General features: G+C 41.4%; 250 protein-coding genes, 1 tRNA gene, 1 other RNA gene, 2 pseudogenes and 4 riboswitches (1 of these 258 only partly in view). Of the genes and pseudogenes, 188 read left to right on the top strand and 66 right to left on the bottom strand.

Going from position 1 to position 229271, the window contains the following annotated elements; all coding sequences use genetic code 11:
- Positions 1–279 precede the first annotated feature (279 nt).
- Positions 280–1005, top strand: coding sequence for a ThuA domain-containing protein (locus ACTWQL_RS07575; protein ID WP_443141842.1), 726 nt, complete (start codon positions 280–282; stop codon positions 1003–1005).
- Between the two features lie 266 nt (positions 1006–1271).
- Here the strand turns inward: ACTWQL_RS07575 and ACTWQL_RS07570 are convergent, their stop codons facing one another.
- Both ACTWQL_RS07570 and ACTWQL_RS07565 read right to left on the bottom strand, forming a co-directional pair.
- Positions 1272–2513, bottom strand: a complete 1242-nt coding sequence (locus ACTWQL_RS07570; protein ID WP_443141841.1) for an O-antigen ligase family protein — start codon at positions 2511–2513, stop codon at positions 1272–1274.
- 160 nt (positions 2514–2673) lie between these two features.
- Positions 2674–4290 carry a sodium:solute symporter family protein gene (locus tag ACTWQL_RS07565; protein ID WP_443141840.1) on the bottom strand — a complete coding sequence of 539 codons (1617 nt, stop codon included), beginning with the start codon at positions 4288–4290 and terminating at the stop codon, positions 2674–2676.
- A 95-nt stretch (positions 4291–4385) separates the two neighbouring features.
- Positions 4386–4500: riboswitch (SAM riboswitch) on the bottom strand.
- 160 nt (positions 4501–4660) lie between these two features.
- On the opposite strand from ACTWQL_RS07565, the gene ACTWQL_RS07560 reads away from it, so the two are divergent.
- The 3 genes from ACTWQL_RS07560 to ACTWQL_RS07550 all read left to right on the top strand — a co-directional run bounded on the left by ACTWQL_RS07560 (position 4661) and on the right by ACTWQL_RS07550 (position 6894).
- Complete coding sequence (locus ACTWQL_RS07560) at positions 4661–5374, top strand: hypothetical protein (protein WP_443141839.1); 714 nt, start codon at positions 4661–4663, stop codon at positions 5372–5374.
- Complete coding sequence (locus tag ACTWQL_RS07555) at positions 5361–5543, top strand: hypothetical protein (RefSeq protein ID WP_443141838.1); 183 nt, start codon at positions 5361–5363, stop codon at positions 5541–5543. Before ACTWQL_RS07560 ends, ACTWQL_RS07555 begins: the two co-directional genes overlap by 14 nt.
- A gap of 172 nt (positions 5544–5715) precedes the next feature.
- The gene (locus tag ACTWQL_RS07550; protein WP_443141837.1) at positions 5716–6894 is read left to right on the top strand and encodes a styrene monooxygenase/indole monooxygenase family protein; all 1179 of its coding nucleotides are present in this window, start codon (positions 5716–5718) and stop codon (positions 6892–6894) included.
- A 66-nt stretch (positions 6895–6960) separates the two neighbouring features.
- Here the strand turns inward: ACTWQL_RS07550 and lexA are convergent, their stop codons facing one another.
- The gene (lexA, locus tag ACTWQL_RS07545; RefSeq protein WP_443141854.1) at positions 6961–7578 is read right to left on the bottom strand and encodes a transcriptional repressor LexA; all 618 of its coding nucleotides are present in this window, start codon (positions 7576–7578) and stop codon (positions 6961–6963) included.
- A 160-nt stretch (positions 7579–7738) separates the two neighbouring features.
- Here lexA and yneA point away from each other — a divergent pair, with 160 nt between their 5' ends.
- The 14 genes from yneA to ACTWQL_RS07475 all read left to right on the top strand — a co-directional run bounded on the left by yneA (position 7739) and on the right by ACTWQL_RS07475 (position 17917).
- Positions 7739–8050 carry a cell division suppressor protein YneA gene (gene yneA / locus ACTWQL_RS07540; protein WP_443141836.1) on the top strand — a complete coding sequence of 104 codons (312 nt, stop codon included), beginning with the start codon at positions 7739–7741 and terminating at the stop codon, positions 8048–8050.
- 22 nt (positions 8051–8072) lie between these two features.
- Positions 8073–8726, top strand: coding sequence for a YneB family resolvase-like protein (locus ACTWQL_RS07535; RefSeq protein ID WP_443141835.1), 654 nt, complete (start codon positions 8073–8075; stop codon positions 8724–8726).
- Between the two features lie 59 nt (positions 8727–8785).
- Positions 8786–9013 (top strand): DUF896 domain-containing protein, encoded by a 228-nt coding sequence (locus tag ACTWQL_RS07530; RefSeq protein ID WP_443141834.1) that lies wholly within the window; start codon positions 8786–8788, stop codon positions 9011–9013.
- A gap of 111 nt (positions 9014–9124) precedes the next feature.
- The gene (locus ACTWQL_RS07525; protein ID WP_443141833.1) at positions 9125–9403 is read left to right on the top strand and encodes a HesB/YadR/YfhF family protein; all 279 of its coding nucleotides are present in this window, start codon (positions 9125–9127) and stop codon (positions 9401–9403) included.
- Positions 9404–9797: 394 nt separating this feature from the next.
- A complete protein-coding gene (locus tag ACTWQL_RS07520; protein ID WP_443141832.1) occupies positions 9798–10028 on the top strand; it encodes a hypothetical protein in 231 nt (76 codons plus the stop codon).
- 120 nt (positions 10029–10148) lie between these two features.
- Positions 10149–12146 (top strand): transketolase, encoded by a 1998-nt coding sequence (gene tkt / locus ACTWQL_RS07515; RefSeq protein ID WP_443141831.1) that lies wholly within the window; start codon positions 10149–10151, stop codon positions 12144–12146.
- 176 nt (positions 12147–12322) lie between these two features.
- Complete coding sequence (gene sirA / locus ACTWQL_RS07510) at positions 12323–12763, top strand: sporulation inhibitor of replication protein SirA (protein ID WP_443141830.1); 441 nt, start codon at positions 12323–12325, stop codon at positions 12761–12763.
- 279 nt (positions 12764–13042) lie between these two features.
- The gene (locus ACTWQL_RS07505) at positions 13043–13258 is read left to right on the top strand and encodes a YneF family protein (protein ID WP_221564615.1); all 216 of its coding nucleotides are present in this window, start codon (positions 13043–13045) and stop codon (positions 13256–13258) included.
- A gap of 161 nt (positions 13259–13419) precedes the next feature.
- Positions 13420–14484 carry a tRNA 2-selenouridine(34) synthase MnmH gene (mnmH, locus tag ACTWQL_RS07500; protein ID WP_443141829.1) on the top strand — a complete coding sequence of 355 codons (1065 nt, stop codon included), beginning with the start codon at positions 13420–13422 and terminating at the stop codon, positions 14482–14484.
- An 84-nt stretch (positions 14485–14568) separates the two neighbouring features.
- The gene (locus tag ACTWQL_RS07495; protein WP_443141828.1) at positions 14569–15120 is read left to right on the top strand and encodes a TVP38/TMEM64 family protein; all 552 of its coding nucleotides are present in this window, start codon (positions 14569–14571) and stop codon (positions 15118–15120) included.
- Between the two features lie 20 nt (positions 15121–15140).
- Complete coding sequence (locus tag ACTWQL_RS07490) at positions 15141–16013, top strand: M15 family metallopeptidase (protein WP_443141827.1); 873 nt, start codon at positions 15141–15143, stop codon at positions 16011–16013.
- A gap of 42 nt (positions 16014–16055) precedes the next feature.
- A complete protein-coding gene (locus ACTWQL_RS07485) occupies positions 16056–16769 on the top strand; it encodes a cytochrome c biogenesis CcdA family protein (protein ID WP_443141826.1) in 714 nt (237 codons plus the stop codon).
- Between the two features lie 237 nt (positions 16770–17006).
- Complete coding sequence (locus tag ACTWQL_RS07480; RefSeq protein ID WP_443141825.1) at positions 17007–17432, top strand: Na(+)/H(+) antiporter subunit B; 426 nt, start codon at positions 17007–17009, stop codon at positions 17430–17432.
- 26 nt (positions 17433–17458) lie between these two features.
- Entirely contained in the window at positions 17459–17917 is a 459-nt protein-coding gene (locus ACTWQL_RS07475; protein WP_443141824.1) for a CcdC family protein, read from the top strand.
- 31 nt (positions 17918–17948) lie between these two features.
- Here the strand turns inward: ACTWQL_RS07475 and ACTWQL_RS07470 are convergent, their stop codons facing one another.
- Positions 17949–18377, bottom strand: coding sequence for a DUF2621 domain-containing protein (locus ACTWQL_RS07470; RefSeq protein ID WP_443141823.1), 429 nt, complete (start codon positions 18375–18377; stop codon positions 17949–17951).
- Between the two features lie 190 nt (positions 18378–18567).
- Here ACTWQL_RS07470 and fni point away from each other — a divergent pair, with 190 nt between their 5' ends.
- Positions 18568–19596: a type 2 isopentenyl-diphosphate Delta-isomerase gene (gene fni, locus ACTWQL_RS07465; RefSeq protein ID WP_443141822.1), complete on the top strand. Its 1029-nt coding sequence runs from the start codon at positions 18568–18570 to the stop codon at positions 19594–19596.
- Positions 19597–19671: 75 nt separating this feature from the next.
- On the opposite strand, the gene ACTWQL_RS07460 is transcribed toward fni, so the two are convergent.
- Complete coding sequence (locus ACTWQL_RS07460; RefSeq protein ID WP_443141821.1) at positions 19672–21315, bottom strand: sodium:solute symporter family protein; 1644 nt, start codon at positions 21313–21315, stop codon at positions 19672–19674.
- Positions 21316–21430: 115 nt separating this feature from the next.
- Positions 21431–21985 carry a choline uptake/conversion transcriptional regulator CudC gene (cudC, locus tag ACTWQL_RS07455; RefSeq protein WP_443141820.1) on the bottom strand — a complete coding sequence of 185 codons (555 nt, stop codon included), beginning with the start codon at positions 21983–21985 and terminating at the stop codon, positions 21431–21433.
- A 310-nt stretch (positions 21986–22295) separates the two neighbouring features.
- On the opposite strand from cudC, the gene betB reads away from it, so the two are divergent.
- Together betB and ACTWQL_RS07445 are read left to right on the top strand one after the other, a co-directional pair.
- Positions 22296–23771: a betaine-aldehyde dehydrogenase gene (gene betB, locus ACTWQL_RS07450; RefSeq protein ID WP_443141819.1), complete on the top strand. Its 1476-nt coding sequence runs from the start codon at positions 22296–22298 to the stop codon at positions 23769–23771.
- 183 nt (positions 23772–23954) lie between these two features.
- On the top strand, positions 23955–25163 hold the full coding sequence (locus ACTWQL_RS07445) for an iron-containing alcohol dehydrogenase (protein WP_443141818.1): 1209 nt from the start codon (positions 23955–23957) through the stop codon (positions 25161–25163).
- A 54-nt stretch (positions 25164–25217) separates the two neighbouring features.
- On the opposite strand, the gene ACTWQL_RS07440 is transcribed toward ACTWQL_RS07445, so the two are convergent.
- A tRNA-Sec gene (locus tag ACTWQL_RS07440) sits at positions 25218–25314 on the bottom strand.
- Between the two features lie 1070 nt (positions 25315–26384).
- Here ACTWQL_RS07440 and ACTWQL_RS07435 point away from each other — a divergent pair.
- The 6 genes from ACTWQL_RS07435 (at position 26385) to phnC (ending at position 32415) form a co-directional block, all read left to right on the top strand.
- Positions 26385–26957 carry a recombinase family protein gene (locus tag ACTWQL_RS07435; RefSeq protein WP_443141817.1) on the top strand — a complete coding sequence of 191 codons (573 nt, stop codon included), beginning with the start codon at positions 26385–26387 and terminating at the stop codon, positions 26955–26957.
- Positions 26958–27074: 117 nt separating this feature from the next.
- Positions 27075–29009 carry a selenocysteine-specific translation elongation factor gene (selB, locus tag ACTWQL_RS07430; RefSeq protein ID WP_443141816.1) on the top strand — a complete coding sequence of 645 codons (1935 nt, stop codon included), beginning with the start codon at positions 27075–27077 and terminating at the stop codon, positions 29007–29009.
- Positions 28981–30018, top strand: coding sequence for a glycosyltransferase family 4 protein (locus tag ACTWQL_RS07425; protein ID WP_443141815.1), 1038 nt, complete (start codon positions 28981–28983; stop codon positions 30016–30018). Before selB ends, ACTWQL_RS07425 begins: the two co-directional genes overlap by 29 nt.
- Positions 30015–30899, top strand: a complete 885-nt coding sequence (gene phnD / locus ACTWQL_RS07420) for a phosphate/phosphite/phosphonate ABC transporter substrate-binding protein (RefSeq protein ID WP_443141814.1) — start codon at positions 30015–30017, stop codon at positions 30897–30899. The genes ACTWQL_RS07425 and phnD overlap by 4 nt, the downstream gene beginning before the upstream one ends.
- Positions 30900–30904: 5 nt before the next feature.
- Positions 30905–31663, top strand: a complete 759-nt coding sequence (gene phnE / locus ACTWQL_RS07415) for a phosphonate ABC transporter, permease protein PhnE (protein WP_443141813.1) — start codon at positions 30905–30907, stop codon at positions 31661–31663.
- On the top strand, positions 31663–32415 hold the full coding sequence (gene phnC / locus ACTWQL_RS07410) for a phosphonate ABC transporter ATP-binding protein (protein WP_443141812.1): 753 nt from the start codon (positions 31663–31665) through the stop codon (positions 32413–32415). The genes phnE and phnC overlap by 1 nt, the downstream gene beginning before the upstream one ends.
- A 123-nt stretch (positions 32416–32538) precedes the next feature.
- On the opposite strand, the gene metC is transcribed toward phnC, so the two are convergent.
- From metC to selD, 3 genes are all read right to left on the bottom strand, one after another.
- On the bottom strand, positions 32539–33723 hold the full coding sequence (gene metC, locus ACTWQL_RS07405) for a cystathionine beta-lyase (RefSeq protein WP_443141811.1): 1185 nt from the start codon (positions 33721–33723) through the stop codon (positions 32539–32541).
- Positions 33720–34832: a methionine biosynthesis PLP-dependent protein gene (locus tag ACTWQL_RS07400; protein WP_443141810.1), complete on the bottom strand. Its 1113-nt coding sequence runs from the start codon at positions 34830–34832 to the stop codon at positions 33720–33722. Before ACTWQL_RS07400 ends, metC begins: the two co-directional genes overlap by 4 nt.
- A gap of 84 nt (positions 34833–34916) precedes the next feature.
- A riboswitch (SAM riboswitch) is annotated at positions 34917–35032 on the bottom strand.
- Positions 35033–35292: 260 nt separating this feature from the next.
- Complete coding sequence (gene selD, locus ACTWQL_RS07395; protein WP_443141809.1) at positions 35293–36345, bottom strand: selenide, water dikinase SelD; 1053 nt, start codon at positions 36343–36345, stop codon at positions 35293–35295.
- A 169-nt stretch (positions 36346–36514) separates the two neighbouring features.
- On the opposite strand from selD, the pseudogene ACTWQL_RS07390 reads away from it, so the two are divergent.
- Positions 36515–36706: pseudogene (locus ACTWQL_RS07390) on the top strand (Rdx family protein); the annotation flags it as partial.
- Positions 36707–36788: 82 nt separating this feature from the next.
- Positions 36789–38186: an L-seryl-tRNA(Sec) selenium transferase gene (selA, locus tag ACTWQL_RS07385; RefSeq protein WP_443141808.1), complete on the top strand. Its 1398-nt coding sequence runs from the start codon at positions 36789–36791 to the stop codon at positions 38184–38186.
- A gap of 94 nt (positions 38187–38280) precedes the next feature.
- On the opposite strand, the gene ACTWQL_RS07380 is transcribed toward selA, so the two are convergent.
- Positions 38281–38421 carry a small acid-soluble spore protein P gene (locus ACTWQL_RS07380; protein ID WP_443141807.1) on the bottom strand — a complete coding sequence of 47 codons (141 nt, stop codon included), beginning with the start codon at positions 38419–38421 and terminating at the stop codon, positions 38281–38283.
- Between the two features lie 198 nt (positions 38422–38619).
- Between ACTWQL_RS07380 and ACTWQL_RS07375 the strand changes: the two genes are divergently transcribed.
- Entirely contained in the window at positions 38620–38877 is a 258-nt protein-coding gene (locus ACTWQL_RS07375) for a hypothetical protein (RefSeq protein ID WP_443141806.1), read from the top strand.
- 64 nt (positions 38878–38941) lie between these two features.
- On the opposite strand, the gene sspO is transcribed toward ACTWQL_RS07375, so the two are convergent.
- Positions 38942–39091, bottom strand: coding sequence for a small acid-soluble spore protein O (gene sspO, locus ACTWQL_RS07370; protein ID WP_443141805.1), 150 nt, complete (start codon positions 39089–39091; stop codon positions 38942–38944).
- 233 nt (positions 39092–39324) lie between these two features.
- On the opposite strand from sspO, the gene acnA reads away from it, so the two are divergent.
- From acnA to ACTWQL_RS07350, 4 genes are all read left to right on the top strand, one after another.
- Positions 39325–42036: an aconitate hydratase AcnA gene (gene acnA, locus ACTWQL_RS07365; protein WP_443141804.1), complete on the top strand. Its 2712-nt coding sequence runs from the start codon at positions 39325–39327 to the stop codon at positions 42034–42036.
- A 74-nt stretch (positions 42037–42110) separates the two neighbouring features.
- Positions 42111–42806, top strand: a complete 696-nt coding sequence (locus ACTWQL_RS07360) for a thermonuclease family protein (RefSeq protein WP_443141853.1) — start codon at positions 42111–42113, stop codon at positions 42804–42806.
- Between the two features lie 107 nt (positions 42807–42913).
- Complete coding sequence (locus ACTWQL_RS07355) at positions 42914–43042, top strand: FbpB family small basic protein (RefSeq protein ID WP_261133724.1); 129 nt, start codon at positions 42914–42916, stop codon at positions 43040–43042.
- A 500-nt stretch (positions 43043–43542) separates the two neighbouring features.
- Positions 43543–43683, top strand: a complete 141-nt coding sequence (locus ACTWQL_RS07350; protein WP_443141803.1) for an acid-soluble spore protein N — start codon at positions 43543–43545, stop codon at positions 43681–43683.
- Here ACTWQL_RS07350 and ACTWQL_RS07345 read toward each other — a convergent pair.
- Entirely contained in the window at positions 43662–43835 is a 174-nt protein-coding gene (locus tag ACTWQL_RS07345; protein ID WP_443141802.1) for a hypothetical protein, read from the bottom strand. The two genes, ACTWQL_RS07350 and ACTWQL_RS07345, sit on opposite strands and share 22 nt — an antisense overlap.
- Positions 43836–44191: 356 nt before the next feature.
- Between ACTWQL_RS07345 and ACTWQL_RS07340 the strand changes: the two genes are divergently transcribed.
- The 4 genes from ACTWQL_RS07340 (at position 44192) to ACTWQL_RS07325 (ending at position 47982) form a co-directional block, all read left to right on the top strand.
- Entirely contained in the window at positions 44192–44734 is a 543-nt protein-coding gene (locus ACTWQL_RS07340; RefSeq protein ID WP_443141801.1) for a hypothetical protein, read from the top strand.
- A 126-nt stretch (positions 44735–44860) separates the two neighbouring features.
- Positions 44861–47200 carry an AAA family ATPase gene (locus ACTWQL_RS07335; protein WP_443141800.1) on the top strand — a complete coding sequence of 780 codons (2340 nt, stop codon included), beginning with the start codon at positions 44861–44863 and terminating at the stop codon, positions 47198–47200.
- An 11-nt stretch (positions 47201–47211) separates the two neighbouring features.
- Complete coding sequence (locus ACTWQL_RS07330; protein ID WP_443141799.1) at positions 47212–47643, top strand: acyl-CoA thioesterase; 432 nt, start codon at positions 47212–47214, stop codon at positions 47641–47643.
- A gap of 30 nt (positions 47644–47673) precedes the next feature.
- On the top strand, positions 47674–47982 hold the full coding sequence (locus ACTWQL_RS07325; protein WP_443141798.1) for a hypothetical protein: 309 nt from the start codon (positions 47674–47676) through the stop codon (positions 47980–47982).
- Positions 47983–47998: 16 nt separating this feature from the next.
- Here ACTWQL_RS07325 and ACTWQL_RS07320 read toward each other — a convergent pair whose 3' ends face one another.
- Entirely contained in the window at positions 47999–48295 is a 297-nt protein-coding gene (locus tag ACTWQL_RS07320; protein ID WP_443141797.1) for a HesB/YadR/YfhF family protein, read from the bottom strand.
- A gap of 273 nt (positions 48296–48568) precedes the next feature.
- On the opposite strand from ACTWQL_RS07320, the gene ACTWQL_RS07315 reads away from it, so the two are divergent.
- Together ACTWQL_RS07315 and ACTWQL_RS07310 are read left to right on the top strand one after the other, a co-directional pair.
- A complete protein-coding gene (locus tag ACTWQL_RS07315) occupies positions 48569–49456 on the top strand; it encodes a GDSL-type esterase/lipase family protein (RefSeq protein ID WP_443141796.1) in 888 nt (295 codons plus the stop codon).
- A 187-nt stretch (positions 49457–49643) separates the two neighbouring features.
- The gene (locus ACTWQL_RS07310; protein ID WP_443141795.1) at positions 49644–49766 is read left to right on the top strand and encodes a hypothetical protein; all 123 of its coding nucleotides are present in this window, start codon (positions 49644–49646) and stop codon (positions 49764–49766) included.
- Between the two features lie 29 nt (positions 49767–49795).
- Here ACTWQL_RS07310 and ACTWQL_RS07305 read toward each other — a convergent pair whose 3' ends face one another.
- Positions 49796–51202 (bottom strand): Na+/H+ antiporter NhaC family protein, encoded by a 1407-nt coding sequence (locus ACTWQL_RS07305; protein ID WP_443141794.1) that lies wholly within the window; start codon positions 51200–51202, stop codon positions 49796–49798.
- A 117-nt stretch (positions 51203–51319) separates the two neighbouring features.
- Here ACTWQL_RS07305 and dat point away from each other — a divergent pair, with 117 nt between their 5' ends.
- The 4 genes from dat to ACTWQL_RS07285 all read left to right on the top strand — a co-directional run bounded on the left by dat (position 51320) and on the right by ACTWQL_RS07285 (position 55336).
- Positions 51320–52171, top strand: a complete 852-nt coding sequence (gene dat, locus ACTWQL_RS07300) for a D-amino-acid transaminase (RefSeq protein ID WP_443141793.1) — start codon at positions 51320–51322, stop codon at positions 52169–52171.
- 572 nt (positions 52172–52743) lie between these two features.
- Positions 52744–54249 carry a DEAD/DEAH box helicase gene (locus tag ACTWQL_RS07295; protein WP_443141792.1) on the top strand — a complete coding sequence of 502 codons (1506 nt, stop codon included), beginning with the start codon at positions 52744–52746 and terminating at the stop codon, positions 54247–54249.
- A 28-nt stretch (positions 54250–54277) separates the two neighbouring features.
- Positions 54278–54766 (top strand): metallophosphoesterase family protein, encoded by a 489-nt coding sequence (locus ACTWQL_RS07290; RefSeq protein WP_443141791.1) that lies wholly within the window; start codon positions 54278–54280, stop codon positions 54764–54766.
- A 24-nt stretch (positions 54767–54790) separates the two neighbouring features.
- On the top strand, positions 54791–55336 hold the full coding sequence (locus ACTWQL_RS07285) for a GNAT family N-acetyltransferase (protein ID WP_443141790.1): 546 nt from the start codon (positions 54791–54793) through the stop codon (positions 55334–55336).
- Positions 55337–55804: 468 nt separating this feature from the next.
- Here ACTWQL_RS07285 and ACTWQL_RS07280 read toward each other — a convergent pair whose 3' ends face one another.
- Positions 55805–57403 (bottom strand): Na+/H+ antiporter, encoded by a 1599-nt coding sequence (locus ACTWQL_RS07280; protein ID WP_443141789.1) that lies wholly within the window; start codon positions 57401–57403, stop codon positions 55805–55807.
- 90 nt (positions 57404–57493) lie between these two features.
- Here ACTWQL_RS07280 and ACTWQL_RS07275 point away from each other — a divergent pair, with 90 nt between their 5' ends.
- The 6 genes from ACTWQL_RS07275 to ACTWQL_RS07250 all read left to right on the top strand — a co-directional run bounded on the left by ACTWQL_RS07275 (position 57494) and on the right by ACTWQL_RS07250 (position 63299).
- Positions 57494–61192: a dynamin family protein gene (locus ACTWQL_RS07275; protein WP_443141788.1), complete on the top strand. Its 3699-nt coding sequence runs from the start codon at positions 57494–57496 to the stop codon at positions 61190–61192.
- A complete protein-coding gene (locus ACTWQL_RS07270) occupies positions 61182–61367 on the top strand; it encodes a hypothetical protein (protein WP_443141787.1) in 186 nt (61 codons plus the stop codon). Before ACTWQL_RS07275 ends, ACTWQL_RS07270 begins: the two co-directional genes overlap by 11 nt.
- A gap of 11 nt (positions 61368–61378) precedes the next feature.
- Positions 61379–61639 (top strand): DUF2533 family protein, encoded by a 261-nt coding sequence (locus ACTWQL_RS07265; RefSeq protein ID WP_443141786.1) that lies wholly within the window; start codon positions 61379–61381, stop codon positions 61637–61639.
- A 252-nt stretch (positions 61640–61891) separates the two neighbouring features.
- On the top strand, positions 61892–62215 hold the full coding sequence (locus ACTWQL_RS07260) for a thioredoxin family protein (RefSeq protein ID WP_443141785.1): 324 nt from the start codon (positions 61892–61894) through the stop codon (positions 62213–62215).
- A 20-nt stretch (positions 62216–62235) separates the two neighbouring features.
- A complete protein-coding gene (locus ACTWQL_RS07255) occupies positions 62236–62772 on the top strand; it encodes a DJ-1/PfpI family protein (protein WP_443141784.1) in 537 nt (178 codons plus the stop codon).
- Between the two features lie 77 nt (positions 62773–62849).
- On the top strand, positions 62850–63299 hold the full coding sequence (locus ACTWQL_RS07250; protein WP_443141783.1) for a CBO0543 family protein: 450 nt from the start codon (positions 62850–62852) through the stop codon (positions 63297–63299).
- Positions 63300–63379: 80 nt separating this feature from the next.
- Here the strand turns inward: ACTWQL_RS07250 and tnpB are convergent, their stop codons facing one another.
- On the bottom strand, positions 63380–64498 hold the full coding sequence (gene tnpB / locus ACTWQL_RS07245; RefSeq protein ID WP_443141782.1) for an IS200/IS605 family element RNA-guided endonuclease TnpB: 1119 nt from the start codon (positions 64496–64498) through the stop codon (positions 63380–63382).
- Between the two features lie 276 nt (positions 64499–64774).
- Positions 64775–65935 (bottom strand): aminotransferase A, encoded by a 1161-nt coding sequence (locus tag ACTWQL_RS07240; protein ID WP_443141781.1) that lies wholly within the window; start codon positions 65933–65935, stop codon positions 64775–64777.
- 161 nt (positions 65936–66096) lie between these two features.
- Between ACTWQL_RS07240 and ACTWQL_RS07235 the strand changes: the two genes are divergently transcribed.
- The gene (locus ACTWQL_RS07235) at positions 66097–66924 is read left to right on the top strand and encodes a sulfurtransferase (protein WP_443141780.1); all 828 of its coding nucleotides are present in this window, start codon (positions 66097–66099) and stop codon (positions 66922–66924) included.
- Positions 66925–67138: 214 nt separating this feature from the next.
- Here the strand turns inward: ACTWQL_RS07235 and ACTWQL_RS07230 are convergent, their stop codons facing one another.
- On the bottom strand, positions 67139–67273 hold the full coding sequence (locus tag ACTWQL_RS07230) for a hypothetical protein (RefSeq protein WP_443141779.1): 135 nt from the start codon (positions 67271–67273) through the stop codon (positions 67139–67141).
- Between the two features lie 412 nt (positions 67274–67685).
- Here ACTWQL_RS07230 and ACTWQL_RS07225 point away from each other — a divergent pair, with 412 nt between their 5' ends.
- The 12 genes from ACTWQL_RS07225 to ACTWQL_RS07170 all read left to right on the top strand — a co-directional run bounded on the left by ACTWQL_RS07225 (position 67686) and on the right by ACTWQL_RS07170 (position 82291).
- Positions 67686–68291 carry a trimeric intracellular cation channel family protein gene (locus ACTWQL_RS07225; protein ID WP_443141778.1) on the top strand — a complete coding sequence of 202 codons (606 nt, stop codon included), beginning with the start codon at positions 67686–67688 and terminating at the stop codon, positions 68289–68291.
- A gap of 429 nt (positions 68292–68720) precedes the next feature.
- Positions 68721–69581, top strand: coding sequence for a putative beta-lysine N-acetyltransferase (ablB, locus tag ACTWQL_RS07220; RefSeq protein ID WP_443141777.1), 861 nt, complete (start codon positions 68721–68723; stop codon positions 69579–69581).
- A 155-nt stretch (positions 69582–69736) separates the two neighbouring features.
- Positions 69737–71158 carry a sigma-54 interaction domain-containing protein gene (locus ACTWQL_RS07215; protein ID WP_443141776.1) on the top strand — a complete coding sequence of 474 codons (1422 nt, stop codon included), beginning with the start codon at positions 69737–69739 and terminating at the stop codon, positions 71156–71158.
- 200 nt (positions 71159–71358) lie between these two features.
- Positions 71359–72747, top strand: coding sequence for a lysine 2,3-aminomutase (ablA, locus tag ACTWQL_RS07210; RefSeq protein WP_443141775.1), 1389 nt, complete (start codon positions 71359–71361; stop codon positions 72745–72747).
- 11 nt (positions 72748–72758) lie between these two features.
- A complete protein-coding gene (locus ACTWQL_RS07205; RefSeq protein ID WP_443141774.1) occupies positions 72759–73031 on the top strand; it encodes a YokU family protein in 273 nt (90 codons plus the stop codon).
- Between the two features lie 193 nt (positions 73032–73224).
- Positions 73225–74595, top strand: coding sequence for an aspartate aminotransferase family protein (locus ACTWQL_RS07200; RefSeq protein WP_443141773.1), 1371 nt, complete (start codon positions 73225–73227; stop codon positions 74593–74595).
- 12 nt (positions 74596–74607) lie between these two features.
- On the top strand, positions 74608–75342 hold the full coding sequence (locus tag ACTWQL_RS07195; protein WP_443141772.1) for a CoA transferase subunit A: 735 nt from the start codon (positions 74608–74610) through the stop codon (positions 75340–75342).
- Positions 75285–75947: a 3-oxoacid CoA-transferase subunit B gene (locus ACTWQL_RS07190; protein ID WP_443141771.1), complete on the top strand. Its 663-nt coding sequence runs from the start codon at positions 75285–75287 to the stop codon at positions 75945–75947. The genes ACTWQL_RS07195 and ACTWQL_RS07190 overlap by 58 nt, the downstream gene beginning before the upstream one ends.
- Before the next feature lie 31 nt (positions 75948–75978).
- Positions 75979–77229: a peptidase gene (locus tag ACTWQL_RS07185; RefSeq protein ID WP_443141770.1), complete on the top strand. Its 1251-nt coding sequence runs from the start codon at positions 75979–75981 to the stop codon at positions 77227–77229.
- A gap of 537 nt (positions 77230–77766) precedes the next feature.
- Entirely contained in the window at positions 77767–79095 is a 1329-nt protein-coding gene (locus tag ACTWQL_RS07180; RefSeq protein WP_443141769.1) for a hypothetical protein, read from the top strand.
- A 150-nt stretch (positions 79096–79245) separates the two neighbouring features.
- A complete protein-coding gene (locus ACTWQL_RS07175; protein WP_443141768.1) occupies positions 79246–80742 on the top strand; it encodes a hypothetical protein in 1497 nt (498 codons plus the stop codon).
- Between the two features lie 10 nt (positions 80743–80752).
- On the top strand, positions 80753–82291 hold the full coding sequence (locus tag ACTWQL_RS07170) for a hypothetical protein (RefSeq protein ID WP_443141767.1): 1539 nt from the start codon (positions 80753–80755) through the stop codon (positions 82289–82291).
- Between the two features lie 25 nt (positions 82292–82316).
- Here the strand turns inward: ACTWQL_RS07170 and ACTWQL_RS07165 are convergent, their stop codons facing one another.
- The gene (locus ACTWQL_RS07165) at positions 82317–82577 is read right to left on the bottom strand and encodes a DNA alkylation repair protein (protein ID WP_443141766.1); all 261 of its coding nucleotides are present in this window, start codon (positions 82575–82577) and stop codon (positions 82317–82319) included.
- A 98-nt stretch (positions 82578–82675) separates the two neighbouring features.
- Here ACTWQL_RS07165 and ACTWQL_RS07160 point away from each other — a divergent pair, with 98 nt between their 5' ends.
- From ACTWQL_RS07160 to ACTWQL_RS07125, 8 genes are all read left to right on the top strand, one after another.
- Positions 82676–82807, top strand: a complete 132-nt coding sequence (locus tag ACTWQL_RS07160; RefSeq protein WP_443141765.1) for a hypothetical protein — start codon at positions 82676–82678, stop codon at positions 82805–82807.
- Positions 82808–82873: 66 nt separating this feature from the next.
- A riboswitch (cyclic di-GMP riboswitch) is annotated at positions 82874–82958 on the top strand.
- A 23-nt stretch (positions 82959–82981) separates the two neighbouring features.
- A complete protein-coding gene (gene sinI, locus ACTWQL_RS07155; RefSeq protein ID WP_443141764.1) occupies positions 82982–83143 on the top strand; it encodes a DNA-binding anti-repressor SinI in 162 nt (53 codons plus the stop codon).
- Positions 83144–83502: 359 nt separating this feature from the next.
- Positions 83503–84201 carry a SipW-dependent-type signal peptide-containing protein gene (locus ACTWQL_RS07150; RefSeq protein ID WP_443141763.1) on the top strand — a complete coding sequence of 233 codons (699 nt, stop codon included), beginning with the start codon at positions 83503–83505 and terminating at the stop codon, positions 84199–84201.
- Between the two features lie 5 nt (positions 84202–84206).
- Positions 84207–84782 carry a signal peptidase I SipW gene (gene sipW / locus ACTWQL_RS07145; protein WP_443141762.1) on the top strand — a complete coding sequence of 192 codons (576 nt, stop codon included), beginning with the start codon at positions 84207–84209 and terminating at the stop codon, positions 84780–84782.
- Between the two features lie 78 nt (positions 84783–84860).
- A complete protein-coding gene (locus ACTWQL_RS07140) occupies positions 84861–85454 on the top strand; it encodes a TasA family protein (protein ID WP_443141761.1) in 594 nt (197 codons plus the stop codon).
- A 111-nt stretch (positions 85455–85565) separates the two neighbouring features.
- Positions 85566–86270 (top strand): TasA family protein, encoded by a 705-nt coding sequence (locus ACTWQL_RS07135; RefSeq protein WP_443141760.1) that lies wholly within the window; start codon positions 85566–85568, stop codon positions 86268–86270.
- A 7-nt stretch (positions 86271–86277) separates the two neighbouring features.
- A complete protein-coding gene (locus ACTWQL_RS07130; protein ID WP_443141759.1) occupies positions 86278–86883 on the top strand; it encodes a class D sortase in 606 nt (201 codons plus the stop codon).
- Between the two features lie 300 nt (positions 86884–87183).
- Positions 87184–87492: a helix-turn-helix domain-containing protein gene (locus ACTWQL_RS07125; RefSeq protein ID WP_443141758.1), complete on the top strand. Its 309-nt coding sequence runs from the start codon at positions 87184–87186 to the stop codon at positions 87490–87492.
- A 34-nt stretch (positions 87493–87526) separates the two neighbouring features.
- Here the strand turns inward: ACTWQL_RS07125 and ACTWQL_RS07120 are convergent, their stop codons facing one another.
- Together ACTWQL_RS07120 and ACTWQL_RS07115 are read right to left on the bottom strand one after the other, a co-directional pair.
- On the bottom strand, positions 87527–87859 hold the full coding sequence (locus ACTWQL_RS07120; RefSeq protein ID WP_443141757.1) for a helix-turn-helix domain-containing protein: 333 nt from the start codon (positions 87857–87859) through the stop codon (positions 87527–87529).
- 87 nt (positions 87860–87946) lie between these two features.
- Entirely contained in the window at positions 87947–88090 is a 144-nt protein-coding gene (locus ACTWQL_RS07115; RefSeq protein ID WP_443141756.1) for an anti-repressor SinI family protein, read from the bottom strand.
- Positions 88091–88121: 31 nt separating this feature from the next.
- A riboswitch (cyclic di-GMP riboswitch) is annotated at positions 88122–88208 on the bottom strand.
- Positions 88209–88486: 278 nt separating this feature from the next.
- Here ACTWQL_RS07115 and ssrS point away from each other — a divergent pair.
- The 6 genes from ssrS (at position 88487) to ACTWQL_RS07085 (ending at position 92712) form a co-directional block, all read left to right on the top strand.
- Positions 88487–88671: non-coding RNA, 6S RNA (gene ssrS / locus ACTWQL_RS07110), on the top strand.
- Positions 88672–88777: 106 nt separating this feature from the next.
- Positions 88778–89653: a 5'-3' exonuclease gene (locus tag ACTWQL_RS07105; RefSeq protein ID WP_443141755.1), complete on the top strand. Its 876-nt coding sequence runs from the start codon at positions 88778–88780 to the stop codon at positions 89651–89653.
- Positions 89654–89845: 192 nt separating this feature from the next.
- Positions 89846–90751, top strand: a complete 906-nt coding sequence (locus ACTWQL_RS07100) for a hypothetical protein (RefSeq protein ID WP_443141754.1) — start codon at positions 89846–89848, stop codon at positions 90749–90751.
- Positions 90752–90753: 2 nt separating this feature from the next.
- Entirely contained in the window at positions 90754–91056 is a 303-nt protein-coding gene (locus ACTWQL_RS07095; protein WP_443141753.1) for a hypothetical protein, read from the top strand.
- Positions 91002–91724: a hypothetical protein gene (locus ACTWQL_RS07090; protein ID WP_443141752.1), complete on the top strand. Its 723-nt coding sequence runs from the start codon at positions 91002–91004 to the stop codon at positions 91722–91724. Before ACTWQL_RS07095 ends, ACTWQL_RS07090 begins: the two co-directional genes overlap by 55 nt.
- Positions 91725–91833: 109 nt before the next feature.
- Positions 91834–92712: an NAD(P)-dependent oxidoreductase gene (locus ACTWQL_RS07085; protein WP_443141751.1), complete on the top strand. Its 879-nt coding sequence runs from the start codon at positions 91834–91836 to the stop codon at positions 92710–92712.
- A 133-nt stretch (positions 92713–92845) separates the two neighbouring features.
- Here the strand turns inward: ACTWQL_RS07085 and ACTWQL_RS07080 are convergent, their stop codons facing one another.
- On the bottom strand, positions 92846–93244 hold the full coding sequence (locus tag ACTWQL_RS07080; RefSeq protein ID WP_443141750.1) for a reverse transcriptase-like protein: 399 nt from the start codon (positions 93242–93244) through the stop codon (positions 92846–92848).
- Positions 93245–93386: 142 nt separating this feature from the next.
- On the opposite strand from ACTWQL_RS07080, the gene ACTWQL_RS07075 reads away from it, so the two are divergent.
- The 4 genes from ACTWQL_RS07075 (at position 93387) to ACTWQL_RS07060 (ending at position 95509) form a co-directional block, all read left to right on the top strand.
- Entirely contained in the window at positions 93387–93923 is a 537-nt protein-coding gene (locus ACTWQL_RS07075) for a type 1 glutamine amidotransferase domain-containing protein (RefSeq protein ID WP_443141749.1), read from the top strand.
- A gap of 218 nt (positions 93924–94141) precedes the next feature.
- Positions 94142–94336 (top strand): zinc-finger domain-containing protein, encoded by a 195-nt coding sequence (locus tag ACTWQL_RS07070; protein ID WP_261133634.1) that lies wholly within the window; start codon positions 94142–94144, stop codon positions 94334–94336.
- A gap of 89 nt (positions 94337–94425) precedes the next feature.
- The gene (locus tag ACTWQL_RS07065; RefSeq protein ID WP_443141748.1) at positions 94426–94737 is read left to right on the top strand and encodes a DUF6123 family protein; all 312 of its coding nucleotides are present in this window, start codon (positions 94426–94428) and stop codon (positions 94735–94737) included.
- 127 nt (positions 94738–94864) lie between these two features.
- Positions 94865–95509 (top strand): HD domain-containing protein, encoded by a 645-nt coding sequence (locus tag ACTWQL_RS07060; protein WP_443141747.1) that lies wholly within the window; start codon positions 94865–94867, stop codon positions 95507–95509.
- A gap of 70 nt (positions 95510–95579) precedes the next feature.
- On the opposite strand, the gene ACTWQL_RS07055 is transcribed toward ACTWQL_RS07060, so the two are convergent.
- A complete protein-coding gene (locus tag ACTWQL_RS07055) occupies positions 95580–95900 on the bottom strand; it encodes a 2Fe-2S iron-sulfur cluster-binding protein (RefSeq protein WP_443141746.1) in 321 nt (106 codons plus the stop codon).
- Between the two features lie 103 nt (positions 95901–96003).
- Here ACTWQL_RS07055 and ACTWQL_RS07050 point away from each other — a divergent pair, with 103 nt between their 5' ends.
- The 5 genes from ACTWQL_RS07050 (at position 96004) to ACTWQL_RS07030 (ending at position 100379) form a co-directional block, all read left to right on the top strand.
- The gene (locus tag ACTWQL_RS07050; RefSeq protein WP_443141745.1) at positions 96004–96423 is read left to right on the top strand and encodes a VOC family protein; all 420 of its coding nucleotides are present in this window, start codon (positions 96004–96006) and stop codon (positions 96421–96423) included.
- Between the two features lie 48 nt (positions 96424–96471).
- Complete coding sequence (locus tag ACTWQL_RS07045; protein WP_443141744.1) at positions 96472–97335, top strand: CvfB family protein; 864 nt, start codon at positions 96472–96474, stop codon at positions 97333–97335.
- Between the two features lie 141 nt (positions 97336–97476).
- Positions 97477–99165, top strand: a complete 1689-nt coding sequence (locus ACTWQL_RS07040; RefSeq protein ID WP_443141743.1) for a formate--tetrahydrofolate ligase — start codon at positions 97477–97479, stop codon at positions 99163–99165.
- A gap of 340 nt (positions 99166–99505) precedes the next feature.
- The gene (locus tag ACTWQL_RS07035) at positions 99506–100078 is read left to right on the top strand and encodes a cysteine hydrolase family protein (RefSeq protein WP_443141852.1); all 573 of its coding nucleotides are present in this window, start codon (positions 99506–99508) and stop codon (positions 100076–100078) included.
- Entirely contained in the window at positions 100065–100379 is a 315-nt protein-coding gene (locus tag ACTWQL_RS07030) for a hypothetical protein (RefSeq protein WP_443141742.1), read from the top strand. The genes ACTWQL_RS07035 and ACTWQL_RS07030 overlap by 14 nt, the downstream gene beginning before the upstream one ends.
- Positions 100380–100439: 60 nt before the next feature.
- Here the strand turns inward: ACTWQL_RS07030 and ACTWQL_RS07025 are convergent, their stop codons facing one another.
- Positions 100440–100937 (bottom strand): GNAT family N-acetyltransferase, encoded by a 498-nt coding sequence (locus ACTWQL_RS07025; protein WP_443141741.1) that lies wholly within the window; start codon positions 100935–100937, stop codon positions 100440–100442.
- 104 nt (positions 100938–101041) lie between these two features.
- On the opposite strand from ACTWQL_RS07025, the gene ACTWQL_RS07020 reads away from it, so the two are divergent.
- The 3 genes from ACTWQL_RS07020 (at position 101042) to ACTWQL_RS07010 (ending at position 105770) form a co-directional block, all read left to right on the top strand.
- Complete coding sequence (locus tag ACTWQL_RS07020; protein ID WP_443141740.1) at positions 101042–101647, top strand: DUF3298 domain-containing protein; 606 nt, start codon at positions 101042–101044, stop codon at positions 101645–101647.
- 566 nt (positions 101648–102213) lie between these two features.
- Positions 102214–105228 (top strand): DEAD/DEAH box helicase, encoded by a 3015-nt coding sequence (locus ACTWQL_RS07015; protein ID WP_443141739.1) that lies wholly within the window; start codon positions 102214–102216, stop codon positions 105226–105228.
- Entirely contained in the window at positions 105225–105770 is a 546-nt protein-coding gene (locus tag ACTWQL_RS07010) for an SWIM zinc finger family protein (RefSeq protein WP_443141738.1), read from the top strand. Before ACTWQL_RS07015 ends, ACTWQL_RS07010 begins: the two co-directional genes overlap by 4 nt.
- Before the next feature lie 57 nt (positions 105771–105827).
- On the opposite strand, the gene ACTWQL_RS07005 is transcribed toward ACTWQL_RS07010, so the two are convergent.
- Positions 105828–105968, bottom strand: coding sequence for a hypothetical protein (locus tag ACTWQL_RS07005; protein ID WP_443141737.1), 141 nt, complete (start codon positions 105966–105968; stop codon positions 105828–105830).
- Between the two features lie 215 nt (positions 105969–106183).
- On the opposite strand from ACTWQL_RS07005, the gene ACTWQL_RS07000 reads away from it, so the two are divergent.
- From ACTWQL_RS07000 to ACTWQL_RS06990, 3 genes are all read left to right on the top strand, one after another.
- Complete coding sequence (locus ACTWQL_RS07000; RefSeq protein WP_443141736.1) at positions 106184–107320, top strand: conserved virulence factor C family protein; 1137 nt, start codon at positions 106184–106186, stop codon at positions 107318–107320.
- A 215-nt stretch (positions 107321–107535) separates the two neighbouring features.
- Positions 107536–107970, top strand: coding sequence for a BrxA/BrxB family bacilliredoxin (locus tag ACTWQL_RS06995; protein ID WP_443141735.1), 435 nt, complete (start codon positions 107536–107538; stop codon positions 107968–107970).
- Positions 107971–108038: 68 nt separating this feature from the next.
- Positions 108039–108296, top strand: coding sequence for a hypothetical protein (locus tag ACTWQL_RS06990; RefSeq protein WP_443141734.1), 258 nt, complete (start codon positions 108039–108041; stop codon positions 108294–108296).
- A gap of 236 nt (positions 108297–108532) precedes the next feature.
- On the opposite strand, the gene ACTWQL_RS06985 is transcribed toward ACTWQL_RS06990, so the two are convergent.
- Entirely contained in the window at positions 108533–108778 is a 246-nt protein-coding gene (locus ACTWQL_RS06985) for a YjcZ family sporulation protein (RefSeq protein WP_443141851.1), read from the bottom strand.
- Positions 108779–108915: 137 nt separating this feature from the next.
- Between ACTWQL_RS06985 and ACTWQL_RS06980 the strand changes: the two genes are divergently transcribed.
- The 30 genes and pseudogenes from ACTWQL_RS06980 to ACTWQL_RS06835 all read left to right on the top strand — a co-directional run bounded on the left by ACTWQL_RS06980 (position 108916) and on the right by ACTWQL_RS06835 (position 135001).
- Positions 108916–109689, top strand: a complete 774-nt coding sequence (locus ACTWQL_RS06980) for a class I SAM-dependent methyltransferase (protein WP_443141733.1) — start codon at positions 108916–108918, stop codon at positions 109687–109689.
- A 657-nt stretch (positions 109690–110346) separates the two neighbouring features.
- Complete coding sequence (locus tag ACTWQL_RS06975) at positions 110347–111648, top strand: MDR family MFS transporter (protein ID WP_443141732.1); 1302 nt, start codon at positions 110347–110349, stop codon at positions 111646–111648.
- Between the two features lie 111 nt (positions 111649–111759).
- Complete coding sequence (locus ACTWQL_RS06970; RefSeq protein ID WP_443141731.1) at positions 111760–112611, top strand: amidohydrolase family protein; 852 nt, start codon at positions 111760–111762, stop codon at positions 112609–112611.
- Between the two features lie 15 nt (positions 112612–112626).
- Positions 112627–113658, top strand: coding sequence for a threonine aldolase family protein (locus tag ACTWQL_RS06965; RefSeq protein ID WP_443141730.1), 1032 nt, complete (start codon positions 112627–112629; stop codon positions 113656–113658).
- Between the two features lie 131 nt (positions 113659–113789).
- Positions 113790–114701: an oxygen-dependent tRNA uridine(34) hydroxylase TrhO gene (trhO, locus tag ACTWQL_RS06960; RefSeq protein WP_443141729.1), complete on the top strand. Its 912-nt coding sequence runs from the start codon at positions 113790–113792 to the stop codon at positions 114699–114701.
- 321 nt (positions 114702–115022) lie between these two features.
- Positions 115023–115211, top strand: coding sequence for a PLD nuclease N-terminal domain-containing protein (locus ACTWQL_RS06955; protein WP_443141728.1), 189 nt, complete (start codon positions 115023–115025; stop codon positions 115209–115211).
- Between the two features lie 3 nt (positions 115212–115214).
- The gene (locus ACTWQL_RS06950; protein ID WP_443141727.1) at positions 115215–116123 is read left to right on the top strand and encodes an ATP-binding cassette domain-containing protein; all 909 of its coding nucleotides are present in this window, start codon (positions 115215–115217) and stop codon (positions 116121–116123) included.
- Positions 116120–116896, top strand: a complete 777-nt coding sequence (locus tag ACTWQL_RS06945; RefSeq protein ID WP_443141726.1) for an ABC transporter permease — start codon at positions 116120–116122, stop codon at positions 116894–116896. Before ACTWQL_RS06950 ends, ACTWQL_RS06945 begins: the two co-directional genes overlap by 4 nt.
- 609 nt (positions 116897–117505) lie before the next feature.
- Positions 117506–118438 (top strand): glucose-1-phosphate thymidylyltransferase RfbA, encoded by a 933-nt coding sequence (gene rfbA, locus ACTWQL_RS06940; protein WP_443141725.1) that lies wholly within the window; start codon positions 117506–117508, stop codon positions 118436–118438.
- On the top strand, positions 118431–119468 hold the full coding sequence (gene rfbB / locus ACTWQL_RS06935; RefSeq protein ID WP_443141724.1) for a dTDP-glucose 4,6-dehydratase: 1038 nt from the start codon (positions 118431–118433) through the stop codon (positions 119466–119468). Before rfbA ends, rfbB begins: the two co-directional genes overlap by 8 nt.
- Positions 119447–120406 (top strand): glycosyltransferase family 2 protein, encoded by a 960-nt coding sequence (locus ACTWQL_RS06930; RefSeq protein WP_443141723.1) that lies wholly within the window; start codon positions 119447–119449, stop codon positions 120404–120406. The genes rfbB and ACTWQL_RS06930 overlap by 22 nt, the downstream gene beginning before the upstream one ends.
- Positions 120407–120410: 4 nt before the next feature.
- Complete coding sequence (locus tag ACTWQL_RS06925; protein WP_443141722.1) at positions 120411–121100, top strand: GNAT family N-acetyltransferase; 690 nt, start codon at positions 120411–120413, stop codon at positions 121098–121100.
- Positions 121100–121465, top strand: coding sequence for an EamA family transporter (locus ACTWQL_RS06920; protein WP_443141721.1), 366 nt, complete (start codon positions 121100–121102; stop codon positions 121463–121465). The genes ACTWQL_RS06925 and ACTWQL_RS06920 overlap by 1 nt, the downstream gene beginning before the upstream one ends.
- Before the next feature lie 10 nt (positions 121466–121475).
- Entirely contained in the window at positions 121476–122606 is a 1131-nt protein-coding gene (rffA, locus tag ACTWQL_RS06915) for a dTDP-4-amino-4,6-dideoxygalactose transaminase (RefSeq protein ID WP_443141720.1), read from the top strand.
- A complete protein-coding gene (locus ACTWQL_RS06910; RefSeq protein ID WP_443141719.1) occupies positions 122569–124260 on the top strand; it encodes a DUF6044 family protein in 1692 nt (563 codons plus the stop codon). Before rffA ends, ACTWQL_RS06910 begins: the two co-directional genes overlap by 38 nt.
- A 330-nt stretch (positions 124261–124590) precedes the next feature.
- Positions 124591–124755 carry a hypothetical protein gene (locus ACTWQL_RS06905; protein ID WP_443141718.1) on the top strand — a complete coding sequence of 55 codons (165 nt, stop codon included), beginning with the start codon at positions 124591–124593 and terminating at the stop codon, positions 124753–124755.
- Positions 124756–124810: 55 nt separating this feature from the next.
- Positions 124811–125002 (top strand): annotated as a pseudogene (locus ACTWQL_RS06900) (glutaredoxin family protein); the annotation flags it as partial.
- Between the two features lie 147 nt (positions 125003–125149).
- Positions 125150–125803: a cell wall hydrolase gene (locus ACTWQL_RS06895; RefSeq protein ID WP_443141717.1), complete on the top strand. Its 654-nt coding sequence runs from the start codon at positions 125150–125152 to the stop codon at positions 125801–125803.
- A 119-nt stretch (positions 125804–125922) separates the two neighbouring features.
- Entirely contained in the window at positions 125923–126819 is an 897-nt protein-coding gene (gene trhO, locus ACTWQL_RS06890; RefSeq protein WP_443141716.1) for an oxygen-dependent tRNA uridine(34) hydroxylase TrhO, read from the top strand.
- A 17-nt stretch (positions 126820–126836) separates the two neighbouring features.
- On the top strand, positions 126837–127229 hold the full coding sequence (kapB, locus tag ACTWQL_RS06885) for a sporulation phosphorelay system protein KapB (protein WP_443141715.1): 393 nt from the start codon (positions 126837–126839) through the stop codon (positions 127227–127229).
- 146 nt (positions 127230–127375) lie between these two features.
- Entirely contained in the window at positions 127376–128560 is a 1185-nt protein-coding gene (gene spoIIP, locus ACTWQL_RS06880; protein WP_443141714.1) for a stage II sporulation protein P, read from the top strand.
- A 125-nt stretch (positions 128561–128685) separates the two neighbouring features.
- Complete coding sequence (locus ACTWQL_RS06875) at positions 128686–129330, top strand: YpjP family protein (RefSeq protein WP_443141713.1); 645 nt, start codon at positions 128686–128688, stop codon at positions 129328–129330.
- 151 nt (positions 129331–129481) lie between these two features.
- A complete protein-coding gene (locus ACTWQL_RS06870) occupies positions 129482–129652 on the top strand; it encodes a hypothetical protein (protein ID WP_443141712.1) in 171 nt (56 codons plus the stop codon).
- Entirely contained in the window at positions 129615–130475 is an 861-nt protein-coding gene (locus tag ACTWQL_RS06865; protein ID WP_443141711.1) for a prohibitin family protein, read from the top strand. The genes ACTWQL_RS06870 and ACTWQL_RS06865 overlap by 38 nt, the downstream gene beginning before the upstream one ends.
- 285 nt (positions 130476–130760) lie before the next feature.
- Entirely contained in the window at positions 130761–131555 is a 795-nt protein-coding gene (locus tag ACTWQL_RS06860; RefSeq protein WP_443141710.1) for a thymidylate synthase, read from the top strand.
- On the top strand, positions 131552–132034 hold the full coding sequence (locus tag ACTWQL_RS06855) for a dihydrofolate reductase (RefSeq protein WP_443141709.1): 483 nt from the start codon (positions 131552–131554) through the stop codon (positions 132032–132034). The genes ACTWQL_RS06860 and ACTWQL_RS06855 overlap by 4 nt, the downstream gene beginning before the upstream one ends.
- A 358-nt stretch (positions 132035–132392) precedes the next feature.
- On the top strand, positions 132393–132539 hold the full coding sequence (locus ACTWQL_RS06850) for a hypothetical protein (protein ID WP_443141708.1): 147 nt from the start codon (positions 132393–132395) through the stop codon (positions 132537–132539).
- Between the two features lie 97 nt (positions 132540–132636).
- A complete protein-coding gene (locus tag ACTWQL_RS06845; RefSeq protein ID WP_443141707.1) occupies positions 132637–133611 on the top strand; it encodes an HD domain-containing protein in 975 nt (324 codons plus the stop codon).
- A gap of 230 nt (positions 133612–133841) precedes the next feature.
- Positions 133842–134360 carry a 2'-5' RNA ligase family protein gene (locus ACTWQL_RS06840; protein WP_443141706.1) on the top strand — a complete coding sequence of 173 codons (519 nt, stop codon included), beginning with the start codon at positions 133842–133844 and terminating at the stop codon, positions 134358–134360.
- A 116-nt stretch (positions 134361–134476) separates the two neighbouring features.
- Positions 134477–135001 (top strand): acyl-CoA thioesterase, encoded by a 525-nt coding sequence (locus tag ACTWQL_RS06835; RefSeq protein ID WP_443141705.1) that lies wholly within the window; start codon positions 134477–134479, stop codon positions 134999–135001.
- Positions 135002–135170: 169 nt separating this feature from the next.
- On the opposite strand, the gene ACTWQL_RS06830 is transcribed toward ACTWQL_RS06835, so the two are convergent.
- Positions 135171–135515, bottom strand: a complete 345-nt coding sequence (locus tag ACTWQL_RS06830; protein WP_443141704.1) for a hypothetical protein — start codon at positions 135513–135515, stop codon at positions 135171–135173.
- Positions 135516–135959: 444 nt separating this feature from the next.
- On the opposite strand from ACTWQL_RS06830, the gene ACTWQL_RS06825 reads away from it, so the two are divergent.
- Together ACTWQL_RS06825 and ACTWQL_RS06820 are read left to right on the top strand one after the other, a co-directional pair.
- Positions 135960–137798, top strand: coding sequence for a PAS domain S-box protein (locus tag ACTWQL_RS06825; protein WP_443141703.1), 1839 nt, complete (start codon positions 135960–135962; stop codon positions 137796–137798).
- Positions 137799–137813: 15 nt separating this feature from the next.
- Positions 137814–138440: an NUDIX hydrolase gene (locus ACTWQL_RS06820; protein ID WP_443141702.1), complete on the top strand. Its 627-nt coding sequence runs from the start codon at positions 137814–137816 to the stop codon at positions 138438–138440.
- Between the two features lie 156 nt (positions 138441–138596).
- Here ACTWQL_RS06820 and ACTWQL_RS06815 read toward each other — a convergent pair whose 3' ends face one another.
- Entirely contained in the window at positions 138597–139652 is a 1056-nt protein-coding gene (locus tag ACTWQL_RS06815) for a M20/M25/M40 family metallo-hydrolase (protein WP_443141701.1), read from the bottom strand.
- A gap of 210 nt (positions 139653–139862) precedes the next feature.
- On the opposite strand from ACTWQL_RS06815, the gene ACTWQL_RS06810 reads away from it, so the two are divergent.
- Positions 139863–140540 carry a GDSL-type esterase/lipase family protein gene (locus tag ACTWQL_RS06810; RefSeq protein ID WP_443141700.1) on the top strand — a complete coding sequence of 226 codons (678 nt, stop codon included), beginning with the start codon at positions 139863–139865 and terminating at the stop codon, positions 140538–140540.
- 55 nt (positions 140541–140595) lie between these two features.
- On the opposite strand, the gene ACTWQL_RS06805 is transcribed toward ACTWQL_RS06810, so the two are convergent.
- Together ACTWQL_RS06805 and ACTWQL_RS06800 are read right to left on the bottom strand one after the other, a co-directional pair.
- Positions 140596–141441: a metallophosphoesterase gene (locus ACTWQL_RS06805; protein WP_443141699.1), complete on the bottom strand. Its 846-nt coding sequence runs from the start codon at positions 141439–141441 to the stop codon at positions 140596–140598.
- A 71-nt stretch (positions 141442–141512) separates the two neighbouring features.
- Complete coding sequence (locus ACTWQL_RS06800; RefSeq protein ID WP_443141698.1) at positions 141513–142076, bottom strand: YkoP family protein; 564 nt, start codon at positions 142074–142076, stop codon at positions 141513–141515.
- Positions 142077–142223: 147 nt separating this feature from the next.
- Between ACTWQL_RS06800 and ACTWQL_RS06795 the strand changes: the two genes are divergently transcribed.
- From ACTWQL_RS06795 to ACTWQL_RS06785, 3 genes are all read left to right on the top strand, one after another.
- On the top strand, positions 142224–143360 hold the full coding sequence (locus tag ACTWQL_RS06795; protein ID WP_443141697.1) for an MGDG synthase family glycosyltransferase: 1137 nt from the start codon (positions 142224–142226) through the stop codon (positions 143358–143360).
- 9 nt (positions 143361–143369) lie between these two features.
- Entirely contained in the window at positions 143370–143819 is a 450-nt protein-coding gene (locus ACTWQL_RS06790) for a YhcN/YlaJ family sporulation lipoprotein (RefSeq protein ID WP_443141696.1), read from the top strand.
- A gap of 734 nt (positions 143820–144553) precedes the next feature.
- Positions 144554–145024, top strand: coding sequence for a TVP38/TMEM64 family protein (locus ACTWQL_RS06785; protein ID WP_443141695.1), 471 nt, complete (start codon positions 144554–144556; stop codon positions 145022–145024).
- Position 145025: 1 nt separating this feature from the next.
- On the opposite strand, the gene ACTWQL_RS06780 is transcribed toward ACTWQL_RS06785, so the two are convergent.
- On the bottom strand, positions 145026–145277 hold the full coding sequence (locus ACTWQL_RS06780) for a hypothetical protein (protein WP_443141694.1): 252 nt from the start codon (positions 145275–145277) through the stop codon (positions 145026–145028).
- Positions 145278–145384: 107 nt separating this feature from the next.
- Here ACTWQL_RS06780 and ACTWQL_RS06775 point away from each other — a divergent pair, with 107 nt between their 5' ends.
- Positions 145385–146254 carry a 50S ribosomal protein L11 methyltransferase gene (locus tag ACTWQL_RS06775; protein ID WP_443141693.1) on the top strand — a complete coding sequence of 290 codons (870 nt, stop codon included), beginning with the start codon at positions 145385–145387 and terminating at the stop codon, positions 146252–146254.
- A 70-nt stretch (positions 146255–146324) separates the two neighbouring features.
- Here the strand turns inward: ACTWQL_RS06775 and ACTWQL_RS06770 are convergent, their stop codons facing one another.
- Positions 146325–147230: a LysR family transcriptional regulator gene (locus ACTWQL_RS06770; RefSeq protein WP_443141692.1), complete on the bottom strand. Its 906-nt coding sequence runs from the start codon at positions 147228–147230 to the stop codon at positions 146325–146327.
- A 195-nt stretch (positions 147231–147425) separates the two neighbouring features.
- On the opposite strand from ACTWQL_RS06770, the gene gltB reads away from it, so the two are divergent.
- The 7 genes from gltB (at position 147426) to ACTWQL_RS06735 (ending at position 158542) form a co-directional block, all read left to right on the top strand.
- A complete protein-coding gene (gltB, locus tag ACTWQL_RS06765; RefSeq protein ID WP_443141691.1) occupies positions 147426–151943 on the top strand; it encodes a glutamate synthase large subunit in 4518 nt (1505 codons plus the stop codon).
- Between the two features lie 77 nt (positions 151944–152020).
- A complete protein-coding gene (locus ACTWQL_RS06760) occupies positions 152021–153502 on the top strand; it encodes a glutamate synthase subunit beta (protein ID WP_443141690.1) in 1482 nt (493 codons plus the stop codon).
- A 100-nt stretch (positions 153503–153602) separates the two neighbouring features.
- Positions 153603–153746, top strand: coding sequence for a hypothetical protein (locus tag ACTWQL_RS06755; RefSeq protein ID WP_221564841.1), 144 nt, complete (start codon positions 153603–153605; stop codon positions 153744–153746).
- Positions 153747–154241: 495 nt separating this feature from the next.
- Entirely contained in the window at positions 154242–155507 is a 1266-nt protein-coding gene (egtB, locus tag ACTWQL_RS06750) for an ergothioneine biosynthesis protein EgtB (protein WP_443141689.1), read from the top strand.
- 170 nt (positions 155508–155677) lie between these two features.
- On the top strand, positions 155678–156619 hold the full coding sequence (locus ACTWQL_RS06745) for a S8 family peptidase (RefSeq protein ID WP_443141688.1): 942 nt from the start codon (positions 155678–155680) through the stop codon (positions 156617–156619).
- A 199-nt stretch (positions 156620–156818) separates the two neighbouring features.
- The gene (locus tag ACTWQL_RS06740) at positions 156819–157706 is read left to right on the top strand and encodes a chemotaxis protein (RefSeq protein ID WP_443141687.1); all 888 of its coding nucleotides are present in this window, start codon (positions 156819–156821) and stop codon (positions 157704–157706) included.
- Positions 157707–157714: 8 nt separating this feature from the next.
- Entirely contained in the window at positions 157715–158542 is an 828-nt protein-coding gene (locus ACTWQL_RS06735) for an aldo/keto reductase (RefSeq protein ID WP_443141850.1), read from the top strand.
- 37 nt (positions 158543–158579) lie between these two features.
- Here the strand turns inward: ACTWQL_RS06735 and ACTWQL_RS06730 are convergent, their stop codons facing one another.
- A complete protein-coding gene (locus ACTWQL_RS06730; protein ID WP_443141686.1) occupies positions 158580–158780 on the bottom strand; it encodes a hypothetical protein in 201 nt (66 codons plus the stop codon).
- Between the two features lie 394 nt (positions 158781–159174).
- Here ACTWQL_RS06730 and ACTWQL_RS06725 point away from each other — a divergent pair, with 394 nt between their 5' ends.
- The 5 genes from ACTWQL_RS06725 (at position 159175) to mug (ending at position 163043) form a co-directional block, all read left to right on the top strand.
- Positions 159175–160077, top strand: a complete 903-nt coding sequence (locus ACTWQL_RS06725; RefSeq protein ID WP_443141685.1) for an ATP-binding cassette domain-containing protein — start codon at positions 159175–159177, stop codon at positions 160075–160077.
- Positions 160074–160871 carry an ABC transporter permease subunit gene (locus ACTWQL_RS06720; protein ID WP_443141684.1) on the top strand — a complete coding sequence of 266 codons (798 nt, stop codon included), beginning with the start codon at positions 160074–160076 and terminating at the stop codon, positions 160869–160871. Before ACTWQL_RS06725 ends, ACTWQL_RS06720 begins: the two co-directional genes overlap by 4 nt.
- A 16-nt stretch (positions 160872–160887) precedes the next feature.
- Complete coding sequence (locus tag ACTWQL_RS06715; protein ID WP_443141683.1) at positions 160888–161535, top strand: TetR/AcrR family transcriptional regulator; 648 nt, start codon at positions 160888–160890, stop codon at positions 161533–161535.
- Positions 161536–161928: 393 nt separating this feature from the next.
- A complete protein-coding gene (locus tag ACTWQL_RS06710; RefSeq protein WP_443141682.1) occupies positions 161929–162534 on the top strand; it encodes a DUF502 domain-containing protein in 606 nt (201 codons plus the stop codon).
- Positions 162534–163043, top strand: coding sequence for a G/U mismatch-specific DNA glycosylase (gene mug / locus ACTWQL_RS06705; RefSeq protein WP_443141681.1), 510 nt, complete (start codon positions 162534–162536; stop codon positions 163041–163043). Before ACTWQL_RS06710 ends, mug begins: the two co-directional genes overlap by 1 nt.
- A 545-nt stretch (positions 163044–163588) precedes the next feature.
- Here the strand turns inward: mug and ACTWQL_RS06700 are convergent.
- Genes ACTWQL_RS06700 through ACTWQL_RS06685 form a run of 4 tightly spaced genes read right to left on the bottom strand, consistent with a single transcriptional unit; the run spans position 163589 to position 166461 of the window.
- On the bottom strand, positions 163589–163780 hold the full coding sequence (locus ACTWQL_RS06700; RefSeq protein WP_443141680.1) for a polyribonucleotide nucleotidyltransferase: 192 nt from the start codon (positions 163778–163780) through the stop codon (positions 163589–163591).
- A gap of 52 nt (positions 163781–163832) precedes the next feature.
- Positions 163833–165194 carry an MATE family efflux transporter gene (locus ACTWQL_RS06695; RefSeq protein WP_443141679.1) on the bottom strand — a complete coding sequence of 454 codons (1362 nt, stop codon included), beginning with the start codon at positions 165192–165194 and terminating at the stop codon, positions 163833–163835.
- A gap of 37 nt (positions 165195–165231) precedes the next feature.
- Complete coding sequence (locus tag ACTWQL_RS06690; RefSeq protein WP_443141678.1) at positions 165232–165360, bottom strand: hypothetical protein; 129 nt, start codon at positions 165358–165360, stop codon at positions 165232–165234.
- 30 nt (positions 165361–165390) lie between these two features.
- Positions 165391–166461: an RNA-guided endonuclease InsQ/TnpB family protein gene (locus ACTWQL_RS06685; RefSeq protein WP_443141677.1), complete on the bottom strand. Its 1071-nt coding sequence runs from the start codon at positions 166459–166461 to the stop codon at positions 165391–165393.
- 264 nt (positions 166462–166725) lie between these two features.
- Between ACTWQL_RS06685 and ACTWQL_RS06680 the strand changes: the two genes are divergently transcribed.
- From ACTWQL_RS06680 to ACTWQL_RS06665, 4 genes are all read left to right on the top strand, one after another.
- A complete protein-coding gene (locus ACTWQL_RS06680) occupies positions 166726–167745 on the top strand; it encodes an NADP-dependent oxidoreductase (protein ID WP_443141676.1) in 1020 nt (339 codons plus the stop codon).
- Positions 167746–167837: 92 nt separating this feature from the next.
- Entirely contained in the window at positions 167838–168458 is a 621-nt protein-coding gene (locus ACTWQL_RS06675) for a LysE family translocator (protein WP_443141675.1), read from the top strand.
- Positions 168459–168477: 19 nt separating this feature from the next.
- On the top strand, positions 168478–169245 hold the full coding sequence (locus tag ACTWQL_RS06670; protein WP_443141674.1) for a hypothetical protein: 768 nt from the start codon (positions 168478–168480) through the stop codon (positions 169243–169245).
- A gap of 79 nt (positions 169246–169324) precedes the next feature.
- A complete protein-coding gene (locus ACTWQL_RS06665) occupies positions 169325–170053 on the top strand; it encodes a class I SAM-dependent methyltransferase (protein ID WP_443141673.1) in 729 nt (242 codons plus the stop codon).
- 25 nt (positions 170054–170078) lie between these two features.
- Here the strand turns inward: ACTWQL_RS06665 and ACTWQL_RS06660 are convergent, their stop codons facing one another.
- Positions 170079–170852, bottom strand: coding sequence for a DeoR/GlpR family DNA-binding transcription regulator (locus ACTWQL_RS06660; RefSeq protein WP_443141672.1), 774 nt, complete (start codon positions 170850–170852; stop codon positions 170079–170081).
- Between the two features lie 601 nt (positions 170853–171453).
- On the opposite strand from ACTWQL_RS06660, the gene ACTWQL_RS06655 reads away from it, so the two are divergent.
- Together ACTWQL_RS06655 and ACTWQL_RS06650 are read left to right on the top strand one after the other, a co-directional pair.
- Positions 171454–172311, top strand: coding sequence for a GNAT family N-acetyltransferase (locus ACTWQL_RS06655; protein WP_443141671.1), 858 nt, complete (start codon positions 171454–171456; stop codon positions 172309–172311).
- Positions 172312–172330: 19 nt separating this feature from the next.
- Entirely contained in the window at positions 172331–172828 is a 498-nt protein-coding gene (locus ACTWQL_RS06650) for a DUF6141 family protein (protein WP_443141670.1), read from the top strand.
- Positions 172829–172933: 105 nt separating this feature from the next.
- Here the strand turns inward: ACTWQL_RS06650 and ACTWQL_RS06645 are convergent, their stop codons facing one another.
- The gene (locus ACTWQL_RS06645) at positions 172934–173815 is read right to left on the bottom strand and encodes a cation diffusion facilitator family transporter (protein WP_443141669.1); all 882 of its coding nucleotides are present in this window, start codon (positions 173813–173815) and stop codon (positions 172934–172936) included.
- 204 nt (positions 173816–174019) lie between these two features.
- On the opposite strand from ACTWQL_RS06645, the gene ACTWQL_RS06640 reads away from it, so the two are divergent.
- Positions 174020–174337, top strand: a complete 318-nt coding sequence (locus ACTWQL_RS06640; RefSeq protein ID WP_443141668.1) for a thioredoxin family protein — start codon at positions 174020–174022, stop codon at positions 174335–174337.
- Positions 174338–174574: 237 nt separating this feature from the next.
- Positions 174575–174805, top strand: coding sequence for a hypothetical protein (locus ACTWQL_RS06635; RefSeq protein ID WP_443141667.1), 231 nt, complete (start codon positions 174575–174577; stop codon positions 174803–174805).
- Positions 174806–174984: 179 nt separating this feature from the next.
- On the opposite strand, the gene ACTWQL_RS06630 is transcribed toward ACTWQL_RS06635, so the two are convergent.
- Entirely contained in the window at positions 174985–176349 is a 1365-nt protein-coding gene (locus ACTWQL_RS06630) for a YjiH family protein (RefSeq protein ID WP_443141666.1), read from the bottom strand.
- A gap of 752 nt (positions 176350–177101) precedes the next feature.
- Here ACTWQL_RS06630 and ACTWQL_RS06625 point away from each other — a divergent pair.
- Together ACTWQL_RS06625 and ACTWQL_RS06620 are read left to right on the top strand one after the other, a co-directional pair.
- A complete protein-coding gene (locus ACTWQL_RS06625) occupies positions 177102–177197 on the top strand; it encodes a YjcZ family sporulation protein (RefSeq protein ID WP_221564876.1) in 96 nt (31 codons plus the stop codon).
- Positions 177198–177424: 227 nt separating this feature from the next.
- Positions 177425–177646 carry a spore germination protein gene (locus ACTWQL_RS06620; RefSeq protein ID WP_261134056.1) on the top strand — a complete coding sequence of 74 codons (222 nt, stop codon included), beginning with the start codon at positions 177425–177427 and terminating at the stop codon, positions 177644–177646.
- 42 nt (positions 177647–177688) lie between these two features.
- Here the strand turns inward: ACTWQL_RS06620 and ACTWQL_RS06615 are convergent, their stop codons facing one another.
- From ACTWQL_RS06615 to ACTWQL_RS06590, 6 genes are all read right to left on the bottom strand, one after another.
- Entirely contained in the window at positions 177689–178117 is a 429-nt protein-coding gene (locus ACTWQL_RS06615) for an Hsp20/alpha crystallin family protein (RefSeq protein WP_443141665.1), read from the bottom strand.
- Positions 178118–178146: 29 nt separating this feature from the next.
- A complete protein-coding gene (locus tag ACTWQL_RS06610) occupies positions 178147–178371 on the bottom strand; it encodes a spore germination protein GerPB (RefSeq protein WP_443141664.1) in 225 nt (74 codons plus the stop codon).
- A 10-nt stretch (positions 178372–178381) separates the two neighbouring features.
- The gene (locus ACTWQL_RS06605) at positions 178382–178753 is read right to left on the bottom strand and encodes a spore germination protein GerPE (protein WP_443141663.1); all 372 of its coding nucleotides are present in this window, start codon (positions 178751–178753) and stop codon (positions 178382–178384) included.
- Position 178754: 1 nt separating this feature from the next.
- The gene (locus tag ACTWQL_RS06600; protein ID WP_443141662.1) at positions 178755–178937 is read right to left on the bottom strand and encodes a spore gernimation protein GerPD; all 183 of its coding nucleotides are present in this window, start codon (positions 178935–178937) and stop codon (positions 178755–178757) included.
- A gap of 12 nt (positions 178938–178949) precedes the next feature.
- A complete protein-coding gene (gene gerPC / locus ACTWQL_RS06595) occupies positions 178950–179567 on the bottom strand; it encodes a spore germination protein GerPC (protein ID WP_443141661.1) in 618 nt (205 codons plus the stop codon).
- A gap of 75 nt (positions 179568–179642) precedes the next feature.
- The gene (locus ACTWQL_RS06590; RefSeq protein WP_443141660.1) at positions 179643–179867 is read right to left on the bottom strand and encodes a spore germination protein; all 225 of its coding nucleotides are present in this window, start codon (positions 179865–179867) and stop codon (positions 179643–179645) included.
- 141 nt (positions 179868–180008) lie between these two features.
- On the opposite strand from ACTWQL_RS06590, the gene ACTWQL_RS06585 reads away from it, so the two are divergent.
- Positions 180009–180233 carry a spore germination protein gene (locus tag ACTWQL_RS06585; protein WP_261134049.1) on the top strand — a complete coding sequence of 75 codons (225 nt, stop codon included), beginning with the start codon at positions 180009–180011 and terminating at the stop codon, positions 180231–180233.
- A 21-nt stretch (positions 180234–180254) separates the two neighbouring features.
- Here the strand turns inward: ACTWQL_RS06585 and ACTWQL_RS06580 are convergent, their stop codons facing one another.
- A complete protein-coding gene (locus ACTWQL_RS06580) occupies positions 180255–180485 on the bottom strand; it encodes a hypothetical protein (RefSeq protein ID WP_443141659.1) in 231 nt (76 codons plus the stop codon).
- A gap of 209 nt (positions 180486–180694) precedes the next feature.
- Here ACTWQL_RS06580 and ACTWQL_RS06575 point away from each other — a divergent pair, with 209 nt between their 5' ends.
- Complete coding sequence (locus ACTWQL_RS06575; RefSeq protein ID WP_443141658.1) at positions 180695–181162, top strand: Hsp20/alpha crystallin family protein; 468 nt, start codon at positions 180695–180697, stop codon at positions 181160–181162.
- A 65-nt stretch (positions 181163–181227) separates the two neighbouring features.
- Here ACTWQL_RS06575 and ACTWQL_RS06570 read toward each other — a convergent pair whose 3' ends face one another.
- The 4 genes from ACTWQL_RS06570 to ACTWQL_RS06555 form a co-directional block, all read right to left on the bottom strand.
- Positions 181228–181797 (bottom strand): hypothetical protein, encoded by a 570-nt coding sequence (locus tag ACTWQL_RS06570; RefSeq protein ID WP_443141657.1) that lies wholly within the window; start codon positions 181795–181797, stop codon positions 181228–181230.
- A gap of 237 nt (positions 181798–182034) precedes the next feature.
- Entirely contained in the window at positions 182035–183438 is a 1404-nt protein-coding gene (locus ACTWQL_RS06565) for a S8 family peptidase (RefSeq protein ID WP_443141656.1), read from the bottom strand.
- A gap of 421 nt (positions 183439–183859) precedes the next feature.
- Positions 183860–184138, bottom strand: coding sequence for a hypothetical protein (locus ACTWQL_RS06560; RefSeq protein WP_443141655.1), 279 nt, complete (start codon positions 184136–184138; stop codon positions 183860–183862).
- Between the two features lie 828 nt (positions 184139–184966).
- Entirely contained in the window at positions 184967–186586 is a 1620-nt protein-coding gene (locus ACTWQL_RS06555; protein WP_443141654.1) for an ABC-F family ATP-binding cassette domain-containing protein, read from the bottom strand.
- Between the two features lie 287 nt (positions 186587–186873).
- Here ACTWQL_RS06555 and ACTWQL_RS06550 point away from each other — a divergent pair, with 287 nt between their 5' ends.
- From ACTWQL_RS06550 to ACTWQL_RS06530, 5 genes are all read left to right on the top strand, one after another.
- Positions 186874–187566, top strand: coding sequence for a SatD family protein (locus ACTWQL_RS06550; protein ID WP_443141653.1), 693 nt, complete (start codon positions 186874–186876; stop codon positions 187564–187566).
- Positions 187567–187570: 4 nt separating this feature from the next.
- Complete coding sequence (locus ACTWQL_RS06545) at positions 187571–188464, top strand: DUF3307 domain-containing protein (RefSeq protein WP_443141652.1); 894 nt, start codon at positions 187571–187573, stop codon at positions 188462–188464.
- Positions 188465–188794: 330 nt separating this feature from the next.
- Positions 188795–189715, top strand: coding sequence for an ABC transporter ATP-binding protein (locus ACTWQL_RS06540; protein ID WP_443141651.1), 921 nt, complete (start codon positions 188795–188797; stop codon positions 189713–189715).
- Entirely contained in the window at positions 189705–190472 is a 768-nt protein-coding gene (locus ACTWQL_RS06535; protein WP_443141650.1) for an ABC transporter permease, read from the top strand. Before ACTWQL_RS06540 ends, ACTWQL_RS06535 begins: the two co-directional genes overlap by 11 nt.
- A gap of 92 nt (positions 190473–190564) precedes the next feature.
- Positions 190565–190753, top strand: coding sequence for a hypothetical protein (locus ACTWQL_RS06530; protein ID WP_443141649.1), 189 nt, complete (start codon positions 190565–190567; stop codon positions 190751–190753).
- A 115-nt stretch (positions 190754–190868) separates the two neighbouring features.
- Here the strand turns inward: ACTWQL_RS06530 and ACTWQL_RS06525 are convergent, their stop codons facing one another.
- Both ACTWQL_RS06525 and proC read right to left on the bottom strand, forming a co-directional pair.
- Positions 190869–191246 (bottom strand): PH domain-containing protein, encoded by a 378-nt coding sequence (locus ACTWQL_RS06525; RefSeq protein WP_443141648.1) that lies wholly within the window; start codon positions 191244–191246, stop codon positions 190869–190871.
- Between the two features lie 77 nt (positions 191247–191323).
- Positions 191324–192124 (bottom strand): pyrroline-5-carboxylate reductase, encoded by an 801-nt coding sequence (gene proC, locus ACTWQL_RS06520; protein ID WP_443141647.1) that lies wholly within the window; start codon positions 192122–192124, stop codon positions 191324–191326.
- 233 nt (positions 192125–192357) lie between these two features.
- On the opposite strand from proC, the gene ACTWQL_RS06515 reads away from it, so the two are divergent.
- Positions 192358–194565: a beta-propeller domain-containing protein gene (locus ACTWQL_RS06515; RefSeq protein ID WP_443141646.1), complete on the top strand. Its 2208-nt coding sequence runs from the start codon at positions 192358–192360 to the stop codon at positions 194563–194565.
- Positions 194566–194606: 41 nt separating this feature from the next.
- Here the strand turns inward: ACTWQL_RS06515 and ACTWQL_RS06510 are convergent, their stop codons facing one another.
- Positions 194607–194771, bottom strand: a complete 165-nt coding sequence (locus ACTWQL_RS06510) for a hypothetical protein (protein ID WP_443141645.1) — start codon at positions 194769–194771, stop codon at positions 194607–194609.
- Between the two features lie 356 nt (positions 194772–195127).
- Here ACTWQL_RS06510 and ACTWQL_RS06505 point away from each other — a divergent pair, with 356 nt between their 5' ends.
- The 5 genes from ACTWQL_RS06505 (at position 195128) to ACTWQL_RS06485 (ending at position 199445) form a co-directional block, all read left to right on the top strand.
- Positions 195128–195559: a DUF4395 domain-containing protein gene (locus ACTWQL_RS06505; protein WP_443141644.1), complete on the top strand. Its 432-nt coding sequence runs from the start codon at positions 195128–195130 to the stop codon at positions 195557–195559.
- 337 nt (positions 195560–195896) lie between these two features.
- Positions 195897–197312, top strand: a complete 1416-nt coding sequence (locus tag ACTWQL_RS06500) for an alanine/glycine:cation symporter family protein (protein ID WP_443141643.1) — start codon at positions 195897–195899, stop codon at positions 197310–197312.
- Positions 197313–197690: 378 nt separating this feature from the next.
- Positions 197691–197822, top strand: a complete 132-nt coding sequence (locus ACTWQL_RS06495; RefSeq protein ID WP_443141642.1) for a hypothetical protein — start codon at positions 197691–197693, stop codon at positions 197820–197822.
- A gap of 132 nt (positions 197823–197954) precedes the next feature.
- On the top strand, positions 197955–198176 hold the full coding sequence (locus ACTWQL_RS06490; protein ID WP_443141641.1) for a hypothetical protein: 222 nt from the start codon (positions 197955–197957) through the stop codon (positions 198174–198176).
- A 99-nt stretch (positions 198177–198275) separates the two neighbouring features.
- Entirely contained in the window at positions 198276–199445 is a 1170-nt protein-coding gene (locus ACTWQL_RS06485; RefSeq protein ID WP_443141640.1) for an acyl-CoA dehydrogenase family protein, read from the top strand.
- Between the two features lie 3 nt (positions 199446–199448).
- On the opposite strand, the gene ACTWQL_RS06480 is transcribed toward ACTWQL_RS06485, so the two are convergent.
- Positions 199449–199748, bottom strand: coding sequence for a hypothetical protein (locus tag ACTWQL_RS06480; RefSeq protein WP_443141639.1), 300 nt, complete (start codon positions 199746–199748; stop codon positions 199449–199451).
- A gap of 440 nt (positions 199749–200188) precedes the next feature.
- Here ACTWQL_RS06480 and ACTWQL_RS06475 point away from each other — a divergent pair, with 440 nt between their 5' ends.
- The 3 genes from ACTWQL_RS06475 to ACTWQL_RS06465 all read left to right on the top strand — a co-directional run bounded on the left by ACTWQL_RS06475 (position 200189) and on the right by ACTWQL_RS06465 (position 202194).
- On the top strand, positions 200189–200695 hold the full coding sequence (locus tag ACTWQL_RS06475) for a hypothetical protein (RefSeq protein ID WP_443141638.1): 507 nt from the start codon (positions 200189–200191) through the stop codon (positions 200693–200695).
- Positions 200696–200980: 285 nt separating this feature from the next.
- Positions 200981–201529: a sigma-70 family RNA polymerase sigma factor gene (locus ACTWQL_RS06470; RefSeq protein ID WP_443141637.1), complete on the top strand. Its 549-nt coding sequence runs from the start codon at positions 200981–200983 to the stop codon at positions 201527–201529.
- On the top strand, positions 201526–202194 hold the full coding sequence (locus ACTWQL_RS06465; protein WP_443141636.1) for a hypothetical protein: 669 nt from the start codon (positions 201526–201528) through the stop codon (positions 202192–202194). The genes ACTWQL_RS06470 and ACTWQL_RS06465 overlap by 4 nt, the downstream gene beginning before the upstream one ends.
- 398 nt (positions 202195–202592) lie before the next feature.
- On the opposite strand, the gene ACTWQL_RS06460 is transcribed toward ACTWQL_RS06465, so the two are convergent.
- The gene (locus ACTWQL_RS06460) at positions 202593–204056 is read right to left on the bottom strand and encodes a flavin monoamine oxidase family protein (protein WP_443141635.1); all 1464 of its coding nucleotides are present in this window, start codon (positions 204054–204056) and stop codon (positions 202593–202595) included.
- Positions 204057–204258: 202 nt separating this feature from the next.
- Between ACTWQL_RS06460 and ACTWQL_RS06455 the strand changes: the two genes are divergently transcribed.
- The 4 genes from ACTWQL_RS06455 to ACTWQL_RS06440 all read left to right on the top strand — a co-directional run bounded on the left by ACTWQL_RS06455 (position 204259) and on the right by ACTWQL_RS06440 (position 208217).
- Positions 204259–205089 carry an Nmad3 family putative nucleotide modification protein gene (locus ACTWQL_RS06455; RefSeq protein WP_443141634.1) on the top strand — a complete coding sequence of 277 codons (831 nt, stop codon included), beginning with the start codon at positions 204259–204261 and terminating at the stop codon, positions 205087–205089.
- A 120-nt stretch (positions 205090–205209) separates the two neighbouring features.
- Positions 205210–206184, top strand: a complete 975-nt coding sequence (locus ACTWQL_RS06450; RefSeq protein WP_443141633.1) for a ring-cleaving dioxygenase — start codon at positions 205210–205212, stop codon at positions 206182–206184.
- A gap of 22 nt (positions 206185–206206) precedes the next feature.
- Complete coding sequence (locus ACTWQL_RS06445) at positions 206207–206818, top strand: alpha/beta hydrolase (protein ID WP_443141632.1); 612 nt, start codon at positions 206207–206209, stop codon at positions 206816–206818.
- A gap of 202 nt (positions 206819–207020) precedes the next feature.
- Positions 207021–208217 (top strand): MFS transporter, encoded by a 1197-nt coding sequence (locus ACTWQL_RS06440; protein ID WP_443141631.1) that lies wholly within the window; start codon positions 207021–207023, stop codon positions 208215–208217.
- Between the two features lie 134 nt (positions 208218–208351).
- Here the strand turns inward: ACTWQL_RS06440 and ACTWQL_RS06435 are convergent, their stop codons facing one another.
- The 3 genes from ACTWQL_RS06435 to ACTWQL_RS06425 all read right to left on the bottom strand — a co-directional run bounded on the left by ACTWQL_RS06435 (position 208352) and on the right by ACTWQL_RS06425 (position 209437).
- On the bottom strand, positions 208352–208552 hold the full coding sequence (locus ACTWQL_RS06435; RefSeq protein ID WP_443141630.1) for a hypothetical protein: 201 nt from the start codon (positions 208550–208552) through the stop codon (positions 208352–208354).
- A 279-nt stretch (positions 208553–208831) separates the two neighbouring features.
- Positions 208832–209113 carry a DUF3817 domain-containing protein gene (locus tag ACTWQL_RS06430; RefSeq protein WP_443141849.1) on the bottom strand — a complete coding sequence of 94 codons (282 nt, stop codon included), beginning with the start codon at positions 209111–209113 and terminating at the stop codon, positions 208832–208834.
- Between the two features lie 162 nt (positions 209114–209275).
- Positions 209276–209437: a hypothetical protein gene (locus ACTWQL_RS06425; RefSeq protein WP_443141629.1), complete on the bottom strand. Its 162-nt coding sequence runs from the start codon at positions 209435–209437 to the stop codon at positions 209276–209278.
- Between the two features lie 660 nt (positions 209438–210097).
- Here ACTWQL_RS06425 and trpD point away from each other — a divergent pair.
- The 8 genes from trpD (at position 210098) to ACTWQL_RS06385 (ending at position 218207) form a co-directional block, all read left to right on the top strand.
- Positions 210098–211120: an anthranilate phosphoribosyltransferase gene (trpD, locus tag ACTWQL_RS06420; RefSeq protein ID WP_443141628.1), complete on the top strand. Its 1023-nt coding sequence runs from the start codon at positions 210098–210100 to the stop codon at positions 211118–211120.
- Positions 211113–211871: an indole-3-glycerol phosphate synthase TrpC gene (gene trpC / locus ACTWQL_RS06415; RefSeq protein ID WP_443141627.1), complete on the top strand. Its 759-nt coding sequence runs from the start codon at positions 211113–211115 to the stop codon at positions 211869–211871. The genes trpD and trpC overlap by 8 nt, the downstream gene beginning before the upstream one ends.
- Positions 211872–211874: 3 nt before the next feature.
- Positions 211875–212498: a phosphoribosylanthranilate isomerase gene (locus ACTWQL_RS06410; protein ID WP_443141626.1), complete on the top strand. Its 624-nt coding sequence runs from the start codon at positions 211875–211877 to the stop codon at positions 212496–212498.
- Positions 212499–213695, top strand: a complete 1197-nt coding sequence (trpB, locus tag ACTWQL_RS06405; protein ID WP_443141625.1) for a tryptophan synthase subunit beta — start codon at positions 212499–212501, stop codon at positions 213693–213695. It begins immediately after the preceding gene.
- A complete protein-coding gene (gene trpA / locus ACTWQL_RS06400) occupies positions 213692–214486 on the top strand; it encodes a tryptophan synthase subunit alpha (protein ID WP_443141624.1) in 795 nt (264 codons plus the stop codon). Before trpB ends, trpA begins: the two co-directional genes overlap by 4 nt.
- Positions 214487–214581: 95 nt before the next feature.
- Positions 214582–216765 (top strand): anthranilate synthase component I, encoded by a 2184-nt coding sequence (locus ACTWQL_RS06395; protein WP_443141623.1) that lies wholly within the window; start codon positions 214582–214584, stop codon positions 216763–216765.
- Positions 216766–217181: 416 nt separating this feature from the next.
- Positions 217182–217511 carry an MGMT family protein gene (locus ACTWQL_RS06390; RefSeq protein ID WP_443141622.1) on the top strand — a complete coding sequence of 110 codons (330 nt, stop codon included), beginning with the start codon at positions 217182–217184 and terminating at the stop codon, positions 217509–217511.
- 99 nt (positions 217512–217610) lie between these two features.
- Positions 217611–218207, top strand: a complete 597-nt coding sequence (locus ACTWQL_RS06385; protein ID WP_443141621.1) for a superoxide dismutase family protein — start codon at positions 217611–217613, stop codon at positions 218205–218207.
- 54 nt (positions 218208–218261) lie between these two features.
- Here the strand turns inward: ACTWQL_RS06385 and ACTWQL_RS06380 are convergent, their stop codons facing one another.
- Complete coding sequence (locus ACTWQL_RS06380) at positions 218262–218672, bottom strand: DUF1761 domain-containing protein (RefSeq protein WP_443141620.1); 411 nt, start codon at positions 218670–218672, stop codon at positions 218262–218264.
- Positions 218673–218836: 164 nt separating this feature from the next.
- Between ACTWQL_RS06380 and ACTWQL_RS06375 the strand changes: the two genes are divergently transcribed.
- The 3 genes from ACTWQL_RS06375 (at position 218837) to ACTWQL_RS06365 (ending at position 220510) form a co-directional block, all read left to right on the top strand.
- Positions 218837–219022: a hypothetical protein gene (locus ACTWQL_RS06375; RefSeq protein ID WP_443141619.1), complete on the top strand. Its 186-nt coding sequence runs from the start codon at positions 218837–218839 to the stop codon at positions 219020–219022.
- Positions 219023–219232: 210 nt separating this feature from the next.
- Positions 219233–219679 carry a GNAT family N-acetyltransferase gene (locus tag ACTWQL_RS06370; RefSeq protein WP_443141618.1) on the top strand — a complete coding sequence of 149 codons (447 nt, stop codon included), beginning with the start codon at positions 219233–219235 and terminating at the stop codon, positions 219677–219679.
- Between the two features lie 66 nt (positions 219680–219745).
- Positions 219746–220510, top strand: a complete 765-nt coding sequence (locus ACTWQL_RS06365) for an NRDE family protein (protein ID WP_443141617.1) — start codon at positions 219746–219748, stop codon at positions 220508–220510.
- Between the two features lie 19 nt (positions 220511–220529).
- On the opposite strand, the gene ACTWQL_RS06360 is transcribed toward ACTWQL_RS06365, so the two are convergent.
- The 4 genes from ACTWQL_RS06360 to ACTWQL_RS06345 form a co-directional block, all read right to left on the bottom strand.
- Positions 220530–220994 (bottom strand): DUF2512 family protein, encoded by a 465-nt coding sequence (locus ACTWQL_RS06360; protein ID WP_443141616.1) that lies wholly within the window; start codon positions 220992–220994, stop codon positions 220530–220532.
- Positions 220995–221157: 163 nt separating this feature from the next.
- The gene (locus ACTWQL_RS06355; protein WP_443141615.1) at positions 221158–221586 is read right to left on the bottom strand and encodes a hypothetical protein; all 429 of its coding nucleotides are present in this window, start codon (positions 221584–221586) and stop codon (positions 221158–221160) included.
- Between the two features lie 252 nt (positions 221587–221838).
- A complete protein-coding gene (locus ACTWQL_RS06350) occupies positions 221839–223524 on the bottom strand; it encodes a sodium:solute symporter family protein (protein WP_443141614.1) in 1686 nt (561 codons plus the stop codon).
- Positions 223521–223841, bottom strand: a complete 321-nt coding sequence (locus ACTWQL_RS06345; protein WP_443141613.1) for a DUF4212 domain-containing protein — start codon at positions 223839–223841, stop codon at positions 223521–223523. Before ACTWQL_RS06345 ends, ACTWQL_RS06350 begins: the two co-directional genes overlap by 4 nt.
- 336 nt (positions 223842–224177) lie before the next feature.
- On the opposite strand from ACTWQL_RS06345, the gene ACTWQL_RS06340 reads away from it, so the two are divergent.
- From ACTWQL_RS06340 to ACTWQL_RS06325, 4 genes are read left to right on the top strand one after another with little or no spacing between them, the layout of a single operon-like run.
- Positions 224178–225005 (top strand): electron transfer flavoprotein subunit beta/FixA family protein, encoded by an 828-nt coding sequence (locus ACTWQL_RS06340; protein ID WP_443141612.1) that lies wholly within the window; start codon positions 224178–224180, stop codon positions 225003–225005.
- Positions 225005–226039 carry an electron transfer flavoprotein subunit alpha/FixB family protein gene (locus tag ACTWQL_RS06335; RefSeq protein ID WP_443141611.1) on the top strand — a complete coding sequence of 345 codons (1035 nt, stop codon included), beginning with the start codon at positions 225005–225007 and terminating at the stop codon, positions 226037–226039. The genes ACTWQL_RS06340 and ACTWQL_RS06335 overlap by 1 nt, the downstream gene beginning before the upstream one ends.
- Positions 226023–227318, top strand: coding sequence for an FAD-dependent oxidoreductase (locus ACTWQL_RS06330; RefSeq protein WP_443141610.1), 1296 nt, complete (start codon positions 226023–226025; stop codon positions 227316–227318). Before ACTWQL_RS06335 ends, ACTWQL_RS06330 begins: the two co-directional genes overlap by 17 nt.
- Positions 227318–227617 (top strand): ferredoxin family protein, encoded by a 300-nt coding sequence (locus tag ACTWQL_RS06325; protein WP_225064517.1) that lies wholly within the window; start codon positions 227318–227320, stop codon positions 227615–227617. The genes ACTWQL_RS06330 and ACTWQL_RS06325 overlap by 1 nt, the downstream gene beginning before the upstream one ends.
- 291 nt (positions 227618–227908) lie before the next feature.
- Here the strand turns inward: ACTWQL_RS06325 and ACTWQL_RS06320 are convergent, their stop codons facing one another.
- Complete coding sequence (locus ACTWQL_RS06320) at positions 227909–228235, bottom strand: hypothetical protein (protein ID WP_443141609.1); 327 nt, start codon at positions 228233–228235, stop codon at positions 227909–227911.
- Positions 228236–228585: 350 nt separating this feature from the next.
- Here ACTWQL_RS06320 and ACTWQL_RS06315 point away from each other — a divergent pair, with 350 nt between their 5' ends.
- Together ACTWQL_RS06315 and ACTWQL_RS06310 are read left to right on the top strand one after the other, a co-directional pair.
- Complete coding sequence (locus tag ACTWQL_RS06315; RefSeq protein ID WP_443141608.1) at positions 228586–228699, top strand: TlpA family protein disulfide reductase; 114 nt, start codon at positions 228586–228588, stop codon at positions 228697–228699.
- Positions 228700–228888: 189 nt separating this feature from the next.
- Positions 228889–229271, top strand: partial view of a tetratricopeptide repeat protein gene (locus ACTWQL_RS06310; protein ID WP_443141607.1) — the 5' portion only. Its footprint extends 64 nt past the window's final position; 383 of the gene's 447 nt are visible here — the first part of the coding sequence; its start codon is at positions 228889–228891; its stop codon lies beyond the right edge, outside the window.

Below are 229271 nucleotides of genomic sequence, written 5' to 3'. Positions count from 1 at the left end.
CTCCTCAACTTAAGTAGTTTCTACAACATACTCTGAGTTTAACAACTTTAATCTAATAATTTTATAAAAAAGCTTTGTTAATTAATATGTGATTTTTGGTGAAATTGATTGAATCGAAATTTACCACACCCTAAAATCAACAGTAAAATATCACAAATCCTCATAAAAAGATGAATTAATTAATTTGGGGCATTTACAACATGTTCGTTCAGGCATACACTTATGACTAACTGAAGATTCTGCAAAAAGGAGTATCTAACTACAAAAGGAGTGTTTTTCATGAATGTAACCGTTTGGAATGAAAATCGCCATGAACAAAAGAATGAGAAAGTCCGCGAAATCTATCCTGAAGGGATACACGGTGAAATTGCGCAAGTTTTGGACAAGGAAGGGTTTAATGTACGGACGGCGACACTTGAAGAAGATGAGCATGGACTGACAGATGAAGTTTTGAATTCTACAGATGTCTTGCTTTGGTGGGGCCACCTTGCTCATGACGAAGTAAGTGATGATGTGGTAGAAAAGGTGAAACAACGAGTTCTTGACGGCATGGGATTAATCGTGCTGCATTCTGGTCATTTTTCTAAGATTTTCAAGTCATTGATGGGAACGACCTGTGATTTGAAATGGCGGGAAGCAGATGAAAAGGAGCGGATGTGGGTTGTGGACCCTAGTCATCCAATCGTTGAAGGAATTGGCGAATATATCGAACTAGAAAAAGAAGAAATGTATGGCGAACATTTCGATATACCGAAACCAGATGAACTGGTACTCATCAGCTGGTTTGAAGGCGGAGAAGTTTTCAGAAGCGGATGTACATATCGACGGGGACAAGGGAAGATATTCTATTTCAGGCCAGGCCATGAGACATATCCAACGTATCATCATAAAGAAATTCAGCGGGTTCTGGTTAATGGAGTAAAGTGGGCAAACCCAATACATCATCCAAAACCTGAATATGGGAACGCAAAACCAATCGAAACGATTTCTGCAAAAAATCTATAAGAAAAAAGTAGGGATCGATTCTGATACGTGATATCCGAATGTGGAATCGAGGTACACCTACTCATTCAGATCGGCGTTATTGATAACTATTTTATAGAGAAGCACCAGACCTTTATCCAACTTCAGGTCTGATGCTTTTTTTATAAAAATGGCTTTGTTCGTGTTGAATGTAAGAAATTCATTCCGCTAATCTTTCACGCAGGAGTGTCGCAAATTTCTTTCTAAACCAATAAGTACTTTAATAAAGCCATAAAGTGCGTTATTGATCACCAATCCCGCTTTTTATAGAAGAGCCGATCACTCCATCTTGGTATACTTAACATCCATGAACTCCAAATGGGGAGTCCTGCCGTATATTTGTCCCAGTACGCAATTAAAATGATTCCTATTAACGCAATCTGTGGAGAGAAAAGCACATAATCAAAAATACCAGTCAATAGGATCACGGGTAGTGAAAGTAAGAGCGTATCAAGTTGCTTGACGTTTTGTTTCGTAAAATAAAGATAGATCCCCTTGTACACATTGATGAAGAGTACGATCAGGAAAGCAGTTCCTCCAAGAGTGCCGTATTCCGTGAATATGCCTAAAATCAAGTTGTGGGCATGGGGGATATGCTCGTTGAAATGAAGAAGATATTCTTTACCAAATCCCAGTGGTGTCAACCCGAACAAGGCATTTTCCTGCCACAGCTGGATTGAATTTTCCCAAATTTCCTTTCTTCTTATTGCAGATTGTAAAAGATTTTCATTCCGTGGCATCCAGTCCAATATCAAGTTTATATTCAACCCCATAATTATCATCAGGCTGAAAGTCAATATTCTATTCAGGCGAAATAAAAATAATAGGAAAATGACCACCATTGCAGAAAAGCCAGCTCTGGATCCAGTTAAAAAGACAGCATGGATAAAGATCAAAGTTAAAACTCCTTGACCACCTGCCTTGGAATAACAATCTTTTCTCAGGTTTTTTAAACACTCTGCAAGTAGGAATGATAATCCTAAAAGGAGCAATGTCACTGAAAAATTAGGATTGTATGCAGCCCCGATCAACCTCTGGTAATCATGGAACCCCACCTGACCAACCAATGCTGTCCCTCTGATATAGTTCTTGTATGTAGGACTGATCAAAATTTCTTGGAAAGGGTACAAACAGTAGAAGTATACGCCTGCGAATATGGTGATCCATTTATATGCTGAAAAAGTTCTCTCGACACCATCTTTCTGGATTTTTTTATAAATTCCAGTGTAAGCGATGATCAGTGCTGGGACTAAAAAATACGAAAGATCTCCCAAAACAATTGAGGCAAAAAATGATGAAATGAACATACATGCAAGAAGGAAAAGGCCAGGGGTCAACATCATTCCCTCGCTATTTTTCCAAGTCTGGTGCAAATGGTAACTTCCAATGATCAATAGTAACAGAACACCTATTGGGGGGAGTATGAGACAAAGGAAGATACATATTTCCAATAGATGTTTCTTAATGGATGTCAGCGCTGTTTTCGTCATAGATAACCTCGTCAGTTTAAATGATGACTACCTTCATTATATAGGGTTTGTAACCTTACGTATTTTATGTCTGGCTACGAGGGTGTTTTATTAATAAAAAATGGGGATGTCCGAAAAGTGTCAGACACCTTTCGGACATCCCTGTAACCCTGATAGTCCATCAACCTATGCGCCACTCTTTTCGTTCATTTATAATCCTTTCTTTTTCTTTAAAAAAGTTTATGCAAGAAATGAAAAGGCTGGTTGCGATCAACGAGACGACTACACCGATCAATCCATTTTGGTGTAAGAGAGGGAAAGATACAATTGAAAGAGTAATCAGGCCGATAGCGAAAACAAATGTGTAAAATCCAAGACTATTGAAAGAGACACTCCATTCCCATCTCCCAGCGTTTTCAATCAAGCTGATCGTAACAATGGTGATGATATTGAACGTCATCCCTATCCACACTGGATGGACATTCAAATAGAAATCATTGATTGCCCAACCGCTGAGGTGATACCAGAGCAATCCGGAAAATGCGCCTGTAAACAATGAAACCAATGCTGCGCGTTTCGTAACCAAGGGCCAGAAAAGAGCAGCAACTACAGGTGCGAATGTCGCGGAATTGCGGGTCACCCAGGCAACCACATTCCACCATGCAGATTGTTCAGACCGTAGAAGGGCGAAACCGACCATCAATCCTGTCAATACCAATAACGACCATTTTGTATAACGGACAAGCTGAAGTTCGGTAGCTTTAGGGTTCAGAGCTTTTCCGACATCTCGACCAAGACTTGTAGCGCCAGAAAACTGGCAAGGTGCACCCCAGCTTAATGCGGCTGCCCAAAAGCCTAAGAAAAACAGACCAACCAACGGTGCAGGTAACGTTTTCATCAAATAGAGCGGTACTGCAATCAAGCCGCGTGCTTCACCTGGAACAACCTGTGCAGCTGATAATCCGAAAATAACTGCTCCTACAATCAACGGAATACCAAGAAGGGAAGCGTAGAGTAGGCCGCGACGTCCTTGTTCAGGCGTTTTACAAGATAACGCCATCTGAAATGCTGCCTGAGCAAGAATCACATTGAATAAGAATGTCCCGAACCAAGCCAAAATCGTTTGCAGGCCAGCTGTATCCCAGGCTGCATACTCTGGTTTTTCAGTAAATAATCGGTTAATGCCATCTATACCAGGATTAAGGAAGAACGCATACGTACCGATTGCCAGCATGATGAAAAATACGACAACATTGCTCATTTGTGTGAAACCGACAGACCACATACCTCCAAATTGTAAATAGACAAAGAGCAACAATGCAGTCAATGCTACAGATAAAACGAGTGAAACCCCTGTAAATACTGAAAGAGCAGAAGCGAATGCCAGAGCGGTCGCAACTGACCACATCGGAAACGTGAATGCTGTAATCGCTCCAGCCACCCCGCGGACCTTTTCACCATAACGATCACCAAGTAATCCTGAAATGGTAACCAACGCTCTTTTTCTGAATGGTGCTATCAATAATAGAGCGATGATCAAGACATGTACCGTTTCCGCCACGCCATACCAAATAGCTGAAATTCCGGTATGGTAACTGAGTTCTAGAATGGCGATATAGGAAGACCCGGAAAAGAGACCGGTGATACAGACCATGACGAAAAATGTATTGAACCCTCTGCCGCCAACAAAAAAGCCATTTCCATCTCTCGCTCGTTTCCTCGCCACCCGGCTGACTACGATCAATAAAAACGTATAAGCCAATGCAAATCCTATGAACCAATAACCTACTGTTGTCATCCTGTTGCCTCCTTTGTTGTAGTTGAAAAACCGTACATTCAATCCCTTTAAAACAGAAAAAAACCCCTTCCAAGAGGAAGAGGCTGTTTTTCTCTTCCTCATCTGTCAGACATAAAGTCTGTTGGACGTAGCACCTTATTATTTTCAATAGAAAATAACAGGTTGCTGCAGGTTCATAGGACCAATTTCCTCCCCTGCTCTCGATAAGGATGTTTCTCCGTATAAAGTTAACTAATACCCTACAAGGAATACGAACTTTTGTCAATCCATTTTTAGAAGATTTCTATTATTTCTGCATCTAAAAGTTAAAAGGGAACATTATCCAGTTCAGAACCGTATATGAAGTTAACAAATAATGTGAAGGTGATTTATGAAAACGAACTGGAATAAACGTAGTGGTACTATTTTTTTAGTGGTCGTTTTATTGACAGGGTGTGCCGAATCGGAAGAAAAACTCAAAAGTGAAGGTATGATGGATCAGGTTGAAATGAACACAGATCCATATACGGAGTTCAACAGTGATGATGGGGTGGTCTCATTCATAATTTTAAATGATGGTTCATTCTCAGAATCCACTCTTATAAGGATAAAAAGAGATACTCTACATGCCTATAATGAAATAAGAAAGATCACAGGCTTTACTAACAAAGGGCAGGAAGTCTTTATAGAATTGAAAAAAGATAATGGATTGTCTCATTATTGGAACGGTATCATCTATCTGTATAATGTGGATGATGAAAGAGAAGCCTTAGTCCATGAACTTGTCCATGCTTTGTTGGGCTATGATTTTAAAAATGCAGGATATTTCACTCTTGATGGCTTGGCAATGTATTTAGATAAAAAAATCACATCGAATGAACCGGCAACATTTTTTTCTTTCAACAGTCATGAACTAATGAAGTTCTTAAGAGAAGAGGAAATCAATTTACCGATCGAAAAGTTGATCGATCCCGAGATAGCTTTTGAAATGAATGATTTACGAAAACAGATTGAAAATCGTTGGCTTTTTTATGTGCAAACAAGTTCTTTTTCAAAATTACTTAATCGAGACGTACGGTTTAGAAAAATATATGCAGATTTATAATAAGCCCGAGTTGGAATCCTTATTTCCGAAGGTTTATGAGAAAGAAGTAAATGAAATAGAAAAAGAATGGTTGGACTTCATTGAAGTACAGAAAATCAACCAGACACTAATGAAACAGGAAATCCCGATCGGTCTAATGGAAAAATTACAAAAGGATATTGAGGTATAAAGAAAAATTCTCAACTATTAAATGAACATACAGCTTCTTAGGTAGTGCATAAGCGGCCAATTAAATAAACAATTTGGAGCATTTACAGCACGTTCTAGTAGAAATACACTAAGGACTATCAAAGGGTCTCTGATTCCTCTATTTTGAATCCCGATTAAAGGAGCGGATAGTTGTGAAAAAGAAGATAGGTATTGTCGGCAGTGGAACTGCAGGTTTGCATCTTGCTTATGCACTCAGAAAGGATTTCGATTTGACAGTTTTTCATTCTAGTCTTCCAGAAGAAATCCGTAAAGGACGCATAATGTCTACACAGGTACACTTTGGACCTACTCGCTTACGTGAAAGACGGTTCCATATGCCTGAATGGGAAGCGACTCCTCTTCTTGAAAGCATACATATCACAGTTGGGGATCAAAAACTATTTGTCGGCAGGTTGAAAGAATCGGCTTCATCAATAGATCAACGGCTTTACTTTTCCCATTGCATAGAAGATCTTAAAGAAAAAGGTGTAGTTTTTCACTATGCTAAAGTTGATGAAGAACAACTAAGAAAATTGACTAGCGATTTTGATTTAATCATTGATTGTTCTGGAAAATCTGGTCCTCTTTTTTCTTTTCCCCTCAATATACCATTGTCTCCATTTCACCAGCCACAAAGAAAATGTGCAGTAGGATATTTTACAGGGATAACGCCAGAAAAACCTCTAGGTGTTAACGTAACGATCCTTCCTGAGATCGGTGAAATGTTCGAAATCCCAGCAATGACTGAAGAAGGACAGGTCAGCATTCTCTTCCTTATGCCTATTCCGAACCAAAAACTCGATGTCTTTAAAGGTATAAAAAGTGGTGAAGAATTCACTGCCAGAATGAAAGTAGTCCTTGAATCGTTTTTCCCTAATATATATGAACGTGTTGAAGAAGAAAATTTTTCATTATCGGATGAAGGCGCTTTTCTTCAAGTGGCCATCAAACCGGAAATCAGAAAACCTTACTTAACATTTAATGATCGTTTGGTCGTCGGTTGCGGGGATAGTGTGTTTTTGAATGATCCAATCACTGGGCAAGGATGTAACCTTGGCTCATATTGTGCAGAAAAATTGTATGAGACCTTGATTGAAAATAAGGATACAGGTTGGGATAGCCAAGTCGGGGAATCCTATTGGGAGCGTGTAAAACCTTATGTAAAAGAGGTGACAGAGTGGACCAATGCAATGACCCAGCCGATTCCACAACATATCATTGAATTATTAGTTCAAGGAGCGGAGGATCAGTCAATTGCTGATAATGTGGCAGAATGGTTTGCGCAACCAACTACAGCCCACGAAGCCTTTTTTCAAAAGACCAATATTTAAAAGTTTGAATTTATTGCATAAAAAAGAAGCGGTGATCATGCTCGCTTCTTTTTTCTATGTCCCTTATTAATGTAACGTTCTATATACACCGATTACTTTTCCTAGAATAGTGACGCTGTTAAGAATGATCGGCTCCAACGAAGAATTTTCTGGTTGTAGACGAATGAAATCTTTTTCCTTGAAGAACCGTTTGACTGTCGCTTCATCATCTTCTGTCATCGCAACGACGATGTCCCCGTTATTAGCTGACGGCTGTTGCTTGACGATCACCATATCCCCATCATAGATTCCTGCTTCTATCATACTATCACCCTGGACAACTAATGCGAATACATTGTCATCTCCGACCATATGATCTGGTAGAGGGAAATACTCTTCTACATTCTCGATCGCGGTAATAGGTTGACCTGCCGTTACTTTACCGATTACAGGAATATTGATAGATTCACTTTTTGGAATGGTAGTATCCATATCCTCAGTGATGACTTCGATCGCTCTCGGTTTTGTCGGATCTCGTCTGATTAGTCCTTTTTTCTCCAGACGGGACAGGTGTCCATGAACTGTCGAACTTGAAGCGAGTCCGACTGCTTCACCTATTTCACGGACAGAAGGGGGATAACCCTTATGTTTGACCTCGAACTTTATGTAATTAAGTATATCTTGTTGACGGCGTGATAGTTTCATTCTGTCCACCTCTTTTCTCCTCAATTATTGCATTAAGTATATCACTTGTTCGACAAAAACACAAACATAAGTTCGAGAAAAAACTGTTGACAGGAACAAACGTTCTTAATACAATGAAATCAACAAATGAGAACAAGTATTCGTATCGGAGGTTTTTAAGGTGAAAAAAACAAACAGGCAGAACGGTTGGTCTTTTGTTATTGTATTGATAGCTGTAGGGATGATCATGGGCACATATTCTTTTGTGAACGCAAAATCTGATACAACAGAGAATTACATAGATGTTAAGATTGAGGAAGGTGATACTCTCTGGGAATTATCAACGAAGTTCAAAGAGAACCACACCTTTACAACAGATGCTTTCGTCAAGTGGGTCGAAAGCACGAATGGAGTGAAGGCGGAAAAGCTGCAGCCAGGAGACACAGTCGTCATTCCGGTTGAAGCGGACAAGAATCAACTTGCATCCAAGTAATACACTGTGAAGGGAACATATTATGAGAGCACTCATTTATTGCAGGGTAAGTACTGAAAAGGAAACACAGGCATCCTCACTTGAACGTCAGGAAGCTGAACTGAATCAATTAGCCGATCATTTTAACTTCACGGTCGTTGAATCGATCCATGAAATGAAGAGTGGATATGATGTTGATCGTGAAGGGATGCTGCAAGTTTTAGATCTTGCAAAGGATGAAAAAATAGATGTCCTCCTTGTCCAGGATGAAACAAGAATCGGAAGAGGAAGTGCGAAAATCGCGATTCTTCATACTCTAGGTAAGTATGGAGTGAAATGTTTTACAATCAGTGAACAGGGCGAACTCCAATTGACAGAGGCTGACTCGATGGTTCTTGAAATCGTAAGTTTAGTTGAAGATTACCAGCGAAAACTTCATAACGCTAAGATAAAGAGAGGTATGAAGCGCGCTGTTGAGGGTGGATATCGACCTGAAAAGAATCTATCTAACTTGAATCAAGGCGGACGTGATAAGAAAGAGATCCCAACCGAAGAAATTGTTCGTCTTAGAAACTTGGATTTGACGTTCCAGGAGATTGCCACGACTTTACAAGGATTTGGCTATGATGTCTCAAAAGCTACAGTACATAGGCGTTACCAGGATCATCAGAACAATAGTGACCGGACAGATGATTAGAAATATGATTGGAAATACGTTAGAATAAAATAATCAAGTCTTGTAAAAGGAGTATGGCAATGCTATCGAAACAAAAAATAGATCGGATCAATGAACTTGCACGAAAAGCAAAGAACGAAGGTTTAAATAAGAAAGAACAGGAAGAACAACAAAAATTGCGAAAAGAATATTTGAAAGCATTCCGCGGTGGTTTCAAGAATCAATTACGCTCGATAAAGGTTGTTGATCCTGAAGGAAATGACGTCACCCCTGACAAATTAAAAAATGAAAAGAAGCGTTATCACTAATAAACAAGCCTGATTTGAAAAAGAGTTCAAATTAGGCTTGTTTTTGTATTGCATCAGTTCTAGTTTTTGATATACTGTTATATAACAACAGCTGAGGGAGTGGATGAACTGATGTTCTCAATTACAAGTCCAGTAGTGGAAATGTACAGACAAGAAATGGGATTGGAAAACGGGGATGCACTTCAACTATTCTGCCGATATGCAGGAAGTGAATCAGGACTATGTATTGGTGTAGAACGTGGCCTGCCAATGGACGATGATTACGTACAGGAAGTTGATGGAATCCGCTTTTTTGTTAGACCTCATGAAGTTTGGTTTGTAGAAGAAATGAAAATGGACTATGATGATTCCACTGATCATTTCCAAATTGAATTACCGAGTATAGCTTAATTGAAGATACTTAAAGAAATGCCTGTACCATAACAGATGGTAGAGGCATTTTTGTTTTGCATGCTATACTATGACTTGATTATGAAACCCTGTGTTCTGCTGAAAAAATCAACATTTTAGAAGGCTGTTTTCGCAAACTTGGTTGCTCTTGCACTTAAAGAAAGTATAAAATACTTTCTTCAGTATAAGGGCAACTAAGGCTCGACCTACAAAAGGCTTGGTCTCGCCAAGTTTTCTTTAAGAGCCGTTGAATTCCGCTCCAGGATGCTCGCTTTCCGCGGGGCGTGCGGTGAGCCCACTCATTGCCTTGCGACCTCAGGAGTCTCCTTTTCAAGGAAGCATTTGTGCTCCTGCGTCTACAAGAAAGTCCTGTCGAAGCGAGCTTCCTCGTCGCATGCCTTGCGAGGAGATTATTCAGGTAGTAGGCACGCTGACCCCGCAGGACAAGGAAAGCTTCGGCAGCGTTACATCGCACGAAGAAAATGCGATTTTCAATTTCGAGGAGTCTCGCACCTTGCTCTCCAATCAACTTGCACAAGTTGAGTATTTAAAACTAACTCAAAAGCAGCAATCTTTTAGAAAAGAGCCTTTTAGAATAACAAATCTCAAAGATAGCTTTGTTTAAAATCCGTACAATTTTGAATTTTTATGACGAATGACCCCGAGTCTTGTGAATTTTGATTAGAGAGTATATCATGGAAAAGGAATGAAAGAATAAAGGTGTAACAAGAAAGGATGAATCGTCGTGTCAACTTCAATTGAGCAATTATCAATCAATACAATTCGTACTTTGTCCATCGATAGCGTAGAAAAAGCAAATTCTGGACATCCAGGTATGCCAATGGGCGCTGCGCCGATGGCTTATGCATTATGGAGTAAGCATATGAACCATAACCCATTAAACCCTGATTGGTTCAATAGAGACCGTTTTGTGTTATCAGCTGGTCACGGTTCCATGCTTTTATATAGTCTGCTGCATCTTTTCGGATACGACGTATCATTAGAAGATTTGAAGAACTTCCGACAATGGGGGAGCAAGACACCAGGACATCCTGAATACGGAGATACACCAGGTGTTGAAGCAACTACAGGACCACTAGGTCAAGGAGTTGCAATGGCCGTTGGTATGGCGATGGCAGAACGTCATTTGGCTGCTACATACAATCGTGATGATTTCAATGTTGTTGATCACTATACCTACAGCATCTGTGGTGATGGTGATTTGATGGAAGGTGTATCAGCGGAAGCTGCATCTCTTGCAGGGCATCTGCGTCTTGGTCGTTTGATCGTCATGTATGATTCCAACGATATTTCTCTCGATGGTGACCTTCACATGTCCTTCTCTGAAAGTGTTAAAGATCGTTTTGAAGCTTACGGCTGGCAAGTAATCTACGTAGAAGAAGGAACTGATTTTGACACATTGGACAAAGCAATTGCTGAAGCTAGAGCCAACACGGACCGTCCTACTTTGATTGAAGTGAAAACAGTCATCGGTCACGGTTCACCGAATAAATCCGGAAAATCTGCTTCTCACGGTGCACCGCTTGGAACAGATGAAATCAAATTGACAAAGGAAGCGTACAAGTGGACATTTGAAGAAGATTTTCATGTTCCGAATGAAGTGAGAGACCACTTCAGTCAACTTCAAGAAAAAGGTGCTCAAAAGGAACAACAATGGAATGAATTGTTTGAAGCGTATCAACAGAAACACCCTGAGCTAGCAGGTCAATTATCGAAAGCGATTAAAGGAGAATTGCCTGAAGGATGGGATGCTGAGCTTCCGCAATATGTTGCTGGAGAAGACAAGCTTGCAACACGTGCATCATCTGGTGAAGCGCTGAATGCAATTGCTAACCGCGTACCCAATTTCTTCGGCGGTTCTGCAGATCTCGCTGGCTCGAACAAAACGATGATGAAAGACAAAGGAACATTCTCACGTAACGACTACAGTGGCCGTAATATCTGGTTCGGTGTCCGTGAATTTGCTATGGCAGCTGCACTTAACGGTATGCAGTTGCATGGAGGCTTGAAGGTATATGGTGGTACATTCTTCGTATTCTCAGATTATCTTCGCCCTGCTATGAGACTCTCTGCCTTGATGGGACTTCCTGTGACATATGTACTGACTCACGATTCCATCGCGGTTGGTGAAGACGGACCTACCCACGAACCAGTTGAGCAGCTTTCTTCTTTACGTGCGATGCCTAATCTTAGCATCATCCGACCTGCTGACGGTAACGAAGCCGTGGCAGCATGGAAAATTGCACTTGAGAGTCAGTCGAATCCTACTGCACTCGTATTGACAAGACAAGGCGTTCCTACATTGAAAGGTTCTAACGAAGATGGAGTACGTAAAGGGGCATATGTGGTAGAACCTGCTACGGAAGGACCAGCTGATGTGCTGTTACTTGCTACAGGTTCAGAGGTATCTCTTGCAGTCGAAGCGAAAGAAGCGCTTGAACAGGAAGGAATCAATGTTTCTGTTGTAAGCATGCCATCATGGGATCGATTTGAGGAACAGCCACAAGATTATAAAGATAGCGTCATACCTAAAGCGATCAAGAAACGTCTTGCAATCGAAATGGGAGCATCTCACGGCTGGCACAAATACACCGGAGATGAAGGGGATGTCCTTGCAATCGACCGATTCGGAGCTTCTGCCCCTGGTGACAGAGTCATCAAGGAATATGGTTTTACAGTTGAAAAAGTTGTTGCAAAAGTGAAAGCATTATTGAACAACTAAATTTATTCAAATGATGAACACCAGGTCACTAAACGCCTGGTGTTTTTTGCATTTACAAAAAGTAATCTCCAGGTATTCGACAAAACTAGTCATTGACAACCTACACCGATTGACACCACTTTTTCCTGCGCTTCGATATACTAGATGGACAAGTCTGGAAATAGGAGTGAATATCGGTGCGAAACTATGATATTTACTTGATCGAAAAAGAAGTCGCTTTTCATTATTTTGGTCGGGAACAGGTTCTTTATCATTTTTTTGTTGAGGCTTCTCGTCCTGTTCCATCATTAGTTGAAATCATTGATCGACAATATAAATATATTACCCGATCGATTCCGTTTCACGTGTTTGATTACCATATGAATAAGATTGATTCAATGCAAAAAGGATTCAAAATGAAGAAGGAAAAGCAGCAGTTGACTATCTATTCAACAGGCAGCAGGGCTGTCGTGACGAATAAGGGGAGGAAACTGTCGCTTATTTCAACCGGGAGTTTTGAAGCCGAAACATTGGTATTCGAGCATTTGCGGAGAATCGAGAGCTCCTTTCTAGCAGTCGATTTGGAAGGGAACAGTATCGGATGGCTGAGTCCGATCAAGCAAGCCCACTACATCTAAGGTGAGTGTTTATTGAACATATTCGATTTATGTACATTTCTTTTCCCAGTTTATTAAACATTTCTCAAGATATATGTACATTTTTTCACTTTTATCAACATTTGACGTTTTTTGATAGAGTCAAATCTTCTTCGATGTTCTCGACTTTAAGTGAATGCCGAAAACCATAGTTAAGAAAAACAAATCCAATTCTTTTAAAAAATTGCAGTCCAAATATTGAGTTTGAAATGGAATTTATAGTACACTAGTTCTAGACAACCAGAAGGGAGAAGTTTTAGCATGGATTGGATGTATTTTGTTGTGGGCTTTGTTGCGTTGCTCGCTGGTGCTGCGCTTGGCTTTTTTATTGCCCGCAAATATATGATGAGTTATCTTAAGAAGAATCCACCGATTAACGAAAACATGTTACGCGTGATGATGATGCAGATGGGACAAAAACCATCCCAGAAGAAGATAAATCAGATGATGCAAGCAATGCAGAAACAAATGAAATAGATGGTGGACAAGCACTCAAATTGATGAGTGCTTTTTTAAATGAAAATCTATCGGTTATACTGTGAATAGTAATGTCTAATTCATGAATTAAGTTGTATATACCTTGACGAATATAAATCGATGAAGGTACGATTTGAATAGTCAGAAAAGGGATTGATAGCATGTCAGAAATCAGGTCAGTACCAGTTGTTCCTATTGAATCGATCAATCTAGCAGATTTTCATATAATCGATGTCCGATCACCGAAGGAGTTTCAAGAGTTCCATATCGAAGGAGCGACCAATGTGCCGATTTTCAGCAATGAAGAGCGGGAGGAAGTTGGGACCACCTACAAGCAGATCGGAAAGGAAGAAGCGAAAATGCTCGGTCTCTCCATTGTTTCACCGAAGCTCCCTCAAATGGTTGAACGATTGAAAGGCTTAGCTGATTCAGATAGCAAGCCATACTTGATCTATTGTGCTCGCGGCGGTATGAGAAGCAACAGTTTTGCCTCAGTCATGAAGCTGATGGGTCTTGATTGCTGTCAGCTGATCGGCGGGATCCGCTCCTACCGCCAATATATTACGGCTAAGTTAGAACAATATTCTGAAACTCCGAAACCGTTCATCGTGCTTGAAGGATTGACGGGGACCAGAAAGACAGACATATTGGAAATCCTTCAGGAGGAAGGCTATCCTGTCATCAACCTTGAAAGACTGGCAGGACATCGAGGCTCCATTTTCGGAGAAATCGGGAACGAAGGTCGTTCACAAAAAATGTTCGATCGTGACTTATTCCGGCGTCTCGAACAAATCGACCAACAACCGTATTTCATTATCGAGTCTGAGAGTAAACGGATCGGCCGGGTGATTGTACCAGACTGGATTTTAAGAGGAAAAGAAGAAGGGAAGCGGCTCCATATTCATTATCCATTAGAAAGCCGAGTCCAATCGATTTGTGAAACTTATCAGCCAGAGCTGTTTCATGATCAGATCGGGGAGGCTTTGCACCTATTGAAGAAACGACTCGATTCTGAGGTGTATGAGAGGATGCTGCTTTCCTTTCATGTTAAAGATTATGAAAATGTAGTCCGAGCTTTGTTAAAATCCTATTATGATCCAAAATACAATTTCACTGCGCATCAATATTGTTCACCTGGCATTGATTTAGCTATCGAAAATCTTGAAGATGGCTTAGAGAAAGTGAAGAATATGATTCAAAAGCTTCAACATCATTCATATTGTTGATCTATGAATTGGTATGAAACAAGAAGGGTATAAGATACGTCTAATAAAATGAATGAATCAATCATGATGTGAGGAGAGAGGGTAATGGGAGATACAATCATCAGTCTGTTTCGAGATTACCCTCATCTTGCTGTTCTGATCAGTGTTACATTGAATATATTGATTGCGATTTCTGGTTTTCTTCCGAGTTATTTTTTGACGGCTGCAAATCTTTATTTTTTCGGATTCTTTTGGGGTACTGCCATCTCCTTTGCAGGGGAGGCAGCAGGTGCTCTCTTAGCCTTCCTTTTGTATCGGAAAGGATTCAGGAAATTTACCCGGACAAAACTGGAACGCTATTCAAAAGCTAAGAGATTGATTGAGCTGGAAGGGAAGAAAGCATTCTTATTTATTTTTGGCCTCAGGCTCATGCCCTTCATGCCATCAGGTGTGGTAACGTTTTTCTCTGCAATCGGCATTGTTTCCATATGGACATTTTTTGCAGCCAGCACCTTGGGGAAGTTTCCTGCACTACTATTAGAAGCTTTAGCAGTCACTCAGGTGCTAGAATGGAATATGCTTGGAAAGATGATATTGATGGGCGTGAGTATCGCATTTCTTCTAAGCCTGCGAACAATGATGAAAAAACAGAATTGAAGACATAAAGGTGTGAAACCATGAAAATACGTACGATTTTAATAAGTTTTACAAGTCTATCTTTATTATTATCAGGTTGTTCTTCCATCCCGAATCCTTTTGAGAAAAAGGATCAGACCGAAGAACAGCCATCTGAACAACCTTCCGGAGAGAAAGAGGACGATGCAAAAGAGCCGGAACAAGATGATCAAAGTGATCAAAATACTGATGAAGAAGAGAAAGAAGCTGACAAAGGTCCGGAGCTTCCTTCTCCTGAAGAAACGGTCACCGTAAATGCAGATGGTGAAAAAATCGTTACGAATGTGATGGATCCATTGGTCTTAGTCAACAAAGAACGGAACCTGCCTGAGGACTTTATTCCTGAAACATTGACAGTTCCGGAAATTCCATTCACTTTCGAAGAGGATCATCCTAAAAAGCAGATGCAGGAGGTTGCTGCAGAGGCGATTGAAGAAATGTTTGCTCAAGCGGAAACAGACGGAATTCCATTATTAGCTCAATCCGGATATCGTTCATATTCCACTCAAAAATCAATCTTCGCTTCAAATGCAGAGAAGAATGGTCATGAGGAAGCAAACAAATATAGCGCGCAAGCTGGTCAGAGTGAACATCAGACAGGGTTGACCATGGATGTGACGTCTCCAGAAGTTGATTTTGGCTTAATTGAAGAATTTGGTGAAACGACAGCAGGCAAATGGGTGAAGGACAATGCCCATAAATATGGCTTTATCGTCCGTTATCCGAAGGGGAAAGAAGGAGTCACCGGCTATCAATATGAACCTTGGCATTTACGCTATGTCGGCAAGGAACATGCTAAAGCCATTTATGAACAAAATCTGACACTTGAAGAATACCTTGGTGCACCAGTTGAACCTGTCAATTCAACAGAGTAGACTTAAAGTAGATTCTTCAATAGCGGACGAGGGGTTGAGGTAATGGCCGCTGATATTAATGTATTTTTGGCATTAGGTGCTGGATTCTTATCTTTCATTTCACCATGCTGCCTTCCGTTATATCCAGCATTTTTGTCATATATCACCGGTGTTTCGGTTCATGAACTGAAAGAAGAAAAGGGGATGCTCAGAAAACGGGCAATACTCCATACCGCACTTTTTCTCGTAGGTTTTTCAAGTATTTTCATTTTCCTGGGTCTAAGTACATCATGGTTCGGAACATTCTTTTTCCAATATAAAGATATGATCCGGCAAATCGGTGCGATTTTGATATTCCTTTTCGGTTTAGTCGTTTTAGGTGTATTCAAACCAGACTTTTTGATGAAAGAACGACGGTTCAAGTTTCAAAAACGACCTGCCGGATACCTTGGTTCAATTGGAATTGGCATGGGATTTGCAGCAGGATGGACACCGTGCACCGGACCGATCCTATCTGGAGTCATCTATTTAGCGGCTACCAACCCTGGGCAAGCGATGTTTTATATGGTAGCTTATGTGCTCGGTTTTTCAATTCCATTCTTCGTCATGTCCTTCTTCATGGGACAGATGACTTGGATCAAACGGCACAGCAGAAGAGTGATGCAAGCAGGCGGGGCCATCATGATATTCATGGGCGTGTTCCTCTATTTCGATTGGATGACAAAACTGACCTCCTTCCTTGCTAATCGCTTTTTCAATGGATTCTATGGTTTTTAAAAGGAAGGTAGGGGTGACCACCGATGTATGCGGTCCCCCTTTTAATTTGACCTGGTTTTGTTGTTTGTTACACTTAAAGAAAGTATAAATACTTTCTTCAATATAAGGGCAACTAAAGCTCAGCCTGCGCTAAGGCTTGGCTTTGCTAAGTTTTCTTTATATCGTTAAAGGGAATACTAAAGTTTCAAATGCTCAATCGATAATCCATACATATATAGAAGGGATAGAAATGGAAAAATGCGATCAAATGATATTATTCTTAAGACAACGTCGACAATCATCGTCTTCGTCATATTAGCATTTTCAGTCAATTTGTTCTTAGCAGGACATAATGCGCCAGGTGGTGGATTCATCGGAGGATTGATGGCGGCAGGGGCATTCATCCTATTGTATATTTCATTCGGTTTAAAGACGATGGAAAAAGTCCTTAGAGTAAATTTCCGTTACTTCATTGCTGCTGGCTTACTGATTGCATTCGCAACAGGAATAGGGTCTTTTATATTCGGACAGCCGTTTTTAAGTCACACGTTTGGTCATTTCCACCTCCCGTTATTAGGTGAGAGGGAACTTGCAACTGCAGTTCTGTTTGATTTAGGTGTATATCTTACGGTCATTGGTGTGACGATGACAATCATCCTTACGATTGCAGAGGATCGTGGATAGGCTTTTGGGGAAGGGAAGTACGTAGTGTGTGGGTAATCATAAGTAGTATTCTTGCTTTATTTATGGCGTGTGTCGCCTTGTACATAAGAATGAAAGCGGCACGGAAGCCGGCAACCATCAGGAAAATAATATTACCACCCTTGTTCATGTCTACAGGCTTTTTGATGTTCCTTTATCCTCCCACACGTGTACCATGGGGAGAAGCACTGGAAGCATTTGTTGTCGGAATAATATTTTCTTTTCTGTTGATCCGGACTTCCTCATTTGAGCGCAGATCCGATGCGATTTATTTGAAAAGATCGAAAGTTTTCGTATATATTCTGCTCGGATTATTGTTATTTCGAATCGTCCTGAAGCTATATCTTGGCCAATATATTTCAATAGAAGAGACAAGCGGATTATTCTTCATACTAGCATTCGGTATGCTGGCGCCCTGGCGTATCGCAATGTACCTCAAATTCAAAAAACTACAAGCAATTCATTGAAAAAGGCTGATCCAGCGGATCAGCCTTTTAGTTAGCCTAATAATTGTTTATATGGTGCCATGTCGATGTTTTTCTGGTCTAATTTCTTAACCAGGAATTTGTGATCCCGCTTCGGTGTTGCAATGATGTAACCACGTATGATCAGATCTTGATCGATCGTTTTTACATTTTCCTGAAGAGCCAACTCACCTATTTTACCGGCGATTTTATCTCTGGCAATGTCTCGGAAAAGCTCAGGAACAGGCTCGACGAGTTCATTGAGTAACTGTTTCTGTTCGGGTGACCACATGTGCTTTGTTTCTTTTATATAATGATCCTGCCAATCTAAGATGGACATACCGTCTTCTTTCGGAAGCCTTTTAAGAAATTTGCGGAACATGAAATATCCACCGATTGCAAACATCGCGATCAAAAAGAGCGTCCAGAAGACGATGAACCATGCAAACCAACCTTCTAACATTTTGCCACCCCTGTGTATCGTGCTATTCTTTCATCATTATACAGGCACTTAAAATATGAAATCAAGCATCATCAAAATTATGAGAAAGAATAAATAGACCATAAAAACATTATGTAATCTAAATAAGTTTCAATAAAACAGTGAAAGATAAATATATAGAATAGAAGGGAGGAGACCCATGGAGGATAACATGAAGGATCAAACAACGAGAAGAAAAGATGAACATATCGATATTGCCTTAACTAAACCTGTTCAAAATGAAAATACGAATGGATTTGATCAATATCGCTTTCGGCACAATCCACTCCCTGAGCTCGATTTTGAAGCTGTTGACTTATCAACATCGTTTTTAAATAAGAAATTGAATGCTCCTTTTTTAGTAAGTTCGATGACGGGTGGTACCGATAAAGCTAAGAGGATCAACGAAAAATTAGCGGAAATAGCAGAAGAAAAAGGATGGGCAATCGGAGTCGGATCGATGAGGGCTGCTATTGAGAATGAAGGTGTACTAGAATCTTTCCAAATCCGTAAGTTTGCCCCGACTGCAGCCATACTTGCCAATCTTGGTGCAGTCCAACTGAATTATGGATTCGGTGTTGAAGAATGCAGGCGAGCAGTCGATTTAATTGAAGCGGATGGTCTCGTCTTACATCTGAACTCGTTACAGGAGGTCTTTCAACCGGAAGGAGATACGAATTTCACCGGCTTGCTTAAAAAAATGGAATCTGTGATTAATGCAATGGAAGTTCCTGTAGGCATTAAGGAAGTCGGGATGGGAATTGATGGACATACGGCTAAACGCCTTGTGGAAACAGGTGTCGCTTTCATTGATGTGGCTGGTGCCGGAGGAACTTCTTGGATCCAAGTCGAAAAATATCGTAACCAGGATCCTAAACGTTATCAAGCTGCTGACGCGTTTCGTGATTGGGGAAATCCGACTGCGACTTGTCTAGAAGATATTAAAAAATGTGGACTGAATGCAAAGGTTATTTCGAGCGGCGGTATGCAGAATGGAGTAGAAGCCGCGAAAGCAATCGCAATAGGAGCTGATCTGGTCGGCTTCGGTCGTGCATTATTGCCATTATCTGTAGGAGATGATCGTGAGAAGATGATAGAACAATTCGAACGGATTGAATTCGAGTTGAAAGCAGCTATGTTTGGAATTGGACAGGCCACAATCGAACAGTTAAGGTATACCCAATGGTTAGAGAAAAAATAAGTTCATATTCCCTCCCATCAAAATGTATACAAAAAGGGATAGCCTTCATAAAGGCCATCCCTTTTAAACTCCCCATTATGAGGCTGCATACGGCTTTTCTCTTTCCTCAGGCATCTTCAATGGCATCGGCTCACACAGTTTTCTCGTTAACTTTGAAACTACGAAAATCGTAATGAGACCAGATACCATCGCTAATGTTCTGAACGGGAAGAGGACAACGCCGTCTTCTATCATCGGATACGGAATCCATGTAGGCAGGTGCAAGACTGGTTCGCCTCCACCTATCCGAAGGATTAGTGAAACGATAAATCCAGCGATGGCGCCATATTTGTTCGCTCCTTTGAAGAAGAGAGCCATCGTAAGCTGTGGGAACAATATGACATAGACTAAATCTGCGCATAAATACCATAATGCATAGACACTCTTGACATTCAATGCAATGATCGTTGCAGCGATACCGACCATGATGATCGAGCGCTTAATGATCTTCTTCAGGTCTTCACCAGTCGCTTTCGGCTTGATCAAAGGTCGATACACATTCCACGCAGCCATACTTGAGGCTGAGAGGATTGATGAGTCCATTGAGGACATGACGGCTGCAGCAATCGCACCAAGTCCGATCGCCCCAATCACTTCAGGTGTCAAGAAGTTCAAGACATATGGTAAAACCATCGCGGCATTTTCCGGTTCACTAGCACCGAAACTTGTCCAATCAGCGTTAAGTCCGATCATACCAATGAATACTGCCGGTATTGCAGCAATGATACAAATGAACCCTGCTGAAATCGAAAGCCACATCGCCGTTTTCTCTGTTTTAGCTGATAGTACGCGTTGAAAGTACACTTGCCATGGAATTCCTCCGAACACAAGCAGCAACGCATAGTCCCACCAGTTCCAATACCAATTGCCCCAGGCGGGATCTGTCCACCCGTTCAATGGAGGGAAGAGACTGAAATAACCCGCCATTTCTTCTTTATAATTGGCAACTGTATCAGTGAAACCGCCGACATTCCCAAAAGCAAATGGGACGACGACGAAGAGTCCGATCATGATGAATAACATCTGGATTACGTCCGTTAAAGCGACAGACCACATACCGCCGACAACAGTGTAAGCAATCGCGATTGCAGCTGACAGTATGATGGACGTTTTGAAATCAAGGCCCAAAATCGTACCGAAAGTCGTGCCAAGAGCTGTAAGTATCGCTCCACTCCAGAAAATTTCTCCAAGTAAAGCTGGAATATATAAGAGCCCTGCTGTTTTCTTACCGAATCTCATTTCGATCGGATCGAGCATCGTCATAAATTGATAACGTCTCATTTTACGGGCATAAAAAATACCGCCGATGATCAGACTCAACGCATACCCCCATGGTGCCTGGACCCAAACGAGCCCATCAGAATAGGTGTATTCAGCGGTACCAGCTATATAACCGCCGCCGACCCACGTCGCGGCCATTGTGAACATTGCGATCCATAGCGGCATCGAACGTTTTGCAATCATCATGTCTGAAATGGTATCCGATTTCTTTTTCGCAAGGACAGCACCGATATAATAGACGATGCCATAAAAGACCAGCATGGAAATAAAGCCGCCCCAATTGATGCCATCGTTCGTTGCGATGATATAAATGAAAGCTGCTACGACAATTCCGAGAAAAATCCACATGTTACGTTTCGAGTTTGTTTGTTCTGTTGTTTGCTGTGGCAAAACGTGCATCTCCTCCTGTTGTATAATCTTGTAAGTTTTATTTTAAAAGTATGTTCGAGTCCCTCTACTCAGGGAGATTCAAACAAACTGTCAGCTTCACCTCCTTCTTTAGGATAAATCCATTCTATTCCTCATCCAACTCGGGGATAGGGACCAAATCGAATATTTCCCCTGAGCGGAAGTTTGTTACGAGATCAGATAACCAGAAGTAATATTTTTTCGACTCTCTTAAAAGTGATAGACTATATTCCGCTTCCTCTCGCACTTCTTCATCTAAATCAGGTTGAGATAAAAGCGTATTGAGTTCTTTCCGGGTTTCTTCAATCGCGTCGAGGTTTATTTTCACCTCACGCTCCCACATCTTGCAAAAATATTGGATGAACAGCTTGAAGAAATCTTTTTCAGATACGTATTGATCTCTGCGGGAACCTTTCACCCACGTTTTTTTGATCATATCAATTTCCTGTAACGATTTGACCGCCGTACTCATACTAGGCTTACTCATTCCTAATTCATCTTTCATTTCATCCAATGACATTGATTTATTGCGGAAATACATCGTTCCATAGAGTTTCCCGACAGATGGAGTCACCCCATAAAGGTCCATTGTTTCTGCAATGGAACGGACAACGTTATTCCGAGCGCTTTCCAATACGTCCAACTGCTTTTCCTTGTCCACTAGATCACCCTTTTAATGAAAAGATTGATAAAGTCTGTAAAAAACGTTCAATATAAATTTTACATTCATTATGATACAGGTCTCAGAGATAAAGTCAAATCACAGAACATCATTTTCCTGGGAACATTGCCAATCGAACTTTTTTGTGAAAAGATTTTGCGAAAAACCTACTTATATATATAATATCAACTTCAAAAAAATCAGGATTTTTTTAAGCTTTTGCATTTGCAAGGAAAAATAATCTTTGTTAGCATTAAAATTGTTCAAAACGTTAAATAAAAATTTAACAAAATAAACGAGGAGGGATTCCATGAAACACCTACAGATGTTCATAAACGGAAAGTGGATTGATTCCGAATCTGCAGAAATAAGAGAAATCATTAATCCTTTCAATCAGGAAGTCGTTGCGTTGGTTACTGAAGGTGAGCGTCGTGACGCGGTCAAAGCAATTGAAGCTGCGCGTTTTGCATTTGATGAAGGAGAGTGGGTAACTACTCCGGCCAATGAACGCGGATATAAACTGTTTCAGATTGCTGAGAAAATCCAAGAGCAAAAAGATGAACTTGCTCGATTAGAAAGTCTTGATACAGGTAAGACGTTGACGGAAAGTCTTGCAGATATGGACGACATTACAGAAGTCTTCCGATATTTCGCAGGCTTAGCAGATAAAGACGGCGGAGAGATCATTGAATCTCCAATTCCGGATTCTTCTAGTAAAATGGTTCGCGAACCTGTCGGTGTATGTTCGCAAATTTCACCTTGGAACTATCCTTTGTTACAAGCTTCATGGAAAATCGCACCTGCATTAGCAGCAGGAAACACGATTGTTATAAAGCCGAGTGAAATTACACCACTCACTACGATCAAGATCACTGAAATCATGGAAGAAGTCGGTTTTCCAAACGGGGTCGTCAATCTTGTTCTAGGTGCTGGAGCGACAGTTGGACAAGAAATGGCTGAAAACCATGATGTCGATCTCGTCTCGTTCACTGGTGGAATTGAAACAGGGCGTAAGATCATGAATGCGGCGTCTGGCAATATGAAAAAACTCGCATTTGAACTTGGCGGGAAGAATCCGAACATTGTCTTTGCTGATGCAGATTTTGATACTGCAGTGGATCAGGCGCTTAATGCAGTCTATTTTCATGCTGGCCAAGTATGCTCCGCAGGATCTAGATTGCTGGTCGAAGATTCTATTCATGACAAATTTGTCGATGCGCTCGTGGAACGCGCAGCAAAAATCAAACTGGGCAACGGGTTTGATGAAGCGACTGAATCCGGACCACTGATTTCTGCAGAACACCGTGCAAAAGTTGAAAAGTATGTTGAAATCGGAAAAGAAGAGGGCGCGAAGCTGGTTGTCGGAGGACAACGCCCGGAGGATCCTGAATTGCAAGAGGGATTCTTCTACTTGCCTACTATCTTTACTGAATGTGAAAACGATATGAGAATTGTTCAGGAAGAAATTTTCGGTCCAGTACTGACTGTAGAGCGTTTCAAAACAGAAGAAGAAGTGGTAAAGCGCGCAAACAGTACGACTTACGGTCTTGCAGGGGCAGTCTTTACGACGGATTCGAAAAAGGCTGAACGTGTTGCAAGCAAGCTTCGTCTCGGTACAGTTTGGATCAACGATTTCCACCCATATTTCGCACAGGCACCATGGGGTGGCTACAAACAATCCGGTATCGGACGAGAACTCGGTAAACAAGGATTAGAAGAATATACAGAAGTGAAACACATCTTCGAAAACCATAAACCAGAACCAATCAACTGGTTCAAAGGATAAAAGCAGTAGTGAACAGATTAATCTGAGAAGTGAACAGATTATCTTAGGAAGTGAACAGAATATCTCGAGAAGTGAACAGATTATCCTAAGAATTAAACAGAATACCCGAGAAATGAAAAAATTCTTTCAAGGATAACTGAACAAGATAGCTTCTGAGATAAAAAATAGAGGAGGAATTTAATCATGGCATTAAATATGAACATTGAACACATGAATAACTTTCATACATTCGAAATTCCAACAGTCATCAAGCACGGAATCGGTGCAATCAAGCATGCTGGGGAAGAAGTGAAGAACCTAGGCGTTTCAAAGGTATTGCTAGTCACAGACCCTGGTATCTACTCTGCTGGTGTGACGAAGCCTGTTACAGATTCTCTAGAAGCTGCTGGTATCGAAATCGTCGTATTCAATAAAGTAGAACCGAACCCTCCAGTACGAATCGTCAACGAAGGTTCGAAAGTCTTCACAGAAGAAGGCTGTGAAGGATTGGTTGCAGTTGGTGGAGGAAGCTCTATGGATACAGCGAAGGCAATTGGAGTAGAAGTCGTACACGGTGAATCTGTCCTTGAATATGAAGCAGCGGAAGGGAAGAAGCCTTTAACTAAACGAATCCCGCCACTGACTACGATTCCGACAACTGCTGGAACTGGTTCAGAAGTAACGCAATGGGCAGTCATCACTGATGAAGACCGCGAATTCAAGTTCAATACTGGCGGACCATTGATTGCAGCACACATGACAATCATCGATCCAGAATTGCATGTATCCATGCCACCGCATGTAACAGCAATGACTGGAGTTGATGCACTATCTCACGCAATCGAGTGTTACACAATGCATTATGCACAACCGATTACAGATGCAGTCGCACTTCTCGCAATCGAGTATGTAGCAACCTACATCCGTCGTGCATATGCAAACCCTGAAGACGTTGAAGCACGTTACGGTATGGCACAAGCGGCAATGCTTGCTGGACTTTCTTACGGTAGCGAATCTGCAGGTGCAGCGCACGCAATGGCACAAACACTTGGTGGAATCGTACCGGTAGCACACGGCCAATGTGTAGCGACAATGCTTGGACCAGTTATGGAATACAACTGGAAAGGGAACCCAGCCAAGTTCTCTCGTATTGCAAAAGCAATGGGCGTGAATACACACGGCATGACCGAAAACGAAGCAGCGAAAGCAGCCGTCAACGAAAGTTACAAGCTTGTAGAAGAAATGGATATTCCAACATTGAAAGAGCAAGGTGTACCAGAGGACATGATCCCGCGCCTTGCAAAGGAAGCAATGAAAGACCCACAAACAGTCGGTAACCCACGTAAGTTGAACGAAGAAAGCTACAAATGGATCTACAACCGCTGCTATGACCTAACTCCAAAAACAGTTTAATAGAAATGAAAAAGACTTGCGTCTAATATGGCGCAAGTCTTTCTATATGTATTTTGGCGGGACTGTGTGGGAATCGAACCCACCGGAGACGGCACGCGCCTCCCTCAGGGTTTTGAAGACCCAGGCACTCACCAGGTGTACAACCAGCCCCATCTTTCTCACAGGAATTAATTATATAGAGACTTCGACAAAATATCAAATCCTATGGTTTTTCTTATAATCAGTAACAAAAAACATTGCGGACTATAGTCACCATTTGTCGAAATGACGATTTTTTTAAATTTCATTGATCGAAGTCATTTACCTCCTAAGCAACAGTTGGTAGGGGAGGGGAAGATACATTGAAACGTAAATTGTTCTTCCTATAGGATCTGTATTTCATAGATTCAAAACGCTTAAACAGAAGATGTTTGACCAGAAGATCAGTTCTGTTGTTAGCTAAACTTTTTCAAGTCAAAAAATGATTTCAAGCGAAATTCGCGACACTCCTGCGGGGAAAGCGAGCCAGGCGAGACGCCGCAGCGAATTAAGATCTTCGAGTATATAATGACCTTCGACTAAATACCACCACGTCCTGTGGTGAACGTCGAAGTCAGTACATCCTGTACAAGTATGTCCTGCGCCTGCAGTTACTCGGCGCAAATCCGCTTTTCGTTTGCCCGCGGAAAGGGAGTGAATTTCGTAGAAATCAATCAATGGATTTTTAAATCATTAATGAAAAATTTACTCAACTTTGTTAATATGGAGGCCGATATAAATTATGCCGCTTTATGTCGAAAAGCGAACAGAATTTGTGTAATAATTCTGAAATATAGTTATCCCCAATCCGGTGAGTTATCCACGAAAGTACAGATCGTCTCAAAAACACCAATAAATGTAACGATTTCCCATGTAACGAAAACGTTACAAAATTATCCCCAGTTGTCCAGAGTTTTCCACTGTTTATCCTCCGTATCAAAATCTGAATATTTTGATACGACAAATCCTTTTGTCACAATTGAAATATAGTTATCCCCAGTTATCCCCAGTTATCCACTCCTCCCCTAAATGTATCATTAACTTATTTTTATGATACATTTATAGGCACAAAGAACCATCATTATTATGGGTGTATCAAAAATATATCTCATTAATATTTTAAAATGATACACAATTATGAAACATCACTGTTTTGTTATATCATAGAAGTAACATAATCGATGATTTGAAAGGAGCAGAGATATGGCGAAGCTTGGGTACGCAAGAGTAGCAGCACGGAATGATGCGCTTGAGGAACAGGTGGAGGTGCTCGAGGAATTTGGATGTGATAAGGTATTCACCGACGATCGTTCAAATAGTAACATCGAACGTTCTGGTTTGAAGGCAATGCTCGATTATGCAAGGGAAGGCGATATCGTGGTTGTCATGAAGTTGGATCGACTCGCCAGGAGTATCCAGGATCTCCAATCCATAACGGACGAATTGAAAGAACGTGGAATCGATTTGATTTCGCTTACACAAAACATCGATACTTCTTCAGAAAATGGAGAGTCTGTTTTCAACTGGATTGATATATTTGCTGATTTCGAACGGGAGGTCCATAGTGAACGGATTCGATCAGGGATTGATAACGCACGTGAAAAAGGGGTGAAGCTTGGGAGATCTGAAATGAATATTGATCTTAAAGAAAAGGCGTATGATATGTATTGTTCCGGTGATTATACGATGCGCGATATTGTAAAGGAAACAGGACTGAGCCGAGCGACCATCTACAGATATATTGAAAAAAAGAAAGCAGCTGAAAAGATGGTCTAGTTTATTTCTTTACATAGTGTATTCCCGAGTAACTCAATCAGAACAAGAGGAAATTCTTGCTTCTCTACCCTTGAGTCGATAAAGTAGAATAAGAATCTAAAGCAGTAGGTGAATTGCATGGCCGATACATATTTTACAATTGGTATGGCGGGACATATCGATCACGGTAAAACGTCGTTGACAAAAGCATTGACGAATATCGATACCGATCGTTTAAAGGAAGAAAAAGAACGGAATATTTCCATTGAGCTGGGCTATGCGCCTTTTGATTTAGGGGAAGGCTTTCAGGTGTCCATCATCGATGTTCCTGGCCACGAACGGTTTATCCGGCAGATGATTGCTGGTGTTGCCGGGATTGACTTTGTCATTCTCGTCGTAGCAGCAGATGAAGGAGTCATGCCGCAGACAAGAGAGCATGCGGAAATTTTAAGTTACCTTGGGATTGAACATGCCGTCATCGCTGTCACGAAAACCAGCAAAGTAGACCCTGAAATGCTTAGCCTTGTAGAAGACGACATCCGCAGTGAATTTACAGCAGGAACTTTCGCAAAAGCTCCCATGTTTTTTGTAGACAGTTTGGCGAAAGAAGGACTTGAAGAACTTAAGAAGGGGATTATTGAACAATTACCCAAAGTGAAGCAAAGGGATTCTTCCTCAAACTTCCGGATGCCGATCGATCAGGCTTTCACTTTAAAAGGAAAAGGAGCAATCGTACGTGGAACGGTTTTTGAAGGGACCGTACATGAAGGAGATGAGGTAATCCTTTTACCTCGGAATGAAAAGGTCAGGGTCCGCCAGCTCCAGGTCCACAAACAAACAGTCCAACATGCAATGGCGGGTCAGCGTGCCGCGATCAACATCGGAGGGGTTTCTTCAAAAGAGATTGCGCGTGGCGATCAGTTGACGACAAATCGTTCCTTAAGTCCTTCGAAGACGATCGATCTCGTTCTCGATGTTCATCGTCAACTTGATTATGACCTCAAGCAACGGTCCAGAGTGAAGCTTCATACCGGAACGTCTGAAGTGATGGGGACAATTGTCTTTTTTGACCGGAATGAATTGCGTGAGAGCGATAACATGAACATTCTTTGTCAGGTTCGATTAGATGAAGAATTATCGGTATTGAGAGGGGACCGGTTCATTCTCCGTAGACCATCTCCTGTAGAAACGATCGGAGGTGGATGGGTTCTTGATCCTTTCGGTGAAAAGTATAAATTCGGATCAGTAACGATCGATATGCTTCAAAAGAAAATGGAAGGCACAAGCGAGGAGCGGATTACTCGTGCGCTTGAGACAATGAAAGCTGCAACGATCCCCGCTTTAAGTAAGGAGATTGGGGAGCCTGAAAAAGATACAGAACGAACGGTTGAAGAAATGAAAAAACAGGACATCGTTGTCAATATCGATACCGATCTGGTTGCGTTATCCGATGAGGTAGATTCAGCTAGAAACCGGCTGGAAGGCTTGCTAGCAGACTATCACGTTAAGTTCCCTATGAGGATCGGGCCTGGGAAAGCCGAGGTCGTACAGGAATTAAAGATTCTTTACCCTGGAGTACTTGTCGAATTTGCGCTATCTGAATCAATGAAAATGGAATCAATTGTAAAAATCGGCCATTACTTAAAACAGGGTCGACATACGCCTTCTTTTCCAAAACAGTGGGAAAAACGGCTGCAAAATGTTATACAGCAATTGAAAGAGGCGGGATTCAAACACGAAGGATTAGAGGAAATGTTCAACCAACAGAGCATTCCTCAAAACTATTTCGAAGAATTGGAGCGTTATCTGATTGAGACAGGACAAGCTATGACGCTCGAAGACGGAACTTTCGTCCACCGAGAAGTGTTTGATAGAGCGCTGATTGCATTGCGTGATGGAACGAGTTCAGAGTCTTTTACTGTACAGGATGCGAAGGCGATCCTTAAACTGTCACGCAAATACTGCATCCTTTTCCTTGAAAAAGTAGATGCTTTAGGTATGACACTCCGTGTTGATGATCAAAGGAAGTGGGTGAATCATAAGCTTGAGAAATACCTCACAGACAACCAATGAAACGAAGATAGGATTTTTGAGTCCTTATCTCCATAGTCAGCGCGGTAATTCAATTACGGCTCGAAGGATTGTGCAAGGGCTCCGTGAGCTGGGATTTCCTGTCGAGGTTTTCGCATATGAAGAGGAGAATTGGGCTCAGGCGGCTCAGGAGAAAATGGAGTCTTGTGACCTCTTTCATATTTTACATTTCGACAGGTTCTCGAAGTGGATGCAGCAAGAAAGGGTAAGCTTAGAAAAACCTTATATTGTCACTTCCGGCGGGACTGATGTAAATGAAAAGATGGATCATCCAATTTCAAAAGACTTATTATTGAACGCTTCCTTTATAACCGTTTTTACAGTGGAAGCTGCAGAGAAGGTCATCGCAACCTACCCTGAACTCAGAGACAGGGTTGAGGTGGTGCCTCAGAGTATCTGGATTCCAGAGAAAAAGGAATCATTGGATATCCATTTACCTAATGGTCGCCCTAGAATTCTTTTGCCATCTGGCATTCGGAAGGTAAAGGATGTTTTCTATGTTATGGACGAAGTTGAATCATTGACCCTCAACTACCCTGATCTGGAATTTGTCATTGCAGGTGAACCTCTTGAAAAAGAAGAAACAGATCTTGTCAGGCACTATGAAAACAAGCATCCATGGTTTAGATATATAGGAAGTGTTCCGTTCGCATCAATGTCAGCTTTATATGAATGGGCAGATGTGGTCATCAATACGTCGAAATCTGAAGGACAGCCGATTGCACTGATGGAAGCCCTATATCATGGGAAACCGGTCATCGCAAGGAAAAATTCGGGGAATGAAAGCTTGATCGATCACGGGAACAATGGCTTTATTTTTGAAAATCCGACGCAGTTCAAGGGGCAATTTTTACAGCTGATCAAGGATGAAAACCTCTATGAACAACTGTCAAAAAAGGGCAGGGATCGGATGCTGAATGAATTTTCCCTTGAGAAAGAAATGCAGCAATATCAAGTACTTTATCAATCCATAAGAGGTGAACAACTATGAAAAAATCATTTGCAATGGTTATAGTCTTTCTTTTAGCCGTTCTTGCAGCATGTGGCGGTAGCGATGAAGGATCGGATCAAAAGGGTGAAGAACTGACCATCGGCGTCATCCCTTCCCAAACAGAAGGTGAAATGCAAGGCGCGATGGATAAGCTCCAGGAAAAACTATCTAAGGAACTGGACCGAGAAGTCAAAATCGATACATACCCTGACTACAACGGGGTAGTCGAAGCAATGAACTACGAAAAGATTGATATGGCGTTTTTCGGACCATTGACGTATGTCATCGCCCATGAAAAGAGTGGAGCTGAGGCCATCATTACACAACTCGTTGATGGTGAACCGTTTTATCATTCTTACATCATCACCCATAACGACAATCCCTATGAGTCTCTGGAAGACCTGTTGAAAGAAAGTAAAGAGGTCGATTTCGCGTTTGGTGACCCGAACTCGACTTCAGGCTCGTTGATTCCTAGCATCGAATTGAAAGATCGTAACGTTTATACCGATAAAGACAACCACGAATTCAAAACAGTACGATTCACTGGCTCACATGACGCAACATCCTTAGCAGTGCAGAACAAACAAGTGACTGCTGGAGCGGTTGACAGTGCGATCTACAATCAACTCGTTGAAGCTGGGACAGTCGATGGTGATCAATTGAAAGTCATTTGGGAATCTGACAAGCTGTTCCAATACCCATGGGCTGTCAACAAAGGAATGGATGAAGAAACAAAAAAGAAGCTGCAAGAGGTTTTCGTTGGAATAGAAGATGAAGAAATCTTGGATGCATTCGGAGCTTCTGGTTTCACCGAGGCAAGCAACGAAGATTATGAAAGTATCCGTAAAGCAGCAATTAAGCAAGGAGTTATAGAGGAGTAGATTTCATGGCTTGGTTCAAGAGGCGCCACTTATATATTGTGATAGGACTCATCGTAGTCATCCAGCTGAGTATGCGCGCAACAGAATTTGATCTGGCAAAATTCAAGGATTTTTGGAATATGATTGACTTTTTGTCTGGTTGGTTCCCGATGAATATGGAAATTTTACCGAGGATGATCATGGAGAGTCTTGATACATTGGCCATGGCATTCCTGGGAAGTTTCCTTGGACTCGTTTTTGCATTGCCACTAGCATTCGCGGCGGCTCGGAACACGAGCCGTTCGCCTTTTTTATATGGCTTTTTCCGTATCAGTCTAAGTTTCTTGAGATCGGTACCTGAAATCGTCTTTGGTCTGGTCTTTTTGACAGCATTGGGATTAGGGCCATTTCCAGCCGTCCTTGCAATCATCCTTCATAATATCGGTGTGCTCGGAAAACTGATTTCGGAACTGATCGAAGCAGCGGAAGTCGGGCCGCAAGAAGCGATGAAATCTGTTGGTGCCACAGGTTGGATTGCGAATGTCTTCTCGATTCTCCCGCAAATCTGGCCGAATGTATTATCGCATTATTTCTACAGGTTCGAAGTAGCGATCCGGACGTCTCTCATTTTGGGCTTCATCGGTGGGGGAGGTATCGGGCAGCAGTTGTTCAATCATTTTAAAGTATTCGCGTATTCGTCTGTTGCGATCGATGTGCTTCTGATCATGATCATGGTGGTTATTGTGGACTTCGCAGGCAGCAAAATCAGGGAAAAGGTGATTTGATGGATAAGGAGCCGATTATCAAACTTGAACATGTAACTGTCCGATATCGAGGTTCGAATAAGGATGCATTGGCTGATTTCAATCTGGAGTTGAATCCTGGGGAATTCGTTTGTGTATTAGGGAAAAGCGGGGCAGGAAAGTCGACGATGATCCGATGTTTGAATGGCTTGCACATGCCAACAGGAGGAAGAGTCTACTTTCTAGGAGAAGAGATCACCAAGTTTAACGAACCAGCCCTAAGGAAAGTACGCACAAACATGGGGATGATTTTTCAGCATTTCAACCTCATTCCTCGTCTATCTGTTATGCAAAATGTGCTCACGGGTACATTCGGAAAACGAAACGATTGGAAAAATTTGATCGGTTATTTTTCAAAAGTGGAAAAGGAAGAAGCACTCAGGGCAATAAGCAGTGTGGAATTGACAGATCATCAGTATAAAAGAGTCGAACATTTAAGTGGAGGGCAAAAGCAGCGTGTAGCCATAGCTCGCGCATTGCTTCAGAAGCCGAAAGTGTTTCTTGGAGATGAACCTGTCGCAAGTCTCGATCCAGGGACAGCGAATCGTATCTTTAATCTCATCCAGCGAATCCATAAGAAACATGAGCTCGTTACACTCATCAATGTCCATGATGTGACACTAGCCAAACGGTATGCGACAAGAGTACTCGCCTTAAAGGACGGAAAGCTGATCTATGATGGCTCACCAGATGGCGTATCCGAAGAGTGGCTCAGCCGGATTTATGATGAATAAGGGAAACAAGTCCCGATTAAATAATTTCCACTCATATTAAACGCCAGTGGTTTCGCATACGAAATCACTGGCGTTTCTATGTTATTAAGAAGGTATTGTGAAATGAAATGTTGATTTTCTAATTCAAAAGCCTGGTGTTGCTGCGATGTTGACCTGGTGTTCCAGTGCTGTCTCAATATCCTGGATGAGGTCATCTGGATGTTCAAGACCGACGGATAATCGTAACAACGAATTCGTGATTCCTCTCCGTCTCCGTTCCACTTCTGGCATTGCAGCATGTGACATTTTTGCGGGATAGGAGAGGATTGATTCCACAGCCCCGAGACTAACGGCAAATACAGGCAGTTGCACCTTTTTGACGAATGACCGTAAAACTTGTTCATTTTCAAGCTCAAAAGAAAGGACAGCTCCAGCGCCAGTTGCCTGGTGATTTTGCAAGTGATACCCATTGTGATCTGAAAGTCCAGGATAATAGACGTGCTTTACTAATTGATGTCCTTGGAGATGACGTGCGATTTTTTCAGCAGATTCCATCGATTTTTCAAGTCTTACATGAAGTGTTTTCAGTCCGCGGAGGACGAGCCATGAATCTTGAGCTCCAAGGACTGCGCCGAATGAGTTTTGCAAGAATGCCAATTTATCTCCAATCGCCTCATCTTTAACGACGGCAAGACCGGCTACGACATCACTATGGCCTGACAGGAATTTAGTCGCACTATGCAATACAACATCGGCTCCAAGTGCCAAAGGCTTTTGTATGGCTGGTGTCAAAAACGTATTATCAACGAAAGTAAGAGCGCCTGCTTGTTTTGCCAGCTTTGCGATGGATTCGATGTCTGTAACCTTCAGCAGCGGATTCGAAGGTGTCTCTACATAAATAACTTTCGTATTTGGACGAATCTGCTTTTCAACCTCTGAAAGGTCGGTCATGTCCACAAATGTATGGTCAATTCCGTATCTTGACAGGACCTCTGTTACCATACGATAGGTGCCGCCATATACATCTTCCGAGATGAGAACGTGGTCACCTTGCGACAAAAGGAGGAAAGCGGTTGAGATCGCAGACATTCCAGATGCGAAAGCGAAACCTCTTGAGCCTTCTTCCAACGAGGCGATCGTTTCTTCCAATGCCTCCCTTGTCGGATTCAATGAACGACTGTAATCGTATTTTCCGAACTCGTCGATATCGAACTGGTGGTAGGTAGAAGAAGGGTGGATCGGAACACTGACCGAGCCTGTTGCCGGATCGATTTTATGGTCATTGTGAAGGAGCTTCGTTTCAAATGATAGTTTATTTTGGTGACTCATGTTAAAACCTCCGTACATGCTTTTGTTAGTGATTGCTCTAAGTCTTTAATGAGATCATCGGCATCTTCTATTCCGACAGAAAACCGGAGCAGCCTGTTACAGACACCGTTTTTCGTGCGGATTTCTTCCGGTACATCTGCATGTGTCTGGGTAGCAGGGTAGGTGATGAAGCTTTCGACACCGCCCAGGCTCTCCGCAAAGGATATCAGTGACAGTGATTGTAAAAGCGGATCGACACAGGATTCGTCGATGATCCGGAAAGAAAGCATTCCGCCTCGACCGGGGTAAAGCACATCGGGGACAGCTTCGTGTGTCGACAAGTAGTCTGCGATACGCTGCGCGTTTACCTGATGTCTTTCCATGCGTAAAGATAATGTTTTCATCCCTCTCATCAACAACCAGGAATCGAATGGACTCAACACAGCACCTGCCGCATTATGGTGGTCTGCCAGCGCATCGCACAGTTCTTTTCCTTTTGCGACGATCAAGCCAGCAAGGACATCATTATGACCCCCCAAATATTTGGTGGCACTATGGATGACGATATCCGCCCCATGCTCAATCGGCTGTTGCAATAGAGGTGTGTAGAAGGTGTTGTCGACAATGAGCAATAATCCATGTTCTTTTGCAATTGCAGCAACGGTTGGTATATCTGTCTCTTCCATAAGCGGATTGGTCGGCGTCTCGATGAAAATCGCTTTCGTTTTGTCTGTGATCGCATGGTCAATCGCTGCGGGGTCTACCGTATCGACATACTTGCAGTTAAGCCCCCATTTACGGAAACCTTTTTCAAAGAGCCGGTAAGTTCCGCCATATAAATCTTTACAAACAATGAATTCATCCCCTGACTGGAACAACGAGAGCAATGTCAGGATTGCAGACATCCCGGAGCTGCAGGCGAACCCCTGATCACCGCCTTCTAGGTCGGCGATGGTCTCTTCAAGAATCTTTCGTGTTGGATTTCCTGTCCGGATATAATCATAATCGGATGATTGACCGATTCCATCATGCCGGTATGCAGTTGAGAAATATACAGGTGGATTGACTGTTCCTGTGAGGCTCTCACTGCGGTTTCCGATCTGGGCTAGTTTCGTTTCGAATGTGTACATTAATAATCCTCCTTAGTTGTAAAACGCCTGAAAAAAAAGAAAAAAGCCTTCTTAAGAAGAAGACTTTTGTATGTAGTGTCATTCTTCTTATCTTTACAAGTTCATAGAACCTGCTGGAATTAGCACCTTTTCAACGTGAAAACGTGTTGATGGTTGCTGAGGTGTCATCGGGCCATTCCCTCTACCTCTCTGGATAAGAAATTCGATTATTCAATTTTGAAACTAAACTTACATCAAATCAGAGTGAAGTTCAAGTCTTTTTTTAAAATTTTATCAGAATATTTAAATGTATATATCCGATTGAAAAACTAAGGAATATGGTCAGTATCATTGGAGGAGTAGGGATATGAATGCTCAGTGGCGGGCAGGAAGAGTGTTATCGGTGCAAATGTGGAATTTATCGGGCATATCGGTGCAAACGAAAAAGGATGACTCAACTAAGCCATCCTTTTCTTCAATCTTATTTGCTCGCATATAAATATCGTTTTTGCTTTTCAGTCACTTCTCCAATGATGGAGGTCGCTTCTACACCTTTTTCTTTCATTCGTTCCACGTACAGTTTTGCTTCCGCTTCAGGCATACTGATCAACAAGCCACCTGACGTGACAGCATCACAAAGGATCCATTGGTGAAGTTCGTTCACCCCATCATACTCCACATCATCTGCAATCCAGCGATGATTCGCTTTCGTACCGCCTGGGACTACGCCAGCCTCTGCGAGTTCCATCGTACCTTCGAGGATAGGAACCTTGCCGTATTGGATGTGCATCGACACATTGCTTCCCCGAGCCATTTCTGAAGCATGTCCCAATAGTCCGAAACCAGTGACATCCGTTACTGCATTTGGGTGGAATTCAGCTAACTCTTCAGCGGCTGTTTTATTAAGGGTTGCCATTGTTGTCGTGACGCGTTCAAGCTGTTCATCCGTCAAGCGTTCACTCTTGATTGCCGTTGTCTGGATTCCGACCCCGATCGGCTTTGTCAAAACCAGAGCGTCACCGGCTTGTGCCCCAACATTTTTAAAGATTTTATCCGGGTGGGCGATTCCTGTGACGGAAAGTCCGAATTTTGGCTCATTATCATCGATTGAATGGCCACCAGCTATCACGGCACCAGACTCGTGGACTTTATCAGAAGCTCCTTTTAGAATCTCTGCCAGGATTTCTGGACCGAGTGATTTGATCGGGTATCCTAGGATATTCAACACTGTCGTTGGTTTTCCGCCCATGGCATACACATCACTCAAGGAATTGGCAGCCGCGATTTGTCCGAATTGATAAGGATCATCGACAATCGGAGTGAAAAAATCGACCGTCTGGATGATGGCAAGGTCATCTGTCAGTTTATAGACTCCCGCATCATCAGATGTATCTAAACCTACAAGGAGGTTAGGGTCTTTTTCTCTTTCAGGTAATTGACGCAAGACTTGCGCCAGGTCTTCAGGACCGATTTTGCATCCTCAGCCACCTTTAGATGAAAGGGTGGTCAATCGGATTTTCTCTTCTTTACTCATCATTAGCACCTCCTTTTATAAGTATAAACAACTTTTTTGCGAAATGAGAAATAATATACTAGAATTAACATATCAAAGTTTTGAAAACACTTTCAATGATGAAGAAAGGAGTTTTTCGATGAGTTATAAAGTGTCTGTGGAATTCTGCATGCAGTGAAACTACGCGCCGAAAGCCGCGAGTTTCGCGGAAGAATTGTTTAATCGATTCCGTTCAGACGTTACTTCACTGGATTTGATCCCGAGCTCTGGCGGGGCATTCGAAGTGACGGTCAATGATCAGAAGTTGTATTCCAAGCTTGATATCGGAGAATTTCCCGATAATGAAAAATTGTTTAATGAAATCGAAAAGATGAACGGATAACCGAGCACCTCCCGCGGGTCCTGCCCTGGAGGTGTTCTTTCGCCTCACAGGCAGGGATCGATTTCGTTAGGAGGACATTCGTATGAAGGAACAACTACGTTTACTTCCAGCTGTCCATGTCATTCAGACCGATGCCCGTTTTCAGGATATGATCGAAAACGGAGGACTTACGCAAAATGGTCTTACGGTCATGATCCAGGAACAGTTGGAAGCGTTACGCAAACAGATTTTAGCTGGAAATCGGCTGTCTTGTGAAACAAAGCAAGAAATGGTCGATATCATCTATGATCAGCTAAATGAGAGATTGAATTCTCCAGCAGTACATAAAATCCGGCCAGTGATCAATGCGACGGGTGTGGTGATCCATACGAACTTAGGACGGTCGCGTTTAAGTGAAAATGCAATTGAAAAGATGACAGAAGTAGCCCGTCATTACTCGAATCTGGAATATAACATTACTGAAGGTATTAGAGGTTCCAGGCATGATTTGGTAGAAGAATTGATTTGTGACATTACTGGATCCGAAGCGGCGATGGTCGTTAATAATAATGCGGCAGCAGTTTTCCTAGTACTCAGATCGCTTGCTGCTGGTAAAAATGTTATCGTTTCCAGAGGCGAACTCGTGGAAATCGGTGGTTCGTTCCGTGTGTCTTCGATCATGGAGGAAAGCGGGGCAGTCCTTAAAGAAGTAGGGACGACCAATAAAACGCATGTGCAAGACTACGAACATGCGATTGATGAAGAAACAGCGTTGCTTATGAAGGTCCACACGAGTAATTTTAAAGTGGTCGGATTTACAGCGTCTGTTCCCGCAGAAAAACTCGTTGAATTAGCGAAGCAGCACGAGGATGTTTTGACGTATGAGGACTTGGGCAGCGGTGCTTTATATGATTTCATGGCTGACAGGATTGGGGAGGAACCGGTTGTAAAAGAGGTGTTAGCGTCAGGAGTCGATCTTGTGACGTTCAGTGGCGATAAGCTCCTCGGTGGACCTCAATGCGGGGTTATTGCTGGTAAAAGCTCATTGATCCAAAAGCTGAAAAAGCATCAGCTCGCACGCGTCTTACGTGTCGATAAATTCACCCTGGCTTCGCTAGAAGCAACGTTGCAAGCCTATAAGTATGATCGTATCGCAGAGATTCCGACTGTACGGGATATTCTGCAGCCAGTTGCAGAAATACAGGGACAAGCAAAGCAGTTCATTGAAGGTGTCAGAACGATTGGAAGCTTAACGGTCAATCTTGAAGAGAGTGTTTCGATGATCGGTGGGGGAACGATGCCGGAGGTCAAACTCCCGACTTATGTCGTATCCGTAAAACATGAATCGCTGTCGAGTAAGGCATTATTTACGAAATTACGTGGTGCAGAAACGCCTGTCATCGGGAGGATTAAAGAAGAACAGTTCATTTTAGATTTCCGGACAGTGACGCACGATGAACAAGATCAGATGGTGAAAATATTCAACGAAATTTTCGTTTAAATTGCAAAAATAGGGGTAAAAAAACCGTAAGAAGACCATCTTGAAGGTCTATAATACGGTTTTTTGTTTATACCCCGGCAGCTTTATCTGTTCATTACATCCGTCCGCCGTGTTTTTGTCTTGTATGATTACGGTTTTTCACTTTTTTAGACCCATCCAACGGTTCTGGTTGTCCAGGATTTTCGCCCTTAGGTGCGTTTTTCCGTTGGTCTTTAGAAGTGTTCCTTTCAGTCATTGAAAGCCCTCCTTTACTGGCGATTGATTCTGGCGAGGTTCATATATAGTCCAGCCTTCCTCAGTGTTTTGGCGATGTCTTCGATTCATTTTTAGTATGGAAGAGGTGGGGTGATGATATTCATAATGGGTGATGGAATAAATCCTACTCCTGTGTCTCATATTAATGACAGACCGACTATGAAAAGGAGGAATTCTCATGCCGTATCATAAAGATAAACAACAAGCATTCCAAGCCGCGCAGCAAGGTTACGAACAGGCAATCCAATCGAATGGAACTGCACTTGAGAGTTCAGCAGATCCGGATTTTGCTACAAAACAACAGCAGTTCGAACAAGAGTTGTCTGAAGCCCTACAGCAAATTGATAATGCACTTGAAGTCGCCAGTGAACACCAATGCATGCAGCTTCGTCAGTACCAAGAAGACCTCTACAATTTACGGAAAGACTTATATTAAAGTGCTCTATGAACGCCTATAAGGAAGGGGCTTGCCAATTGGTTCAGCCCCTTTTTGCGGAGGATCATTGATTCTTTTTCCGCTTTTTATTATGCTGCCTTTCTGCTTCGGTTAAAGGCTCATTGGCATATTCATGATCGAATTGGGTTGTCTGCTGTACAGCTTGCTCATCGGAGATTTCCTTTTGATTATTCCCTCGTTTAGGTTTTGCCATCGGTATGTCACCTCCATGTGTGTTTAGTTTGTAACGATAACTAAAACTAATACATGAACAGTTCCATAAGAAATACTTATTAACTTTAATAACTATATTGGAATTTACTTATGAAAGGCCTTCCTTTAAACTAGTAATGAAGGAAGGATAAAACAATTAAAAACAAAAACAGTAATCTTTCGACAGTATACCCGTTTGTAGGGTATCATGGTTAGGAGAAGGAGGGTTTTCGCATGAGTACAAACGACGTTTATCATGCTAGAAAAACGTTTGAAGCAAATGGAAAAACGTATCACTATTATGACTTGAAAGCACTTGAAAACGCAGGGGTTGGCGACGTTTCCAGACTGCCATACTCGATCAAAGTGCTTCTTGAATCTGTCTTGCGTCAATACGACGGAAGAGTAATCGACAAAGAACATATTGAAAACCTGACAAAATGGGGAACGAAGGACGTCAAGGACATTGATGTTCCATTCAAACCTTCACGTGTCATCTTGCAAGACTTCACTGGTGTTCCAGCAGTTGTCGATCTTGCATCATTACGTAAAGCGATGGCTGATATGGGCGGGACTCCAGACAAAATCAATCCGGAAATTCCAGTTGACCTTGTCATCGACCACTCGGTACAAGTTGATAAGTACGGTTCAGATGATGCCCTTAAATTCAACATGAAGCGTGAATTCGAACGTAACCTTGAGCGTTACAAATTCTTGCGTTGGGCGCAAACATCATTCGATAACTATCGTGCCGTACCACCTGCTACAGGTATCGTCCACCAGGTGAACCTTGAATACTTAGCTTCAGTTGTAGCAACGAATGAAGAAGATGGTGAGCTAGTTGCTTTCCCTGATTCACTAGTCGGAACAGACTCACATACCACAATGATCAACGGTATCGGTGTACTCGGTTGGGGTGTCGGTGGTATCGAAGCGGAAGCAGGAATGCTCGGTCAACCATCATACTTCCCAGTGCCGGAAGTCATCGGGGTCAAGCTGACAGGCGAAATGCCGAACGGAACGACTGCAACTGACCTTGCACTTAAAGTGACTCAAGTGCTCCGTCAGAAGAACGTTGTCGGAAAGTTCGTCGAATTCTTCGGACCTGGTCTGCAAGATATGACTCTTGCTGACCGAGCGACGATTTCCAATATGGCGCCAGAATACGGTGCAACTTGCGGATTCTTCCCAGTTGATGAAGAAACATTGAACTATCTTCGATTGACTGGACGCTCACCTGAGCAGATCGAAGTCGTTGAAAAGTATACGAAAGCGAATGGCATGTTCTATACGCCAGGAACAAAAGATCCTGAATTCACAGATGTTGTTGAAGTGAATCTTTCTGAGCTTGAGCCGAACCTTTCTGGACCAAAACGTCCACAGGATCTGATTCCGCTTTCTGACATGAAAGAATCCTTTAACAAAGCACTTGTCTCTCCAGCAGGAAACAGCGGATTCGGTTTGGAAAAAGAAGAGATCAACAAATCAGTTGAAATCAAGCATCCAAACGGAAAAGTTTCCAATATGCGTACCGGTGATCTTGCAATCGCTGCAATCACAAGTTGTACGAACACATCCAACCCTAGTGTTATGCTCGGTGCCGGATTGATTGCGAAAAAAGCGGTTGAAAAAGGATTGGAAGTACCTGAGTACGTAAAAACAAGTCTCGCACCAGGATCAAAAGTTGTTACAGGATACCTTGAAGCAGCTGGACTTATGCCATACATGGATAAACTCGGGTTCAACCTTGTCGGTTACGGTTGTACGACTTGTATCGGTAACTCTGGTCCATTGGCTGAAGAAATTGAAGAAGGCATTGCTGAAGCTGACCTTGTCGTTTCTTCTGTCCTTTCAGGTAACCGTAACTTCGAAGGGCGTATCCACCCGCTTGTAAAAGCGAACTATCTTGCATCACCACCACTTGTAGTGGCGTATGCATTAGCAGGTACAGTGGACTTCGATCTTGAAAATGATTCATTCGGTAAAGATAAAGACGGAAACGACGTATACTTCAAAGATCTATGGCCGACAACCGAAGAAATCAAAGCTGTAATGAGTGACGCAGTCAAGCCGGAACTCTTCAAGAAGGAATACGAGCGTGTATTCGATGACAACAAAGAGTGGAATGAACTCGATACGACAGAAGAAGAACTATACAGCTGGGATGATGATTCGACTTACATCCAGAACCCACCGTTCTTCCAAGGTCTTTCTAAAGAGCCAGGAAAAGTCGAAGCTCTTAATGGATTACGTGTTGTTGGTAAGTTCGGAGATTCTGTCACAACTGACCACATCTCGCCTGCAGGTGCAATCGGAAAAGATACGCCTGCTGGTAAGTACTTGATGGATAACGGTGTCAAGCCATCTGAGTTCAACTCTTACGGTTCTCGTCGTGGTAACCATGAAGTAATGATGCGTGGTACGTTCGCGAACATCCGTATCCGCAACCAGATCGCTCCTGGTACTGAAGGTGGCTGGACAACTTACTGGCCAACTGAAGAAGTCATGTACATCTATGATGCATGCATGAAGTATCAACAAGATGGAACAGGACTTGCAGTACTTGCAGGTAAGGACTACGGAATGGGAAGCTCTCGTGACTGGGCTGCAAAAGGAACGAACCTCCTTGGCATCCAGACAGTAATCGTTGAAAGCTTTGAACGTATTCACCGCAGTAACCTTGTGTTGATGGGTGTTCTCCCACTTCAATTCAAAGAGGGAGAAAATACTGAAACATTAGGTCTTACTGGTAAAGAAGCGATTTCAGTGGAGATTGACGAAAACGTTAAACCTCGTCAAACGCTTACTGTCACTGCGACGGATGAAGAAGGAAACGAGAAGAAATTCGAAGTAATCGCACGTTTCGATAGTGAAGTTGAAATCGACTACTACCGTCACGGCGGAATCCTTCAAATGGTTCTTCGTAACAAATTACAAAACGCATAAGTCAGATAAAAGATAGCAGCTCCAACCGGGGCTGCTATTTACATACATAAGGAGAGAACGAAGCATTGAAGAATGTGAAATACATACTCATTTTGATTTTGTTTATTTTTCTATTGGTTGGGTGTTCAGAAGCAGCGCCTGATGGTACTTATGAAGTGACGAAAGTGGTTGATGGTGACACCTTTAAAGTAAATTTTGAAGGTAAGGAAGAGACGATCAGGCTGTTATTGGTCGATACGCCAGAAACAGTCCACCCAAGTAAGCCCGTCCAACCTTTTGGAAAAGAAGCAAGCAAGTTCATGAAAGAAAAGCTTGCAGGAAAACGTGTGGAGCTTGAACTGGACGTTTCGGAGCGTGATAAGTACGGCCGTATTTTAGCCTATGCTTATGATCTTGAAGGCAATATGTTGAATGAAATGCTTCTTGAAAAAGGCCTTGCCAGGGTGGCTTATATTTTTCCGCCTAACACGAAATATGTCGATCGATTCCAGAAAATCCAAAGAAACGCACAGAAAAAAGAAACCGGAATTTGGAGCCTTGAGAATTATGTGACAGAGGACGGTTTTAATCGGGAGACTTTAGAAGAGGGAAACGCATCACCGGATAAAGAAAAGGATTCTTCTTGTACCATCAAGGGGAACATCAATTCAAGTGGAGAAAAGATCTATCATATGCCTGACGGGCAATATTATCAGATCACGAAGCCGGAAGAAATGTTCTGCAGTGAAGAAGAAGCGCAAGAAGCTGGATTCAGACCGTCACAGCGATAATCTCTCTACGCACTCGAATCAATTTAAAAACTTTCAGATAATTTGAATAAACCTGAAAGGATCTGGAAATAAATGTACTATTGATTTTTGTGCGAGGAGGATCCGGGATGCGTAAAAGCAACAAACAGACGTTCAAAGAACTGGTCAACGCGAACAAACAAGAGCTTCTGAAAGACCAGGAAGCAATGGAACGCCTTGAAATCAAACTTGAAAACAGACACTTGAAAAATGGATGAAAGTAGGAAACGGTCCTACTTTTTTTCTTTTGTATTTAGCTATTTATATTGTTGAGTTTTGATTAAGTTCGATTGAAGCGAAATTTACGACACTTCTGCGGGAAAAGCGAGCCAGACGAGACCCCGCTTGCAGTTAACGGACACCAGAGCCGTTATTTGTGAACAAAACGGCTGATTTTCTATGATATTTACTAAATAAGGTCTCTGGTGTCCGTTAAGTTTGTAAAATTCCATTATTTTGGTCAAATAAGGTCTCCTGTGTCCGTTAACAGGTAAGTGCAACTTGGTTTCAGCGAGGATAGTGTACGGGAAGCGGTTTGGTTAGAGACTCCTCGTCAGTTTTCCAGTGACCTACGTAACCAGGAGGGTCGCTTCCGCTTGAAGTTGCCTGCGAAAGGAAATGAAATTCGCGAAAACAAAAAGGTATCTAAGTTTACTTTATTTACAAGCAATTTTCCCAGTTGAATTGGGAAGGATAGTAAGGAAGGGAGGCTGGATCGATGAGCAATCCGAAACGTCATCCTAAAGACTTCGTGCCGAATCATATCGGAACACAGCCGCGACAAGCTGGTGGCAATAAAGGTAAACAAATGAGCAACAAATCGAATGAACAACCTGATTATACTCCTCCAAAAGGTTGAAGTATGTGACCCCGCGTCGCATGCTTTTTTAATTTTGGTTCTTTTCTAAAAGATTGTTGCTTTTGAGTTATTTTTAAAAAATTACTTTGTGCAAGTTGATTGAAGAGCAAGGTGCGAGACTCCTGCGGGATCAGCGGGACAGGTGAGACCATTCAATTTCGCAAGGCGACGAGTGGGCTCACCGCACGCCCCGCGGAAAGCGAGCATCCTGGAGCGGAAATCAACGACTTTCAAGAACAACAAAGTTTGCGAAAACAGCCTTTATTTTTGAATGTTTTTTAAGGTGGTTAATATGAATGCTGATTCTATATTTCTTAATTATTAGCAACAGAAGGGTGTGCTCCGGCGAAAAACGGCTACTTGGCCAATTCCGATTATTTATCAACCAAACGACATGCATCGACACGATACAACTGAGTTACACCTGTCAACTACCCACCACTTTTTAAATAAAACGCCAAAAAATGTCGAAAAAGCCGACGCTAAAAACCTTGCGATTACGAAACTTATGTTGAACGAATGGGGAGGAGTGGAAGTAATGACAGTCCAGGCAATAATACAACCACTAGATGTATCACGAAATAAAGAAGACAAAGATCCGTTTTACCGTAAACTTGAAATACATATGCAACGGTTAGGACACCTCATCCCTTTTAAAGAACAGCTTAATTGGGAGTCACCGATTTCAACCATCGATTTAGGTGATATGCAGACCTTGCAGAATTTCAGGAAAAAAACCGCAAAGAATGATGGGGTCCTGTTACTTTATGCGAAACTCACGAAAGGGACGATCTATCAGCACATCATCTTACATCCGAATAATACAGGGATTTATCTTCCGTTCAGATTTGAAAATCCATTTTATATCCCGATCGGTGATAAGAAAATATGGATCGGTTCATCCGTTCGGCTCTTAGAAGAACTCGGCTGGTTGGAACTTTCGATGATGGAAGAGACAGATGAATCCATCGTAAATTACTGGAACAACTTAAACGAAGCATGCGAACTTTCAGTTGAAAACACGACACCGATCATGTTGCAAACATCATAAAAATAGCCAAAAAGCTGTCACTACACGTGATGGCTTTTTCAATTCGACAAAAGTGCGAAGTCGGAAGAACCCATGGTCTATATGATATAATGGGTAGTATTGGTATGTAGCAGGTGGTGAATGAAAATGAATGCGAACCGAAATGAAATGGATGATATTATAAAACAAATACATGAGATTCAGACTAGTAAAACGTTTTCTCCGAACGCTGAAATCGACCTGTTGAAAAAGCTGCAGACCGTCGAAAAGCGTCATGCGGAATCTGCCACAGATGATATGGCCCAGCTGATCGGTCAATTGAATGCATTGATCGTAAAAGTGAGGCTGGAGCGGACAGGCGTGGTTGATGAAGCGATGAAACAGCGGATTGAACAGGCGGAAGCAAATGCTGGCGAAGACTGGCTCGTCCATGAAATGATTTCTAAGGCCTCGTCAATCGAGCTTCAGGAATGGATTGAAGCGATCCATTTTCCGCGTATCCGTGAGACGGACAATGTGCCGGCAAAGCGAAAAGCTGCCGATGATTCCATCGACATGGCGAAAAGCGTTCAGAAAAAAGAGGATCGAATCAAAAATTTGATCGATAAAAGCATCCTTGCTGCCAATGTGCTAGGTGACAGGGAAAAAATAAAATCAGCCAAGCAAAAACAAACTGACGTGGAGGATCTATTTGAGGCATTGGATCGGCTCATCCTTGTCTCAGAGGAGTATCGTTCCTCATTATCAGGATCATTCCATCCTTCTGCTCTTCAAAATGAGATGAAACAGCTCATCAATCAAATCGAAACGACTCAAGAAAAATGGCTTGAAGAGAATACAGCGGAGAATAACCACAGTACGGCTCTTATGAAGCTGAATGAAATGATTGGAATGGAAGAAGTGAAGGAGCGGGTGTACAAGCTTTATCGTTTTTTGCAATTTCAAAAGAGCCGCCAGAAGCAAGGCTTTCACATGAAGGATGAGCTCAGCTTGGACATGGTGCTTACAGGCCAGCCTGGTACAGGAAAGACGACAATCGCGCGCTTGCTCGCAAAACTGTATTTTGACCTTGGGATGCTGCCGAAGAGTGAAGTGGTCGAGGTAGACAGATCACAGCTAGTTGGAGCTTATGTCGGACAAACAGAAGAGAATACGTTAAAAGTCATCCAGCGTGCCCTGGGTGGCGTCTTGTTCATTGATGAAGCCTACAGCCTCAAACGTGAAGGAGCATCTGGAAACGACTACGGTCAAACGGCAATCGATACACTCGTATCTGCGATGACAAGCGGTGAGTACGCTGGAAAGTTCGCGGTCATTTTAGCAGGTTATCCTGAAGAAATGAGGCAGTTTCTTCATTCAAACCCTGGCTTGCAGAGCCGTTTTCCAGACAGCAATCATATTTACCTGCCGGATTACAGCAACGAGGAATTGTTAAAAATCGCTGAGAAAGTCGCTTTTGAGAACGATTATACGTTCACGCATGAAGCACTTATCCGCATGGAGGAAAAGATCGAACATGCACGCGTCGACGATACGTTTGGAAATGCGAGGACGGTCAGAGATCTGGTGCTGGATGTGATTTTTCAAAAAGGTGCAAGTATATCTTCAGACTCTGAGGCAACAGTAGAGGATTTCACACAGATTCAAAAAAAAGATGTCAAAATCGATATCCCATCTTTTTACCAGGATCCGGATGAGCAGCTTTCAGAGCTCGTCGGTCTTGATAAAATCAAACAGGAAATGAAAACATTAAGTTCATTTATCGAAGTGCAGCAGAAACGCAGGGAGTTGGAACTGCCAGGTGTACCGATCCAGCTTCATTCAGTGTTTGTTGGAAATCCTGGAACAGGGAAGACCACTGTAGCTTCGATCTACGCGAACCTTTTAAAGAAAAAAGGCTTTCTGAAGAGGGGACATCTTGTTGTTGCTGGACGTTCTGATCTTGTTGCAGGCTACACCGGCCAAACGGCTCTCAAAACGAAAAAGAAAGTACGCGAGGCGTTAGGCGGCGTCCTATTCATCGATGAAGCCTATTCCTTGTTCAGTGGCCAGGGGATGGATTTCGGTAAAGAAGCGATCAACACACTAGTTGAAGAGATGACGAAGCATAATGAAAATCTGGTCGTCGTATTAGCTGGATATCCAAAAGAAACCGAAAAGTTACTCAACAGTAATCCCGGTCTTTCTTCCCGGTTCAAAAAGTTCTTCCATTTCGAGGATTACAGCATAGAAGAATTGATTGAGATCATGAGGCGCCACTCTGAGAAATACAGCTATACGTGGGATAAGCAAGCTGTACCGTTTTTACGTGAGCAATTGCCGCAACTGAAGATCGGCGGGAACGGAAGATTTGCAACGGATTTCATTGACAACACAATCCAGCACCATGCAGATAGGATCATGAACACAGAACAAGAAACAGATGAAACGATATTGACAGTTTTAGCGAAAGAAGATTTCGAAACGGCGATAACAGAATATAAATAGGGGGAACGACGATGGTACAATCTAAGACGGAAATCGAAGTGAGATATGCAGAAACCGATCAGATGGGTGTCGTTCATCATGCCACCTATCTCGTATGGTTCGAGGTTGGCAGAACCCAATTTATCAAGGATCTAGGTTTCAGTTACGCACAGATGGAAGCAGACGGATTTCTAGCTCCGGTCACGGACATCTCCATCTCGTATAAGAGACCGTTCAAATATGGTGAAAAAGCTGATATCCGGACCTGGCTCAAGCATTATAATGGGATCCGATCAATTTATGGTTATGAAATCTATAACGAATCTGATAAATTGTGTATTTCTGGAACATCGACCCATGTCCTTGTCAATAAGGAAACGTTCAAACCGATCAGAATGGAAAAAGTGCTGCCTGATTGGCATGAAGCTTATCAAAAAGCATCAGATACTTCGAGGAAAGAGTAATCGATAGATTAGAGGAGCTGGAATTCTGTCATGGCTTTTGGGATCGACCGAAAAGAACTGCAAACGTGGAAAGAAAATGCGAGGAAAGAGGAAATTGCCTTTCTGACCCATTATTGGATTGATGAGCGGTTCCCCGACTGTGATACGGTTACGAAGGTTGCGTGCTGCAATGTTGAAAAGTTAATCGCATGGGGAAGACGATACGGATTACAACCAGAGTGGATCGATCATCACGCCGATTTTCCCCATTACGATCTTTTCGGAGACAGACAACTAAGAATATTGAAAGCAGAAAATCAACTCGATCAGATCAAGCGATTTAAGCTTTGGGAATCATAAATAATTCAGGAACCTGCTATTCTTGTTCGGTATAGTCATAAGAAATTTCATCGTATTTCCTGCTGTATTTGATTTTAAGATCATGATCTTTGAAGTACCAGAGGTCTTTATTTTCAATGAAAAAGGTAATGCCGTCAGATTCGAAGGTTTCTCCGGCTTCTACCGGTTCTTCTTTGGAAATTCCGAGCGAATAGCCGGACTGGACGGTGCTGCAACCTCCGACTCTGGCAAAGAAACGGACATTGTCGCCTTCTGAAAGGTCAAGTTCCTTTATAAACCATTGGACGGCAGGTTGTGTAATGGTAAATTCCATGACGATTCCTCCTGTTATTAAGCGATTTCGATTGCAAATGATCGTTTTTCTACCTTATCAACGGTTTAAAACCTTTGCAAATGGTTTGCAATTTTTGTCGATTTGTATAGTAAACTAGGTTATATGGGTATATACCCCATATACTAATAATGTAAAATAAAAGTAGCAGATGGATGCGTATAGTTTAGGCAATATTATTTCTGTCCCGTTAAGATGGAATTGATTTAACACGCTTACTTTAGATATAAAACTGTTTCGTATAGAGGGGATAACATGAAAAAACAACAATTGATATTGTTCATCCTCATACCACTGGTCATCGTATTCGGTGTGATCTTATTTTTGAATAAAGATAATCCGAAGACCACTCCAGTACTGAACCCTTCAATTGAGGAGGAGTTTCCGAGAGAAGATGAACAGGTAACGGAGGATCCTCCTTCAGAAGATGAGGATAAAAAAGATGAAAAGCCTAAGGATGATCAAAAGGAAACGGATGAGCCAGTGGACGAAACGGTCATCGAAGACGTCCATATTGTTGCGCTTGGGGATTCATTGACAAAGGGATCCGGCGATAAGACGAAAGAAGGATACATCCAACCAGTCGCCAGGTACATCCAGGAAAATTCTGATGATTTGGTCAGCCTGAAGAATTTTGGAATCCATGGTCTTCCGAGTGATAAGCTTGCAGCTAAAATGGATGAAGAAGAAGTCCAAGACCATATCAGAGAAGCGGACCATGTCTTCATTACAATCGGTGGGAACGATATCCTCAACATCGTCGAATATAATTTTTTCAGCCTCAATATGGATTTGTTCGAAACAGGACAGCAAAGGTACAGGAAGAATCTATTTGTGATTGTTCAGACAATCCGTACACTGAATCCTAACGCCAATATTTATTTAGTAAGCATGTTCAATCCATTCCACAACTTCTTTCAGGATATTAAAGAGGTTGACGGTGTAATCAATGACTGGAATTCAACGGCTAAAACAGTCGCAGAAATTAATGATAATACATTATATGTTCCGATCGATGACCTCTTTATAGAAGAAGGCAGTGAGAAGCTTTTCGCCAACGATAAACTTCATCCGAATCAAGAAGGATATTTGAAGATGGCTGATAGAATCGAAAATTACATCCAGCTTGAGGATGAAGGATAAAATAAGGCAGTTTTCGTAAACTTTGTTGCTCTTGAAAGTCGTTGATTTCCGCTCCAGATGCTCGCTTTCCGCGGGGCGTGCGGTGAGCCCACTCGTCGCATTGCGACCTCAGGAGTCTCCTTTTCAAGGAAGCATTTGTGCTCCTACGTCTACAAGAAAGTCCTGTCGAAGCGAGCTTCCTCGTCGCATGCCTTGCGAGGAGATTATTCAGGTAGTAGGCACGCTGATCCCGCAGGAGTCTCGCACCTTGCTCTCCAATCAACTTGCACAAGTTGTTTTTTTAAAATACTCAAAAGCAACAATCCTTTAGAAAAGAGCCTAAAAGAAAGAAACCTCACATTAAAGGATAAATGTAATTCCAGTATAACAGGCAGCTGAGATTGCGACAGCGATCAAGGCTGCCTTCAATTTGAAACGGGCATATTCCATGACTTGAAGACCCAGGATACGGCTTAGGGTATTCACATCATCACTTAATGGAGAAGCGAACGCTCCGAATGTTCCGCTTGCGAAAACGGCTCCAATGACTAGTGGTAAAGATACACCTGAAATCGCAGCCATCGATATGCCAAGAGGCATCAATATCCCCCATGTTCCCCAGGCAGAACCTATGAAATACGAAACAGCACTCCCAAAAAGAAATAAAATTGGAGGGACTAGGATTGAAGGGATCCAGCCTGCGTGATCGGTGATGAAGGTCGAAAATCCTAAATCTTCCGTAACAGAAGCCAATCCCCAGATGACGGATAATAACAAGATGACTGACATCAAATTATTTCCGCCGAAAACGAAGCTTTCAATAAGCATTTTTAGTTCAAATTTTTGAAAAAGGAAGAAAAAGATCGTCAGGAAAGTCGTAATGAGCAGTGCGATGACCATTGCGTCCAACACGTTCGCTTTGATGAATGCTTTGAAAAAGCCAAATCCTTTCTGATGGCCGTCCCACCATGTTAAAATTAATGTCAAACCGATTACGGCAATCAAAGGAAGCAACAAGTTCCATGGTTTTGATGGCAAATCGAGTGATACAGCAGGATCACAGTTGTGCCAATCGTCCTCTTCCGAACCATTTTCGTTCGGTTGTTGTTGAGCACCGTCTGAGGAATGGTGAAAAAAGCTCAGATAAATCCCCACAAGGAAGATCGCAATGGCGAAGAAGTTGAAAGGTATACTTTGGATGAACAGACTGTAAGGGTCGCCTTTCAAATTCTGGTTGTGAAGTCCAAGTTCAACGACAGAAACCATGTACCCGACAAAAGCTGTCGCAATCGGAATAAGGACGATGATTGGCGTAGTCGTCGTTTCGATGACAAATCCCAATTCTTTTTTTGTCATATCCACTCGTTTCAATAACGCACGCATGATCGGTCCGATGGTGACGAAACGGAAACTGGGTGCACTGAATGTTCCGATCGTTGATACATATGTTAGAAGTATAGCTTCCTTTTTTGTATCAACTCGTTCAGAGGCAGCTTCGACAAAACCTTTGATTCCGCCAGCAACTTTGATCATACCGACAAGTCCGGAGAAGACATAAAGAAATACGATGATTTTGATGTTATTTTTGTCTACCAATGCGGTCACCAGGTATTGGAGCATTGTTTCGACACCACCGATCGGAGCAGGGTTGATCAAATAAGCTCCTGCAATCAATCCAATCAGGATGCCTGGAAGCACTTGTTTTGTTATCATAGCGATCGGGATTACCAATAAGAAAGGGATAATCGACAGCCAATTTCCATCCATGGGATCACCTTTATCTATATTTTGGGCTTTACATCTTTTTTACACGAACTCATTTGTCACTTTGTATAGCTTGTGATTCGAAAAAAATATTATACCGAGGAAAGCGGAGGAGAACTCATGATATTAGTTCAGGATCAATTGAAGGACCAATCAGAAGTAAGTATCGATATCGAGGATAGAGGGTATCAATTTGGTGATGGCGTATATGAAGTTGTTCGGATTTACAATGGGCAGTATTTCGGCATGGATGAGCATTTGGAGCGCCTTGAACGTAGTGCGAAAGAGATCCAGATGACACTTCCATATCCGATCGAGCTGTTAAAAACACGTTTAGAAAAATTAGCAGAGGCTAATGATATAAATGACGGACACGTTTATTTACAAATCACCAGAGGAGTGGCGGAACGGACACACCAATTTCCAGCAGAGCCAGCACCTTTCCTTGTTGCTTATGCTAGGAAATCTCCACGGCCGCTGAATAAGATGAGAGAAGGAATCACAGCAATCACGACTGAAGATATTCGGTGGCTGAGATGTGATATCAAAAGCTTGAATCTTCTTGGTAATGTCCTCGGCAAACAAAAAGCGATGGATGCAAAGTGTGATGAATCAATATTCATACGCAGCAATGATGTCGTTACGGAAGGCAGTTCGACAAACGTATATATCGTCAAGGGTGGTGAAATTTTCACGCACCCAGCAAACAACTTCATTTTGAATGGTATCACGAGAAAGGTTGTACTCGAACTTGCTGAAGAAGCGGGTATTACAGTACATGAAAAAACCTTCAATAAACAAGAATTGATGGATGCAGAAGAAGTCATCATTTCAAGTACGACGATGGAAGTGACGCCAGTCATCTCAATTGACAGTAGGCAAATGGGCACCGGTGTACCTGGAAAAGTGGCACGTACATTGCAAGAAAAATTCAATGAACGAATCACTAAATTGCAAAGTGTGAAAAATTGATTCCTTGCAATTCGGATACGTCCATGATAAATTTAATTCTGGATTAAAAAACCGGCAGCTCATATTTATTTTGTAAAGAGATGAGGCACTTCCGGCATTTCACGGGAGTGCTTTTAAATGTTCGATAATGAATTTCTTAAACGAGTTCAGGCGTCAAAGGTAAATTCATGAAAAGGAATTGGCTTTCTTTACACGATTTGAAAGCAGGGCACTTTCAACAACAATATTAGCCGAAGGGATGGGGCTGTTCCGATAGAGAAGTGGCAGACACAAATGGAACAATCCCCGAGGACATCCTGCAAGGGCTGGTCAAAAAAAAAAATACGGACCAAGCTCAATCTATTTTAAGGCACTGTTAGTTAAAACACCTTGATTAATACTTGAAAGTAATTTTAAAAAATTTCTGTTAAATGATAATGTTGATTCGTTCAGATCGTTTTCTGAGCGAAATTGAGGAATAAATCATTTAAGAGTATAACTCTCTTTGCCAATGAAGTATGATTTTGAGCAAGGAGCCGGAAATCAATATTCAATGCTAACGTTGCCTTCTATCTAAAAAGGAGTTAGATGAATTGACAACATTTAAAGATTTAGGAATTGAAACACGTACGTTAAAAGCGATCAACGACATGGGATTCGAAGAACCAACTTCCATCCAACGAGATGCGATTCCAGTAGCCCTCGAAGGAAAAGACTTGATCGGGCAAGCACAAACTGGAACCGGTAAGACAGCAGCATTTGGAATTCCGATGATTGAAAAGATCGAGAAGGAACAAACAGGCGTTCAAGCGTTGATCGTGACACCGACACGCGAACTTGCGATCCAGGTTGCTGAGGAATTGAACAAAATTGGTCAGCACAAGCGGATCCGCACACTTCCAATCTATGGAGGACAGCATATCGGCTTCCAGATCAAAGCATTGAAGAAACGCCCGCAAATCCTCGTTGGAACACCAGGACGTCTATTGGATCACTTGAACCGTAAGACAATCCGTCTTGGCGAATTGAACACAGTTGTTCTTGATGAAGCGGACGAAATGCTGAACATGGGATTCATCGACGATATCAAAGAGATTCTCGGTCAAATTCCAGAAGAACATCAAACGATGCTCTTCTCCGCAACGATGCCGAAAGCGATCAAAACGCTTGCTGATCAGTTCATGAAGCAAGACCGTGTTATCGTACAGGTGAAAGCAAGTGAAATGACAGTAACGAAAATCGATCAACGATATGTAAAAGTCCATGAAAAAGAAAAGTTCGATGTGCTTTGCCGTCTGTTGGACATTCAAGCCCCAGAACTTGCAATCATTTTCGGACGTACGAAAAAGCGTGTCGATGAAGTAACAGATGCTCTTATTAAAAGGGGTTACTCAGCTGACGGAATCCATGGTGACCTGTCGCAACAAAAACGTGACCGTGTCATGAAGAAGTTCCGTTCGAACCGCATCGATATTCTCGTTGCTACAGACGTTGCGGCACGTGGAATCGACATCAGTGGTGTATCCCATGTATACAACTTCGATATTCCTCAAGATCCGGAAAGCTATGTCCACCGTATCGGACGTACTGGCCGTGCTGGAAAAGAAGGAATGGCGATCACATTCATGACTTCGCGTGAATTCGATCACTTGAAAACGATCGAACAGATCACAAAGAAACGCATGGAACAATTGTCGATCCCGACGACTGATGACGCAATGGAAGGTCAGCAACGATTCGCAGCTGAGCAATTAACCAATGCAATCAATAATGAAGACCTCTCATCTTATTATGCAGTTGCTGATGAATTGCTTGAAAAGTACGATGCACGTGAACTTGTAGCTTCTGCATTGAAGGTTTCTACAAAAGAACCAGACAAAACACCAGTAGACATCACGCCAATCAAGCCGTTGGACACGAAGAAGAAATCGTCCAATCGCCGTCCATATCAGCAAGGCAAAGGAAAAGGCGGCCGTCCATATAATCGTGGTGGTAATCGTTCTGGCGGTGGAAATCGTCACGTCGGTGGCGGCGGACGTTCAAACAGTAACCGTCAAAACCGTTCCCATCGATCTCAACGTCAACGAATAAATAAATAAGTCATTTAAGACAGGAAGTGATTGTTCGATGAAAATCCTCCTGATTAGTGATACGCATTTAAAAACTTCTGGGAAGAGCTTTCCAGAAGTTTTTCTTTCTGAATTGGAGAAAGCGGATCTCATTATTCATGCTGGAGATTTCATTCGTGAAAGCATTTACGAAGAGTTGTTGGCGTATGCTCCAGTCAAAGCGGTATATGGGAATGTCGATTCCGAAAGCCTATGTAAACGACTTCCGGTTAATGATATCTTTACGATCGGCGAAGTCACGATCGGACTCACCCATGGTCATCTCGGGAAAGGAAAAAGCACTCCGGAACGAGCATTAAGGACTTTTGATAGAGAACAACCAGACATTATCATATTCGGGCACTCCCACATCCCTTATCATGAGGTGGTAGATGGGGTGGTCCTCTACAATCCTGGGTCAGTGACAGCCAAACGGTTCCAAAAACAGTATTCTTATGGATGGCTAACGATTAATGAGACCTACAAGATTGAGACACACTACTTTTAACGAATTAATTGGGAGGAAATCGGTGTGTCACTCAAACATGAACCCCATATATACAGCTTTCAAGCTAAAAACGGGTCAGAAGTCGTCATCAGACCAGCATTGAAACAAGATGCCGAACATATCATTATGGCTGCGGAATTTATTGTACAAAGCCGGGAATATATACAGAAGGAGAAAACCCGCAGTCTGTCAGAAGAAACAGCTTTTATTGAAAAAGTGGAGAATGAAGGACATTTGTATGCGGTAGTTGAAGTGGATGGAACCATTCATGGCATCGCCCGTGTATTGCGGGGAGATCTAAAGATGAAGCGGCACTGCGGGGTATTCAGAACGTGGATTTCAGAAGATGTGCAAGGGATTGGGATCGGGAAGAAAATCATGAAGTATACCCTTGATTGGTGTGAAAAAGAAGGTCTCCATAAGCTGTGGCTGACGGTCTTTTCGAGCAACCCGGTCGCACATCAACTATATGAACGTTACGGATTTGTCATTGAAGGAACACAAAAGGATCAGATTTGTATAAACGGTGAATATGAAGATGAAATCTATATGGCGTATTTTTTTAGATAGACTCTGGTAGTTTTTATTGCACTTAAAGAAAGTATAAAATACCTTTTTCAAGGTTATAGCTTGGATTTTTGATAGTAACGGACAGGAGAGCCGTTATCTGTGACGAAAACGCTACTTTCGAGATTCTAACGGACACCAGAGACGCTATTTGTTAAAAAGTAGATTATTTTTGATGATTTTGGAGCAAATAAAGGCCCCTGTGTCCGTTAGTATTACGAATGATTCATCTTCCTCAAAAAAGGGGCTTAAATTGAATAAGTCCATATAAAGAAAAAGACTTAGAGAAAATTCCTCTAAGTCTTTTGTGGTTTTTGTGTGTACATTTAAAGAAAGTATAAATACTTTATTCAATATAAGCGCACAAGCTGGTGGCTTCGGAAGCAATACACCGCACGAAGGAAAAGCGATTGCTTTTTCGAGGAACTAAGGCTCAGCCTGCGCTAAGGCTTGGCAAAGCCCAAGTTTTCTTTACTTTTCTTCTTTTTCTTCACGGTGCAATGCGACACGTTCACCCATTTCTTCGCGTTCCAGCAGGTCACGGACGAAGCGTTTTTCCTCCTTAGTGACTTCATCAGAGATGATATGACGATTTTCCAGGATTTCGAGAGCTTCATGTTCAGCATATAAGGCTTCACGAATTGCTCGGGCTGTAGATTCCTGGCGAAGCTCAGGTTCACGTGCATATAGTATTTCAAGATCATCATTCAATTCTTTCAACTGATCGTCATACTGGTTTGAAAGACGAGCGAATACGATCGGTGATAAGGTTCCTTCCTCAGCCATCGCCTCTAATCGTTTACGTCCGGAATGATAACGGTAAATCCTGCTCTGAATCCGATCATACTCCAACTGTTCATCTTTGGTCGTTTTTTCACCTAACAAACCGACGAGCGGTTTAATCGTCAATCCTTGAACGATAAGGGAGAAGAAGACGACACCGAAAGCGAGCATCAAGATTTCTTCACGGTATGGAAAATCGATCGGCAGGCTTAGGGCAAGTGCTAACGAAAGCGATCCTTTCAAACCACCCCAATTGAAAATATGCTTCCAATGATTTGGCAGCGATCGGACAAAGCTGACTGTCGAATAGACAGCGATGCTCCTAGCAAGCAAAACGATGCCGATCGCGATCAACACTTGCAGCCAATTGACTGTGTCAATGATCCTCGTGATTTCTAGTCCGACAAGTAAAAATACGAGCGAGTTCGCTACCAGTGAAGCAACATCCCAGAACGTGCGGATGCTCAAGCTGGTTGTAGGGCTCATTCCCACCCGCTTTCCGAAGTTTCCGTAGATGATGCCACCTATGACAACGGCGATCACACCGGATACATGGAATGCCTCTGCGACGAAAAATGATCCATAGAACAAAAGCATCGAAAAGATGATTTCCAACGGGTAATCATCATAGAGAGAACCGAGACGGGAGAAGAAATAGCCAAACGCCCCACCAACGAGCAGTCCTCCGATCACAACTTTGAAAAATTCGCCCAGTGCAAGCGTGATGCCAGCAGCCCCAGCGTCGAGAATCAGGTCATATTGATAGGCTGCGATTGTGAACAAGACGACTGCAAGGCCGTCATTGACGAGGCTTTCACCTTCCATGACGGTCGATAATCGGTGGTTCACACCCATCGACTTGAAAATAGATAGGACACTGATTGGATCTGTAGGTGCCATCAGCGCAGCAAAAACGAGTGCCGCCTGGATGGACAAGCCTAGGAAGAATGCGGTCATCCAGCCTGCTGTCACAAAAGTGATCAATGTACCGGCAACTGCGAGAACGAGGATCGGCATTTTATTTTCCCGTAAATGTGCAAAAGGCAGATTCAATGTCGCTTCTCCTAAAAGGGTGGGGAGAAAGATCGAAATGATCGCGAATCTGAAAATCTCGTCTTCAGCAAAAAAATGCTTCAATTCCTCGAGTCCTTCATAAGGTAAAACCCCGATGATCGCACCAATGATTACGAGCGCGATCGGATACGGCTTGTTAAGTTTTTTCGCAATTGCGGTAATTCCTGCCGCAATTGCCAACAATAATAGAATAAGTTCAAAATGTGTTTCCATATGTACTCCTCTCTGAAAAATTCCAGTCGGATGATATGAGCGTGTCTTATGTAGTATTCCATCGACCTCATCATCTATTATATCGAAAAGATGAACACATATCTTAAGAGACGCACAGATGTTTCAAAATGTGATAAAGTAGAGATAAAACCACGTGAATCAGGTGTAAACATGACTATGAATATACAAAATGGAAAAACCCATTGGGTCGATCGATTCTACCGGCTCAATACGTATCTTGAATATAATGAATCAGAACCTTCTCTTTTACATAAGGTGAAGGAGCTAACGTATAAATCATCACAAAACGAATTGACCATCGCTTTTTGCGGGCATTTTTCAGCCGGTAAATCAAGCATGATCAATCGGTTGATAGGGGAAGATCTCCTTCCTTCATCCCCGATACCAACCAGTGCGAATATCGTCGCAATCAAGGATGGAGAGCCTCGTGTCCTCTTAACAGATCAACAGGGGAAAAAGGTTTCCTATCCTGGTGAACTCGATATCGCCCAGGTCAAGAAAGCATCGAAAAACGGCGAGGACGTCAAGACGATTGAAATTTTCAAGCATCATCCTTTTTTAGAGGATGAAACCGTCGTAATGGACACACCTGGGATTGATTCTGTCGATGATGCTCACAGGGTTTCGACGGAATCCATGCTGCACATGGCGGATGTCATCGTGTATGTGATGGATTACAATCATGTGCAATCAGAACTCAACTTTAATTTTACGAAAGAGATGCAGGAATTGGGTAAAAAAGTCTATCTTGTCATCAATCAGATCGATAAACATAGTGAAGAGGAACTTTCCTTCGATGACTATCGTGAACAGACAATGAACGCATTCAAACAGTGGGGCGTCTACGCAAGCGGCACTTATTTTACGACGCTTAAAAATGACGATCATGCACACAACCAGCTGGCAGAGTTGCAGGATGAATTGAAAGAAATTAAAGCGAATAAACAGAAATTCATCCACCAAACGTTGGATCATATGTCAGCTAAATTGACTGAGGATTATTTGGAAAAGAAATATCCGGATCGCTCTGAAGAGGATTCAACCCTTGAAGGTCATCAGGAAGAAATGGCCGCATTGATAGAAAGAAAAGAACAAGTTGAAGCGCAAAAGGATCAGGTGGAGAAAGTGTTCACCGATCATTTGAAAAAACTGATCGATAATGCACGGATTGCCCCTTATGAAGTCCGCGAGCTTGGTCGTGAGGTTTTGGAAGCGATGAAAGAAGATTTCAAGACTGGCTTCTTGTTCGCTCGGAAAAAGACGGAAGAAGAACGTGCAGCACGTATAGAACGGTATGTCGAAGCGGTCAATGAAAAAGTCACTGCTGAATTGGAATGGCATATAAAAGAAGAACTCCAAAAACAAATCAAACAGTTAAACGTGCATGATCCTGTTTTGGAAAACGAAATACACGAAATCGAACATCGATTTACTGTAGATGACGTCGAGCGACTGCAGCAAAGAGGCGCTACGTTCAATGAAGCCTATGTACTCCAATACAATCGCGATGTTGAAGATGACTTGAAAAAAAGATACAGACGAACAGCGGTTCAAATTTTCCAGGCGATAAAATCAGCGTATGCAAACGAACACATCAAGCCCGAGATGAAAGAGATTAAGGCAAAACTAGCTGATTTGACGGAACAACACACGCAAGCGGAAAAAGCCTATGAACGTCAGCAAGCCTTTAAGCAGGAGCATAAGGAATTGAACGAAATGCTACACTCAGATGAACACGTACCTGAGGCTACGCTCTGGTCTGATCAAGTGAAGCAGTCTTTCAACCTTCAAGGGGATATTGGCACTTGGACGAAGGTCGAAGAACAGAAGGCACAGGCCAAATTACCGGCAGAAGATCGAATTGAAGAGAATGCTGCTCAATATTCCAAATCACAAGTGCAGGAAGCGGCAGATCATTTAGACAAGGCCGTCGAACTGTTATCCAGTTGGGACTCGCTACGTGATTTGACAAGCCGGATGAAGGGTCGTTCCGAAAAAATTAAAAACCAGCAGTATACAGTCGCCTTGTTCGGGGCATTCAGCGCAGGTAAATCCTCCTTTGCCAACGCCTGGTTAAAGGATCAAGTCCTCCCTGTTTCACCGAACCCGACGACAGCGACGATCAATAAAATTTTACCGGTGACAGAAGAATACCCGCATGGCACCGTCAAAATCGAAATGAAATCTTCTGAGGTTCTGGTAGAAGAGCTGAGGCATTCCATACATCGTTTTGATGAAACCTGTGGATCAATCGAGGAGGCGCTGGAAACGATCAATAGGATCACCACTGAAAAACCTGATCCTCATTATAATTTTTTGAAAGCGGTAGAAAAGGGTTATGCGGTGATGGAAGAGTATCTTGGCAGCGATCAGATCATAGCACATGATAATTTTGCATCGTTCGTGGCTCAAGAGGAAAAGGCTTGTTTTACAGAGTCCGTCGAGCTTTACTATGATTGTGAACTGACGCGGCAAGGGATTACCCTCGTTGATACGCCAGGGGCTGATTCCATCAATGCCCGCCACACGTCAGTTGCCTTCGATTACATCAAAAATGCCGATGCGATCGTATTCGTCACTTATTACAACCATGCTTTTTCAAAGGCTGACCGTGATTTCCTCATCCAATTAGGAAGGGTTAAGGACACGTTCTCTATGGATAAGATGTACTTTGTCATCAACGCCGCGGATTTGGCGAAAGACGAGGATGAACGTGAAGCAGTCGTCGATTATGTAACGGACCAACTCGTCGACTATGGAATCCGGTTTCCGCGCATGTACGCGTTATCCAGTAAACAAGCATTGCTGGAGCGTAAAGAAGACGCTGAAGGTGAACAATCGAGTTTTGCCTGCTTTGAAAACGAATTCGAAACAGCAACGATCAGGGAACGGGATGAAGTATCCGTCAATCAAGCGAATGAACTGATGAAAGCAGGTTTGAACCGTCTGACGGAATGGATCGAGCATGCCCAATCTGATGAAGAACATCAAGAACGGGAAAAGAAGCGGCTAGAAAGTGAAAAAACAGATACCGTTGACTATATCAACACGTATTCACTTTCTCCTTTTAAAAAATCAGTGGTCCAAGAGACGAAGGAACTGTTGCATTACGTCGTTCAACGGTTGATGCTGACATTCAATGACGAATACAAGGTTGCTTTCAATCCGTCAGTTCTGACAAAAGACATGAAGCCGAACCAGCTGAAAAAATGTCTTGATGAATTGTTGGAATCGATGCTGTTCCAGCTTTCTCAAGAACTGAGAGCAACAACATTGCGTATTGAAAAACATTTTAACCATCAACGTGATCGTTTCCATGAAATGATTGAGAATCATGTATCCGAGCGGAGCTCATGCCAGCTGCTGAAATCAGAGGAAATGACGATCGATACGCCGTCGATTGAACCGGAATGGCCAGGTGAAGCGTATGCCGAGCTGGAACCCTTATTGAAAAAGTTCAAAAATCCAAAGCAATTTTTTGAAGGGAACGGGAGAGAAGTCCTGCGCCAGGAACTCTCTGAAAAAGTCCAGCCGTTGTTGCAAGCGATCGTCCAAACCTACACGGAGCAATTCAGTGCATTTTATAGGGAAGGTCTTGAAAAAGAAATGAATGACATGAAGCAACAATTCATCGAAGAAATCGATCAATATTATGCTGGTATCCTTGAAGCATTCGCCTCGAAGGAGCAGCTGGATGAGTTGATCGAAACGCGACGTGACCTAACGGACATCATGAACCGTGGCATTGAGGCAAAACATGAAGGATAGCCGTTTCCATTGCTGTGCGACCTGTACCCATTTTGAGGTTCAAAAAGGCGATGACGGAGTCCGATACTTCTGTATCAGGCTAGGATATGAAACGAAACCCGATTACCGCTTCAACTGTTGGACACCGAAAGAGAACGTCCAAAAGTTGATGGAAAAAGAAAAGAAGAAACAGTAGGAGGAATCACATTGTCAGTCCACCACGATATATCAAAGCATAGTAACGATCAACACGAAAGAGTACGTCTTTTTTCCAAGCTTGATCTAAAGCGTGAACAATTGATTGAAAAAGCGTTTGTGAAATGTAAAGAGAAAAAACCTTTTGAAAAAGAATTGACCGAAATCAACAAAGTGACAGATGAAATCAACCATCTTGCACGAAAAGGCATCGTCCCGCAGCGGAAGAACGTAACAAAAGAAATGGTCGAAGAGTATTGCAAGCGAAACTGAGTCTGTAGCGGAATCAGTTAACACGACAAGAATCAGATTTATCGAATCGCTAATTATCTGGACAAGTTTCTAATTAATCTCGACAAAGTGTTTAAGTAGAACAACCACATATCAAGGTGATAAGAATATGGCTTTCCGACATCAAAAAGGATGTTCAGGGAAGCCTATTTCTATATAGGGGTAAAAGGAAAATCGAAATCTACACAGAAGTAAGGATAAATGACATTCGAAGGTAAAAAGGAGCGTCGTTTAATGAAAGATCTTCAATCGACTGAAGAGGTGGATCAGTTTTTAGAAGTGAACCGATTAAGCTTCATCTACATTTCTCGAACGAACTGCAGTGTCTGTCATGCATTGCTTCCTAAAGTGAAAGAAATGATGACCCAGTATCCCGAAATCCGACTGGCCCATGTAAATGTTGATGATGTTGAGGAAATTGCTGGCCATTTATCAATCTTCACTGTGCCTGTCCTCCTTTTATATGTAGAAGGGAAAGAGATAATCCGGGAAGCAAGATTCGTACAGATGGACCAATTGGACGACAAAATCAGCAGAATCTATGAATTCAATACATAGATCTGAGGAGGGATGAAGTCATGTACACTGGCATAATGCTTTATCCGAGGTTCAGTGAATATGAACTATCCGTACTATTATCGATTTTAAAACAAGGTGAGAAAGTGAGTGTTCTTATCGGGTTGGATAAACAGGTGGTAAAAGGGGAAGCGGGTCTAAGGTGTGTTCCAGATGTTCGAATCGATGAGGTGGACGTTCGTGCACTCGACAGTATCGCGCTCCCTGGGGTCGATGATTTCAGACACCTTGTCGAACACCAGGAACTTATCGCTTTCCTTAGAAAGTTACAAAAAAAGAAGATGTGGATTGGTGCTATATCAAGTGCACCCTATTTGTTATCAATGAGCGGTTTGCTCGATGGGAAAAAGTATACGACTGGATTGACTGAAGAACAACGTCGTTTCCTTGGCACATTCAGCAAAGCGAATTTTATCGAAGAGCCAGTAGTCGTTGATGACAACCTGATCACCGCAAAAGGTTCTCATTTTATAGAGTTTGCCATTGAATATGGAAAGGCATTAGGATTGGAATTCGATGAAAGCTGGTACAAGCATTAGTAGCGTTTTTGGCTAGCTCCTCTAGTAGGTATAAAATGAGGATTTAAACTCAATCCTGTAATAAGGAGTGAGTTAAGATGTGGATGAACACGATAGTTGGCTTAATCATACCCTGGATCCCAGGAATCTACCTGATCAAAAAAGATTTGAAGATTTTTCTGTTGATGGGACCATTCGCTTCAGTCGTCGCTTTTACTTTTGACGTAGTTGGATTTCACTTGAAGTTCTGGAGGATCAGTCCGGAGCGAGAGATTGAGATGGTTGCGGCACTTCCGATGTATTTTGGCGTCTACCCGATATTAGCAGCTTTTTTGTTTTTCGTCATCAAACGTTCCCATCTCAACCGATGGATCTGGATCTTTGTGGTCACCCTGATTACGACGATCATCGAGGTCATAGGCGTTTTAATCGGCATGGTCCATTACTTCAATAGCTGGAACATATTTTGGACGTTCATTTCTTATCTATTGGCTTATCTCGTTTGCTATTGGTATTTCCTTATTGTAAAAAAACACGTGGATGTTTGAACTACCCGTCACTTAGCACTCTTGCGAGTGGCTTGAAGTGGGGGATTCCTAAGAACACCAGCGTAACCGCCGGTTATGGATTAGGCGATCCCCGCCGTTCCTGCGGTTAATCGTAATGCTTCCTTACGAAGATTCATACTTGCGTTAAAATCTCGATCATGAGATGTCTTGCATTTTGGGCAGTCCCATTCACGTAATGCAAGATTCTTAACGTCTTTATGACGGTAGCCACAATGGGAACAAAGTTGACTGGAGGGAAACGTCTTGGATACCACCACGATCTGTTTGCCGTACCACTTTGCTTTGTATTCAAGCATGGAACGGAATGTTGACCAACTCACTTCACTTATAGCTTTGGCGAGGTTGTGGTTCTTAAGCATATGGGATACCTGCAAATCTTCCATACCAATAAGGTCGTGGTTTTTGACAATATGGGTAGAGATTTTATGCAAGTAATCGTTTCGGGCATTTGCAATTTTTTCGTGCATTCGGGCAACTTTAATCCGTTGCTTATGCCAATTCGAAGAGCCTTTTTGACGTCTGGACAGGACTTGTTGGACTTTCACCAGTTTCTTTTCTAAGGTTCGAAAAAACATAGGGTTCCCATACACCGTTCCGTCTGACAATATGGCAAAGTCTTTTAGTCCGACATCAATTCCCACTGACGAGTTAGTTTTAGACCCACCGCATACTTCTGTTTCCACCAAAATGGACACATAATAGCGGCCACTTAGGTTTCGTCTGATGGTGGCATTGAGGATCCGTCCTTTAACCACACGACTCTTTGCCAATTTGACGAGTCCCAGTTTGGGCAATTTGATTTTGTTTCCAACAATCGCAATATTTCCGTTTGTATATTTGGTGGTATAGGATTGGACCTTATTCTTTTTAGACTTGAATCGGGGAGGGTTGTTTTGTTTCTTGAAGAATCGTGAAAAGGAATCCGCAAGGTTCCTCAATGAAGATTGAAGGGCAATACTGTCTACATCGTTCAGCCAAAGGAATTCCTTTTTCAGTTGCGTTAATTGCTTCGAACAAGTCGGATAGGTCAATCCTTTCCCTTTTTCTTGGTAGGCGGTATTCCATCGTGCCAAAAAATGATTGAATACAAAACGACTGCAGCCGATTGTCTTCGCGATTCGAATTTCTTGTTCTTTGGTTGGATAGAGTCGAAATTTATAGGCTCTATGAACCAACATGGATTCCACCTCCCGAAACCAAACGTTTGTTCTTATTATATCATAAGATTTCTTTTTAGGGATGAAAAAAGGAACGATTCCAAAAAAAATGAGACAAATCATGAGTCGGACAATTGAGATGGTAAGACCCATCCCTTGTCCGAAGGCGATTCATCCCCCACCTTACTCATTGGGCTATGCCCTTTTCCATTCCTTGAGGATGGGGTCTTCTCGCCTGCTTGATAAAAGAAGGGTGACCTATATTGGGTCACCCATTATTTGTCTAAATCAACCTATTCAGGATTTAAGTTTGCTGACAAACCGCTCCAATCGATCCAGCCCTTCTTTCAACTGGTCTTTATGGTAAGCATAGGAAATCCGGATGTAATGGTCACCATAATCAGAGAAAGCAACGCCTGGTACAACCGCAAGCTTTTCCTCTTCCAACAATTTCGTCGCAAAATCCCAGGACTTCATGCCGAATTGTTCAATGGAAGGAAACAAATAGAACGCTCCCGTCGGTTCATAGGTTTCCAGTCCCATTTTCAACAGTCGATCATAGCAATAGTCCAACCGTTCCTTGTAAATTTCACGCATCGGACCAGCATCATCTTTGCCTTCCGTCAATGCTTCCACAGCAGCAGCCTGGGTGATCGATGAAACACAGGTTACGTTGTATTGATGGACTTTCAGAATATGCTGTGTTATCGCAGCGTCCCCGAGTATATACCCGATTCGCCACCCAGTCATCGAATGGGATTTGGATAAACCGTTGATGACGATCGTTTTTCCTTTCATACCCTGAAAACTAGCAATGGAACGATGTGGTTCTTCATACGTCAACTCGCTATAAATCTCATCCGATAGGACGAATAGATTTTTTTCTTTTAAAAGTTCAGCGATCTCTTCGATTTCATCTCTTGTCAACGAAACACCGGTAGGATTGGATGGATAAGGGAGAATGACGCATTTCGTCCGTTCTGTCAGATGCTCTTTGATCAAAGGAGCTGTCAGCTTGAATCCTGTATGCCTCGTATCGACATGGACTGGTTTCGCCCCGCATAAATGGATGACAGGCTCGTAACCAGGGTATACAGGTCCTGGCAGGATAACCTCATCCCCCTCGACAAGCAGCGTCCGAAGTGAGATATCAATCGCTTCACTTGCTCCGCTCGTGGCAATCACTTCATCTTCAGCGCGATATTCCAGCGAATATTTTTCTTTGACGAATTGAGCGATCGCGTTTCTCAGATCGATCGAACCAGCATTATGCGTATAGGTTGTTTTATTCTCATTGATCGCCGTTTTGCCTGCTTCCTTTACATGTTCTGGTGTCGGGAAATCGGGTAGTCCGAGGGTCAGGGAAATCGCTTCTGGAAACTGTGAAACGCGGTTAAAAAACTGGCGGATCCCTGAAATCTGTATTTCTTTGACTCTAGGATTTATAAATTGTTCCATTATCGGTTCCACTCCTTATCGGAATCACTTCTGTTGGTATGTAATCTATTTGAAGTTTAGCGTTTTAAGGGGGCAGCGTCAACGAAAGGGGTCAATCATTTGTGTTTTTTAACTAGACTTCGATAAAATGATAGAAAACCCTAATAAAGTAGGTGTAATCTATGAAAAATATCGTATCAGCGGACTGGCTGCATTCAAGACGGGATGATCCAGATGTCATACCAGTGGATTGCCGTTTCTATTTACAGGAAAAAGAACGAGGAATGGAAGAGTACCAGGACGCCCATATTCCAGGAGCGAGTTATGCCGATCTTGAAAAGAATCTTTCCGGACAAGTTCAAAATCATGGCGGCCGACATCCATTGCCGAATCTTGATGACTTTCTCCAATTCCTTGGGGCGATCGGTATTGATAAATCGAAAACGGTGGTCGCATATGATGCCCAGAATACAGCGATGGCTGCGAGATTATGGTGGATGCTCAAGTATCTCGGTCACGAAGAAGTGTATGTCCTCGATGGTGGGATCCAGGAATGGGAGAAGAAAGGGTACCCGCTCACTGAAAAATTACCGGATGTAGAGATGACAACTTATAGGCCGAACATAAAAGAGGACATGATTGCTGATCTAGCTGAAGTCAAGCTCGCATCACAACTTGATGATATGATTCTGGTCGATGCAAGGGACGACAATCGTTTTGCAGGAAAATCTGAACCGATTGATCCGAAAGCAGGGCATATCCCAACAGCTCAAAATAAATTTTTTGCAGATAATCTGGAACAAGGCAAGTGGAAATCGAAAGAACAATTGAAAGATCGTTTCCAGGACCAGTTACACAAACCGATCATCAATTATTGCGGTTCAGGTGTCACAGCATGTGTGAACGTCCTCGCCCTTGATGAAATCGGTAAAAAAAGCAAGCTCTATGTAGGCAGCTGGAGCGATTGGAGCTCGTACGATGAGAATCCAGTAGAAACAAAACATAAGTAGGACAGATATGTTTAAATTTCACGTACCGTACTTATAAGAGATTTTAAGAATCGTTTTCTTGTATTTAAGAGGAATTGGCAATACAAATGGGTAAAAACCAGATAGTGAAAAACTGTACAAGTGGAAATACATCTTAGCGGACATGACAGCACTTATTTGTGTCGAAAGGAGGTGCATTCCTCTAATTCATCACAAATAAGACCTCTGGTGTCCGTTATTTTTGTAAACGCTTTTTTCTTAAAGATTGTTGCTTTTGGGTCATTTTTGTAAAGAACCATCTTGTGCAAGTTGATTGGAGAGCAAGGTGCGAGACTCCAGCGGGATCAGCGGGACAGGTGAGACCATTCAATGTCGCAAGGCGACGAGTGGGCTCACCGCACGCCCCGCGGAAAGCGAGCATCCTGGAGCGGAAATCAACGACTTTTAAAGAAAACTTGGCGAGACCATGCCTTTTGTAGGTCGAGCCTTAGTTGCCCTTATACTGAAGAAAGTATTTTATACTTTCTTTAAGTGCAAGAGCAACTTAGTTTGCCAAAACAGCCTTTGTAAATCATATAAATTGGGGACAAATAACGTCTCTTGTGTCCGTTACACAATTTTGAACCGTGGATTCTTTGAGTATATAAAAGCCCTAACTGTGAAATGGGTAAAAACCGAATATGATTGCCATTTACGCTGAAACATTGTACACTCTATTTTGGTTTAAAAATATATGGGAATAATAGAAAAAATAGATTCAGTGTAAAAAGGGGAGAGTGCAATTGACATGGGACGTTCTCAATGTAATTGGCACATTGGCATTCGCAATCAGCGGCGCGATTGTCGCAATGGAAGAAGATTATGATTTACTAGGCGTGATGATCCTTGGTCTGGCTACAGCTTTTGGAGGCGGGATCATCCGAAATATATTGATAGAAGTTCCGATGACCACACTTTGGCAGCAAGATATACTCATCAAAGTCACGGTCCTTCTTATTTTCATCGTTTTCATTATCCCAGAAACGTGGATTCATTTTACCAGAGCATGGTTGAACTTTTTTGATGCGATCGGGCTGGCGACATTTGCAGTCCAAGGGGCGATGTATGCATCAGTTGCAGGGCATTCCTTAGCCGCTGTCATCATGGCTGCGGTCATGACTGGAACGGGCGGGGGTATTGTCCGTGATCTACTCGCAGGGAGGAAACCGACAGTCCTGCGATACGATATCTACGCAGTATGGGCGATCATTGCTGGTGTATTCATCGGACTTGAAATAACAAATGACCCCTGGGAACTGTATTTATTGAGTGCAGTCCTCATTTTCTTGCGGATGTGTTCGGCCAAATACCGCTGGAAGCTACCGCACCGTTATTTACAAACCTTTTAGCATGAGAAGATCACAGCCTCGTATGAGAAACTGTGGTCTTTTTGATTTGAAAAACAAATCTGTTCGCTTCATATGTTAATCTGTTCACTTTTCGATTTAATCTGACCACTTATATCGAAAATTTGTTCAGTTCCTGAAAAATCTGTTCACTTTCTATGTTTTTCTATTCACTTTTAAGAATATTTTGTTTACTTTTAAGATTAATTTGTTTAATCCTTGGTCTGGGGGTATCATTAACCGAATTTAATTCTGTAGGATATGACCCGGTTGTCTATAAACAGGTATGGATTCAGCAGAAGAGTAACTGGCAAAAATCAATAACAGTTTAGGTCTTTTCTTTCCCTAACATATTAAAGGAAAAAAACCTATACATATGGAATTTAACAACTATAAAAGTAATCACTACTTCTTGAAAGGGGTTTTGGCAGGATGAGAGAGGTCAACGTCATGAAAGAGGATCGGGTTGTAAGCTCCAATGATTATACAATGGATGTGAGTTTGGATTTTTTTAATGAGCGATTGAAAGTGGAAGATTATCGCGGGAATGTCGCCTCGATTCATAAACAAGTAATGCGCCTATTGGATGAACATCCGTTTACGAAGGTGATCGTCAAATCGAGACAAGAAGATTGGAAGACGTTCTTAGAACTGGGGTATCAATTTGAAGCCCTATATACCGGTTACTATAATGGTAGTGATGCTTATTCGATGGCTCTGTTTTCGGAAAACAGCCGCCGGACGAGTGACTATTGGATCTTTGAGGACGAAACCCTGCAACAGGTAAAAGAAATCAAATGTACGCTTGATGTGCCAAGTGCTTCCGGGTATACAATCAGAAAAGCAGAAGAGAAAGATGCAAAAGAGCTTTCGAACCTTTATCAAGCCGTTTTTGAGATCTACCCGACACCAATGAACGATCCGGATTATATCGCGAAGTTGATGAAGCATGATTCGATTTTCTATGTTGCTGAATATGAAGGGAAAATCGTAAGTGCTGCATCTGCGGATATCAATCGGAAATATCATAATGCAGAATTGACCGATTGTGCCACACTGCCTGAGCACCGGAAGAACGGACTGATGAAGATCCTTATCGCTAAGCTTGAAAATGAATTGAAAGAACAGAAAATCTTTTGTTCATACTCGATCGCAAGGGCTCTATCCTTCGGGATGAATGCGGTATTCCACCAGCGGAAATACGCATATAAGGGTCGTTTTACGAAGAACTGCAATATCTTCAATAAATTAGAAGACATGAACTTATGGGTATGTGACCTATCACGCAGATAAAAAATGTGCCGAAAATCCGGCGGCTAAATGATGAATTTTTGGCATCTTGTTTTACATTTAAAGAAAGTATAAATACTTTCTTCAATATAAGGGCAACTAAGGCTCAGCCGCGCTAAGGCTTGGCAAAGCCCGAGTTTTCTTTAGGGGGTAATCCTATGCTTCTGGACGTAACCAATACGAAGGAAATGCTGCAAGCGATCTTAAGCTCTATTGATGAAGGCATCCACGTCATCAACAGCGAAGGGATTACTGTTTTTTATAACGAGATCGCCTCTTCACATGATGGTGTAGCGGTTGAAGATGTATTAGGACAACATCTCTTAGACGTATTCCCGTCTTTTTCTAAAGAGACGAGTACATTATTGAAAGTCCTTGAAACCGGCGAGCCGATTTTTAATCAGCATCAACGTTATCCGAATGTGAAAGGACAGTTGATCGTTACAGTGAACACGACGTTACCGATCAAGGTGGATGGAAAAATCGTCGGTGCTGTTGAGATTGCGAAGGATTTCACGAAAATCCAACAGTTATCCTGGAAACTCCTTGATTTAGAGGCCCGTGTCAAAGGGAATAACGGGGATGATAAACCGAAGGAATACAAAAACGGTACGAACTTTAAAATGACAGACATATTGACGCAGGATGAAGCCTTCATGAAGGTGAAAAAGATGGCGCTCCTCTCTGCGGATTCATCATCCCCTGTCCTCGTCTATGGTGAGACAGGTACAGGAAAAGAGCTGTTGGTCCAATCGATCCATAATGCTTCTGATCGTTGTAACCATTCGTTCATTGCTCAAAACTGTGCTGCAATTCCTTCATCCCTTCTCGAAAGCATTCTCTTCGGGACCGCAAAGGGTAGTTATACAGGGGCAGTCGATCGCCCTGGACTATTCGAATTAGCGGATGGGGGAACATTATTTTTAGATGAATTGAACTCGATGCCGCTTGAAACCCAGGCGAAACTGCTGCGCGTCTTACAAAACGGAAAGATCCGCAGAGTCGGCAGCACTTCTGAAAAAAGTGTGAATGTCCGAGTCATTGTGGCGATGAATGAAGATCCGAAAATCTGTATTGAAAAAGAAACACTTCGGAAAGATCTGTACTATCGGTTGAATGTCATTTTCTTAAAGATACCTCCATTACGAGCAAGACGAGGGGATATCCCATTACTGACGGACCATTTCATCCAGCGTTATAATTTCAAGTTCGGAAAGCTTGTCACAAGAGTTTCATCTGAAGTGAAACAACTCTTTCATGAATATGACTGGCCAGGTAACGTCCGTGAACTGGAGCATGCGATCGAATCTGCCCTGAATCTGATCACAGATGATACCTTGACTCTCGAACACATTCCAATCCATTTAATAGAAGCACCAGATATGCGCGGTGAAAATGAAATGAAGCGGATTCCTTCACTCCGGGAAGCGATGTCTGAGACAGAGGCAATGTGGATCAAAAGGGCGATGACAGAGACGGATGGAAATATCCAACAAGCGGCGAAACTTTTGAAAATCCCGCGCCAAACACTACAATATAAGCTTTCAAAACTTCAGGAAAAAAGCACTGCCGGAAATTAGGCGGTGTTTTTTATGATCAGTCGCCCCGCAGAGAGGAAATTTCGTTGGAATCAATCCTAAAAACGTTCTAAAAATAGTCATTCACCCCTTATAGTCACTTGCACATATGATACAATGACCCATTAATATTCAGAATAATAAAAATTGGCACAAAACTTGCAATATAGATAGATGAGTAGATTTTAACTGGGGGGAATGACATGAGAGAGTTCGTTTACAAACCAGATCGTCATTGGAAGGATATTGAACTGTGGAAAGACGTCACTGACGAGCAATGGAATGATTGGCTATGGCAATTGACCAACACGATCCGTAACGTCGATCAGCTGAAGAAAGTGGTGAATCTGACACCTGAAGAAGAAGAAGGCGTACGTATATCAACCAGGACCATCCCGTTGAACATTACACCTTATTACGCTTCACTCATGAATCCGGATGATCCGCGTTGTCCGGTCCGGATGCAGTCGGTACCGATATCAGCTGAAATCAATAAAACAAAATATGATCTTGAGGATCCGTTACATGAAGATGAAGATTCACCTGTACCCGGTTTAACGCACCGCTATCCAGATCGTGTGCTGTTCCTGGTGACGAACCAATGTTCAATGTATTGCCGTTATTGCACAAGACGCCGTTTTTCCGGGCAGATCGGGATGGGTGTACCGAAAAAGCAATTGGATGGGGCGATCAATTATATCGCAAATACGCCTGAAGTACGTGACGTACTCATCTCGGGTGGAGACGGTCTCTTGATCAATGATAATATCCTTGAATACGTGTTGAAAAATTTACGTGCGATTCCACATGTGGAAATCATTCGTATTGGTACACGAGCACCTGTTGTTTTCCCGCAGCGTATTACGGAGAACCTTTGCAACATCTTGAAGAAATACCATCCGGTGTGGCTGAATACACATTTTAATACATCCATTGAAATCACCGAAGACGCGAAGCGTGCCTGTGAGATGCTGGCAGACGTCGGAGTACCGGTTGGAAACCAGGCCGTCATTTTAGCAGGGATCAATGACAGTCCTTACATCATGAAAAAATTGATGCATGACCTCGTTAAGATTCGCGTCCGCCCTTACTACATCTATCAGTGTGACCTGTCGGAAGGTATCGGACATTTCCGGGCACCTGTTTCGAAAGGCCTCGAAATCATCGAGTCGTTGCGTGGACACACATCCGGTTACGCTGTCCCGACGTTCGTTGTCGATGCACCAGGGGGCGGCGGAAAGATTTCAGTACAGCCGAATTATATCATCTCGCAAAGTGCGGATAAGGTCGTCCTTCGTAACTTTGAAGGTGTAATCACGACTTATCCCGAGCCAGAAAATTACGTTCCAGGTCGAGCAGAATCCTATTTCGACGAGGTTTATCAAATTGCAGAAAAACCGAAGACAGTCGGCATTGCCAGTCTGATGCGGGATGAGGCATTCAACTTAGTGCCAGAAGGCTTGCAGCGTTTGAACCGTCGTAAAAATTATGAAACAGATCCAGAACACTCTTCCTTAAAAGACCGTCGCTCGAAGCGCGATGAAATGATCGAACGGAAGTGGCAATCTGAACAGAAGACAGCTGGCGAGTAAGGAGGTATTCGATGCATTGCATGTGGTGTGAATCAAACCAAGCAGAAGAAGCGAACCAAACGGGTTATTGGGAACTTCCCGATGGATCACGAGCGATCGAAATAAAAGAAATCCCATCTGTGGCCTGCCCAGATTGCGGTATGGAATATCAAGAAGAGAGCCTTATCGAAGAAATTGAAGATCAGATGATGTTAATCGATACGAAACCGTTGCCGAATTCAGTCACATTCAACGAATTGATGGCAGTTCCACGGTTTTTGAAGAAGAACTATTTCAAGATGTAGGCGCAGCGGCTGCATTTTTGGTCAAAAGAATGAATGAATAACCAGAAGTCTAACGCTGTTCATGCATAGGAAAAACGGTTCTCATGCTTAGGAAGCACCAGAACCGTCCCCAACGTGAACATCATGAAGCGGAGGAAGCGGCCATCACATGATCGGCTGCTTCTTTCGACATAGAAAAGAGGTGTTAATAGCCATGGCCAAAGAATCACATCTGATAAAACCATTACTTGGAGCATCTTACCCAGAAGTTGCATACGGCAAAGGGATCTATTTATATGATACGGAAGGGAACCGATATTTGGACGGCGCATCTGGTGCAGTCACAGCCAATATTGGGCATGGTGTTGTGGAAATCATTGAATCGATGAAGGAACAAGCCGAGAAGATTTCATTCGTCTACCGATCCCAATTCACCAATCGACCAGCTGAAGAGCTTGCCGATAAGCTCGCGCAAATGGCACCCGGTGATCTCGATTACACGTTTTTTGTGAACAGCGGATCGGAAGCAACTGAGACCGCATTGAAAATTGCTGTCCAATACTGGCAGGAAAAAGGACGTAAAGAAAAGGATCGCGTCATTTCAAGGTGGACCAGTTACCATGGGATAACGCTCGGTGCTCTCTCGATGTCGGGGCATGTTATGCGACGGAACCGTTTTGCGTCTCTGCTCGCAGACTACCCTGTCGTTTCGCCGCCATACTGTTTTCAGTGTCCTTTTTACGATACGTTCCCGACATGTGGTATGAAGTGTGCGAATGAATTAGAGACCGCCATCCAACGAATCGGACCAGATAAAGTCGCTGCATTCATCTTCGAACCGATTATCGGAGCAGCAGGTGGTGCGATTGTGCCACCGGAGCCTTATTTCGACCGTGTAAAAGAAATATGCGATCACTATGAGGTCCTTTTGATTGCCGATGAAGTCATGACCGGCTTCGGACGGACAGGGAAGAATTTTGGGATGGAGCATTGGGGTGTCATGCCTGATATCATGGCACTCGGCAAAGGATTAAGCGGAGGCTACACGCCGATTGGTGCAACGATGGCATCCAAACACATCATCAAGACGATCGAAACCGGTTCAAGAGTGATCATGAGCGGACACACCCTCAGTGGCAATCCGCAATCTGCGGCTGTCGCACTTGCGGTCCTCGATTATATTGAACGCCATCAGATTACAGAGCATGTGGCAGAACTTGAACCTTACGTGGAAAAAGAGTTGACACAGCTGGCACTTCGCTATCCGCTCATTGGAGACGTGAGAGGAAAAGGGATGATGTGGGGGCTTGAATTTATCAGTAATCCCGACACGAAAGAATGCTTCCCAATCCACACCTTTGTCACGGAACGCGTCATCAAGAAATGTTTTGAAAAAGGTCTGATCGTCTATCCAGCAGTTGGAGGAATCAATGGAACGGCCGGTGATGCGATCATCGTTGCCCCGCCGCTCACGATCAGCAAGGAAGAATTGAAATTTTTATTATCGACACTAGAAGAAGCGATCGCTGAAATCAGCCAGGAGCTCGACCAGGATGGACTTTTGCAGCATCGCTCGATCAGTTAGGGGGAGAACTGAATGAATCCGAACATTCCTTCGAAAGTTACGAAAATGGAGGATTTGGCTGGACATTTTAAAGATGGCATGACGTTGATGTGCGGCGGGTTCGGGGGAGTAGGCGCTCCTCCTAGTCTCGTCAATTTCATATTGGACTTAGGGATCAAAGACATCGAATTAATTTCCAACGATGTCGGATTTCCTTGGATCGGTCCTGGAAAATTGATTACTGAAAAGCGGGTACGCCGTATCGTCGTCTCCCACATCGGATCGAATCCTGAAGCGGGAAAGCAGATGCATGATGGTGATCTCGACGTCCAATTTTACCCGCAGGGAACACTGGCTGAAAAAATCCGCGCAGGCGGCATGGGGCTCGGTGGGATCCTTGTCGATGTCGGACTCGGGACCCTTGTGGAAAAAGGCAAACAAAAGGTGACGGTGGATGACCGTGAATACATGATTGAACCGGCTTTAACTGCTGATGTTTCGATCGTATTCGCGAAAGAAGCAGACGTCTATGGAAACCTCACCTATGACAAAAGTGCCCGGAATACAAACCCGCATGTCGCGACTGCCGGAAACATCACGATCGTCGAGGCTGAGCAGATCGTGGAGGCAGGAGAACTTGACCCGGAGTGTATCGTGACACCGGGTGCATTCGTCGATTATGTCGTACCAAGCAAAGGGGTGGATTGGCAATGGGTTTGGGAGCTGAAACGCGCAGACGGATCGCCAAACGTGCCGCACAAGAAATAACTGAGGGGATGATTGTGAATCTGGGCATCGGCATCCCGACCCTGGTAGCCGATTATCTGAAACCAGAGCTGGGTGTGATGCTGCATACGGAAAACGGAATTTTAGGTATGGGACCTTCACCTGATGAAGGGACAGAAGATGGTCATCTTTCCAATGCTGGAGGTTACCCGGTCACCTTGATTCCCGGCGCCTCTTACTTTGATAGTGCAACAGCCTTCGGGATCATCCGGAAGGGATACCTCGATATGACGATTCTTGGTGCGCTCGAAGTAAGTGAAGAAGGGGATATCGCAAACTGGATCGTTCCGGGTAAACGGGTGCCAGGAATGGGCGGAGCGATCGATCTTGCCCAAAAAGCAAAGAAAGTGATCGTGCTGATGAACCATACGAATAAGGATGGCGGTTCGAAAATCGTCCACCAGTGCCGTCTGCCTCTTACTGTGCAAAAAGGGGCACATATGATCATCACTGAAATGGCGGTTTTCCAGGTGAAAGAAGAAGGACTTGAATTAATCGAAATCATGCATCCATATACACTCGATGAAATTGAAAAAGCGACCGAAGCAACGTTCAACGTAAGCAGGACATTGACGATCAATTCTTGAAAACTACATATGAGAAAGGGGGCATTTGAAGGTGCAGGAAAAAGTGAAGCAATGGCTTGACCGGAACAGGGAGGACGCAATCGGCTTTTTGCAAACGCTTGTGCAGGAAGGCAGCGTGCAAGAAAACGAAGAAGGCGTCCAGAAGCTTATCAGTGACCATCTCGAAAAACTGGGCCTCGAAGTGGATTATTGGATCCCTTCTGGGGAGGAATTTTTGCAACACCCTTATTTTTGCGCAACACGGACGGATTTTTCCAAGAGCCCGAATGTCGTTGGAAGATGGAAAGGAACGGGCGGCGGCAAATCGATCGTGCTGAATGGCCATATTGATGTTGTTCCGGCAGGGGACCTCAATCAGTGGGACCATGATCCTTACAGCGGTCATATCGAGGACGGCAAAATGTTTGGTCGGGGTGTCACTGACATGAAAGGTGGAAACCTTTCTCTTTTACTAGCCATTCAATGTTTAAAAGAGTTAGGGGTCAAGCTGAAAGGTGATGTCCTTTTTCATAGTGTCATAGAGGAAGAAAGCGGTGGGGCAGGGACACTTGTGGCTGTGTTACGAGGTTATACGGCTGATGCAGCCCTGATCCCAGAACCGACCAACATGAAAATCTTCCCGAAGCAACAAGGCTCAAAATGGTTCAGGTTGAAGGTACTCGGTCGATCTGCACATGGCGGCACCCGTTATGAAGGCGTCAGTGCCATTGAAAAAGCGATGCCGGTCATAGAGGCGATCCAAAAACTTGAAAAAGACCGCAATGCCCGGGTAGACGATCCACTTTACGCCAAAACGCCGATTCCACTGCCGATCAACATCGGAAAAATTGAAGGTGGAAGCTGGCCGTCTTCAGTACCGGATGAGATATTAATCGAAGGCCGGGTCGGCATCGGTCCGCAAGAAACGTTGGAAGATGTGAAGGCAGAATTTGAAGAAGCGATGAGCAAGATTGATGACGAGTGGTTCGGGAAGTACCCGGTTCAGATAGAATGGTTCGGTGCACAATGGCTCCCGGGTTCGATCGATGTCGAGCACGAACTGATGGGGATTTTACAGGAAAGGTACCAGGAAGTGCTCGGGACTGCCCCTGAAATCGAAGCTTCACCTTGGGGGACAGACGGCGGTCTCCTGACTCATGTCGGAAACACGCCTTCAATCGTTTTCGGACCTGGGGTGACAGCTTATGCCCACTATCCGAACGAATTCATCGAGCTTGAAAAAGTATTCCAGGCAGCCGAAATTTTTGCACTCGTTGTTTATGACTGGTGTGGCGGCGAATGATTCGAGTTAGAAAGACTTCATCTCATGTCAGATGAAGTCTTTTTGTAAAGACAAAAATTATAAAATTGATCAAAGCTTTTTTGCAAGTGAACAGAATAACTCTGAAATTGAACAGATTCCGTTCAGTAGTGAACACTTTGGTTTTGACAAAATTAGCTGACATCTGTTCCATGTGTCTATTCCCTAAACCAACCAATTTCTTTATTAAAAGAAATTGGTTTTTAAGCTATTAAACTTGATTTCCTCAGTATCCCTCACTTATTTCAAACCGTTCCCAAAGTTGCCCATTACGGGAACAATTTTGGTTAAGTGAAATCCAGAAAGCTGAGCAATACGGGTTGATTGATACTTGAAGAGAGTTTTTTAACTAAAATTCAGTAAAAAACTCATTTTTGTAGAGTTTTTCCACATCTATCTTTGAAAAATCCCCTATCAATCTCCTAAAAACTAGAACTTATGGTAGGATGAAGGATAAGGGGGGAGAAGGAAATTAATAGAAGCATCGTACTGAAAAAAGTTATATCGATCCTGCTTGTTTTGACAGCATTTCTTTTTATAAGCGAGCACCTTCAAAAACAAGAGGTTAGTAACATAAAGGAAAATGATGAAGAAAAAGATTTCACAGTCGTCGATACATATGATCAGGTTAAATTTTATAACAAATCAGTTTCAGGATATCGGTTAAGTGAAATCCAGAAAGCTGAGCAATACGGTTTGATTGATACTTTTGAAGAGAAAATTGTTCCCGTAATGGGCAGCAAACGCAACGTCCAAATTCATGAAGCATGGAGCAACAATCGGCACATCTATCTTCTTTATAGTGTCAACTTGTTACTGCCAGATAAGAGTCCGGAAGATGTACCATATTTAGAAGTCGAACAACTTACTTTACATAATCCAAAAGAATCACCTATAGAGGTTAACGTGCAATTTTACAGTACGAACGGGTTTGAAAACCGTACGAGATATGCAAATGATGGTTTTGTTTTTGAGGATAGGCTTTATCGAGGCATATGGATCCAACCAGAGGTATATGATGCCTATGAAGAAGTGCTTGGATGGAGCGGATCAGAAGCCGAGAATGAACAGGAGATTTTCGAACGGAATCTGGAACGTGTAGAAAATGTAGCACTTTCAATGCTGCACTTGGTAGATGGAGAAAAAACACATCAGGTCGAAAAGATTCCACTCGAAATGAAATTCATGCATAAGGAAAAAGCACTTGAAACGATTGAAATTGATAAAACTATTCAACTCGAAGAAGACACTGAAGCACACGTAAAACGGCTAGAGGTCCACTTGGGGCAAAACCGGTTGTATCTTGATGTTAAACCTGATCCAGAGCGGTATTATGCATATTCATTCAAGTTCAATGGTGGGGAACATGAGTCTGGGCTCCAATTTGATGAAAATGGTGATTCGTACCTATCGACTATTTATATAAATTCCGATGAATTGCGACTGGAATTTGAAGGTGGAATGATCCCCACAGATGAGGCGTTCGAATTTGAGATCACTCAACAAGACATTACTGATTTCAAGCATCGCCAAACCGAAGACTCTTCATTAATGGATCTCAATAGGGAACTAGGAAAACTGGCTACAGGGCGTACTTTCAAACTGGTCGGTTTGGAGTTTGAAGATGATCCGAAAAATGTCATGAATATTCACTTGTCGATGGAAACACCATGGAAAAATTATGGTCCTACCTGGTTCCTTGATTATGCCGATGTACTTGTTGAAAAAGAGAATGGCGATCATCCGAACCAAGTTGATTCACATGCTTACATTGAGGTTACAAATTCGAAGGGGAATCTCATCCCATTGTTAGGAATCGCAGGACACTCAAATCTTAATGAAAGCTGATGGATATTGCTATGGAAACAGAAGATTTTATGGATTCAGATGGATTGAAGTTCAGGCTCTTCCATTTCTCAAAACCTGTAGAATTCAATTCAGAAGAAATCACGATTGCGATTCCTGAGTAGGATCAGAATTGAAGTTGGGAGGGCTAATATGAAAAAGAAAAGGCTGATAAAGATCATTCCCATTGTTCTGGTCATGGTAGCTTTTTTCGTAATAAGTGAAAAATACCAGGAGCGGGAAAGAACAGCATTTTCTGTTGATGAAGAAAAGTTCAGGGTCGCAGAATCAGAGGCTGATTTACGAAAACAGTTGAGATTTGAAGTGGATATGCCCGATTATGGCTTTCAGCAACGTGTGGAAGAATTCAATCTGGACACCCAAGTTGATAATGTCAATGTGCCGATCATGGAAAAAAGACGTGATTTCCGAATCCACTCGGTATTCAACCAGCATTTAGGATTGCTGATCACGTATAGTTTCAATCTGTTGCCGGGTGATGAGGAACCCAATGATGTACCTTACTTGCTCCTAGAGCGGTTAACCTATTTTGCTAAGGACAAAAAGCCTTTGGAAATTCCCGTCCAGAATCCGATCGAACTCCATGCTTCTAATTGGAGGAATGATGGGATTGTATATGGGAACCGCCTCTACCGGAGAGTATTCATCGAACCCGACTATCAAAAATTACAGGATTCCTCTAGCTGGTCACTGGAAAATGATTGGACGTCATGGGCAGGCGCAATTGATAAGATACAAAAAGTGGAACTTAAAGACAGCCATTTCGTAAAGAATAACAAACGGGAAGACAAACCGATTTACATAGAAGATATTATGTTGAAAAGCAATTTTGTTGGTGAAAACACCGTGCTTGAGTCAAGAGATCTTGAAGAAACACTTCAACTGAATGAAACAGTTTCGATCCAATTTAACAGATTGGAGACATTGTTGTACTCCCAAAGGTTTTACATAAATATCAACTCAGAAGATGATACAAGCTTGAGGACTCTGATCTATGAACTCAATGGCCGTCCCGACACAGCGTTAATCGAAAAAGATAAAAATGGAAATCAATTTTTGACGTTACCGATCTTCGAAGAAAACATGAGGGACCGTTTCGAATTTAAAGTATTGTCCGCTGAGATCCCTTCAGAAGAAGAATTGACTTTTAAAATTACAAAAGAAGAACTCGCCGCCTATCGTCAAAGAGATGTCGATACCATTCATAATATCAACCGCAAGCTAGGGGTAGTAAACGGAACCCAGTTTACTCTGCATACCCTCAGACCAAGCGGAAGTGGACCTGACAGCACGACGATCGGCTTTGAATTGAAGAAGACCAACCCGGCGAATTCTCGCAGCTCATTCATTACCGACTATACAAGTATAGCGGAGGAAATGGAGAGTTATTCAGAAGAAGAGAGGGATCGCCTCGAAGGACATCCTTTCATACAATTGACAGATCAAGATGGTAATACAATCCGAATTGATGATCAATATGGTCATGGTGTGGAAGACAATGTACATATCCAATACTTCGGCATAGAAAAAGAAACATTCAAACAGGTAGATGAATTCAATGTACGAATATGGAATATCTCGAAGTACCTTAATACGGATGAAAAAGAACTCATTATAGAGTTTAATTAAGGGGGAAAAGATGAAAGTGAAAAATAAATTTATCAAGATTGTACCTGTCGTACTGATTGTCCTGGCATTCCTGTTCATAACCGACATGTTCAAGGAAAAGGAGCGGACCTCGTTTGCGGTAGATGAAGAAGTGTTCAATGTGGCAAAGACAAAAAGCGAACTGAGTGAAAAGTTGAACCAATCCGTACGAAGTTATGATCCACAGCAACTTCAACTGATTGAAGAATATGATCTTATGACGGAAATAAAGGATATAGAGGTAGATATCTTAGAAGAAAGGCGAACTTTCAAAATCCACTCGGTCTGGAACGAAGACATGCGTCTCTTGGTTACCTACAGCCTCGACTTATCTCCTTTTGATGATAAACCGGAAGAGATTCCATATTTGTCACTTGACCGCCTTCAGTATTATGCTGATGGGCAAGCACCGTTTGAAATTGCGGTTGGAAACAGAGATCATCCTGGAGGGTCATATTTACCTAATGACGGTGTTGTCTATAAAAATCGGATTTATCGCCGTTTATGGATTGAGCCTGAATTTAATGAAAAAGTGTTCCAGGATTTTTCTGAATGGCTGGGTGCGGAACAAAAGCATACTTATAATACAGAGGCCGTTGAAAAAATAAATAAAATCGGATTTGGCGATATCGGATTGATCCAAAAGAGGGAAGATGATTCTGAAAAATCGATTGCTATGGAAGATCTGTCATTTGATTATCCTTTTAAAAGCTGGAACCCGATTTTAGAGAAGAAACCGATCAATAAAACCGTCAAGCTAGCTGATGATATAGAGATCATCTTTACCGACCTTGAAATGCGGCTGAATTTCAGTCAGCTGAATGTTGAGATTGATTCACCATACGAGATCAACAGATTGAATTATAGCTATAACGGGAACCAAGACTTCGCACCGATCCAAACAAAACCCGACGGACAGCAATTCTTAGGTCTGCCGCATTATCAGAGTCTTAACTTTGTAAATACTGAAGAGCTCAACCTGAAAGTTCTCGGCGCAACCTTAAGTACCAATGAAGAATTGTCACATACACTCACGAGTGAAGATTTACAGCGATTCCTGGAGTACGATAAAAAAGGAAAAGAAAGCGTGGAAATTAATCGTAAAATAGGTACGGCCAATGGTATCGAGTTCAACCTTACCAAAATGGAAAAAGATCAAATCGGACCTGGAGCGAATGATTTCAATTATGGTTTCGTCTTATCTATAAAAGCTGATAAAGAATTGCAAGGCCTCCATTTCGCAAACTATACCGAATACCAAAAACGATTAGAAGAAATGCCGGATTTAGCTCAATATAGAATTGGTGAAGCCTTTTACGAATTGACGGATCAGGATGACAAACCGATTTTATCGCAACAGGGATACTCACAAGGGGTACATTCTGATGGTGAAATATACGAACAACAGCAATTTTTCGGTATGAAAAAAGAAGATTTTGACCGCCTTGAAGAAATGAAGATACGGTTATTCCAGATCCCAAAGCATATCGAATTTGATGCCAATGAACTGACTGTCGAATTGAACGAATAAAAGCACCTTTTACGGGTGCTTTTTTCTACGATAAAAAAGGGTTTTGGGACGAACTGGCGCGTGCTTTGAATGTTTCTTCGTTTTCGATCAACCCGCATGCAGCGCATTGTATACGATATTGTGACCCTTTGTAAGGCATATGGAACATCTCAAGGTCATCGTTTGAATACTCCTCAACGACTTCACCCGATTGCGGATCCAGCTTCACGCCTTTAGGAATCTGTTCAATCACATTAAAGCGGGTTCGATTTGTTTTACAGCCCGGACATAAATAAGGTCCACTCATAACGAACACCTCCTATACCTTAGATTGACCAAAAATAGAAGAATTATGAATTACAATTGGTCCATACTAATAAAAACAAATGTCAGGAGGATCGAACGATGGGCAAACAGAAAAAAGGTAATGCCAATGCACAACGCAACAACAACGCAAAAGAAATGGAACAACGCTCAAAAGTAGCAAAAATGCCAAGCTACGCGGAGAACGAAGTGAAGAAGATGGAGAGTGAATGATATTCTCTGAAAAATACTGTTTTATTAGGGCAAAAGACGTACTATAATAAGACTAAATAACACGATTTTGTCGTGGGAGACAATGAAACGTATTTCGTATGTGGGCACTTTGAAATACGTGGAGTCACTAGTGCAACCGACCCGATCTATTTATAGATGGGGTTATTTGTGTGTATGGAACTTAAAGTCATGTTGAAAGAACATTGTGATCCAGGAGATGAAAGAGGCGGAAGAAGGCTGAATGATGACCGAATCGAAACAACGGACAAAGAATGGGTTACACTTATCCTCGAAGCCAAAAGGCTCGGACTCACGAAAGCGGAAGTAGAGGTATAGTTGAAAACTACAAATACAAAGAAGCTCGAAACAATAACTAAATTAACTCGTTAATCCCGATGAAAGAGAATCGGGATTTTTTATTTCTAATTGTTCTTCTAAAAGAACAGTAAAAACAATTCTATATAGCAATGGAGTCATATTAATTTATTTGCGTTCTTTAGAAAGAAATTTTAAAAATAACGAAATAGTATGAAATACAGAGTAAAACGGAGGAAACAGACTAAAAGGTTCTTCAAAACGAACAAAACAGCTCTATTTACTGGTTTTATTGTTCGTTATATAGGTATATACTCCGAGTATAAGATGTTCTTAAAAAAGAACAAAACATCAACCTATTAGAAAAGTAGGTGAAAGGATTGTTAGAGCTACCAAGTCGTAAAAGAAGAACCAGGAGTTCAATCAAAAAGAAAAAATACAGATTGTTTGTAAATTTTACACTAACGCTTTTTATTTTCTTCCTATTTGGTTTTACAGTTCAAAGCACGTATTCATATTTCAGTGATACCAGTAAGGTGAGCGGGTCAATAACTGCAGCAACAGATTTTTGTGCGGATAAGGCTTATAAAAAATCTCATAAAGACCTGTGCAAGGATAATGCTGGAATCGGAAACGGTCCAGAAGATGGGGATGAAGACACTGGGGATAAAACAGATCCAGATAATCCGGGTCATAACAAGGATGACTGTGATGATCATACTAGTGCCCCATGTTCAGGTAAAGATGAAGATAAGAAAACAGACAAATCTGATGATTCTAGTACCGAGGAACAAGCAGATACTGATGTGAAAGATAATGCAGGAGATGAATCTGATAAAGCTGATTCTTCTGAAGAGAACAGCAATGAAAATGGAAATGATGCTGATGATTCAGAAGAAGATGAAAATAATGAAGACCAAGAGACTCCGCCACCAGATGAAACTCAGGGTTCTGATTCAGATCAAGTAAAATCCACAAATAACACATCTGATACTGGTGAGGCAACAAAAATAGATGAAATAAATGATGAAGAAGTTGTAGATCAATCTAGTGAAAATAAAAATGATTCAACGGAGTGAAGCAAATGAAAACAGCTTTAAAATGGATAAGCAATATCACGTCCTGGATGTTATTTGCAATATTCATTGTCATGATCTTTATGGTTGTAAGTTCAAAAGCATCCGGTGGAGAACCAAACTTCTTTGGTTACCAACTTAAGTCAGTATTGTCAGGCTCAATGGAACCAACATTTGATACCGGATCTGTTATCGCCATTGATCCCTCAATTAATAAAGAAGGTTTAAAGAAAGATGACATCATTACCTTTAAAGAAGATGCAGAGACATTGATCACCCACAGGATAATAGAAGTTAAAAAAACAGAGAATCATGTACAGTACATCACAAAGGGAGATAACAATGATGGTGCAGATTTAGAACCTGTTCTTTCAAAAAATGTTGTAGGTAAATATAATGGCTTCAACATTCCTTTTCTTGGATACTTTATGAACTTTGCAAATTCGAAATTAGGTACAGCAATTCTCTTGATCGTTCCAGGGGCTCTAATGATCATCTATTCAGCTTACTCAATCTGGAAAGCTATTCGAGAAATAGAGGTACCGAAGAAAAAAGAAGAATCCAGCACTACAACAAGCAATTAAAACATGTTGAATCTCCGCTTTAGCGGATTCAAAATAAAAATTTTACATACCCAAATGGGTGAAGGAGGAAAAAGAAAGATGAGTATTAAAAAGAAATTAGGTTTGGGCGTAGCGTCAGCGGCACTGGGTTTAGCTTTAGTTGGTGGAGGGACTTACGCGTACTTTAGTGATGAAGCTGTAACAAACAATACTTTTGCAGCAGGTACTTTAGATTTATCAGTTGATCCTACAACAATTATTGATGTAGATAACCTTAAACCAGGTGATACTATGCTTCGACAATTTGATCTTGTAAATGGTGGTTCGTTAAATATTAAGGATGTTGTAGTTAATACTGATTATTCTGTAAACGATACTAACGGAAACAATGTTGATGATCTTGGCGAACATATTCGAGTTAACTTTATGTTGAACGTAGATAAACTTGATGTTCCAATCTACTCAACCACATTAGCTGATTTAAAAGCAATGTCTCCAGAAGCAGTTGCAGATTCGTTTGAATGGCTAGGAGATGCATGGGGTACAAATGGATTAGTCGCTGGTACAAGGGATGCTTTATATGTTCAATTCGAATTTGTTGATAATGGTGCAGACCAAAATGAATTCCAAGGAGATTCCTTAGATCTTGAATGGACTTTTGTCGCTAGCCAAACAGAAGGTGAATCAAGATAATATTTTCACAAAACTAATGGGAAGGTGGGATTATCCCGCCTTCCTATTCTAATATCTACAATTATTGAAACTCCTTTTATTTAAAAAACTTACATTTGAGGAGTCAACAATATGAAACTTATAAAAAGTTTATTAATTAAACTAGCTGTCATATATAGTGCAATAATGCTAGTGAATGTTTTTTACCAACCAGTCACGAATACTGGTGCTGATGAAAGTTCACCGGTGTTAGACATCAGCACTTCACCAGCAAGTTATTTGTTTGATGTGAAGAACTTAAAACCTGGGGATTGGGCAGAACGAAAATTAATTGTGAAAAATGACGGGAACATTGATTTCAACTACAAGACACTAGCAAACTATAAAGAAGGTTCTAAAAAACTTTATGAGCAGTTAGAAATAAAAGTTCAAGATCAAACAGGCAATATTTTGTTTCAAGATAAATTGAGTAAATTTGATTCTTTAGCTGAACGTGAGTTAGCGCATCATAATAATGAAGAGTTTGTGGTTACAGTCACATTTCCACCTGAATCTGGTAATGAATATCAAGGATTATCTACAGCATTTGATTTAGTTTTTACTGCGGAAGGGAACAAAGAATCTGCTCCTCCTAAAGATCCAAAGGTCGGAGAGACTCCAAACAATGGCGAGACTCCAGGTGAAGAGACTCCAACTAATAGTGGAGGTTTACCACAAACAGGTGAATCAAATCCAATTTGGTATTACTTATCAGGAATTATGTTAGCTGGACTCGGTGTGGGTATTATGAGAAAACGTTTGACGAGTGATCGTCCTCGTATTCGAATAAGAAGGTGAATTATTCATGAGATTGCTATTAGGGTTATTCATCTTTTTAATTGGTGTGGGGACGGCTTTTTTTCCTTATTTAAAATCACAATACAGTATTCATCAACAAGAACAACTTCTTTCAGAGTGGAATCTAAATGACTCAACCACTGCTGAACAGAGTTTCACTGCTTTATCCAAGGTGTATGCATCAGATGATGAAAGTACAGAAGCTCCATCTTCTGGTGAATTGGTTGGTACGATTGAAATTCCTAGTATCGATGCTAAATTGCCAGTCCTTGAAGGAGCTACTTTATCCAATTTAAAGAAGGGGGCAGGACATTTAGAAGGGACATCTTTTTTAGGTCAATCGGGAAATTCAGCCATCGCTGCACATCGAAGTTACACGTACGGTAAAGATTTCAACCGTCTGAACGAAGTAGAGTTAGATGATGAGATCATAATAAAAACAAAAGATGAAACATACACTTATACCGTATATCACACCACAAGAGTCCTTCCAGATGATACTTCCGTTCTAGAATCTGATCCTTCGGAAAACATCGTTACCCTCATTACCTGTGATCCGATCAAAGATCCTACCCACCGATTGATTGTTCAAGCAAAGCTTAAAAATCCATAAGAAAAGGGGATTTACCCATGATTCGTAGGCTGAATGGTGATTATATTTCTTACATTAATAACAGAAAAATCTGTCTTACTTATAACCATGAGGATATAGGTGAAATTTCGATCAATAATCAATTTATAGGAAAGTGTCCCTATTCCTACACGAAATCTGCTATCGAGTCATTAGAAATGAAAAATAGACACTCAAAAATTTTTATTCAAGATGATGAAATACTATTTGGAGAATTAAAAGTAGGAACATTGATAGATATGAAAATTTAAAGATGAACCGTTAGAGGGTGTGATCCAAGCCATGTTATGGAGCAAAATAAAAGAAGCAAGGTTAGAGCAGCATATCTCAGTAATTGATCTTGCACAACGTGTACAAGTTACCCAAGCTTACATATTGAATTTAGAAAATGGAAAGATTCAAAACCCTTCATTTTTCAACATGATCAGAATAGCGAAAGAACTTGATTTGAATCTTTATGAAATGGAAGAGTTTTTAATCGATCCGGAATGGGTTAAGCTGATGAAAGAAGCGAGAGCGTTAGGTTTATCAAGCAGTGAAGTCCGGAACTTCATCTATCAACAGAAATATATGAATCTAGGAGCAAAATAAAAAGCACTGCAAAACAGTAAGATGTTTGCGGTGCTTAATTATTGTCCTGTTGTTTTTTCCATTTGTTATATTCTAAGAAACTTTTGAATTCTTCTTTTGATACTCCTGATTCCATGGCTTCCTGTACTAGTTTCATCCATCCCTGGTCCAGATCGTCAGACTCAACATCAACAGAATCATGCAATAGACTGTCGAGTGGAATATTCAATACATTAGAGACTTTTTCTAGGAATTGAATAGAAGGATTTGTTTGTAGATTCCGTTCGATAGAGCTTAAGTAGGATTTAGCGACTCCGGCTCTCTCAGCTAATTCGGATAATGACATCCTTTTTTGGTTTCTGTAATGTTTAAGACGATCCCCAATCATTTTTGAACTCCTTCAGGTCGATTTCTTTGGTATATTTAATTCAATTATACCATAAATCATCTGAAAAAATAGACTATGTATGTCTGTTTATGCCTTTTGCTCCAAGGATTTTATTGGAAAATTACGAATAAAATCCCTTATTTCATTCTTCGTCATTCCAACTTGTTTTGCGACCTTCATGAGTTCAATCCATTCAACATCCAATTTTTCACGATCTTGTAGCTTCCCCACTCATACATTCCCCCTAAAAAGTATACTGCCTCTCGGTAGCCCAGCCGTCATAGTAAATGAATACCTTAGATCTGTGACTTTGCGTCCCCGCCTTTCGGAGGGTTTGCCTTTTTACAGGAGAGTTATGTTCAAATAATACTTCTATCATAGATGTAATGTAATACAAAGGTTGTAAGAATATGGTGAAAAAAAGTTCTAATTTTGTCAAATCCGAAGAAAAATATGACAAAATACCCTTTTTAAGATAAATTAAACTAGTTCGATGTAATAGGAGAGTGAAAAATACATATTAATTAAGCGATATGTCACGGACAAAAAACGATATAGTTTAATCACACAATGAACATATACATTATATGAGACAACTTTACAAAAAAACCATTCCTCGATATAATTAAGTTCCTGCATTGTTGGTGACACGTTTATGTCTTAAACCGATGCCATGACAAAGGGAACCTTAAATCTCAATCTAGACGTCATGCCGCAACTTCGGAAGCGGAAGACGAACGGATTGATGCGGGTACCCACCTGCTAATGTGGGTTTATGAGTCATGAAGTGTCACGGCAAGTGCGGGATTACATAACTGAAAAAAGCTGGCTCCAAGAGTTTATCATACTCAAGGAGTCAGCTTTCTTATTTTGTGCTACAATTATAGAAGGATTTTAACGGGAAAAGGGGATAAAAAAATGGATAACCGCTTCATGATCATCGATGGTTTCAATTTGTTGAGTCGGTGTTATTTTGCAACCAGTTACGGTCGAGAGGACCATGAACTGACCAAAAACAGCGCAGGGCTCTATACGAACGCACTCCGTGTAAAAGTGCAGAAGCTTTTGAACTTGATCGAAATGTACAATCCTTCGCACCTGGCGATCGCATGGGATGTGAAGCGTGAGGAAACGCTTCGCCGGCAACGTTTTCCAGATTATAAGGATACGCGTAATGAGCTGCCTGAGCCTTTGATCCAACAATACAACACGATTACCGAGTTGTTCGATATCGTAGGGGTAACGCAGTTGACGATCAGTCCGTATGAGGCGGATGACATCATCGGTACGTTATCACGCCGTTGGTCAGACGAAATGGACGGGGAATGCTTCATTTACAGTAATGATCGTGATTTGCTTCAATTGTTAACCAATAAAGTGTCACAAATCATTGCGAAGAAAAAAGAAGAGAATGCCTACACGCTCAAACATTTTTCCGATGAATATGGGATCACACCTGCTCAATGGATTGATGTAAAGGCGTTGCTAGGGGATAAAAGCGACAACATTCCTGGTGTCCACGGTGTCGGAGAGAAGGCCGCTTTGCCGATGATCCAGCAATATGGAACTGTAGAAGCGATCTATGAGGAGGAGGAACTTGATCCGATCTTCAAGCGTTATTTGAAAAAGATTGCAGCAGGTCGTGAGATGGCTTTCTTGAGTAAAGAACTGGTCACCATCGATACAGAGATTCCGATTCTGAAAGAAACACCATGGGATGGGTTCTCATTAAGGCTTGATCGGGAAAAGCTGCGGGAAGAAGTGGAGCGATTGGAACTGCGTGTCAGAATGTAGAAATATGAAGAGCTGCCTTTAACATCAATCGATGTTGAGGACAGCTCTTTTTTAATACTTCCTTCAAGACAAGAGCAACTAGGTTCTACTTGAAAAAGTGACCTCACTTTAACGGTTTCGCCATCATTATATATTGTGATTACAGGATACTGATGTTTCTGTCCAATTTCGGAAAAGTTTGGTGGCTTTAAAATGATAGTTTGTACTTCAGTCTGTTCCAATCACCTGGCACGAACAAAAGTGTTAGCGATGTCTCTTAAAAGACATATTCCGAATAGCAAAATGATTGTTTGTCTCGTAGAAAAAGATCCCCCGCCGCAAATTAAGAACGATCCCTCTTTTGATGAAGTCATTTTAGCGAAGGATCTGGGAATCGACGTTGAAAAAGTGATATTGAGATACGCTCAATTCGAGGCAACCTGTGCAGTAAAAGCGCAATTACTTATATACGCATTGCAACAATACACTGACGAGGATTGTTTCATTTACTTGGATTCTGATGTGAAGCTCCTCTCGTCATTCCCTGAAGTGGAAGAGGCTTTTAGGAACAATTTGATCATATTCACTCCACACTTCATAGAACCTCCCGAAATCACGCATACAATTTTCGAAGAGAACGCGGAAGTCGAGGTTTTGAAAATCGGCGTCATCAACGGTGGATTCATAGGTTTGAAACGATCTGCAGTAACTGATCGTTTCCTTGACTGGTGGAATGAACGTCTGAAATATTACGCATCCATTGATCCCAAATCTGGATTCCATACGGACCAGAAGTGGTTGACCGCAGCGGTAAGTTTATTTGATGGAATTAAAATTCTTAAACATCCAGCGTATAATATTGCTTTCTGGAATCTACAACAACGGCAGATATCTTCGGACGGTGTCTCATATTTCGCTAATGGTGAACCTTTTCGTTTCTTTCATTTTTCACATCTGGATGAGCTTTCTGAGCAGATCGATGAAACAAATGTCATGTATCCGATCCTGGAAGAATATCTTCTGGAACTTGAGGAGAATAGCAAGCTTTACCCGCAAGACTGCCAATGGAGCTACAGTAAAAATAATACAAAAGTTAGAAACAAAAGAAGAGGGCGTTGAACATGTTGTTTTTTACCATTGTTTGTGCCAATCATCTCGCACTTGCGTCCTTACTTAGAGAAACAATCAAACGGCATATGCCTGAAAATAAATTTGTTGTTTGTATCCTTGAAAAAGAGATGCCCCACAATATCGAGCCATTCGGCAGATTTGATGATGTAATCCTAGCAAATGACATAGGATTTAAGAATTTCAATCAGACGATTTTCAAATATACCCAATATGAAGCTTCAGGTGCTTGTAAAGGCAATTGTTCCGTCATTTGCTTCAAGCTTATCCATTGGAAGAAAACTTCGTACTTTTAGACGCAGATACACAGGTGTTCAGTCCGTTCTCCGAGGTGGAGGATGCATTGAAAACCCATTCTGTTGTCATCACCCCTCACATCATCCAGCCTCCAGAAAATTTGAAATCAATGGGCTTGGAACAGTCATTCCTTCAATCTGGAATATTCAATACAGGCTTTTTGGCGATAAAAAGATCAAAAACAGCAAATGCATTTGTAGATTGGTGGACAGAACGCCTTGAACATTTCAGTTACACTGACCCACCGCGCGGCCTTTATAATGAACAAAGATGGATCGATCTTGTGCCGGTCTATTTTGATCACGTCTTTCAATTGAAACATCCAGGATATAACGTTGCGAAATGGAACTTTTTTGAACGGAGGCTTACAGAACAAAACGGAAAATATTTTGTCAATGGCTTTCCTCTCCGGTTTTTCCATTTCTCTGGATTCATCAATACAACTACAAATTCAAAAGGCCATGGAATTATCAGGAACTATAAAACACTTCTGAAGGACAAAGGACATGGTGTTCAATGCAAGGAAAAATGGAGTTATGACTATTTTGATGATCTAAGACCTATAAAAGAGCAGGTGCGGACCATTTATAAAACCAACCCTATGGCGCGCGCAGAAATAATTGATCCGTTCAAGGAAAGTAAACGGACTTTTAACAGATATAAATAATAATCTTTATAACTACATGGAGATGGTAATCTCTTCTAAAGGAAATATGGAATAATTGAAGAACTCCTTTTATGATAGGGGTTTTATTTTTTGTGAAATGGAGGTAATCATGGATATAAAAGAAGCGACAATCGGATTTGTTGGAACGGGTGTAATGGGACAAAGCATGGCGAAAAATTTGATGGATGCTGGTTATTCCGTCCTTCTTCATACGCGGACTAAATCAAAGTCAGAAACACTCCTTGAGGCAGGAGGGATTTGGAAAGAGTCTGTAGCTGAACTTGCTTCAGAATCGAACATCATCATTACGATGGTCGGGTATCCTCATGATGTTGAAGAAGTCTATTTTGGTGAAAACGGAATACTCGAAAATGCCAGGACTTATACCTATGTCATTGATATGACGACATCGAGCCCGGCACTTGCGAAAGAAATTTATGAAGAAGCATTGACGAGAAAAATTTTCGCACTGGATGCTCCGGTTTCAGGAGGGGACATTGGTGCGAGGAACGGAAAACTGGCCATCATGGTTGGCGGTGATCCGGAAGTTTTTGAGGCGGTCAACCCGATTTTTGAAGTGATGGGGGAGAACATCATCCTCCAAGGGAAAGCCGGAGCAGGTCAGCATACGAAAATGTGTAACCAGATCGCGATTGCGACGAACATGATCGGTGTTTGTGAAGCAATTGTTTATGCGGAAAAAGCCGGGCTTGATCCCTCGAAAGTGCTTGAAAGCATCACGACTGGTGCGGCAGGAAGCTGGTCGTTGAGTAATCTGGCACCTCGGATGATTGCAGAAGACGATCAACCCGGGTTTTACATTAAACATTTCATCAAAGACATGAGTATAGCATTAGAGTCGGCGACAGAAATGGGAATGACGACCCCGGGCCTTGAATTATCGCTTTCCCTTTATAAATCATTAGCTGAAAGAGGAGAAGAAAATTGCGGGACCCAAGCGTTGATCAAGTGGTTCCAATCCCAATAAGATAGTAGTAGAGGCGAAAGGGCGATGGTTATTGTAGTAAAATCGTACCAAGGTGCACGATTGAGTACCAAGTTGCACCATTGACCAACAAACTTGCACTACCAACCGCCAGAGTAGCTACCTGAAAAGAAAGCTAAATAGGTTTATTCAACTGAATCGCAGCACGTGCAAGCTTGTCTGCATTTTTGTTCTGTGAGCTTGGTATCCATTTGATGAAAAAGAGGTCTAGTTCATCTTTCAAATGAAGAATCTGTTGCAACAGTGGTTGATACAGATTCTTTTTCACATATTCCTTATCGACGGCCTGCTCGACTAGCTGGGAATCCGTCCTGAAGGAAACGATTTTATATTGTTTATCAATACAGATTTTTAGCGCGTGGATGACCGCATGGTATTCTGCTTCATGGTTTGTCATTGTTCCTAGTGGAATCGAATAGGATTCTGGTCCGTCTGGCAGTCCTTTAATAAAAATACCTGCACCAGAGGGACCTGGATTCCCTGAACTTGCGCCATCTACATAAACATCTATCATAGAAATCCCCTTTTAACTTTTAATGCTAACGTTTATATTATCACAGAAATCGGGTAATGGTACTACCATACCCATCCGTGCATGGATTACGGCCTTCAAGAAAGGTCGATCAACGAATGTTGTAAAAAAGGAGGTTCACATGATGAGACTGTCGAATAAGCGTATATTGGCTTTTGTAGAAGACGACTTCGAAGACCTTGAACTGTGGTATCCGGTGTTGAGGCTTCGAGAAGAAGGCGCGACGGTGCACATCGTCGGGAAAGAAGAAAACAAATCGTACAAAGGGAAATATGGTGTTCCGGCAGTTGCGGATTACAGCTATGATGACGTGAACTTTTATGAATATGATGGGGTTCTTGTCCCTGGCGGTTGGGCACCCGATAAATTACGGCGTGATGAAAAAGTATTGGAAATCGTGCAGTATATGGATAACCAGAAGCAGGTGATCGGTCAGATCTGCCATGCTGGATGGGTTCTGATTTCCGCAGGTATATTGAATAATAAAGTGGTGACAAGTACCCCTGGAATCAAGGATGATATGAGGAACGCAGGTGCTGAGTGGCGTGATGAATCCGTTACGGTGGATGGTCATCTCGTTTCAAGCCGAAGGCCGCCTGATCTTCCGGATTACTTGCGGGAACTGATTTCAGTCTTAGAAAAAGGAAGCAGCCAAGACTAACCACTCCATCGCGGGTGGTTTTCTTTTGGTATAGAAAGAGCAGTGGTATCAATAAAATAATACAAGAAACGGAATACTTATAGTTGAGGATCGATTTCTAATTGAGATATCGGTGCAACCTCCAGAAATAACGGTGCTAACTTATTATTTATCGGTTGAAACTTCAAAAATAACGGTGCAAGCCTAAAATTCATCATTAAAATGCAGGAGTGAGACGAGTGGAACGAAGGGTTGTGACAGAGGAAATTGAATGGACGTTGAACACATTTTGCCGGGATTGCTTTGTGCGGGATGCGTTCAAGAAAGATTATGGGAAAAACTATGCCCAGAGCTTTTGCAATCGGGACTGCAGTGTCGGCCAGCGGCTACAGGCTCTTGGAGAATCATTGATGTCGAAAAGTGTAGAAAAATAACGAAATTCTGATAATTTTGGCTCCCAATCCTCTTTTTTATGTTAATATAAAAATACCAATTTTATAAAAAGGGGTAGGGCTTAGGGTATATGCATATTGATTCGACAGGTAATTATATCGAGTTTTTAAGCAGCAAAGGCATCCATTTGACTGAAAATCATATTGCATTCATTTATTTTGGGAAAAAGTACACGGATTCGGATGAGGAAGTTGTCAATGTAGCGATTGAAACGACCTTAAAGGTCCAAGTCAAGTTTGAAGGAAGTTATTACATCGCTTTATTGGAGACTATGAAACAAGCCGGTGTTGAAAATTATTTCGAGGCGAAACGATTTGTCCGAAAAAATCGGATCGTTCCGAAAACGTTACATAAAGAAAAGCAGCCGCAAAACAGCATCTAACTGAATGCTGTTTTTTTCCATGCATTTGAAGAAAGTATAAATTGCTTTCTTCAATTTAAGTGTAACTTAGCTCAGCTAGCGCCTATGTTTTGGCTGAGCCTAGTTTTCTTTAAGGAGAGAATGAATAATGGAACAAATTCGAGTGAATATCGAAAAATTAGTAAAAGAAAAATTGAAGGATGATCATACGGGTCATGACTGGGGCCATATCGAGAGAGTCCGTTCGTTAGCCTTACATATTGGAAAAAATGAAGGTGCTGACTTGATGGTCTGTGAACTTGCTGTGCTGCTTCATGATCTGATTGACGACAAGCTTGTGGAAGATGAAGACGAGGCTTTAAAGGAAGTAACCCGTGTTTTACAGGATGAAGGTTTACAAGAAGCGGTGATCAATCACATTGTGGAAATCATAACCACGATGTCGTTTAGCAAGAGTCCGGAAAAGGGAATGCGGACACTGGAGGGGAAAGTTGTTCAGGATGCAGATCGTCTGGATGCCTTAGGTGCAATCGGGATAGCCCGGACGTTCATGTTTGCAGGAGCGAAAGGCGAAGCGATGTATAAGTCTGAACTTCCACCAAGAACAGAACCGTTGACTAAAGAAGTATACAGACACGGTGAAAGCACGGCAATCAATCATTTTTATGAAAAATTGTTCAAGTTGAAAAGCTTGATGAACACGCAAACAGGAGTAAAACTCGCAGAGAAACGCCATCGCTTTATGGAAGGCTTTATAGAGCAGTTTTTAGCCGAGTGGGAAGGGCTAAAGTGATCGTTCATTATCGCGACAATTACAATAAAAAAGGACTTCATCGTTGTTGAAGTCCTTTCACTCCATTCCTTTATTCAGCTGGTCTTGGTCCTGCGTCCATGTCAGAGTTGTCCTCGGTCATGATCGGGCGCACGGTTGCGTCATCGTTCACACGGAACTGGCAGGATAACCGGAATCCTTCTTGCAGCCCTTTACGGCTAAAGGCTTCTTTTTCAATGTCTGTCAATTCACCGAAATCGCCGGCTTCCACTTCCACTCGGCAAGTCGTGCATTTCGCTTTACCGCCGCAACGGTGGAGGATGTTGATTCCATTGTCCTCAAGTGCTAATACGAGTTTTTTACCTTCTTCTACTTCAAATGTTCCATGGTCTGGCACTGTAATCTTTGGCATGATCTTCCTCCTTAGAGATGAATTACCTAATAGTATACTATACTGTTGCCTTTTACACGAAAACTTAAACCGGACTTGATTTTGAAAGGAGTGGTCCCAGCTTATGAAGAAAACCCATGACCATATTGGTATAGCTGTCCGAGATATAGATGAAGCACTCAACTTTTATGTAAAAATACTCGGAGGCGAGGTGGAGCATCGTTATACTAGTGAAGCTCCTGGTGTGGAGGTTCATGTTGCGGCTGTCAGAGTTGATGGAGAACTGATCGAGCTGCTTCAGCCCACTTCGAACACTTCTCCGGTTGCTCGTTTTATGAGGCAAAAAGGAAAAGGTGTCCACCATGTGGCTTATCGTGTCGATGATCTTGACAAGGCAATTGAAGAAGCTGAACAGCAGGGAATCCGATTCCTCAAAGACACTTATCGAACAAACCAATTGGGACGTCGGTTGATTTATTTGAATCCGATTTCCACCGAGGGTACAATCGTGGAATTTTGTGATTATCCGGATCAATCATTCTGATATAATGGGAAAGAATAATGACAAAGATCGTAAAGGAAGTTGTTAATAATGAATACAGTAGAAGCTGGAAATATCGTCAATCTGATTGTCGATCGTAAAACGGAATTAGGGTATGTGCTGACGAATGCAAAACGGGAAGAGGTCTTTTTGCATCGATCTGAAACGGAAAATGATTTGGAAAATGATGAACGTGTGAAGGTATTCCTTTACCACGATCACAAAGGACGTCTTGCAGCAACGACAACGATGCCATTCATCGATATGAACAGTATTGCATGGTTGGAAGTCGTTGGGGTTAAGCATAGTTTAGGTGTTTTCATGAATATCGGCATCAAAAAGGATGTATTGCTTTCAAAGGATGACTTGCCGACAGAACGCTCCTTATGGCCACAAGAAGGAGACAAATTATATTGCGGACTGCGAACAGATAAAAAGGGACGATTATTCGCTGACCTGGCAACAAATGAAGAAATCGAAACATTATCACAGACAGCTCCAGAAACACTTCGCAACCACTATTTGACGGGGCATATCTATCGATTCAATGAACAAGGGGCGATGATTTTTACGGATGACCGCTACTTAGCTTTCCTCCATCAGGATGAAGCGGATACGAAGCTTCGTCTCGGTCAGCGCTTGCAAGTACGAGTGACATTCGTACGTGAAGATGGGAGGCTGAATGCGTCTCTCAAAGCGCCAAAGGAAATTGCTTATGAAGAAGATTCCCAGCGCTTGATTGATTATTTGGAGGAGAACGGTGGATTCATGCCGTTTCATGACAAATCAGCTCCGGAGGACATTAAACACGTATTCGGACTGTCAAAAGCGGCTTTCAAAAGGGCTATGGGTAAGCTGCTGAAAGAAGGGAAAGTGAAGCAAACATCCGAAGGGACAGAACTTATACAGAAATAGGAAATATTCCCTTCATTTTATATGAAAGTGCTTTCATTTTTCGAAGAGTATTGTTATCGTATTATATGGGCGGCGTAATTGAAGGTACGTTGCAAATAAATAAAAGAGTAAAGTGTACTTAGATGATGGAGGGATTGGCACGTGGTCGAAAACACAAAAGTGAAAACAGACATTGAAATTGCCCAAGAGGCAAAGCTTTTACCTATAAAAGAAATTGCTGAACAATTGAACCTATCAGAAGAAGAGTGGGAACCCTACGGACGTTACAAGGCGAAAATTTCTTTGGATGTAATGGATCGCTTGAAGGATACAGCTGAAGGGAAGGTCGTCCTTGTTACATCAATCAATCCGACGCCAGCAGGTGAAGGAAAATCAACGGTTACGGTTGGACTTGGCCAGGCGCTCAATAAAATCGGCAAAAAAGCGTTGATTGCGTTACGCGAACCATCTTTAGGACCGAGTATGGGGATTAAAGGCGGTGCAGCTGGCGGCGGTTATTCACAAGTAATGCCGATGGAAGAGATCAATCTCCATTTCACTGGCGATCTGCACGCAATCACCACAGCAAATAACGCATTATCCGCATTGATCGATAATCATATCCATCAGGGAAATGAGCTGAACATCGATACGCGCAGGATCGTTTGGAAGCGTGTCGTTGATATGAACGACCGTTCACTTCGTAATGTTGTCGTCGGTCTTGGCGGTCCGGTTCAAGGTGTTCCGCGGGAAGATGGTTTCGATATCACGGTTGCTTCTGAAATCATGGCGATTTTCTGTTTGGCTCAGAACGTCAAGGATCTTAAGCAACGTCTTTCTAAAATGGTTGTCGCGTATGATACGAACAAACAGCCTGTCACTGTCAAAGATCTCGGTGTTGAAGGTGCGCTTGCACTTCTTTTAAAAGATGCGATTAAGCCGAACCTTGTACAGACTTTGGAAAATACGCCAGCTTTGATCCATGGTGGACCTTTTGCGAACATCGCGCACGGTTGTAACAGTGTCATCGCCACAAAAATGGCATCAAAACTAGGTGACTATGTCGTGACAGAGTCTGGATTCGGTGCCGATCTTGGAGCCGAGAAGTTCCTTGATATCAAAGCACGGTACGGAGAAATCGATCCGAATCTCGTCGTCGTTGTAGCAACTGTCCGTGCCTTGAAGATGCATGGTGGAGTTCCTAAAGATCAACTGGGTGAAGAAAACCTTGATGCCCTTGCAAAAGGAATGGTGAACCTAGAGAAACATCTTGAAACAGTCAAAGCGTTCGGTTTACCGTTCGTTGTGGCGCTTAACCATTTTGTGAAAGATACGGATCGTGAAGTCGAATACGTGAAAGAATGGTGTGCGAAAAACGGCGTAGAGGTAGCAGTTGCTAAAGTATGGGCTGATGGCGGCCAGGGTGGAGAAGAGCTTGCTCATAAAGTCGTCGATATGATCGAATCAGCAGAAAATAATTACAAGCCACTCTACACGCTAGAACTTCCTATTGAGGAAAAAATTGAAACGATCGCACGTATTGTATATGGAGCGGATGGTGTGGATTTTTCACCGAAAGCGAAGAAACAGCTGAAAGAATTCGCTGACCATGGTTGGGATAATCTTCCTGTATGCATGGCGAAGACCCAGTATTCATTGTCTGATGATCCAACCCTGCTTGGACGTCCCAAAGGCTTCAGAATCCAGATCCGGGAGCTGCGTGCTTCAATCGGTGCAGGATTTGTCGTTGCATTGACTGGAAACGTGATGACGATGCCTGGATTACCGAAGAAACCTGCAGCATTGAACATGGATGTTAATGAGGATGGTCAAGCTGTCGGACTTTTCTAAGTCGGTAAATTATAAACTGCGAATTTCCGACGCACAGGACGTGTTAGTGCTGCCGTTGTCACAGGACGTGACGTCTTTAGGCAGTGAGCGTTACTTGGTTTTACCGGTCCTCATGTATTATAAATATACACTCCGGTCCTCAAAACCTTCGTGCCTTGAACTTTCGACGTACAGGACGTACTAGTACCGGCGTTGTCATAGGACGTGACGGCTTTAGCCGGTGTTGTTTCTAATTCACCGACCATTGGAAAATGATAAACGGCGAATTTTTGAAAAAAAGCACTCAATGTTGTGTGCTTTTTTTCGTTATAATGGAAGTAGAATGTGATAGGGGGAATGTATCGTGAAGGCTTTGGTTGTCATTGATTATACGAATGATTTTGTCGCGGACGATGGCCGTTTGACGTGTGGAGAAGCTGGTCAATCGATAGAAAGGCGAATCACTGAATTGACCCAGTCTTTTGTCGAAGCTGGGGAATATGTCGTCTTTGCTGTGGATGTCCATGACGAAAATGACCCGCATCATCCTGAAAGTACGTTGTTTCCAGCCCATAATATACGCGGCACATCCGGCCGTTTCCAGTATGGCGAGCTTGGTGAATACTACGACAAGGTCAAGGACCGCGTCTATTGGATGGATAAGACCAGATACAGTGCATTTGCTGGGACTGATCTGGAGTTGAAACTGCGAGAGCGGGGGATTCAGGAAGTCCATCTCGTCGGTGTGTGCACGGACATCTGTGTATTGCATACAGCTGTTGACGCTTATAACAAAGGATTCAAGATCGTCGTCCATGAGGATGCCGTGCAGACATTCAATCCGGCAGGCCACGATTGGGCACTCGACCATTTTAAAAATACCCTTGGTGCTGAGATTGTGAAAGCAGCTGAAGGTTCAAATGTCACGAAATAACTTTGCTGTCGTAAAAGAAAAGCTGGTTGTTGCACTTGAAGACTGGGAGGAAATGCAGGAGACGAGTGGTGATGAAGGGGCTGAGTGGGCTGAACGATTTGAACGTCATTTTTACGAAATGATCGAAGCAGTGAAATGCTGGTACCACTCCCTTGAAACGAAACCTGCAAGTTACGAAGAATTGGAGTCTATGGCTGAAATAGAGGAAATTCAAGAACAGCTTCCAGGTCCTCTCCAACTGAATTTCCTTGCCGAATTAGAAGACATCTATGACGGACTTGAGAAGAAATCGTATGATTAATCATCAAAAAGGCTGTACCTTCAGCGGTGCAGTCTTTTTCTTGTTCAAAAATGCAGCTATCTACGTAAGATCAGCCCAGCCAAAAGCAATTTCCGTATGAAACTTCCCTTCGATTTGCAGTTGATCCCGTCCTGCTTCTTTTCCGCCCATTTTTTCATAGAAATGCTTCGATTCGTTCTCTTCCAACACCCAGATCAGCATCGAATCCCAACCGCGCGATTTGAATTCAGCGACTGCTGCCTTCACCAGAGCTTTCCCGATCCCTTTACGTTGAAATTCTTTTAATATGTAGATCGCATAAATCTCAGCTTTAAAAGGGAGATGATCACTTCTGCTTTTACCAGCGCTAACAAACCCGACCACTTGTCCAGCTTCATCAGCTACGAGTAAAATCGGGTCATCTTGTTCTAAATTTCGCGTCCATTGAGATATTTTCTGTTCAGGTGACAATGAATCCAGGAATCCATCCGACACAATCCCTCGATAAGTCGTTTTCCAACTTCCAACGTGTACTTCGGCGATCTTGCCGATATCTTCCCTCTCAGCTCTCCGTATCAATCTTCATCACCCTTTCTATAAAATTGTGTACCAAAATATAGGGAACTGAATAACATATACCATCATGATAATCGCCCATGCCCGAATTGAAAAGAGGGAAAAGGATGTTTGATCCGATCAAGCCGGTGAAAATAATCACCATTAAAAATGAAAAAGGTGCAACGAAAGTAAGTTACCCGAAAATCGTCGGGATGAAGAATATGAAGGTCGAAGGACAGATCAATAAAGTCATACGTAAAGTCGTCAATCAATTGAAAGAAGAAGCGGAAGAGCCCGATACAAGTGTCACCATCACGTATTCAATCAAAGCGAACCGCAACGGTGTGTTAAGCCTGATCATCCTATTAGACTTTTACAAAGAACATGCAGCCCATCCCATGCAAGTACGAAGAGCCTTGACGTTTTCCATTTTGTCAGGTCATCATTTCACATTTTCGGAACTATTCAATCCAAACAGCTACTATAAGACGAGATTGACTCGTTATGTCAGTGATTATATTAAAGCTGAAAATATCCCGGTTTTCGATCAGCCGCCAAAAGTGTCAGATAAGCAAGAATACTATTTGACCGATGATGCTCTAGTGTTGTTTTACCAGTTATATGAGTATACACCCTATGCTTACGGATTCCTCGAAATTCCCGTTCCTTTCGAAATCGTGATGCCGATGCTTTCAAGACACAGTCCAATCCGTCAATTGACATCCAGATAAAATAAGTTCGAGACTCATCATAGCTCAGTGATACTCACATACTATGAAACAGGTATGGTGAAGGACTAGATAAGCGTGATGGGTTTTTGTTTTGGCATTATTAACGATCCTATTAGAAATTCCTTTATTAGAATTTGTGACATTCCAGCGGGAAAAGCAAGGCAGGAATGCCCAATAGGGGAAAGTTGCAAGTTAACGGACATGAGAGCCGTTATTTGTGATAGTTAGATGGTTTTCAGAGATTTAACGGACATGAGAGACGCTATTTGTCTATAAAACGATTGATTTTTATGAGTTTGCATTAAATAAGGTCTCTGGTGTCCGTTAACTTAACGAAACGTGGCATTTATCGCAAAATAAGGTCTCCTATGTCCGTTAACCTCTAAAAGTTTGGAGTCACTATCTTAAGCCGCGAAAGGGAGTGAATTTCGCTGGAACTTTGTTTTCATGATTTTCCGCCTTTTAACCAGGGAAGGAATGACGCAATTTATACATTTCAAGAAATATGGTAAAATAGACGTTATGGACAAAATTTGAGGAAACTGGATTCCAATGGGAGTTAGGCGATGATTACATATTATCACTTGCAAATGACATTCATACCATCCCTCGATGAAAGAGGGAAGTTCTTGATCTGGGTGACCAGGCCGAATGGAGAGCCGATCTCCATCAGCAAATCTCGCTTGCAATGGTTATTAGGCGAGTCAGGTCTCTCTCATGTTTTTACAAGTGAACAAGAAGAATGCAAAACGCTCATGGTCGAATGGGACGAGGAGTTTTACGAAGTTGAGGGAATGCTCGTCGATATGTGGCGGGTCTATTTGTATTTACAAAACCCAGTCGCACATCGGACAGAAGGGTCCTTTTATTTCGGTGAGAGCTTCGTCTACTGGGAATCTGTAGCCCGTAGCATCGAAACACTGATCCGAGGGGGGCAATACTTCCCGACGATTTATGAAATCTCGAAAGAAAAGCGACACTATGTGTATGCACAATGGATGCTGTCTCGAAAAGTCCTTGAAGGTGGCGCTATGTCCAATTGGCTGAAAACGGCATCGCCGCTCATCTTTTCGTTTGAGCACTTGTCGACATTTCCGATACGCGAATGGCAGAATTTGATGCTCGATATCTGGGCGGATCAAGTTTTGAAGCTTTTTCTTACTTCCGGTCCCGAAATCGACCTTGAACAGGGAGATGGAGAGATAATGAGGATATGGGAAAAAGCACTTTTGGATTCAAATGCAAGCTTTTTTCATATCGTCGAGACAAAAGATGACGTCCAAAAGCTTCACGTTTTGATCCGTGAAGTTAGAAAGTGGCATTCACCATTGAGTTCCGATTCTTATAGGACGCTTGAAAAAGGTCTTCTTCATTTCAAGCAGCAATTCATCCAAACAGGCTTCAACGCAACCTCTATGGAAATCGACTGCTTTCCGTTATCAGATGAGAGCATGTCGTCCTGGGCGATCCGCATTTTTGTCAAAGGAACGGAACAAGAGGAAGAACGACGCGTTCCGCTGGATGATCCGAAAGTCATTCGTTCCCATATTAAAGGCTGGGTCGATGACCGCTTGAATTATCTGGTCCAGATGGATGACCTTCTATATAAATTGCAGCGTCAATTAAGGGAATTCGGTTCTACTGAAATCACCCTGGATACATTGAGAACATTGCATGGAAACTTGAGTGTTTTGAAATCGATGGAAATCAACTTGACTTTCCCGGCAGGTTGGTCGTTCCGCTCGCTTGAGAATAAAGACGTCAAGGTGACGCTGAATGTGAAAAACAACGGTGATCAGGGCATTGGGTTGAGCAGTCTCTTGGACTTTGATTGGCAGATTGCTATTGGGGATATCGAAATGTCGGTAGAAGACTTTAAAAGGCTTGTGCGTTCGCAGGCTTACATTATCCAACGTGACGATACGTGGATCATGCTGCCGCAATCGAAAATCGATCAGATTTATGATGAAATCAGTGAGTTGGAGCCTCTTGTCCGCAATAAAAGCTCGTTTGCTACTCTCGTCGGCGTGGCAGCGAAAAACAATGACTTTGAGTCAGACATCGATTTCCAGATCGATCGGGAAGTCCACGACTATCTGGAAAACTTTTTAGCACCGACAGAGGAAAAATATGAAATCCCTGAGACATTCAACGGAATTCTACGGCCATATCAGAAAAAAGGATTCCAATGGCTCCGTTCTCATCGGGAAAGACGAATAGGTGTATGTCTTGCTGATGATATGGGACTGGGGAAGACAATCCAGGCGATTTCCTATCTATTGGATAGTGGTCAGGAAGATGGGCCCCATTTGATCATCTGCCCAACGTCAGTGCTCGGAAATTGGAAACGTGAATTCGAACGGTTTGGGCCATCATTGAATGTTTCGATCCATCATGGAGCAGACCGTGCACAAGATGAGCTGGCATTCCAACAGTTTTTACATGGGCAGGATGTCATCATCACAAGCTATGCGCTCGTATTGAGGGATCATGATCTCTTCAAAGATCTACAATGGAACACGATGATCTTGGATGAAGCACAAATGATCAAAAATCCGACAACAAAACAAAGTAAAATCGTACGTTCTTTGAAGGCTGTCCACAGAATTGCGCTGACCGGAACACCTATGGAAAACCGTTTAGAAGAGCTATGGTCGATTTGTGATTTCCTCAACCCTGGATACTTGGGGAACCGCACTTCTTTCAGCCAGCAATTCATCCGGCCGATTGAGAAAGAAGGGAATACCGAACGCGTCGAGGTGTTGAAACGTTTGATCCAGCCATTTTTATTGAGAAGATCGAAAATGCAAACCTCGATCGTAGAAGAACTGCCTGAGAAGACTGAAACGAAAATTCATTGTCAATTGACGAAAGAACAGGCGTCGCTTTATCAAATGGTCGTTGATCAAATCCGTGAAAAATTGCTTAAAGCAACAGGGATGGAACGAAGGGGGACGATCCTTGGCGGTATCACGCGACTCAAGCAGGTGTGCAATCATCCCGCTCTATTGACATGGGAAGAGCCACACGCTTTACATTCCGGAAAGATCACGAAGTTCCTGGATATTTTAAGGGAAGATGTAAAAGCAGAAGAGAAAGCTCTGGTGTTCACCCAGTATGTGAAGATGGGGGAAATGCTTGAGAAGTTGCTTAAAAAAGAAGAACCGGATATCAAAGTGTTCTTTCTACATGGAGGCATTCCCTCGCAAAAAAGAGAGCAGCTTTTGAAAAAATTCAGAGAGAACCGCAAAAAATGTGTGTTCATCTTATCGATCAAAGCTGGTGGTGTCGGGTTGAACCTGACGGAGGCGAACCACGTCATCCATCTTGACCGCTGGTGGAATCCCGCAGTTGAGAACCAGGCAACGGACCGTGCTTACCGTATCGGGCAGGAACAGAACGTCCAGGTATATAAAATGATCACACAAGGGACCCTTGAAGAAGGAATCGACAGGTTGATCGATCGGAAGTCAGAGCTCACCTCTCAAATTGTAAATCACGAAGATCAATGGGTCACAGAAATGAGCGACAACGAATTCATCGAACTGATCCAGTTACGGGAGAAGGTGTTGAACTCATGACAAATCGAAAGAACAAGACAGATTCAAGGCTTCAAAATTGGCTGAATCATTTTACAGATCAAGTCGATTACCAGAGATTCCAACGCGGAATGGTTTTGTACAATGATCATCAAATACGTGGATTTCAAGTGTTTCCGAATCACTTCGAATGTGTAGTAGAAGGCGTTCAAGGGGATTATGAGGTCGATGGCTATTTTCAATTAGTGGATGGAATCCCTCTCTTGCCTGATTATGAGGTGACTTGTTCATGTCCAGACGACGCAGCAATTTGCAAACATAGTGTTGGTGCGACGATGTATTTCATTTTGGATCAATTGAGTAGTAATGAAGAGCACGGTGACCAAACACTTCCAGATGCACGGGCAAAATTGATTGAAGAACCGTTAATGGAGTTGGCTGCGAGGGTAGATGAGAGTCAAGAATCCATCCTTACCCTTCATAACAAAAGGGAAAGCAGGATCATCGAGAACAAAATGTTCATCGAAAGGGTTCATGAGAGAATCGTTGAAGTCATGGATGAACTTAGAAAGCGGAAAATCTAAATAACGTAAGCATGCAAAAGGGGTGGACGATGGATCCAGCCCCTTCGCATTTTCTTACTAAGCTGTTTGGTTGTGAAAGGTTTGAGGAATGATTTCGTAATAGGCCCGGTTATACGTAAACATTTGTCCACCTTCTACAGCAACGATTCGATCATGTGTGATACTGATGATTCTGCCTTCAACAGCGAGCTTTTTCATGGAAACCCACTCTCCTTTCAAATTTTAGGGAAAAATAATTGCTATATGCTATATACCCCATTTTATATCAGAACGAACACTTTTTAGTTAAAAATTTAGAAATTTCTAAAAATATTTTCAGGGCAATAAGGGAGAACCCAAATATTACAAAAGCAAGGGTCTTCTATGTTATATTTTTTATAGTAGAGAACGTATGGAAGGGAGTTTTTCACATTATGAAACTGCGCGGTATCGAACCAACACCAAGTCCCAATACGATGAAACTGATTGTAGATAAAGCTTTACCGAGTGGAAAAAACATGAATTTCAAATCTGATCAAGAAGAGGAGGCACCTGAACCTCTCAACCAATTACTTGCCATCGAAGGGGTCAAGGGTTTGTATTATGTTGCTGATTTCATTGCTCTTGAACGGAATCCGAAACATGATTGGAAAGTGATTCTGCCCAAGGCCCGTCATGTTTTCGGGGAAGAGGCGGAAACAGTTGATGAAAATGAACAGAAAGAGCATGATGAAGACTTTGATGAAGTGAAAGTATTTATCCAAAAGTTCCGTGGCATTCCGATGCAGATCAAACTGATTAAAGGTGAGACTGAAAAAAGAGTCGGATTACCTGAACGTTTCATGACCATTGCGATGGAAGCACAGTCCTCATCAGACAACCTCGTGATGGAACGTCAATGGATCGAACAGAGTGCCCGGTATGGAGATATGGAAGCCGTCGGTAATGAGGTAGCTGAAGAAATCAGCGCAGCGTATGATGATGAACGTTTGAACAGGTTGAAGGAGCAGGCGTTTGAACAGAACAAGGCTGACGATCAGTCCCAAAAGAAAGCATCCTACAAAGTGACGATGGATATGCTTGAGCAGCCAGAATGGAAGGACCGTTATGCAGCATTGGATCAAATGGATCCGACAGAAGAAGACATCCCTGTCCTTGCAAAAGCACTGGAGGATGAGAAAACGTCAATACGGCGTCTTGCTACTGTGTATCTCGGCATGATTGAAGATCAGAAGGTGCTTCCTCATCTGACGAAAGCACTTCAGGATAAGACCGTAACCGTTCGTCGTACAGCCGGTGATTGTATGTCGGATCTGGGCTTCAAAGAGGCCATCCCGGTCATGATCGATTCATTGAATGATAAAAATAAACTCGTACGATGGCGTGCTGCGATGTTCTTGTATGAAGTCGGTGATGAATCTGCCATTCCTGCATTGAAAGAGGCGAAAGATGACCCTGAATTCGAGGTAGCGATGCAAGTGAACATGGCTCTCGAACGGATCGAAGGTGGAGAGGAAGCGAAAGGCTCCGTCTGGAAACAGATGACCGACACGATCCAGGGGAAGAAGTGAACAGATAAAAGTATCCTCATGAATGAGAAAACCGTTATGGAGTCATCAAAATGCGAAAAACTGATTTTGAGGTACTCAAGAAGGCATTAAGGCGTCCTCAAAATGCGAAAAACCGATTTTGAGGTATCCAAGAACGCATTATAGAGTACTCGTTGATGTTTCGGAACACACATGATAAAGTAAAAACGAGATGAACAAAAATGGAGGTATGTTCCATGTCAATGGCATATGAAGAATACATGAGACAGTTAGTTCAACCGATGAGAGATGAATTGACAGAAGCAGGATTCAAAGAATTGAGAACCCCTGAGGAAGTCGATGAATATATGGAAAATGCGGAAGGTACGACTTTGGTTATGATCAATTCTGTTTGTGGTTGTGCTGCAGGACTTGCTCGTCCGGCAGTACGGCAAGCAATTGAACATGAACACCACCCTGACCACCTTATAACTGTTTTTGCTGGGCAAGATAAGGTTGCGACGTCCGTGATGAGATCTTATTTCCTTGATATCGAACCATCATCACCATCGATCGCACTGCTAAAGGGTCAAGAAGTCGTCCACTTCATTCCCCGTGAGGAAATCGAGGACCATGAACCATCCGATATCGTGACAAACCTTGTGAACGCTTTTGAAACCCACTGCAAATAAGTTCAGGAAACTGTCCCATCCACTTTCTTTTGGGACAGTTTCTTTATTTCATCAAGAGGGGGTGTCAAATGCAATCAGCTATTAAACGATCATTACTTTACACATTTTCCATCGTAGTATTGGTGATGGTTTTTCAAGTGTTAAGCGGGATGGTACTTACCTACTCTTTTAAACCTGATATAGGTGAGTCGCTTTATTTACCAAAGGATTCGAGCTTAGTTGAATTTGGTAAAGTCCAACCTTTATACATACAAGTTTTCGGTATTCTCTTACTATTTTTCATCATCTTCTTCATACAAGTGTATCGAATGAAAAAGCGAGGATAGTTACCTCGCTTTTTTCAATTAGAGGCTCGCGGAACGCCCACAGAAAGCGTGGTAATTTCCCATTTATAGAAACTACACTCTCTACTAAAAAAGCCTAAGAAAAAATCTGATTGAATGGATTCAACCAGATTCAGGACGTACATAGTTTCATTTCAAATGGACTACATACGAAAAGACAAACTCTATTATATGAGTCGTTTCATGTAGGCAATGAGCTTGACAGTGTCTGTTCAGTTTTAGCAGTCTTTGCCTTTACCTCCGTGGTGAAAAGCAGCTGCTCCGACAATGATCAATAGGATGAATAATACGACGATGATCGCAAACGTATTCCCGCATCCATACCCGTATCCATACCCGTATCCTCCATGGTGATAATCATGATGGCCACCATGGTGCATCGGATAGCAGTGATGATCATGTTCCATGTAGTGAGGCATATCCCCCATATGCATCTCTTTTTTCTTAGGCATATACTTTTTCATTTTTTCCAACAGTGTTCCCCTCCAATATTTGGTGATATCTGGTCTGCTATACTTACAAAATATGTACAAATGCCTCAACTGCAACGGGTACAGGAGTGGAATTTTTGTGTACAAACCCATGTTTGAAGGAGAATGAAATGATTATTACGACAGGTGGAAAAGCAAGGTCGACGTTGATACAAAGAGCAAAACAACTAGGTGAAACGCTTGGAATCAAGTATGTTGAACGGAGAGATCGATCCATTGAAAAACTGATGGAAATAGAAAGTCAAGGTGTCATCGTAGTTCGGAAAGAGCGGATCCTATTTTATGACTCAGAGGTTAAAGAGCCAGTGTTTTTTCATCCGAATTCAGCAATCTTCCGGATAAAGAGATTGATAAGGGGAGAAGAGGATCCGTTCATTCGGAATGCACGTTTAGTAAAAGGAATGTCGTTATTGGACTGCACAATCGGATGGGCTGCTGATAGTATCGTTGCGAAGTACGTCGTCGGTTCACAGGGTAGGGTTGTCGGTATAGAAGGGAGTCCTACGTTAGCTATTTTGACGAGACTGGGTCTGAGTATATATGAACATGATATGCCTGAGATCGTTTCCGCCACGCGTTCTATTGAAGTCTGTGAAGGGGATCATTATGAAATTCTGAAAGGGCTTGATTCGGATAGTTTCGATGTTGTGTATTTTGACCCGATGTTCGAAGAGAAAATCATGGATGCAGACGGAATTGAACCATTGAAGCATTTTGCTTTGTATAAGCCAATAACTGAAGAGTTGATCGAAGAGGCGAAAAGAGTGGCAAAATACCGAGTCGTATTGAAGGATCACTGGAAAAGTCCTCGCTTCACGCAATTCGGCTTTGACGTTGAAATCCGCAAATCCTCCAAATTCCATTTCGGCTCCATAGAAGTGTAGAGAAGTTCCTAGAGAGCGGTGCCAGGCACCTCTGAAGAACGCTGATATAGCAGGCTTCATTTTCGGTGCCAGGCACCATCCAAGGTGGTGATCGACAATTTGTCGGGAGCTTGAGCAATTTTGAAGTAATCTTGAGCAAATTTCACCCAATCTTGAGCAATTTTGAGGTATTCTTGAGCAAATTCAATGCCTTCTTGAGCAACTTAGTAAAATAGACCTAACTCACTTAAAACTACAATGCATCCTGCTCAACGATAGTATAAAAACAAATAAGTCCAAAACTGCAATCAGTGACTCGACGAAACATTCTGTTTACTTTTGTAAGGGTTTTCTCTATACTTGTGGGGAGTCGTAAAAATATGAAAGGAGTGGGTATTCATGGAAATCACACAATTTGTAAAAACACAGCAACAACTTTATCTTTTACAGGATGGATACCACTTCGTTTTTTAAACAACCGATTTGTTTGTGAATTTTGTGTTTAAAGCTGTGGGATGTGGAATCCTGCGGCTTTTTTTTGTGTTTATAAAGGATAACTTTACAGCCAATCAACAATTCGGCGTAGTCCTGAACCTACGCCAACGCATAGATTTACCAAGTCTTTTTTAATGCAATCAATTTACCAAAAAATAAAGTACCGAGAAAGTTGGGGGAGAAATGAAAGATACGTGGAGGGCTTATCGTGAAATGGATCGCAATGTCTGGATCCGGTTCATCGGTGAGTCGATCAATGGAATTGCGTTTATGATGTTATTGCCATTTTTGGCATTATATTTGAAAGATCGCGTCGACCATATTTGGGAGGTCGGAATCGTCATGGGGGTATCTCCTCTTGCATCGGTTATCGGGACTATGATTGGAGGGCGTCTCGCTGATATTTATGGTCGAAAACCACTTATGGTCGGATCAATGGCAGGTAACGCTGTCGTCATGCTTGGTTTTGTCTGGCTGGATGATTTTTGGTCGTTCGTCATTTTATCCTTGTTCTTAGGATTCTTCAATTCGTTGTTCCATCCGGCTGCATCTGCGATGGTAGCCGATGTGACATCACCTGAAAAAAGGACAGAAGCATTCGGGCTTCTTCGGATGGGACATAATATCGGTGCTGCAATCGGTCCTTTGTTGGGAGCATCGGTTGTCATCTTTTCAAAAGCTGTCATTTTCATGATTTCAGCTGCAAGCATGTTTTTCTATGCTGCAATCGTACTGATATGGATCAAGGAAAGCTTACCGAAAAAAGAAAAATCGCAAAACACTACAAAAGAAGAACAAAAAGGGGGAGATTTCCCGAGTCCATTCCAGGTGATTTTACGAGATAAGCTTTTGTTTGTCTTCATCATTACAGGCGTGGTTATCTCGATGTCCTTTACTCAAACAGAAGGGATGCTGCCATTGCACTTCGACCAGACCCTGCCAAACCTGACAGATGCTCAAAATCCGTATACGTACATGTTGGCTTTCAACGGTTTACTCGTCGTGTTGTTCCAGTTTCCGATTTCGCGATGGGCTGGGAACAGGGCGATTGGAAGGGTGATGTTATACGGTTGTATCCTTTTCGGATTCGGCTTATTATCTGTGGGGTGGCTGCCACAGGCTTTTCATGCACTTAACACGAACTACTTGATCGTAATGGTTGTCTTCCTGGCGATATACGGAATCTATACGCTCGGGGAAATGCTGATGTCACCGGTCCAGATGACTTTTGTTGCCAACCTGGCCCCGGAGCACCTGCGAGGAACTTATATGGGTGCAGCGGGACTCCAATGGATTTTAGGCGGAGTTGCTGGGCCATTGATCGGTGGAATTTTACTTGAATACAAGCTTGGAAATTTGATGTTCACGATTTTAGGAATCGGCTGTATCATCGCTGGAATCGTCTACTTGTCCCTCGATCGCTGGGTCGAGAACCGCCAAATGCCTGAACCTGCACTTCAGCGGGAAATTTCCACAGCCAAATAATCCTTGCCAAAGACAATCCTATGATAAAATGAACATAGAAAATTCAGAACCCTTGCTCAACACGAGTGAGGGTTTCCTTTTCACCCAATTTATATCTCATGGAGGTGTCGGATGAAAATCATTGATGCTCATATGCACTTATCGAAGATCGAAAGCTTCCACAACACAGCGCTAGACCTTTCCGGAGTGGATTATTCGTCTGAAGGAATCTACAAAGAATATCGAGAGGCTGGAGTCAGAATAGGAATTGGTATGGGGCTTGCTGAAATGGAACAGAACGGTTTTCCGGATAAAAATGCACGAACGCCAATGGGGTTGGATCTCGCTGACCAAGCAGCTCCGATCGTCTATTGCGCTGGAATCAACCCATATCAGCTCGATGAAGAAGCGATGGTAAGGTTACGCTCAGAGGTCCAGAAACCAGAAGTCGTCGGCTTGAAAATCTACTTAGGTTATTATCCTTTCTACGCTTATGATGAAGTATACGAACCGGTCTACGAGTTGGCAAAAGAATTTGATCTGCCTATCGTTTTCCATACCGGAGATACGTACTCCGAGAGGGGACTTTTGAAATATGCCCACCCGTTGACATTGGATGAAGTAGCAGTCAAGCACCGTGAAATCAACTTCGTCATGGCTCATTTTGGTGACCCGTGGACACTGGACGGGGCAGAGGTTGTATATAAAAACCGCAACGTTTTCGCAGATTTATCCGGGCTTGTTGTCGGAACGGGAGAGGATATCAAACGTTACAAGGAATCCCCACGCTTTTTCAATCATTTGTTACATGCATTGACTTTCACGGACAACTACAGCAAATTCATGTTCGGAACGGATTGGCCGTTGGTCCCTGTTAAGCCATATATTGAGTTCATCAAGAGCATCATTCCAAAAAAGCATCATGAGGATGTTTTTTATAATACTGCACTAAACGTATTCCCGAAATTGAAACCATTCATATAAAAGGAGAGGATCGAAGTGATCGATTTACGGAGTGATACCATTACGAAGCCGACGGAAGAAATGCGGAAAGCGATGTATGAAGCTGAAGTCGGAGATGATGTATACGGTGAAGATCCTACAGTTCAAAAATTAGAGGAAAAAGCAGCAGAAATCCTTGATAAGGAAGCAGCAATATTTGTAACAAGCGGTACGCAGGGAAATCAGATTGCAGTCCTTACTCACTGTCAACCTGGGAACGAAGTACTGCTCGAAGAGGATGCTCATATTTTTTACTATGAAGGAGGGGCTATTTCCGCTTTTGGAGGCGTTCAGACCAGGACGATCAAAGGCAAGCGTGGGGCGATCAATCCGAATGATTTGCGGAATGCCATCCGCGGGGAAGACGTCCACTTTCCTGAGACAGGTTTGGTTTGTCTTGAAAATACCCATAACCGTGCGGGAGGCGCAATTGTTCCGATCGAAAACATGAGGGAGCTTCATCAAGTCGCTCAGGAGCACAGTATTCCTGTGCATCTGGACGGAGCCCGTTTGTTCAATGCAGCAGCAGAACTTGCTGTTCCAGTCAAGGCTTTTACGGAGCATACGTCGACTGTTCAAATTTGCCTTTCAAAAGGACTTGGAGCCCCTATCGGATCGATTATCGCGGGTAGCGAACCATTCATCCGACGTGCCCGCAAATGGCGTAAAAGGTTAGGTGGAGGGTTGCGACAGGTCGGTGTTGTTGCAGCACCAGGATTAATCGCTCTCACCAAGATGGCAGACCGTTTGAAAGCAGATCACGAACGTGCAAGACGACTTGCAGAAGGTATACGTAACATCACCGATCTTAAAATCAACAATCAGGTTGAAACAAACATTGTTGTTGTGGAGACAGAAGCGACAGGGAAATCAGTGGATGAGATTTTGTCAACATTAAAAGCGAAAGGGATCCTTGCCGTTCCATTCGGTCCGACGACAATCCGATTGACTACCCATCATCAAATCACCGATGAACATATCGATCAAACACTGATTGCTTTTCAAAACCTGTTCGAAAAAGTGAAATAAAGTACTTATTCCATGGTTACAACAAATTCCATGAAAATTCACTTGCCAAACATTGGTTGGGTTTGCTAATATATAACGTTGTAACTGGTGTTGTACCTGCAATACAATATCATAGGAATAGGTGATCAACCATGACAAAACCATATCGAGTATTACTTTATTACAAGTACACTGAGTTAGAAAATGGCGAACAATTCAAGGATGAACATCTGCAATTTTGTAAAGATCTCGACTTGAAAGGTCGAATCCTTATTGCGGATGAAGGGATCAACGGTACAGTATCCGGAACTGTTGAACAGACAGACGCGTATATGCAATCCCTGCTTAACGATGAAAGGTTCAAAGGTATTGAGTTTAAAATAGATGAAGCGGATGGACATGCATTCAAGAAAATGCACGTGCGTTATCGGCCTGAACTTGTGAACTCTGGTGTTCTAAAAGAAATCAATCCAAATGTCACAACAGGTAAACATTTAAAACCAGAGGAATTTTATGAAGCGATGCAACGTGATGATGTCGTCATCATCGACGCTCGTAACGATTACGAATATGACATCGGCCACTTCAGAGGCGCGATCCGTCCTGATATCACAACATTTCGCGAGCTTCCTGATTGGATTAAGCAGAACCGTGAGAATTTTGAAGGGAAAAAAATCCTCACGTACTGCACAGGAGGAATCCGCTGCGAAAAGTTCTCCGGTTTTTTGAAGAATGAAGGCTTTGAAGACGTAAACCAGTTACACGGTGGAATTATCAATTATTCCAAAAACGAGAAAACCAAAGGACAACTATACGATGGAAAATGCTACGTCTTCGATGAGCGTATTTCAGTACCGATCAACCGCGTGGAAAAAAAGGTAGTCGGAAAATGCTATTATTGCGGTAAACCTGAGGATCGCTACGTTAATTGTGCGAACCCAGAATGCAACATTCAACACGTGGCATGTCACGAATGTGAAGAAAAGCATATGCGTTCTTGTTCAGACGAATGTCGTGAACACCCACGCAACCGCTATGAACAACCAACTGAACAACAAGCATAATCATATATGAGAGCACTGCCACGAATGGCGGTGCTTTTTTAGGTGTTATTGAGATAATTTTTGAGTTGTAGAGATAATGACCGCATTCTCCTTATTAAGGATTTATTTTGGAGGTAAATAACATGAATGTGAGGAGAATCACATGATTTTTTCGGTGATCCTCTCTGGAAAATTCAATATAACTCTAAAAACAAGTAATCTATGTTCAAAAAGCTTCAATTTTTCCAAAATGAGGACTGACGAACGTCAGTCAAATGTTTTTGAATCCAAATCCTTTTTCAATCGTATATATAAGAGACAATTTCATAGGGGGTAATTGGTATGGACGTCATTAGGTGGGAACTGATTTTACCGATTTTGATCATTGAACTGATCCTTATTGGCCTTGCATTGTTTGATTGGTTTCGGACGAAGGAGACGAATGGTCCTCGATGGATGTGGCTATTCATTATTTTAATAATAAACCCATTCGGTCCGATACTTTATTTTTTAATTGGAAGGAAGCACTGATATATGTCAATGATTACAGTACGAAATTTAAACAAACAATTTGATGGAAAACATGTTGTGAAGAATGTTGATTTTAAACTTAATCCAGGTATGTGTGTCGCACTTTTAGGGCCGAACGGTGCTGGAAAAACGACCACACTCCGGATGCTTTCAGGACTGATCCGGCCTACTTCTGGGTCGATCATGTTTGAGGGATTGGATGACACGAAAGATATCCGTCGTCATATTGGCTATTTGCCGCAATATCCAGCCTTCCATGAATGGATGACAGGGAAGGAATTTCTCATCTATGTTGGACAGCTTGCGTATCTCCCTAAGACATCTGCATCCTCTAAGGCAGACGAATTGTTAAAAATCGTCGGGATATCGGATGCTGCCACTCAGAGGATTAAAAAGTACTCTGGAGGGATGAGACAACGTCTTGGAATCGCTCAGGCGCTCATTCATGAACCGAAGTTGCTTATGCTTGATGAACCAGTCTCAGCACTGGACCCGATCGGACGACGTGAAGTATTGACCCTGATGGAGAAGTTGAAGGAACATACGACCCTCCTTTTTTCGACCCATATCCTAAATGATGCGGAAGAGATCAGTGATGAATTGCTCGTCATGCATCACGGTGAGATCTTGGAGGCTGGAAGTATACACGAGGTTCGGGCCAAGCATCAAGTTGATAAAATCGACTTATGCTTTGGGGATTCTACAGACCGTTATTCTGAAACATTCACACAGTTGGATTCTGTTGAACGAGTAGAAATGAACAAAGAATGCTTGCATGTTTTTGTTTCGAACCTTGATGAAGGGCGGAAGGAAATCCTGGAGATTGTGAAAAATCAGGGCTTACCGCTAACGAAGTTTGAGCTTGCTCGTACAACGTTAGAGGACATGTTCATGAAGGTGGTGCAGAAATGATGCAGTGGTTGGCGGTTTTTCGACGTGAAAATTTAGAGAATTGGCGGAATTTCAAATGGATTTGGGTTCCAATCGTTTTCATTTTACTTGGCGTAATGGATCCGATCAGTATGTATTACTTACCGAAGATCATTGAGGCGACAGGCGGTTTGCCGGATGGAGCAAGTTTGAATCTGCCGCAATACAGGCCAGAAGATATTATCATGTCCAGTCTTAGCCAGTTCAGTCAACTTGGTGTGTTGATCATTGTATTGATGACGATGGGATTGATCGCTCGTGAACGGAGAAGTGGGGTAGCGGAGCTTGTTTTAGTAAAGCCCGTCAAATATCGTACATATATCACTGCGAAGTGGTCCGCGACATCCCTTCTTGTGCTTGTTTCGCTCACTTGTGGCCTGTTAATGTGCTGGTATTATACGAATATTTTATTTGGAGAGCTATCATTTCAACAATTTTTACAAGTATGGGGTTTCTATAGTTTCTGGCTTCTATTCGTTGTTTCCATTTCGATGTTCATGAATACGCTCGTAAAGAATTCAGGGGCTGTTGCATTTTTGACCTTTATCACGATTTTCATATCCAGCATCGTTACAAAGATTTTCTCCAAGTATCTCGTTTGGAGTCCGAACAGATTGTCTGAATATATCATGGATGCAATAAATACAGGATCAATCCCTGGAGAACTTTTGGGGACAGCGGGTGTGACCTCGGTGCTCGTCCTTCTGCTGATCACAGGTTCAGTATTCATGCTCAAAACGAAAGAAATGGCTTGAACACATTGGTTACTGTTTTTCTTTGTGATTTACAAAGTCGTTTTCTAAACGTTTGTTATTTTGAAAAACTCTTTTGATTTGATAAAGAGGTTGCTGAATACTTGTAAAGCAATGGAAATGTACGAGACTCCTGCGGGATAAATCGATCCAGGCAAGACCCCGCAGCGAGGATTGCGAGGTGGCTTGCGGAAGTAGGTTATTGCAGAGAAGTGATGTCTAGTTCAGCGACCAGTCACTTGGATCACTTCAAACTTCCTGCGGCGGCAACAGCCTCCTCGTCAGTTTTCCAGTAACCTACGTGCCTAACCGGGTCGCTTCCGCTTTTCAGTCCGCGGAAAGCGAGTACATTTCCACCGCCATTACGACAGGTTTGTGAGGAGTACCAACTTTTAAGAACCATTACAAAAAATAACTCGGTTGATGGAATTTTCTATATATTCCACATCCGGGTTTTTTTGTTGAATGACGAATTATTACAATAAGTAAACCAAATTTAACGCAAAGGTAGGTTTAAAAGTATTTCGGGAAAGGAAACAAATTTATATCTTTATAAAAACGTCACCACGAGATTCCACCACGATCTATAAGACGATGGATGGAGGGGTTTACATGAAAGGAATCATTTTAGCAGGAGGCAGTGGAACCCGGTTGTCCCCGAGCACGGACAGCATTAATAAACATCTGCTGGCAGTGTTCGATAAACCGATGGTCTATTACCCGTTATCAATCTTGATGTTAGCGGGCATTAAAGAAGTGATGATCATCAGCACCCCTGAGGACAAACCGCGGTTTGAAAAATTGCTGGGGGACGGTTCATCGTTAGGAATCACACTTATCTATCGTGTACAACGTGAACCGAACGGAATTCCTGAAGCGTTCATCATTGGTGAAGACTTTATCGGTAATGATGATGTGACATTGATTCTTGGGGATAACATTTTTTATGGCCAAGGATTCACCAATTTATTGAGGCAAGCGATAAACAAGCATGAACATGCTACGATATTCGGATATAGGGTGAAGGATCCGAGAAGATTCGGTGTCGTTGAATTCGACTCGAACCAAAAAGTCGTTTCACTTGAAGAAAAACCTGACGACCCAAAATCGGACTTCGCAGTGACAGGATTATACATCTATGATCATAAAGTGGTTGATATTGCGAAAAGGCTTAATTTTTCACAACGCGGAGAACTGGAAATCACAGATGTCAATAAAGAATATTTGAAGAGAGACCAGATGCATGTTCAATTATTAGGAAGAGGATTTGCGTGGCTGGATGCTGGAACGCATGACGCTTTGTTCGAAGCCTCTGAATTCGTGAAAAACATACAACAGCGGCAAGGTTTCAAGCTTGCATGCCTTGAGGAAATCGCTTTTTATCTAGGATATATCACAAAAGAGGAATTAAGGGAGAAAGGCGAAGCTATGAAAAAGACTGACTATGGCCAATATCTATTGGAAATTGCGCAAAGGAAACACACGCAACAATATTGGGATTCAATCGATCATAATCCTATATTGGGGTTGGTGCAAAATGACTAACGGAAAACAAACCATCCTGGTAACGGGAGGCGCTGGATTCATTGGATCGAATTTCATTCATTATATAGCGGAAAAATATCCTGATTACCAAATACTCAATCTTGATAAACTGACGTATGCTGGTTCGCTTACAAACGTTCACGATGTAGAAACGAATCCCAACTATCTGTTCATTAAAGGCGATATTGCGGATTACCGACTAGTCAGTGATGTTTTTGCTCAACACGATATTACCGGGGTCATCCACTTTGCGGCGGAATCACACGTCGATAATTCGATTGAAAATGCAAGTCCTTTTGTCTTTACCAATGTTGTAGGAACTGTAAATCTTCTTCAAGCCGCAAAACAGTCCTGGGAAGAAAAAGGTGAATTGTCTGAACGGCGATTCCATCATATTTCGACGGACGAAGTTTATGGCTCTCTCGAAAACGAAACAGACCAGTTCACCGAAGAGACGCCTTATGATCCACGAAACCCATACAGTGCGTCAAAGGCAAGCGCGAACATGCTAGTCAAAAGTTACAGCCATACCCATGAGATGAATGTAGTCATTTCAAGCAGTTCGAATAATTATGGACCACGGCAGCATAAAGAAAAATTGATCCCGACAATCTTGTCAAAAGCATTGTCACTAGAACCGATTCCGATATATGGAGATGGTCAAAACATCAGAGATTGGTTGTTTGTTGAGGATCATTGCAGAGCCCTTGATCTTATCTATCACCAGGGAGCTGCAGGGGAAAGTTACAATATTGGTGGTGGTAACGAATGGACCAACCTGGATTTGACCGTGAAAATCTGTTTGATTCTCAATGAAATGAACCCTGATGTATTAGACCAAGCCTCCATTTCAAGTTTCCAAGACTTGATCACGTTTGTAGATGATCGTCCGGGCCATGACCTTAGATACTCCGTAGATGATCGGAAAATCCGCGAATCCCTTGGCTGGAAACCAAACATGTCATTGGATTCAGGACTGAGGGCTACTGTGGAGTGGTACAGCCATAAATGGGAACAGGTGAAGATTTGATATCTGTGGTCATTCCGGTCTACGGATGTGAAACGTGCTTGGACGAACTAAGCAAGCGTTTGAAAAAGACGCTAGAGGAGATTGGCTCAGAATATGAAATTATCATGGTCAATGATGGAAGTACAGACGATTCTTGGAAAACGATCAAAAAACTAAGTGAGGAAAATGAAAGAATCAAAGGGATTGATCTATCGAGGAATTTTGGTCAACATCATGCAATCACCGCCGGTCTCGATCATACATCAGGGGACTGGGTCGTCGTTATGGATTGTGATTTGCAGGACCGTCCAGAGAATATTAAAGAACTATATGGGAAAGCGAAAGAAGGCTATGAAGTCGTATTTGGAAAACGTATTGTACGTCAAGACAGGTTTTTAAAGCGGCTTTCATCCAAGATGTTTTATAAAGTATATGATTATCTTACAGATCAATCATCCGATCATACAATTGCCAATTTCAGCATCAGTTCAAAAAACGTTATTGAGAGTTTCCGAAGGATGAGGGAACAGAATCGTTTATTCCCGCTCTTCATCAAGTGGATGGGATTCAAAACGGCGACTATTGTAATCGAACATAACTGCCGTAAAGAAGGCAAGAGCTCATATAATCTGAAGAAGCTGATCATTTTAGCAACTGATGTGATCATCTCACAATCGAATAAACCACTGAGACTATCAATCCAATTCGGATTTTTAATTTCATTGGGCTCTTTTTTATACGGACTCTTTTTGTTCATCCGTTACTTTTTCCTTGAAGTACCTGTACAGGGGTGGACAAGTGTAATGGTTTCCCTTTATTTCATCGGAGGTTTGATTTTTTTCAATTTTGGTATTCTCGGTTTATATATTGGAAAGGTATTCAATGAAACGAAGGGCCGCCCACTTTATCTCATCCAAAACAAAACAGATGGATTTCATTATAGAAAGGACAGGAGGTGATGGGATGGCCAGCTTTATAAAAGAAACGCCATGGGATAAGAGGAATTTCGGAATCGATACTTTTGAACTGACCTCTTCTTCTGAGGAAGCGCTTGTACAAGCAGAAGAAGTAAATGGACATTTCACCCTAAAAGTGGATCCGCTGGAAAATAAGGAGCCGATCGTAAGACATGGCTTCTATTGTACAGATACGATGATTGAACCGGTATGCAGCAAGGAGAAACTGAAATCTTATGATCATGATAATATCGAGATTTCCAAGGTTGGAGATCTTGAGGTCATTCTGAAGATTGCAGAGGAAGTTTTCACGCACGGAAGGTTCCATCGAGATTTCCACATTCCTTCTAAGATGGCAGACCTGAGATACGTGAACTGGGTAAAGGATCTCTACGAAAAAGATCAAGTTTTCTTTTTATTTTATGAGGGTGAAATGGCAGCATTCTATGCTTATGAAGAAGAGAAAATTCTATTGATCGGTGTAAAAAAAGAATTCAGGCAGCGTGGATTGACCAAATACATGATCCATAAGGCGTGTAAGGCACAGTTCGACCTTGGAGGGTATACCCATTTGAAGACGTCCATCTCGGCTGCGAACCTTCCATCCTTGAACTTGTTCCTATCTCTTGGTTTTAAATTGACCCGTACATTCGATGTCTATCACAAATTGAATGGAACCGCACCGGAGGAAGAATGATGGGGTATTTTTATATTTTCGGGACGATTCTTTTTACAGTGTATGGCCAATTGGTCTTGAAATGGAGAATCGGAAAATTCGGGTCTTTGCCTGAAGGTTGGAAGGACAAGCTGATATTCCTGTTGCAGCTATTAGTTGACCCGCTGATCTTTTCGGGCTTTATTTCTGCGTTTATAGCGTCCCTGTTTTGGATGGCTGCGATGACGAAATTCAATATCAGTTATGCGTATCCTTTCATGAGTCTATCGTTTGTACTTGTATTCCTGCTTTCGGTATTTTTATTCCAGGAACCCGTCACAGTCCATAAAGTGGTCGGTTTGTCTCTGATTGTGATCGGAATAATAGTAACTAGTCAATCCTTATGAGGTGGTAACGATGATTCCATTCAATAAACCATGTGTAACTGGAGACGAAGAGGCTTATATCCAACAAGCAATTCGCAATCAAAAGCTATCTGGAAAAGGAGAGTTTGGGAAAAAGTGTACAGAGTGGCTGGAGAAGCGTCTTGGCTGCGAAAAAGCTCTGCTTACCCCATCTTGCACCCATGCTCTTGAGATGACTGCTCTGCTGACAGACATCCAGGAAGGTGATGAAGTAATCATGCCCTCCTATACGTTCGTTTCAACTGCAAATGCCTTTGTGCTTAGAGGAGCGACCATTAGGTTCGTTGATATCTCCCCGGATACGATGAACATTGATCCTACGATGATCCAAAAAGCAATTACTGAGAAAACGAAGGCGATTGTCGTCGTCCACTATGCAGGAGTGGCTTGTGATATGGAAGAAATCATGCACATTGCGAACAGTTATGATATCTGGGTCATTGAAGATGCAGCCCAAGCATTGTTGAGCACGTACAGAGGGAGGCCATTAGGTACGATCGGACACTTCGGCACGTTCAGTTTCCATGAGACGAAAAATTATACGTGCGGCGAAGGAGGCGCACTGATCATCAATAGTGCCAATTCGATTCAACATGCTGAAATCATTCAGGAAAAAGGAACAGATCGTTCTCAGTTTTTAAAAGGAATGGTTGATAAGTACACCTGGCAGGATGTCGGTTCCTCTTATTTATTAAGCGATCTGAATGCTGCTTATTTATATGCGCAACTCGAAAATGCAGATTCGATCAATGAGGAAAGGCTCAGATATTGGGAACACTACAAAGAGGGACTTCAATCGTTAGCGAATCGGAATTTGATCTCAACGCCACATGTGCCGGAAGATTGTCACCATAACGCCCATATGTTCTATATAAAAACAGCTAAGAGTGATGATTGCGACCAGCTGAGAGCGTATTTGGATGATCAAGGAATCATGGCAGTACCGCATTATGTTCCATTACATCCGACAAATGCAGGGGAGACTTACAGCGAGTTCTATGGTGAAGACAAATATACGACATCGGAAAGCGAAAAAATTTTACGCTTACCTCTTTATTATGGAATGGGAGATGAGGCTGTAGCCCATGTGGTCGAACGTATTCACAGTTACTATGAAATATAAACATATTTGGATTCCTTGTGTTGTACTGCTCGTTTTTCTATCTCCCTACTATATTCTTGGACAAGATACACATATCAGGCTCCATGATAATATGGATTCGAATATTGTGTGGTATAAGCTGCTTTCAGAAAGCAATTTGTTATTCTCGTTGGATGGAAGACTTCCGAATGTGATCAACGGGCTGCCGAGAGACGCGTTACCATCCAGTTTGGACGCGATGGTTTGGTTGTATATCATGTTCAAACCGTTCACAGCCTACGTCATCAATCAGACAATCATGCGATTTGTTGCGTTTTACGGGATGTATAAATTATTGAATGCACACTTTTTAAAAGGCGGGACCGGTACAAAATGGCTTTCTGCCGGGGTAGCACTCTGTTTCGCTTTGCTGCCATTTTGGCCATCAGGTGCTCTGTCTATTGCCGGATTACCTTTAGCCCTCCATCTTTTCTTGACGATCCGTAAACTTGGAAAAGAAACGCCGAAACGTATTTGGGTCTTGTTATTGGTAATGCCGTTCCACTCGAGCTTCATTTTGACGTTTATCTTTTTCCTTGGCGGAATCGGTTTGCTTTGGTTGTGGGACTGGTATCGAACAAGACGATTCAATGGGCTGTTCTTTACAGCAATAGCTGCTATGACTTCCATCTTTTTAGTGAAAAACTATCTCTTGGTCCATTCGATCCTTTTCAATGAGGAGCATATACCGCATCGCAATGAATTCAATCTGGGCCATAAAGATTTGAAAGGGGTATATGATCTGTTCATCCATGATTTTTTGAATGCCCACACGCATGATTGGACGTTCCACAGGACGATCATACTCCCTACTATCTTGGTCGCTTTAGCAGTCGGATTTACAAAGAAATTCATTCCATACCATATGTTATTGGCAGTGGCTGTGAATGTGCTGTTGTCAGCATTTTATGCAATATGGTATTGGGAAGGACTGCGTGTGTTGAAAGATCAATTCATGCTATTGAACACGTTCAACTTTGCCAGGGTCCATTTTCTAAGTCCATTATTCTGGTACCTGGGCTTTGGAATCGCCCTGGGGATCATATGGAAGCATGTCAAGCTGGGTAAGGTGTTCGTTTGGATACTGATCATTTATCAAACTGTTATTCTTTTTCAGACAGGAGAAGAGTTCAAATATGAAAAAACCGCGACCCCGACGTTCAACGAATTCTATTCTTCCTCATTGTTTGCTGATATTGAGAAGTACATAGGGGAAGAGCAGTCTGAGTATCGTGTGGTCAGTGTCGGACTACATCCCGCAATCGCCCAATACAACGGCTTTTACACGTTAGATACGTATAATGTCAGCTTTCCGCTTGTTTATAAACATCAATTTCGTGAGGTGATTGCTTCGGAATTGGAGGAAAGTCCTGTTTTGGAAAATTACTTTGATACGTGGGGGAGCAGGTTGTATATGTATGTCAGTGATTTAGGCAAACACTACTTCTTCACGAAAAAAAGTGATGAAAAACTTGAACAGCTGGATATCAATACGGAGGCATTGAAAGAACTTGGCGGCAGCTATGTGTTTTCAGCATTACCGATTGAGAACCATAAGGAGATTGATTTGGTTTTCGAAAGGACTTTCGAAAATGAGAAGTCTCCTCTAAAAATTTATCTCTACAGAATAGAATAAGCATTCTTTGAAGCATACTATTTGCAGTTGGCATTCACAGTTGCTATTTTTAAACCAATGCTGTTTTCGCAAACTTTGTTGCTCTTGCACTTAAAGAAAGTATAAAATACTTTCTTCAGTATAAGGACAACTAAGGCCGACCTACAAAATGGCTTGGTCTCGCCAAGTTTTCTTTAAAAGTCGTTGATTTCCGCTCCAGAATGCTCGCTTTCCGCGGGGCGTGCGGTGAGCCTACTCGTCGCCTTGCGAAATCAGGAGTCTCCTTTTCAAGGAAGCATTTGTGCTCCTGCGTCTACAAGAAAGTCCTGTCGAAGCGAGCTTCCTCGTCGCATGCCTTGCGAGGAGATTATTCAGGTAGTAGGCACGCTGATCCCGCTGGAGTCTCGCACCTTGCTCTCCAATCAACTTGCACAAGGTGGTTTTTTTAAAATGACTCAAAAGCAACAATCTTTTAGAAAAGAGCCTAAACCAAATACAGACCAAAGGAGTTGTTAGTATGTCTCAACAAAAAGTAATTGTATATTCCCAGCCTTCCTGACCGCCTTGTCATGTCGTGAAAGAGTTTCTTTCACATCATAATGTCGATTTTGAAGAATATAACGTTGCTGAAGATGGAAAGGCAAGGGACGAAATGATCGAGAAGTACGAATCGATGGCTACACCGACAATCGTCATCGGTGACCAAGTACTCACTGGCTTCGATCCAGACCAACTGACGAAAATATTGAACTTATCAGAATGAAAGAGCAGTGTCATACTGCTCTTTTTTGCATACTGCCTGATTATACTCGATTGGAAAATAATGCATCATATCCCTTTAACCTCCTATTGTGTGAGTCGTAAGTCCCTATTAAACTTATTGGCGTACACTTTTCAAGGAGGTGTAATAATGCTTACAAAGTTATTGAAAGTAACGCTGGCTGTTGTATTTGCAGCGGGTGCGATAGCAACACTGCCTACACAGGAAGCAAGTGCTCACTCTAAAACCGTAAAAATGGGTGACTCACAAGGATATGTGTGGGATGTACAGCATCGTTTGCAACAGTTAGGTTTCTATAAAGATAAAGTTGATGGTGTATTCGGTTCTACCACGAAAGACGCAGTCATCCGTTTCCAAAAAGCAAATGGTATCAAAGCGGATGGAGTTGCTGGAAATGGAACATTTGCAAAACTCTACAACCAAACCTACACTGTAGATGAGATTCAAATGATGGCGCAAATGGTCCACGGGGAAGCACGTGGTGAATCTTTTGAAGGGAAAGTAGCGGTAGCAGCAGTAATCATGAACCGTCTAGATTCTTCGAAATTCCCAAATGATGTCAAGAATGTCCTGTTCCAGGATCGTGCCTTTACAGCTATAGCAGATGGACAGTATAACACAACGCCTGATGCTGAAGCATATAAAGCAGTATACAGTGCAATCAGTGGTTGGGATCCTTCGCTGGGTTCCACGTTCTATTTCAACCCGAATACTGCAACTTCCGATTGGATCTGGTCTCGTGAACAGATTGTCCAAATAGGAAAGCATATCTTTGCAAAATAGATATAATAGGAGTGGAGGGAATGACCTGCAGGTCATTCCCTTTAATTGTATGATTACATAAAAAGGTCGATTTCTGGTAAGATATAGTTTGGAAAACGAATTGATAAAAGGTGAGTGTCATGTCAGAAGAAAATAACAAATATGAAGTATTACTTTTTTATAAATATGTGATCATCGACGATCCGGAATACTTTGCGAAAAAGCATCTGAAGTTTTGTAAAGAACTGGGAGTATTGGGGCGAGTTCTTGTTGCAAAGGAAGGGATCAACGGAACGGTTTCTGGTACGTTGGAACAGACAGAAGCTTACATCAAAGCTTTCCGTAAGGATTCCCGTTTTGAAGATATGGAATTCAAGCATGAGAAGACAGAAGGTCACGCATTCACACGAATCTCTGTAAAAGCGAGGGACGAAATCGTTACCTTAAAACTTGAAGATGATGTTAACCCGAATGAAGTGACAGGAACACATCTTTCCCCGAAAGAGTGGCAGGAAACGATGGAGAATGAAGATGTCATCATCCTGGACGCAAGGAATGATTATGAATATGACATTGGGCATTTCCGAAATGCGATTCGTCCTGATATCAAAGCGTTCCGTGAGCTTCCTGGATGGATCAAGAAAAACCTGGCGGATAAAAAAGATAAGAAGATTTTGACCTATTGCACAGGTGGCATTCGTTGTGAAAAATTCTCAGGTTATTTAGTACGTGAAGGGTTTGAAGATGTGAACCAGTTACACGGCGGAATCATCAAATACGGACAAGACCCTGAAACGAAAGGAAGCAACTTCGATGGGAAGTGTTTCGTATTCGATGACCGGCTGACCGTTGACGTTAACCGTACTGAGGATAAGAAAGTAGTTGGGAAATGTCTGCATTGCGGGCAAGAAGCGGAACAGTTCGTCAATTGTCCGATCGATGAATGTGATAAACTTCATATTGCCTGTGATACATGCCGTGAAAATTATCAAAACTGTTGCTCAGATGTATGTAAGGACGTGTATCTTACAACCTGAACAGAAAGGTGGTTGCCATGACGATAGAAATCGGAGATAAAGTTACAGCATCCTACAAGACCGGTCGTTACGTAGGTGAAGTAATTGATTTGAAGCCGAAACTGGATAAAGCTGTCGTGAAAATTTTAGCGGTATTGGCGCATCCGAGGCAAGGTGACTTGCATGCCCCGAATCAAGTCGACGTACAGTTTTTTCATGAGAGAAAGGCTCTTGCCTATACCGAAAAAGCGCTAGTCCCGTTATCAAGTATCAAACCGTTTGAAGATGAAGTGCCGGAGTACCACTTTTCATTGATTAAATCGATCAAGGATCAAATGGCGAAACTAGTGAATGATGATAGTGACTATGCGAAATTATCCTATCAAACACTTGAAAATCTATTAAAAGAATATGAAAAAAAGATGGAATAACCAGAAGAAAAAGCCGTGTCAGCCAATGTTGACACGGTTTTTTGCGTTCTATCAAAAATCGTTCGTCTCAATAAATATAACTTCTATTTTTCGCTGCTTGTACATATTTATAGGATATGACACGGTATGAGAGGGACGGATTATAAATGAAGAAGAACAACCACTTTTTAAATAGATGGAAAAAGCCTAAAAATGAGACGCTTTTGAAACGTGTAGTGTTTTTTTCTGCGATCGTCTTAATTTTATTCATGACCGTTTCAGTGCTGGCATCTTCCTTTTTTGAAAAAAGGTTCCAATCCAGTTCGTTGAAGGGAACATTACACATCTTTTCTACTGAACAATTGGTTACGTTCATGGGGACCGTTAATCCATATTTCGAACAAGGTCTTCCGAACTCATACCAGCCACCATCCATCCAGAGTCTTTCCTTCGAACTGGCAACGAATATTAAACCTGGAGACATCCGATCTTTACTAGGCAGGGAACTTCCGGGGTTTGCGATATTTGATACAGAAATCATAGTTGCCGGTGAGGGGACAGATTATACGACTATACCGATCGAATCCGCACCGCCTTTGGATGTTTTATTGAAAGAACGTGAAGTTGCTGAAGAAAAACTAAAAGTAGAAGATTCGCCGAATACACCAGAACCTGACCTGACCACAAATGGAAGGAAAGTCGTATATCTTTATCAATCCCATTCCTACGAATCTTTCCTACCTTTATTGAAAGATGCGAAAGTTCCGAATGACGCGCACACTTCTAATCCTGAAGCGAATATGATCCGTGTTGGCGGAATGCTGGCAAAAGAACTGGAACAGCGTGGTATCGGCGTCCAGCAGGATAAAACGAATATCGGTCAAAAATTGAATGACCGGGGATGGAATACGAACAACGCTTACAAGCTCTCGAGAGAAATCGTTGAAACAGCAGTCACTGGAAATCAAGACATCACATTTTCTTTCGATTTGCATCGCGATTCACTCAGGAAAGATAAAACGACTGCTAAGATTAATGGGGAGAATTACGCCAAACTAATGTTTGTCATTGGGGAAGCTAATCCAAATTATGAAAGAAACGAGCAATTGGCACGTGAACTACACGATCTGCTCGAAGACAAATATCCAGGACTTAGCCGTGGTGTCTTTAAGAAAAACAAAAGCCAGGGGAACGGAGTGTACAATCAAGATCTATCTGATCGAGCTGCTTTGATTGAGGTAGGCGGAGTCGATAATAACTTGGAAGAGATTCAACGTTCATTATCTGCTTTCGCAGAAGTATTCACTGAATTTTATTGGAAAGATGAAAAAGTCAATGCAGGAGGTCAATGATCGATATCGAATACAGTATTTAGGGAATTTACATTCACAATTTTCTCATAGTTATAGCGTCTTTTTCGCCTTATTTTATGAGAGAATAGGGATACGAAAATCACTAGAGACTGAGGTTGGTTGAGATGCCTGTTTGGTTGAGAAAAACGCTCGTCGTCTTGATTACTGTATTCACACTTGGAACTGTTTCACCACCTCCGCACCTTCTCGCGGATAGTGATAAAAGTACAAATACAGAATCAGCAGAGAATTATATAGAAACAAAAAATATTACAACACCGCAAATAGAAAACGATCCTGAACCTGATTTCCATACCCTGCCATGGCAGGAAATCGCAGCTACATATGAAGACACCGAGGATCTTCAAGAGGCATTCGTCACGTATACAGTCATCCAGGCAACAGAACAGACAAGACAGAAATTCGGTGAGCGTATCGAATCAAGACGGGGGGAAGAATTCCGTTCGGTGATTCTTCCGAAAATAGAAGAAACGATCACCTATTTAAGTTCTGAATTGGATGAGGAAACGATGCGGAACCTGATAATCAGTGATCATCCTACAAAAGGGAAAGGCGAGAAGATATTCCACATTAAAAATGCAGCAACAGGGATGGATGTTTTCAGACTCCATGTCCGCCGGGAAAATCCACCAGGCAAAGGCCACTGGTTTTCATTCCACTATCATGATGCCCGCGACGATTTTGCTTCACACCATGAATTAGGAAGTATCTATTGGGACCGGAATACCCCTCCAAATTGGATGAGTTGATATGAACGTTTGAAATAAGCATGCAATACTTCATTGCGTGCTTATTTTTTTGCTTTACGAATAACATGGGAAAAGGATATAAACTTTTTTGTTACATTTTTGAAACCATCCTGTAACTGATACGTAATTATTAGAGATAGGAGGGGATGACATGAAGGTATTCATTGGATCAGTCATTATTGTCATTTTACTTTGCATTGGTCTATGGTTATTGTTGTCACCGACATATACAAAGGTAGGGAAAGCTGCCAAGAAGTATAAGAACTTTTGGGGGGAGAAAGAGAATGGAAACAGTACAGATGCCAGAAAAAAAGAAAAATAACCGGAAAATTATCGGTGGAGTTATAGTGGGGATTGCAATTGCACTGATCGTTGTCATCGGGGCATTTTTCATCGAAAGGATTCCGAATGGTTATGTCGGCGTTGTTTACAGTCCGAACGGAGGGGTACAAGAGGAAACGTTAGGCCAAGGCTGGCATATCGTTGGGATATTTGATAAAATCACGAAATATCCAGTTCGGATGCAAACGGTCGAATATCAGGATATCCAGGTCGCGACTTCAGATGGTAAGAACATAACGATGGATTTTGCTTACAACTACAGTATTCAACCTGATAAAGTAGTTGATTTATTCAATAAATTCGGTCCAGTCGATGTAGGTGAAATCGAATCGACATACTTGAGAACAAGGCCATGGGATGCAGGGCGTAAAGCAATCGCCAATTATTCGGTCATTGATACGTATGGTCAAAAATCAGCATCTGCCGGTTTGGAAGTCCAAAAGGTTTTTTCTGAGGACGTCGGAGACCTGGGCTTCGTCATTGATGATTTGACTCTTGGTGTGCCAAAACCGGACGAATCGACTCAAGAAGCGATTGATGCCAGGGTGAAAGCTTCACAGGAATTAGAGAGGAAGCAGACCGAATTGAAAATCGCCGAGGCAGAAGCTGAAAAGAAACGAATCGAAGCGAAAGCGACTTCTGATTATAATAACATCATCAATGAATCGATGACATCAGAAGTGATCCAATACATGTGGATCCAGAAATGGGATGGCAAGATGCCTAAAGCTACAGGTACAGGAAATCTGATTCAAATTCCGCTTGAAGATGAACCTGCAACCACACAACCAAAAAACAACTAGCTGATGATTAAACGAGTTCAAAATGAGCTCGTTTTTCTTATACTTAGGCTTGTTAAAGATGTTGTTGGTTTCTTCGAAATTCACTCCCTTTCGCGAGCGAACCGTGAGCCTCCTCGCGAACTTGCACAGTTCGCTGCGAGGTCTTGCCAGGCTCGCTGTTCCCGCAGGAGTGTCATGAATTTCGTTTAAATCAACAACTAAGGCTCAGCTTTACCAAGTTTTCTTTTTCCCCTAAATTTCTCTTCTGCTATAATTGAGACAGCTTAATTGAAAGAGAGGGGTAAGATGGAACAATATAAAGAACTATGCCGACATATTTTAGAGAACGGTGTGAAAAAAGAAGATCGGACGGGGACCGGAACAATCAGTGTATTCGGTTATCAGATGCGCTTCGACCTGCAAAAAGGATTTCCGCTGCTGACAACGAAAAAACTACATTTGAAGTCCATCATCCATGAACTGCTCTGGTTTTTGAAGGGGGATACGAATGTGAAGTATCTCCAAGAAAACGGAGTTCGGATCTGGAATGAGTGGGCAGATGAAAACGGAGACCTTGGACCGGTGTACGGTAAACAGTGGCGATCATGGACAAAACCGGATGGAGGAACGGTCGATCAGATTTCACGAGTTGTTGAGGAAATCAAGAAGAATCCGGAATCAAGAAGATTAGTCGTCAATGCCTGGAATGCAGGAGAGTTAGATGAAATGGCATTGACACCATGCCACTGTCTCTTTCAATTCTATGTATCAGACGGAAAACTATCATGTCAGCTCTATCAAAGATCAGCTGACACATTTTTAGGAGTTCCGTTCAACATTGCATCTTACGCTTTGTTGACAATGATGATTGCACAGGTTTGTGATTTAGAACCAGGGGAATTCGTGCATACATTCGGTGATGCTCATATCTATTTGAATCATCTCGAACAAGTAGATTTGCAATTATCACGACAACCAAGAGAACTACCTGTTATGAAGATCAATCCTGAAGTGAAATCCATTTTTGATTTCAAATTTGAAGATTTCACTTTGGAAAACTATGACCCGCATCCTCATATCAAAGGAGCTGTTTCGGTATGATTTCATTACTGCTTGCAATGGGGATGGACAGGGTGATGGGGAAAGATAATGACCTGCCATGGCACTTGCCGGAAGATCTGAAGTGGTTCAAGCGTGTTTCAAGTGGCCATACGATCATCATGGGGAGAAAAACATATGAATCCATCGGTAAGCCTTTGCCGAATCGGAAAAACGTAATCGTCACGAACGATAAGAACTATGAAGCAGAAGGCTGTGTCGTGACCCATTCGCTCGATGAGGCTCTCCGCCAAGATGGTGAGGAATTGATCGTCATTGGAGGCGCTGAAATTTTCAAACAAGTGTTAGAGAAAGCCAGCAGGATTTATTTAACTTATATTGATGAAGAGTTTGAGGGGGATACATATTTCCCGGAACTTGATGAATCAAAATGGGAATTGAAATCGAAAGAAAAAGGGATCAAAGACGAAAAGAACCCTTATGACTATTACTTCATGATTTATGATCGAAAAGAAATATAATTATTTAAGGCTGCTTTGCAGAATACAGCATTTCTAAAAAAGTGTCCTGGCTCCTATTTGGTCAAAGGGGTCTGGCACTTTTTATTTAGGGTTTTCACAAACTTTATTGCTCTTGCACTTAAAGAAAGTATAAAATACTTTCTTCAGTATAAGGGTAACTAAGGCTCGACCTACAAAAGGCTTGGTCTCGCCAAGTTTTCTTTAAAAGTCGTTGATTTCCGCTCCAGGATGCTCGCTTTCCGCAGGGCGTGCGGTGAGCCCACTCCTCGCCTCGCGACCTCAGGAGTCTCCTTATCAAGGAAGCATTTGTGCTCCTGCGTCTACAAGAAAGTCCTGTCGAAGCGAGCTTCCTCGTCGCATGCCTTGCGAGGAGATTATTCAGGTAGTAGGAACGCTGATCCTGCAGGACAAGGAGCTTCGGCAGCGTTACATCGCACGAAGAAAATGTGATTTTCATTTTCGAGGAGTCTCGCACCTTGCTCTCCAATCAACTTGTACAAGGTGAGTTTTTAAAATGACTCAAAAGCAACATTCTTTTAGAAAAGAGCCTTATTTAAAGGTGTTGTTAAAAGACTCTGTTGAATTTAAAGGAGGGACTTAATATGCACATAGAAGATCGCTTATATGGAAGCTTTTCGTTAGAACCTGTATATGAAGAGCTGATCGCTACAAAAGCTGTCCAGCGCTTGAAATATATCCATCAAAATGGAGCAAGTTTTCTGGTCAATCCTAAGTGGAACAATACGCGGTTTGATCATTCGGTTGGCGTCATGCTGCTTATCCGTAAACTTGGAGGAAGCAGTGAAGAACAATTAGCGGGACTCCTGCATGATGTCTCTCATACAACTTTTTCACATGTGGTTGATCAAGTCTTAAAAATACGTGATGAAGACTATCATGAATTGATCAAAGAAACGATAATCCAGGAATCTGATATACCAGCAGTACTCTCCAAACATGGATACGATGTGAAAGAGATCTTGGATGAATCGAATTGGTCGATCCTTGAACAGTCTGCTCCGCATTTATGTGCAGATCGAGTCGATTATACGTTACGTGATTTATACGGTTATGGTGAGATTACAAAATTAGAAGTGAATTCTTTCTTGAAAGAGTTGGCTGTCATTGATGGCAAAATGCATGTGACAACGATTCGTGCCGGTGAGTGGTTTGTCCAGACATATTATAAAGAAGTCCTGAATTTTTTCTTGCATCCATTAAATGTGTACGGTAACCATCAAATGGCTAACATTCTAAAAATGGCATTGGAGAAAGAAATTATAGTTAAAGATGATTTTCTCAAAACGGATGAAGATCTGTTAAGGTTATTGAAAAATAGTGGGGATAGTGAAGTAAATGAAGAATTAAATAAATTAAATCAGGTATTAAACGTCTCGGAAGATACAGAAGATTACAGTATACATACACGAAAAAAAGTACGACTCATCGACCCGGATTATTATGATGGAGCATGTAGCATACCAATCAGCGAACGTTCGACAATCGTAAAGCAAAGAAATGAAGAAGCTAAGGAACAATCACTGCAAGGTGTGAAAATCAAAGTGACTCATTCTTAAAATTTCACGTACCGTACTTCAAAAATAAAAAGTTGAATAATAGTAATAAAAGAAATCTTAAAGAGTTTCGAAAAAGAATACAATACTAAATACTTAACTTGTGGTGGATTGACAGAAGTATCTCGGCAAATTAAAAAGTGTCACCTGGTTTTTAGTCATGCTAAACAGTTTTCTCATGTTACTCGGCTAAAAATGTTAGAGAAAAACACCAGAAGTTTGGAGGATGTATTTTGATAGAAAGATCAATAGCAATCTTTTTTGATCGAGAAGAAGTTTCAACTATGGAAAAGATTAGATCGATCTATGATCCTTTATTTGAAAAAATCCCGCCGCACATCACTCTAGTATTTCCATTTGAAAGTAGCCTCTCAACTGAAGAATGCATCACTCATTTAAAAGAATCGTTGTTCGGAAGTACACCTTTTAAATTAACCCTTAATGAAACTATGGTTGCAGATGATGGATGTTTGTATGTTCTCATTGATTTCGGTAAAAGCGAAGTAGAACAACTCCATGACCGCCTTTATAGCGGAATTTTGAGCAGGTATCAATCGGATGGACACGTTTATGTTCCACATGTTACTATCGGACGATTTGCAGATCGACAAAAAGCGGTAGCTGTACAAAAAACAATAGGACAACAGATTCCCACTATGAAATTAGCTGTACAAAGCATTATCGTAGAACTGATAAAGGAAGATGAACACTCGAAAATTGAATATGTACATGATTTTGATTCAGATTCCTGATGGTGGTTCGCCTAAATTAGCAGCAAGAGTTTTTTGTTGCATGGTGAGTAATGTATGAGATATGATAACCGCGTAAATGATAGTCATATAAATTCAATTCATAAGGAGCATGGATAATGACCGTAGAAGCTAAGAAAGTCAGTGAATCCAGAACAGTGAAAAGCAGTCATGTGCTTCCTCCAGATACAAATACCCACGGAACCTTGTTCGGTGGTAAATTGATGGCCTATATTGATGATGTTGCCGCAATTGCAGCAACACGTCATGCGAGAAAAAACGTTGTGACAGCTTCAAGCGATTCCGTCGACTTTTTACATCCAATCAAGGAAGGTTATTCTGTTTGTCTTGAAGCATTCGTTTCATGGACTCACAGGACCTCCATGGAAGTGTTCGTGAAGGTCATTTCGGAGAACCTGTTGACGGGAGAAAGGAAGTTATGTGCTTTATCTTTTCTTACATTTGTTGCAATCGATGAAAAGGGGAGTCCAACCCCTATAGCGAATGTCATACCTGAATCAGAAGAGGAAAAATGGTTGTTTGAAGGTGCACCGGAACGTGCGGAAAGAAGAAGAAAGAGAAGAGATGAAAGTAAACAGCTAGCAATGAAATTCGGAACTGAGAAACCATGGGAAAAATTATGAATCCCAGCCAAAAGGGTCTGTCCTAAAAGAAAAGTGCCATTCACCTCCAACATAACATTTTGGATCAAATCAGGATTTTTTTCAAAATGTTGTTATGTTCGGAGAGACTCTGACACTTTGGGACAGTCCTTTTTTATTTGGCTCTGTAAGTTAAGGTACACAACACCTATTATTTAAAGCTAGGTTTTTGATCCAAAGAAGAGAGTATATTCATCCTTTCAATTTCCAGTTTCGTATTAGAAGTTCCAAGTGTATAGATCCACTTATAAACTTCAAGTATTTTTCCATAGGTTACATTTCTGTCTTCATCTACTTCCTTCTCTTTGAAATGGGTAAGTGTCCAAAAATCCTCTTTTTCAGCATCCTCTGAAGCATTGAATTCTTCTACCGCAACCTTAAATTGATTCAGTTCATTTTCTGTAGCTTCTATCTCGAATAATTGAAGACTTTGATCTGTCTTGATCGGGAAAATATCTCCTTTAGGCGAAACATAATAGGTTTTGCGTTCTTTCATTTTTACCACCTCTCTTTTTTGTCTTGTTATAAAACCATTCCCTTTCTTACAGTTCATCTAAACGTTTTCCAAAGGCTGTGTCTAAGCGTTTGTTGCTAATTAACCCTTTCCATCTGATATAGGAGACCTATAAGCGCTGGAACTATATGATACTCCAGCGGCAAAACGCATCACCAGCCGAAAAGGGGTGAATTTCAAAAAAGGCTTTGTTAAATCTTACTGTTGATATCTGACTAGGTGTGATTGAAGAGAAATTTACGACACTCCCGCGGAAAGGGAGTGAATTTCGTAAGAAGAAATGAAGGATAAACCACATTTAATCGACAAGAGTTTAATATATTCGACAATAAAACAGAATATTTATTCTCTTAAAAGAGGTTATTGAATGTAAATGTCAAACTATGTAATATGAACGATAAATCTTTTAGTGAGGTACCTTTAATAATGCAGGTAAATAAACGATTAAGAACCTCGAATAATACAGAACTGCAGCAGTTGTTACATGCAGATGGTTATCAATCATTGTTTGACCATAGCAGTGAAGCTATCTTGGCCATTGATCTTGAAGGAAGAATCCTTCATATGAATGGAGCGTGTCAAACAATATTTCCTAACACCAGAGAATGCGATTTAAACATATCTATTGATCACATCGTAGAATTCAATGATGAGTCAAGCTTTTTCAGTACCCTGCGTTCAACTGAAACAGTTCGATTCACTGGAACAAATTCTTCATCACATAGAAACTTGGAAATAAACAGCATTCCAATAATTAAAAAGAATCAAGTCCTTGGGCGATTTGTCCAAGTAAAAGATCGGACAGATGAACTTGAGGAATTGGAACAACTAAAGGCTCAAAAGGCATTTTGGGAATCTTATCTCGATCATTCAGCAGATGCAATCGGACTATTTGATATGGATGGAAATATCGTAAAACTGAACCGTGCTACAGAAGATATTTTCCTTTACACAAGGGAAGAGCTGCTTGGTAACGGCGTCATTACCATTCCAGATGAAAGTTATCGGAAAGAGGTTGATTTCCTTCAGAGGAAAGTGAAGTCTGGAAAAACTGTTGTGGCGTATGAAACAGTGCGAAAGAGGAAAGACGGTAAGTTGATCAATGTGGAAATCACTTATTCCCCGATCTATGACCATAATGGAAAAATGATCGCGATGACAAATATTCTTCGTGATATCACTGAACGGAAAAAAGCGACCATGAAATTGCGTGAAAGCGAAGCAAAGTATCGATTGATAGCTGAAAATACGGCTGATATGATCCGTGTTTTGGACCTAGAGGGAAAGGTATACTTCGCTTCCCCATCACATAAATTGGTTTCTGGACGTCAGGAGAAACACTATGAAGGGAAAGACGGTTTTCATTTTGTCCACCCAGAAGATTTGCATAGCATAAAAACACAGTATCAGAAGATGTTGGAGGCGAGAGAGCCGATACATTTCGAATATAGGGAAATACATAAAGACGGTGAATGGATTGAATTAGAAGCTCAATGTACGCCTGTGATCAACCAAGGGGAAATTAACTCCGTGGTGATGGTGATCAGAGATTTGACCGAACGTAAACAGACAGAGGAGTTATTGCGAAATTCGGATAAACTAGCAGTCATCGGCCAGATGGCAGCCAGTATCGCCCATGAAATCCGTAATCCGTTGACCTCCTTAAAGGGATTTTTGCAATTTTTCCATTCGAACAGTAAGGATGATGAAAAAGACTATTATGAACTCATGCTTTCTGAGCTGGAACGGATCAATTTAATTGTGAGTGAATTTTTGATGCTTGCAAAACCACAGACGGCAAATTACAAAGAAACCCCGATTGACACTCTTTTTTCTCATCTCTTATCTCTTATCGACAGCCAGGCAATCATGGAGAACATAGAAATCACAACAGATTTTGAAGGAGGATTGCCAGCGGTCCTAGGTGATGAAAATCAGTTGAAACAAGCATTCCTTAATTTTATTAAAAATGCATTGGAAGCAACAGCATCAGGTGGTACAGTCGATCTCACACTGAAAAAAGAAGGGACACATATTTGTATTCATATAAAAGATAATGGTTGTGGAATCGCGGAAGAAAACCTAAAAAACCTCGGAAAACCATTCTTCTCTACTAAAGAGACAGGAACAGGATTAGGACTGATGATCAGTCAAAAGATCATTGCTAATCACAAAGGAACAATCGATATCACAAGTGAAGATAGGAAAGGGACCACTGTAACGATTAAACTACCTATAGTATCAAAAGGAGCAAGAAATAAGTGAAGTGGAGGTAGAGTATTGGAATCAGAACTGTTGAAAATATTTGATGATCGGAGAAATCCTTTAGGTGTCGCAACTAGAGAAGAAGTACACCGAGTTGGATTCTGGCATGAAACCTTTCATTGCTGGGTCACCAGCTTGATCAATAATCAGTATCATATCTATTTACAAATACGGAGCAATCAGAAGAAGGATTATCCGAATTTGCTTGATATTACGGCCGCTGGACATATTTTAGCTAATGAAACGATCGAAGACGGCATTCGAGAGATTGAAGAAGAAATCGGGATACACGTTACCCCGGATAAGTTGAAAACAGTAGGGAAAATCGAATCTTGTATCACTATGGAAGGAATGATTGACAAAGAGATTGCGCATGTATTTTTATATGATAAGCCGATGAACTTAGATGATTTCACTCTCCAAGAAGAGGAAGTTTCAGGTATTGTGAGAGCTGAATTCAATGCATTCCGCGAGTTTTGTTCAGAGAAAGTTCAATCGTTACTTGTTGAAGGATTTAAGCTAGATCCTTATGGTATGAGAGTTCCAGTGAAAATGGCGGTAGACCTGACCGATTTTGTCCCAAATGACGGAACATATTATGAACAAGTTGCTGATAAGATTCGAAAATTATTATACGAATAAGCTTAGAATCAAGCCAAACTTGAAGAAAGGAGATGTACCGTTAATCGGTACATCTCCTTTTCATTGCATTTAAAGAAAGTATAAATACTTTCTTCAATATAAGGGCAACTAAGGCTCATCCTGCGCTAAGGCTTGGCAAAGCCCGAGTTTTCTTTATCAATCAAGCGGGTTCAAGTTTTCGTTTGTACTGAGCGCAGCAATCATTTCTGTGATCAATGTGATTTCGTCTTCAATATCTTGAAGACTTGCTGTTTCAACTGGCGAATGCATATAACGGAGTGGAAGGGAGACCAGTGCGATCGGAACTCCTTTACCAGTTAATCGCATTCGATCAGCATCTGTCCCAGTCACCCTTGGTGTAAGTTCATATTGAACATCGATTTTATTCTTACGGGCTGTTTCCTCAAGCAAGCTGTTCAATTTGTAATGGATAGGGGCTCCTTTAGCAAGAACTGGACCATGGTCAAGACGGATGTCACCATGCTTATTCTTGTTCACACCTGGGTAATCAGTTGCAAAGGTTACATCAACAGCAAGAGCAAAGTCAGGCTGAACCTGGGAGGCTGCAAAATAAGCACCGCCCAGGTTCGTCTCTTCATTTACTGTACTGACAGCGTAGACCCCGACCTCAGGTTTCTTTTTGGATAACCTCTTCAGTACTTCTGCTACGATAAACGCACCTGTTCGGTTATCAAGACCACGACCGCTGATCCTATTATTTAAAAGGAACTCCATTTCGCGCTTATAAATTGCCAAATCGCCAACTTGCACGAACTTTTCAATCTCTTCTTTACTTTGTGCTCCACAATCTATGTATAGATCTTCAAAGTCATACTCATCTTTAATTCCACCATGATGCTCCGCATTTACTCCGACGACACCCGTAATGGTCTGTTGATTCCCTAGAATCTCAACCTTCATGCCGATTGCAGGCTTGTGACTGATACCTCCGAGTTTAGTGAAATGCAAGAAACCGCTTTCATCAATTCGATTGATCATAAAGCCGATCTCATCACAATGCCCGGCGATCAAAACTTTGAATGGAGCATCTGGATTGATGACACCATAGGCATTCCCGATATGATCGGTTTCAATTTTATCTGCGAAAGATTGAACATAATCAATCCATTTCCTTTGGATTTTCATTTCAAACCCAGATGGAGAAGGAGTTGAGAGCAATTCCTGTAAAAAGTGTTGTGATTCTTGTTTCATCTGTTGAACCTCCTAAAAACTTCTGCCTCCTACCATAATAACTGAAAATCGAAAAATAAGGAAATCCCTTAGATGTCGATCTAGAAATAACGTCAAATCCTTTAGTTCTATTGCACAATTTTCACCACCTAAACGGTTGTCCATATCATGTATTTTCAAGAAACATAACTTATTATAAGCGTTTTTAAATATATCAACAGGTGAATGTAAATGGACGAGAATATAATTAGATACACAGCGTTAGGGGATTCTTTGACGGTAGGTGTCGGTTCTATCTTTGCTCCAGGGTTTGTATCACGGTACTCAGAGTCTATAGAAACTGCTGCCAATCGACAAGTAGAACGTAATGTATTTGCAAAAAACGGTGCAACGACTGCACAGGTATTGGCTTTCCTTGCTATGGAAGATGTAAAAAAGGCGATTGCAGAGGCGGACGTGATTACAATCACTGCTGGAGGTAATGATTTAAAGAAAGCAGCAAAGAAATACTTTTTTATGAATGACACAACTTTTTTTAAAAATGCCATTAAAGAAAGCATGAAAAATCTTTCAATGATGCTGCATGAAATCCGTAAAATTAAAGAAAAAGGGGGAGTACCCTATATCATCCGATTGGTGGGTTTGTATAATCCTTTTCCCTATCTTTCCTTCAGCGAATTGTGGATTAAAACATTCAACAAACAACTGGAAAAGTTCGAATGTAAAAATTTAAAAGTTGCAAATATCTATGAACCGTTTAAAGTAAATGGGGGAAATGCACTCTCTATTGATGGATTGCATCCAAATGGGTATGGGTATAAACTTATAGCCGATCAACTTAAGGAGTTAGGCTATGATCCTTTGTTCAAGCGGAATAAAAAAACGTTTTTATTTCCGATATTCGATTAAAAAAAGCTGATTGAAGCCTATCTCTGATGAGTTTTAGACTTGAATCAGCTTTGTTTCATGAAGCGGCATTCCCGGAAGCTTCAGCTTTTGTGATTCCTACTTCATGTATCGTTATTTCAGGGCGTGAACCTACACGTATGTTGATGCCCGTTTGTCCCAACCCTTCACTAATATAAAATGGTTTCTCATACATATGATGAAGTCCCTGGACGATTTTTTGACGAGCCAGCTTTCCCATTTTTGCAAGATGATATGGCTTTGGCCAATGAATCTGACCATTATGGAAATGACCAGATAACAAATAATCGAAGTGTTGTTGATTAAGATCCAGTACAATATTCGGGTCATGAGTAAGAACCAGATTGTAATCAGATACTGGTAGCCCTTTATATGATTTCTCAAGATCACTCTTTCCAGTCCCATAGTCATCGATCCCAATCAGATTCACTGTATGACCGTTTATCGTGATCATCTCGTGCTCATTACGTAATGTCTTGCACCCGTACATATTCAATATATTTTCTAATTTATCAAATGACTTATTATTCAATACATAATCATGGTTGCCGAAAACCGCGTAGATTCCATATGTCGGATCAAGCTTTTGAAAAACCTCTAGATAAGCAGGTAGCTTGGTAAGCGTTTTTTTACGATCAAGATAATCGCCTGTCAGTGCAATCAAATCAATCGTTTCGTTTTTTAGTTTCTCATGAATTTCTTCAGGAGTAACCGAAATGTTCTCTAAATGCATATCCGAAATTTGCAGGATTCGTAAGTTTGTGTGAGGTCCTTTATCACCACTCATGACTTTTATTCTTTTTAAAGTTACATTCTTAGTATTGATATAAGCTCTATATATAGCGAAAACTGAAATTAAAATAGCCGGTATCAAAATAAACATCCAATCCCCTCCCATATACAATTATAGGAAACTGAGAGGGGATTGGAACCGGTAAATGATGTAAATTGTTGTTATTTCACGTTATATCGACCGATCAGCTTATCTTTGGACATCATCAAATACGTCGGTTCTGTTCCGAAAATGCCATTTTTATTTTGATTCGATAATAAGTAGATCGGTAATAGAGAGGTCAATTTAAATATTCGGTAAAGCTTGCTCTTCAATTGGAAGGATTCAAATCCGAGCTTATTTGTTCCTTTATTGAGGAGGGTGATACCGACGATCCCTTTTATTTCGCCAATCTGTTTATGATTTTCAACATAAGCAGCTAAGTAAGGCATGGACTGTTGGACACATCGATAAATTTGGATTACTTTTTGAAAGTCATTCTTCGCGTTACGCATCTCTTTGATCAGCCGGACATTGTGAAGATGGATTTTAATCATTAGATCGTTTTTATTGATTTGGGTTCCATCTTCCAACAAGGTAGGTGAGCCTTTATATTTCGTAAGTCTGACTCTGAAAATGCACTTTGCAGGAGAGTCCTTTTCAATATACGTCAATCGGGTAAGTGAATAATACAATGGATCTAATATACTCCAAATAGAAATTGCAGAGCTCCTTATAAATTCCATATCCTAAACTCCTTACATCATTTTTCTTCCTCATTATTTTTAGCCTTAATTTGTATTGTAATGATGGAAATAACAGGTTAGAAAACCACAGGAATTATTTCGGATTGTTTCCAAACACTAAGAGTAAAAGTGAGAAGGTTCTATCCCATGAAAAAGGTCCTCATCATGCCACTGTTAACAATTTCATCAGGACATCATCATGTAGCCGATACCATTCGATCTGAATTGGATGATCTATTCGATTGTGAAAAAATAGAGCTCCTTTCCTTTATATATGGGAAAGGTGAATTGGCCGTTTCGCAGGCTTATTTAAGCTGGATTAAAAATGGACCAGCGTTCTACAGCAATGTTTACAAGAAATTAGCCAAATCTCAGAAGGAGAACAATTTTTCTCATAAGTTTTATCAAAAATTGTTCTTGAAGAGTACCCGTCAAATCATTGTAAAGAAACAACCTGATCTTATCATTTGTACCCACGCTTTACCGTCTTTCTTGGTCAACCATTTAAAAGCTACCGGAGAAATAAACATTCCTATCGTCAATATATATACGGACTACTTCATCAATAACCTCTGGGGAAGAACAGCTGTTGATTTACATTTAGTCCCTGATGAAGAGTTCCGGGAAGAACTTATCCAAGACGGAGTAGACCAACACAAAATTTTGACAAGCGGAATCCCGGTAGATCGACAAATTATTCCTGTTGCAAGGAACACTCATCAAGTAAAGAAGCAATATCGTGTATTGCTTACAGGTGGTAACCAGGGGGCTGGGCATATTTTAGACTTCATAAAAGCAATCCATCCATCTGGAAAGGTACATTATACGGTCTTATGTGGTAAAAACTATCGGCTGTTAAGCCAAGTCAAGGCACTTGAAAATAAATACATCACCACCTATCCGTATATTGAGTCTAAAGTTGAAATGAATGATATGTATGAACACAGCGATGCCATCATCACCAAGCCTGGGGGTGTAACGTTGGCGGAATCTCTAATGAAGAGGATCCCGATTTTTATCAATGATTGCCTTCCTGGCCAGGAAGAATATAACTTGAGTTACTTGAAAAATCGCGGATTAGGCTATTGCATAAACGTTGAAATGGAAGTGGAGAATCAAATTCTGAACAAATTGGGTGATGCTTCCTATTACAAAGCGTTACAGGAGCAAATACATCTCTACCATCAAAGGATTAAACCAGTCGATTACCCAACTTTATTTACAAAACTGATCGAACAAAATCGTAAATTTGGACATTTAAAATTATCATACGGTGAAAGGTGAGACAGCAGGATGATACAATTTCAATTGCGAATGAAAAAACTATGGACTGTTATGGCGTTGATTACATTACTGGCAGGATGTAATTTTGAACACAAGACTGAAAAACAAAATACGATTACAACACAGGAATTGGCGACGGAAGAAGGGACCTCATTAGAAAAGAACATCAAGCAGATGAAAGGGGTAGAGGATGTCGAAATCATGCAAGCACAGGATGATTTATTGGTTGCCATCAAAATTACGACTGTAGATCGTTTTCAATTAAAGGAAATTACAAAAAAAGTGAAAAAGAAAGTAGAGAAAAAGTACCCTGAAATGGATGTTACTGTCTCTCCCGATAAAAAGATCTTCATGGAAATGGATAAATTCGAAACAAAACATGCGGAAAAGCAATACAGCGAAGCGAAAATTCATAAGAAAATCAAATCTTTAGTCAAATTATCAAAAGACGAAGGATAACATAAACATATTATGTAAATTGATTATATGATGAATGTACACATTCATTTGACATGACATATATTACAGAGCAAGCTTATCTTAAGCTGGCTCTGTTTTTAGTTGGATTTCGTGAAACCCTTTCCGCGTGGCGGGCGAAAAGCAAGCGGAAGTGACCCGTTTAGGCTTGTAGCACTTTTAATAAGGCTGTTTTCGCAAACTTTGTTGCTCTTGCACTTAAAGAAAGTATAAAATACTTTCTTCAGTATAAGGGCAACTAAGGCTCGACCTACAAAAGGCTTGGTCTCGCCAAGTTTTCTTTAAAAGTCGTTGATTTCCGCTCCAGGATGCTCGCTTTCCGCGGGGCGTACGGTGAGTCCACTCGTCGCCTTGCGACATTGAATGGTCTCACCTGTCCCGCTGATCTCGAAGGAGTCTCGCACCTTGATCTCCAATCAACTGCACAAGGTGATTTTTAAAAAATGACTCAAAAGCAACAATCTTTTAGAAAAGAGCCTTTAGTAAAGAGTACATATATAGACTCCTCGGGAGAAAGGGCTTTGTTTATGAATATCATTATGAAAATACTGAAATACAGCTCAATCATCTTATTTTTCATTCTTTTAGTGTGGATAGGGCGGAATTATGTTGGTTATGACACAAAAAACTTAAGAGACTGGATTATCTCTTTCGGAATCTTTTCACCTCTCATATATCTTGTGTTGTGTTCGCTTCGGCCGTTCATTTTCTTTCCAATGATGATTCTCTCGATAGCCGGCGGACTTGCATTCGGTGTCCTACTCGGGACATTATTGACGATTACAGGAACTTTAATTGGTGCTTCATTGACTTTCATGATTGTACGAAAATTTGGACATCAGTTTCAGGTACAACAATGGAACCGTACACAAAAGCTTCAGAAAAGCATTGATGAGAGAGGGTTCTATTACGTTGTATTTTTAAGGGTTATTCCATTTTTGAATTATGACTTGGTAAGTATCGCCTCTGGTCTTTCTAATGTTGGTTTCCGGCCATACATTGCTGGAACTTTATGTGGAATGATTCCTGGTGTATTTTTATTGAATTTTTTTGGAAGCAGCCTTGCTACTGGGAATATGAAGCAAATCGTCGCTATCTTGACCGTCATTGTCATTATTGCTTTGATTTCGTATATCATTAAAAGATTACAAAAGAAATCCAGATCACCAATCGATCTTGACCGGTAAATTAATGAATGACATTTGTTTCCCAGGATGCTAGATCATAATATCCCGTATCAATCTGGTACTTTTGTTCAAATAAGAGACTTTTTAATGAGGAAGGAATGTCTGGTGACAATGGATGTTCCAGGTCGATTGAATCGTCAGGGGAGTACACCAATACCGAAAATAATTTATGTTGAACCATATCCATCCCGGTAATCGTTAGAAAATTCAATTCTTTTGTGCGAAAAGTATAGAAAATACGATATAATTCCATAAGAAATCACCTTTTTAGTTACCATCATCGCCAATTTTTCTACAGTGCATACCCATTTCACTTCGGTTATACTACCTGTAACCGAAAAAATGAATAAGGAGAGTGTCATGGAATACCAATTTATGTTTGATATACCATACGTAATGGCTGATGAAGCAATGGAGAAACTGGCTGCTGCGGGTTATTTCAATACGTATTACGATCAGCCCATTGCAGTTTCACGAAACGAAAACGGATATCAATATCAAATAGAAGAAACTCAAAATGTTCGTATGCATATCATTAGTGATTCAGTATCACCTAGCGAGACAATTCATGTAATATCCAGGTTGATCAATATTGAAAATGATGCTATTACATATGAGAAATACATACTCCAGGATTGGCAGCAGCCGATACCCGCTATTCCAATCAATGAAGATTGGGAGATCATTTCACCAGAAGATGACCCTTCTACCAAGTATTCAATCATTCTTGATTCGAGGGGAGGCTTCGGAACAGGTTCACATGAAACAACCAGAGATTGTCTCAAAATGATCCTGGATAAAGATTTTTCAAATAAAACTATAATTGATGTTGGAACAGGTTCAGGGGTTCTAAGTGTCGCAGCTGCAATGAAAGGGGCAGTGACAGTTATTGCACTTGACATCGAACCTTGTGAAAGGGAAGTACGACTTAACGCTGAGTTAAATAATATAACAGGTATCCAGCCCGCTCAGAAGGATTTAATCCATGAAAAAATAAAAACCCCAATAACGATTGATTGGGTTTTCATAAATATTGGATCAGAGGAGACAATACGTATAATGGAGAAACAGGATTTCTTTGATCGGAAAGTGAATCATTTCCTTATCTCCGGAATCGTCGAGTGGAGCATGGATAAACTAGTTGATTATTTTATAACGAATGGATATCAAATGATTGACACGAAAAAGAGTAATGAATGGGTGACGATGCAATTCAGTTTAATGCCATAGAGAGTAATGATAGTGAATAGAACTTTTGTAGTTAAGAAGAGGCTGAGCACAATGTCAGCCTCTTTTCCTATTATTCACCGAACCGGTTCAGTTTTTCATAAAATTGTTTAAGGAATTCGAAAAAGATTTTTTCAGAAGGAGCAAGCTCACGATTTTGTGGAATAACGATGCCGACAGTTCTAGTCACATTCGGTTCAACGATTTCTACCGCCTTCCATTCCTGTTCCCTTGACCCGTGGAGTGTAATTTCAGGTAACAGACTTACACCAAGTCCTGCGGATACGAGACCTTTTATCGTATCAACATCCTCACCTTCAAAAGCGATCCGTGGGTTGAATCCAACCTGTTGGCAGGCTCGCATCACAGTATCCCTCAAATTGTATCCCTGGCGAAAAAGGACGAAGGAATCATGCCGTAATTGAACCAACCGGAGATAGGGTTCATCCGCTAATGGATGATTGAGTGGAAGTAAAGCCATTACCTTCTCCGTAAAAAAGATTTGTCCCTTAACATCCACTTGTTTTTTAGGTACAGGGGAAACAAAGGCGAGATCGATATGCCCCTGAATGACCGCGGTCGTCAATTCCGGAACTGTGCCCTGGCGTAATTGGAACCCAATCTGTGGATGTTCTTTTCGAAATGCTGAAATGACCTGTGGCAACGTTTTTGCAGCAAGGCTGGTTGGAAAACCGAGCCGGATTGTCCCCGTTTCTGGATTCAAGAATTCATAGACCTCTTGTTTTGCTTTATCTAACTCAACGATAGCGATCTTCACATGATCCAAAAAGATCCTTCCAACTGGGGTCAACCGGATGTTCCTGCCTTCTCTGAAGAATAACTTCACACCCAACTCTTCTTCAAGATTCGCAATTTGACGGCTGACAGCAGATTGTGCGACGTGTAACTCTGCAGCTGCGTCGCTGACATGCTCCATTTCTGCAACTTTTATGAAATATTTGATTTGTCTAAGTTCCATCATATCAACCCTTGTAAGCGCTTGATCTCAAAATGAGATCAATTCTATCGAATTTATATATTGAAAGCATAACAGAAAACCCCTAATATGAAAACAAACCTTTTTGTCAGAAATTTTCGAAATGAATAGTTGAAAAACAATGAATTATCGGGTATAGATACCTAACATTAAAATAAATGCAGATGGGGTGATACTATGATTCGAACTGGTCTTCCACAAAAACAAGGATTATATGATCCGGATTTTGAGAGTGATGCTTGTGGAATCGGATTTGTCGCAAAAGTTGATGGGGTAGCTACACATCAAACAATTAAAGATGCTATTACAATGCTTTGTCGACTTGAGCATAGAGGTGGCCAGGGATCAGACCCAGACTCTGGGGACGGAGCTGGAATCATGGTACAAATACCAGATCAGCTATTCAGGAAAAAATGGAACAATTTCCTGCCGAAACAAGGAGAATATGCTGTCGGTATGTTGTTCCTTCCGCAAGAGCAGAAGGTACGGAGCCTGATTGAAAGTCTTATTGAAGAAATTACTGAAGAAGAAAACCTTCAATTGATCGGATGGAGGACGGTCCCTGTTAATGAAGAAATCGTTACATCAACCTCTAGACAAACGATGCCTTATATTCGTCAACTCTTCATTAAACGACCAGACGATATCCGCTCAGTTCAAAAGTTCGAGCAACGTCTATATTTAATTCGTAGAATAATTGAAAAACGTGTCCTTGATGAAATAGACGTACAAGACGGCCCATTTTACATTGCTAGCCTGTCACCAAGTACAATTGTTTATAAAGGTATGCTCACATCCTATCAATTGGATCAATTCTACCTTGATCTTGATGACCCTGCATGTACGTCGATGTTCGGTATGGTCCATTCAAGATATAGTACGAATACGTTTCCATCATGGGAGAGAGCACATCCGAACAGAATGATCATGCATAACGGTGAAATCAATACCATCACCGGGAATGTGAACTGGATGAAAGCAAGGGAAAACGCTGCTGTGTCCAATGTGTTTGGAGAAAGACACAAAGAGCTTCTTCCTGTCATTTCAACTGAGGGCAGTGATTCAGGTATGCTCGATCAGGCTTTCGAGTACCTGGTGATGAATGGAAGATCGATTTCCCATACGGCTATGTTGATGGTGCCTGAAGCATGGGATTTCAATGAACAGATGAAAGATCCCGAGCGGGCTTGTTTTGAATATTTAAGCTGTATCATGGAACCATGGGATGGTCCGACAGCACTTGCCTATACGAACGGCAGGCAGATCGGTGCTTCAATCGACCGTAATGGACTGCGTCCAGCCCGTTATTATTTGACAGATGACAATACGATCATCTTCTCATCAGAAGTAGGCGTACTGGATGTCGAACAGGATAGAGTTGTTCAGAAAGGGCGTCTAGCACCTGGTGAAATGATCTTGATCGATCTTGAAAAGAATGAAGTACTATTGAATGACGATGTAAAACGTTCAATCGCAACAGAGCATCCATACAGAAAATGGCTGAATGAATCATTGGTCCAACTGAATGGCCGTATCGACGGCCAGAGTTTCGAAGGTCTGTCAGATGATCAGCTATTAAACTACCAGATCACACATGGGTTTACGAATGAGGAGATCACAAAAAACATCGTCCCGATGGTCAATGAACAGAAAGATCCGATCGGTTCGATGGGGAATGATACACCTCTGGCTGTATTGTCCGATAAACCACAACTGTTATTCAATTATTTCAAGCAATTATTCGCACAAGTAACCAATCCACCGATTGATGCGATCCGGGAAAAAGGTGTTACATCCACTACATCTTACCTTGGACCGAAGAGTAATGTATTGGAGGAAGGCCCGCAGCATTGTAAACGGATCAGACTTTATACACCAATCCTTCGTAAACAAGAATACGAAGAAATCATCCATAACGGACGAAATGATTTCCTTTCGAAGAAAATATCCTATTGTTTCTCTGCAGACAAAGGAGCAACTTCCTTAGAGTCACGTATGGAAGAGATCTTTGAAAAAGTTGAAACGACGATTGCTCAAGGCATCCCGTTGATCGTGCTCACGGATCGAAATATGAACGAAAAAAATGTTCCAATCCCGTCGTTGCTCATGGTAAGTGGGTTACACCATTTCCTTGTCCGGAAAGGGTTGCGTACGAAAGCAAGCATAATCGTAGAAACAGCTGAAGCCCGTGATGTCCATCAATTCTCAATGCTCATAGGGTTCGGAGCAGACATGATTTATCCATACCTTGCTTATCGCACGATCGAAGATTTGATCGGTCAAGAACACATCACTGACTATGACTACGAGGAAGCGGTTGAACGATACAGAGAAGCTGCTACTTCAGGAATTGTGAAAGTGATGTCAAAAATGGGTATTTCAACGATTCAAAGTTATCGTGGAGCACAAACATTTGAAGCGATCGGAATCGATGAAGAAGTCATCTCCAAGTACTTTACGGGGACTGCTTCGAAGTTAAGCGGCATCGGCTTGGAAACCATCGCGGAAGAATCTTTGAATCGGCACAGAAAAGCATTTGTTGAAAAAGATTCTCTATTGGAATCAGGCGGTGCGATGCAATGGAGAAAAAATGGAGAATATCATTCCTTCAATCCTGAAACGATCCATACTCTCCAGCATGCCTGCAGGACGAACAATAAAGAGCTCTATGACCGTTTTTCTGAGTTGGCTTCTAATGAAAGCATCACGTACCTCCGTGATTTATTGGATATAAAAGCAGAAAGTGAACCGGTACCGATTGAACAAGTGGAACCAGCTGAAGCGATTTTCAAACGTTTTAAAACAGGTGCGATGTCATATGGCTCACTAAGTAAAGAGGCACATGAAATTTTAGCGGTCGCTATGAACCGCATCGGAGGAAAAAGCAACTCGGGAGAAGGTGGCGAAGACCCTGATCGGTTTATTCCAGATAAGAACGGTGATATCCGAAAAAGTGCAATCAAACAGGTAGCATCAGGACGTTTCGGAGTAAACAGTCATTATCTCTCAAGTGCGGATGAAATTCAAATCAAGATGGCACAGGGAGCGAAGCCTGGGGAAGGGGGACACCTTCCAGGCAAAAAGGTCCATCCGTGGATTGCCGAAGTTCGTAAGTCTACCCCTGGTGTAGGTTTGATTTCACCTCCTCCACACCATGATATCTATTCAATAGAGGACTTGTCCCAATTGATCTATGACTTGAAGCACGCTAACGCAAATGCACGGATCAGTGTAAAATTGGTCGCGAAGTCAGGTGTAGGTACGATCGCTGCGGGTGTCGCAAAAGGAAAAGCAGACGTCATTCTTATAAGTGGTTACGAAGGAGGTACAGGCGCATCTCCAAAAACGAGCATACGCCATGCGGGGCTTCCTTGGGAACTTGGTTTGGCTGAGGCACATCAGACTCTCGTATTAAACAATCTACGTGATAAAGTAGTCGTTGAAACAGATGGAAAGTTGATGACAGGGAAAGATGTCGTCAAAGCTGCGCTTCTAGGTGCTGAAGAATACGGCTTTTCAACGGCACCACTTGTCGTACTTGGGTGTATCTTAATGAGAGCTTGTCACCTTGATACATGTCCAGTTGGGATCGCAACTCAAAACCCGGAACTACGTAAAAAGTTCATGGGTGAAGCAGACCATGTCGTGAATTATATGCGTTTCATCGCTGAAGAAATTCGCGAAATAATGGCACAGCTTGGGGTAAAAACGATGGATGAATTGGTCGGAAGGACTGACCTTCTGAAACTGCATGAAAAATTCTATCAACATCCAAAGGCGAAGCAGATGGACCTTACACCATTACTGATCCAATCAGACGAAGAATGGAAGAAGAAGGACCGTCCTTATCGAACTGAATATAATGAAAATCACCTAGATCTTGCTGAAATCATTCCAACAGTCGAAAACAACATCATCAATCAGCAACCGATCTCGTTGACACTGCCGATACGTAATACAGATAGAGCAGTTGGTACGCGTTTAGGTTATGAAGTTACGAAACGATATGGCGGTAAAGGACTGCCTGAAAATACGATTGATCTCACTTTTAACGGATCTGCGGGACAAAGTTTCGGTGCATTCGTTCCAAAGGGAATTACGTTGAGGGTCAACGGAGATGCGAACGACTATGTCGGTAAAGGACTATCAGGAGGAAAAATCATTGTCGCTCCAAGTTCAAAATCGATTGTCCGGCAAATGGAAGAAGTGATCATTGGTAATGTATCATTGTTTGGCGCAACTGATGGTGAGGTCTATATCAACGGTTCTGCAGGAGAACGTTTCGCTGTACGGAACAGTGGTGCCCATGCGGTTGTTGAAGGTCTAGGTGATAACGGTTGTGAATATATGACAGGTGGCAAAGTCATTGTACTAGGATCAATAGGGAAAAACTTTGCTGCTGGTATGTCTGGCGGTATCGCTTATATCTGGAATCCTGAACAAAGGTCCGTCAAAAGACTTTGTAACCGCGAAATGGTATTGTTTGAAAAACTCGAGGCTTATGATGAAATCCAACATATCCATGCAATGCTTCTCAAGCATGTTCAATATACTGGCAGCAAAAGAGCCAAACAATTGCTCAGCAATTGGAATGAGTCTGTTTCCCAGTTCGTGAAAATCATTCCTGAAGAATTCAAACGTACACTCACTGAAAATGAGAACAATCGTGAAAAGGTCGCAAAAATACCAAATTAAACAAAAGGGGTCTGGCCAGAACATGGTCAGCCTCTTACATTTAAAATCAGGTGATAAAAATAGAAGGAGGGGTTGATATGAGTAAAGTAAAAGGATTCCTAACGTATCCTCGGAAGAAAAACCCGGAACGTAATCCATTGACGAGGACGAAGGATTGGGAAGAATACACCCTTCGACATTCCGAAAAAGATATGAAAGAACAAAGCGCCAGGTGCATGGACTGTGGTACACCGTTTTGTCATACAGGGGCAGAATGGGGTCGTTCTGCAATCGGGTGTCCGATCAATAATTTGATTCCTGAATTCAATGAGCTTGTGTATCAAGGAAAATGGAAACAAGCACTTGCTCGGTTGGATGAGACCAACAACTTCCCGGAATTCACCGGTAGAGTATGTCCAGCACCTTGTGAAGGCTCATGTACACTCGCAATTAACAGCGACCCGGTGACAATCAAGTCAATTGAGAACGAAATTATTGAGCGTGGCTTTGACAACGGTTGGGTCCAACCTGAACCTCCAACCCACAGGACGGGAAAGAAAGTTGCAATCGTCGGCTCCGGACCAGCAGGGTTGGCTGCAGCTGACCAATTAAATAAAGCCGGTCATTGGGTGACTGTTTATGAAAGGGACGACCGTGCTGGCGGGTTGCTCATGTATGGAATCCCGAATATGAAGCTTGAAAAAGAGACTATAGAACGTAGAGTAAACCTTTTGAAAGAAGAAGGGATCGAATTCAAACTCAATACGGAAATCGGCGTCGATATCAGTCGCGAACAGCTTACAAAAGATTATGATGCTGTTATTGTCTGTACAGGTGCACAGCAGCCTCGTGATCTACCGATTGAAAAACGGGAAAGTAAAGGCGTTCACTTTGCAATGGACTATTTAACAAGTTCGACGAAAGCCTTAAATGATGGATCGGAATTCCCGATTTCTGCAGAAGGGAAAGACGTCATCGTCATTGGTGGAGGAGATACTGGTGCAGACTGTGTGGCAACTGCATTACGCCAAAGTTGTAAAAGTGTCGTACAGTTCGGTAAACATCCGGAACAGCCTAAAGAACGGACAGAAGATAATCCTTGGCCACATTTCCCTTTAACCTTTTCTTTAGAATACGCCTACGAAGAAGCATACAAAAAATATAAGAAAGACCCAAGGGAATACGAAATTTTGACAAAGCGCTTCGAGACGTCAGATGATGGTGCACTTAAGTCTCTTCAAACGGTTCAAGTCAAGAAAGAATTAGTGGATGGCAAAATCGTTACGAAAGAAATCCCTGGAACAGAAAAGGAATGGGATGCGCAACTCGTACTGATCGCCATCGGTTTTACTGGACCTGAAAAAGATTTCTTGGATCAATTCAATTTGAAGAAGACCGATAGAGGTTTAATTTGGACGGATAAATCCAGTTATATGACCAATCAGGAAGGTGTTTTCGCTGCTGGAGATGCAAGACGCGGTCAAAGTCTGGTCGTTTGGGCGATTCGCGAAGGCAGAGAAGTTGCCGAGGAATGTCATTCCTTCTTGATGAATCAGCATAAAGCCGCATATACTGGCTAAAGCCTTAACTACTCCTCACGAGTAAAAACTACTGTTTTAGGCTATCCTTTTAATAAATAATAAAAACATTTATTATGTTCACCTAAAGGAGGTTTAAAGAGTGGGTAGAGGCAAAAATTTCGATCACAAGCGGCAAGGGACGATCAACCGTCCACCAAAAGGCTCTAAAATTGCAAGGGAAGAATTTGCAAGAGATGAACCGATTGATTTAGAGAAACAGGAAAATAAGGAAAAAGAACGATAGACAATATTCTACAAAGCTGGCGATAGCCAGCTTTTTTCATATAAAAAAAGTATAACTACTTTCTGCAAGGCTCTTTTCTTAAAGATTGTTGCTTTTGAGTCATTTTAAAAAAACCACCTTATGCAAGTTGATTGGAGATGATTGGAGAGCGAGTGCGAGACTCCTGCGGGCTCACCGCACGCCCTGCGGAAAGCGAGCATCCTGGAGCGGAAATCAACGACTTTTAAAGAAAACTTGGCGAGACCATGCCTTTTGTAGGTCGAGCCTTAGTTGCCCTTATACTGAAGAAAGTATTTTATACTTTCTTTAAGTGCAAAAGCAACAAAGTGTGCGCAAACAGCCAATATAGTAACTAAGGCTCCGCCTGCGCTAAGGCTTGGCTTTGCCAAGTTTTTTTATTTGGGGATTTGATTTTAGGCTGTTGGTTTGTAAGCAAAAGAGGAAGGGAAGAGTCAAAATAGAAAATAGATATAGGTTAAGAGAGGAGCGAACCCATTGTCCATTACTGAACAAAAATCCAGTTTGTTGTTGGAAAGCTACCAACAGATCAGAGCATTTTCAGATCAACTCACAGCACCATTAGAACCAGAAGATTTTGTCGTTCAATCGATCCCTGATGTCAGTCCTCCAAAGTGGCATCTTGCGCATACGACCTGGTTTTTCGAAACGTTCATTCTCATTCCTTATCATCCAAAGTACAATCCATTCAATGAAACATTCGACTATTTATTCAACTCCTATTATGAAACACATGGTAAACCATACCCCAGGCATGCAAGAGGCCTGCTTTCAAGGCCATCTGTTAAAGAAATTATCCAATACAGACAACATGTAGATGAAAGCATGCTTAACTTCTTAGTGAACTGTAATGAAAATAAGTTGGAAGAAATAGCTCCGATCCTGGAAATCGGATTACATCACGAACAGCAACACCAGGAGCTCCTTATCACAGATATCAAATATAATTTTTCGATCAACCCTTTAAAACCGATCTATCATGATAAAAGAAACGGAGCAGGGTCATCTCGACCAGATATGCAGTGGATCACATTTCAAGAAGGGATTGTTGAAACTGGCTATTCAGATGAAGGATTTTCTTTTGACAATGAAAGGCCGAGTCATAAATCCTGGTTGGACGCCTACGCAATTGCAAATCGGCCAGTGACAAATGGGGAATATCTAGGTTTCGTTGAAGATGGTGGATATCAAGAACCTGCATTTTGGCTATCAGAAGGCTGGTCGAAAATAAAAGACGACCACTGGGAAGCACCATTGTATTGGGAGAGCATCGATGGAAACTGGTACACATTCACCCTATCTGGAATGATGAAGGTGGAACTGGATGAACCAGTCACACATATCAGTTTTTATGAAGCAGATGCATTTGCAAGGTGGTCAGGAAACCGACTGCCTACAGAGACCGAATGGGAACATGCGATGAAAAACGTTGAAATTGGTGGAAACTTTGCCGATAATGAGATGTTTCATCCTAATAGCGACTATCACTCGGACAATCAAATGTATAAGGTTTTCGGAGATGTATGGGAGTGGACATCCAGCCCTTACACGCTTTACCCTGGATCGGAGCCGCTTGAGGGTACATTAGGTGAATACAATGCAAAATTCATGTGTAATCAAATGGTACTCAGAGGAGGGTCTTGCGCAACCCATTCTACCCATGTGAGGCACTCATACCGTAACTTTTTTCATCCTGATAAACGTTGGCAATACAGTGGAATACGTCTGGCTCGAGATGAATAAAAATATGGGTTGAACCTTTAACAGAGTGTCACAATTATTAGGAATATCAAGACACTTATGGGTCAGCCCCTTTTTTACATTTATTGGGACAACTCCCTATACCAATATCCTTTCACTTGAATCTACTAAGAATAAGAGAATTGTGATTTAAGTGAAAAGGAGATAAATGCATGTCAGACCTACAACTGTTTCCCACAAAGATAAGAAACAAGAATGAATTCAGCCAAGAAATCCCCTATGGTGTTGAAATGATAAATGCAGAGAAGATGTGGGACCTGGGCTATAAAGGTAAGGACGTTGTCATTGCTGTTCTGGATACAGGCTGCCAAACGAATCATCCTGATCTCAAAAATAGAATCATCGGGGGAAGGAATTTTACTTCAGATCATAATGGGGATCCGAGAAATTATTCGGATAATCATTTCCACGGTACGCATGTCGCTGGTACGATTGCAGCAGAGTTGAATGGAAATGGAGTCGCAGGGGTGGCGCCTGAGGCGAACCTGCTAATTTTAAAAGTCATACGCTCGAACGGTACAAGTTCTTATGATAGTTTAATCAGAGGCATACATTACGCAATAAATTGGAGAGGACCATACAAAGAACGGGTTAGAGTGATTTCAATGTCACTAGGTGGACCAGTACATGATCCTCGTTTACATTCTGCAGTGAGACGAGCTGTTGTAAATAATATCCTTGTCGTTTGTGCAGCAGGGAATTTAGGGGATAAAATTTCAAAATCATTTGACCATACGTATCCTGGTTTCTATCCAGAAGTGGTATGTGTAGGAGCTACGACAGAAGATCGGAAACCTGCACCTTTTACAAATACGAACGATGAAATTGACCTCGTAGCCCCAGGGGTAAATATCTTATCAACCTATACGGGGACAAGATATGCTGAATTATCAGGAACCTCAATGGCCACCCCTCATGTAGCTGGGGCAGCGGCTTTATTGATCCAAGGGTATGAAGAGAAGCTGAATCGTAAACTGACTGAAAAAGAAATATATAACCTTCTTATCAATAATACAGTGAAAATGGATTTCGACCGTGAAACAATCGGAGCAGGTTTACTGGATGTGTCTAGAGGAATAAAGTCAAAAAGATGAACCGATAAGGACTTGCCAGACAAGGTCAGTCCTTATCATTTACATAATAAGACGGATATTCATTCCCCTTCGATATGTGAATCTATGAAAAATGAAGAAGGTGGAATATATACCGATGACGAAAACCATAAAATGGCCGTATGAAATCAATCAATTCCATGATTACATCTTAAATAAATACATTAGGGGGACATAAAACGTGCAACCAATCGCAATAGCAGTCATACATGGGGCCGGTATCCAAAAAGAGGATTTTGCTGAGATCCTTATCGAAAATTTACAAAAAAAGTTGGAGAAATGGATGAAGGATCAAGGTCGTAGATACACAGGTCACGAATTTATCTTCCAACCAATTTACTGGGGGGAGGTGTTCAATCAAAGGGAGAAGGACTTATGGGTGGCCGTCCAGAAAAGTAGTCGCCTCGATTTTTCTATATTAAGGAAATTCGTGATTGAATTTTTAGGTGATGCCATTGCTTACCAGCCGACAAGCGACCAATTTCAAAATTATGAACAAGTACATGAAATCTATTTCAAGGCATTGACCAAACTGAGTGAAAAGGCAGGAGCAAATGCGCCTCTCATTGTCATCGGACATAGTTTAGGAACTGTGATCACCAGTAATCTCTTTTATGACCTACAAAAGACTTCAGATCGTATGACATATATCGAGGAGTGGACGGAAAATGCTACTCCACTGGAAAAGGGAGAAACACTCGCAAGATTCATTTCTCTCGGATCACCATTGGCTTTATGGAGTTTACGTTACACCGATTTTGACCGACCGATACAAGTCCCTTCTCGTAGCTTTTGCGAGCATTATCCAGATGGAAGGGGTGGTTGGTGGAATATTTACGATCGTGACGATATTCTCGCTTATCCATTAAAAACCATAAGTGATGCTTATGGTATGGTGATCCAGGAGGATAGAGAAGTGAATACAGGTAATCTGTTGACGAGCTGGAATCCTGCTTCCCATTTTCAATATGTGAAAGATAAACAGATTCTCAATCTATTGACTGAGCAACTTACAGAATTATTTAAATCGGTCAATAATAACGACACGAATATTGCACCTAAGGAGTGAAGAGGTTGATTAAGAGTATACAAGATACTGTGCGGTTACATAATGGTGTCAGAATGCCACATTTAGGTTTCGGTGTATTTAAAATAGAAGACGGGAAGGAAGTCATCCATGCTGTAAAAGTGGCACTTGAAGCAGGTTACAGAAACATTGATACAGCAGCTATCTATCGGAACGAAGAAGGGGTTGGTCAAGCTATCCGAGAAACAGATATCCCCAGAGATGAACTATTCATCACCACCAAAGTCTGGAATAAAGGACAGGGTTATGACCGAACGATGAACTCTTTTGGAAGAAGTCTTGATAAACTTGGTCTCGACTATGTAGACCTTTATCTTATACATTGGCCAGTTGAAGGGCTGTACAAGGAAACGTGGAAAGCGATGGAAAAGCTCTATAAAGAGGGACATACGAAAGCGATCGGGGTTTGTAATTTCAATGTTCACCATTTAGAAGACTTGATGAAAGACTCAGAAATCAAACCGATGGTGAACCAGATTGAGTTTCATCCACGATTAATACAAGAAGAAGTACGGATGTTCTGTGATTCCAACGACATCCAAGTAGAAGCTTGGTCCCCGTTGATGCATGGAAAACTCCTTGATCATCCTGAATTAATCCAAATAGGGCGCCACTATGGAAAATCACCTGCCCATGTCATCCTTCGCTGGGATTTACAGCATGGTGTCATAACGATTCCGAAATCTGTCCATGAAGAACGGATCTATGCGAATGCTGATATATTCGATTTTCAATTGACGCAAGAAGAAATGGTCATTATCGATGCACTGAATCGGAATGAACGGTTTGGACCAGATCCAGATGATTTTGATTTTTAACTGTCGGAATGGACTGTCAGAATACGGCAGTCCTTTTTTAATTAGTCTCTTTTCTAAAAGATTGTTGCTTTTGAGTCATTTTTAAAAACTCACCATGTGCAAGTTGATAGGAGAGCAAGGTGCGAGACTCCTCGAAAATGAAAATCGCATTTTCTTCGTGCGATGTAACGCTGCCGAAGCTTTCCTTGTCCTGCGGAATCAGCGTGCCTACTACCTGAATAATCTCCTCGCAAGGCATGCGACGAGGAAGCTCGCTTCGACAGGACTTTCTTGTAGACGCAGGAGCACAAATGCTTCATTGATAAGGAGACTCCTGAGGTCGCAAAGCGACAAGTGGGCTCACCGCATGCCCCGCGGAAAGCGAGCACCTGAAGCGGAAATCAACGACTTTTAAAGAAAACTTGGCGAGACCATGCCTTTTGTAGGTCGAGCCTTAGTTGCCCTTATACTGAAGAAAGTATTTTATACTTTCTTTAAGTGCAAGAGCAACAACGTTTGCGAAAACAGCTTTTAATTATCTCGTGTGTAACATCAAGTGTTTCAGATTATTTTCCCATAATCATTGACCACTTGGTCAAATGGGAGTAAAATGGATATTGACTAGGTGGTCAATCACAAAAGGGGGGCTAGTGATGAAAGCGATCGAAATGATCGACCTCACGAAATATTACGGAAAGCATCAGGCAGTTTCCGATCTTACATTTTCTGTTGAAGAAGGGGAAGTGTATGGTTTCATAGGGCCGAATGGGGCAGGAAAAAGTACCACGATCCGAACGCTGCTCAATTTCATCTATCCTACAAACGGTTCTGCTAAAATTTTTGGTAAGGATATCATCACTGAATCAAAAGAAATCAAACAAGAGGTAGGCTATCTTCCTTCTGAAGTCCATTACTATGAAAATATGAAGGTGAAAGAACTGCTGAATTATTCAGCAAGTTTTTACAGAAAACCCACTGCAAAAAAGAGAATCCAGGAACTTTCCGAGCGTTTGGAATTGGATTTGAACAAACGATTTGAAGATCTTTCATTTGGTAATCGGAAAAAGGTCGGGATCGTTCAAACCCTGTTGCATGAACCTCGGATCTTGATCATGGACGAACCGACTGGAGGTCTTGACCCGTTGATGCAGCACACTTTCTTCGATCTCTTACTTGAAGAAAAGAAGAAAGGTGTAACGATTTTCTTCTCCTCACACATTTTAAGTGAAGTACAAAAAATGTGTGACCGTGTTGCGATCATCAAGGAAGGACGATTGATTGCAAATGATACGATTGAAAATCTCACTAAAAACCAGTTCAAGACTGTCACAATTTTATTGGAGGAAGGGCAGAAAGTCGACCTTGGCCTTGATGGAATCATCCAACAAGAACAGATCGGTCATACGTTGAACATTCTGTTCCGTGGGGATATCCATAAACTCATACATGCCTTGAGCCAAGAGTCCTATCGGGATGTAGTGATCGAGGAACCATCCCTTGATGAAATCTTCATGCATTTCTATGAGACAGAGCCGAATGGGGGGACAGACAAATGATTTTCAAACAGGAATTCAAATGGAATTTCCGCGGCTTGCTAATCTGGTCAGTCATTCTCGGCGGGTTAGTATTCCTCATGATGCAGATCTTTCCAGACTTCGCAAAACAACAAGAAAATTTGGAAGCATTAATGTCCGCATACCCTGAAGGAATCAAAAAAGCCTTCAATATGGATAAGGTAAGCCTGGGAACAGTACTTGGTTTCTACGCAATCGAAGGCTATATGTTGATTACATTGATTGGGAGCATTTATGTTGTTCTATTAGCTGGGAATATGGTTGCTAAAGAAGAGGGGGAGAAAACGATCGAATTCTTGCTCTCAAAACCGATAACAAGATCAGAAATGCTCACTCAAAAATTACTCGTTGTGATTGTTAATATCATACTATTCAATGTTTTCGTATCTTTGTTCAACTTTGCTGCATTTATGATTGTAGATGATGGGTCATTTGAATTTGTCCCATTCCTGCTTTTGTCAATCGCGCCGATCTTGTTGCATTTCACGTTTGCATCAATTGCGTATTTACTGTCAACCGTATTGAGAAAAGGGCGACAAATCCTATCAGTAACGGTTGGGTTAGTATTCATCACCTATTTCCTGCAGGTGATCTCAAGTGTTTCTGATCAATTAGAAGTTTTGAAGTATTTCAGCCCATTTGAATATGTGGATCCAGCAGATATCATCAAGAGTGAAACACTCGATGGTTTGTATATTTTGATCATGGCAGGTATCATGTTGATTTGTACGATTGCATCGTTTTTATATTACCGAAAAAAAGATATTGCAGTTTAAGGGTGGTAACACGTTCATGAATCCAGCTTTTGAAAGATTGCCTAAAAAGAAGAAACAGCAGATCATAAATGCCTGTATGGAGGAGTTTGCTGAAAACGGTTTTGAAAATACCTCAACGAATAAAATCATCGAGCGAGCAGAAATCTCTAAAGGATTATTGTTCCATTATTTTAAAAATAAGAAGACGTTGTATCTGTATTTGTTGGAACGCTCTGCACGGCTTGTGTCCGAACAAGTTTTTGATGATTTGGAAGCTGAGCCGGAAAAAGATTTTTTTGAACGAATCAAAAAAGTCGCTATCTTGAAAATGAACTTCTTTTCGAAACATCCGAATGAATACCATATTTTGATCAATGGGTTTTTCAATACACCAAAGGAATTAGAAAAAGACATCACTGTTTTATACGAAAAGCTGTACAAACAAATCATGCAATTCAATGCGAACCAACTTTTCGATTATTTAAATGAAGCCCAAATACGAACTGGTTTGACGAAAGAGTTTGTTTTAGAATATGTATTGAATGTCATGGATCAATTCAATCGGGGGCTATTACAGCAATATAAAGGGAAAGAAGAAGACCTGCTTGAAGATTTCAATCCTTTGCTCAATCGGCTTGAACAATATATTGATATCCTGAAATATGGGGTTTATGCACGAACATGATATAATGTTGAGGTAAATAGATCGGGGTGACCTAGAGGGGGATTATATCCTTTGAGGTCACTCTTTTTCACTAGGTGCTGTTAAAATTGTTGATTTACGCGAAATTCACTCCCTTTCCTCGGGCGATCCGCAAGCCTTCACTTGCACAGGATCTCAACACAAAAATGAAATCATTTTCGTGTCTGCGATGAGAATTCCTAGAAGCTTTCCTTATGCTGGCTTCGACGTTCACCACAAGACGTGGTGGCTGTTAGTCGAAGATCCTTAATTCGCTGTGGGGTCTCGCCTGGCTCGCTGATCCCGCAGGAGTGTCGCGAAATTTTGCTTAATAATATACCAATCAACTATAAAATTTTAATCTACAACGAAATAGTATATCAATTGGAGGTTGACATGAAGTCTTTGGCTAAAAATTTCTTGAATGGGATCGTGACCGTCTTACCGATTATCCTGGTCATTTATGTTGTCATCAAAGTATTTGAATTCTTGGACAACATTCTCGGAAATACGTTCAGAAGAATATTGAAGGAGGATTATGTACCAGGGCTGGGCTTACTAGCATCCATCGTTCTGATTACGGTTCTGGGTTGGCTATCGAGACAATATTTAAGTGGAAAAATTGTAGAGCTGTTGGATAAGCTCCTTGATCGTATCCCGATTGTGAAAAGTTTATATAGTGTCATTAAAGATACAATCCAATCTTTCTTAGGGGATAAAAAGTCGTTTTCTAAGGTTGCCCTGGTTCATATTCCCGGTACGAATATGAAATCAATTGGTTTCGTAACTTCCGAGGATATCGATGCCATCGCTGACCCACTGATTGACCATATCGCTGTTTATGTTCCACAAACATTCCAGGTAGCAGGCATGACCTTTCTCATACCAAAATCAGATGTACAAATATTGGATATGAAACCAGAAGAAGCGATGAAATTCGTTCTTTCCGGTGGTATGACCGTTCGGAAAAAAGAAACTCAAGATACACAAGGAGGAATGTAATGCTTGAACCGATTCCAGATCTACTTGATGATGAGCTGAAAATCGTATTCGTGGGCTTCAATCCTAGTATCCGTTCTGGTGAGACGGGACACCATTACGCAAATCCTAGAAATCGTTTCTGGAACATCCTCCATCAATCTCGGTTGACAGACCGCGTTTATGCTCCGGAAGAAAACAGGCTTCTGCTTACAAAGTTCCGTTATGGGTTCACCAACATCGTTGAACGACCGACAAAAGAAGCTGCTGAAATCACAAAAGCAGAATATAAGGACGGAAAAGAAATGTTGAGGAAGAAACTACAGAGATATCAACCACAGGCAGTTTGTTTTGTAGGAAAAGGTGTATATATTCAGTATAGCGGAAGACGAAATGTAGAGTGGGGTTTGCAGAAAGAACCTGTCATTTCAGGTATGAAAGAATTTGTCGCCCCATCGTCAAGCGGCCTTGTCAGAATGAAAATAGAAGAAATTGTCCGGATTTATGAGAAACTTCACGAAATCGTTGAATGATGCATGAATAATGCTCAAAATACGTTTATCATCGCCTCATAACGGATACAGTATACTAACATACTGATGGAGGCGTAAAAAATGGCTATAGAAAGAGATAGGAACATCATAGAACTATGCCTATCGTGTAAAGACATGTGTGGAGACTGGCTGGAAGAACACAATATTAAATCGCCATCACAGGCTTCCAATGATTGCGAAAAGCTTATGTTGGAATGCTATGATATATGTTCATATACAATCACTGCCCTACAGAGGGAAACACCATTTGCTAAGGAAATCTGCCAGCTTTGCGAGTTGATTTGTGAAGCTTGTGGAAATGAATGCTCTTCAAACGATTCGACCGTAACGCAAAAATGCGCGGATCTTTGTTATGAAGTGGCAGAGAGCTGCAGGATTCGATTATTTTAGGTATGCAACTTCAAGTAGAATGCCATGTGAAATTTTCGGGATATAATTCATAAGATTGCGGAGTCGACCAACTAGAAATCATACCATTTCTAGTTGGTCGACTCCGCTTCTTTTTTTGCAAATCAAGACTCTTTTCAGCCTTTCAAATCAATCGTATGTCCTGACGTAGGGTGTTTGGCTTGAACGGCTTGTTGTGCTTCTGCAAAATCCTTCAACATCACCGTACTCTGTGCCGCTTGAGTTGCTAAATTCCCATCCAACAAATTCATGTTCAAGGTATGCCTTAATTGTTGAAGATTGTTTGCCATGAATGACGATAACTCCATCGTTGAATATTCCACCTCCTGACCTTACAGAATACTCCTATTATCGGTATATTCATGTGGATTTTAAGGAGGCTGCATATCGACGTTGTAAAAAACGCAGACGCAGATATAACGTTATGGCGCCAGTCGTCAATCCTGAGCTTAAGCCGATCCAATATCCAAATGGTCCGAAAGTTGTATGGTTTGCAAGGATATACCCTAAAGGCAACCCTACGACCCAATATGAAATCAGCGCCATCACCAGGGTCATATTGACATCCTTATAACCACGCAGAGCTCCCTGGATCGGAGCTGCAATCGCATCTGCAAGCTGAAAGAATATAGCATAAATCAAGAAATGCGCAATCAACCTCAACACAGCCGCTTCTTTTGTATACAGACCCGCTATCTGTTCATTAAATAACCATAGGAAGGCAGCTGAGACAATCGCTAAAAAGAGTGCAATGCCGATGCCTATAACGCTGTACTCTTTTGCATCTTTCAAACGTTTTGCACCTACTTCAAACCCAACAGCTATCGTCAGCGTCATGGAGACACTCAGGGGCCCCATGTAAAGTAAAGAGGCAAAATTGATGGCTGCCTGATGCGCTGCGATGGTGATCGTATCGAACCTGCTCATGAATATCGTTACAGCCGCAAAAATACTTACTTCAAAAAAGATGGCCATCCCGATTGGTACTCCGATTTTCAATACTTCTTTCCATGCGTTAAGAGAAACAGGGAACCAGTTCCGAAAAATTCTATAGATGGAGAATGGCGGATTTTTATGCACAACGATGATGGCGACGAACAAGATAAACCAATAAGTGATCGCAGATGCATATCCTGCTCCGATCCCTCCCAGCTTTGGAAACCCAAGTTTTCCAAATATAAGAAGATAATTGAATAAGATATTGATAGGAAGAGAGAGCAGGGTAATAAACATCGTCGTTCTCGTTTCACCCAATGCATCAATGAAACTCCTTATCCCTGTATAGACGAACAATGGAAGGATTCCAAAAGATAAACCGATCAGATAATGGAACGCAATATGGCTCACTTGGGCGGTAAGATCCATCGCATTTATGATTGGCATCAAAATGAACATGCCTATAACCACTATTACAAGTGATAGGATTATAGCAAGATAAATTGTTTGAATGACTGAATAAGGCACTTTATCTTTTCTATTTCCCCCGATCAGCTGTGACACGATTGGGGTCAATGCCATGAGAATGCCGCTTAATCCCGTAAAAACAGGAACCCAAATGCTTGAGCCGATCGCAACACCCGCTAAGTCCCCGGCACCCGCTTGCCCGCTCATCAACGTGTCGAAGAAATTCATCGCCAACAAGCCGACCTGGGTGATCAAAATCGGAAAAAGAATGTATAAGAATTGTTTAAGCTTCTGTGTCTTTGTATGTGTTCCGTACATATCGTAAACTCCTGATCCATGTCATCCGGTAATTATATCATAATATCTTTGACACTCCCACGGCTAAAGCCGCAAGCTGAACCTCCGGTCCAGTGGGATTCTCGAATGATTTTCCGTCCTCAGGCCATTTCTGTTTTGGACAACCTTCGAGCTTAGGGTGTGCCATCACCCCTCCTAAGACAGGGCTTATAGCCTCTTAGGCTGGTCGACTTTGACCATCGATCACAGGTGCATGACGAATATTCATCGCCCCCACCCGATCCCGGTGGGTGTGGTAGCCGCACCGGCATTTGTATGAACGGTCTTTACTTTTGTTTCGATTTCCGCATGATGGACAGGTTTGACTCGTGTATTTGGGATCAACATACTCGATTTTGATTCCCATGAGTGCCGCTTTGTATTCGATGAAGGTGGTTAACCGATAAAAGGTCCAGGTGTGAAGGTTCTTTGCATTTTTACGGCTTGTTTTTGCCGTCTGGCGAATATTCGCCAATTGTTCCAAGAGTATGATTGACACCTGCTGTTTAATGGCGAAATCGACAATTTGTCGACTCACCTTATGGTCTTGGTCCTTCATCCAGCGCTGCTCTTTATTATTGAGCTTTTTGATGGCAGTGAGTTTTTTCTTTCGTCCGAGCTGTTGTCGTTTGGATTTGAACATCCGTCGAACATACTTGTTTCGTCTTCCGTTTCCAAAAAATCGTGTCTTCTCGTCTTCGGTTACCGCAACAGCAGGGACTTTCAGACCGAGATCGACACCCATGGTTTTGGTGCCCGTGTTTTGTGGGGTCGCGATCTCTATCGAAAACTGAGCGATCCATTTGTGAGCTTTTTTCGTGATGCGGAGGGTTCCATGTTTGTAGGAAGCAAGTTTAGTGAGGATGTCTTGCGTGAAGGTAGCGTTAATGCGGATACGCTTGGATTTTCCGTCTACCATCAATGGTACTGAAACGGATTCATCATCAAACGTGTAGTTCTGATTGTTCCATAGGATGCAGGGTTTCTTTAAGATGGGGATGATTCGATATTGGGATTTCTTTGCTTTCCGAAAGACACTTTTTGCATCCCGGATTGCCTGGTTTTTGACAGCACTGGGTAGAGGAGCATTTACATGTTTGGAGGTTTTTCGGGTTGGTTCTTTCGCTTGTATCATTTCCGCTACAAGCGCATTGATCGTGGCAATATACGTGGTGCTCGAGCGACTCAATAAATCACTTTGATTTTGATTAGGCAACAGTTTCACTTGGACCGTGACCGTCTGTGACATGTTAACCCCCTCGTTTTTTGTTCTTCGACATCCCGTTGTTTTGGTTCTTTTTGTGTGCCTATATCCACCATTATACCAAACGTGCGTTCGTATCGAAAGAAAAAAAGAATGAGTTATTCGCTTTCATCCCACCCCTAAAGGAGTGGGCTTTCCCGCTCATTAAAGCTGTAAAACCAATCCTCCGACGTTTCAAGCAATCTATTTTATTTCTAACCTCTTGAAAATTATAATATAAGATACATTGTCTTAAAGGTGGGATTGATTATGAACGAACGAACTTCAAAACAAATACGTTTAGCAAAAAGACCAGTTGGAATGCCGAACCACGAGACCTTTGAATGGACAGAATCACAGTTGAATGAACCTGAAAGCGGGGAAGTATTACTTAAAGCATTATATATTTCTGTCGATCCATACATGAGAGGGAGGATGAATGATCAGAAATCTTATGTAGAACCTTATGCTATTGGAGAAGTCATTACTGGCGGTGTGATTGCTGAAATCGTTAACAGTAACAGTACAGAGTTTCAAGTCGGGGATCTGGTCATTGGGAACCTTGGCTGGGCAACCTATCAAACAGCGTCTGAAGAATCGCTTCGAAAAATCGATTCAAAACAAGCTCCTGTCACGACGCATTTAGGTGTGCTCGGAATGCCGGGTATTACAGCGTATTTCGGTTTGCTTGACATCGGGAAGCCTGAACCAGGGGAAACAGTGGTCGTCTCCGGTGCGGCCGGAGCAGTAGGAACCGTCGTCGGTCAAATAGCGAAAATTGCGGGGGCACGCGTCGTAGGGATTGCAGGATCGGATGAGAAACTGGCGTATCTTAAAGACGAACTTGGCTTTGATGAAACCGTCAATTATAAATCTGAATCATTCAAACAACAACTTAAAGAGGCATGTAAAGACGGAGTCGATGTTTATTACGATAATGTCGGTGGTGAAGTCTCTGATGCTGTCTTACGGCTGATCAATAAAGGAGCCCGTATACCAGTCTGTGGCCAGATTGCATTATATAACCTTGAGAAGCCTGACCTTGGAATCCGGGTCCAACCGAATCTGCTTATCAACAGTGCCTTGATGAAAGGCTTCATTGTCTCCGATTATGGTGCCTACTTTGAGGATGCGGTCAAAGACCTGGCTAAATGGCTTCAAGAAGGTAAACTTTCTTATCGGGAAACGATCGTCGAAGGGTTTGACAATATTCCTGATGCGTTCTTAGGTTTATTTACCGGAGAAAATATAGGTAAATATATCGTAAAGGTTGCCGAACCGTCACAATAATTGTCATGGAATAGGGGGCTGCTCGCCTCCTTACCAATCCATTCTGGTATGATAGATACATAGCATAATTGACATTAAAGGGGAAATTACATATGGATTTGAACACGATCAGTTATTTTCTATTTGCCTCTATCTTATTGACCATCACACCCGGTCCAGACTTCATGTTTGTGTTCGCACAGAGCGTTTCACATGGAAAAAAAGCAGGGATCGCAACTGGCCTTGGACTTTGTACGGGACTGATCGCTCATACGTTGGCTGCTGCAGTGGGAATTTCAGCTATCCTTTATCAATCCAGCCTAGCTTTCACGATCATAAAAGTTGCCGGCGCAATCTACCTGTTATATTTAGCAATCCAAGCTTTCCGAGAAAATTCCCAGCCCGAACAGCAAAAAGTAAAACAATACACGTTAATGAATCTTTATCGTAAAGGTATTATCATGAATATCTTGAATCCTAAAGTGTCGATTTTCTTTTTAGCTTTTCTGCCTCAATTTGTAATGGTAAACAATGGAGCTATTCCGGTTCAAATGACAATTCTAGGTTTACTTTTTATCGGCCAGGCTCTTCTTATATTCATTATCTTGTCGATTTCAGCAGGTACAATCGGAGAAAAACTTTGGAGTAACGAGTCAGTTCTACGATGGATCAATCGCTTAAAAGGTACTGTATTTGCATTTTTCTCACTACGGCTATTACTAGAGCAAAAATAAGCAGGGTGTGGTATAGACGATGGCAATGAAATTAGGAATCGGATGGGATGTAGGGGGCTGGATGGGAACAAAACAGGGGATAGCAGCATGCACATTTGATACGTTGACGAAAGATTTTCAATGGATCGGACAACCGAAGAATACGAAAATCTTTGATCATACCCTTTGGACACCGCAAAACATCATTCATCAACTGGATCCTTCTGTTTCGATCGAGGATTTCGACATAACCGTGCTTGGGATAGACGCATCGTTGGGTTTTCCTCTTGAATATAAAAAGTTAGTCAATAATGAACGAACTTCTGTCGAAAAGCCTTCCAAAGAAATTTTCAATCCATACGCCTATCGTGAAACGGAACGGCATGTGTATGAAAGATTCGGCAAAAAGCCATTGTCTGCACCCTTCGATAAACTTGGTAACAATACGACACTTGCGATCACCTATGCTTTGAATTGGCATCATGAACAATCATTCGTTATTCATCCACAGCAAAGGTCGACAAAGGGGAACAAGATCATCATCGAGGTGTATCCAGCATTGATCAAAAGCTATAAAACTTCAAATGTAAAAAACAAGATTCTCTCAATGATACCTGATAACATCCCAGTCCATACAGACGCGTATGACGCAGCAATTTGTGCCCTTCTCGCACTTCTATACGCAGGAAATGGGGAGGTCTTGAAGAATATATTCCTTATAGAGCCTTGTATTAAACTGGAAACTGCTGCACAGGAAGGTTGGATCTATTACCCCGTAGAAAAGGTGGAAGGTTACGACATCTGTTGACTATAGTCTGCAAGCTTTTCCCTTTACATATCCGGTTTTTTGACGAATTTTTTCAATATAGCCGTAGGAGATGTTCAACATGAAAGACTTGATTTCATTTGATGCTTATGAAGAATTGGCAAATTACTATGCTCGATATGTAGATACAAAACCATTCAATGCGTATTACGAACGACCGGGCACGTTATCACTGCTTCCGGATATCGAAGGGAAACATGTGCTGGATGCTGGCTGTGGTGCAGGATGGTACACAGAATGGTTCATTAAACAGAATGCAGCCAAAGTCACTTCCATCGATTTCAGTCCAAATATGGTAAAGTTTACGAAAAAGCGGGTTGGAGATAGAGCGGAAGTCTTACAGTCTGATCTCAATGAACCATTGGACATGATTGATGATCATTCGGTGGATATAATCGTCTCCCCATTGACACTTCATTATCTAAAGAATTGGGAACTGCCGATGAGAGAATTCAACAGAATTCTAAAAGACAAAGGAAGACTCATATTTTCAGTTCATCATCCATTCATGGATTATGTCGAATTCGAACGTGATAATTATTTTACGACGGAATTATTGACAGATCAATGGGACACACCGGATGGGAAGGTTGAAGTCCAATTTTATCGCCGTCCATTGAATGAAATACTTAAACCACTTCATCTGAATGGGTTTGTCATTGAAAAGCTGATTGAGCCGATGCCGACAGATGAATTCAAACAGGCAATACCCGAGAAATATGAAAAACTGACCAAGAAACCGCAATTTCTATTCATACGTGCCCAGAAAACGACAGATTTGAATACATAAAAGAGGCTGACCTAGTCGGCCTCTTTCATTTATCATTTGCAACAACTATCTTCACATTCGATTTTTCAAACAGAGGGAGGAGATCACTTCTTGGGTTCTGATCAGTCACCAAAACATCTAACGCATTAAAAGATAAACATTTAAATAGCTCTTGGGTCCCGAACACTGCTGAATCAGCTAATAAAATTACCTGTTTTCCTCGTTTCGTCATTGCTTTGGTGACCATGCCTTCGTTATCATCAATATAAGTGATACCCTCAGAATCAATACCATCCGCACTGATGAAGACTTTGTCCACAAAATACCGTTCCATATCCTCACATAAGTATGGACCTTGAAGGGACTCATAATTGATATTCAAGCGTCCCCCCAGAAGGTGGAGATCAACATCCTTCCTGTTTGAAAGTATACTTGCTTGTTTCAATGAATTCGTAATAACCACACTTGGCCCAGGCAAAATGTTCGCAAGGTATTGAACATGCATTGATGAGTCGAACATCAAGCTTTCACCAGGTTGAATGAACGTTAGTGCTGCTTTTGCAATTGCTCTTTTTTCTTTAGAGATGAAAACCGAATCCTCTTGGCGACTCCCTTCATGAATTTCAACCTCATTCTTTTCCGATGCTAGCAGTGCTCCACCTCTTGTACGAAAAATCTTACCTTGCTCTTCTAACTTCACTAAATCCCTTCTTGCAGTATCTCGGGAGATACCATATAGATTCATCATCTCATTTACCGTAATTCGTTCATTGTCATTTAAGTATTCCATGATCCTCAATAGACGTTCATCTTGATACATAGCAAAACCTCACTTTTTTTGTAGTTTGTTTTCTAAAAAGTTTGTTGCTAATGGATAAGGAAGATGCTGTAAGATAAAGTAGAAGAAATATGTGAGACTACTTCGGGATAACAAGTTAGCCAATCACCGCAAGCAGACAACTTATGCAAAAACAACCTTTCTCTATTTTCATTATAAGGCACTTAAGTAAAGTGAGCAAAAAGATCTCTTCTTATTACTTATATTTACTTATTAGAAGCAGCCTCGACAATCCTTAATATTACTTAAGATTACTTATGTAGGGCTGTGTGTTTATTATGTTAGGATTTATTGCAATTGTTTCTCTATGTATCAATTAGGATTAGCTTTTTTTGTTTCCGCAGAGCGATAATCTCCTGCGGAGTTGAGAATAACCAGATAGACAGTAGAGTGTATTATAATTATGTAAACAAGTATTTATTGCAGTACGGATAGGAATCCGTGTTTTTTTGTATAAGTATAAGAAGAGGGTAAGAACGTTCAAATTTTTTGTATTCGATGATATCATGAATTGCTTAATGAAATCTAAGTAAAGAATGGTAAACTATTTTAAGCTTAAGTGAAAAAGAGAGGGACGAGGAGAATGGATTTCCGACAATACCAGGAAGCAAGTGGATTTGCTAATAACGCTGAAGCGTTTTTACAGAAAGATGAAGCATTAAATAATCTGCCTCTTGGCATTTTGAATCGTTGTATTCAAAATGAGAAACAAGGAATCAATGCTAAATCAGCTCCAATTTTTGCAACAATTACAGATGATGACCAGAAGCTTGTTCTCGTATTGATCATGACACCACCTTTTAATTTAGGAGTATTTGGGGACAGTTCTCATATAAAGATTAATGAAGCGATTGAACATGCAATTGCAAACCTTAAAGAGATGCCGCTAATCGTAGGCACCAGACACCTGGCAGGAACGTTCGCTGAAAAATGGTGTTCAGACGATAAAATAATCTATGAGACTGCAATGGAACAATGTATTTTGAAATTAACAAAAGTGAATGATGTTCCCCAAAGCCCGGGGTTCATACGTTTAGCTACAATGGAGGACCATGAACTTCTCTCCAAATGGGGACATGACTTTTCATTCGTGACTGAAACTCCATTTACAATTGCTGAAGCGAAAGAAAAAAAGAAGGAGTTCATCCATCAAGAAAGCCTATACGTATGGGTAGATGGTGAACCCGTTTCAATGGCTCGCAAGGCAAGAGGAACTTCCAAAGGGATGAGCGTAAATTATGTCTACACACCGAAAAAGTATGAAAAAAGAGGATATGCTACTTCATGTGTATCTCAATTAAGTCGGATGTTGTTAAAAGAAGGATATGAGTTCTGTACCTTGTATACAGACCTTTCAAATCCTACTTCGAACAGTATCTACAAAAGAATTGGCTACCGGCCAATCGGTGATTCAATCGTGTATCAATTCAAATCAATCTAAGAGAGAGGATGCAACTTAGGTGGAAGTCCTTTTTAAAGAAAACCAACGCTTCACTAGCTGGTATTTCATCCTTATTGTTTTGTTCCTGATAGGAGTAATGTGGTATGGTTTCATTCAACAAATATACTTTGGAAAACCATTTGGAACGAATCCAGCATCTGATACAACATTATGGGTTCTATGGGTTTTATTTGGAATCGCCTTTCCGATATTCTTCTTAACGATTACGTTAACGACAGAAATAAATGAGAGCGGGATCTTTGTCAGATTTCGACCGTTCCATCTTAAGAAGAGGAAATTTATGTTTTCTGAAATGAAATCCATCAATGTGGAGACTTATAATCCTTTAAGGGAATTTTTCGGTTTTGGATTAAGGTTTTCATTAAATGGAACAACTGCTTACAATGTTAAAGGGTCGAAGGGGATCCGTATTGAAATGATGGACGGAAGAAAATATCTTATTGGAACGCAAAAGGCAGAAGAGGTAGAAAAACTTATCCGATCTATTGGCATATAATAAGGATCCAGCTTATGGTTCGCCAGTGGATTGAAATTCGTAGAAATCAAAACTAACAGCAAGAATTTCAAGTGAGGAGGGTTGATGAAAAATCAATCCTCCTTTTTAGTTACATGGATCACAATCTCTATCTTTGTATTCTATTTGTATCGTTGTATGGTTGATATGGAAATTTTCATTTAGATGGTCAGATACCTGCTTTAATAATTGTTGGTGATCTGTTTCCTCTTCGATTGTTATATGGCAGCTCAACGCAATGTAACCTGAAGTAATCGACCAGACGTGAAGATCATGAACATTTTTAATTACAGGGAAGGTTGATAGTGAGGATTTGATTTCTTCTATATTAATATGCCCAGGTGTTCCTTCCATAAGTACATGTACGGCTTCCTTCGTCACTCTCCAACCACTTATCAAAATCAGTAATGAAACAATGACACTTGCGATGGGATCTGCATATGTCCAGCCAAGCACGATGATGAAGATCGCTGCGATAATAGCCCCCACGGAACCAAGAAGGTCTCCTAATACATGAAGGAATGCACTTTTCATATTCAAGTTTCCGCTTGTATCACCTTTCATCAGGATATACGCGACGATCAAATTAACGACCAACCCGATTACCGCAATCGAAAGCATTCCCTGACCAGCCACATCAGGTGGTTCAATGAAACGGTGATAGGCTTCATATAAGATAATGAATGAGATGAAGATAAGGGCAATTCCGTTAATAAAAGCCGCTAGAATTTCAAAACGTTTATATCCAAAGGTCTTATTATCACTTGGCTTCTTACTTCCGTAATGGATTGCTAAAAAACTTAATCCGAGGGAAGCTGCATCACTGAACATATGTCCGGCATCCGAAAGCAATGCCAAACTATTCGTTACTATACCCCCAATCACTTCTACAATCATGAAAAGACTGATCAATAAAAAAGATATTTTCAATGCTTTTTTGTTAGCATGATGATCATGTTGGTGACCCATAAGATTTCCTCCCCTCACACGTCTATTTATCTCTTATAGTTTATACTGTTGTCGCTTTTTTAATGAAATCATTAATAAACGTTTATATGACTAGTGGACCATAAGGAATCGGTTTGAACAACTTTCTTGCTTTAAGCGCCATATTTAACATTGGAAACAAAGATTTTGTATAATAACGATATCGAAAACAAGAGGGGGATCCGCATGAAAGAAATAACTTCTGAACTGGAATTCAACAAACTTATCAATCGACCAGGGCAAACTGTAATCAAATTCGTTACCGATTGGTGCCCTGATTGCAAACGGCTTGATATGTTCCTTGGGGATATAATCGAAGAAAATCAGGATAAAGACTGGTATCAGATCGATAAAGATCAATTTCCGGAAATTACTGAAAAATATGAGGTGATGGGAATACCAAGCTTACTCGTGTACCAAAATGGAGAAAAGCTAGCTCACCTTCAGAGTGCAAATGCCAAAACGCCTGAATCCGTAAAAGAGTTTCTGAATACTGTCAGATAAACCATAAGAGGAGACAACCCACGTCTTCTCTTTTTTTCACATTTAAAGAAAGTAAAAAATACTTTCTTCAATATAAGGGCAACTAAGTCTCAGCCTTCGCCAAAGGCTTGGCTTTGCCAAGTTTTCTTTATTTAATTAGGCATGTGTCCGTATCGAAATATTAATTTTACAATACTGTAATTAGAGATAGTTCATCAGTAAATGCTGACCTGGTATTTCCGGAAAGGAGGGACTATCATGGCAAAGAAAAATAACAAAGAAATTAAGACAAAAAATATAGACAGCAACGAAGAAGAACAAGAAGAGGTTGTAAATCCTTGGGACGCAATGTGGGGTATCGGTGATAACCGAAATGATGAAGAAGTAAGCGATGATGATTCAGATGATGAATACGAAGATGAAACAGATGAAGATGATGAAGATGAAACAGAAGAGGATGAAAACTCAGACCCTTGGTTCAAATGGTAATCTATTCTGGCTGAGATCACACGGTCTCAGCCTTTTTTAAATAAAGGCTTAATTAGGGCATTGTTGATTTTAAGGGGGATTTGCCCTCATTTAGCGTAAAACTAAAAGGCGGATTTCGCAAAGATTGTTGTTTTGGAAATAAAAAGAGCAGCTCCTAAGAACTGCCCTCAATTAATGTATTAAAAAATGATATGTGCCATCAAAACGATGACAGGCAAGGTGACAAGTGTACGTTCTAAGAAGATAAGAACCAGGTCTTTAAAGTTTACTGGTATCTTAGAACCGAGCAACAGGCCACCAACCTCTGACATGTAAATAAGCTGTGTTACAGATAGACAAGCTATGATGAACCTTGTCATTTCACTTTCAATGATTTCTACACCGATCAGAGCTGGCAAGAACATATCGGCAAAACCGACGACAATCGTCTGTGCAGCATCAGCTGCTTCAGGTACCTGCATGAGTTGAAGCAATGGTACGAATGGTTTGCCGAGCCATTCGAAAATTGGTGTAGCTGCCTCAATCCCTAATGCGACAGTTCCAATTGCCATGACAATCGGGATGACCCCCATCCACATGTCAAGAACGTTTTGGAAGCCGCCTTTGACGATGACATCAAAGCTTTTCGTTTTTTGAGCAGTATTTGCTGCCGATTTCATCCCCCAGGAAAAAATAGACATACCTTCAGGGATATCTTCACTATTCCGAACATCTGATTCATCAATATACGTATCCTTCTTTTTTGATAATGGCGGAATACGGGGCAGAATTAATGCTGCTACGAATCCAGCCAATACAATCGTCAAATAATACGGACCAAAGTATGCATCTAATTCCATCTGTTTCAATACGACGATTGTAAAAGTGATCGATACGACTGAGAAGGTAGTACCAATTACTGCTGCTTCCCGTTTCGAATAGTTTCCTTCTTCATATTGTTTACTCGTGAGTAGTACTCCGATTGTTCCATCACCTAGCCATGACGCTAAACAGTCGATCGACGAGCGACCTGGCAGGGTAAAAATAGGACGCATGATTTTTGTCAAAAGTGCCCCGAATAATTCTAACAAGCCGAAGTTCAACAATAACGGCAGGAATAACCCTGCGAACAAGAAGACTGAGAATAATACAGGAATCAGTCCAGTTAATAGTAAGCCGCCAGTATCTGGAGACCAGATCCATTCAGGGCCGATTTCATACAATGTCATAAATGCGAAAATCATACCTAACAATCTCGCAATCAACCAGAATGGCCGTACATGAAATAAAGATTTTAGAAAAGTGTTATTCATGATAAATGCTGGCTTTGCCATGACTGCAATGAAGGAAAAAATGACAGCAAGAGCGATGATCCATGTCATGATTGCAGGGATACTGTCACCAAGTAATCCTTGCAACCAGTCTGCAAGCAATGCAACTGGTATCGTCACTTCTCCCTTATAACTGATTGGAATCATGAATAGGAATATTCCGATCAACGATGGGATGAGGAATTTCAAATAACTTGTTGTACTAGGTTGAAGCTGTGTTTTTTCGTTGTCCATTTGTGCAATTCACCTCGTTGTTAAATAAATTTGGCAATTCCGCCTTTCGCACATATTTTCAAATGATTGACTAATTAAGGAACAGTTTGTCCGCAATTGTATAAACATGTTAAAAACATAGGCTGAAAGAATCGGAGTGAAATCCTGCGAAAGTTTGAAATAGGACCGATCAAACTGTGTATAAAGATGCATTTATAAAAACGAAACAGTATAATTATAACATACTTAAATTTTCAAAAAAAGATGAAATTTCAACTATATGAACCATCGCCAAAGCTTCGTATGTACTCTACCTTCGGATTCCATCTCAATTAAACGAGCCACAGGGAGTTTATTAGATTTTTGGGGAAGGTGGACGATGCTTATAGATGCCTCCGCGTAAAGGAACTGAATTTGCAGGGGAGGAGAATGAAGAGTAGCAGAGCCTACTGAATCGTCCTTGTAATTTATATTGGCGCAGGACGTACTTGTACAGGATGTACTGACTTCGACGTTCACCATAGACACGAATATGATTTCATTTTTGTGTTGAGATCCTGTGCAAGTGAGGAGGCATGCGGTTCGCCCGCGGAAAGGGAGCGAATTTCGTAGAAATCAACAATATAAACGAACAGAATTAATAAAAAAACACAAAAACTTCTCAAAAATATCGCCACTTGTCCCTATCAAAACCTGTACTTCTACATAGTATGTAGTGAAAAGAACATTCTCTTATGGAGAATCGTTTCTTTTAATGACCTGAAGGAAGGAGGATGTCTTTCATGGGTTACGGCTATGGAGCAGGTTTTGCTTTGATCGTAGTTTTGTTTATTCTCCTTATCATTGTGGGAGTAGCTTTTGTAAGCTAATTTGACGAAACCGATCATTAAAAGGTAAGCAAAGGAGTTGTCGGACTCCTTTTGCTGCCTGAAATATCATAGTACATGTTTGTCATTTTAATAAAGGGTTTGACCATATTAAAGTCAGGCCGCTCCAACACGTTGCGAAGTATACATCTTGAAAGATGGCGTGCAGGAGTCTGCCTGGACTATGAAGGTCAGCCCTTTTCACGTATAAAGGGTAAAGGAGAGTAGATATGCCAACTATCATCATTGCACCGATCAAAATTTCCACTGTAAGCGGTGGAACTGTTAATTTTGGGGACTTGTTTTTTAACACACCTGTATCAACTAGTAAAAGTGCTGGTGGGTCTGGGGGAGGGAACACTGGTGATTTCTTGACAGAAAACAATCTATTCAGCGTTTCCATTACAATAGATCCCGATGTTGCTGATAGTAATAATGTCGGAAATGCTTAAATTTAAAATAGGGTTGGCTCGAATTCTTGTGTCAGCCCATATTTAATCTGCATGATACTTTATATCAACCTTCTTTCGTGGCCGATCATCCGTAAGTAACCGATATAACTGGATATACAAGACACCTTTCTGATAATATGCATCAATTGGATCTTCCCTTACGGAGTAAGGCAAAGGGACTTCACGTTCAAATCGTCCTTGAAAGATTTCATCCTGTTTAATCGACATACCATGTATGTGTAATGAAGTATTGCCGATCAATTTGATTGAACTTTTGTATACATATACTTCAACATCATTTACATTTTCTAGACCTGGGAGCGAAATCAAACATAATAGTTCATTTTCTGATTCATATACATTCACTTGTGGACCGGAGCTTTTGTTTTCGTGATGATTGGGGAAGAAACTTTGATTGATATATTTATCAGCCATCTGTTTCCAATCCATCATTTTTGACCATGAATCCATAAAATCTCCTCACAATTTCAAGTTGATCATTATTCTGGTGCAAGAGGCACCAATGGACCTGCGAACGGCATTTCAACAACACCACCGTATGGTTGTTTCAATAGTGGTGCTGGACCGGTGAAACCTCCAGTATTAGCTGCATATGAAATAGGTTTGATTACACCACTGGTGCCGATCTGGAGAACGGAAGAGTTTGATAACCCTTCGATTCGCAACGTCTGGATCGTAATTGTTTGATTTACATACACATTCATCTTCATCCTCCTATTCATAAGGATCGACAGTGAATTGGCGAATGTGCTTGACACGGGAATCACTGGATACAAAATCCGTGTTACCTATTCGAACGACAGAGGATGCAGCAACCCCGATGATATTGATTGAATTAACATGAATTGCGGGTGCTTCATTGACTGTATTCACAGGAATACAGTCATAGCTAAGAGGTGGAAGTGGAGCAGAAAACATCGGATACATGTCAAATGTGTGCTCATCTTCATCATAAATTGATTCCTGCCTCTGGACAGCAAGGGCAAGGGAGGTTGGCGTCAATATTTTCGTATCACCTACTTGAATGACTGAAGAGGTAACTACTGAAATAATATCCAAATATTGTACAACAGATGTTCGATCCATTTTAGAATTCCTTTGACAAAGGCACTAGAGGGGTCCCGATAATCAACGATTCTGGAGGAGTATCAAACATCGATTGACAAGTGATCATTTCGCTGTCACCAACCAACAGCATTGATGAAGTAGAAATTCCACTGACCTGTATATCTCCAACAGACAACTCACGATTGATGACGTTTAGTTCCATTCTTATTCCTCCCTACGATTTTTTCCGTTCATTATTCATATAAATTTCAATTCCCCTCACGATGTCCTTTTTTATTTGTTCCATCAGTCGATCAACCTCTTTATTAGGATTTCGTTGGATATTTTCTGGATCTAAGGACATTACATAATGCGGAAGTCGAATCCCCATCTGTTTTTTGATATCCTCAACAACCAATTTCACCTGTGATTCTTGGAGTTTTATTCCTGCACGTTTTTCTACTTTCTGAATGTCGGAATAAATATCCTTATTTAAATAATGGGCTACTCCTTGATCAATCCAATTATACATTTCATCTGTGAATGGCTTTTGAGTCTCAGGCTCATTTTGTTTATTCACTTGAACCTTTTTTCCGTTCACACCTAGGTCTTCTATATTTTCGAGACCATTACCGCCAGGGGAGAGCCCAATATTCAATGTGCCTTCCAATGTTTCAATTTTAAGCTGATCAAACTTGTATTCAATCGATGTTTGGGGGGATTCTTTCAATTGTGCGATTTCGTTTTGAAGTCCTGAAACGATGGACTCAATTGAATCAGTCCTTGCATGTAATTGTCTAATTGTTTCTTCGAGCTGTTGAATCCGTTGTTCCAGGTAATAATTATTGCTCAAGTCCATCACCCCCTCTTAACTAACCTATGCAAGTTCAAGAGGAATTTAACACATGGTTCGAACAAAAAGAGGGATTTAACCTGTATTTCCAATATTACTGTTATCAATGATATCTGGGTCGACTGTATGGGTGATACTGTATCCATTATTCACTTGTAGATTATCTCCGGTATTGAAGGAGCCTGCCCCGGCAAATGTTTTTGATGTACTGCGAGGCCCGATATGGTAGACATCCCCGATATTGAAGACAGCTGACCCTGACACCTCGTTGATTTTTATTGCTCCAACCATCGCAGGCATAATGAACATCCTTTTCAGGGAGTATTTATATATCAACATATGCGGATACCCATTCCATTGTTAATTAGTTCCACAATCTTCTCATTTGCATACGATACATTAGAAAAGTGCCCATATTAGAAAAAAAGAGGAGTGTTTCACGTGCCATCTGTCATTTTAGCTCCGATCAAAATCAGTACTGTTGCAACGAATGCTACCGTAAACTTTGGTGATACCTTATATATATCGCCAAAGTCGACCTCGAAAGGTGCTAGTGGAAGTGGAGGAGCGAATACTGGTGATTTCATGCTCGTAAATAATTTCTGGAACCTTACGAATACCATCGATCCGGATATTAACGATTCAAATAACCTTGCGAATCTCTAGATAAGGGAAGAGGCATGCAGATTACCTTCGAAAAATGGTGTGACAATTAAAATGAAAGGCTCTTTTTCTAAAAGATTGTTGCTTATGAGTCATTTTTAAAAAATCACCTTGTGCAAGTAAATTGAAGAGCAAGGTGCGAGACTCCTCGAAAATGAAAATCGCATTTTCTTCGTGCGATGTAACGCTTCCGAAGCTTTCCTTGTCCTGCGGGATCAGCGTGCCTACTACCTGAATAATCTCCTCGCAAGGCATGTGACGAGGAAGCTCGCTTCGACAGGACTTTCTTGTAGACGCAGGAGCACAAATGCTTCCTTGAAAAGGAGAGTCCTGAGATCGCAAGGCGACGAGTTGGCTCACCGCACGCCCCGCGGAAAGCGAGCATCCTGGAGCGGAAATCAACGACTTTCAAGAGCAACAAAGTTTGCGAAAACAGCCAAATGAAAAGGGAAGAGGAGAGAGAAATGGATTTTTGGAAAAATCAATTGAAGCATATTTTTGATGACCAGCGAATGGATAATTTCTTGAAGTCCATTGATCAGCATTTGCAAGAATCGATGAAGGAATTCGATAAGCATTTGAACCATTTTCAATCGAATTACTTTTTCGACGTGGACACATCTGAAACAGATCGTGAAATCATTATCCGTGCTAACCTGCCACTTGAAGAGAATGATCGTGTCAATTTGGAAGTGATCAATCATCAATTGCGGCTTTTGATACAAAAATTCGAAGTAGAACAACTCCAAAATGATAAAGGTGAAATTTTGAGGAAAGAGAACTATTCTAAACGTATCGAACGCTATTTGCCAATCCCCCCTAACGTGTCACCGGAAGATATCAAAGCATCTATGGCTGGAAATCAACTTACTGTCGTGCTCCCAAAAACGTCTGATACACGATCGAAAATCATCGATATCGAACCAGAATAAAAAGAAAAGTGATTTGATACAAGTGGGTATGACTCCCCTTTATCAAGTCACTTTTTTTGTTGATTTCATTTTCCATGTTCAATGGGTGGAGGTGGTACCTTCTCTGTATGACTAACGGTTCCGGGGAAAATAAGATTGAAAATAGCCCCAGCATATAAAAGAATAATTGTGCACACCAAGAAGAAGCGTAAGTTAGCAGGGTATCTTTTTCCAGACTTTTTATATAAATAGGTGACATTGACTGACAACACAATCACCATAATTAACAATAGGACTTCCATCATCATATCCCAATCATATGACGGTAGCATCGCCCCAAGCATCACTCCCATCATACCACCCATAATGCCAGCCATCAGACCTTCGATTACGGCAAGGATATGTATCGGTGCACTTAATGTGATACCTGCAAGACTTCCGATCGCCATTGCGATGAAAGTCGGTAAAGCGATCTCATCGCTTAAGAAGTACATCAAGTATAATCCTGAAATCAATCCAATTACCATTCCGGAAGACATCGCTATACTTTTCGCTTCCATCATTGTAATCTGGTTTCGATTTTCAATCATGAGCAATAAGGTATAGATGAATAAATTGAAAGATAATATCGATACGAGTACGAGCACAAATATCATTGCATATCCCCTCAAATAAATTGTCCTAATTCACATGATATGATCACATCTAAGAAATCATGTTACATCAAGCAATTTAAAAGAAGAGTTTGGCTTTATGACATCCCTGAGGGAAAAATTAAAATAGGCATTCCTTTTGAAAAAGGAGTCAATTTCGCAAAAAACATCTATAAGGTGTATAACAAATAAGAAATAAAAAAGGAAACCGATGATAGGTTTCCTTCTACTTGCATTTCTTCATTTTCCATTTAAGTTGAACCATTCACCAAATTTACCGAATGGTTTTTTCTTTTGATTATTCGAATCGAGTGCAGCAGCAACATTAATAACCCCATTTCCGGTGTATTCATCTTTCCCGGGTCTCCCTACATCATCTGTTGAATCTTTAATAAGCTGGATCACTTCACTGTTTTTAAGTTCCGGCTGCGAAGAGCGTATTAATCCTGCCAGGGCTGCAACATGTGGCGTAGCCATCGATGTACCCGAAAGAGAGGCATACTGGTTGTTAATATACGTACTGGCGATATCTACTCCAGGTGCTGCAACATCGATATAGTCACCATAATTTGAAAAATCAGCTCGTTCCAAATTTGTGTTGACTGCCGCCACTCCAAGTACATTATCAAACGCAGCGGGATAACTGATTTGATTTGTATTATCATTACCCGAAGCTGCAACGATAATGACGTCTTTTTCATAAGCATAATCGATTGCTTCTTTTAATGCTTTTGATTCTTTATAATTACCAAGACTGAGATTTATGACATCAGCTCCGTGATCAGTAGCCCATCGTACACCCTGGGCGACATCAAAGGAGGTACCATAGCCATCTGCGTTCATCGTTTTGATCGGCATGATTTTGTTGTACCAGGTCATTCCTGCAACGCCGAGACCATTATTTGTTTGAGAGGCGATGATACCTGCGACATGCGTACCGTGACCATTATCATCATTCGGATAAGGAGTATCCTTCAATATGTTATGACCTTCGACGAGTCTTTGGGCTAAATCCGGGTGTTTCATATCAATACCCGTATCAATGATCGCGATGACCACATCCTCATTTCCGCGTGTGACTTCCCAACCCTTTTCAGTCCGGATCGCAGGGAGGTTCCATTGGTACTGTTGATAAAACTCATCATCTGTAACAATCTCATTTTGTAAATAGATATAATTGGGTTCAGCGTATTCAATATCTTCTCTTGAATTGAAGTAACTGAGTAATTGAGGAGTAGTCAATGATTTAGATTTGAATATATACGTTGAATCCAATTGTTTTGCCACTTCACCATCAATATCATTATAGATGAGTTTTATTTTTTCTGGACTTGGTTTCTCCTTAAACTTAACTGTAGCCTGGCGTTCTTGATAATGACTTTTCACTTTCGTTTTATGCTGGATAACGCCTATAGAAGAGTCGGTATCCAGTTTTCGAACAAGATTTTGTCCATACTTGATTGAATTCAATCGCACAAGATCTTTAGACTGGTTTGTACGTAAATCACCGGGAATAATCCTTTTTTGAGTAAGATTTTGTTGAAGCCGAGGAGCTTCCACATCATTAGCAGGATAAAAGAAATAGACAGCAAAAATCGCCACTAACGAAACAAATGCCACTGTAACCACTTTAAATCTCAACACATAACACCTCCGAATCACACTTCAGTATTTATGTTGTGTAATTGGGAGTGAAATTATTTAGCTCAGAAAAGAGTGTGCCCACAAAAAAATCCCCCTAACGAATAGGGGGAAACGTAGATATCAACTCAACATGTGACTGACCAGACCTAACGTAGAACCTGCTAGAATACCAATAAAAAACAGGCGTAAGCGGAACAACCGGGACCCTCCAAACATATTGGATTTCAAATGGCTTTAGAAACAGAATTGTATTTTATTGCTATTTCTTTTGCCATAAATTTTAAACCCCTTCAAATACTTGGTAAATGACGGGTTGCTTATCAGGTCCAGCTCTAAGTGATAAGTTCTGCTTATTTATCCGATTTTGTATTTGAATCGTGACCAGCTGCCATTCAATTTTGTTTGGGATAATTGGGGCTATTTATTCAACAGAAACATTGTTACAGCCTTTACAATAGACTGAATCCATTTTTATATTCCGGTCTTTAAAAAATTCTTTAACCCGATCAGTAGATAACAACCTTTCCACAATGAACCGATATTGTTCCGGGTTCTTGCGCAATTCTTGGTCGTACGTGTGCAAATTCCAATGATTGTTGTCCACGGACCATTTCATAATCATCGTAAACAATCTTCCTTCATATACAAATGCAAATCTTACTTCGTCCTTGTGGAACGAACGGATGATCAATGATTCCATGGAAACTACCTACTTTCTTAAGAAATTCAATTATCTTGAAGGTATGTGAATGGACGGTGGGCAATAGTTGAGAGTAATGATGTGAAGGGATGACAAGTTACCCTAATGTAACACCTTCTAACGAATTTATAACGACCGGACGAAATAGAGTTAGTTTTCATTATATAGAAGAATTCATTAGAAATAAATATTTCTATCTTAAAATTAATACAAATGTAAATAATCACATCATTCTACCTATTTAAATAGGGGGATGGAAGCCTAATATCTTCGATTGTAGTTGGTATGGATAGTTTATCTCTATGAGGTTGGTGGTAGTGGTAATTAAACAACCTATTTGCGGGAGGATCAAAAAAGAATGGATGAAGAGTATAAAGAATGTATCGAAGAATGCTTATCATGCCTCGTAACGTGTAATCATTGTTTTGATTCTTGTTTGAAAATCGAAGACCCTAAGTTGAATGAGTGTCTTCGTCTCACGCGTGAATGTGCCGAAATTTGTGAGTATACAGCGGTTGCAATGAGTAAGAGCAGTCCATTCATTGATCAATATTGCCATCTATGCGTAGATGTTTGTATGGCTTGTATAAAGGAATGTGAAAAACATGAGCTCAGACATTGTCGGTTGTGTGCAGAAGAATGCAGGAAGTGTGTAGAAACTTGTCATGCGTTCCTTAATTAATTGAAAAAAGACGACCTAGTTGATGTATAAAATTTGGATCAACCTGAGGCCGGAAATAGCTTTGAATACACCCAAGGAAAGGGAGTGAATTTCGCAGAAATCCATTATGAACTAAAAAAGCTATCCTTTACGGATAGCTTTTTTAATCAAGAATACATTGTATCGAGTTGTTTTTGGATATCTTTATTTTCCAGATATTCATCATAGGACATCTGCTTATCCATAACCCCGTTGTCTGTCAATTCGATGATACGATTTGCGATCGTTTGAACGAATTGGTGGTCATGTGAAGCGAAGATCATAGAACCTTTGAATTTAATCAATCCATTGTTCAAGGCTGTGATGGATTCTAAATCCAGATGATTGGTCGGTTCATCCAGCAACAGTACATTTGCATTGCTCAGCATCATCTTCGATAGCATACAACGAACTTTTTCTCCTCCAGAAAGGACGCTCGCTTTTTTCATAACTTCCTCACCAGAAAAGAGCATACGGCCAAGGAATCCTCTTAAGAATGTATCGCTATCATCCTCTGGAGAGTATTGACGGAGCCAATCGACAAGGTTCAAGTCACAGCCATCAAAGTATTCCGAATTGTCCTTCGGGAAATATGCTTGAGAAGTTGTCACTCCCCATTTGAAGGTTCCACTATCTGGTTCCATTTCACCCATCAAGATTTTCATCAAGGTCGTCTTCGCGATTTCATTCTTTCCTACTAAGGCGATTTTATCGTCTTTATTCATGATGAAGCTTACATTATCAAGCACTTTCTCTCCGTTGACTGTTTTAGAAAGTCCTTCTACACGCAGCAGGTCATTACCGATTTCCCTTGCTGGTGTGAATCCGACGAACGGGTAACGACGGGAAGAAGGTTTGATGTCGTCTAATGAGATTTTCTCCAGCAATTTTTTACGGGAGGTAGCCTGTTTCGATTTAGACGCATTAGCACTGAATCTTGCAATGAAGTTTTGTAGCTCTTTGATCTTCTCTTCTTTTTTCTTATTCTGTTCTTGTGCCATCTTTTGAGCTAGTTGACTTGACTCATACCAAAAATCATAGTTTCCTACGTAAATTTGGATTTTACCGAAATCCAGGTCAGCGATATGTGTACAAACCTTATTCAAAAAATGACGGTCATGGGAAACGACTATCACCGTATTTTCAAAATTGATCAGAAATTCTTCTAACCAGTGAGTGGCTTGTATATCCAGACCGTTTGTCGGCTCGTCAAGTAGAAGGACATCTGGATTGCCGAATAAAGCTTGTGCAAGCAATACTTTGACCTTTTGTCCACCTGTCAGATCCGCCAACTTCTTGGTGTGAAGTTCTTCTTCAATACCTAACCCTTTTAAGAGGACTGCTGCATTCGACTCTGCTTCCCAGCCATCTAATTCAGCGAACTCACCTTCAAGTTCAGCTGCTTTAATTCCGTCTTCTTCGGAAAAGTCCGGTTTAGCGTAGATCGCATCTTTTTCCTGCATGATTTCATAAAGGCGCTCATGCCCCATGATGACGGTGCTTAGTACTTCATATTCTTCATATTCAAAATGGTTCTGTTTCAACACTGCCATACGTTGACCAGGAGGGAGATGGACGTCTCCTTTTTGAGGTTCGACCTCACCTGATAAAATCTTCAAAAACGTAGATTTACCAGCACCGTTTGCACCAATCAGTCCATAACAGTTACCTGGAGTGAACTTTATATTGACATCTTCAAAAAGCTTGCGATCTGCAAAACGCAAACCTACATTTGTAACAGTAATCATTCTTAACATTCCTCCATAATTCAGCTACTAAGAGATTATATCATTTTCTAGACTACAGGGCGAGGTAAGAGGCAGAAACATCTGTACTGGTATGATTCAAAGTCACTCTATTTCAGATTAAAAAGGTTCATTAGCAACAAATTTTTGAAAACAGTTAAATCCAATTACCCATTTGAAAAATAGCTTTATTCTGTTATAGTTGTTAATAAAATATCAACACGATAAAAATTGATGATTTTGTATCAACTGTTATTGTGAGATGCTATTATTTGTGAGGTGGTTTAATAATGTCATGTGTATGTATCGCTTGTGATGTAAAACACTCAAGACAATTGGATAAAGAACAGCTTCAAAAAGCTTTATTGAAATGTGCTGAACACTTGAATGAAGTATGGAAAGAGGAGTTGTTAGTACCGTTTGACGTTCGAAATGGAGATGAGCTGCTCGGTGTCCAGAAGAGTTATTCGGCTGGGTATCTAGCTATAGAAGAAATCAGCACAAGATTGGCAGCCGATGGGATATATGTGTATGTCGGAATTGGTTTAGGTGAGCTGGATACAACTAATTCTACCATTCATACGATGAATGGATCAGCGGTTCTTAATGCACTAGATGCACGTGATCAGTTTTTAAAAGACAATCACGCTGAGGCAAAGTATTGGCATTTTAATGAAGAAAACAGCTCATTCTTTTTCTATTCTAAAGATTACCCATACCAATCTTTAAATGCTTTGATTTTTTCCATCTATGAAAAGATCATCAATCGCAGTGATAAACAGAAAGAAGTCATCAAACTAGTTGAAAAGAACAAGAACGCCACTTATGAAGAAATCGGCAGAGAGATAGGATATAAGTCCCCGAAATCTACTGTTTCATATCTATTATCCAGATCGGACTATCACACAGTCAATAGAATGAAGTCTAGTTTGATTGAACTTTTAGATTTTCTACAAGAGCCCTATAGGAAGGAGGCAAAATAATCATATGTTTCAGCTACTCCTACTATTTATCTTAGCCCATTTCATTGCGGATTTTTTACTTCAGAAAAATTCTATGATCCAACTGAAAAAAATACAATTGCATAAAGGCTTATTTAGACATATTTCCACACATTTCATCGTGACGGTGTTCGCAGGATTAATCTATATCATTGTAGTTGGAGGACTTACAGAGGTATCATTATATAAAATTATTATAAGCATCGTTTTCATTCTGATCACACACTATTTCGTTGATTGGACGAAAGAGTCAATCAAAAAGAAAAACGACAATGTGATCTTAAATTCAACGTTATTTTTAATCGATCAACTCATCCATGTACTATCAATCATCGTGATTTTGAATATGACAGGCTTGATTTCTTACTCTGCAAATGACATTACATCTGGAATCTTACAGTTTTTATTTGAAGGAATGGAAACGGATCATTTTTCGAAGTTTCTCTTCATTAGTATCCTCTTCATCCTGGTGACATGGGGTTCAGGTTATTTCCTTGGGATATTATTGAGGGATCTAGGTCCCAATCCTACACTATCAAAAGATAAATATAGTATTTCAGACGAAAAGACAGAAATAAAGACCTCTTATAATGAAAAAGGGGAAGAAGTAAACGAAGTAACTAGAATAAGAACCGAGCAGTTCTTTAAGGATTCCCCTAAAAATGTGGGAAGGTACATCGGAATGGTTGAACGTGTATTGATCATCATCTTCATCGTCCAAGGAATTCCGCATGGTATGACATTCCTGATCGCAGTAAAATCATTGACTAGATTCAAGCAATTTGAGAACAAGGCATTCTCAGAATATTATTTAATTGGGAGTCTGCTTAGTGCTCTTATAGCAATGGTAATGGGGTATCTGGTCATACGGATACTATAATCGGAACACAGGCACTTGGATGTTTTTTGTCCAAGTGTTTTTTATTTCTAGACCTTTTTTAGTGTATTGTTTATTTGAAAGGCTGTTTTCGCAAACGTTGTTGGTCTTGCACTTAAAGAAAGTATAATATACTTTCTTCAGTATAAGGGCAACTAAGGCTCAACCTACAAAAGGCATGGTCTCGCCAGGTTTTCTTTAAAAGTCGGTGATTTCCGCTCCAGGATGCACGCTTTCCGCTAGAATTCAACTATAAAAACAAAATCAGTAGAAACTTATTCAATACTGAGACGTCCAATTATAGAGGACAAATTATAAAATTTAGGTGAAATCATGAAAAACAATCCAATCCTGCAACTGCAAAATATACATAAATCAATTGGTAAAAATCAAATTCTTTCGGATGTTGAGCTGGAAGTGAATCATGGTGAAATCATGGGATTATTGGGACCGAATGGTTCAGGTAAAACAACGATGATCAGGATCATCGTTGGATTGATGAAGGCAGATAAAGGACAGGTTATAATCCACGGACATGATTTATACAAGGAATTCACCCAATCCATCAAGCATATCGGAGCGATCGTTGAAAACCCTGAGTTCTACGAACACTTGAGTGGACTTCAAAATTTACAACAATATGCAGCAATGGATCCGACGATATCGAAAAATAGGCTGAAAGAAGTGGTTGGGATCGTCAATTTAGGTAAGGCCATAAATGATCGAGTCAGCACTTACTCTTTGGGGATGAGACAACGCCTTGGAATTGCCCAAGCTATTTTACATCAACCTAAATTGCTTATCCTTGATGAACCGACTAATGGTCTGGACCCTCTTGGAATGAGGGAGTTTCGTGAATACATAAGGGCATTGAGCAAGACAGAAAATGTGTCAATCATTATTGCAAGTCATTTACTCCGTGAGATTGAAGATTTATGCGATCGGGTGGCCATCATTCAATCGGGGCGAATATTGAAAGTCAGAGAATTAATTGATGTGAACCCACAATCGAGCAGTATGTTCCGTTTTGAAGTGGATGCAGCAGATAGAACGAAAGACATCCTTAGAGATATGAATGTGGAAGCTGAAGTTGCTGGTCTTAGTGTAGATGCAATAGTATGTAAACATGATGTTCCTAATGTTGTAGAAACCCTTGTGCATGAAGGTATCAGGATATATTCTGTAACAGCAAAGAATCAAACGCTTGAAGAGGCGTTCTTTGAAGCAACGGAGGAACCTTCCAATGATGTTTAATTTGATCCGTAACGAACACATCAAAATTTCCCATAAAAAGGGATATCAAGTACTATTTTTGGTTTTTGTAATCGGGTGTCTTTTGCTTGCCTTAATGACGAAGAACATCTTATCGACCTCTGGCGAAAATGAAAGCTTCGCTGATTATTTCATTTTCAGTACGAATTTCTTGTTCTTGTTACAATTCGTATCTGTCATCATTGCAGGATCAATTGTTGCAAATGAATATGATTGGGGAACGATTAAATTTCTTTTAATAAGACCTGCGCAACGATCCAAAGTCCTGTTATCCAAGTACTTGACTGTTTTACTAATCGGTGTTTATCTATTGGCGTCTTATTTGATATTTGCTTTGTTGTTCGGATTTATCTTTTTTGGGATTTCTGATGTCGCAGGAGATTTTGATAACGGGAGGTATATCTTTTTACGATTCATGACGACTTTCGTTGAGGTTTCAGTCATGTCAACATTTGCCTTCACAATCTCCACCGTATTCAGAAGCAGTGTCATTGCGACAGGTACCTCTATATTCTTGATTTTGACAGGGAGGACTTTTGTAGAAGTGCTTGCTCATTATCAGATTAGCTGGGGGAAATACATCCTTTTTGCAAATACCAATCTTACTCAATTTTTCAGTGGAAACCGTCCATTGTTCAGGGAAATGACTTTTACAGGTTCCATTTTGATCCTGTGTATATATTTAGGGGTCTTCATTGCTGCATCGTGGTACTCGTTCATAAAAAGGGATGTCGCTTAAATAATAGAAGGAAACTGTATTTAAAATGAATATATGTATAATTTCGGTTACAGGTTTCATCCTAATACTAACCCTATTAAGGAGGAATCAGCATGCCACATAAACGAAATCAAAACCAACAAGCTGTAGAACGCACAGCTAAGAACATCAAAGATGGAGCGGATACTGCGTTTGATAGTGTAGAAAATGCAATTGAAGCTACTGAAAGTACTGCAATGAATGCAGTGGACAAAACAGCCGATGCCATCAACAAACAAATCGAACGAAATAAATCAGAATAAAGAACATTTGGCAAAGCCAAACTTCCAGCACATGCTGGGGCAGGCTTAAAGGTCGATGAAAGTAAGAATGGGACTGATCCAGTTATTAATTGGCAGTCCCATTTCACTTGGTAAACTATTGGTTTACATACGTTGCGAGTGCTTTTTGTACATCATAAATGCTCTTATCCTTGCGGAACTGTTTAGAAATCGGATGAGCCGTACTGGATATGAATATTTTCAATTCTGCATCCATATCAAATGTACCAGCTGTTTCTACACTATAATGAGTGACGCTTCGGTAAGGGACAGAATGGTACTCGACCTTCTTACCAGTCATTCCTTGTTTATCAATCAAAATGAGGCGCTTATTGGTAAAGACAATCAAATCACGAATAATTTTGAAGGCTTTCTCTACCCGTTCATTTTCCGTGACGATATTTTCCAGGTCTTTTTCAACTGCTTGCAAATCTGCTTCTGATGCATTTCCCATCAGGCCATCTAAAATTCCCATAGGTATTTACCTCCTCATATCATCTTCCTAAATTAGTTTTCGGTGAAAAAGTTGTTTTACCTACCAATCTTAACACCCTATTTTCCCCTGGCATGTTGATTCGTAGCCTTGACTGCTTCTTTAAGGATATTTTTCATATTATGTTTTTCCAACACCTCAACACCTGCTGCAGTTGAACCGCCTGGGGTTGTTACCTGATTTCTTAATGTTTCTGCAGACGTCCCTGTTTCAAGCATTGAAGCTGAACCTGCAATCATTTTGGTAACTAGCCGCTGAGCTTGTTCACTTGTTACTCCATAATTGACCGCTGCTTCTTCTAATGCTTCAGAATATAAATAGAGGAAAGCAGGAGCACTCCCTGTAATCGCAGTCAAATCATGGACCTGATCTTCTGACAATTCTTCATACTCTCCAACTGCACTTAATATCTGTTCAATCACATGCCGGTGAGATTGAATGACATTCTTCCCACATGCGAAAGTAGTCATTGATTTTCCTACTAAAGCTGCAGTGTTAGGCATCATCCAACAGACAGGAGTTCCGGCGGGAAGATGGGCTTCCATAGTAGAAGGATCGATACCCGCGGCCACTGTGATAACTAGTTGGCCGTTCATACAACTCGATAACTCGGAGAACAGGTTGTCATGTGCATCTGGAGGAGCTGCCAACAGGACTACATCAAACGATGACATTGATTCTTTCCAATTTCGAGTTATTTCAACCTTGTATGTAGAAGCTAATTTGTCCAGTCGTTGCCTGTCAGATCGATTCGCAATTGTAATGGCAGAAAAAAATGGTTCGTTTGTAGATTTTAAACCGGAAACAATCGCTTCAGCCATACGACCTGCACCGATCACTAATAACCTGGATGGAATCATTCATACACATCCTTTCTATTTCAACCATCTTAAAGGTATCAAAAAGAAAGGAGTATGAAAAGGAAATCAACACTTAATTGGAATTTGTAACCTTTTTTTAGTTACATACGTCTATAGGTAAAGCTGTTTTCGTATAGATTGGTGTTTTTGGAAATAGCATTTAGCACCTTCCTTAACAATGGAATAGCAATAAACTTATAGAAAACAGCCTTATGAAAAAAGGGGGTAGACAGATGAAAAAGTGGTGGTTATTAACTGGTGTGGTCATAATAATCGGAATTGGTTATTTTTATTGGGCTAACCAACCTAAAGTATTGAACGCCTGGGATGAGAATCAAGAAACACCCGTTGTATTGCAAAATAAAATTTTGAAAATCAACTTTTCCAAGAAGATAGATGTTCAAACAATCAAAGGGGATACGATTTATGTCACGGATTCTGAAGGCAAGAGACAAAATGTATCTCTAACTATTGATGATGATCAACGAACTGTTCTGATCCAGCCACCTGTAACTGGTTACAATCTTTCGAGCAGTTATTTTACACTCCATATTGAAAATGGTATTCGTTCAACCCAGGGGAGAAAAATAAAAGATATCCCACCTATGAAATTCATTGTAGAACGAACCCTACCAGTAATCGGAACGAAGGAGAAATTGAACGACTATTTTTTGCAAGCTATCAAAGAAAATAAACAAAAGACACGTTTATTCTCCCGTGGAGATGCTATTGCTACAGAAGACTCTTCGGATGCAAGTGCCAACCTAAAAGCTGATAGCAGTGGATCTGGAGATTTCTCGGAAACGAATGTTCAAGTAGATGGGGTGGATGAAGCCGATATCGTTAAAAATGATGGCAGATATGTATATCAAATCCTCCAAGACCGTGTTCTCATCACAAAGGCATACCCCGCCAGCGAAATGAAGAAGGTGGCGGCAATCACCTTCAAGGAACATGAGTTATCCCCTCAGGAATTGATACTATATAAAGACCGTTTAGTCGTTATCGGCCACAGTTTCAAAGAAATGCAAGCAATCCGAGAAAGTGGAACATCTGCTAACGACTCTGCGTTATTACCGATACATCATCACACATTAAAAGCTAACATTTATGATATAAAAGATCGATCTAAACCTGTTTTAGAAAGGGAAGTGGAAATTGAAGGATCCTATTTAACAGCACGCCGATCAAATAACTATTTGTACTTAATTTCCAATCATCATCCTAACTACTGGCCATTAGCAGAAGAGAAGGTTAAGGGTAAAGATATCGATCTCAGACCAAAAGTGAAGGATAGTGCGGATAACGATGGATCAAAATATATCGATTACAAGAAAATCAATTACTTTACCGATTCAAAAGATACCAACTTTACAATCATTTCATCAATTCCTATTGATAAACCAAGGAAAAAAGCACGGTTCACCACTTATTTAGGAAGTGGAAATCAATTGTATATGTCCAAGGAAAATATTTTTATTGCAGTCAATACGTATCCGGATCTTACAACCGATACAAGAGTTGAATTTTCTCCTGATACCTCAGTTTATAAATTCACTTTCAATGAAGAAGTTGTTGAATTCAAACATTCGACTGAAATTGAGGGTACGGTTTTAAATCAATTTTCAATGGATGAGTACAAAGGTAATTTCCGAGTTGCTACTACAAGTGGGAATACGTGGAATGATGATAATCCATCATCCAATCATTTATTCATATTTGATGAGAAATTAAGAAAAATAGGGGAAATAACTGATCTTGCACAAGGTGAACGGATTTATTCTGCCCGGTTCATGCAAGACCGCATCTATATCGTCACGTTCAAACAAGTAGATCCTTTGTTCGTCATAGATGCGAGTAACCCAACAAAACCAAAAGTGAAAGGTGAACTGAAAATTCCAGGTTTCAGTAATTATCTACATCCATATGATGAAAATCATCTTATTGGATTTGGACAAAATACAAAATTAGTTGAGAACTCTTCTGTTAGTGAACCATTCGTTCAAACGGACGGCATCAAAATGTCGATTTTTGATGTGAGTGATATGAATAATCCTATAGAAACACACACAGAAATCATCAAGGGAAACGGAACGTATTCACCACTGAACTATGATCATAAATCGCTATTATTTGATAAACAACGAAACATTTTTGCTTTTCCTATCCATATCTACAATTACGAAGAAGGAAGAGCGCAAATTGAAAATTCCTTTCAAGGTGCAATGGTCTATACCATTGACATGAAGGATGGTTTTAACTTGGCGGCAAAACTCTCTCACACGCAAACAGAAGGGAAGAAACGATTTGAACAATGGGAAACGGAGATCCAACGTCTGCTGTATATCCAGGATACGATTTACTCGTTATCAAGGAGTAAAATACTTGCTCACGAATTATCTACTTACGAAAAAATCGGGCAACTCGACCTGAGAGAGTGAAATATTTCTATGCTCTTTTCTTAAAGAATGTTGCTTTGGGGTCATTTTTGAAATGAACCACCTTGTGCAAGTTGATTGGAGAGCAAGGTGCGAGACTCCTCGAAAATGAAAATCGCATTTTCTTCCTGCGATGTAACGCTGCCGAAGCTTTCCTTGTCGTGCGGGATCAGCGTGCCTACTACCTGAATAATCTCCTCGCAAGGCATGCGACGAGGAAGCTCGCTTCGACAGGACTTTCTTGTAGACGCAGGAGCACAAATGCTTCCTTGAAAAGGAGACTCCTGAGGTCGCAAGGCGACGAGCGGGCTCACCGCACGCCCCGCGGAAAACGAGCATCCTGGAGCCCAAATCAACGACTTTTAAAGAAAACTTGGCGAGACCATGCCTTTTGTAGGTCGAGCCTTAGTTGCCCTTATACTGAAGAAAGTATTTTATACTTTCTTCAGTATAAGGGCAAGAGCAACAACGTTTGCGAAAACAGCCTATCTCCAAAACATTTCACATTTGACTTGAATACATTTATTATAAGTATATCACTCATATGTGAAAGGTCGGATTTAAAATGAACGAGAAAAACCAAGCAATACCAAGACCGTTAGTGCGAACAAATCAATGGGTTCTATTTTTATCTGTTTTTAGTGTATGGATCAGTGGCGTAGAATGGATCCTTCTAATACCACTCTTCAGTGGAATATCTGGACTGTTGCTAAATTTTAATCCAATCATGGAATTTGCTAAATTGTTCCTTAAACGTCCATATTCAAAGTATATTGCTGAAGACAAAAAGCAACAAAAATTCAACCAATGGATCGCGACAATACTTCTGACAATTGCTTTCGGAGGTTATCTTATTGGAACGACTATTATTGGCCACATTGCATCATTGTTGGTCGCAATTGCATCGTTTGTAGCGATATTAGGATTTTGTGTAGGTTGTTTTATACGCTATAAATGGAGTCAATACCAATATAAAAGGTTGCAAAAAAATTTATGAAGACTTTATAGAGGCTTATCCTTTCGAGGAGCCTCTTTTATGTGAGTTCAGGAGATATCCCCAAATAATTTTGAATTATTACGAATTCTCTAAAAGCCAAAAGGACTTATGTCCTACGCCTGTAATTTTTTCACCCTAAATTACTACCTTCAATATTGTAAAGTGAACCTTGCTAACTATTGATATAACAAGAATAATTAGGGGGAGTCCATTTTTTACCTCTTTATCCTGTTTGTAGGATAATGCAGAAAATTGTTGCAATATTTTTACCTTGAACATATAATTGGTCTTGAGCAAATATTCAGAAAAAATAAAAAATGAAAAGGGGTTAGGTAATGTGTTAGAAAGTATCGTAGGAACTTTAAACGGTTATTTATGGGGGTATGTTCTGATAGCTGGATTGCTCGGCCTAGGTCTTTATTTCACGATAGCTACAAGATTCGTGCAATTCCGATACTTAGGTGAGATGGGACGAGTCCTATTTGAAAAATCCACAATTCAAGATGGAAAAAGTATTTCTTCATTCAAATCTTTCTGTATTGGTGCAGCGACAAGGATCGGAACAGGAAACTTAGCCGGTGTTGCAGTTGCAATCGGTCTTGGAGGTCCAGGTGCTGTATTCTGGATGTGGATCGTTGCACTTGTTGGTGGAGCGACGAGTTTCGTTGAGTGTACGTTAGCACAAGTGTACAAAGTAAAAGACAAAACAGCTTTCCGTGGTGGACCAGCCTATTATATTGAAAAAGGTCTAGGAAAAAGATGGTTAGGTATTATTTTTGCTGTTTTGATCGCTGTAACATTCGGACTTATTTTCAACTCGGTACAAAGTAATACGATTTCAGAAGCATATGCAAATGCATTCGGCTTAAATGGAACTGTAGTCGGAATCATTATCACAGTTCTTACAGGATTGGTTATTTTCGGAGGGGTACAACGTATTGCAAATGTTTCTGCAGTCGTCGTCCCGATCATGGCAGTACTTTACATTATCATTGCACTTATTGTTTTAGCACTTAACATCGGACAGATTCCGGAAATGTTTGCACTTATCGTAAAAAGTGCTTTCGGAATTGAACAAGCTGTCGGTGGGGGAATTGGTGCAGCAATCATGAATGGTGTAAAACGTGGTCTATTTTCTAACGAAGCTGGTATGGGTAGTGCACCGAACGCTGCAGCTACAGCAAGTGTTTCCCATCCTGCGAAACAAGGATTCATCCAAACATTAGGTGTTTTCTTGGATACAATCATTGTTTGTTCCGCTACAGCATTCATCATCTTGATGTCTGGCATCTATCAAAGCGGAGATACTGCAGGAATCCAGTTACTGCAAGATTCACTCGGTGATCACATCGGTGGAGCTGCAAGCATATTCATTGCTATAGCAATCTTCCTTTTCGCATTTAGTTCGATTATCGGAAGCTACTACTATGGTGAAACGAATATCGAATTTATCAAGGAAAGTCGACCAGCCATTTTCGTATACCGTTTAGGAACAATGGCTATGGTAATGGTCGGGGCAGTATTGCCGTTAGCTTTCGTTTGGAGCCTTGCTGATCTGTTCATGGCCTTTATGACATTGATCAACCTGGTAGGAATCGCTTTGCTTGGTAAAATTGCCTTCAAGGTCCTTAAAGATTACGAAATGCAACGTAAGGAAGGTAAAGATCCTACTTTCAATCCTAAGAAACTTGGTATTCATAATACTGAATGCTGGGGAGATCAAGATAAAAAGAAGGACGAATTAGTAGGTTAAACGAAATATACAAATATAAAAAGTCGGGATGAAAAAGTCCCGACTTTTTATATTTAAAGAAAGTATAAATACTGTCTTCAATATAAGGGCAACCAAGACTCAGCCTGCGCTAAGGCTTGGCTTCGCCAACTTTTTCTTAATATTTTGTACGTGATAATCAGAAAAATTTTTTCTTGTCGAAGCATGAGAAGTTTAGGCGAATGGGTATTATTATTTTGGACTAACCTACATACTAGGATCATAAACAACTTCTTCAGAAATATATCCTATTTTTCACAAATATTCTACAAGAATGATGTTGTTTTGTATGTCAAAGTATGGATGTGTGAATCGAGTATGGTAAATGATTTTGTCCAGTCCAATACCCGAAGGAGATGCATGGATCACCTTGATCTATTAGGCGTGGATAAGAAAGTGAAACAACTTGTATCCATGTACTTGGAACTAGCATATCACGAAGGCGAAAGTAATAAGGAAAAAGAACTGAATGACCTTAAACTGAAAGTATGAATATGAACCATTTGGAATGTGAACGTTCCAATGGTTTTTTTATTGACTTTCTTTACACTTTAATGTTGATTAGGAACGATAAAAATTTACATATTGCAAATAATAAAGAAAAAGAACCAAAGGAGACTTTCAATGAACATTAAAGATGGAACCGTTTATCAAATCATGGATAACGCATCAGGTAATTTCAATTCTGCAAAGACTCTCAAGATCACCTCTCATCATAGAAGTGTCGTTTCTTTTAATCTCGGGAACCAACAAGGCTATGGTTCTATGCCTGTCCAACATTTAAGATATTTATTGAAACGTAATTACCTCACTGAATTATCGGATGAGAGAAGAGCGTCAAACTAACTGTAATATGAAAGGTTCGATCATTCAGTACGTAGTAGTTGAAATAAATCCGACATGTTTAGTACGATTTGATTATTATTAACGTTGGAGTGAATGCTGATGTGGGATGTGTATGAACCTTTTATCAAAACAAAACGACAGAAAAAATTATTCAGGCTATCCGAACAACTTGCAGTTAAAATCCATAAGAGAGCTTCGGAAACGGACAGGAAAGGAACCTTCTCGTCTGAGAATTTGGAGGATTTGAAGGAATCGAATTATGTAGCTTTGTCCCTCCCGAAAGAATTAGGAGGAGAAGGTCTTTCCCTTTATGAATTCGTCCTATTACAAGAAAAACTTGCTGAAGGTGATGGCTCTGTAGCACTGTCTATTGGATGGCATCTTGGTATCATAATGGAAATTCGAGATGAAAGTCTGTGGGAGGATTCTGCATTTGAATGGTTATGTTCGGAAGTCGCAAATCATAAGAAAACCATCAACCGTGCAGCAACTGAACCAGCAACAGGAAGCCCAACTAGAGGTGGCATTCCTGAAACAAAGGCTGTAAAAAGTGCAATCGATTATACGATCAATGGTCGTAAATCATTTACAACGATGGCGGATGTTTTAGATTATTTTCTCGTTTCAGCATATATTGAAGAATCCGATGAAATTGCATGGTTCCTCATTGATAAAGCACAACCTGGAGTGTCTGTCGATCATACCTGGAATACGCTAGGGATGCGGGGGACAGGAAGCGACGATCTTGTACTTACAGATGTCCAAGTCGACCCATCCAGACTTGTAGAACGAAAATCAGACAAACAAAGAATCCCTGTACCTAAAGGCTGGTTATTGCACATACCTGCATGTTACCTGGGCATTGCCATTGCAGCCCGGAACGAAGCTATTGAATTCGCGAAAAATTATCAACCTAACAGTTTGCAGACTACCATTTCTGAAGTCCATCATGTAAGAGAAAAAATCGGACAAATGGATCTAGAGCTGTTGAATGCCAGACACTTCATGTATGCTATAGCAGAGAAGTGGGATCGATATCCAGAGGAACGAATAAAGCTTGGACCAGAATTAGCTTCTGTAAAAACAATTGCAACAAATGCTGCTAATAAAGTTGTAGATCTAGCAATGAGGATCGTTGGTGGGAGAGGGTTATTGAAGTCCTCAAACTTTGAAAGATACTATCGGGATGTACGTGCTGGTTTACACAATCCGCCTATGGACGATGCTGTGATCGAAACCCTTGCACGAAGAGCACTTAATGATCAATAGCCTTTATACCATCACAAGGACTTGCCCGCAAAAGTGTGGCAAGTCTTTTTTATTAAGTTTGGAAAGATTAAGCAAGCCTTCTGTAAACGAATGATAATTAATTTCATTAGGCTCTTTTCTTAAAGATTGTTGCTTTTGAGTTATTTTCAAAAAATCACCTTGTGCAAGTTGATTGGAGAGCAAGGTGCGAGACTCCTCGAAAATGAAAATCGCGTTTTCTTCGTGCGATGTAACGCTGCCGAAGCTTTCCTTGTCCTGCGGGATCAGCGTGCCTACTACCTGAATAATCTCCTCGCAAGGCATGCGACGAGGAAGCTCACTTCGACAGGACTTTCTTGTAGACGCAGGAGCACAAATGCTTCCTTGAAAAGGAGAGTCTTGAGATCGCAAGGCGACGAGTGCGCTCACCGCACGACCCGCGGAAAGCGAGCATCCTGGAGCGGAAATCAACGACTTTTAAAGAAAACTTGGCGAGACCAAGCCTTTTGTAGGTCGAGCCTTAGTTGCCCTTATACTGAAGAAAGTATTTTATACTTTCTTTAAGTGCAAGAGCAATAAAGTTTGCGAAAACAGCCTTTCACTAAATCGACTAATGTACACTAACAGAGCTATTCTGTTAAGTAGCAGTGCCATTTGAAAAAATGATCAACCTCTTGTAGAATGGAAAATTGTGTGCACCTATCTAGGTAAATAAGCCCATAATAACATCTTAATAGATATCCAAACGAAGGAAGGAGATAACAATGTCATTAACGCTACGACAACCATTTTCTAACGAACGTACAATGGATCCTGAAGAACTGGAATTTCAAGTATTCCGGATGCAAGAAGATATGAAACGGATTGCAAAGAAGTGGGATGTAGTAGGAATAGATCAAACAAAAGAAGAGAACTTAGTCATCGTCTATAAATCGGAAGAAAAGAAACGATGCAACATCATGTTGAATGATTGTGAGAGTGCATTTAAAGGGGTGTGGGACTTTTCGGTTCAAGCCTATTATCCCGAGCATGATCGAATCCATATTGGAGATATTAAAGGACCTGCCAACAAAGGGTATGGTTCCATATGCTTGAACTATTTAAAAGAAATGGCTAAAGATCATAATATCCCTTATATTACTGGTGATATTGCTGAAAGGGATTGGGACCATGTTGATCGTCTGTTGCACTTTTATGAAAAACACAATTTTCATGTCGATTTGGACTATGAAAATAAATCCGGGAAAATCCTTTGGAATCATGGTTATTGAAATGATGCGGATATTGAGACTGGCTCAGAAATGTAACCGACTTCCAATACGAATGGGATGAGATACATTAGAGTCAGTCTTTTTGTCGTATTTAAATGTACATATAAAATCACTGTTTTATGAACTTTGATTCACATACCTCCACGTCCTTTCTAGATTGTCGAAGCCAGCAAAAGGAAAAGTTTCAAAGACTTTCTCATCACAGACAAAAATAATCCAAAAATTTGAATTGTTATCAAGGTCTCGTCGTCTAATGTATGAACCGAATAAAAAGGATGATCAGATTTGGAAAGTATAATGGAACAGTATAAGTTAAAACAAGTGGATAAAGAAGATGTTCTTACAGAAATCATGAATTTGTACGGTAATGATCTTACACGATTAGCTTATTCGTATGTGAAGGAGCAAGCTCTAGCAGAAGATATTATGCAAGAAGTCTTTGTCAAATGTTATATGAAATTGGATACATTTAAAGGAAAATCTTCTGTGAAAACATGGTTGCACAGGATCACAATCAATAAATGTAAAGATCAATTGAAGAGTGGCTGGCGAAAATATATTCAATTTGATCTCCCCATCTTCAAAACTCCTAAGACAAATACGACGCCTGAATCTGAATTGAATAAACAAGTAGAGCACGATGCTTTGACAGAAGCTATTTTGGACTTACCAATGAAATATCGTGAAATCATCATACTACATTATTTTCAAGAACTGTCTACTAATGAAATCAGCCTGCTGTTAAATATGAAGGATACATCAATACGTACCAGGCTTAGAAGAGCTAGACAGTTATTAGAAGATGAATTGAATAAAAGGAATGATCAAATATGATGAAACAGTTATCACGTTTTAGAAAAGACAGTTCATTAAACCAGCTTCACTTTCCAAAAGAAAAAATGGAAAATGTAAAACAGAGAGTTAAACCAATTAGAAGTAAAACGTTCATTTTCAAGAAAACCCTGAGTTTTGCAACATTATCGATTCTTCTAGTGATTATAGGGTCTTTCGGTTATCATTCCTTACAATCTGAAAGGACTGACCAATCAGAAGGAAATGAATTGACAAAACCATTGGAAGAAGGAGAACAAGATCCAATTGAGCTTAAAGAAAAGGATGCAGAAAATCTTACAAAACAATTCATTTCTGTATTGGTCCAAGAAATAGACGAACCCGGAAACAATGTAATCAAGTATCACTCAAAAAGTGCTTTGCTTAAAGATTTAGAACCTTATGCATCAAAAGAGACAGCATCAAAATGGGTGGATTCATTTTATGAAGAACGTGACGGGGAACTGCATATGTATCGATTACATGGAATCCCAACCATTGATTTTGGAAATGAGTATGACTTCACTAAAGAAGACGAACGGTTTTATACCTTGTCCCAAGAAAAGCATAATGAACTGAATGGTACCCATATCGTCAATATCCATTTTAAATATACAGATAAGGAATGGCTCATTTCAGAATATGATATTGAATATATAAAAGAATAAACTTTTACCAAGGCTCTTTTCTAAAAGATTGTTGCTTTAGAGTCATTTTTAAAAACCACCTTGTGCAAGTTGATTGGAGAGCAAGGTGCGAGACTCCTCCGGGATCAGCGGGACAGGTGAGACCATTCAATGTCGCAAGGCGACGAGTGGGCTTACCGCACGCCCCGCGGAAAGCGAGCATCCTGGAGCGGAAATCAACGACTTTTAAAGAAAACTTGGCGAGACCAAGCCTTTTGTAGGTCGAGCCTTAGCTGCCCTTATACTGAAGAAAGTATTTTATACTTTCTTTAAGTGCAAGAACAACAAAGTTTGCGAAAATAGCCTTTACCAAAGAAGAGGTGGATTCATAAGTGAACAGCCCTGCTTATTTTCACATATAACCAATTGGGAACCTTCTTTTATCCCTCATTCACTTCAATAGCTGCCCTTATACCTGATTCAATTGCACCTTGTATCCAACCATGGGGGAGGGAGGTATGTTCACCCGCAAAATGGACTTTACCTTCGGGTGAAGATAAATATGGCATTAGTTCTGTTTCTTGTTCAGGCTTGAATAAAGTGAATGCTCCGGATGCATATTGATCCATTACCCAGCTGTGAGCTGCTCCTGTTTCAAATTCCTTGATAATGTTTCTTCCATGAATTTCTGCCAGGTCTTTCAGAGCAGCATGAATCCGTTCTTGTTCACTCATACCTGTCCAAATTAGTGCGTCATCTTCCCAAGTATAACTTCCTAAGATAACCCCACTCTTACTGTTAAAATCATGACTAGGATAATGGGCTAAACGTATCGGTAGATCAGTGACTGTTTTTCCACCGTAAAGTCCTTGTTTCTCCCAAAATCGATCTTTGAACTGTAAACCGATTTTCGTTGATGGAACATAGTGCAACTCACGAATTGCTTTCCATTTGTTGTGGGAGAAGGAGTTTCGCGGCTGGACATCGACGAAGTTAAGGACAGTAAACGGCAAGGTGACGATTGCTGAATCTCCTTGGACTTCAGTTGATCGCCCGGTTTTCGTATCCAAGCAAGAAAACATGACCTGGTTGGTCGTTTGATCTATTCTTCTAAGTTTCTGGTTGAAATAAATGTTTTCATTGAGTTGTGGAAGAAAAGAATTAGGAAGACGATCCAGTCCCCCTTTAATCTCATAAAAAGAAATATCTTTGCTGAATAAGATCACGTATTCTCGAAGGATTTCAAGAAAGGACAATTCCGGTAAGCCCTCAACAATCGAAAGGACTTTGATCATTTCAATTGCTCCATCAGATAACTTAGGACCGGCTGGGTTGTGGCGAAAGAAAGTTGAAAATGAATACTGTTCCAATAACGGGACCACAAATTTCCAATTGTTAATAGGATCTTTTTCGAGAAAATGAATAAGGGGACTCATAATGGATTGAGTTAGTTGCATATCTGTTTTCCCTTGTTCCCCTGGTCCTACAGGATACCTTAATACATCTGGGTGGTTTTTATAAATAAAAGACCGTGTCTTCACGCCATTAGCGTAAATGAGGTCGAGCGGTGTTGAATTGATGAATGGGTTGATTTCTAACCCAAACTTCTTAATATATTCAAAAACTAAAAAATGCGTATTAGGAATACGCATTGCTCCAGCCTCAAAATAGTTGCCGTTAGTAAATGGTTTTCTGATCGTATAGACTCGACCACCAATCCGGTTTCGAGCTTCAATTATCTTTACGGTATGACCAGCTTGTTTTAGCAATGAGCCAGCCACAAGACCAGACATGCCAGCACCAGCGATAATGACCGTTTTAGGTCTTTGCGGCTTAGGGATACCATTCCTTATCCATGAGATCAATTGTGATGGTGTGTAATAGGGAGGCAGATAATTCATCATGATTCCATCACCCTTCCAACAGTTGCTAATAGCAAACCATCTTCATAAAACCAAGATATTCAATCCATCATTTCTTAATGCATGGAACAAGCTCTCGATGATGGTTATTATTGGTACTATTTTTCATTTGTAAGAAGGAAAAGTGGTTGTTACTGTTTAAAGTGAAAGGTATAGACTATTGTAAGAAATGGGTGACATAGATTTGAAGATCATTCTCAGCAGGAAAGGGTTTGATTCATCTGCAGGAGGGTATCCAAGTCCGATATTGCCGAATGGTGCGTTGCTTTCATTACCGATACCTGATCAGGACAGCTCAATTACATACGAAGATCTTATCATTAATGAAACATCCTTTTATAAAAAAATGCACACAATGAAAAAGACGATAAAGATAGGAAAGAAGTGGAGTGAACTAAATCCACAGAGCTGTTGTCATTTGGATCCAGATATAGATGCAAATGTCATGACTCGAACGGAAAATTGGAGAGGTACCTTTGGTCAAAGCGGCGCAGCGCAAAAGCATTTGACAAACCAGGGAGTAGAACCTGGTGATGTATTTTTGTTTTTTGGGTGGTTTCGTAAAACGATCCAAAAGGAAAACAGGATTGTCTTTGACCCCAACGACCGTAATGGCAGACATATTATTTATGGGTACTTGCAAATTGAAGACATCATTCGAGTAAACCCCACCACTCGAGTACCTGATTGGCTGAATAGGCATCCCCATTGTACACACCTAAAAAGGAAAAGCAAAGGGAACACGATTTATGTAGCTGGTCAAAATCTTAGCTGGAATAAAAGACTTTCTGGATATGGAACGTTTATATACGATAAAAGACTGGTCTTGACGAAAGAAGGCATGACCAAATCCTGTTGGGCACTGCCTAATTGTTTTAAAGGTGTGGACATAAGCTACCATAAACCGACAAGTTGGAAAGATCAGTACTTCCAGTCTGTTGCCCGGGGTCAGGAATTTGTCATCGATTGTACCGATGACATCGTTCAATGGACAAAGAAAATTATTGAAAGGTAAAAGGGAAAATGGCGCTTGATCCGACTAATAGGCATAAAAGTTTAAATCCAGCTGATAAAGGTGTACAATAGCAATAAGTAACTTACCATTAATAAGTGTATAAAGATTGGAGTGTTCTAAATGGACCGAAAACCTTTAAAAGGAATTCATCACGTATCAGCAATCACAGGCGATGCGAAAAGGAACTATGAATTTTATACGAAAATCCTAGGTATGCGACTTGTTAAAAAAACAATCAACCAGGATGATCCCTCTGTTTATCATTTGTTTTACGCAGATGAAAGGGGAAATCCGGGCACTGACCTCACCTTTTTCGAAATTCCGATGGCTGGAAGCACATATCCTGGAACAAATAGTATTTCGACGACTTCGCTACGTGTACCCAGCGATGGAGCATTAGAGTTCTGGAAAAAACGATTTGATGAGTTTGAAGTCGAACATGATGAAGTAACAAAAGAGTATAGTCGTGCAACATTGGCATTTCAAGACTTTGAAGGTCAACGTCTCTTGTTAGTATCAGACGAAAATAATGATGGGGTGGCCGCTGGGAAGCCATGGGAAAAGAGCCCTGTCCCATCAGAGTATGGCATTCAAGGCCTTGGTCCGATTTTTTTGACAGTACCGAAACTGGAATTATCTGAAACGCTGTTAATTAATGTTCTTGGATTTTCAAAAAAAGGAACCTATGCATCTGGAAATAATAATGATGTCCATGTGTATGAAACAGGGGAAGGTGGAACAGGAGGAGAAGTCCATCTAGTCCATCGCGATGACTTACAGCCGGAACGTCAAGGACGGGGAAGTGTGCACCATGTTGCTTTCCGCGTCGAAAATGAAGAAGAATTGAAAAAATGGATCAACTACCTGAAAGAATTACGTATTCCAAATTCTGGTTTTGTAGAACGCTACTACTTCAAATCTTTATACTTCAGAGAACCAAACGGTATTTTGTTCGAACTAGCAACAGATGGCCCCGGATTTGAAGGGGATGAGGATTTTGACCATCTTGGTGAAAACTTAGCCCTGCCTCCTTATTTTGAACAAGATCGAGCAGAAATCGAATCCCGGTTAAAGCCATTGGAAACGAAACAATAAAATCCGCAAATGGAGGTTGATCATGGAACATGTCTATATAGAGGGAAAAGATAAACACGCCCCGACACTTTTATTGTTACACGGCACAGGAGGGAACGAAAGGGATTTGTTGCCTCTTGCTGATATGATCGCCCCTAGCGCTTCGATTTTAGGGGTGAGGGGAAATGTCTCAGAAAATGGTATGCCCCGATTCTTCAGAAGACTACGTGAAGGTGTTTTTGATGAGGAAGATTTGAAGTACCGTACAAATGAATTGAAAGTATTTATAGATGAGATGGCTTCAAAATATGGTTTCGCCAGAGATAATGTTGTTGCCATTGGTTATTCGAATGGTGCGAACATTGCTGCAAGTCTGATGTATCATTATGAAGATGCCTTAGCCGGTGCCATGCTTTTCCACGCGATGGTACCGCTCAGGGATGTACAGCTACCGGATTTAGAGGGAACACCGGTGTTCATTGGTGCAGGAGAGAACGATCCTCTCATCCCGATGGACGAAACGAAAGAATTGGCGGAAGCCTTACGAAATGTCAATGCCGATGTCACCGAGTTTTGGACAAAAGGCGGACACCAGTTGATGAGAGAAGAAATCGATGAGGCCAAGAGTTGGTACGCGGCCAATTTTCAAAAGTAAAATCTTGTTGAGTGACCTTGAATGGTTGTAAAGACCTTCCTTTCAAGGTCATTCTTTTTGCTGTTTTCGATAGCAAAGGCGCCCCCGTATCACCACGTTTAGAAAGGATTTTCGTATCAGCTCTGAGCAGAAAAGCCCCATTTAAGTGGATAATGGTGTAAGATGGTACAAGTACCTATTTAGAAAGAAGGCATCACAAGTTATGAAGAACCAGTCTCATCTACAAAAAGATAAAATATGGACACGTGATTTCGTATTCGTTTGTTTATCAAACTTTTTCATTTTTGCAGGGTTCCAAATGACCTTGCCGACATTACCCTTATTCGTCAACGAACTTGGCGGAAAAGATGAGATGATTGGAATGATCGTTGGAATCTTTACATTTTCTGCACTTATCATCAGGCCATGGGCGGGGCATGTTTTAGAGACTCTTGGTCGTAGGTTTGTCTATTTGATCGGTTTGGCAGTCTTTGTTGTTTCAGTCGCTGCGTATTCATTCACCTCGAGTATCTTGCTATTATTTTTACTGAGAGTAGTACAAGGACTTGGTTGGGGAATGTCTACCACAGCAGTCGGTACCATAGCCACGGATTTGATTCCGCCTAAGCGACGGGGAGAAGGGATGGGTTTCTTCGGGCTGGCTGGAACTCTGGCAATGGCATTCGGACCAGCTCTAGGTTTGATGTTGGTAGTTAAAGCGAATTTCTCAATTACATTTGCAATCGCTGCTTTCTGTGGGCTTGCATCTCTGATTATCGCTGCGCTTATCCATTATCGACCAGGAGAAAAAAGTCATGCACCTCAAAGGAAATGGGATTTGTATGAAAAGACTGCGTTGGTCCCAGCGTTATTACTTTTCTTTATTACGATGGCTTTTGGAGGAATCACCTCATTTCTACCATTATATGCGGAGCAGTTGAATATAAGCGGGATAGGGTGGTACTTCACTGTATTTGCGTTCTCATTAATGATTGTCCGCCCATTCTCCGGGAAGCTCTATGATCGTTTAGGTCATAAAGCTGTATTTTTGCCAGGAACCTTTTTAATATTGCTTGCGATGATTGATTTATCCCTACTCGCAAATGAATGGATGTTGATCGCTGCAGCTCTCTTTTTCGGTGTAGGATTCGGTTCTGTCCAACCAGCGCTTCAAGCCTGGGCTGTACAATCCGCACCTAAGAACCGTAGAGGGATGGCTAATGCTACATTCTTTTCATCCTTTGATTTAGGGGTAGGTACAGGGGCAATGTTCTTTGGGGTTATCGCCTCGTGGTATGGTTATAGTGAAATTTACATGGCCTCTGCGATTTCAGTGACAATTTCGATGGTACTGTATTTGTTCATAACAAAAAATATGAGTGTTGGAAATGAAACAAGTGCAAGCCAGCTTACAAGGTAAGTAAATTTGGGTAGAGGGCTTCGGTGAGGCGCTTGATCTCCTAGAAATGCGAAAAATATGAAACTACCTACAGGATTAAAAAATAAAAAACCGTATCTGTCCTTCCGATATTAAAAGGTACAGAATACGGTTTTTTACTTAGGCTCTTTTCTAAAAGATTGTTGCTTTTGAATCATTTTTAAAAACTCACCTTGTGCAAGTTGATTGGAGAGCAAGGACCGAGACTCCTCGAAAATGAAAATCGCATTTTCTTCGTGCGATGTAACGCTGCCGAAGCTTTCCTTGTCCTGCGGGATCAGCGTGCCTACTACCTGAATAATCTCCTCGCAAGGCATGCGACGAGGAAGCTCGCTTCGACAGGACTTTCTTGTAGACGCAGGAGCACAAATGCTTCATTGATAAGGAGACTCCTGAGGTCGCAAAGCGACAAGTGGGCTAACCGCACGCCCCGCGGAAAGCGAGCACCTGAAGCGGAAATCAACGACTTTTAAAGAAAACTTGGCGAGACCAAGCCTTTTGTAGGTCGAGCCTTAGTTGCCCTTATACTGAAGAAAGTATTTTATACTTTCTTTAAGTGCAAGAGCAACTAAGTTGGCGAAAACAGCCTTTACTTATTAACTTCTGACTGCCTTGGCATCAAACACGAAAGGACCGAATGGAAGCACAGACGCCAGGATTCCAAGTGCAGCTTTTGGAATGGACCAATTTTGATTGAACTTCAAGTAAACAACCATCATGCAATAGAGGACGAACAATCCACCGTGGATCGCGCCGACAACAGTGACCGCCATCGGATAGTCTAACATATATTTTAAAGGCATTGCGATACCAAGCAACAGCAGAAAAGAAACTCCCTCAGAGTATCCAACTACACGAAAAGCTTTCAACATATTCATCACATGGTTCAACTCCAATTATTCATTTTCTCACAAAGCCATTATAACAGGTATAAAACAACTATATACCGTAGTTTTTATACGATTTATGACAATTCAGGCTCTGTGTATATTTTTTGGACAATTCTATAGGCTCTTTTCTAAAAGATTGTTGCTTTTGAATCATTTTTTAAAAAACATCTTGTGCAAGTTGATTGGAGAGCAAGGTGCGAGACTCCTCGAAAATGAAAATCGCATTTTCTTCGTGCATGTAACGCTGCCGAAGCTTTCCTTGTCCTGCGGGAGCAGCGTGCCTACTACCTGAATAATCTCCTCGCAAGGCATGCGACGAGGAAGCTCGCTTCGACAGGACTTTCTTGTAGACGCAGGAGCACAAATGCTTCCTTGATAAGGAGACTCCTGAGGTCGCAAGGCGACGAGTGGGCTCAACGCACGCCCCGCGGAAAGCGAGTATTTTCCAAACTGTAAATCAACTTTTCAAATAAAAGGGTCAACTGAAAAAACAATTGACTTTCTCCCCTTGACAAACACTGTACTTCTTAATAGTATAGGTATAAGTTTTTAATAGATAATTAGATTAGTTGAGATGAGATAAGAGTAGAGTTGAGGCGAGCTAAGGTACGTTTTACAAGTGACGATTCCTTGGGCACCCTTATGTCCATGGGATTTTTTTATTATCAGTAGGTTTTTGTTAATCGTTATTGTTGATTGCTTAAGGAACAATTCGATAAAGAATACTTGGCAAAGCTAAGCCTTAGGCGTAGGCTGAGCTTTAGTTGCACTCCGGTGTAATCAACAATTAAGAATAACAGAGCCTATTCAATAACCTTCATAACCTATACCTCAGCTCTATCAGTACTCCATTATGAGGAGCGTGATAGAGATGTCATTCAATAACCTTCAAATAAGAATGAAATTCATCCCACCTTGAACTTCTTTTGGTCCACACGTTTGCCAAAAACACGGATCGAAAGGAGACTACAAATGATTAAAATTCAGTTGAAAAAAGCGATGGATGGTGAAACCTTTTCAGAAAATGAAGCCAAATCCATCATGGATCAGATCATGACCGGACACGTTACGTCAAGTCAAATCGCAAGTTTATTGACAATTTTAAAAATGCGTGGAGAAACAGTTGATGAATTGACTGGTTTCGCAAAGTCGATGCGTAACCATGCAATTGCTTTCCCGGTCAACTTGAACGATACCGTAGATACTTGCGGAACAGGAGGGGACGGCTCCGGTACATTCAATATTTCAACTGCATCAGCAATTGTCATGGCTTCACAAGGTGTGAAAGTCGCAAAGCATGGAAACAGGTCTTTTTCTTCTAAAAGCGGAAGTGCAGATGTGCTCGAATGTCTTAATGTCCCTACCCAATCTGGTGTTGATGAAGCGATCAAAGCATTGGAAGAGCATTCGATGAGCTTTCTATTTGCACCGCTGTATCATCCAGCAATGAAGCATGCAATAGCTCCGCGAAAAGAAATCGGATTCCGTACCGTCTTCAATATATTGGGCCCCTTATGCAATCCAGCTGGGTGTCAGCGGCAATTGATCGGTGTCTATGATGCAAAATTGGCTCGTAAAATGGCAGAAGTGGTTCAACGATTAGGCATTAAGAAAGCAATGATCGTTTCGGGTGATGACGGTTTGGATGAATGTTCAGTAATGTCATCCACAACGGTCCTTGAAGTTACTCCAGATAAAATCAAGACTTACAAAATTCATCCAGAAGATCTTGGTCTTCAAACAGGTAATATAAAAGATATCCAGGTGGATTCACCCGAAATGAGTGCTGACCTCATACGAAAGGTTTTCAACAACAGCTCGAATCCATCAGCCAAAAACATCGTCATGCTGAATGCAGCTGCAGGTCTTGTCGCTGCAGACCGAGCATCCGATTTTTCAACAGCTATACCGATCGTTAAAGAAGCGATCGAATCAGGACAGGTAGAAGGTCATTACCTTAACATGACACATGTGCAGGTGAGGTCCTATGCTTGAACAGATTGTAAAAACCAAAAAGCAAGAACTATCAAATTATCCTAAGACCTTTGAAAAGGTACCATACACGCATCGTTCGCTGAAAAAAGCGATGTCAAACAGCAATCGAAAGCTTGGGCTGATCGCAGAGGTGAAAAAGGCATCACCTTCAAAAGGGATCATCCGCGAAGATTTCCATCCAGTCGATATTGCGAAAACCTATGAAGCAGCAGGGGCAGATGCCATTTCTGTCTTGACTGATAAAACCTATTTTCAGGGCCATCCTGATTATTTGACACAAATAAAAAAAGCAGTTGATCTACCGGTATTACGGAAAGATTTCATCATTGATTCCGTTCAGGTCGAAGAGAGCAAATCGATGGGTGCGGACGCAATCCTGTTGATTAAAGCTATCCTTGATCCAGTGCAAATGAAAGAGTTGTATCAATATGCAAAAGAACTGGAACTCGAGGTTTTACTGGAGGTCCACTCTAAAGCTGAGGTTGAAGAGGTTTTCAATCAATTCACCCCGGAGCTTCTTGGTATCAACAACCGGGATTTGAAGACTTTTAAGACTTCGGTCGCTCATACAAGGGAAATCGCTTCCGTCATTCCAGAAGAGGTCACTTTTATCAGTGAGAGTGGTATCAAAACCTCTGAAGATGTAAATCTGGTTCATCAAGCTGGAGCGTCTGGCATTTTAGTCGGCGAGACGCTGATGAGGTCACAGTCGATTTCAACTTGTATTGAAAGCCTATTCCAGGAGAGTTGAGCCATGCCTTATTTGAAAATTTGCGGTATCCGTTCTCAGGAAGATTATGAAACTGTTCGAGAATATGGTGCTGATTATATTGGGTTCATTTTTGCGGGCAGCAAGCGTCGCGTCTCACCGATAGACGTTAGCAAGTGGATTGAACCTCATCATCAAATGAAACATGTCGGGGTCTTCGTCAATCCTGATCTTTCCGAAATCGAGGAGACACTTTCACATGTCAAACTTGATGTCATTCAGCTTCATGGCGATGAATCGAACTCGTTCATCAATGATTTACGGAAAAACGTCAACATTGAAATATGGAAAGCGTTGCCCCATGGGGAAGGGACACTCCACCAATTAGATGAGTACAACAATGTCGATGGTTTTGTCATCGATACGAAAGTGAAAGGAAAATGGGGTGGAACAGGTATCAAGTTTGATTGGAACGCTATCCCTGCTTATACCGAAAAAGCCATGATGATGGATCAAGATTGCTTCATCGCAGGAGGGATCACCCCAACCAATGTCGAGGAGTGTTTATCGTATAATCCGATGGGAATCGATCTATCAAGCGGGGTTGAGGAGAACGATCGAAAAAGCCCTCAACTTATCAATGACCTTATAGAGAGGATGAATGTTTAAATGCAAGCACTTTACCCAGATACAAAGGGACGGTTCGGCCAGTTTGGCGGTCGTTATGTCCCCGAAACCTTAATGTTTGCACTTGAGGAATTAGAAGTAGCATTCAACAAGGCGATGGAAGATGAAGATTTCCAGGAAGAGCTTGATCATGAATTGAATCATTATTCAGGAAGACCTACGCCACTGACATATGCAGAAAACAGTACGAAACGATTTGGCGGAGCACGAATTTATTTGAAACGTGAAGACTTGAACCATACGGGTGCTCATAAAATCAACAACGCCATCGGGCAAGTGCTGCTCGCAAAACGTATGGGGAAAAGTAAGGTTGTTGCAGAGACAGGGGCTGGTCAGCATGGCGTAGCAGTGGCTACAGCTTGTGCAAGATACGGTTTGAGTTGCAAGGTATTCATGGGTGAAGAAGATGTCGAACGACAGTCGTTGAATGTCTTCCGTATGAAATTACTTGGAGCTGAGGTGATCTCCGTCCAAAGCGGAAGTAAGACTTTGAAGGATGCAACAAATGAGGCCATCCGGTACTGGGCAGGAGCTGTACAGGATACATTCTATTGTATCGGCTCTGTTGTGGGGCCCCACCCGTATCCTTATATCGTCCGTAATCTACAACGGATCATCGGTGTTGAAACAAAGCAACAACATAGCACTTTATTAGGAAAGTTACCTGATAGGATTGTCGCTTGTGTTGGTGGAGGAAGTAATGCAATGGGCATGTTCCATCCATTTATTGAAGATGAGGTTGAGCTTATCGGTGTAGAAGCTGGCGGACATGGAATTGAAACCGGTGAACACGCAGCATCGATAACCACAGGGTCCATCGGAGTCCTCCATGGATCGATGACATTCTTGAATCAGGGTCTGAATGGCCAGATCATCGAACCTTATTCGATTTCAGCAGGACTTGATTATCCAGGTGTCGGTCCTGAACACGCTTTTCTAGCAGATTCGAAACGAGTCACCTATAAAACTATTACAGATGATGAAGCAGTAGAAGCGTTGAAAATTTTATCAGAAGAAGAAGGAATCCTGCCTGCTATCGAGAGTGCCCATGCACTTGCACAGGCGTATAAAGAAGCAGCAGAAATGGATCTGAACCAATCCATCGTCGTCTGTCTTTCAGGACGAGGAGATAAGGATGTCGGAACGATCATGAAAGTGATGAAGGAGGACCAACAATGAGTGCACGTTTTGAAGAATTAAAGACAAAAGCGAAACCACTGTTCATCCCATTCATCATGGCAGGGGATCCATCACCTGAAGAAACAATCGAGTTGGCACTTCTTTTACAAGATGAAGGGGCAGATGTATTGGAGCTTGGCATTCCTTATTCAGATCCTCTTGCAGATGGACCTGTCATCCAAGAAGCTGCCAAACGGGCGAAAGGAATGACGATTGAGAAAGCTATGCAGCTGGTAAAACAGATGCGAGAGCAAGGGCTTGAAATTCCAGTTCTGATATTTACCTACATCAACCCATTTCTGCAATTGGGGGAAGAGCGGTTTTTCACCCTGGCAAAAGAAAATGATGTTGATGGATTGCTGATACCGGATCTACCTTTTGAGGAAAGTGAATCACTTAGACAGCGTTGTCGAGAGGAACATATCAGTTACATTTCTTTAGTTGCACCAACCACATCTCCAGAGCGGTTATACCATATCGCTCAAGAATCACAGGGCTTTTTATATTGTGTATCTTCTCTCGGTGTTACTGGGGAACGGAAGGATTTCCATCCAGAAACGAAGCGCTTGTTAAGAGAAGCGAAATCATTTACAGACATTCCGGTTGCATTAGGATTCGGTATCTCAACACGTGCACAATTCATTGAAGTCGGTAAGGTCTGTGATGGCGTCATCATCGGAAGCTCGATCATCCGGAAAGTTCATGAGCTCCGTATGGAAAACCCAAAAAACTGGAAAAAAACATTCGGATCCTATATTTCTTCATTAACGAAAGAAAAGGCTGGCGTATAGTAAAGGATACAAAAATCGAGATGAGCTGAGCAGAGACAGGATTAGACAAACAGCATGATTCTTTTCCATGTCTCCTTTCAAAAGGAGGTAGCGTTTTGCAACGACTTTCCAAATCAAATCACCAACCGGAAGAAATTAAAAATTATGATACAGCAGGCGGCATTCAGATTACCCGTACGCAAATATCACTTGATCCAGGCGAGGCTGTATCAAGAATCTTAAAAGATATTGACCACTACCAGGGAGCCCTTTATTCAAGCCGATATGAATACCCAGGTCGATATTCTAGATGGGATGTCGGTTTCATCAACCCACCTCTAGAAATAAGAGCGAAAGGACTGGACTTTACGATCAATGCTTTGAATTATAGAGGTAAAATATTACTTCAAATGATCTCGGAGCGATTAAGTACACGTAATGAAATCGGCTCGTTTGAAAAAACCGACTCACAAATCAAAGCTTCAATTGTAAAATCTAATGCAGTTTATCCTGAAGAGGAACGCAGCAGACAACCGTCTATTTTCAACGTTGTCCGAACACTTAAAGATTTATTTTATTCAGATGAAGATACTTTTTTAGGCCTATACGGAGCCTTTGGCTATGACCTGGTTTTTCAATTCGAGTCGATTGATCTTAAACAACAGAGAGGTGCCAATGAAGAAGATATAAAACTCTTCTTACCCGATGAAATCGTAGTGGTGGATCATCAATCTGATCATGCTTACCAGTTATCCTACGATTTTAGATTCGAGTCACTCAAAACGGAAGGATTGAAACGGAACGGTGCACGTAATCCCGGCCAATCAATCACCGCTACAACATTTAATGAGTATCAACCAGGTAAATATGCCCGATTAGTGGATGAAGCTCGAAAACGGTTTAAACGGGGTGATATGTTCGAAGTCGTACCTTCACAAACCTTATATGAAAAATGTGAAACTCCACCTTCAGAAGTGTTTGAACGACTACAGCAAATCAATCCTAGTCCATATGGGTTCATCATCAATCTAGGCGATGAACATCTGGTCGGTTCTTCACCTGAAATGTATGTACGTGTTGAAGGAAACCGGATCGAAACGTGTCCGATTTCTGGCACGATCAAACGCGGGAAAAACGCATTAGAAGACGCTGATCAGATCCGGAAACTATTGAACTCGAAAAAAGATGAAGAAGAACTGACAATGTGTACCGATGTGGACCGGAATGACAAGTCGAGAATTTGCTTGCCAGGATCGGTGAATGTCATCGGCAGAAGGCAGATCGAAATGTACTCACACCTGATCCATACTGTCGATCACGTTGAGGGGTATTTAAGGCCAGAATTTGATGCATTGGATGCATTTTTGACGCATATGTGGGCTGTAACCGTAACCGGTGCTCCGAAAAAAGCAGCAATAAAATGGATCGAAGAACACGAAGATTCTCCAAGAGGCTGGTATGGAGGCGCTGTAGGTTGGTACAGTTTCAATGGGGATTTGAATACTGGATTGACGTTGAGAACAATCCGGATAAAAAATCAGACCGCTGAAATTCGGGTAGGTGCAACATTACTTTATGATTCGATTCCCGAAGATGAAGAACAGGAAACACTGACAAAAGCAGCAGGACTTATAAAAGCGATCCGTGAACCTATCAAGACTGAGGATGCTCGCGACAACCAGTTGCCAGGAGAGTCGAAGAACGTGTTGATTGTCGATCATGATGATTCATTTGTCCATACATTAGCGAACTACTTCAAACAGACTGGTGCGCATGTGGTCACCTATCGAGCCGAAAAAGCGAGAGAGATGCTGCGATTCCAAAACACTTTTGATCTGGTCGTCCTTTCTCCTGGGCCGGGAACCCCTGCACAATTTGATATGTGGTCAACACTCCGCTTATGTATCGAAAAAGAGATTCCTATCTTCGGTGTATGTCTAGGTTTTCAAGGAATCGTCGAGTATTTTGGAGGGAGCTTGGAATTACTGGATTATCCGCAACATGGAAAAACCTCAACCATTACTCAATTGAATTCAAGCAAGATGTTTGAGGGATTGCCGAATCAGTTTCAGGCGAGCCGCTATCATTCAATCTATGCAGAACATATTCCTGAAAGCCTAATATTGACTGGATTATCCCAGGATGATATCCCAATGGCGGTCGAACATAAATCTCTCCCGATAACCGCCGTACAGTTCCATCCAGAATCAATTGTCAGTTCTGATGGAGATGTCGGTATCCGCATCATCTATAACGTGATGAAGGAACTGGATAAATCACGGGAAAAAATTTCAGTATGACGGAGGAGGTTGTCCCAGGGGGCAGCCTCTTTGGTTTTCATGGATGTTCTGAACTCGTAACGGACACCAGAGCCGTTATTTGTGAATAAATGGGCTGATTTACTAAGATTTTTCCGAAACTGTTTTAGCAAGGAGACTTAAGAAATATGAAGCAACCTCTACCTTTTGATAGCAGGATATCATTGACCTACTATTGAAAGTATCTAGGAATAAAAAGAAGTCTCCTTTCTATTTGATAAGATAGACTTATTTAAAAGCTAATTTGAATATAGGTTGTTTTCACAATTATGAAATTCAATCGCTTTCCGCAGGAATCTCGTATAATTCAATTCTAGCGGTTTCAATTCGTTTCCTTATCACAATTAACAACAACCTATTATAAACAACCTACTTAAAAGGAGGGGAAAAATTCAGAGGTGCAGCCATTTACTGAAAAAGTAATCACGATCATACAAAATATACCTGCGGGTAAAGTAATGACATATGGACAGATTGCAAGACTAGCCGGGAGTCCACGGGGAGCAAGACAAGTCGTGCGCATCCTTCATACAATGAGCCAGGCATATGAACTGCCATGGCACAGAGTCATCAATGCAAAAGGAGAAATTGCAATAAAGGATGAACAACAAAGAAATCTCCAACTTACTGCCCTGGAACAGGAGGGAATTAAGCTGTCTGCCCAAGATAAAGTGGATCTATCTGTATACCGCTATGAACCTGACTGGAATGACGTTGATATCATTTAATGCATTAATTAGGTAAATAGCCTATTTTAATTGAAATAAGTTTAAACTCTTATGATTTTGTGAACGGTGTTATAACACAAAATGTAAGGGGGGACTGTTATGAAATGTTGGCTATCCTTTTTACTCGTAATTATCGTATTTGTAATTCTCAACGCATGCGGTGTTGATAATGATGAGGGCAGTGATTCAGAAGATACATCATTAAGCGGAAAAGAGAATGAAGGGAATACTAGGGATGAAGTCGTACCTATTTCAGTCGAACTGAAGAATGGAGAAGGGGAAAAAGTTGGGACAGCTGATTTGGAGCAACAGTTTTCAGGCGTTGTGATCAAGATTAAAGCGTCCAACCTATCACCTGGCAAACATGGTTTTCACATTCATGAGAAAGGAGTTTGCGAAGAGCCGGATTTCAAATCAGCTGGAGATCATTTCAACCCTACTGATGTAAGTCATGGTGAGCAAGAAGATGGTCCACATGCCGGAGATCTTCCAAACCTTCAAGTGGGAGAAGATGGAACGGTGGAAACGGATATAACCACTGAGAAGGTTACACTTAAAAGTGGTGAAGAAAACTCATTGATTGGATCTGATGGCACCACATTGATCATCCATGAAAAAGCAGATGATCATAAATCACAACCTTCAGGAGATGCTGGAGATCGATCAGCATGTGGTGTAATCAGTCACGGTTCGTAAATTACCTCTTTCGTTTGGTAAAAACACTTCCGCTGAAAAGCCGAAGTGTTTTTTCTATGTAAAAGCTGCCACAATTGTCCCCATTATTGTAAGGGAAACAACATGATACCCTGCGCTTATGAAGAACAGCACAGTATTACGCCCTTCAAATATCGTAGGGGAGATTTCTCGTACGACAGAAAATCCTATTCCCGCCAAGAATCCAAGTGTTGCTCCACTCCATAATGTAATTGGATCAAAAAGTTGTATAAGTAGTGACAGGACGTATGCAGATATAATGCTCCCTAGAAAAGTAAGCAGGTAACCTAAATTTGCGCTAGATGAAGAGATGTCTTCTCTGGTTTTCTTGACCGTTTCCATCCAGATATTCGCAAATAAGAGAGGAGAATACCAAAGTGCACCGATCATTGAGTTCGCTACTGCAGCAAGTGCAATTCCAAGAATACTGATATGTGCTATGTCCAAATGATCATACCTCCTGCATAAATAGTATATTTGTACCAACATCTTACTAGTATTATAGCACGAACTTTGTCTATTCAAATGAATATTTTTAGAATATTCTGCATAAAATTCACCACTCACCTTTTTCATTTTTTAAATCTGAAAAGGAAGGAGGAGTGGCTGATATGGATGGGAATCTCACATATTTTGCAGCTTTAGTTGCTGGTTTCCTCCTGTTGAAATTGTCATTGGATGGTACCTTCTTAGAAAGCTTCGACCCGGCATTGGACATTATTGGAATTATAACTGTTATCGTTTTTGCTGCAGTCCTCATATTCAAAGCTGTCAAGTTGCTGGTAAAAAAAGCATAACGCTTGCGTCAATCATGAGAGGCAACCATAATTAAAGTGGTTGTCTTTTTTTCTTTTTTTGTTGAGAGTGTTGTTTTCTACAAATGGGAAAAATACTCGCTTTCCGCTGCTGGACCAGGATTCATACAATTTCTTGTCTGCCTGCAATTAGCAATAGACTTTTAGAAAACAGCATTTTTTTACTTTTATTTGAGAGGAGTGTCCACAATTTTGATTAAACAAGCTACTTTGAATGAGCTGGATAAGCTTGCTGAACTTTTTGATAAGTATCGTGTCTTTTATGGTAAAACCGCTGATATTGAAGGGAGTAGAACATTCCTGCGAGAACGGATAAAAAACGAGGAGTCAGTGATCTATTTAGCAATGAAGGATGATGAAATTGACACCCTTATGGGCTTTGTACAATTATATCCGATCTTTACATCTGTTGGTTTGAAAAGACAATGGTTGCTGAATGATTTATACGTCGAACCGGCTTACAGAAGGAAAGGGGTCGGTGAAAAGCTGTTATCAAAGGCCGAAGAATTATCCCTACAGACTGCTTCAGCTGGGATTCTTTTGGAAACCGCTCACGACAACACAGGTGCGCAGCAACTTTACGAGAAATACGGATACAATAAAGATAAAGATCATTTCTTTTATTTCTTGAGTACTTGAAAGAATTGTAAAGAAGAACAAATTATACTGATTTGCTAAACCATGTACATGAAGGGAATTAAACGGATGTGTGTGTTATTTTTCGCTTATAAAAAGCACCAAGAGTATCCATTAGTCATAGCAGCGAACCGAGATGAATTTTATGATAGACCGACTGCTCCGGCGCATTTTTGGGAAGATGAACCGATGATTTTGGCTGGGAGGGATTTAAAACAATTGGGAACATGGATAGGGATTACAAAGAATGGTCGGTTTGCTGCGTTGACAAATTATCGTGATCCTTCCGAATCCGTAACCAATAAAACTTCAAGAGGACACATCATTCGGGATTATTTATCCTCACTCTACGCTCCAGAAAATTTCTTACATAGATTAAAAGAAAAGCGTGACAATTTTCAGGGGTTCAACCTGATTGTCGGAAACACAGATTCACTATGGTATTATTCTAATGTCCAGAATGAAATAAAAAGACTGATCCCAGGGATTTATGGACTTAGCAATCATTTATTAGATACACCGTGGCCTAAAGTAGAGAAAGGGAAGTTGGACATGGAGGAATGCCTAAGGAAAGCAGATGACATTGACAGAGACTGCTTGTTTGAACTTTTGAATAACCGAGATCGAGCTGTCCGGAGTGAACTACCTGAGACCGGAATCGGAATAGACTGGGAAGAAAAGCTCTCATCTATATTTATCCAAACCGAAAAATATGGGACACGCTCTTCTACAGTTATGACTATTAATAAGAATCAACTGATGGATTTCAGGGAACGCAGTTTGACTGCTGGAGAAAAACACAACGTTCATCTTACCTTTCGCATACAAGAATAGAAAAAGTGACCGGACATGGTCACTTTTTCTTCTTTTCATCATTTTCATTCAACAGATCGTCATCAGAGGGGGAAAATTCCTCACCGACTTCAGTTGCATATTTTTGAACATCAACATCCGCTTTTGACGGTCGCAAAGGGTTGGTGACTTCGATGAAAATATGATACACGAATTCAGAAATTGCTATAAACAGGGCAGCCAGTGCAGCACCCCAAAATTGGTTGGCCGCTGTATCGATATAGGGATCCGCAAAAAGCCAGAACACAATGAATACCAATCCGAAATCCACAATCGTGGCAATGAAATTACCAAGTCTCTTCAATACATATAAATCCCCAATGACATAACCGACTGCTGTAATCAGCACTGACATCCAAAGAATATTTCCGATCGGTACACCAAAAAATACGGTCAATGTGACATAAGCAATACATATGATTATCAGGAACTTTGAAAGTACAGCTACTATATGTCTTATGTTCAATTTGATTTCTCCTTTATGACAAAAATTCACTCATCCCTATTTTTGCCAAAAGGATATGTATTATTTATGAATTTTCAATTATGTTCATTTTTTCTTTCCTGATGCCATACTCCTATTGACACTTATTAAATAAGAAAACCCCTTATAAAATAATAATAAGAGCTTAGTTTGATATCGATTCAGGTCGCTCTTTCATGAAATGACCCGAACCCAGCCACGCTGATAATGCAAACATGAGGTAGATGGCTTGTGTGGGATGGTTACCCTGAAGCAATAATTGTAAGCCGACTCCGATTCCTAATGAAGGGATCACGATCAACAATGTGCGCATGATCCGTTCAAATCCTTTATTGCGCGGGAGCGGCCAGATTCTGGAGAAAATCACTCCTAGTGCCACACCGAGTGCGGATACGATGATGATTTGGAAGATTACGGCCGGGCTAGGGAATGGCCAATCTGCGAGGAAATGACCGATCAGATAAAACAACTCTAAGAATAATGCAATCCCCAGAGCCTTACGTATGACTTTCAAATCCAGGTATGGTTGAAACATATATAACCCTAAAGTTACAATTCCAAAGAATACTGTCATTGAAAATCCTCCTCTGAAAAGTGACTTTGCTAAACCGTTTATTTTATTTAAGGGGCAGACCCAAAACCTCAAATCTATCAATGTTTGGGTCAGCCTTTTTGGTTTACATGGACTTTCTTGAATCGAAACGGACATCAGGGCCAATCTCTGTGAACAAATGAGATGAGATACTACGATTTTTGGTAAAAATAAGGTTTCCTGTGTCCGTTAGCGGTCTTTCCGAAACAGTATGAGCAGCACTTATCAAATACATCATCCAGTCTTGTCCATCACCTTCGGAACGCGGATATCTTCCACCATCTGTTGGATTTCTTCTGGTGGTGCAGCTGTGCGTCTCGATACAATGAAGGAGATGATGAAGTTCAAGAGTGCTCCGACTACACCGATTCCTTGTGCGGTTATACCGAGGAAGCTCTCGATTACTGGAGTTTCAGTGCCAAATACCTGAGGCGAACGCATTAGTAGAATCATGATGACTGTAAATGCTAGACCGACTGAAATTCCCCAAATCGCTCCTTCACGATTCATCCTCTGATCGAAGATTCCGAGCAAGATTGCAGGGAATAGACTAGCTGCTGCCAGGCCGAATGCAAACGCAACAACTTCACCGACAAACCCTGGTGGATTGACACCGAAATAGCCGGCAACGATGACAGCAAGGAAAATCATTATCCTCCCGACTTTAAGACGTTGTTGTTCACTCGCATTCGGTCTGTAGATCCGATAATAGATGTCATGTGAAACGGCACTAGACATCGCAAGCAAAAGCCCCGAAGCAGTAGAAAGCGCAGCGGCAAGCCCTCCGGCTGCAACAAGCGCTATGAGAATAGGCGCTAGCTCAGCAACTTCCGGTGTAGAGAGCACAATGATATCCGGATCAATCGTCACTTCATTCGCTGCGGCATCGGAAGAAAAGGCTAAAACACCATCACCATTCTTATCTTCCAGTGTCAGTAGACCCGTTTCTTCCCATTTCGTTACCCAGGCTTCTTCACGGACTTGTTCGATTGACTGATCATTGAAACTGTTGATCAGGTTATATTTTGCAAATACTCCGATTGCCGGAGCTGTTGTATAAAGAAGGGCAATGAAAAGCAATGCCCAACCGGCTGACCACCGAGCTGCACGGACATTTTTTACCGTATAGAAACGGATGATCACGTGGGGCAGACCGGCTGTCCCAATCATAAGAGCAAGGGTGACCGCGAATACATTCAGTCCTGACATATCCGTAAATGGTGCAACGTATTCTTTCAAGCCGAGTTCGACCTGTAATACGCTCAACTCTTTTGCGATGTCACTGAATGTAAGGGCTAACTGCGGCACAGGATTACCTGTCAATTTAAACGAAATCGCAATGGCTGGAATCAAAAAAGCGACGATCAGAATCGAATACTGCACCACCTGCGTCCAAGTGATACCTTTCATACCTCCAAGCACAGCGAAAAATGCGACAATTGCCATGCCGATGAGGACGCCGACAACAATATCCACTTGTAAATATCTACTAAAAACAATCCCCACACCACGCATCTGACCTGCTACGTATGTTAGGGAGATGAAGAGTGTCGCGACAGCTGCTACTGCCCGGGCACCGTTGGAATAATACCGGTCACCGATAAAATCCGGCACGGTGTACCTACCGAACTTCCGTAGATAGGGGGCAAGAAGAAGTGCAAGGAGAACATATCCACCTGTCCAACCCATCAGATAAATCGTGCCGTCGTAACCTAAGAAAGAAATCAGACCAGCCATCGAGATGAAGGAGGCGGCTGACATCCAGTCTGCTGCAATTGCAGCACCATTGGCTGCTGCTGGTATATCTTTTCCGGCTACGAAAAAGTTACTCGTATCTTTTACTTTGGAACGCCAACCGATATATAAATAGATGGCAAATGTAAGGATAACAAGGGTCAACGTCAGAGCTTCTACACTCATGTCGATACCCCCTTGTCCTTAGACGAAGATTCTTCAGTCAGGACCACTTCCTGAACATCATACTCCTTGTCTAGTTTGTCCATTCGTATTGCGTAATAAAAGGTCAATATCAAGAATGTGATGATCGAGCCTTGCTGTGCAAACCAGAATGCCAGAGGAACACCGAAGAACTGAATCTCACTAAGAGGTTTTGCAAGAATAATGGCAGCCACTAAAGAAACAAGTGCCCAGATCACTAGCAAAATTCGGATCAAACGAGTGTTTTTCTTCCAATATTCCTTTTGCTTGTGCGACAAATCCTGCTGTGTTTCTTTCATTTCCAGCACCTCCATAAATGGTTCCGTGACAAATCGGACTTGTTACCACCGCTAAAAGATCTCGCATGAATCACCACCTTTCAGATTACACCACCCTGAAAGCGTCTCCATCTCTCTATACCCAAGATTATACATCAGTTATTTGAAAGTTCAAAATATTAAAAAACAATAGATGAGAATTAGTATTACGTTCATATTTTCAAGTTTCACTTCAATTAAGAGATTCCTCACCAAAAATCAGCATGTATCTTATAAACAGTCAATATAGTAGAAGTAGATAGGCGAATTAAGCAAAAATACGAGTCAGCGATTTTCGTAGTAAAGGAGAGGTGTCAAATGCTGCATATCGTCGCTTGCATCAAGCAAGTGCCTGATACGAAAATCATCAAGATGAACCCTAAGACAAACACGATGGATCGGGCAAGTGCGCCAGCGATTTTGAATCCATATGATGCACATGCCGTTGAGGAAGCAGTACGAATCAAGAACAGATATGGGGGTACAGTTTCGGTATTGACGATGGGACCGCCGCCAGCTGTAAAAGCGATCAAGAAATGCATCGAGATCGGTGCTGATGAGGGGTACATGATTTCAGATCGGAGGTTTGCCGGTGCGGATACATTGGCAACCAGTTATGCCCTGACAAAAGCCCTGGAGAAGATCCAGAAAATCAAACCAGTGGACCTGATTCTATGCGGGAAGATGACAATCGATGGTGATACTGGACAAGTCGGACCCGGAATCGCGAGACGTCTTGATATTCCTCCGTTGACCTCAGTGAAAAAGGTGGAGGAAGTCAACCAAGATGCAGGACATATCATCGTTCATCGAAAAATTGAAGATGGACATGAGGTGATCGAATCCAGCCTTCCATGTTTGTTGTCAGTTGAAAAAGAGATCAATGAAGTTCCTTACTCTCCGTTCCCGAATTTGATCAAGGCAGCAAGATATGAACCGAATATCTGGTCCGTGGATGATCTGGAAGATGTAGATATCAAACAGCTCGGATTGAAAGGGTCACCAACCATTGTAGCGAAGGTTTGGGCACCACCGAAACCTGAAGGCGGGAAAATGCTTGAGGGAAGCGTAAACGAACAAGTCGATCAAATCCTATCCGTTATTTTAGAAAAGAAGGAATTATTTGAAACGAAGGGGGGATCTTGATGAATCTTGAAGATTACCATGGTGTTTGGGTTTTTATCGAGGAGCAGGAAGGAACGATTGCTCCTGTTTCCCTTGAATTATTAGGAGCAGGAAGGCGATTGGCGGATAAAAGAGGTGTAGAACTCGCCGGCGTAATCATAGGCAATCAAGTGAAGCCACTTGCATCCACTGTATTCGAATATGGTGCAGACGTCGCCTACGTCTATGACCAAACTATTTTCAAAGATTATCGAACTGAATCTTACATGAAAGCCCTTCTTCATTGTTGTGAAACGTATAAGCCGGAAATCATTCTGTTCGGGGCAACCTCCACCGGAAAGGACTTGGCGAGTGCAGTAGCGACTGACTTGCCGACGGGATTGACCGCGGATACGACTGAATTGGACGTAGAGGAAGATACGGGACTTTTACTGGCCAGCCGTCCTGCATTCGGTGGGAATATCATGGCGACGATCCTGTGTAAGAAATACCGCCCTCAAATGGCTACCGTCCGTCCCAAAGTGATGAAAGCGTTGGACATTGAACCGGGCAGGACCGGAAAATTAGTAGAAGAAAAGATTGATATAAAAGAAGAGGATATCCGTACGAAGGTATTGGACATCGTTAAAGCGACTACCAAAAAAGTCCGGATCGACGAAGCAGATATCATTGTCGCAGGTGGGAAAGGCCTCGGCAGTGAAGAAGGTTTCCAGTTGATCCATCGCTTGGCGGAAACGTTCGGTGGCGCTGTAGGAGCAAGCCGTGATGTGGTTGAAGCCGGATGGATCGAGCACCATCATCAGGTTGGTCAGACAGGGGTCACTGTTACGCCAAAGATCTATTTTGCAATTGGCATTTCAGGAGCGATCCAGCACCTCGTCGGTATGAAAAACTCCAGTATGATCATTGCGATCAACAAAGATCCAGATGCTCCGATTTTCGAAACTTGCCATTATGGAATCGTAGGAGACGCCTTCGAAATCATACCACTATTCATCGAACAGTTCAGCCATGCATTGGAAAAAGAGGAGGTCAATCATGTCGGAGAAGTTTGATTGTATTGTTGTCGGGGCAGGACCTGCTGGAATCGCCTGTGCCTATGAGCTTGCCAAAGGCGGGGCGAAAGTACTCCTCATCGAGCGTGGAGAATATCCAGGTTCCAAAAATGTAATGGGTGGTGTTTTATACCGTCAAATGATGGAGGACGTCATTCCGGAATTTTATAAAGAAGCCCCTTTAGAGCGCCCAATTGTTGAACAGCGATTTATGATGATGGATAAGGAATCTGCCGTCACATTTGGATATAAAGGATTGGAATGGGGGAAAGAACCTTACAATAACTTCACTGTGCTGCGCGCAAAATTTGACCAGTGGTTTGCATCTAAAGCCGTGGAACAAGGCGCTTTGCTCATCAATGAAACGGTTGTGACGGAATGTATCGTTGAAGAGGGAAGAGTTGTTGGTGTCCGAACCGATCGACCTGATGGGGATGTATACGCCGATGTCGTCGTGCTTGCTGATGGTGTCAATTCCTTATTGGCAAAATCGCTTGGTTTCCATAAGGAGTACCGTCCGGATGAAGTAGCCCTGGCGACAATGGAAATTTTGAAATTGGATAAAAAAATCATCGAAGATCGTTTTAACCTTGAACCGAACCAGGGTTGTACCATCGAACTGTTCGGTGATGCGACAAAAGGAATCCTAGGTACAGGCTTTCTCTATACGAATAAAGATTCGTTAAGTATTGGCGTCGGTACGTTATTATCCGGGCTTATCAAGCATAAAATCAGACCATATGAATTACTTGAATATGTGAAGAACCATCCGATGATCCGACCTTATCTTCAAGGAAGTGAGCAGCAGGAATATTTGGCTCATCTCATTCCTGAGGGAGGTTATAAATCAATGGGCAAGGTCGTAGGTGATGGCGTCATTGTCGTTGGTGATGCGGCCCAGCTCGTCAACGCAATCCATCGAGAAGGTTCCAACCTTGCTATGACATCCGGCAGGATCGCCGCAGAAACCGTTCTTTTAGCGATGCAAGCTGATGATTTTTCAGAAGCGTTGTTGGATCGGTACCGCGTCAAGTTGTTGAATAGTTTCGTTGGTCAAGATATGAAGAAATACAAAGATTCGACCCACCATTTCGATAAGTTCCCGCAGTATTTCGATCAATATATTCCGATGGTGAATAAGGCTGCAAGTCAGATGTTCACGGTCGATGGAAAATCAAAATGGGAGAAGCAAAAGAAAATCTTGAAGGACATCGGATCGCCTCGGGAAAAAATCAAAATCGCTCGAGATGTTTATCGGGCTTGGAGGGTGATGAAATAATGAGCGAAGAAAAGAAGAAAGGACAGTCCATCGAGGAAAAGCAGTACCTCGTCCGTTTCAACGCTGACACGAAATCTCATCTCCATGTAAAAAATCCAGAGATTTGTATGACAGACTGTCCGGATAAAATATGCACGATCTTCTGCCCAGCAGAAATTTACAAGTGGGAAGACATCCGGATGCACATCGGGTATGAAGGCTGTCACGAATGCGGAAGCTGCAGGATCGGATGTCCCCATGAAAATATCGACTGGGTCTATCCAAAAGGCGGCCATGGAATCATTTTCAGATTGGGGTAAAGTTGCGTTAATGTAATACAAGGTGTGGGAGCGTGAATGTAGCTCTCACATTTTTTGTGCACCGAAATTGTTCGATCTGTATAATTTGCCGCTGGCTGCAATTCCGAAACAATGTAGAGTACTCCAATTTTGTAAAAACAGCAAGTAAGTTTGTAAAAGTAGAGACTCGGAAAAATGAGGGGGATGCAGAAGGGAGAGAGGAGAATTTCTTATTATGTATCAGTGTTTCTTTGTACATTGTTTCACATATGTGTTCAAAAAGAGAGGGAAATCATCATGATTTTTCTCTTTTTAATTGGCGATCATGCATAATTGATCTTCTTTAGCTATTTTTTCAAGCTGGACGGTGAAGTCAATCGCCTCGTGGATCGATCGGAAGTATTCCGACACATAATACGGTTGCTTGTAGTCGAATCCTCCGCATTTTTTTGATGGAAAGACAACAACATTCCATTGGTATGCGCCAGTCATTTTATCCATTTCAGTACCTTCAAGCGCGATGAGCCAATGGGTGTATAGATCACACTTGGATTTTTCCTGCACAGAGAGCAAGTCAGCATTACCAATAACCACAAGGGACCTTTGATAAAACTCACCATAATTTGGGGCGTTTTTCATCGGCAGCACTCCTTTTCATTTCTATAACCTGTCTGATTTCACAGGTACAAGTATGATTATTTGATATTACTATCAGTATATGTTTCAATTTCCATAAAGATTTTAATTTTTTATAATTTTTAAAAAATTATTCTCTTTTGTTGTTTTCTGCACCATTCACTCCCTTTCTGCTGGTGATCCACAAGCCTTCTCACTTACACAGGACTTGTTGTTTAGTTGAAGAACCTTAAATTGCTGCGGGGCCCCAGGGTTGCTATTTCCTCAGGAGTGTGGGGAAGTTCGCATAAAAGAGATTGTATTAGTTTAGCTTTTAAGCTACTATTAAAAATTTGCTTCAAAGGAGTGATTTCATGCTTTTAGAAAAAATGCCCTCGGTACAACTGACAAACATGGATGGAGAGGAATTTTCGACCGATCGATTACGTGGTAAAAAAGCGCTCATTTTCATGTGGGCTTCCTGGTGACGATGCCGAGAACATCTGCCTGGATGGCAGAACTTTTATGAAAAATATCAAGATGAAAACTTCGAGATATTATCAGTCGCTGTCGATCTACAAGGGCCTGAAGTTGTCAAGCCGCATATCTCAGGAACGACTTTTCAGACAGTAGTCGATACGGACAATACGCTTTCGAATCTATTCGATTTCAAAATCGTGCCTAATGGGATTTTTGTAGATGAAGAGGGAACAATCCGTCTTATAAAACAGGGATTCAAGGTTGGCGAACAGGAACACGTACAAGCAATTGAAAAACTGATCAATAAGGAAGTTGAAACAGTCGAATTGGAGGACATCTATTACGAACCGAAGTCCGCTCAGCAACATTTGCAACTCGAGCTCGCAAAAACGAAATTCAAGCTTGGAATGGAATACTTGAGTCAGCAAAAAAAGGAAGAAGCTTTGAGAGAGCTAGATGAAGCGATCCGGTTGGATCCCGATAACTTTCTAATTCGTAAACAACGCTGGTATATCCGTTATCCTGAGAAGTTCAAAGACCCGATTGATGTGGAATGGCAGCAAGCTCAGTTGAAACAAGA

The sequence above is a fragment of the Pseudalkalibacillus sp. R45 genome (assembly GCF_052246725.1).
Classification (GTDB): domain Bacteria; phylum Bacillota; class Bacilli; order Bacillales; family Fictibacillaceae; genus Pseudalkalibacillus.
The sequence above is the reverse complement of the archived record's forward strand: the minus strand, read 5'-3'. Positions and strand labels throughout refer to the sequence as shown.

Excerpts from the sequence above, each read along its gene's own strand:
- ACTWQL_RS07310 (WP_443141795.1), top strand. The coding sequence starts at position 49,644 with ATGCCTTGCGAGGAGATTATTCAGGTAGTAGGCACGCTGATCCCGCAG.
- ACTWQL_RS07270 (WP_443141787.1), top strand. The coding sequence starts at position 61,182 with ATGAAGGATAGCCGTTTCCATTGCTGTGCGACCTGTACCCATTTTGAG.
- selB (WP_443141816.1), top strand. The coding sequence starts at position 27,075 with ATGGCCGATACATATTTTACAATTGGTATGGCGGGACATATCGATCAC.
- ACTWQL_RS07255 (WP_443141784.1), top strand. The coding sequence starts at position 62,236 with ATGTACACTGGCATAATGCTTTATCCGAGGTTCAGTGAATATGAACTA.
- ACTWQL_RS06710 (WP_443141682.1), top strand. The coding sequence starts at position 161,929 with ATGAAGTCTTTGGCTAAAAATTTCTTGAATGGGATCGTGACCGTCTTA.
- ACTWQL_RS06465 (WP_443141636.1), top strand. The coding sequence starts at position 201,526 with ATGATGAAACAGTTATCACGTTTTAGAAAAGACAGTTCATTAAACCAG.
- ACTWQL_RS07330 (WP_443141799.1), top strand. The coding sequence starts at position 47,212 with ATGGTACAATCTAAGACGGAAATCGAAGTGAGATATGCAGAAACCGAT.
- ACTWQL_RS06995 (WP_443141735.1), top strand. The coding sequence starts at position 107,536 with ATGTCAATGGCATATGAAGAATACATGAGACAGTTAGTTCAACCGATG.
- ACTWQL_RS06460 (WP_443141635.1), bottom strand. The coding sequence starts at position 204,056 with ATGATGAATTATCTGCCTCCCTATTACACACCATCACAATTGATCTCA.
- ACTWQL_RS06870 (WP_443141712.1), top strand. The coding sequence starts at position 129,482 with ATGAAGGTATTCATTGGATCAGTCATTATTGTCATTTTACTTTGCATT.
- ACTWQL_RS07250 (WP_443141783.1), top strand. The coding sequence starts at position 62,850 with ATGTGGATGAACACGATAGTTGGCTTAATCATACCCTGGATCCCAGGA.
- ACTWQL_RS06550 (WP_443141653.1), top strand. The coding sequence starts at position 186,874 with ATGTCATGTGTATGTATCGCTTGTGATGTAAAACACTCAAGACAATTG.
- ACTWQL_RS06875 (WP_443141713.1), top strand. The coding sequence starts at position 128,686 with ATGCCTGTTTGGTTGAGAAAAACGCTCGTCGTCTTGATTACTGTATTC.
- trhO (WP_443141716.1), top strand. The coding sequence starts at position 125,923 with ATGTCAGAAGAAAATAACAAATATGAAGTATTACTTTTTTATAAATAT.
- ACTWQL_RS07080 (WP_443141750.1), bottom strand. The coding sequence starts at position 93,244 with ATGATAGATGTTTATGTAGATGGCGCAAGTTCAGGGAATCCAGGTCCC.
- tnpB (WP_443141782.1), bottom strand. The coding sequence starts at position 64,498 with ATGTTGGTTCATAGAGCCTATAAATTTCGACTCTATCCAACCAAAGAA.
- ACTWQL_RS06570 (WP_443141657.1), bottom strand. The coding sequence starts at position 181,797 with ATGATATTTGTGCTCGTACTCGTATCGATATTATCTTTCAATTTATTC.
- ACTWQL_RS07030 (WP_443141742.1), top strand. The coding sequence starts at position 100,065 with ATGTCACGAAATAACTTTGCTGTCGTAAAAGAAAAGCTGGTTGTTGCA.
- ACTWQL_RS06645 (WP_443141669.1), bottom strand. The coding sequence starts at position 173,815 with ATGGGTCACCAACATGATCATCATGCTAACAAAAAAGCATTGAAAATA.
- ACTWQL_RS06330 (WP_443141610.1), top strand. The coding sequence starts at position 226,023 with ATGTCGGAGAAGTTTGATTGTATTGTTGTCGGGGCAGGACCTGCTGGA.
- ACTWQL_RS07340 (WP_443141801.1), top strand. The coding sequence starts at position 44,192 with ATGTTGAACGAATGGGGAGGAGTGGAAGTAATGACAGTCCAGGCAATA.
- ACTWQL_RS07190 (WP_443141771.1), top strand. The coding sequence starts at position 75,285 with ATGGGTTTGGGAGCTGAAACGCGCAGACGGATCGCCAAACGTGCCGCA.
- ACTWQL_RS07535 (WP_443141835.1), top strand. The coding sequence starts at position 8,073 with ATGAGAGCACTCATTTATTGCAGGGTAAGTACTGAAAAGGAAACACAG.
- ACTWQL_RS06545 (WP_443141652.1), top strand. The coding sequence starts at position 187,571 with ATGTTTCAGCTACTCCTACTATTTATCTTAGCCCATTTCATTGCGGAT.
- ACTWQL_RS07400 (WP_443141810.1), bottom strand. The coding sequence starts at position 34,832 with ATGTACACATTCGAAACGAAACTAGCCCAGATCGGAAACCGCAGTGAG.
- ACTWQL_RS06685 (WP_443141677.1), bottom strand. The coding sequence starts at position 166,461 with ATGTCACAGACGGTCACGGTCCAAGTGAAACTGTTGCCTAATCAAAAT.
- ACTWQL_RS06925 (WP_443141722.1), top strand. The coding sequence starts at position 120,411 with ATGGCCAGCTTTATAAAAGAAACGCCATGGGATAAGAGGAATTTCGGA.
- ACTWQL_RS06630 (WP_443141666.1), bottom strand. The coding sequence starts at position 176,349 with ATGGACAACGAAAAAACACAGCTTCAACCTAGTACAACAAGTTATTTG.
- ACTWQL_RS07120 (WP_443141757.1), bottom strand. The coding sequence starts at position 87,859 with ATGATTGGGGATCGTCTTAAACATTACAGAAACCAAAAAAGGATGTCA.
- phnE (WP_443141813.1), top strand. The coding sequence starts at position 30,905 with ATGGCTTGGTTCAAGAGGCGCCACTTATATATTGTGATAGGACTCATC.
- ACTWQL_RS07020 (WP_443141740.1), top strand. The coding sequence starts at position 101,042 with ATGTTTGATCCGATCAAGCCGGTGAAAATAATCACCATTAAAAATGAA.
- ACTWQL_RS06760 (WP_443141690.1), top strand. The coding sequence starts at position 152,021 with ATGAGTAAAGTAAAAGGATTCCTAACGTATCCTCGGAAGAAAAACCCG.
- mnmH (WP_443141829.1), top strand. The coding sequence starts at position 13,420 with ATGTCAGAAATCAGGTCAGTACCAGTTGTTCCTATTGAATCGATCAAT.
- ACTWQL_RS07490 (WP_443141827.1), top strand. The coding sequence starts at position 15,141 with ATGAAAATACGTACGATTTTAATAAGTTTTACAAGTCTATCTTTATTA.
- ACTWQL_RS06930 (WP_443141723.1), top strand. The coding sequence starts at position 119,447 with ATGGGAACAGGTGAAGATTTGATATCTGTGGTCATTCCGGTCTACGGA.
- ACTWQL_RS06700 (WP_443141680.1), bottom strand. The coding sequence starts at position 163,780 with ATGGAGTTATCGTCATTCATGGCAAACAATCTTCAACAATTAAGGCAT.
- ACTWQL_RS06730 (WP_443141686.1), bottom strand. The coding sequence starts at position 158,780 with ATGCCTTGCGAGGAGATTATTCAGGTAGTAGGCACGCTGATTCCGCAG.
- ACTWQL_RS07355 (WP_261133724.1), top strand. The coding sequence starts at position 42,914 with ATGCGTAAAAGCAACAAACAGACGTTCAAAGAACTGGTCAACGCGAAC.
- ACTWQL_RS07130 (WP_443141759.1), top strand. The coding sequence starts at position 86,278 with ATGAGATTGCTATTAGGGTTATTCATCTTTTTAATTGGTGTGGGGACG.
- kapB (WP_443141715.1), top strand. The coding sequence starts at position 126,837 with ATGACGATAGAAATCGGAGATAAAGTTACAGCATCCTACAAGACCGGT.
- ACTWQL_RS06625 (WP_221564876.1), top strand. The coding sequence starts at position 177,102 with ATGTCTTTCATGGGTTACGGCTATGGAGCAGGTTTTGCTTTGATCGTA.
- ACTWQL_RS06440 (WP_443141631.1), top strand. The coding sequence starts at position 207,021 with ATGAAGAACCAGTCTCATCTACAAAAAGATAAAATATGGACACGTGAT.
- ACTWQL_RS07570 (WP_443141841.1), bottom strand. The coding sequence starts at position 2,513 with ATGACGAAAACAGCGCTGACATCCATTAAGAAACATCTATTGGAAATA.
- ACTWQL_RS06615 (WP_443141665.1), bottom strand. The coding sequence starts at position 178,117 with ATGGATTCATGGTCAAAAATGATGGATTGGAAACAGATGGCTGATAAA.
- ACTWQL_RS06345 (WP_443141613.1), bottom strand. The coding sequence starts at position 223,841 with ATGAAAGAAACACAGCAGGATTTGTCGCACAAGCAAAAGGAATATTGG.
- phnC (WP_443141812.1), top strand. The coding sequence starts at position 31,663 with ATGGATAAGGAGCCGATTATCAAACTTGAACATGTAACTGTCCGATAT.
- ACTWQL_RS06355 (WP_443141615.1), bottom strand. The coding sequence starts at position 221,586 with ATGACAGTATTCTTTGGAATTGTAACTTTAGGGTTATATATGTTTCAA.
- ACTWQL_RS06715 (WP_443141683.1), top strand. The coding sequence starts at position 160,888 with ATGAATCCAGCTTTTGAAAGATTGCCTAAAAAGAAGAAACAGCAGATC.
- ACTWQL_RS07045 (WP_443141744.1), top strand. The coding sequence starts at position 96,472 with ATGAATACAGTAGAAGCTGGAAATATCGTCAATCTGATTGTCGATCGT.
- ACTWQL_RS07000 (WP_443141736.1), top strand. The coding sequence starts at position 106,184 with ATGAAACTGCGCGGTATCGAACCAACACCAAGTCCCAATACGATGAAA.
- ACTWQL_RS06350 (WP_443141614.1), bottom strand. The coding sequence starts at position 223,524 with ATGAGTGTAGAAGCTCTGACGTTGACCCTTGTTATCCTTACATTTGCC.
- ACTWQL_RS07005 (WP_443141737.1), bottom strand. The coding sequence starts at position 105,968 with ATGAAAAAGCTCGCTGTTGAAGGCAGAATCATCAGTATCACACATGAT.
- ACTWQL_RS06970 (WP_443141731.1), top strand. The coding sequence starts at position 111,760 with ATGAAAATCATTGATGCTCATATGCACTTATCGAAGATCGAAAGCTTC.
- ACTWQL_RS06475 (WP_443141638.1), top strand. The coding sequence starts at position 200,189 with ATGTCATTAACGCTACGACAACCATTTTCTAACGAACGTACAATGGAT.
- ACTWQL_RS06515 (WP_443141646.1), top strand. The coding sequence starts at position 192,358 with ATGAAAAAGTGGTGGTTATTAACTGGTGTGGTCATAATAATCGGAATT.
- ACTWQL_RS06450 (WP_443141633.1), top strand. The coding sequence starts at position 205,210 with ATGGACCGAAAACCTTTAAAAGGAATTCATCACGTATCAGCAATCACA.
- ACTWQL_RS06340 (WP_443141612.1), top strand. The coding sequence starts at position 224,178 with ATGCTGCATATCGTCGCTTGCATCAAGCAAGTGCCTGATACGAAAATC.
- ACTWQL_RS06805 (WP_443141699.1), bottom strand. The coding sequence starts at position 141,441 with ATGTTTATTTTGATACCGGCTATTTTAATTTCAGTTTTCGCTATATAT.
- ACTWQL_RS07530 (WP_443141834.1), top strand. The coding sequence starts at position 8,786 with ATGCTATCGAAACAAAAAATAGATCGGATCAATGAACTTGCACGAAAA.
- ACTWQL_RS06385 (WP_443141621.1), top strand. The coding sequence starts at position 217,611 with ATGAAATGTTGGCTATCCTTTTTACTCGTAATTATCGTATTTGTAATT.
- gltB (WP_443141691.1), top strand. The coding sequence starts at position 147,426 with ATGATTCGAACTGGTCTTCCACAAAAACAAGGATTATATGATCCGGAT.
- selA (WP_443141808.1), top strand. The coding sequence starts at position 36,789 with ATGAAGGAACAACTACGTTTACTTCCAGCTGTCCATGTCATTCAGACC.
- phnD (WP_443141814.1), top strand. The coding sequence starts at position 30,015 with ATGAAAAAATCATTTGCAATGGTTATAGTCTTTCTTTTAGCCGTTCTT.
- ACTWQL_RS07240 (WP_443141781.1), bottom strand. The coding sequence starts at position 65,935 with ATGGAACAATTTATAAATCCTAGAGTCAAAGAAATACAGATTTCAGGG.
- ACTWQL_RS06795 (WP_443141697.1), top strand. The coding sequence starts at position 142,224 with ATGAAAAAGGTCCTCATCATGCCACTGTTAACAATTTCATCAGGACAT.
- spoIIP (WP_443141714.1), top strand. The coding sequence starts at position 127,376 with ATGAAGAAGAACAACCACTTTTTAAATAGATGGAAAAAGCCTAAAAAT.
- ACTWQL_RS07375 (WP_443141806.1), top strand. The coding sequence starts at position 38,620 with ATGCCGTATCATAAAGATAAACAACAAGCATTCCAAGCCGCGCAGCAA.
- ACTWQL_RS06590 (WP_443141660.1), bottom strand. The coding sequence starts at position 179,867 with ATGCCTGCGATGGTTGGAGCAATAAAAATCAACGAGGTGTCAGGGTCA.
- ACTWQL_RS07495 (WP_443141828.1), top strand. The coding sequence starts at position 14,569 with ATGGGAGATACAATCATCAGTCTGTTTCGAGATTACCCTCATCTTGCT.
- ACTWQL_RS07325 (WP_443141798.1), top strand. The coding sequence starts at position 47,674 with ATGGCTTTTGGGATCGACCGAAAAGAACTGCAAACGTGGAAAGAAAAT.
- ACTWQL_RS07200 (WP_443141773.1), top strand. The coding sequence starts at position 73,225 with ATGGCCAAAGAATCACATCTGATAAAACCATTACTTGGAGCATCTTAC.
- ACTWQL_RS07060 (WP_443141747.1), top strand. The coding sequence starts at position 94,865 with ATGGAACAAATTCGAGTGAATATCGAAAAATTAGTAAAAGAAAAATTG.
- ACTWQL_RS07345 (WP_443141802.1), bottom strand. The coding sequence starts at position 43,835 with ATGGTCTCACCTGTCCCGCTGATCCCGCAGGAGTCTCGCACCTTGCTC.
- ACTWQL_RS06680 (WP_443141676.1), top strand. The coding sequence starts at position 166,726 with ATGAACGAACGAACTTCAAAACAAATACGTTTAGCAAAAAGACCAGTT.
- acnA (WP_443141804.1), top strand. The coding sequence starts at position 39,325 with ATGAGTACAAACGACGTTTATCATGCTAGAAAAACGTTTGAAGCAAAT.
- ACTWQL_RS07275 (WP_443141788.1), top strand. The coding sequence starts at position 57,494 with ATGAACACATATCTTAAGAGACGCACAGATGTTTCAAAATGTGATAAA.
- ACTWQL_RS06410 (WP_443141626.1), top strand. The coding sequence starts at position 211,875 with ATGCCTTATTTGAAAATTTGCGGTATCCGTTCTCAGGAAGATTATGAA.
- ACTWQL_RS06675 (WP_443141675.1), top strand. The coding sequence starts at position 167,838 with ATGGATTTGAACACGATCAGTTATTTTCTATTTGCCTCTATCTTATTG.
- ablA (WP_443141775.1), top strand. The coding sequence starts at position 71,359 with ATGAGAGAGTTCGTTTACAAACCAGATCGTCATTGGAAGGATATTGAA.
- ACTWQL_RS07380 (WP_443141807.1), bottom strand. The coding sequence starts at position 38,421 with ATGACTGAAAGGAACACTTCTAAAGACCAACGGAAAAACGCACCTAAG.
- ACTWQL_RS06540 (WP_443141651.1), top strand. The coding sequence starts at position 188,795 with ATGAAAAACAATCCAATCCTGCAACTGCAAAATATACATAAATCAATT.
- rffA (WP_443141720.1), top strand. The coding sequence starts at position 121,476 with ATGATTCCATTCAATAAACCATGTGTAACTGGAGACGAAGAGGCTTAT.
- ACTWQL_RS06375 (WP_443141619.1), top strand. The coding sequence starts at position 218,837 with ATGGATGGGAATCTCACATATTTTGCAGCTTTAGTTGCTGGTTTCCTC.
- ACTWQL_RS06620 (WP_261134056.1), top strand. The coding sequence starts at position 177,425 with ATGCCAACTATCATCATTGCACCGATCAAAATTTCCACTGTAAGCGGT.
- ACTWQL_RS07105 (WP_443141755.1), top strand. The coding sequence starts at position 88,778 with ATGGATAACCGCTTCATGATCATCGATGGTTTCAATTTGTTGAGTCGG.
- ACTWQL_RS07335 (WP_443141800.1), top strand. The coding sequence starts at position 44,861 with ATGAATGCGAACCGAAATGAAATGGATGATATTATAAAACAAATACAT.
- ACTWQL_RS06320 (WP_443141609.1), bottom strand. The coding sequence starts at position 228,235 with ATGAAAAACGCCCCAAATTATGGTGAGTTTTATCAAAGGTCCCTTGTG.
- ACTWQL_RS06600 (WP_443141662.1), bottom strand. The coding sequence starts at position 178,937 with ATGGAACTAAACGTCATCAATCGTGAGTTGTCTGTTGGAGATATACAG.
- ACTWQL_RS06655 (WP_443141671.1), top strand. The coding sequence starts at position 171,454 with ATGGATTTCCGACAATACCAGGAAGCAAGTGGATTTGCTAATAACGCT.
- sspO (WP_443141805.1), bottom strand. The coding sequence starts at position 39,091 with ATGGCAAAACCTAAACGAGGGAATAATCAAAAGGAAATCTCCGATGAG.
- ACTWQL_RS07485 (WP_443141826.1), top strand. The coding sequence starts at position 16,056 with ATGGCCGCTGATATTAATGTATTTTTGGCATTAGGTGCTGGATTCTTA.
- ACTWQL_RS07100 (WP_443141754.1), top strand. The coding sequence starts at position 89,846 with ATGATAGTTTGTACTTCAGTCTGTTCCAATCACCTGGCACGAACAAAA.
- ACTWQL_RS06325 (WP_225064517.1), top strand. The coding sequence starts at position 227,318 with ATGAGCGAAGAAAAGAAGAAAGGACAGTCCATCGAGGAAAAGCAGTAC.
- betB (WP_443141819.1), top strand. The coding sequence starts at position 22,296 with ATGAAACACCTACAGATGTTCATAAACGGAAAGTGGATTGATTCCGAA.
- ACTWQL_RS07555 (WP_443141838.1), top strand. The coding sequence starts at position 5,361 with ATGCAGATTTATAATAAGCCCGAGTTGGAATCCTTATTTCCGAAGGTT.
- ACTWQL_RS06855 (WP_443141709.1), top strand. The coding sequence starts at position 131,552 with ATGATTTCATTACTGCTTGCAATGGGGATGGACAGGGTGATGGGGAAA.
- ACTWQL_RS06745 (WP_443141688.1), top strand. The coding sequence starts at position 155,678 with ATGTCAGACCTACAACTGTTTCCCACAAAGATAAGAAACAAGAATGAA.
- trpD (WP_443141628.1), top strand. The coding sequence starts at position 210,098 with ATGATTAAAATTCAGTTGAAAAAAGCGATGGATGGTGAAACCTTTTCA.
- ACTWQL_RS06950 (WP_443141727.1), top strand. The coding sequence starts at position 115,215 with ATGTCAATGATTACAGTACGAAATTTAAACAAACAATTTGATGGAAAA.
- ACTWQL_RS06785 (WP_443141695.1), top strand. The coding sequence starts at position 144,554 with ATGATGATTCTCTCGATAGCCGGCGGACTTGCATTCGGTGTCCTACTC.
- ACTWQL_RS06690 (WP_443141678.1), bottom strand. The coding sequence starts at position 165,360 with ATGGCACACCCTAAGCTCGAAGGTTGTCCAAAACAGAAATGGCCTGAG.
- ACTWQL_RS06860 (WP_443141710.1), top strand. The coding sequence starts at position 130,761 with ATGGAACAATATAAAGAACTATGCCGACATATTTTAGAGAACGGTGTG.
- ACTWQL_RS06845 (WP_443141707.1), top strand. The coding sequence starts at position 132,637 with ATGCACATAGAAGATCGCTTATATGGAAGCTTTTCGTTAGAACCTGTA.
- ACTWQL_RS06815 (WP_443141701.1), bottom strand. The coding sequence starts at position 139,652 with ATGAAACAAGAATCACAACACTTTTTACAGGAATTGCTCTCAACTCCT.
- ACTWQL_RS06315 (WP_443141608.1), top strand. The coding sequence starts at position 228,586 with ATGCTTTTAGAAAAAATGCCCTCGGTACAACTGACAAACATGGATGGA.
- trpA (WP_443141624.1), top strand. The coding sequence starts at position 213,692 with ATGAGTGCACGTTTTGAAGAATTAAAGACAAAAGCGAAACCACTGTTC.
- ACTWQL_RS06830 (WP_443141704.1), bottom strand. The coding sequence starts at position 135,515 with ATGAAAGAACGCAAAACCTATTATGTTTCGCCTAAAGGAGATATTTTC.
- ACTWQL_RS06535 (WP_443141650.1), top strand. The coding sequence starts at position 189,705 with ATGATGTTTAATTTGATCCGTAACGAACACATCAAAATTTCCCATAAA.
- lexA (WP_443141854.1), bottom strand. The coding sequence starts at position 7,578 with ATGAAACTATCACGCCGTCAACAAGATATACTTAATTACATAAAGTTC.
- ACTWQL_RS06835 (WP_443141705.1), top strand. The coding sequence starts at position 134,477 with ATGACCGTAGAAGCTAAGAAAGTCAGTGAATCCAGAACAGTGAAAAGC.
- ACTWQL_RS07010 (WP_443141738.1), top strand. The coding sequence starts at position 105,225 with ATGACAAATCGAAAGAACAAGACAGATTCAAGGCTTCAAAATTGGCTG.
- ACTWQL_RS06495 (WP_443141642.1), top strand. The coding sequence starts at position 197,691 with ATGGATCACCTTGATCTATTAGGCGTGGATAAGAAAGTGAAACAACTT.
- ACTWQL_RS07095 (WP_443141753.1), top strand. The coding sequence starts at position 90,754 with ATGTTGTTTTTTACCATTGTTTGTGCCAATCATCTCGCACTTGCGTCC.
- ACTWQL_RS06485 (WP_443141640.1), top strand. The coding sequence starts at position 198,276 with ATGTGGGATGTGTATGAACCTTTTATCAAAACAAAACGACAGAAAAAA.
- ACTWQL_RS06670 (WP_443141674.1), top strand. The coding sequence starts at position 168,478 with ATGGCAATGAAATTAGGAATCGGATGGGATGTAGGGGGCTGGATGGGA.
- trpB (WP_443141625.1), top strand. The coding sequence starts at position 212,499 with ATGCAAGCACTTTACCCAGATACAAAGGGACGGTTCGGCCAGTTTGGC.
- ACTWQL_RS06895 (WP_443141717.1), top strand. The coding sequence starts at position 125,150 with ATGCTTACAAAGTTATTGAAAGTAACGCTGGCTGTTGTATTTGCAGCG.
- ACTWQL_RS07280 (WP_443141789.1), bottom strand. The coding sequence starts at position 57,403 with ATGGAAACACATTTTGAACTTATTCTATTATTGTTGGCAATTGCGGCA.
- ablB (WP_443141777.1), top strand. The coding sequence starts at position 68,721 with ATGAGAGAGGTCAACGTCATGAAAGAGGATCGGGTTGTAAGCTCCAAT.
- ACTWQL_RS06975 (WP_443141732.1), top strand. The coding sequence starts at position 110,347 with ATGAAAGATACGTGGAGGGCTTATCGTGAAATGGATCGCAATGTCTGG.
- ACTWQL_RS06365 (WP_443141617.1), top strand. The coding sequence starts at position 219,746 with ATGTGTGTGTTATTTTTCGCTTATAAAAAGCACCAAGAGTATCCATTA.
- ACTWQL_RS06790 (WP_443141696.1), top strand. The coding sequence starts at position 143,370 with ATGATACAATTTCAATTGCGAATGAAAAAACTATGGACTGTTATGGCG.
- ACTWQL_RS06560 (WP_443141655.1), bottom strand. The coding sequence starts at position 184,138 with ATGGAATCATTGATCATCCGTTCGTTCCACAAGGACGAAGTAAGATTT.
- ACTWQL_RS06555 (WP_443141654.1), bottom strand. The coding sequence starts at position 186,586 with ATGATTACTGTTACAAATGTAGGTTTGCGTTTTGCAGATCGCAAGCTT.
- ACTWQL_RS06775 (WP_443141693.1), top strand. The coding sequence starts at position 145,385 with ATGGAATACCAATTTATGTTTGATATACCATACGTAATGGCTGATGAA.
- metC (WP_443141811.1), bottom strand. The coding sequence starts at position 33,723 with ATGAGTCACCAAAATAAACTATCATTTGAAACGAAGCTCCTTCACAAT.
- ACTWQL_RS07125 (WP_443141758.1), top strand. The coding sequence starts at position 87,184 with ATGTTATGGAGCAAAATAAAAGAAGCAAGGTTAGAGCAGCATATCTCA.
- ACTWQL_RS06720 (WP_443141684.1), top strand. The coding sequence starts at position 160,074 with ATGATTTTCAAACAGGAATTCAAATGGAATTTCCGCGGCTTGCTAATC.
- ACTWQL_RS07460 (WP_443141821.1), bottom strand. The coding sequence starts at position 21,315 with ATGCACGTTTTGCCACAGCAAACAACAGAACAAACAAACTCGAAACGT.
- ACTWQL_RS07525 (WP_443141833.1), top strand. The coding sequence starts at position 9,125 with ATGTTCTCAATTACAAGTCCAGTAGTGGAAATGTACAGACAAGAAATG.
- ACTWQL_RS07175 (WP_443141768.1), top strand. The coding sequence starts at position 79,246 with ATGAAAAAGAAAAGGCTGATAAAGATCATTCCCATTGTTCTGGTCATG.
- ACTWQL_RS06510 (WP_443141645.1), bottom strand. The coding sequence starts at position 194,771 with ATGCCTTGCGAGGAGATTATTCAGGTAGTAGGCACGCTGATCCCGCAC.
- ACTWQL_RS06480 (WP_443141639.1), bottom strand. The coding sequence starts at position 199,748 with ATGCCTTGCGAGGAGATTATTCAGGTAGTAGGCACGCTGATCCCGCAG.
- sinI (WP_443141764.1), top strand. The coding sequence starts at position 82,982 with ATGGAACTTAAAGTCATGTTGAAAGAACATTGTGATCCAGGAGATGAA.
- mug (WP_443141681.1), top strand. The coding sequence starts at position 162,534 with ATGCTTGAACCGATTCCAGATCTACTTGATGATGAGCTGAAAATCGTA.
- ACTWQL_RS06780 (WP_443141694.1), bottom strand. The coding sequence starts at position 145,277 with ATGGAATTATATCGTATTTTCTATACTTTTCGCACAAAAGAATTGAAT.
- proC (WP_443141647.1), bottom strand. The coding sequence starts at position 192,124 with ATGATTCCATCCAGGTTATTAGTGATCGGTGCAGGTCGTATGGCTGAA.
- ACTWQL_RS07260 (WP_443141785.1), top strand. The coding sequence starts at position 61,892 with ATGAAAGATCTTCAATCGACTGAAGAGGTGGATCAGTTTTTAGAAGTG.
- ACTWQL_RS06660 (WP_443141672.1), bottom strand. The coding sequence starts at position 170,852 with ATGTATCAAGATGAACGTCTATTGAGGATCATGGAATACTTAAATGAC.
- ACTWQL_RS06990 (WP_443141734.1), top strand. The coding sequence starts at position 108,039 with ATGCAATCAGCTATTAAACGATCATTACTTTACACATTTTCCATCGTA.
- ACTWQL_RS06865 (WP_443141711.1), top strand. The coding sequence starts at position 129,615 with ATGGAAACAGTACAGATGCCAGAAAAAAAGAAAAATAACCGGAAAATT.
- ACTWQL_RS06980 (WP_443141733.1), top strand. The coding sequence starts at position 108,916 with ATGATTATTACGACAGGTGGAAAAGCAAGGTCGACGTTGATACAAAGA.
- sipW (WP_443141762.1), top strand. The coding sequence starts at position 84,207 with ATGAAAACAGCTTTAAAATGGATAAGCAATATCACGTCCTGGATGTTA.
- ACTWQL_RS07055 (WP_443141746.1), bottom strand. The coding sequence starts at position 95,900 with ATGCCAAAGATTACAGTGCCAGACCATGGAACATTTGAAGTAGAAGAA.
- ACTWQL_RS06445 (WP_443141632.1), top strand. The coding sequence starts at position 206,207 with ATGGAACATGTCTATATAGAGGGAAAAGATAAACACGCCCCGACACTT.
- ACTWQL_RS07170 (WP_443141767.1), top strand. The coding sequence starts at position 80,753 with ATGAAAGTGAAAAATAAATTTATCAAGATTGTACCTGTCGTACTGATT.
- ACTWQL_RS07505 (WP_221564615.1), top strand. The coding sequence starts at position 13,043 with ATGGATTGGATGTATTTTGTTGTGGGCTTTGTTGCGTTGCTCGCTGGT.
- ACTWQL_RS06825 (WP_443141703.1), top strand. The coding sequence starts at position 135,960 with ATGCAGGTAAATAAACGATTAAGAACCTCGAATAATACAGAACTGCAG.
- trhO (WP_443141729.1), top strand. The coding sequence starts at position 113,790 with ATGACAAAACCATATCGAGTATTACTTTATTACAAGTACACTGAGTTA.
- ACTWQL_RS06505 (WP_443141644.1), top strand. The coding sequence starts at position 195,128 with ATGAACGAGAAAAACCAAGCAATACCAAGACCGTTAGTGCGAACAAAT.
- ACTWQL_RS07315 (WP_443141796.1), top strand. The coding sequence starts at position 48,569 with ATGAAAAAACAACAATTGATATTGTTCATCCTCATACCACTGGTCATC.
- ACTWQL_RS06695 (WP_443141679.1), bottom strand. The coding sequence starts at position 165,194 with ATGTACGGAACACATACAAAGACACAGAAGCTTAAACAATTCTTATAC.
- ACTWQL_RS06770 (WP_443141692.1), bottom strand. The coding sequence starts at position 147,230 with ATGGAACTTAGACAAATCAAATATTTCATAAAAGTTGCAGAAATGGAG.
- ACTWQL_RS06430 (WP_443141849.1), bottom strand. The coding sequence starts at position 209,113 with ATGAATATGTTGAAAGCTTTTCGTGTAGTTGGATACTCTGAGGGAGTT.
- ACTWQL_RS06530 (WP_443141649.1), top strand. The coding sequence starts at position 190,565 with ATGCCACATAAACGAAATCAAAACCAACAAGCTGTAGAACGCACAGCT.
- ACTWQL_RS06640 (WP_443141668.1), top strand. The coding sequence starts at position 174,020 with ATGAAAGAAATAACTTCTGAACTGGAATTCAACAAACTTATCAATCGA.
- ACTWQL_RS07290 (WP_443141791.1), top strand. The coding sequence starts at position 54,278 with ATGAAAATCCTCCTGATTAGTGATACGCATTTAAAAACTTCTGGGAAG.
- ACTWQL_RS07140 (WP_443141761.1), top strand. The coding sequence starts at position 84,861 with ATGAGTATTAAAAAGAAATTAGGTTTGGGCGTAGCGTCAGCGGCACTG.
- ACTWQL_RS07480 (WP_443141825.1), top strand. The coding sequence starts at position 17,007 with ATGCGATCAAATGATATTATTCTTAAGACAACGTCGACAATCATCGTC.
- ACTWQL_RS06435 (WP_443141630.1), bottom strand. The coding sequence starts at position 208,552 with ATGCCTTGCGAGGAGATTATTCAGGTAGTAGGCACGCTGATCCCGCAG.
- ACTWQL_RS07075 (WP_443141749.1), top strand. The coding sequence starts at position 93,387 with ATGAGACTGTCGAATAAGCGTATATTGGCTTTTGTAGAAGACGACTTC.
- ACTWQL_RS06725 (WP_443141685.1), top strand. The coding sequence starts at position 159,175 with ATGAAAGCGATCGAAATGATCGACCTCACGAAATATTACGGAAAGCAT.
- ACTWQL_RS07165 (WP_443141766.1), bottom strand. The coding sequence starts at position 82,577 with ATGAGTGGACCTTATTTATGTCCGGGCTGTAAAACAAATCGAACCCGC.
- ACTWQL_RS06335 (WP_443141611.1), top strand. The coding sequence starts at position 225,005 with ATGAATCTTGAAGATTACCATGGTGTTTGGGTTTTTATCGAGGAGCAG.
- ACTWQL_RS06920 (WP_443141721.1), top strand. The coding sequence starts at position 121,100 with ATGGGGTATTTTTATATTTTCGGGACGATTCTTTTTACAGTGTATGGC.
- ACTWQL_RS06910 (WP_443141719.1), top strand. The coding sequence starts at position 122,569 with ATGTGGTCGAACGTATTCACAGTTACTATGAAATATAAACATATTTGG.
- ACTWQL_RS07235 (WP_443141780.1), top strand. The coding sequence starts at position 66,097 with ATGAAAAATATCGTATCAGCGGACTGGCTGCATTCAAGACGGGATGAT.
- ACTWQL_RS07085 (WP_443141751.1), top strand. The coding sequence starts at position 91,834 with ATGGATATAAAAGAAGCGACAATCGGATTTGTTGGAACGGGTGTAATG.
- ACTWQL_RS07160 (WP_443141765.1), top strand. The coding sequence starts at position 82,676 with ATGGGCAAACAGAAAAAAGGTAATGCCAATGCACAACGCAACAACAAC.
- ACTWQL_RS06955 (WP_443141728.1), top strand. The coding sequence starts at position 115,023 with ATGGACGTCATTAGGTGGGAACTGATTTTACCGATTTTGATCATTGAA.
- ACTWQL_RS06810 (WP_443141700.1), top strand. The coding sequence starts at position 139,863 with ATGGACGAGAATATAATTAGATACACAGCGTTAGGGGATTCTTTGACG.
- ACTWQL_RS07135 (WP_443141760.1), top strand. The coding sequence starts at position 85,566 with ATGAAACTTATAAAAAGTTTATTAATTAAACTAGCTGTCATATATAGT.
- dat (WP_443141793.1), top strand. The coding sequence starts at position 51,320 with ATGATATTAGTTCAGGATCAATTGAAGGACCAATCAGAAGTAAGTATC.
- ACTWQL_RS06525 (WP_443141648.1), bottom strand. The coding sequence starts at position 191,246 with ATGGGAATTTTAGATGGCCTGATGGGAAATGCATCAGAAGCAGATTTG.
- rfbB (WP_443141724.1), top strand. The coding sequence starts at position 118,431 with ATGACTAACGGAAAACAAACCATCCTGGTAACGGGAGGCGCTGGATTC.
- ACTWQL_RS07065 (WP_443141748.1), top strand. The coding sequence starts at position 94,426 with ATGCATATTGATTCGACAGGTAATTATATCGAGTTTTTAAGCAGCAAA.
- ACTWQL_RS06490 (WP_443141641.1), top strand. The coding sequence starts at position 197,955 with ATGAACATTAAAGATGGAACCGTTTATCAAATCATGGATAACGCATCA.
- ACTWQL_RS07305 (WP_443141794.1), bottom strand. The coding sequence starts at position 51,202 with ATGGATGGAAATTGGCTGTCGATTATCCCTTTCTTATTGGTAATCCCG.
- ACTWQL_RS06575 (WP_443141658.1), top strand. The coding sequence starts at position 180,695 with ATGGATTTTTGGAAAAATCAATTGAAGCATATTTTTGATGACCAGCGA.
- ACTWQL_RS07560 (WP_443141839.1), top strand. The coding sequence starts at position 4,661 with ATGAAAACGAACTGGAATAAACGTAGTGGTACTATTTTTTTAGTGGTC.
- ACTWQL_RS07195 (WP_443141772.1), top strand. The coding sequence starts at position 74,608 with ATGAATCCGAACATTCCTTCGAAAGTTACGAAAATGGAGGATTTGGCT.
- ACTWQL_RS07520 (WP_443141832.1), top strand. The coding sequence starts at position 9,798 with ATGCCTTGCGAGGAGATTATTCAGGTAGTAGGCACGCTGACCCCGCAG.
- ACTWQL_RS07445 (WP_443141818.1), top strand. The coding sequence starts at position 23,955 with ATGGCATTAAATATGAACATTGAACACATGAATAACTTTCATACATTC.
- ACTWQL_RS06800 (WP_443141698.1), bottom strand. The coding sequence starts at position 142,076 with ATGGAATTTATAAGGAGCTCTGCAATTTCTATTTGGAGTATATTAGAT.
- ACTWQL_RS06985 (WP_443141851.1), bottom strand. The coding sequence starts at position 108,778 with ATGAAAAAGTATATGCCTAAGAAAAAAGAGATGCATATGGGGGATATG.
- ACTWQL_RS07050 (WP_443141745.1), top strand. The coding sequence starts at position 96,004 with ATGAAGAAAACCCATGACCATATTGGTATAGCTGTCCGAGATATAGAT.
- ACTWQL_RS06665 (WP_443141673.1), top strand. The coding sequence starts at position 169,325 with ATGAAAGACTTGATTTCATTTGATGCTTATGAAGAATTGGCAAATTAC.
- fni (WP_443141822.1), top strand. The coding sequence starts at position 18,568 with ATGAAGGATCAAACAACGAGAAGAAAAGATGAACATATCGATATTGCC.
- trpC (WP_443141627.1), top strand. The coding sequence starts at position 211,113 with ATGCTTGAACAGATTGTAAAAACCAAAAAGCAAGAACTATCAAATTAT.
- ACTWQL_RS06605 (WP_443141663.1), bottom strand. The coding sequence starts at position 178,753 with ATGGATCGAACATCTGTTGTACAATATTTGGATATTATTTCAGTAGTT.
- ACTWQL_RS07350 (WP_443141803.1), top strand. The coding sequence starts at position 43,543 with ATGAGCAATCCGAAACGTCATCCTAAAGACTTCGTGCCGAATCATATC.
- ACTWQL_RS07205 (WP_443141774.1), top strand. The coding sequence starts at position 72,759 with ATGCATTGCATGTGGTGTGAATCAAACCAAGCAGAAGAAGCGAACCAA.
- ACTWQL_RS07470 (WP_443141823.1), bottom strand. The coding sequence starts at position 18,377 with ATGTTAGAAGGTTGGTTTGCATGGTTCATCGTCTTCTGGACGCTCTTT.
- ACTWQL_RS06580 (WP_443141659.1), bottom strand. The coding sequence starts at position 180,485 with ATGCCTTGCGAGGAGATTATTCAGGTAGTAGGCACGCTGATCCCGCAG.
- ACTWQL_RS06635 (WP_443141667.1), top strand. The coding sequence starts at position 174,575 with ATGGCAAAGAAAAATAACAAAGAAATTAAGACAAAAAATATAGACAGC.
- ACTWQL_RS07215 (WP_443141776.1), top strand. The coding sequence starts at position 69,737 with ATGCTTCTGGACGTAACCAATACGAAGGAAATGCTGCAAGCGATCTTA.
- ACTWQL_RS06610 (WP_443141664.1), bottom strand. The coding sequence starts at position 178,371 with ATGAATGTGTATGTAAATCAAACAATTACGATCCAGACGTTGCGAATC.
- ACTWQL_RS06945 (WP_443141726.1), top strand. The coding sequence starts at position 116,120 with ATGATGCAGTGGTTGGCGGTTTTTCGACGTGAAAATTTAGAGAATTGG.
- ACTWQL_RS07435 (WP_443141817.1), top strand. The coding sequence starts at position 26,385 with ATGGCGAAGCTTGGGTACGCAAGAGTAGCAGCACGGAATGATGCGCTT.
- ACTWQL_RS07320 (WP_443141797.1), bottom strand. The coding sequence starts at position 48,295 with ATGGAATTTACCATTACACAACCTGCCGTCCAATGGTTTATAAAGGAA.
- ACTWQL_RS07015 (WP_443141739.1), top strand. The coding sequence starts at position 102,214 with ATGATTACATATTATCACTTGCAAATGACATTCATACCATCCCTCGAT.
- ACTWQL_RS06850 (WP_443141708.1), top strand. The coding sequence starts at position 132,393 with ATGCCTTGCGAGGAGATTATTCAGGTAGTAGGAACGCTGATCCTGCAG.
- ACTWQL_RS07565 (WP_443141840.1), bottom strand. The coding sequence starts at position 4,290 with ATGACAACAGTAGGTTATTGGTTCATAGGATTTGCATTGGCTTATACG.
- ACTWQL_RS06905 (WP_443141718.1), top strand. The coding sequence starts at position 124,591 with ATGCCTTGCGAGGAGATTATTCAGGTAGTAGGCACGCTGATCCCGCTG.
- rfbA (WP_443141725.1), top strand. The coding sequence starts at position 117,506 with ATGAAAGGAATCATTTTAGCAGGAGGCAGTGGAACCCGGTTGTCCCCG.
- ACTWQL_RS07575 (WP_443141842.1), top strand. The coding sequence starts at position 280 with ATGAATGTAACCGTTTGGAATGAAAATCGCCATGAACAAAAGAATGAG.
- ACTWQL_RS06425 (WP_443141629.1), bottom strand. The coding sequence starts at position 209,437 with ATGCCTTGCGAGGAGATTATTCAGGTAGTAGGCACGCTGCTCCCGCAG.